Here is a 223,949-nt window from a genome sequence, read left to right on the forward strand (position 1 = left end):
GGACTGCTCATCTGCTTCTTGATCCGTTCGATCAGCGTTTGGGTGACGTACTGCTGCAGGTGCGGCAGGTCATCGGTGATCGGGTCTTTTTCGTTGCTGAAACTTTCCAGGTACCAGTTGTAGAAGGCCTCGGCCACCGGCTTGGGCGAGCTGGCGCAGTCGGCGAGGGCGAGGGGTTGATGGAAAGCCGCGGCGAGGAGCAGCAGGGGGAACAGCTTTCTCATGGGGACGTCCTTACAGGAGTTAAGACATTGAGCCGTTGAGACATCAGGTTGTGGCCGAGTGCTCGATTTCAACACGCTGTGGCCCGGATCGCTATCGGCCTGTGCGCTGGCAGTGCTTTGCAATACAAATACGCTTTCAAATGCCGTAGTCTTTAAACTACAGTCGCGGCATGATCGAGATCAAACAGACCGCGACCTTTATGGAGTGGGAAAACAGGCTCAAGGATTCCAGAGCCAGGGCGTTGATCGCTGCGCGGATTTTTCGCCTGGCCAATGGCCTTGCCGGTGACGTGCCACCGGTGGGCGAGGGCGTCAGCGAGTTGCGCATCCATTACGGGCCGGGCTACCGAGTTTATTTCCAGCAGCTTGGTTCGCAACTTGTCATTTTGTTATGCGGCGGCGACAAGAGTCGCCAGAGCCGCGATATCGAACTGGCCAAATACCTGGCCCGTCGTTGGAGCCGATCATGAACGAACCGCTTTTCGACTATGACCCCGCCACGGCCTTGCGCGACCCGCAAGCCATTGCCCTGTTCATGGCGGACGCCTTCGAGACCGGCGATGCCGGCTACATCGCCAAAGCCCTGGGCGTGGTGGCGCGGGCCAAGGGCATGACCGAACTGGCCCATGAAACCGGGCTGTCCCGCGAGCAGCTGTACCGCTCGTTCAGTGACAAGGGCAACCCGACCCTGAAGACCCTGCTGGCGGTGATGCGCGCCCTGGGGCTGGAGATGACGGCGCGGGTGCATGGGGCGTCTTGATGAGAGTGGCGGTCGCATCCAGGCCCATAAAGGTTTTACTTCAGGCTTGCAGAGGGCCGATCAATAAGAGCGCCTCTATAAAGAGGGGCGAATGAATATTCGCCCCGTTCCTGCCTTCGGCTACTTGAGCCTTTAACGCAAGGCAGTGGCCTCGGTCGGCCGATTGGCATCGAGCAGTGCGTTCACTACGGCATTGGCCATTTCCACCGAGTGGATCATCGACCAGATCAGCCCGCGTTCCACACCGCTGGCGCGTTCGCTGATTTCATCGCTGACCTGTACCGCGCAATCGAGCAGCAGCGACACATGGACCAAGGCTTCTTCGGCGCTGATGCCGGGGCGGACATTGAACAGAGAGTCACGGCCCACGGCGGTGGAGGCGGTGTCTCTCAGGCTATTGAGAATCGAAGGCTCATGATTGTTCGAGGCCAGGGCCAGGCGGATGCGCTGGGTGGCGAGGTCGTGTTCGGGGGTTCTGAATTGCCCGGGCAGGGGCATGGGTGGATCGGGGACCAGCTTTTTCATGGTGCATCTCCAGTGTAAGTGGAGCTGCCAGTTGTCGCTGCTAAACGAGTGGGTGGCAGCTGTACGCAGGTTAGCAGACCGGACACTAGAAACCGGCGCACCCTAGGGTGCCCTGCGCACAGCCACCATGACGTGCTGACTCGGTCAGACGGTAGGTGATGCTATGCGCCTAGTGTGAAGCTCCGAGCTGCTAAACCCGGTCACTGAATGGGCAGTGACAGGTCGAGCCTAGAGAGCAGGTTTTATAGGCGCAAGCAGGTGGGAGTTTCTAGGAAAAGTCGCTCAATAGAAAGCGAAGAACCTTACGTCGAGCGGGCTGAATGGCGCAGGTAGGGCTGCCTCATTGTTCTGAACCGCACGCTGGCCAACCCTCACCCCCGCCCCCCGCCGTCACAGATAAAGTCAATGAACGCCCGCAGTTTCGGTGTGAGGTGGCGGCTCGATGGCCATACCACCTGGATGTTCAGGGTGCGCTGCACCCGATCGGGCAGGATCGATTCCAGTTCGCCGGCATCCAGTGCCTCGCACACCGCGAATTCGGGGACGCAGGCGATGCCCAGGCCTTGCCTGGCCATGTGGATCAGCATGTCCAGGTTATTGCAGACCATGGTCGCCGGCACTTTCAGCTCGGCGCCTTCGGCGAGGCCCGTCAGCGGCCATTTTTCCAGCTTGCCTGTCGACGGCAGTTTGTAATGCAGGCAGTGGTGTTCCTGCAGCTGCTCGACCGTGGCCGGGTAGCCGTGGCTGGCAAAGTAGCTGGGGGCGCCCACCAGATAGAAGCCGAAGCTGTCGAGTTTCCTGGCCATCAAGCGGGAGTCGTGCAACTGGCCGGTGCGCAGCACGGCGTCGAAGCCTTCCTCGACCACGTCCACCAGCCGGTCGGTGAAGTCCAGCTCCAGCTGGATGTCCGGATAACGCTGCATGAAGCGCGACAGGTGCATGAACAAAACGTTGCCCAGCAGCGGCAGGCTGATGCGCAGCTTGCCGCGTGGCGTCTCGCTGGAGCTGGAGAGTTCCTGCTCTGCGGCTTCCAGCTCGTTGAGCACCCGGCGGCAGCGTTCCAGGAACAGCGAGCCCTCGCTGGTCAGGTTGATGCTGCGGGTATTGCGGTGGAATAGCCGGGTGCCGAGTTTCTCTTCCATGCGGGCGATGCTCTTGCCCACGGCCGAGGCGGAGATCCCGAGCAAGCGGCCCGCCGCAACGAAACTGCGGCTTTCGGCGACCTGGACGAACACGGTGATGCCATTGAGCTTATCCAACACTCACTCCTTTGATTGCGGACAAAAATGTCCGTGGACCCCGGAATTGTAACCTCTGTTTCCCTACCGTGGCCGGTTCTACCATCGCTGCATCCAGTTCAACCATTCAGCAATTTGGGGTCAGCTATGTCAGTCAACGAACCGCTTCGCCCGCTACAGTCTCTTCGCTCGTTCGAGTCCACCCAGGTGGCCTCACGGATCGATGCCGTGCTCGAGCAGACCCTGCACGACCAGCGCCTGGTGGGCGCCGTGGTGCTGGTGGCTCATCGCGGCGAGCTCATCTATCGCCGCGCGGCGGGCCTGGCCGACCGGGAAGCGCAAGTGCCGATGCGTGAAGATGCCTTGTTCCGGCTGTCTTCGGTCTCCAAGCCGATCGCTTCGGTGGCGGCGCTGGTGCTGGTCGCCCAGGGCAAGATCCAGCTGGACGATGACATCAGCCGCTGGTTGCCGTATTTCAAGCCAACCCTGAACGACGGCCAGCCCGCGACCATTACCCTGCGCCAGCTGCTGAGCCATACCGCCGGTCTTTCCTATGGCTTCCTGGAAAGCGCCGAGGGCGGCCCTTATCACGCCGCCGGGGTGTCCGACGGGCTGGAGCGCAGCGAGCTTTCGCTGGAAGAGAACCTGCGCCGCCTGGGCCAGATTCCATTGCAGTACAAACCCGGCAGCAACTGGGGCTACTCGATCGCCACCGACGTCCTGGGCGGGCTGATCGCCGCTGTGCATGGCACGACCCTCGCCGTGGCGATCGATCAATTGGTGGTCCAGCCACTGCAGTTGCACGACACCAGTTTCAAGGTTTCAGACGTCAGCCGCCTGACCGCGGCGTACCTGAACGATCAGCCACGGCCGCATCGTATCGAGGCGCTGGAAGTGGTCCCGGTCTTCGAGGGCACCGCGGGCATCAAGCTGGACCCGGCCCGGGCCCTGGACCCGCATGCCTATGACTCCGGTGGCTCGGGCCTGATCGGTAGCGCCGGTGAGTTCCTGACGCTGCTCGAAACCCTGCGCAAGGGTGGCGCGCCGCTGCTGCCTCAAGCCCTGGTCGATGAAATGACCAGCAACCAGACCGCCGATCTGGAGCTGGAAAACTGGCCCGGACGCGGCTTTGGCCTGGGCTTCACGGTGCTCAAGGACCCGGCGGCGGCGCAGACCGCCGAGTCGGCCGGCAGCTGGCGGCTGGGCGGCGCCTATGGGCATTCGTGGTTCGTCGACCCGGCCGAGCAATTGACGGTGGTCGCCTTCACCAACACCGCCTTCGAAGGCATGTTCGGGCAGTTCACTGTCGACCTGTGCAACGCCGTCTACGGCCAGTGAACAGGTGCCGGCCCCTGCCAGCTGGGGGCCGGCACGCAAACATCGAATAAAGACGGTTCGCTCAGCGATCTGCATTGCCGTACCCCTCGCAACATTGCCTGCAAGTTCGCAACGCCATTGATGGTTTTTATCGGGAGCACGCTCGGCACGCGCACGCGTCGTCGGGCGCGCCGTGACTCTATGGGGATCGGATAATGAAAAAAGCAGAGTTCTACCATTCGCATGTGCACAGCAAACTCGATTCGCTCACGGGAATACGCTTTTTCGCCGCGGCTATGGTGTTCATGTTCCATGCGTCGCTGACCCGGATCATCGGTTTCAACCCCTACGCCGACAGCGACGTGATCGATGCCTTCCAGCGCATCTTCAGTGGTGGCGGCTGGCTCGGCGTGTCGTTCTTTTTCGTGCTCAGTGGCTTTGTCATCACCTGGTCGGCGCGCAAGGGCGACAGCCTGACCGGCTTCTGGAAGCGCCGCTTACTGAAGATCTACCCCAACCACATTGCCACCTGGCTGCTGGCGATGCTGCTGTTCAGCGTGCCGGCGGCCAGCGTGGCGATCTGGCTGCCCAATCTGTTGCTGGTGCATTCCTGGATTCCACGGATGGACACCTTCCTCAGCGTCAACGGCCCGTCCTGGTCGCTGTGCTGCGAGATGTTCTTCTATCTGCTGTTTCCCCTGGCGCTCAAGCTGGTCTGGAACATTGCCGAGCAGCGGCTGTGGCGCTGGGCCTGGGCGATGGTCGCGGGCCTGGCCCTGACGCAAGTCGCCATACGTCTGCTGGCCCCGGCCACGCCACTGATCAACGAGTACCCGATTTCCCTGAGCCAGTGGTGGTGGGCCTACTACTTCCCGCCCGCGCGGCTGTTCGAGTTCGTGCTGGGCATGCTTATGGCGCGGATCCTCATGGCCGGCCGCTGGATCGACCTGAGCGTGCCCTGGGCCTTCGCGCTGCTGGTCGGCAGCTACGTGGCGGCCATGTATGTGCCTTTCCAGTACAGCCTCAACCTGGTGACGCTGGTGCCGGTCGCGGCGCTGATCACCGCGATCGCCGCCAGCGACCTGAAGGATCGCAAAGGGTTGCTCAACACGCGCTGGATGGTCTGGCTGGGGGAGATCTCGTTCGGCTTCTACATGATCCACCTGCTGATCATGACCCTGGCGACCCAGCTGCTCGGCGGCCACCTGTTCGATAACGGCAGCGCCACGCTGATCGTCGCGCTCACCTTCGCGCTCTCCATCTTCGGCGGCTGGCTGCTGTTCAACTTTGTCGAGCGCCCCGTCATGCAGCGTTGGGGCCGGACCGGCAAGGCCAGGGTGCTGGGCGGCAGCCTGGCCCAGCCCGAAGCCACGTCCTGACCCTCTCTCAACCGATGGCCTCATAACAGGGAAGTTGTTTTATGGACTCGATACGATCCGGGCGCTCGGGCAGCGCTCTCATGATTCGCGCCACGCTGGCCTGCGCCGTGGTGGTCGCGCTGGTAGTCGTGCTGCGCGGCGAACCGTCCACCACCGCGAAGGCCAGCGTGGCGCCGCCGGCCGCCGAAGTCGACGTGGCCATGGTGCTGTCCAGGCCCGTGACGGACTGGCAGAACTATTCCGGGCGGCTGGAGGCGGTCGAAAAGGTCGTCATCCGCCCCCTGGTGTCGGGGACGATCGTCGCCGTGCATTTCAAGGACGGGGCGATCGTCAAGGAGGGCGACCTGCTGTTTGAAATCGACGCCAGGCCCTATGCCGCCCGGGTCGAGGAAGCCCAGGCGAGCCTGGCCGCGGCCAAGTCGCGAAGCCAGTACACCGCCACCGACCTGGGCCGGGCCCAGCGGCTGATCAACTCCAATGCCATCGCCATGCGCGACCTGGACGAAAAGCAGAACGCCGCCAGCGAAGCCCAGGCCAATGTCAGGCAGGCCCAGGCGATACTCGACAGCGCTCGGCTGGACCTGGCCCACACCCGGATTACCGCCCCGGTCAGCGGGCGCATGTCCAATGCCCTGGTGACGACAGGCAATATCGTCAGCGCCGGTGAAAATGCCGCGCCGCTGAGCACCCTGGTATCGCTGTCGCCGATCTACGCCGCGTTCGACGTCGACGAGCAGACGTTCCTGCGCTACCTCAACCAAAGCAGTGCCCGGCCGGATGCGGTGCCGGTCATGCTCGGGCTGTCCAACGAAACGGATTTCCCGCGGGTGGGCAAGCTGGCCTCGCTGGACAACCAGCTCGACCTGCAGTCGGCCACGTTGCGCGTGCGCGCCAGTTTCGACAACGCCGACGGCCTGCTCAGGCCCGGCATGCTGGCCCGGATCAAGCTTGGCGGTGGCCCTGAGCGCCAGGCGGTGTTGATCGATGACAGTGCGATAGGCACCGATCAAGACAAGAAATTCGTGCTGGTGGTGACCGCCAATGATCAGGTGGAGTACCGCCGTATCAGCCCCGGCAACCTGGTCGGCAATCTGCGCATCATCGATTCCGGCCTGCAGCCCGGCGAGCGGGTGGTGATCAACGGCCTGCACCGGGCACGGCCTGGGGATACCGTCAGGCCGCTGCTGGCCCAGCGCGCGGACGCGAGCACCCAGCCATGAATTTCTCCCGTTTCTTCATCGATCGGCCGATCTTCGCCGGCGCCCTGTCGACCCTGATCCTGCTGGCCGGGATCATCTCGCTGTTCCGCCTGCCGGTCTCGGAGTATCCCGATGTGGTGCCGCCGCTGATCGTGGTCAACGCCCAGTACCCGGGCGCCAACCCGGCGGTGGTGGCGCAGACGGTCGCGGCGCCGCTCGAGGAGCAGATCAACGGTGTCGAGGACATGCTGTACATGCAGTCCCAGGCCAACAGCGACGGCAACCTCACACTCAGCGTCACGTTCAAGGTCGGCACCGATCCGGACAAGGCCCAGCAACTGGTGCAGAACCGGGTCTCGCAAGCGCTGCCGCGGCTGCCCGAGGACGTGCGCCGGCTGGGGGTGGTGACGATGAAGTCGTCGTCGACCCAGACGCTGGCCATCCACCTGGTTTCCCCCGATGACCAGTACAACGCTACCTACCTGCGCAACTACGGCATTCTCAATATCAAGAACCAGCTGGAGCGTATCCCGGGCGTCGGCGAGGTGCGCATCTGGGGCGGTGGCGACTACGCGATGCGCATCTGGCTGGACCCGCAGAAAGTCGCCCAGCGCGGCTTGAGCGCCAACGATGTGGTCGCGGCGATCCGCGAACAGAACGTCCAGGTGGCCGCCGGGGTCATCGGCGGTCAGCCGATGCGCACGGATGTCGCGCAACAACTGTCGGTCAATACCCAGGGGCGCCTGAAATCGGAAAAGGAATTCGGCGACATCATCCTCAAGAGCTCTGCCGGCGGCGCGGTGACGTTCCTGCGCGATGTGGCCCGGGTCGAACTGGCGGCTTCGGACTACGGCTTGCGCTCACTGGTCGACGGCAAGCCGGCGGTGGGTTTCGGGGTGTTCCAGATGGCCGGCGGCAATGCCCTGGCGATCTCCGCGCAGGCGCGCGAAATCATGCGCCAGGCCAAGGAAGACATGCCCGCCGGGGTCGACTACAAGATCGTGTTCGACCCCACCCAGTTCGTTCGCTCCAGCATTCTGGCGGTGATCCAGACCCTGCTCGAATCGACGCTGCTGGTGGTGCTGGTGGTCATCCTGTTCCTGCAGACCTGGCGCGCCTCGATCATCCCGCTGCTGGCCATGCCCGTGTCGATCATCGGCACCCTGTCATTGATGCTGGCCTGCGGTTTTTCGATCAATGCGCTGTCGTTGTTCGGGATGGTGCTGGCCATCGGCATCGTGGTCGACGATGCGATCGTGGTGGTCGAGAACGTCGAGCGCAACATTGCCCTGGGCCTTACGCCCAAGGCCGCCTCCTATAAGGCGATGGACGAAGTCAGCAAGCCGATCATCGCGATCACCCTGACCCTGGTGAGTGTGTTCGTGCCGCTGGCGTTCATGCCTGGGTTGACCGGGCAGTTCTATCAGCAGTTCGCGTTGACCATCGCCATCTCGACCCTGATCTCGGCGTTCAACTCCCTGACCTTGTCGCCCGCCCTGTGTGCGCTGCTGCTCAAGGGGCATGACCAGCCGCGGGATCGGCTCAGTCGCGGGATCGATCGGCTGCTGGGACCCTTGTTCAGCCGCTTCAACCGGCTGTCGGCGCGAGGCGAGCAGTCCTACGGCAATAACCTGGGCCGGGTTATCCAGCGCAAAAGCATGACCCTGGGCCTGTACGCCGTGTTGCTCGGCCTGACGGCCTGGCTCGGCCATTCGTTGCCCGGCGGTTTCGTCCCGGCCCAGGACAAGGAGTTCCTGGTCGGCCTGGCCCAGCTGCCCAACGGCTCCTCGCTCGAACGCACCGAGCAGGTGATCCAGCGGATGAACGAAATCGCCCTGAAACAACCGGGCGTGGCCCACACCCTGGAATTTCCCGGCATGTCGGTCAATGGCCTGATGAACTCGTCAAGCGCGGGCATCATCTTCGTCATCCTCGAACCGTTCGCCGACCGGCACGGTTCGCAAACCAGCGCCACGGCCATCGCGGCGGCGTTGAACCAGCAATTCTCCGCCATCAAGGAGGCGTTCACCGGGGTCTTTCCGCCGCCTCCGGTGTTGGGGCTGGGGACCCTGGGCGGGTTCAAGCTGCAACTGGAAGACCGTGGCGCGCTGGGCTTCGAAAAGCTCGATGCAGCGGTACGTGCCTTCCTCAAGCAAGCCGCGCAGGCACCCGAGCTGGGGCCGAGCTTTTCCAGCTACCAGATCGACGTTCCGCAACTGAAGGTCGATCTGGACCGGATCAAGGCCAAGCAATCGAATGTCGCGATGACCGATGTGTTCGACACCTTGCAGGTCTATCTGGGCTCGCTGTACGTCAACGATTTCAACCTGCTGGGACGGGTCTACCAGGTGCGGGTGCAGGCCGATGCGCCGTTCCGGGCCCATGCCGACGACATCGGCCAGCTGAAGGCGCGCAATGCCGACGGCAACATGGTGCCGCTGGGCAGCCTGGTGGAGGTCCATCCCACGTACGGGCCGGAAATGGTGGTGCGCTACAACGGCTACACCGCCGCCGACCTGAACGGTGGCCCGGCCCCCGGTTATTCGTCCGGCCAGGCCCAGGCCGCGGTGGAACGGATTGCCGCCGAGACGCTGCCCAAGGGCATCAAGTTCGAATGGACCGAGCTGACCTACCAACAGATCATTTCCGGCGACTCCACCGTGTGGATCCTGCTGATCTGCATGCTGCTGGTGTACCTGGTGCTGGCGGCGCTGTACGAAAGCCTGCTGTTGCCGGTGGCCATCCTGCTGATCGTGCCCATGGGCATCATGTCGGCGCTGCTGGGTGTCTGGCTGACCCAGGGCGACAACAACATCTTTACCCAGATCGGCCTGATGGTCCTGGTGGGGCTGGCCAGCAAGAACGCCATCCTGATCGTCGAGTTCGCCCGGGAACTCGAACTACAGGGGCAGGGCATCGTCCGCGCCGCCGTCCAGGCCAGCCAGCTGCGCCTGCGCCCGATCCTGATGACCTCCATCGCTTTCATCATGGGCGTCGTGCCCCTGGTGCTCTCCACCGGCGCCGGCGCCGAGATGCGCCATGCCATGGGCGTCGCGGTGTTCTTCGGCATGCTCGGGGTAACCCTGTTCGGGCTGTTGTTCACCCCGGTGTTCTATGTCGCGCTGCGGCTGCTCGCCACCCGCCGGACCCCTGCGGTCCAGGCCGCGCCCGAGCCGCCCATTGCGGAGCTGACGGTCCGTTGAGAACGGAACGGGAGGCGGTTTTTCAGGATTCGCAAGCACTCTACAGTCATCTGCAATCAATGAAACAAGGGGACAGTCAATGACACGCGTCGTGCGTTTTAGCCAATACGGTGGTCCTGAAGTACTCAGGATCGATGACATCGAGGTTCCCGCTCCGGGACCCGATGAGGTACGGATCAGCGTCAAGGCGATCGGCCTGAACCGGGCGGAGTCGATGTTCCGTTCCGGCCAGTACCTGGAACAGGCCGAGTTTCCTTCCCGACTGGGGTATGAGGCGGCGGGCATCGTCGAGGCCGTCGGGGCCCGGGCCGGCGAGTTCGCGGTGGGCGATATCGTCAGCCTTGTCCCGCCGATCTCGATCGCGCAGTGGGGCACCTATGCCGAACTCGCGGTGCTGCCGGCCGCCATGCTGGTCAAGCATCCCGCCAGCCTGTCGTTCGCCGAGGCTTCGGCGGTCTGGATGCAGTACGTCACGGCCTGGGGCGCGTTGATCCAGGTTGCCGCCCTGCAGCCGGGGGAATTCGTGCTGATCACGGCCGCTTCGAGCAGTGTCGGCCTGGCGGCGATCCAGATTGCCAACCAGGTCGGGGCGATCCCGATCGCCGTCAGCCGCACCGCGGCCAAGCACGAACAGTTGCTGGCGGCCGGCGCGGCGCATGTGCTGACCAGCGAGCAGGCGGACTTCAATCGACAGGTCGAGCGGATTACCTCGGGCCAGGGCGCCCGGGTGATCTTCGATCCGGTGGGCGGGCCGTTCCTGGAGCAACTGGTCGATGCCGCGGCCCGTGGCGGGATCATCCTGGTGTATGGCGCCTTGAGCAGCGAGCCGTCGCCTTTCCCGCTGTTCAAGGTCCTGAGCAAGAGCCTGACGCTGCGCGGCTACCTGCTGCATGAGATCACTTCCCGGCCTGAGTTGCTCGAGGCCGGCAAGGCCTATGTGATCGCCGGCCTGGAGGCGGGGACGCTGCGCCCGGTGATTGCCCGGACCTTCGCCTTCGAGCAGATCGTCGATGCCCACCGCTACCTGGAGGCCGGCGATCAGTTCGGCAAGGTGGTGGTCACGCTGGAGTCCGTGTCATGAAAATGCTCCATCCGATCTACTTCCTGGCCCTGGGCCTGTTCGGCGTCTACACCATCGAGTTCGGCGTGGTCGGGATCCTGCCGGTGATCATCGAGCGCTTCGCCATCAGTGCTTCGCAGGCGGGGCTGCTGGTAGGGCTGTTCGCGCTGATCATCGCGGCCTGCGGCCCGATCATGGTGTTGCTGCTGTCGCGCTTCAACCGCAAGAAGGTCCTGACCCTCGCGCTGTTCGTCTTTGCCGGCACCAGCGTGTTGTCGGCCTATGCGCCGAACTTCGAATCGCTGATGGTGCTGCGCATCATCCCGGCGCTGTTTCACCCGGTGTATTTTTCCCTGGCCTTCGTCGCGGCCACCTCGCTCTATCCGCCTGGAGAGTCGACCCGTGCCGCGGCCAAGGCGTTCGTCGGCACCAGCATGGGCATGGTGCTGGGGGTGCCGCTGACGACGCTGGTCGCCGCGCAATTCTCCTACGAGGCGTCGTTCCTGTTCTGCGCCCTGGTCAACTGCATCGCCGGCCTGGGGATCATCGCCAGGCTGCCGGACGCGCCCGGCAATCGGGCCGTGTCCTATGGCGACCAACTGGCCATCCTGCGCAAATTCCCGCTGTGGCTGAACATTACCGCCTCGACGCTGATCTTTGCCGCGATGTTCTCCGTGTACAGCTATTCGGCCGAGTACCTGGCCCGGGAAGCCGGGATGAGCGCGCAACTGATCAGCATCCTGCTGGTGGTCTTCGGTATCGGCGGCGTTGCCGGCAACCTGTATGCCGGCAAGCTGATCGGCCAGAACATGGTCCGCACGACGATCCTGCACCCGATCCTGCTGGCGGGCGCCTACGGCTTGCTGTACCTGTTCGCCGGCCCGTCGCTGCTGACCATGCTGGTGATCGTGGTGATCTGGGGCGCGACCCATACCAGCGGGCTGATCGTCACGCAGATCTGGCTGACCTCCGAAGCGCCGGAGGCCCCGGAGTTCGCCACCGGCATCTATATCTCGTTCATCAATCTGGGCGTGACCATAGGGTCGACAACTGGCGGCTGGTTCCTGGCGCGCCTGGGCTTGCAGGGCACTCTCTACAGTGGTTTGCTGTTCGCCGCGCTGGCCTTGATGGTCATCGTGGTCAAAGTCCTGTTTTTCAGTGCCGCACCGCGCAAGGGAGGCGCGCCCGTCGCGGCAGACTGAGTTCTACGATGCAGGGTGGCCCGCACGGATGAGGGTTTTTTCATCCGTGCGCGGCTGGCATCGGCTTTACGTTCCCAACCAAGGATCTCCAGGATGGAAGCCTTTGGGTCGACCGCCTGGGTTGTTTTTCCATTGAGAATCGATCGAGGCCTCATGAATCCCTTGACTGTGTCCAACCCCTCCTGCAACTGGCCCACGGGGCTGGAGTCGCGCGACAGCAGCATGTTCGACTGGGAAAACCTTCGCCATTACGTCACCTTCGCCCGCACCCAGTCGCTCAGCAGCGCGGCACGCGAGCTGGGCGTCGAGCATGCCACGGTGGCGCGACGGATAGCGGCGCTGGAATCGTCGCTGAACCTCAAGCTGGTCGACCGGCGCAAACGCAACTACGAGATCACGCCGTTCGGCCACCGCATCGCGGAAATCGCCGGGCGGATGCAGAAGGACGCCAAGGCGATTTCCAAGGTGGCGCTCTCCGTGCAGACCGAGATGGTCGCCGATCTCGCGGTCAGCGCGCCGCCGTTGCTGACCTCGGAATTCATCGCCCCGCACCTGGGGCGCCTGCGCCGTGAACACCCGTCGATCAATGTCAGCCTGTTGATGCAGGACGATATCGGCACGCTGTGCAATCCCGAGCCGGACCTGATGATCCGCCTGTGCCGGCCGACCCAGATGGACCTGGTGGCGCGCAAGATAGGGACGGTGTCTTTTGGCCTGTACGGCAGCCAGAGCTACCTGGCGGAGCACACCAGCGAGCAGTACGAATACATCGTCTATGACGACAGCATGGAGCACTCCCGGCAACAGATGTGGTTGCGCGAGGTTGCCGGGGAGCGCCCGGTGGTGCTGCGCGCCAGAAGTCTCGAAGTCCAGGCCTCGGCGGCCCGCGCCGGCATCGGCATTGCCTTGCTGCCCAACTTCTATGGCCTGAAAGACCCCGAATTGGCAAAGGCGCAGTTTCATTATGCGGACTTGATGATCGATATCTGGCTAGTGGTTCATGAGGATTTGCGCAAAGAGGCACCCATTCGTTCGTTAATGGACTTCCTGGTCAGCTGCTTTCCAACTGAGCAATTCTTTTAAAAGCGTTTTTACAGGGGGGCGTAGTTCAGTCTGGTGTTAACACAAGGTGAATTTTTTAACCCCCCAGGGTAAATACGGGGAGTTTACAAACAAGCGGGCAGATTTCAGTATCAGCCCCATAACAAGAAACATGCTTGCTCCCCCGACGGTTGAAAACCCATGCCAGGGTTTTCAAAAGTCCCCCACCCGGATACGGCACACGCTTCTCCGGTTGCGGTCTGAAACCATAATAAAAAAAACAGCGAAGAATTCGATTGTCCAACGATATTGATTCGCTGGCCGTCGAAGCTCTGATGTTGAAAAAACATTTATCAAGTTCTGCTCTTGGCCTCTCTGGCCCTCGACTCATGCCTGTAAAAAGCGTTTGGGAATAATCCTGCATTACGGTCACGTTACTACTAACGAAACCCGGGACGTACTTGCGTGCGCTTCCAGAGTTTTATAGCGAGCTCACAGAAGGAATTGGGATCATGAATAACGTAAAGATTATTGATGTAACGCTCCGTGATGGTGGTTATCGTAACAACTTCGAGTTCACCACCGATTATGCCGCCAATGCCGTCGGACACCTTGTCGACGTGGGGGTTGGGCATGCCGAGATCGGTTATTGCAACGGTTCTTTCATACGCAAGAAAGAACACGGACTGAGCAGTTCGGTCAGCCCTGAATATATTGAATCGCTGCGTCGTGCCGCGCGCGGTCAACTAGGGCTGTGTGTCATGGTGCATCCGCGTAATGTGACGGGCGAAGACTTTGAAATGCTCGCCGAACATGGCGTCGGAATGATCCGGGTGTGTTTGCGTGCCGAGCAACTTGAACAAGGCGTGGCAACTATCGAGTTGGCCAAGTCGTTCAACTTTCAGGCCAGCGCCAATATCACCCATATCACCACGCAAACACCGGGAACCGTGACGGATATGGCATTGCGCGCGGAAGGCGCCGGGGCCGATGTCATTTATTTCGCCGACTCTAATGGCAATATGATTCCGGATGATGTCGAACGGCTAGTCAGTCGGATATCCAGAAGAGTCCATGTGCCCCTGGGGTTCCACGCGCACAATAATCTTTCCCTGGCGCTTTCCAACTCCATCGCGGCCGTCGAGGCCGGTGCCGAATATATCGACACTTCGATTTGCGGCATGGGCAAGGGCGCGGGCAACTTGCACCTGGGCATGTTTATCGCCTATCTGGAACGGGTCGGAAGTGCCAATGGCTACGACTTGGTCAAGGCCCTGCAGTTGTCCGAATACACCGCGCAGAGCGTTCCATTGAGCAGCCTGCCGACCCCGCTCATGGATGTGATGCTGGGTGCCTACAACTTGCCTTTCGATGTTCAGCAGCGGCTGGAGGACACCATGTCCCGGCTGCAGATCAGCTCGACATTCCAGGCGCTCCGGGCGATGCACGAGCAGGACCTGATCCAGCGGCACGCGGTACGGCCGCTGGTGATTTCCCGGTCCAGCTTCCCGGCTCATCTGTCCGCCGAAGGAAAAATGTGATGAGCGCACTCCAGCAATCGGCGCAGTCGGGCAAACCGACGCGTCATCGAGTCTGCGTGCTGCCCGGGGACGGCATCGGCAGTGAAGTCGTCGAGGCCATACTGCCGATCTTCGATGCCCTGGAGCTGCCCATCGACCTGGACTTCGGCCAGATCGGCTGGGAGTGCTGGCGCACCGGCGGGGATCCGGTCCCGGCCGAGACCTGGGCGAAGATCGCCGCGGCCGACGCCACGCTGCTCGGCGCCATCACCAGCAAGGCCCTGCAGGAAGCCGAGAAGGAATTGCCCGAGGCCCTGCGCAACACCTCGCGGGTGTACGTCTCGCCGGTGATCCAGCTACGCCAGCGCCTGAGCCTGTATGCCAACGTGCGGCCGGTCACCGATGTACTCGGTGAGGGGCGGTTCCGTTTCACGGTGATCCGCGAGAACACCGAGGGGCTTTACGCCGGTCTCGACTTTGCCTCGATCCCCGCCGAGTTCGAGCCGTTGCTCAAGGCACGGGAGCTGGCCGGGGCGCCGTGGAGCCGCGATAGCGCCGAGGACGCGACCATGACGGTGCGGCTGCAGACCCGGGCCGGCCTGACCCGGCTGTTCCGCTTCGCCTTCGAATACGCCCGCCAGCATGACTACCAGCGCGTGACCCTGGCGGACAAGCCCAATGTGCTGCGCTACAGCGGTGCGTTCGCCAGGGGGATCCTCGAGGAGGTGGCCGCGCACTACCCGGATATCGCCTACAACATCGACAACGTCGACGCCGTGGCGCTGTGGATGATCCGTCGTCCGGAGCGCTTTGGAGTGATCGTCGCGGAGAACATGTTCGGCGACATCCTTTCCGACCTCGGGGCCGGGGTCATGGGCGGGCTGGGGTTCGCCCCCAGCGCGAACATCGGCGACGCCGGGGCCTACTTCGAGCCGGTGCATGGCAGTGCCCCGGCCCATGTCGGCCAGGACAAGGCCAACCCCAGCGCGATGTTCCTGTCCCTGGCCCTGCTGCTCGAACACCTGGGTTACCACGCCCAGGCCCAGGCCATCGAGCAGGCGGTGACGCAGGTGGTCAGGCACGACTGCCAGACCTACGACAGTGGCGGCCAGGCGACCACCGGGCAATGCGCCGCGGCCATCATCCGACGGAGCGTGGCCAACCTTCGCCAACTCATCCCGAATACCGAAAACGCTCGGGCTTTGCCCGCAAGGAGTCATGCATGAGCACCTCTTCACTCTCGGAGCAACAACGCGCCTCCCTGCTGGAACAATGCGCCGCGCTGGATACCGCCTCGCTGAGCGATGCCCTCGACAGCCTCGGCATCGACGCCGGGTTGCTGGGCATCATCCAGCAAGTGCCCGGCACCCGGTGCAGCGGCTTCGCCTTTACCGTGCTCTACGAGCCGGTCAACCAGAACGATGGCTTCAAGAACGCCGCCAACTACATCGATGAGGTGCCGCCTGGCTCGGTGGTGGTTTCCAGCAACGCCGGGCGGCTGGACGCCACGGTCTGGGGCGACATCCTGACCCACGTGGCAGTGCAGCGGAACGTGCGCGGCACCTTGATCGACGGGGTCGCGCGGGATATCGACACCGTGACCCGCCTCAATTACCCGCTGTTCAGCCGCGGGCGGTTCATGCAGTCGGGCAAGAACCGCGTGCAGCTCAAGGCGACCCAGGTGGCGGTCGAGGTCAGCGGCGTGACCATCCATCCCGGCGATCTGATCGTCGGCGATGCCAGCGGTTGCCTGGTAATCCCCATCGACAAGGCCGAAGAGGTCATCAAGCGCGCCATTGCCGTGGAAAAGACCGAGCGCGACATCATCGCGTCGGTCAGCCAGGGCCTGTCGCTGGCGGAGGCGCGCCGCCTGCACCGCTATGACCAGCCATGGCTCGCGGCCGAGGCGAAAACCCCGAGCGCCGCCTGAGCGGCAACCTGCGTGCGATGCACAGGCGTGATGCGAAACGACGCGTCACGTTCCTCGATCAAGGAGAGCAGTAATGACTTCGAATCATCCGGCAAAGATCAAGACCAACCCGATGCGCAGCAGCACCAACAAAATCAAGCTGGGGGTCTTCGCCCTCAATATCGAGGGTGGCTGCACCCTGACCACGGTCCCGGAGCGCCTGGACGCCTCTGACTGGAGCGGCAACCTGGAAGTCGCCAGGAAAGCCGACAAGGCCGGCCTGGAACTGCTGCTGCCGGTGGGCCGCTGGCGCGGCTGGGGCGGTGCCAGCGATCCGATGGGGGTGTCGTTCGAAACCTATACCTGGGCGGCGGGGCTGGCGTCGGTGACCGAACAGATCGCGCTGTTCACCACCTCGCACCTGTCGACCGTGCATCCGCTGTTCGCTGCCAAGCAGGCCGCGACCATCGACCATATCAGCGGCGGTCGCTTCGGCCTGAACATGATCTGCGGCTGGTACGGCAAGGAGATGGGCATGTTCAACGGCGGGGTGCAGCTGGAGCATGACCGGCGCTACGACCACGCCGACGAGTGGCTGAAAATCGCCCGGCTGGCCTGGAACGAACCGGGCAACTTCGACCACAAGGGCGACTTCTTCAATATCGCCCAGGGCTTTGCCCAGCCCAAGCCGCTGAACCAGCCGTTCCTGATGAATGCCGGGGGTTCCGAGCGCGGCCGCAGGTTCTGCGCCGAGCATTGCGACGCGGCGTTCCTGATCCTCAAGCACGAGGATGACGACGACACCATTCGCGCGCAGATCAAGGCCTACCGCGACCTGGCTCGCCTGGAATTCGGCCGCGAGATCCAGATCTGGGTCTACTCCTACGTGGTGCAGAAGGACACCCTGGAAGAAGCCGAGAAGTACCTCGACTACTACGTCAATCAGCACGGCGATGAAGTCGCCCTGGATAACGTCACTTCGGAGATCGGCATCCAGAGCGGCATGTTCGCCAACACCGAGGACGCCGAGCGCTTCCGCTTCCACTTCAAGGCCGGGTTCGCCGGGGTGCCCCTGGTCGGGACCGCGGAAATGATCACCGAGCAGTTCCAGCGCTACAGCGACCTGGGCATCGATGGCATCTGCCTGACCTGGCTCGACTACAAGAGCGGCCTCGACGAGTTTCTCCAGGACGTCCTGCCACGCATGGAAGAGGCCGGCCTGCGCCAGCCCCATAACAGCTCCAGGGTCATCATCGGAGCGGTCGCATGAGTGCCCGCAGCGCTTTGGCGCTGGCCGTCGAGCCCTCCGAGCAGGCGCTGGCCGAGGACTTCAAGCGCGCCATGCGGCGCCTGACCAGCACGGTTTCCATCATCGCCACCGGCGTCGATGGCACGCGCAGCGGCATGGTCGCCACGGCGGTCAGCTCGCTGTGCACCGAACCGCCGTCGCTGCTGATCTGCATCAACCGCACGGCCAGCCTGTACCAGCCACTGCTGGCCAACCAGCGTTTCAGCGTGAACCTGCTCGATGCCACGCAAAGCCGGCTGGTCGGCATCTTCGCCGGCCAGCTCAAGGGCAGTGCGCGCTTCGAACATGGCCAATGGGAGTCTGCCGACGACCTGCCGTATCTGTCGGATGCCCAGGCGACGCTGTTCTGCAGCGTCGATGCGCGGCTGTCCTACGCCACCCACGAGGTGATTGTCGGACGGGTCGAGAAGTCGCGCGTCAACGAGCGCATTTCGCCCCTGCTCTGGCAGGACGGCAAGCCGGCCCAGTCCTGCGAGCTGATTCACTGATCTGGCCCCGACCATTCTGTTTTTTCCTGGAGGCAACATGAGCAACCTGACTGCATTCGATGCACCTACCGCCGATGAGAGCGATGCGATTTTCCTGGTCAACGTCGTACATGTATTCGAGGGGCAGCAGGACGCCGCCCTCGATGTACTGCGCTCGGCCGTGGGTTATGTGGCGCAGAACTATCCGTCGTTCCAGTGGAGCCGCCTGTTCAAGAGTATCGACGGCAAGACCGTGATCAATCAGGCGCAATGGAGCAGCAAGGAGGAGTTCGACTCTCTGTTCTCCGATGAGCAGTTCATGTCGCGTTATTCCCGGCTGAAGGAAACCGGCACCTGGGAGTTCCACCTCTACAAGGTCAACGACTACATCCCGGCCGCCACTGCCCCGGTGGCCGCGGCACTCGCCTGAGGGGAAGGCGGGCCCGCCCATGCTGGGTGTCGCGGGCCCGTCGTTCAGCGACTTTTATCGGTACATCAAGGAGATACACCGTGAGCAATTTTGATTCCGCGCTGACCCGACTGTTGAACATCAGCCATCCGGTGGTGCTGGCGCCCATGGGCGGTGCTGCTGGCGGGCGACTCGCCGCCGCGGTTTCCCGGGCCGGCGGGCTTGGCCTGGTCGGGGCCAGCTATGGCGATCCGGACTGGATGAAAACCGAGCTGGCGCTGATGAGCGATGTCGAGGAACCCTGGGGCGTCGGCCTGGTGATGTTCACCGTGGCCAAGCGCTTCGAACTGCTGGACCTGGCCCTGTCCTATGGGCCCGACGTGGTCGCCTTGTCGTTTGGCGATGCCCGGCCCTTTATTGCCCCGATCAAGGACAGCGGCGCGCTGGCCATCGTTCAGGTGCATGACGTCGATCAGGCGCTGGCCGCGCTGGATGCCGGGGCCGATGCCTTGATCGTGCAGGGCGCCGAAGCCGGCGGGCATAGCTTGCGGCGAGCCTCCTTGCCTTTGCTGCCGGCCGTGCGCGATGCGGTGGGCGAGGATGCGGTACTGATCGCCGCCGGCGGCATCGCCGATGGCCGGGGGCTGGCCGCGGCACTTTTGCTGGGGGCTGACGGGGCCATGCTGGGCACGCGTTTCCTGGCCAGCGACGAAGCGCTGCCGTCCGCCAAGGTCAAGCAGTGCCTGCTCCAGGCCACCGCTGGCGACCTGGTGCGCACCCGTGCGTTCGATCTGGTGCGCGGTATCGAATGGCCCGAGCAGTACAGCGGTCGGGCCCTGGCCAACGACTTCACCGCGCGCTGGGTGGGGTTCGAACAGGAACTGGTGCGGGCACCGGCCAGCGTGGCCGAGGACTACGCGCAAGCGCTGCGCGAAGACAACACCGACGTGCGCGCCATCTGGACCGGTGAAGTCGCCGACCTGATCAACGATGTCCTGCCCGCCGCCACCATCGTCGAGCAGACCGTGCGGGGCGCGGAGCAGGCGCTGCGTGTTGCCGGCCGACGGTTCGCCTGAGTCGCACGTCCTGTGTTCTTGCCCAAAGGAATCGATATGAACAGCAATGCTCCCGTACATGTGCAGTTTGGCCTGGGCCCGGAACTGGTGGTGGTGATGTCGCCGGTCATGCCCACCTGGGACGAAGGCCAGTTTTTTGCCCCCCTGACCCAGTCGCTGGTCGATAAAGGCTATCGGGTGGTCATCTTCGACACGCTCTCGCTGCTGACCGACGACGATGAGCCGTTCACCGACTTCACCCAGCGCTGGGCCGGGGTGCTCGAACCGTTGGGGCCGATCGCCCTGATCGCCGGGTCCGCCCTGGGCGGTGCGGTGGTCCAGGGGCTGCTGGCGACCGCTGTGGGCCGGCAGGCGGCGCAGGCGCTACTGATTTCCTCGCCGACCCGGGCCGACAAGATCCTCGACCGGCGCCTGGGGGCGATGGCCGACCTGGCCAGCGCCGGGGATGTCGATACCGCCCTGATGCTGCTCGATCAATGGGTGTTGCCGGCCCGGGCGAAACCGGCGGCGCGCCAGCCGGCGTCAGCGGCGACGGCCGACGAGCAGGCCGGGCGGCGCCTGAACCAGGGGTTCCGCCTGTTGAACGAACTCAATGTGGAGCCGCAGGTCTCGGCCTGGCCGGGGCGCTTGTTGAGCATCTTCGGCGAGAGTTCGCAGCTGGTCAGGGCGACCAATGTCAGTTTCCAGGCGTCCGCGCAGCATCTGGCGGTGGGCGTTCCCGGTGCGGGCATGCGTCCGCTGCTGGATGACCTGGCGCGGGTGCGCGCCAGCGTGCGCAGCCATCTGGGGATCGACCTGGAGGCCCATGCATGAGCGCGTCGACAGCGGTAACCGAGCCCGCCCGGGCACGCTTCATCGATGTCCATTACCATGCCGGCCCTGATGCTTATCTGCGGCGTCACAGCGCGCTGCGGGCCGGTAGCGAGTATCAGGCGCAGGACGGCTGGGTGGTGCTCAAGAACCACCTGGGCTGTACCGCGGCCCAGGCCTGGGAGGCCCGCCAGCAAGGGCTGCCGGTGTCCGGTTCGATCGTGCTCAACGAGATTGCCGGCGGTATCGACTGGCGGGTGGTCGAACGCTCGCTGTGCCAGCATGGCGCCGCCGACCTGCGTTTTATCGTGCATTTGCCCACCGTGACGGGGCGCTCGCATACCAGCCGGCTGGCTCGGGAATTGAGTCACCCGATCCTTGGCCAGCGCCCCGTGAAGCCGCTGACCGTCAGCGATGACCGCCAGCGATTGAACCGCGCCACCCTGGATGTGTTGCGGATGAGCCGGGATTACCCGGTGGTGATCTCCACCGGCCATGCCAATCGCGAGGAGGTGCTTTTGCTGGTAGAGGCGGCGGATCGGCTGCAGGTGCCGCGGTTGATGCTCAACCAGCCGGCCAATCCGCTGACCGGGCTGAGTGCGGCCGACCTTCTTGAGCTCAAGAGCCTGCCTTCGCTCTACATCGAGCAGACCGCGCTGACCTACTTGCTGGGCTACCAGAGCAAGGAGGATTTCGGCGAGGTATTGCGCGAGTTGCCACGGGTGGTCTACAGCTCGGACCTGGGCCAGACCAGCCAGCCGGACATTCGCCCATGGCTGGACCTGAGCCGGCAATGGTTCAAGGAGTTCGGGCTTGGCGCGCAGCGCATAGAGTCGATTACCCGCAGCGCCCCGTTGCAGATGCTCAGCCATTGACGGTCAACGGCTCGCAGGAACTGCCGCTCCGGGCGCTGAGGGCCGTTCGCAGGGGAGGGCAAATTCCAGGCATTAAAAAGCCGGCTTGTGGCCGGCTTCTCGGGGACTGGCTTGGTTCATTTTTGGTAAACCGCACCAGCCTGCAAAACGTACACCCAGCTCTTGCGGCTGGCTGTGGGACTTGGCGAGAAAATCATCTGCCGCGTCGGGCGGATCTGACCGGTTGAACAGGTCGATGCGCAAAGGTGGGGCGCAGCATACTGATATTCGAGGAGAATTCCCAGCGCGAAGAGCTGTTGGCGGGTAGAAAACCCAGGTGTTTGGCGTCTGAGGGAGGGGCAATATTCGGCAGGCATAAAAAAGGTTCTTCACGGAATACCGGGAAAGACGCTCTTGATCTTCATGAAAAAGAATTCGCTATCCCGGTAACCGTACGCCATTCGTTTGATGACCTTTATGCGATTGTTTATTCCTTCCAGCTGACCGGTGTGCATCGGCCAGCGAACGCGGCTGACGATGCCCCGCCAGTAACTCTTTAGCCGTTTGGCGAACTGGATCAGTGCCGGTATTTCGCTTTCATGAGCATGGCGCAACCATTGCTTCCAGGCCGATCTCCAGCTCCAAGCGGTATTCGGCGTCCAGAGCGTTTTGAGTTCAGCCTTCATCAAGTAGACCGTCATCAACGCCTGGTTGGCCGCCAGTAAATCCTGCAAGTGAACCTGTTGTTCCGGCGTTTTCAGATTCTGTGGATTGCGTAGCAGTAGCCATCGCGCTTGCTTGATGACCTTACGAGCAGGCTTGTCGTGGCGTAGCCGATTAGCCTCGTCAACGCGGACCCGATCAATCACCTCTCGGCCATATTTGGCCACCACATGGAAGAGGTCGTAGACCACGCGCGCTTTGGGGCAGTGCCGGCGAACCTCCAGGTCAAAGGCGGTGTTCATGTCCATCGCCACCGCTTCGATTCGAGCGCAACCCTCTGGCCCCAACTCTTCGAAGAACGGCCTGACCGCCGCACGGCTGCGGCCTTCGCCGATCCACAGCACTCGTCGTGTATCCGCATCCAGCACCACACTGGCGTAACGATGGCCCTTGAACAGAGCGAACTCGTCCATCACCAGACGCCGTGGTTGCGCCTTCGGCAGATCGCTCAATGCCGTTTGCAAGGCGCGACGCTCTAGCAGCCGAACGGTGTCCCAATGCAACCCAAACAGTTGAGCCACGTGTAACGTGGGAAGGCGCTCGCAGGCTTGAATCACCGCATCGGCCAAGCGGCGCGTCATACGGGCATAGCGATCCAGCCAACTGACAGTCTCCATGCGTTTGCCGCAGTCACGACAGCCAACACGTCTGAGCAAAACGCTGAGGCGCACTGCACGGCCGAGAATGGGCAAATCACGAACGACTCGCTCGCAATACTCGTGAGTGGTTGAGCAGGGCTTTTGGCATCCACCACAGGAAGGGAATCGGGTGGTGTGGGGCGTCAGATCGATCTGTAGGGCATCGCCATCAGGCTTGATCGTGACGACAGAAAAGCCCTCCCAAAAAGGAAGGAAAGTATTAATATCGTGCATAAGAACGCCGGTTTTTTAGATGTGTTTGCTCGCACGAACATCATCAATCAAATCGGCGTTCTTGTTTCTGTGTTTCCCGGAATTCCGTGAAGAACCATAAAAAAGCCCCGGATGACCGGGGCTTTTTCTTGAGGCTTGTCGCTGCAAGCGTGCAGCTGCTTTTTAGCCTTTGTAGGCGGCAACCGACTTCGTGATCGCGGCGCGGGCGGCGTCTGCGCCGTCCCAGCCTTCGATCTTCACCCACTTGCCTTTTTCGAGATCCTTGTAGTTCGCGAAGAAGTGCTCGATCTGCTGAATCAGCAGTGCTGGCAGGTCGGTGTATTCCTTCACGTCGACATACAGCTGGGACAGCTTGTCGTGAGGAACAGCGATGACTTTGGCATCGCCGCCGCCGTCGTCGGTCATGTTCAGGATGCCGACCGGACGGGCGCGGATCACCGAGCCTGGAGCAACCGGGTAAGGAGTGACTACCAGTACGTCGAGGGGGTCACCGTCGTCGGCCAGGGTGTTCGGGATGTAGCCGTAGTTGGCCGGGTAGAACATCGGGGTGGCCATGAAACGGTCAACGAACAGGCAATCGCTGTCTTTGTCGATTTCGTATTTGATCGGCGCGTGGTTGGCCGGAATCTCGATTGCGACGTAGATGTCGTTCGGCAGGTCTTTGCCAGCCGGAATCTTGCTGTAGCTCATTGGGCGATGCCCCCGTTAGTTGACCAAAATGTCTTGGCCGGATTGACCAAAAAGTGGCGGCGATTATAGGCATATTCCAAGGGCTATGCCACGTACCGAAGGACGTATGGACGCCTTGGGCCAAACGCCGAAAACCCTGCGCAGGAGCGGCTCGCGACGCTCGATTGCTTGCGAAAAGAAGAGTCGCTGCGGCGCGTTTAGTTCAGCGGCACTCGTCAGGGCCGGCGATTATTTCGCCAGCAGACTGGCTCTGGTGGACACCTCAGTGTTGCTGGTAGTGCGGGTCGCTGGCCTGCAGTTGCTGGAGCCGGGCCAGGGGATTCTGCCGGTAAAACAGCTGCAGTTGCTCGTAGACCTTCGGATAGGCCTCATGGAGCAGGTCCGGGGCACTGAAGAAGTATTCGCTGGTGACGGCGAAGAATTCCGCGGGGTTTTCCGCGGCGTAAGGATCGATGGCGGTTTCGGCGTCCGGGTTGTGGTCGAGCTGGCGATTGAGGTCGTCGTAGGCCGCCTGCATCACCTGCGCCCAGTCGCTGATGCGCATGTCGCTGTGCAGCGGCGGCAGGCCGTTGGCATCGCCGTTGAGCATGTCCAGCTTGTGCGCCAGCTCGTGGATCACCAGGTTGTAGGCTTCCCAGCCGCCGCTGGCGAGCACGCCGGGCCAGGCCAGGATGATCGGCCCCTGTTGCCAGGCTTCGCCGCTGTGTTCGCCGTCCCATTCATGTTCGACACCGCTGGCATCGCGATGGCGCTGGGGGCTGAGGAAGTCGTCGGGGTAGAGGACGATTTCGTGAAAGCCCTGGTACCAGTACAAATCCCCCAGGTGCAGCAGCGGCAACTGGGCCTGGGCGGCCAGCAGCAGGCGCTCGAACTGGTGCAGCTCGACCCCGGGCAGGGCGCTCAGGTGCTTGTCGGCGAGAAACAGGACGCTGGTTTCCCGCAGCCATTGGTCCTCGGCAGCGCTCAGGCCATCGAGAAAGGGCAGGTGCTGGCGCACCCGTTGCCACATTTCATCGGCAATCGGGTGCTTGGCCAGCCGACGCCGGCGGCGCCAGGTGCTGAGGGGCCACATACCGATCAGTGGCTTTCGGCCTTTGCTGCCGAGCGGCCCAGGCGGCTGCGCACCACGCCGATGATCATCGGCACCAGCGACAGCAGGATGATGCCCACCACCAGCAGCGACAGGTTTTTCTTGATGAACGGTACGTTGCCGAAGAAGTAGCCGAGGGTCACCAGGCCGCCGACCCAGAGGATGGTGCCGGCCACGCTGAAGGCGAAGAAACGCGGGTAAGGCATCTTGGCCACGCCGGCGACGAACGGGGCGAAGGTGCGGATGATCGGCAGGAAACGCGCCAGGGTCACGGTTTTGCCGCCGTGGCGGTCGTAGAAATCGTGGGTCTTTTGCAGGTAGTCGCGGCGGAAGATCTTCGAGTTCGGGTTGCTGAACAAACGCTCGCCCACCGTTCGGCCGATGATGTAGTTGGTGCTGTCGCCGAGGATCGCCGCCAGCATCAGCAGGCCGCCGAGCAGCACCGGGTCCATGGCGCCACCGGCGGCGACCGCGCCGGCGATGAACAGCAGGGAGTCGCCAGGCAGGAACGGCGTCACCACCAGGCCGGTTTCACAGAAAATCACCAGGAACAGGATGGCGTAGATCCATGGCCCGTAGTTGGTCACCAACATGTCGAGGTAAACGTCGAGATGGAGGATGAGGTCGATCGGGTTGAAATCCATTAGGGCACCTGTGGTGACGGCCCGACTCGGCGGGTCTGTGCAATGACTGGGGCAAAAACTTACAGCTGGCGCAGATTCATCTTACGCCCCGAAAAGGTCGGCATTATAAGACCTGATAGGTGAAATGGGCGTTGAGTTTGTAGCGGGGAGTGTCTTGGCGGCGCTGACTGGCCAGAGGCGAAAGAGCATGGCCTTCGACAGCGTCTTGGCGGGCGCTGTCGAAGGGGGGGATGGGGGTGTTCCAGATGGGGGCTTAGTCGTCGCTGATCGGCAATATGTAGTTCTTGAACTCGGTATCTTCGCGAAAACCGATGGATTCATAGGTTTTCTGCGCCACTTCGTTATCACTGCTGGTGGAAACACGCATGCGCACGGCATGGGTGTCCTTGGCCATTTTCTTCGCGGTGCGGATCAGGTTGTCGGCCACCAGCTGGCGGCGAGCGTCTTCGGCGACATAGATGTCGTTGAGGATCCATACGCGCTTGAGGGACAGGGAGGAGAAGCTGGGGTAGAGCTGGCAGAAACCGAGGAGTTTCTTGTCGTCATCGTCGGGCAGGGCCAGGTAGATCACCGACTCCTTGCGGCGCAGACGCTTTTCCAGGAAGGCCCGGGACGAGTCCGGAAAAGGCAGGGCGCCATAGAACTCGCGGTATTTGACGAACAGGGGGGTCAACAGATCCAGGTGTTCGAGGGTCGCTTGAGTAATCCGCATGAGTTGTCCTCAACTTCGAATGGATACGACGGCAAACGGTTCATTACTCGGGCAGCCGTGTTTCGATGCTGCCTAAAGCGTGGAAAAAGCGCAATCGTCTCGAAAAGTCACGGCTTTGCAGGCCCCAGCAGGAAATTGCCCTTGAGGGTGTCGGGCGCGTCGCTGTCCAGGGTGTTCACCTGGGCCTCGTCTTTCAGGTTGACCCCCGAGAGCTGCCGCCTGCAGGCCTCGCGCATCAGGTACAGCAAACGGTGGGCCGCCATACCGTAGCTCAGGCCTTCCAGGCGCACGTTGGAGATGCAGTTGCGATAGGCATCGGTGAGCCCGACCTTCGGGTTGTAGGTGAAATACAGCCCCAGGCTGTCCGGTGAGCTGAGCCCCGGGCGTTCGCCGATCAGGATCACGGTCATTTTCGCGCCGAGCAGCTCGCCGATTTCGTCGGCCACCGCCACCCGGCCCTGTTCCACCAGGATGACCGGTGACAGCGACCAGCCTTCGGCCTCGGTCTGCTCTTCAAAACGGGCGAGAAACGGCAGGGTATGGCGATGCACTGCCAGTGCCGACAGACCGTCTGCTACCACCACCGCCAGATCCACCCCGCCCGGGTTGGCGCAGGCGTGCTCGCGCAGGGCCTGGGCCGACGCGTCGCTGAGCTTGCGCCCCAGGTCCGGGCGTTGCAGGTAGCTGTGGCGATTGCTGGCGGCGCTGTGCAGCAGCAGGCTGTCGCGACCGCGTTCGGCCAGTTGGCTGCTCAACCCGGCATGGTCGAAGGGCAGGTGCACCGCATCGCGGGCCTGGGCGTGGGCGAACTGGAAGTCCAGCTGGGCGCCGGTGGGCAGGCTGGTGCCGGTGCGGCCCAGGGCGATGCGCGCCGGGGTCAGGCGGCGCAGCTCCAGCCAGGGGTTCTGGCTGTCGGTCGGGTGTTTGTCCATAAGCCTGTCCTTACTGAAGCTGCGCCAGCGCCTGGCGGAAGGCCGGCGGCAGGTTGTGGCCGAACTGCACCTTGCCGTCGGGCTGGGTGAAGATGCCGGTTTTTGCCAGCCACTGCTCGAACTCCGGCGCCGGTTTCAGGCCCAGGGTCTGGCGGGCGTAGAGCGCGTCGTGAAAGGAGGTGGTCTGGTAATTGAGCATGATGTCGTCGGAGCCGGGGATGCCCATGATGAAGTTGATCCCGGCTACGCCCAGCAGGGTCAGCAGGGTGTCCATGTCGTCCTGGTCGGCTTCGGCGTGGTTGGTGTAGCAGATGTCGCAACCCATGGGCACGCCCAGCAGCTTGCCGCAGAAGTGGTCTTCCAGGCCGGCGCGGATGATCTGCTTGCCGTTGTACAGGTACTCCGGGCCGATGAAGCCGACCACGGTGTTCACCAGGAACGGCTTGAAGTGCCGGGCCACCGCATAGGCGCGGGTTTCGCAGGTCTGCTGGTCGACGCCGAAGTGCGCGTTGGCCGACAGTGCGCTGCCCTGGCCGGTTTCGAAATACATCAGGTTCTGCCCCAGGGTGCCGCGCTTGAGGCTCAGGCCAGCCTCGTAGCCTTCCTGCAAGACATTGAGGTTGATGCCGAAACTGGCGTTGGCCGCCTCGGTGCCGGCGATCGACTGGAACACCAGGTCCAGCGGCACGCCACGGTTGATCGCCTCGATGGAGGTGGTGACGTGGGTCAGCACGCAGGCCTGGGTGGGGATTTCATAACGCTGGATGATCGCGTCGAGCATTTCCAGCAGGGCGCAGATCGAGGCGATGCTGTCGGTGGCCGGGTTGATGCCGATCATGGCGTCGCCGTTGCCGTAGAGCAGGCCGTCGAGAATGCTCGCGGCGATGCCGGCCGGTTCGTCGGTCGGGTGGTTGGGTTGCAGGCGCGTCGATAGGCGTCCGCGCAGGCCCAGGGTGCCGCGGAACCGGGTGACCACGCGGATCTTCTGCGCCACCAGCACCAGGTCCTGGACACGCATGATCTTCGACACGGCGGCGGCCATTTCCGGGGTCAGCCCGGGGGCCAGGGCACGCAGGCTCTGTTCGTCGGCGGCGTCGCTGAGCAGCCAGTCGCGGAAACCGCCGACCGTGAGGTGGCTGACGGTGGCGAAGGCGGCCTTGTCGTGGGTGTCGATGATCAACCGGGTGACTTCATCGGTTTCGTAGGGAATCAGTGCTTCTTCGAGGAAATGCTTGAGCGGAATGTCCGCCAGGGTCATTTGCGCGGCGACCCGCTCGCCGTCGTTGAGGGCGGCGACGCCGGCCAGGAAGTCCCCGGAGCGTGCCGGGCTGGCCTTGGCCATGACGTCCTTGAGGCTGTCGAAGCGGTAGGTCTGGGCGCCGACGGTGTGGGCGAAACTTGCCATACAGGTTCTCCGTGACGACGCAGGGAACCAACCCTGCGTCGAGGTTTTCGGCGGTTAGTGCAAGGCTTCTTCAGCTTTCTGAATGGCCGCGAATTCTTCTTCGGGCGTGCCTGCTACCAAGTGATGCCGACTGTAGAAAGCAAAGTAAGCAATTAATACTCCATAGATGATCGCGGCGCCAATGACCACCCGCGGATCCACCAGGAAGCCCGCCACCACGGCGATGCAGGCCAGTACCAGGGCCACGCCGGAGGTGAAGATACCGCCCGGGGTGCGGTACGGACGATCCATTTTGGGGCGACGGATGCGCAGGGTGATGTGCGCGGCCATCATCAGCACGTAGGAGATGGTCGCGCCGAACACCGCCACCAGGATCAGCAGGTCGCCCTGGCCGGTCAGCGACAGGCCGAAACCGATGATCCCGGGGATCACCAGCGCCAGGACCGGCGCCTTGCTCTTGTTGGTTTCCGACAGCTTGCGCGGCAGGTAGCCGGCGCGGGACAGGGCGAAAATCTGCCGGGAGTAGGCGTAGATGATCGAGAAGAAGCTGGCGATCAAGCCGGCCAGGCCCACCAGGTTGACGAAGCTGCCCATCCAGGTCGAACCGCCGTAGGCCTTGGCCAGGGCTTCCACCAGCGGGTTACCCGAGGTCAGCAAGGCGTTGGCCCCCGCGCCGCCCGGGCCGATCACCAGGATCAGCAGGGCGAAGCTCAGCAGCACCAGCATGGCGCCGATCAGGCCGCGGGGCAGGTCGCGTTTGGGGTTCTTGGTTTCTTCCGCGGCCAGCGGCACGCCTTCGACCGCCAGGAAGAACCAGATGGCGTAGGGAATCGCCGCCCACACGCCGACATAACCGAACGGCAGGAAGCTGCTGGCGCCCACGGCCTCGGTGACCGGGATATCCAGCAGGTTGGCGACGGAGAAGTGCGGCACCATCGCCACCAGGAACACGCCCAGGGCCAGGGCGGCGACGGCGGTGATGATGAACATCAGCTTCAGCGCCTCGCCGACCCCGAAGATGTGGATGGCGATGAACACGATGTAGAACGCCAGGTAGATCATCCAGCCGCCGATGCCGAACAGCGACTGGCAATAGGCGCCGATAAACACCGCGATCGCCGCCGGGGCAATGGCGTATTCGATGAGGATCGCGGTCCCGGTGAGAAAGCCGCCCCAGGGGCCGAAGGCGCTGCGGGCAAAACCGTAGCCGCCGCCGGCGGTGGGGATCATCGAGGACAGTTCGGCCAGGGAAAAGCACATGCACAGGTACATGGTGGCCATCAGCAAGGTGGCGAGGAACATGCCGCCCCAGCCGCCCTGGGCCAGGCCGAAGTTCCAGCCGGCATAGTCGCCGGAGATGACGTAGGCCACACCCAGGCCCACCAGCAGGACCCAGCCTGCCGCGCCTTTTTTCAGTTCGCGTTGTTGGAAATAGTCGGAGCCGACTTTTTCAAAGTCGACCGAAGAGCCAGCCGGCTGCACGCCGGTATGTTCGCTAGGCATAAGGGTTCACCTGTTCTTATTGTTGTGCCCGGTCGGCAGACCGGATCGGTGTTGCAAGGCGATGGTGTGTTTTGCCTTGAGGCCGTCATCGCAAGCGTGTTCGCGACCGGCCCCCAAGGGTGAAGCCGCACTGGCGGCTCCACCCTTGTCCCTGGCTTGATTGGCTTTAGAAGAAGCCCAGCGGATTGATGTCGTAGCTCACCAGCAGGTTTTTGGTCTGCTGGTAGTGGTCGAGCATCATCTTGTGGGTTTCACGGCCGACGCCGGACTTCTTGTAACCGCCGAACGCCGCGTGGGCGGGGTACAGGTGGTAGCAGTTGGTCCACACACGACCGGCCTTGATCGCCCGGCCCATGCGGTAGGCGCGGTTGATGTCGCGGGTCCAGAGGCCGGCGCCGAGGCCGAACTCGGTGTCGTTGGCGATGGCCAGGGCTTCGGCTTCGTCCTTGAAGGTGGTGATGCTCACCACCGGGCCGAAGATTTCTTCCTGGAACACGCGCATCTTGTTGTTGCCCTTGAGCAGGGTCGGCTGGATGTAATAACCGCTGGCCAGGTTGCCCTCGAGTTTTTCCACCTTGCCGCCGGTCAGCAGCTGCGCGCCTTCGCCCTTGGCGATTTCCAGGTACGAGAGGATCTTGTCGAACTGCTGCTCGGATGCCTGGGCGCCGACCATGGTGTCAGTGTCCAGCGGGTCGCCGCGCTTGATCTGCTCGACCTTTTTCATCACCACTTGCATGAACTCGTCGTAGATCGACTCTTCCACCAGGGCGCGGGACGGGCAGGTGCAGACTTCGCCCTGGTTGAAGAACGCCAGCACCAGGCCTTCGGCGGCCTTTTCGATGAAGCTCGGTTCGGCCTGCATGATGTCGGCGAAGAAGATGTTCGGCGACTTGCCGCCCAGTTCCACGGTGGACGGGATGATGTTCTCGGCGGCGCATTTCATGATGTGCGAGCCCACCGGGGTCGAACCGGTGAAGGCGATCTTGGCGATGCGCTTGCTGGTCGCCAGGGCTTCGCCCGCTTCCTTGCCGAAGCCTTGCACTACGTTGAGCACGCCCGGCGGCAGCAGGTCGCCGATCAGTTCCATCAGCACGCAGATGCCCAGCGGGGTCTGCTCGGCCGGCTTGAGTACCACGCAGTTACCGGCGGCCAGGGCGGGCGCGAGTTTCCAGGCGGCCATCAGCAGCGGGAAGTTCCACGGGATGATCTGCCCGACCACGCCCAGCGGTTCGTGAATGTGATAGGCCACGGTGTTGCCGTCGATTTCCGCGGCGCTGCCTTCCTGGGCCCGCAGGCAGCCAGCGAAGTAACGGAAGTGGTCGGCGGCCAGGGGGATGTCGGCGTTGAGGGTTTCGCGCACGGCCTTGCCGTTGTCCCAGGTTTCGGTGATGGCCAGCAGTTCGAGGTTCTGCTCGATGCGGTCGGCGATTTTCAGCAGGATCAGCGAGCGGGCCTGTGCCGAGGTGGCACCCCAGGCATCGGCGGCGGCATGGGCGGCGTCCAGGGCTTTCTCGATGTCTTCGGCGGTGGAGCGCGGGAATTCGGCGATCGGTTGGCCGTTTACTGGCGAGGTATTGGTGAAGTACTGACCTTTGACAGGCGCGACGAATTCGCCGCCGATGTAGTTACCGTATTTGCTCTTGAACGAAACGATAGCGCCTTCAGTACCGGGGTGTGCATAACGCATGGTGGGTATCTCCTGGCTTTTGTGCTTATTGGGAGGACGCGCTGTTGCGCTTGTAAAAGCGTAGAGCAAAGCCCGGGCCACTGCGTTGCAGGCCAGGTAAATCAAGGGTTTGCGAATGTTTCAGCGGCCCTGCGCCGAGTGTCTGTGGCAGTTGTGGCACAGGGCGGGTGACACTTTGTACCCTTTATGGCACAGCCCGTGACTCATTGGTCGAAGCGGCATTGCAATGCATCCATGGCTGGAGGATGCTGGGCTTCGCCTTGATCTGAAGGGGTCGATGTAGCCGCTGCCGAAGGCTGCGCAAAGCGGGCGTCGTTCTGGCAACCGCTAAAGGCCCTGCGGACCTTATCGCAGCCTTCGGCAGCGGCTACAGGGTTCACTTGACGAGCGATCCGGGTCTTACCTCTCGGGGAGAACAATAAGAAATGCACAGCAATCACCTCACCCGGCACGCCCAGCAAGTGCTGACCGTGACCCAAGGCAAGGCCCATCTGCAGGGGCCTGGCAGCGATCCTTCCATCGCCCGTTCCTGGCTGCGTTGCCTGGAGGACTATCACCTCGACCCGGCCCTGAGCATGGCGCCTACCGTGCTCGAACATGGCCGCCTGCTGGAAAGCCGCGAACGCCTGCAGCAGGTGCTGCAGATCGCTGGCAATGAGATGACCAGCCTGCACCAGCAGCTGTCTGGCGCTGGCCATGCGGTGCTGCTGACCGACGCCCGCGGGGTGATCCTCAACTGCGTCACCGCGCCCACCGAGCGCAAGATTTTCGAACGCGCCGGGCTCTGGCTCGGCGCCGACTGGAGCGAGGCCTGCGAGGGCACCAACGGCATCGGCACCTGCCTGGTGGAGCGCCAGTCCCTGACCATCCATCAGGACGAGCATTTCCGTGGCCGTCACACCGGGCTGACCTGCTCGGCCAGCCCGGTGTTCGACCCCCACGGTGAACTGCTGGCGGTGCTCGACGTTTCCTCGGCGCGCCCGGATGTGTCGCGGCAGAGCCAGTTCCACACCATGGCCCTGGTCAATCTCTCGGCGAAGATGATCGAGAGCTGCTATTTCCTGCGCTATTTCGACAATCAATGGTTGCTGCGTTTTCACCTGCAGGCCGAGTCCGTCGGCTTGTTCAGCGAAGGCTTGCTGGCGTTCGACGGGGAAGGGCGGATCAGCGCGGTGAACCAGAGCGCCTTGAACCTGCTGGGGCATATTCGCGGTGGCTTGCTGGGCAAACCGGTGGAAGCCTTTTTCGACTGCTCGCTGGACGAGTTGCTGGGCCGCGCCAGTATCAATGCCAGCGCCAGCTGGCCGCTGCGTACCCGCGATGGCCGGCATCTGTTCGCGGTGTTGCGCGGCCAGCCGCGCAGCGTGCCGAAACCGTTGCCGCCGAGGGCGCTGGTGGAAGAGCGGCCGCGCCTGTCCGGGATCTGCCTGGGCGATGCGGCCCTGCAAGAAGACTTCCGCAAATCCTTACGGGTGTTCGAGCGCGATGTGCCGCTGCTGATCAACGGCGAGACCGGCTCCGGCAAGGAGGCGTTCGCCAAGGCGGTGCACCAGGCCAGCCAGCGGGCGGAGAAAGCCTTCGTTGCCTTGAACTGCGCGGCGATTCCCGAAAGCCTGATCGAAAGCGAGCTGTTCGGTTATCGCGGCGGCAGCTTCACCGGGGCGCGCAAGGAAGGCATGCGCGGCAAGTTGCAGCAGGCCGATGGCGGCACGCTGTTCCTCGATGAAATCGGCGATATGCCGCTGGCCTTGCAGACCCGTCTGCTGCGGGTGCTGGAAGATCGCATGGTGGTGCCTATCGGCGGCGAGCCGCAGGCGGTCAACGTGCGCATCATCAGCGCCACTCACCGGGACCTGCTGGAGCGGGTACGGGATGGCAGCTTCCGCGAGGATCTGTATTACCGGCTCAATGGCCTGGAAATCAGTTTGCCGGCGCTGCGCGAGCGCAGCGACAAATCCCAGTTGCTGGACTTTCTCCTGGCGGAGGAAGCCGGCGATCAGCAGGTGTCGCTCGACGGCCCGGCGCGCCAGGCCCTGCTGGACTTCCATTGGCCAGGCAATGTGCGGCAACTGCGCAACGTGTTGCGCACCCTGGCGGCGCTCTGCGACCACGGGCGAATCGGCCTGGAGGATATACCGGCGATGATTCGCCAGGGCCGCCCGGCGCCGGTGCCGGCAGCTGTCGAGGAGGCGGGCGAATACCCGCTGGACGATGCCGAACGCCTGGCCTTGCTCAACGCCCTGGAACAACAGCGCTGGCATATGACCCACACCGCCGAGCAGTTGGGGGTGAGCCGCAACACCCTCTATAGAAAGCTACGCAAGCATGGGATCGCTCGCTAGGCGCGGTACCGCGTTATCGTTCATCGCGGGCAAGCCTCGCTCCTACAGAAGATGCGCATTCCTCTGTAGGAGCAGCCGGTCGACGCTCGATTGCTCGCGACAGGCGGCGCAGCCGCCGATACACCGGTAACCGCGGTCCAAGCCTCCAGCCGCGTTCGGGCGATTCCCCGGCAAAAGCCCCACAGAACTCGTCATAGCCTCCGGCAGTGACAACCGCGTGTTCCCCCATCAGCTAAAGAGTGCGATTTGCAGCCCTCTACGCTAACCTGCCTCGATGTTTTACGAGGTCGACTATGCACATTCATATTCTCGGTATTTGCGGCACCTTCATGGGCTCGATGGCGGTTCTGGCCAAAGAGCTGGGCCATCATGTCACCGGCTCCGATGCCAACGTCTACCCGCCGATGAGCACCCAGCTCGAAGCCCAGGGCATCGAGTTGACCCAGGGCTACGACCCGGCCCAGCTTGACCCGGCGCCGGACCTGGTGGTGATCGGCAACGCCATGTCCCGCGGCAACCCGGCGGTGGAGTATGTGCTGAACAAGGGCCTGCCCTATGTTTCCGGCCCGCAATGGCTGGCCGACCATGTGCTGCAAGGCCGCTGGGTCCTGGCGGTCGCCGGCACCCACGGCAAGACCACCACCAGCAGCATGCTGGCCTGGGTGCTGGAGCATGCGGGCATGAGCCCGGGCTTCCTGATCGGCGGCGTGCCGCAGAACTTCTCGGTGTCGGCCCGCCTGGGCGGCACGCCGTTCTTCGTGATCGAAGCCGATGAATACGACAGCGCCTTCTTCGACAAACGCTCGAAGTTCGTGCACTACCGTCCGCGCACGGCGATCCTGAACAATCTCGAGTTCGATCATGCGGATATCTTCCCCGACCTGCCGGCTATCGAGCGGCAGTTCCACCATCTGGTGCGGACCATCCCGAGCGAAGGCCTGGTCATCCACCCGACCACCGAGCCGGCCTTGTTGCGGGTGATCGACATGGGCTGCTGGACTCCGGTACAAACCACCGGCGCGGGCGGCCAATGGCAGGTCAAGCTGCTCAGCGAAGACGGCTCGAAGTTCGAAGTGATGTTCGAGGGCGAGGCCCAAGGCGTGGTCGAGTGGGACCTGACCGGCCAGCACAACGTTGCCAACGCCCTGGCCACCCTGGCCGCGGCACGCCATGTCGGTGTGGTGCCGGCCATGGGCATCGCTGCGCTGAGCGCATTCAAGAGCGTCAAGCGGCGGATGGAGAAGGTCGCTGAAGTCCATGGCATCACCATCTATGACGACTTCGCTCACCACCCGACCGCCATCGCCACTACTCTGGACGGCCTGCGCAAGCGCATCGGCGATGCGCCGTTGATTGCGATCATCGAGCCGCGCTCCAACTCCATGAAGCTCGGCGCTCACCGTGACGGGCTGCCGGAAAGCGTCAACCAGGCCGATCAAGTGGTCTGGTATTCGCCGGCCAACCTTGGCTGGGACCTGGGTGCCACCGCCGCGCTGTGCACCGTGCCATCGATTGTCAGCGATTCCCTGGAAGGCATCATCGAGCGGGTGAAGAGCCAGGCCAAGCCGGGCACTCACGTGGTGATCATGAGCAATGGCGGCTTCGGTGGCCTGCACGGCAAACTGGCCGAGGCACTGCGATGAACAACGGCCCGGAACGCATCACCCTGGCGATGACCGGCGCCTCGGGCGCCCAGTATGGCCTGCGCCTGCTGGATTGCCTGGTGCGCGAAGACCGTGAAGTGCACTTCCTGATCTCCAAGGCCGCGCAGTTGGTGATGGCGACCGAGACCGACGTGACCCTGCCGTCCAAGCCGCAGACCATGCAGGCCTTCCTCACCGAGTACACCGGTGCCGCTGCCGGGCAGATCCGCGTGTATGGCAAGGAAGACTGGATGTCGCCGGTGGCCTCGGGCTCCGGCTCGCCGGCGGCGATGGTGGTGGTGCCTTGCTCCACCGGCACCTTGTCGGCCATCGCCACAGGCGCCTGCAACAACCTGATCGAGCGCGCGGCGGACGTCACCCTGAAGGAGCGCCGCCAGTTGATCCTGGTGCCGCGCGAGGCGCCTTACTCGAGTATCCATCTGGAGAACATGCTCAAGCTGTCGAACATGGGCGTGACCATTCTGCCGGCCTCTCCGGGTTTCTATCACCAGCCGCAGACCATTGACGACCTGGTGGATTTTGTCGTGGCGCGGATTCTCAACCTGCTGAACATCCCGCAGGACATGTTGCCGCGGTGGGGCGAGCATCATCTGAGCAGCGATGAGTAAGTCGCTGCTGATCCTGCTGGTCGCCCTGCAGCTGGGCGGTTGCGCCACGGCGCGTACGCTGAACGCGGCCAAGCCGGGGGCGCCGGTGGTGTATTCCGGGACGCGCCTGGATCTGTATGTGATGCAGGGCGGCTGTTGCCCGATGGATCGTTTCGGGGCTGAAGCGCCGAGCTATCCGGGTGTCGACCTGCCGGCCAGCGCCTTGCTCGACACGCTGCTGTTGCCGCTGTCGGTACTGACGGTATTGGGGGTTGGGTTTCAGGCTACAGGCGGGTTGTAGTTCCTTCGCGGGCAAGTCGGATCGCCGCCCGCTCGCTCCTGCAGAAAAGCATATGCTTGTGTAGGAGCGGAGCTTGCCCGCGATGCTGTCTGATGCTCGTTATTTACCCAGCTTGCGCAATTCGTCGGACTCAACGATCCGCACGCCATCCTGTTCTTCCAGCGCCAGGCGCCACATGGCCCGGGCCAGATGACAGGCTTCGATGCCATGGTATTTGCCGGGAATCAGCTTGGACAGCGGCCCGGCCAACTGTTCGGCGAGACGCGGTTCGATACGTTCGCCGAGCAGCAGCGATGGCCGGCAAATGGTCAGTTGCGGCCAGTCCTGGGCCTTCAGCGCCTGTTCCATTTCGCCTTTGACCCGGTTGTAGAAAATCGAGGATTTCGCGTCCGCGCCCAGGGCGCTGATCACGACCAGGTGCCGCGCGCCCATCTCCCGTGCGCGCTTGCCGAAGGCCACCACCAGGTCCAGGTCGACGGCACGGAACGCCTGTTCGGAGCCGGCTTTCTTGAGGGTGGTGCCCAGGCAGCAGAACGCCAGGTCCACCCGGCCGCTGAGTTGCGGCAGGAGTACCGCCGGGTCGCCGACCGGGTTTTGCAGGCGTGGGTGTTCGCTCAAGGGACGCCGGCTGGGCGCCAGTACGCGGGTTACCGTGGGTTCGTTGAGCAGGCGGTCGAGCAAGTGCTCGCCAGTCAGGCCGGTCGCGCCGGCGAGCAAGATATGCTGAGGCGTCAAGTACATAGTGTTTCCCCCTTGATACTGTTTCAGCTTAGTTGCTCTTTGCTTCCTTGCTGTCGTTGGCGGCGCTTTGCAGCGCCTTTCGTGCTTGCTGCTTGCGCAGATGCTGCCAGTGCGCCAAGACCCCCTTGGGCGCCCAGATCTGCGGTTCGGAGGCTTCGAAGTTATCCGCCAGTTCGCGTTCGGCCACGGTCGCCCGGGCCAGTTTGAAGGCCTGTTCCAGGTCGTCGGTCTGGTTCAGCGCCTGGGCGAACAGGGCATCGCCGAAGTAGGTGAAGTCGGCCTCTTCTGAGCAGCCGAACGATACGCGGTCGGCCTGTGAAGCGGTCATGATCAGGGTCCGCTCATCCTTGAGCGCGGGAATGAATCCGCCGGAATAACAGGCCGAGATCACGATGATCTTGTCGCGGTTTTTCAGGGGCGCCAGCACCGCGGCCAACTCGTCGGCCGGCAGGTCGGCCAGCTCCAGGCGTGGCTGGTCGAGCACCAGTTCGTGTTCGCTGGTACCGTGGCTGGTCAGATAGATGAACAGCAGGTCTTCCGGGCCGCTGCGTTCGGCCAGGACCTGTACCGCGCGCCGCAGGTTTTCCCGGGTAGCCATGGGCCGGCTGTCGAGGCGGTCGCGGTGGTTGACCAGGCGGATCTGCCCATAGGCGCCGAAGCGGGTGGCGAGCATGTTGCTGACATAGTCGGCCTCGCGCAGAAATACGCTTTGCTTGCCATCGCCGGCCAGCGTCAGGCTGTAGAGCTCGATGGCGGGCGTCGACGCCGGCACCGCGCCGAGGGCGTCGTCGAGCAGGCGGCCCTGGGCCAAGAGGCCGGTCTCCAACGGGTCGGGCAACAGTCGGCCGTCGGCATCGCGAACCCGCAGGCCGTTGATCCAGTCGCCGCTTTGCACGGTGCCATCGCGCAGTACCAGCACGCCGTGGCCCTGGTAGTTGTCGCCTTCGAAGCCACCGATATAGAAGCTGCCGTCGCTGAGGTTCAGGCGGCCCTGGCCGCTGAAGCGCCAGTCGCTGAAACGGCCAATGTAATGGCTGCCGTCGACGCCGATCAGTTCACCCTTGCCACTGAGGGCGCCTTCCTTGAACTGGCCGATCCAGACATCGCCGTCGGCGTTTTCGTAGCGACCCTTACCGCTGAGCTGGTTCTGTTTGAAGCCGCCAACGTAGAGATCGCCCTCGGCGCTGCTGAAAGTGCCGTTGCCTTCCAGCTGGCCGTCGACGAACTGGCCGCTGAACTGGTTGCCGCTGGCATCGCTGCGCTGGCCCTGGCCGTTGGGCTTGCCGCGGGAGAACTGGCCCTGGTACTGGCTGCCGTCTTCCAGCTCGAGGCGGCCGAGCCCGGAATACAGGTCGGACTTGAATTCGCCGCGGTAGGTCATGCCGCGTTCCTTGAGGGTGCCTTCACCGTCGCGCCGGCCCAGTTTGAAACCACCGGTGTAGCTGCTGTCCTTGGTGGTCAGGCTGCCCTGGCCGTGGAACAGGCCCTGCTGGAATTGTCCGCGGTAGACCTCGCCGTCGCTGCCGTGCCATTCGCCCTGGCCATGCCACTGGCCGCTGTCGAACTGGCCGGCATACCAACTGCCGTTGGGGTAGTCGATGCGGCCTTGTCCCTGCAACAACCCGTTGACCACATCGCCGCGGTAGCGACCACCGTCCGGCAGACGGGCATCGGGAGGCAGCAGCGATTCGCCGTCTCCACATGCGGTGAGCAACAGGGTCAGAGCCAGAGGTACAAGTGGGCGCATAGCGGGATCCGGATAATTAGGGGACCGAGTATGCCGCAGCAACGAGGCTTATATATAGAGAGGCTGCGCGAAACAGCATGAGCTGTTTCGCATCAGGAAGGTTTCAGACAAAGCAGAGGGACAATGGCTCGGCGATGTAGGCTGGTTTTTCCTGGCCTTCGATTTCCAGTGTGGCGGTGGCCTTGAGCAGCCATTGGCCGGGTTTCTTCTCGGTGACGTCCACCAGGTCGACCTTGAGGCGGACCCTGGAATCGACCTTGACCGGCTGGATGAAGCGCACGCTGTCCAGGCCGTAGTTGACCACCATCTTCAGACCCTCGGGCAGGATCAGGATGTCTTCCATCAGTTTCGGGATCAGCGACAGCGACAGGAAACCGTGGGCAATGGTGCCGCCGAACGGTGTCTGGGCGGCTTTTACCGGGTCTACGTGGATGAACTGGAAGTCACCCGTGGCTTCAGCGAACAGGTTGATACGCTGCTGATCGATGGTGAGCCATTCGGAACGTCCTAGTTCCTTTCCGACATAATCTTTGAGCTCTGCAACAGGAACATACGGCATTGAGACTCTCCTTGGGTTCATCGGTTTTATCGTTCTAAAGGGGCGGGGGCGTACCCCCTGACAACCCACTGTAGATCATCATGGGGGTTTGCTCCGGTCAACCTTCCATGCTTTTGGCGAATGCCGGTGCATAGCGTTCGCGTGCTTATAATGCCCGGCGTTTTTTCGGGGGGGATGAGAGATGTTGTTACGCGGTCTGACATGGCTGGTGCTGTTTCAATTGCTCGGCACGGCGATCAATCATCTGTTCCTGCCGATCCTGCCGGGGCCGATTGTCGGTCTGCTGTTGCTGCTGATCTTCCTGGTGGCGCGCGGCGAGGTGGGCGAGCCGCTGAACCTGGCCGCCTCCAGCCTCCTGCGTTACCTGCCGCTGTTGCTGGTGCCGCCCGCGGTGGGGGTGATGGTGTACGCGGCGGATATCGCTGCGGATTTCTGGGCGATAGTCGGCGCCCTGGTGTTGTCGCTGGTGATCTCCATGGCTTTCGTCGGCGTGTTGATGCAGCGACTGGTCAAGCGCCACGGACATCGGGAGGGCGGCCAATGATGTTCGACTGGCAGGGCGCCTGGGCGTCGGTGATCCACCATCCCTTGTTCGGCATCGGCATTACCCTGGGCGCCTATCAACTGGTGCTCGCGGCCTTCGAGAAAACCCGCTGGATCTTTCTGCAACCGGTGCTGGTCTCCATGTTGCTGGTGATCGGTGTGCTGCTGGGCTGTGGCTTGAGCTATGCCGAGTACCGCAAGAGCACGGAGATCCTCAGTATTCTCCTGGGCCCGGCCACAGTGGCGCTGGCCGTACCGCTGTACCTCAACCTGCGGCGGATTCGGCAGTTGTTCTGGCCGATATTTACTACGCTGGTGATTGGAGGGGTGGTCGCCACCGGCCTGGGCGTACTGCTGGGGTGGTGGTTCGGTGCCGAGAACATGATCCTGATGACCATGGCGCCGAAATCGGTGACCTCGCCGATCGCCATGCTGGTGGCCGAACAGATTGGCGGGGTCGCAGCGCTGGCCGCGGTGTTCGTGTTGATCACCGGGGTGATCGGGGCGATTTTCGGTCCGGCCATTCTCAACCGCCTGCAGGTGCACAGCCCGGAAGCCCGAGGCATGGCGCTGGGCATGACGGCTCACGCGGTGGGCACTTCGGTGGCCTTGCAGGAAAGTGATGAGTGCGGTGCTTTCGCGGCGCTGGCGATGAGTCTGATGGGTGTGGCCACGGCGGTCTTCCTGCCGTTGGCGGTGTCGTTGGTGGTTTAAGGAAACCTGTATGAGCCTGGCGCTTTTCCCGCTGAACACGGTGCTGTTCCCCGACTGCATTCTCGATTTGCAGATTTTCGAGGCGCGCTACCTGGACATGATCGGTCGCTGCATGAAACAGGGCAGTGGCTTCGGCGTGGTGTGCATCCTTGAGGGCGAAGAGGTGGGCATCGCCCCGGAAGGTTTCGCGCGGGTGGGCTGCGAAGCGCTGATCACCGACTTCCATCAGCAGGACAACGGCCTGCTGGGGATCCGGGTCAAGGGCGGGCGGCGTTTTCGGGTGCTGAGCAGCGAAGTGCAGCGCGATCAGTTGCGGGTGGCTGAAGTCGAGTGGCTGGGCGAGGCGCCGGAGCGGCCGCTGCAGGAGGAAGACGGGGACCTGATCGCCTTGCTCAAGGCGCTGGCCGAGCACCCGATGGTCGAAGCCCTGAACATGGGCACCGAAGCCACCGGCCAGCAGTCGCTGGCCAACCAACTGGCTTATCTGTTGCCGTTCTCAGAACTGGACAAGATCGACCTGCTGCAACTGGACGATCCGCAACAACGCCTGGATGCGATCCAGGCCTTGCTGGACGAATTGCAGGGCGAGCTGTTCGCCTGATCCTCGCGGCTACAACACCTCAATACGCATAACGCAGCATGGCGTGCGGTAGATGCCTGACTGCCTCGAAACCGAACAACGCGATCAGCGCCGGCAATACCAGCCACCAGATCTTGGCCGGCATGGGTTCCAGCGGGGTCTGGCGCTGGGCGACCCACAGGCTGGCAGCGCACACGCAGGCGGCAAGCATGGCGCCGGCGAGGATGTCGGAGGGCCAATGCGCGCCCAGGTAAATCCGCGACACGGCAATCGCGGCCGCCGGCAGACAGCCCAGCAGCAGCCAGGTCAGGCGCATGCGTGGCGGTTGGCCGCGACCGGCGAGCACCGCCAGGGTCAGGAACAGGGCGAACGAACCGGAACTGTGGCCGCTGGGCATGCTGTAGCTGGTCAGTGGGTCGGTCAGGACTTCCGGGCGCATGCGGGCGAAGAACAGCTTGGTGCCGGTGTTGGCCAGCGCAGTGCACAGCAGCGTGGCGCCCGCAAAAATCGCCTGCCGCCATTGCCGGGCAACCAGCAACAGCAGGGTGACCAGGGCGCTGGCGAGCAGCATGGTGCGGAATTCGCCGAACTGGGTGAGCACCACCATCACCTCGTCCATTGCCGGGCTGCGGTGCTCCTGGACCAGCGCCATCAGGCCCTGGTCGAAATGGTTCAGGTAGGGGTAACCGATGAACAGGCCTGCCAGGATCGCCAGGCTGAGGCCGGCCACCAACGGGCTGGCCTTGCGATGGCGGCGCACGGTGCTGTTGATGCTCAGGCCCAGCAGCACGGCGATGCTGGCGGCGACTATTCCCGCTTGCGGCCAGAAACCTTCAGGCAAGGGCAGGCGGATCGCCGCGCCCGTGGCCCAGCCCGGCAGCAGGTAGGCGACTGTCCAGCCGGCCGCGGCCAGCAGGCTGACGGCGAAAAAACGCGGGAACGACATGTCGAACATGCCGGCGACCATCGGCAGCATGGGGCGCAAGGGACCGATAAAGCGTCCGACCAACAGGCTGGCGATACCGTAACGCTGGAAATAGGCTTCGGCGCCGTTGATCCATTCCGGGTGATGGCGCAGCCCCGGCAAGCGGCGGATGTTCTGGTGAAAACGCCGGCCCAGCAGGTAGGACACCACGTCCCCGAGCAAACCGCCGAAGAACCCCAGCGCCAGGGTTTCACCCAGGGACAGAGCGCCGCTGCCGGCCATCACGGCAATGGCGAACAGCAGCACGGTGCCAGGCACGATCAGGCCGGCAATCGCCAGGCATTCGACGCAGGCGACGATGAACACGGCTGCCGCCAGCCATTGGGGATTCATCGTCAGCCAGCCGGTTATTCCGTCGAGCCATTGGCCCATAGGTTTTCAACTCCGATTATTCGGTGGGTTAACTGTAGAAGCGGACTTGCTCGCGATAAAACCATCCGCGGGCACGCCGGTTCCTGCGAAAGGGATCAATCGAGCAGCAAATAGTCGCGACCTTCGACCTGCCCGCGACGTAGCGGGTTCCGGGTGCAGTAGGGGGCGTAGGCGGCGTCGACAAAGCGGTACATCAAGTGCTCATCGCGGCCGTGAGGGATGCCCAGGCGGGTGGTCTGGATGACGCTGGCGACGGGCGTGCCGACATCCTCGACGAACAGCACTTCATGGTCGAAGCGCTTGGCATCCCACACCGGGACTTTCAGGCCCAGTGCCTTGCACAGCAGGGTCTGGCCGGCGCAGAGCTTCTGCGAGGGGCGCGGCCGGCCGCTGGCGTCGGGATTGTTCAGGAGCATCTGCGCCAGGCTGGCGGGGCCCGAGACTTCGTCGACCCAGGGGTAGGCCGACTTGATCAGCACCGCGTTGCCCGGCCCCTGGGCGCTGAAGTTCAGCGAGTCGCCGCCGCGGGCGTAGTACATATAGATGTGGCCACCGTCCAGAAACAAAGCCTTACGCTTTTCTGTGTAGCCAAGGGAGGCATGGCTGCCTTTTTCCTCGCAGTAATAGGCTTCTGTTTCGATAATGCGCGCCGACAGCCACAGGTCGCCGACCCGATGGCGGATGATTTTGCCGAGCAGTTCACGGGCCAGGACCTGGGCGTCTCGATCGAAAAAGCTGTCGGGCAGGGCCTTGGGCAGCGTCGGAGTGGACAGAATGGACATGGTAGCCAGGAGCGATGACGGGAATTGGGTCGGAATAATATCAATTCCAGGCTTAATTCAGGCTGAACGAGAGGTATTTGCCGTCCATTTCGACCATCCGCCCGTGACCGCTGTCCGTGGACCGGCGCGACAGCTATAATCAGCCGCTTTCCTCTTTGCCAAGACCACAGCAGACCATGACTGAGTCCGTTCTTGACTACATGACCCGTTTGGGTCGCGCTGCCCGCGAAGCCTCGCGGGTAATCGCCCGTGCCACCACTGCGCAGAAAAACCGCGCATTGCTGGCGGCTGCCGATGCATTGGACGCTGCTCGCCCCGAGCTGAGCGCGGCCAATGAGCAGGACCTGGCCAACGGCCGGGCCAATGGTCTGGAACCGGCATTGCTCGATCGTCTGGCGCTGACCCCGGTGCGTATCGACGAAATGATCGAAGGCCTGCGTCAGGTGGCCAAGCTGCCTGACCCCATCGGTGAAATCCGCGATATGCGCTACCTGCCTTCGGGCATCCAGGTCGGCAAGATGCGCGTGCCCCTGGGCGTGATCGGCATCATCTACGAGTCGCGTCCCAACGTGACCATCGATGCTGCCAGCCTGTGCCTGAAGTCCGGCAACGCGACCATCCTGCGTGGCGGCTCCGAGGCGATCAATTCCAACCGCGCCATTGCCACCTGCATCCAGCAAGGGCTGGCGGTGGCCGGCCTGCCGGCGCAAGTGGTGCAGGTGGTGGAAACCACCGATCGCGCGGCCGTTGGCGCGCTGATCACCATGCCCGAGTTCGTCGACGTGATCGTGCCGCGTGGCGGCAAGAGCCTGATCGAGCGGGTCAGCCGCGATGCCAAGGTGCCGGTGATCAAGCACCTGGACGGCGTCTGCCATGTGTTCATCGACGTGGCGGCCGACCTGGACAAGGCGATTCGCATCGCCGACAACGCCAAGACCCAGCGTTACGCGCCCTGCAACACCATGGAGACCCTGCTGGTCCACGCCGGTATTGCCGAGCGCGTATTGCCGCCGCTGGCGGCGATCTATCGCGACAAGAAGGTCGAGCTGCGCGGTTGCCCGCGTACCCGTGCCTTGCTGGGCGACGATGTGATCGAGGCCACCGAAGAAGACTGGCGCACCGAATACACCGCGCCAATCCTGTCGATCCTGGTGGTCGACAGCCTGGACGCGGCCATCGAGCACATCAACACCTACGGTTCGCAGCACACCGACGCCATCGTCACCGAGAACTTCACCGACGCCCGGCGTTTCCTCAACGAGGTGGATTCCAGCTCGGTGATGGTCAATGCCTCGACCCGGTTTGCCGACGGTTTCGAATATGGCCTGGGCGCGGAGATCGGTATTTCCACCGACAAGCTGCACGCCCGTGGTCCGGTCGGCCTGGAAGGGCTGACCAGCGAGAAATATGTCGTCTTCGGCGACGGCCATGTGCGCACTTGATGAGCAAACGTATCGGTCTGCTGGGCGGAACCTTCGACCCCGTGCACATCGGTCACCTGCGCAGCGCGCTGGAGGTGGCCGATTCGCTGGGGCTCGATGAGCTGCGGCTGACGCCCAGCGCGCGGCCACCGCATCGCGATACGCCGCAGGTGTCGGCCCTGGACCGTCTGGCGATGGTCGAGTGCGCGGTGGCGGGCGTTTCACCCCTGGTGGTGGACGACCGTGAGCTGAAACGGGACAAACCGTCCTACACCATAGACACCCTGGAACAGATGCGGGCCGAGATGGCCGCGGATGACCAGTTGTTCCTGTTGCTGGGCTGGGACGCTTTTTGCGGCCTGCCTACCTGGCATCGCTGGGAAGAGTTGCTCCAGCATTGCCACATCCTGGTGCTGCAACGCCCGGATGCCGATAGCGAGCCGCCGGATGCGTTGCGCAACCTGCTGGCGGCGCGCTCGGTGAGCGATCCCCTGGCCCTGCAAGGGCCTGGAGGACACATTGCATTCGTCTGGCAGACACCGCTCGCGGTGTCCGCCACCCAGATCCGTCAACTGCTGGCCAGCGGTAAGTCGGTACGTTTCCTGGTGCCTGATGCGGTCCTGGCCTATATCGATGCACACGGTCTTTACCGTGGGCCGAACTGAAGGCGCGCTGCCGGCCGATGCCGTGCAACGCGCCAAACATACGAGCTGAACGAGTTTTATATGACTAACCAAGTAATGAAAGGCGAAGATCTGGTCAAGGTGGCAGTCGCCGCGCTGGAAGACGTCAAGGCCCAGGACGTCCTGGTGATCGATGTTCGCGACAAGCAGAGCATCACCGACTACATGATCATCGCCACCGGTACTTCCAACCGCCAGATCGGCGCGATGCTGGAAAAGGTCCGCGAGATGGTCAAGGCCCAGGGCGTCAAGCCGCTGGGTGAAGAAGGCAAGGGCGACAGCGACTGGGTGCTGCTGGACCTGGACGACGTGATCGTGCACATGATGACCGCCTCCGCACGCCAGTTCTACGACCTGGAACGCCTGTGGCAGGGCGCCGAGCAGAGCCGTGCGGCCGATGGCAAGCACCACAGCCCGGAACACACCCATGAGCACTTCACCAAGCTCAACAAAGACCAGCAATAAGGGACGGCTGTGCGCCTGCGTCTGATCGCTGTCGGTTCACGCATGCCCAAGTGGGTGGAAGAGGGTTGGCACGAGTATGCCAAGCGTCTGCCATCCGAACTGGCGCTGGAACTGGTGGAAATACCGCTCAATACCCGTGGCAAGAACGCCGATGTGGCCCGTTTCATCCGTCAGGAAGGCGAAGCCATGCTGGCCAAGGTCGGCCAGAGCGAGCGGATCGTCACCCTCGAGGTCCACGGCAAGCCCTGGAGCACCGAGCAGCTGGCGGTGGAACTGGATCGCTGGCGCCTCGACTCGCGCACCGTGAACTTCATGGTCGGCGGCCCCGAGGGGCTGGCGCCGGAAGTCTGCGCGCGGGCGGACCAGCGCTGGTCGCTGTCGCCTTTGACCTTGCCGCACCCGCTGGTACGGATCCTGATCGGTGAACAGCTGTATCGCGCCTGGACGGTCCTGTCCGGGCACCCTTATCACAAATAGCCCGCGCCCCTAATGTCCCAGCCGATCCGTATCAAGGACCACGAAAAAGACGCCCGTCTGGTGCGTGGCCGGGTCGTGTTCGGGGCTATTGCCGTGGTCTGCCTGATCGGGGTGCTGATCGCGCGCCTGTATTACCTGCAGGTGATCCAGTACGACTATCACTCGACCCTGTCGGAAAACAACCGGGTCCACGTCCAGCCGATTCCACCGACCCGCGGCCTGATCTTCGACCGTAATGGCGTAGTAGTGGCCGATAACCGGCCGAGCTTCAGCCTGAGCATGACCCGCGAGCGTTCCGGCGATTGGCGCCAGGTGCTCGACGTCATTGTCGAAGTGCTGGAGCTGACGCCGGAAGACCGGGTGCTGTTCGAGAAACGCATGAAGCAGGGACGCCGGCCGTTCGAGCCGGTGCCGATCCTATTCGAGCTCAACGAAGAGCAGATCGCCCGGATCGCGGTCAACCAGTTCCGCCTGCCCGGGGTGGAAGTGGTGGCGCAGTTGGTCCGCCATTACCCCCAGGGCGCGCACTTCGCGCACTCGGTGGGCTACATGGGGCGGATCAACGAGAAAGAGCTGAAGACCCTGGACCCGGTGAACTACAGCGGCACCCACCACATCGGCAAGACCGGTATCGAGCGTTTCTACGAGCCCGAGCTGCACGGCCAGGTGGGTTACGAAGAGGTCGAAACCAACGCTCGCGGCCGCGTGTTGCGGGTGCTCAAGCGGACCGACCCGATTCCCGGCAAGGACATTGTCCTGAGCCTGGACATCAAGCTGCAGGAAGCCGCCGAGGCTGCCTTGGGCGGGCGGCGTGGTGCGGTGGTAGCGCTGGACCCGAACACCGGGGAAGTGCTGGCCATGGTCAGCCAGCCGAGCTTCGACCCGAACCTGTTCGTGACCGGCATCAGCTTCAAGGCCTATGCCGAGCTGCGCGACTCCATCGACCGTCCGCTGTTCAACCGGGTGCTGCGCGGCCTGTACCCGCCGGGTTCGACCATCAAGCCGGCGGTGGCGATCGCCGGCCTCGATTCCGGAGTGGTGACGGCCTCCACGCGGGTCTATGACCCGGGCTACTACCAACTGCCCAACTACGACCACAAGTACCGTAACTGGAACCGCAGCGGTGACGGTTACGTCGACCTCGACACCGCGATCATGCGGTCCAACGACACCTACTTTTATGACCTGGCCCACAAGCTGGGGATCGATCGGTTGTCGGCCTACATGAACAAGTTCGGTATCGGCCAGAAGGTCTCGCTGGACATGTTCGAGGAATCGCCGGGCCTGATGCCGTCGCGGGAATGGAAGCGCGCCACCCGCCGCCAGGCCTGGTTCCCGGGTGAGACGCTGATTCTCGGGATCGGCCAGGGTTACATGCAGTCCACCCCGTTGCAGTTGGCCCAGGCCACGGCGCTGGTGGCGAACAAGGGCAAATGGAACCGTCCGCACCTGGCCAAGACCATCGAGGGCGAAAAGCCGGTGGATGAAAACCCGATGCCGGACATTGTCCTGCGCGATCCGTCGGACTGGACGAAGGTCAACCACGGCATGCAGCAGGTGATGCACGGTGCCCGTGGTACGGCGCGCAAGGCGGCCATCGGCTCGCAATACCGGATCGCCGGCAAGAGTGGTACGGCCCAGGTGGTCGCGATCAAGCAGGGCGAGAAGTACGACCGCTCCAAGGTCCAGGAGCGCCATCGCGACCACGCCCTGTTCGTCGGCTTCGCGCCGGCGGAAAACCCGAAAATCGTGGTCTCGGTCATGGTCGAGAACGGCGAGTCCGGCTCCGGCGTGGCGGCCCCGGTGGTGCGCCAGGTGATGGACGCCTGGCTCCTCGGCCCGGATGGCCTGCTCAAGCCTGAGTTTGCCGGCCCTATCAGTGCGGAGGCTACGGCCCGTGAAGAGTAATTTCGATCGCATCCTGTCCAGCGAGGATGTGATGCGTCGCCGTGCGACGCTGTTGCAGCGCATGCACATCGACGGTCCATTGCTGATTCTGTTGCTGACCCTGGCGGCCGGCAGCCTGTTCGTCCTGTATTCGGCGAGCGGCAAGAGCTGGGACCTGCTGGGCAAGCAGGCGACGTCATTCGGCATCGGCCTGGTGTCGATGATCATCATTGCCCAGCTCGAACCCCGGTTCATGGCGCGCTGGGTGCCACTGGCCTATGTGCTCGGCGTGGTGCTGCTGGTGGTGGTGGATGTCATGGGACACAACGCCATGGGCGCCACCCGCTGGATCAACATCCCCGGGGTGATTCGCTTCCAGCCCTCGGAGTTCATGAAGATCATCATGCCGGCGACCATCGCCTGGTACCTGGCCAAGCGCAGCTTGCCACCGCAGCTCAAGCATGTGGGCATCAGCCTGATCCTGATCGGAATCCCGTTCATTCTGATCGTGCGCCAGCCGGACCTCGGCACCTCGCTGCTGATCCTTGCCGGTGGCGCCTTCGTGCTGTTCATGGGCGGCCTGCGCTGGCGCTGGATCCTCAGCGTGCTGGCTGCCGCGGTGCCGGTGGCGATCGCCATGTGGTTCTTCATCATGCACGACTACCAGAAGCAGCGGATCCTGACCTTCCTCGATCCGGAAAGCGATCCGCTGGGCACCGGCTGGAACATCATTCAGTCCAAGGCGGCCATCGGTTCCGGTGGCGTCTTCGGCAAGGGCTGGTTGCTGGGCACTCAGTCCCACCTGGACTTTTTGCCCGAGAGCCACACCGACTTTATTATCGCGGTCATGGGCGAAGAGTTCGGCCTGGTGGGCATTTGCGCCCTGCTGCTGATCTATCTGCTGCTGATCGGTCGTGGGCTGGTAATCACCGCCCAGGCGCAGACGCTGTTCGGCAAATTGCTTGCTGGCGCCCTGACCATGACGTTTTTTGTTTACGTTTTCGTCAACATCGGTATGGTCAGTGGCCTGTTGCCGGTCGTGGGGGTGCCGTTGCCGTTCATTAGCTACGGAGGAACTTCGCTGGTGACGCTGCTGTCAGCGTTTGGGGTTTTGATGTCGATCCATACCCATCGCAAGTGGATCGCGCAGGTTTGAATAAGGTGAAGAATTCAATGCAAGCAATGCGTGGCTGGACCGCTCGGTATGCGCCGTGGGTCGGTCTGGTAGGCATCCTTGGTGCAGCGCAGGAAGCGCTGGCCGGCGGCGAATACGAAGGTTCGCCCCAAGTGGCCGAGTTCGTGGGCGAAATGACTCGCGACTATGGCTTCGCGGGCGAACAGCTGATGGGGGTGTTTCGCGAGGCCGAGCGCAAGCAGTCGATCCTCGACGCCATTTCCCGGCCCGCCGAGCGGGTCAAGCAGTGGAAAGAATACCGGCCGATGTTCATTACCGACGCGCGTATCGCCCGCGGTGTGGACTTCTGGCGCCAGCACGAGGCGGTACTGGCCCGTGCCGAGCAGGAATACGGGGTTCCGGCCCAGGTGATCGTGTCGATCATCGGTGTCGAAACCTTCTTCGGGCGCAACACCGGTAACTATCGGGTGATCGATGCGCTGTCGACCCTGGGCTTCGATTACCCGCCACGTGCCGAGTTCTTCCGCAAGGAATTGCGCGAATTCCTGCTGCTGGCGCGCGAGGAACAGGTCGATCCACTGACCCTCAAAGGCTCTTACGCCGGCGCCATGGGCTTGCCGCAGTTCATGCCGAGCAGTTTTCGCGCCTATGCTGTGGACTTCGACGGCGACGGCCACATCAATATCTGGACCAATCCAGACGATGCCATCGGCAGTGTTGCCAGCTATTTCAAGCGTCACGGCTGGGAGGCCGGGCAGCCGGTGGTCAGTCGGGCCGAAGTGCGTGGCGATCAGGTCGACGAGGGCCTGACCACCGGTATCGAACCGACGAAAACCGTTGGGGAGTTGCGGGCGCTGGGCTGGTCGAGTCATGATGCGCTGCGCGATGATATGCCGGTCACGGCTTTTCGCCTGGAAGGTGACAATGGCCCCGAATACTGGATGGGCCTGAAGAATTTCTACGCGATCACGCGTTATAACCGCAGCGTGATGTACGCCATGGCCGTACATCAGCTCTCTGAACAGCTGGTCCAAGCACGGGGCGTCAAGTAATGCTGGCATCGCCAATCCGCAAACCCCTGAAGCTGGTGGCTCTTGCCGCGTTGTCCTTGCTGGTGGTCAGTTGTTCGTCAACCCAGGCGCCGAAACAGAAAGGCCCGGCGACGGCCGCACGTTCGAAACCGGTCCTGGACATCAACCGCGCCCACAAAGACGGCGCGCCCTGGTGGGACGTCGATGTATCGCGTATCCCTGACGCCACGCCGACCCTGCACACCGGCCCGTACAAGGCCAACCCTTATACGGTGCTGGGCAAGACCTATTTCCCGATGGCCGAATCCAAGCGTTATGTCGCTTCGGGCACGGCTTCCTGGTACGGCACCAAGTTCCACGGGCAGAACACCGCCAATGGCGAGGTGTATGACCTGTACGGCATGAGTGCCGCGCACAAGACCCTGCCCTTGCCGAGTTATGTCCGAGTGACCAACCTGGACAACCACAAGAGCGTGATCCTGCGGGTCAACGACCGTGGGCCGTTCTATTCGGACCGGATCATCGATTTGTCCTATGCCGCGGCCAAGAAGCTCGGTTATGCCGAGATCGGCACTGCCCGGGTCAAGGTCGAGGGCATCGACCCGCAGGAATGGTGGGCCCAGCGCGGCCGGCCGGCGCCCTTGATGCTCAACGAGCCGAAAGCCGCGCCAGTGATGACGGCGTCCACGGGGACCGTCGAGCAATGGACTCCACCTGCGCAGCAGCACGCCGCGGCCGTCGTGCCGGTGCAGCTGGATGCAAAAAAAAACGCTTCTGCGCAAGCCTCTGGCCAGTATCTGCAGGTGGGCGCCTTCGCCAACCCGGACGCTGCCGAGCTCCTGCGCTCGAAGCTGAGCGGGATGGTGAGCGCTCCGGTGTTCATCAGCTCGATCGTGCGCAATCAACAGACCCTGCACCGGGTACGCCTGGGGCCGATCGGCTCGCAGGGTGAGATCCAGCAAGTGCAGAACAGTGTCCGGCTGGCCAATCTGGGGCAGCCGAGCCTGGTAACCGCCGAGTAATCGGATTCTGATTCATGGTTCACCCGCGGTATTTGGGGGGGAACCCAGGTTGTTGGCTCGTCGTACAACAAAAGCCCGGCAAGGGTCGTGAGTGAACAACTGAACACGCGACAGCCCTTTAGAAGGCTGTCTGAATAGTTTTGTCCGCGAGGACAAGTTTCCATTAGCAATTTCGAGAGACGGATGAACATCACCACCTTTGCCAAACGCCTGTGTCTGCTTGTCCCGCTGATCATCACGCCTGCCGCCTGGGCGGTAGAAGTGATGCCGTCGCCACCGCAGCTGGCCGCCAAGTCCTATGTGCTCATGGAGGCCAGCAGCGGTAACGTGCTGGTGGAGAACAACGGTGACCAGCGTCTGCCGCCAGCCAGCCTGACCAAGCTGATGACGGCCTACATCGCGACCCTGGAAATCCGTCGCGGCCAGATCGGTGAGAACGACCCGGTGACCGTCAGCGAGAACGCCTGGCGTACCGGCGGTTCGCGGATGTTCATCAAGGTCGGTTCGCAGGTCACTGTCAGCGACCTGCTGCACGGCATCATCATTCAGTCGGGTAACGACGCCAGCGTCGCGGTTGCCGAGCACATCGCCGGCAGCGAAGACGCCTTTGCCGACATGATGAACAAGACCGCCGGCGACCTGGGCATGACCAATAGCCACTTCATGAACCCGACCGGCCTGCCGAACCCCGAGCACTACTCGTCGGCGCACGACATGGCGGTCCTGGCTCGCGCCATCATTCACGAAGACCCGGCTCACTACGCGATCTACTCGCAGAAAGAGTTCTTCTGGAACGGCATCAAGCAACCTAACCGCAACCTGTTGCTGTGGCGTGACAAGACCGTCGATGGCCTGAAAACCGGCCACACCGACGAAGCCGGCTACTGCATGGTGTCCTCGGCCGTGCGTGACGGCATGCGCCTGATCGCCGTGGTGTTCGGTACCAACAGCGAGCAGGCTCGTGCAGCCGAAACCCAGAAGCTGCTGACCTATGGTTTCCGCTTCTTCGAAACCCAGACCTTCTACCAGAAGGGCACCGAGCTGGCTCAGGCGCCTGTCTGGAAAGGCACTGCCTCCCAGGTCAAGGCCGGTCTGGCCCAGGACCTGAGCATGACCATGCCAAAAGGCCAGCTGAAGAAGCTCGCGGCCAGCATGACCATGAATCCACAATTGATCGCGCCTATCGCCAAGGGCGACGTGATTGGTAAAGTCGAAGTGAAACTGGACGACAAGGTGGTGCACAGTGCCGACCTGATCGCTCTGGACGCGGTCGACGAAGGTGGTATCTTCCGCCGCATGTGGGATAGCATCCGCCTATTCTTCTACGGCTTGTTCAACTGATATTGTCGACCCGCGTGGCCCTCGCTCTGAAGTAGAGCGGGGCCGCGTCCGTCGCCACGGCTTACGAGGCCGTTACGCCATGACAGACACCGAAGTAAAGGCGCCAAAGATCGAATTCCCCTGCGCGGATTACCCGATTAAGGTGATCGGCGACACCGGCGTGGGTTTCAAGGACAAGATCATCGCGATCCTTGAAAAACACGCGACCGTTGACCACAAGACCCTGGCCGAGCGCCAGAGCACCAACGGCAAGTACACGACCATCCAGCTGCACATCATCGCCACCGGTCAAGAACAGCTGTACGACATCAACAGCGAGTTGCGGGCCACCGGTTTCGTGCACATGGTGCTGTGATGCCACAAACGCTGGGCTTTCGCGAGCTCGGCCAGATGGCCTACGAGCCGGTCTGGCAGGCCATGCAACGCTTTACCAACGAACGCGGCACCGACGCTCCCGATGAAGTCTGGCTGGTGCAACATCCACCGGTCTTTACCCAGGGCCAGGCGGGCAAGGCCGAACACCTGTTGCTTCCCGGGGATATCCCGGTGGTGCAGGTCGACCGGGGTGGCCAGGTGACCTATCACGGTCCTGGCCAACTGGTGGCTTATCTGCTGCTGGACGTGCGCCGTTTGGGTTTTGGCGTGCGAGACCTGGTCAGCCGGATGGAGCAGTGCCTGGTCGAGCTGCTGGCCAGCTACGGCGTGGCTGCGGCGGCCAAGCCGGATGCCCCCGGCGTTTACGTCGATGGCGCGAAAATCGCCTCCCTGGGCCTGCGGATCCGCCATGGTTGTTCCTTTCATGGCCTGGCCTTGAACGTGGACATGGATCTGCAGCCGTTTCGACGGATTAACCCCTGTGGCTATGCCGGGCTGGCAATGACCCAGCTGAGCGACCACACAGGACCGATTGAATTTGCCGAGGTAAGTGCCCGGCTGCGTGCGCAGCTCGTCAAACACCTCGACTATGCTGAGCAGACGACCCTAACGGGCGGAATCGACTGATATGACTACTGCGCAAGACGCTGTGCAAACCCTGATCCCGACGCTGGATGTTTCCGAGCGCCCGGCCCGTGCGAAAGTTGAAACCGGCGTTAAATTGCGCGGTGCCGAGAAAGTCGCACGTATCCCGGTGAAGATCATCCCGACCACCGAACTGCCGAAGAAACCGGACTGGATTCGCGTGCGAATTCCGGTGTCCCCGGAAGTCGACCGGATCAAGCAATTGCTGCGCAAGCACAAATTGCACAGCGTCTGCGAAGAAGCCTCCTGCCCGAACCTGGGCGAATGCTTCTCCGGCGGTACCGCCACCTTCATGATCATGGGCGACATCTGCACCCGTCGCTGCCCATTCTGCGACGTCGGTCACGGCCGTCCGAAGCCTCTGGACGTCGATGAGCCGATGAACCTGGCGGTAGCGATCGCCGACCTGCGCCTGAAGTACGTGGTGATTACTTCGGTCGACCGCGACGACCTGCGCGACGGCGGTGCCCAGCACTTTGCCGACTGCATCCGCGAAATCCGCAAGCTGTCGCCGAACGTGCAGCTGGAAACCCTGGTCCCGGACTACCGTGGCCGCATGGACGTCGCGTTGGAAATCACCGCCGCCGAGCCGCCGGATGTGTTCAACCACAACCTGGAAACCGTGCCGCGCCTGTACAAGGCCGCGCGTCCGGGTTCGGACTATCAGTGGTCGCTGACCCTGCTGCAGAAGTTCAAGCAGCTGGTGCCGCACGTACCAACCAAATCCGGCCTGATGCTGGGCCTGGGCGAGACCGACGACGAAGTCATCGAAGTCATGAAGCGCATGCGCGAGCACGACATCGACATGCTGACCCTCGGCCAGTACCTGCAACCGTCCCGCAGCCACTTGCCGGTGCAGCGTTTCGTGCACCCGGACACCTTCGCCTGGTTCGCCGAGGAAGGTTACAAGATGGGCTTCAAGAACGTCGCCTCGGGCCCGCTGGTACGTTCCTCCTACCACGCCGACGAGCAGGCGAAGCTGGCCAAAGAAGGCCTGGTCTCCTGATGTAATGCGCCCGCAAGGTCTTTCCTTGCGGGCGTCATCTTCCGTTACGCCCGCGCCTCCCTCCCTTCATAGACTTTTCCTGCAAGCGCCGTGGCGTTTCGGCACTTCTGTTTGCCCGCTTTCATGGCTACTGTGCACTAGAGAATCCACACAGGGAGAACCATTGGATGACCCTCCAACCGACTGACGTCCTTTGTGCGCAACGGCCGGTGCCGGCGCTGCTTTCGCAAGGGCTGATCGGCTTGATTGCACCCGCCGGGCCTGCAGCCCTGGATACCGAGCAAGCCGCCCGCTGGATGCGCGCTCGAGGTTATTCGCTGCGGATCTACCCCGGAGTCCAGCAGAAGGACGGCTATCTGGCCGGTAGCGACGAGGTCCGCCTGAACGACCTGCACGCCGCTTTCGCCGATGACGATGTCGATGCGATCCTGTGCCTGCGGGGGGGCTACGGCAGCCCACGCTTGCTCGACCGGATTGATTACGACCTGTTGCGCCGCCACGCCAAGCCGTTTGTCGGCTACAGCGACATCACTGCGCTGCACCTGGCCATCAATCGTCATGCCGGTTTCGTGACCTTTCACGGGCCGATGCTCAATGCCGACCTGCTGGGCGACAAGCAGCCACCGACCGAGTCCTCGCTGTTCAGCCTGCTCAGGGGGCAACTGAAGGCTGGCAGCCTGCTGGCGCATCCGGCGGCTTATCCCTTGACCACCATCGAACCTGGCATCGCCTGCGGCCAGTTGCTGGGGGGCAATCTGTCGTTGATCGCCGCGACCATGGGCACGCCGTATGAGATCAATGCTGACGGCATCATTCTGTTCATCGAAGACATCAACGAGCCGCTGTACCGGATCGACCGTCTGCTGACGCACCTGCGCCTGGCCGGCACGCTCGACAGGCTTCGTGGTGTGCTGGTGGGAGATGTGGCGGGCGTGGAGCCCCAGGCGCTTGCCGGGCTGCTCAAGCAGACCTTCGAACCCCTGCGCATCCCGGTGCTGGCTGGATGGCGCAGTGGTCACTGCGATCCGAACCTGACCCTGCCGTTGGGAGCGATGGTCAGGCTGGATGCGGGGGAGAAGCAGTTGATCCTGGAACAGGACGTGGTGTTCGGCTGATCAGCCCGTGCCCGATCCCCTTGTGGGAGCGAGCGTGTCCAAGACGATTACCCTGATGATTGGCGCGCAGGCCGGCTCAGCGCGAGCGCAGGCTCTCCAGTAGCTTGTGGGTCGGGTAGCCATCGGCAGGCCAGCCCAGCGATTGCTGCGCGCTGCGAATCGCCTTGCGGGTATTGGCGCCGATAATGCCGTCCGGGTTGCCAGCATCGTAATTGTTGGCGCTGAGCAGGCTCTGCAACTCGATGCGCTCGGAGCGGCTGAGGGGCATGTCGTCTTTCGGCCAGACGCCGTTGATCAAGCCTGAACCGTTGAAGCGTTGCGACAACAGGTTCACCGCCAGGGCATAGGACGAGGAGTTGTTGTACTTCAGAACGGCGCGGAAGTTGTCGAGGATCAGGAACGCCGGCCCGCGATAACCCGCTGGCAGTAGCAAGGCCGCCGAAAGCTGCTCGGAGCCTGGCGGAACGCTGGCGCCGTTGGGCAGCTTCATGCCCAGGCGCAGCCACTCGGCCACCGGTTTGCGGATCGCACCGTCTGCCAGCGCATAGTCGAAGCCGCTCGCCAACTCCACTTCGAAACCCCATGGCTGGCCTTTCTGCCAGCCGGAGCTTTGCAGATAGTGCGCAGTCGAGGCCAGGGCGTCGGCCGGGCTGTTCCAGATGTCGCGGCGGCCATCGCCGTCGAAGTCCACAGCGTGGGTGTTGTAGGTGGTTGGGATGAACTGGGTCTGCCCCATTGCGCCGGCCCAGGAGCCGAGCATCTTCTCGGGTTGAATATCGCCGTGCTGGAGAATCTGCAGGGCGGCCAGCAGCTGGCTGTTGGCAAAGGCCGGGCGACGGCCTTCGTAGGCCAGGGTCGCGAGGGAGCGGATGACTGATTTGTTGCCCTGGAACTCACCGAAATTGCTTTCCATGCCCCAGACCGCCACCAGCGCCTGGCGATCGACGCCATAACGCTGTTCGATCTGCTGCAGGATGTCGGCGTACTGATTGATCAGCGCCTGGCCTTTGCGCACGCGCAGCGGCGACAGGGCGCCGTCGAGGTACTCCCACACCGGCCGGGTGAATTCCGGCTGGCTGCGGTCGGCCTTGATCACGCCCATGTCCGGGGTGATACCGGCGAACGCCCGGTCGAAAAGATCGGCGCGGATCCCCGCGTTCAGGGCTTCGACACGGAAACCTGCCTGCCATTGGGCAAAGGTCTGGGTTGGCTGGATGTCCAGGTTGTCGACGGCCAGCGGAGCGACGGTTGCAGGCGCGGCGAGAGGGGCGGCTTGAATGCTTTGGAGTGGCTGGGCATCGGCGGCGGTGGGTTTTTCCGCGCAGGCGACGAGCAGGGCAAGGCTGGAGGCAGCGATCAGTTGGCGCAGGTGCCAACGACGGGAAAGACAGAAGGGCATGCACAGGTCCAGAGAATACGAATCAGATACAGACCTTATCACGCCGGCGGGGTTCTCCGCTTTATGCAGCCAGAAAGTAAGAAGCCTCCCAGCTTTTAGACTGGAAGGCTTCGCGGCGGTAGCTGCCTTTGCCCTTGGCGGGTCGTTCCTGACGGCTGCGGAACAGGGGCTGGGCGATGATGGATTTGGCCTTGTTGGGGCCATGCTTGGATGGCTTGCTCATTTTGGGTTCTCGCTTGAGGTGGGTTTGCGCGGCAGATGATCGTCCAGCTTTACCCTGCTGTCCAGCCCTGTGATGTGTAGGACTTTTCAGTGTCTTTCGTTGGATCTCCCGAACCTGTAGGAGCGAGCCTGCTCGCGATAGCGATCGGCCAGGAAACCGCGGTACCGGCTGGCGCTGATCGCGAGCAAGCTCGCTCCTACAAAGTGTCAGGTTATTCGGCGGGGAGAGGCAAGCGTTGTCCGGCCATCAGCAGCGACAGGCGGCTCAGGCTGCTCCAGGGCGAGCCAGCAGCCTGCCCCTTGATCTGCGCATCGATGCGCTGGGCATCGAGCAGCAATTGCGCCCAGCGTGGCGCGGAATAGCGCTGCAGGGCCTTGCTCATCAGCGGCTTGCGTTTGTCCCAGACGGGCGGGCGGGCCTGGCTGAACACTTTATCCAGCGGAGTGCCCTGGCTGTACTGCAGCGACATATTGGCCAGCGACCGCAGTTCCCGGGACAGTGCCCAGAGAATCACCGGAGGCTCGACACCTTCGCCGCGCAGGCCTTCGAGCATGCGCAGGGCATGCGCGGCCTCACCGTTGAGGATCGCGTCCACCAGCCCGAAAACGTCGAAGCGCGCACTGTCGGCGACTGCCGCTTGCACGGTTTCCACCGTGATCTGGCCACCCTCGGCCATCAGCTTGAGCTTTTCGATTTCCTGGGCCGCGGCCAGCAGGTTGCCTTCTACCCTGGCCGCGATGAGTTCCACGGCGTCCTGGCTGGCGGAAAGCCCGGCCTGGGACAGGCGTTGGCGAATCCACTGCGGCAACTGGCTGGCATCCACCGGCCAGATCTGGATGAACTGGGTCTGCTCGCCATCGATCAGGGCCTTGCCCCACTTGGTCTTTTGCGCGCTGCCATCGAGCTTGGGCAGGCTGATCAGCAGCAGGGTGTCTTCGGCCGGCCGTGAACAGTATTCGATGAAGGCCGCTGCGCCTTTGTCGCCGGGCTTGCCCGAAGGCAGGCGCAGTTCCAGCAGGCGTTTTTCGGCGAACAGCGACATGCTCGCACCGGCTTGCAGCAGGGTGCCCCAATCGAAATTGGCGTCGGCGCTGAATACCTGGCGTTCATCGAAGCCCTGCTGGCGGGCGGCGCTGCGAATGGCATCGGCGGCTTCCTGGCACAGCAACGGATCATCGCCACTGATGACGTAGACCGGTGCGAGCGTGCCTTGCAGGTGTTTGCCGAGTTGAGCGGGGGCGAGTTTCATAAGGAAGGGCAAGCGGGGCGCTTGCGCGCCCCACGAGACTTACTGGTTCGGCAACTGCATGGGCGACTGTTGCGGGGTTTCCGCCTCAGCCTTCTGCGCGGCTTCCAGCGCCTCGGCCTCGGCCTTGGCACGAGCATCCGCGGTCTGCTGCAGTTGATCCAGCTGGGTCGGGGTCAGCAGTTGCAGGCGCAGCATCATGTTCTGCACCAGGTCGCGACGCATTTCCTTGCGCACTTCCAGCGACTCCTGGTCGGAGCCCACCAGGTTGTTGCCGTCGTGGATGTAGACCTTCTGCACTTGCAGTTTGTCGCTGAGCAGGGACAGGTTGTTCTGGCCCTGGATTTCGTAGTTCAGCACGGTGGTCATTTCATACTCGGCCGAACGACCGGCACCGGCGTAGCTGAGGCTGCGCTGGGATTCCTGTTCGCGGGTCAGCACCAGCTTGTAAGGCGCGCCGGCATAGACCTTGACGCCACTGCTCTGCAGGACCTGGCGCAGTTGGGTCACGGTTTCGCCGTAAGCGTTGCGGGCGCTCAGGTCGAGTTCCTTGATCGCCAGTTCGGTGGTGCCGGTACCGCGCAGCTGAAAGCCGCAGGCGCTCAGCAGTACGGCCAGGCCGATCACCAGGAGGTTGCGTTTGATCATCTTGTTGCTCCCCTTGAAACCATGTGGGCCGACAGGGCGGCCCTGGAGGTTTTATTCGGCGTCAGCCTTGGGCTGACGCCTGATCCAATTAGCTAGCGACGATATTGACCAGCTTGCCAGGCACGACGATCACTTTACGAATCGTCAGGCCTTCGGTGAAGCGCAGCACGTTCTCGTTGCTCCGAGCGGCAGCTTCGATCTCTTCACGGCTGGCGCTGGCTGGCATTTCGATCTGGCCACGCAGTTTGCCATTCACTTGAATGACCAGTTGCAGGCTGTCCTGAACCAGCGCGTTCTCATCCAGCACCGGCCAGCCGGCGTCGATGATGGCGCCGCTGCGACCCAGCTGGCTCCACAGCTCGTGGCTGATGTGCGGGGTGATCGGCGCCAGCAGCAGGGCCACGGTTTCCAGGCCTTCCTGCAACAGGGCACGGTCCTGCGGGGTGGCTTGCGGTGCTTTTTCCAACACGTTCATCAGCGTCATGACCTGAGCGATGGCGGTGTTGAATTTGTGGTTCTGGCCGACATCCTGGCTGGCTTGCTTGATCGCCAGGTGGATGGCGCGACGAATGACTTTCTGTTCGTCGTTCAGCGCACCCAGTTCCAGTGCGCCCGGCAGGCCCTGGGCTACGTGAGACTGGGCCAGGCGCCAGACGCGCTTGAGGAAGCGATGGGCACCCTCGACGCCGGAGTCGGACCATTCCAGGCTCATGTCAGGTGGCGAAGCGAACATCATGAACAGGCGGCAGGTGTCCGCGCCGTACTGCTCGATCATCGACTGAGGGTCGACGCCGTTGTTCTTCGACTTGGCCATTTTCTCGGTACCGCCGATTTCCACCGGCAGGCCGTCGCTGATCAGCTTGGCGCCGACGATCTTGGCCTTGCTGTCACGCTCCAGCTCGACATCGGCCGGGTTGTACCAGGTGTAGGCACCGTTGGCTTCGCGGCGGTAGTAGGTCTCGGCGACCACCATGCCTTGGGTCAGCAGGTTCTTGAACGGCTCGTTGGAGCTGACCAGGCCCTCGTCGCGCATCAGCTTGTGGAAGAAGCGGGCGTAGAGCAGGTGCAGGATCGCGTGTTCGATACCGCCGATGTACTGGTCCACCGGCAGCCAGTGGTTGGCCGCGGCCGGGTCGACCAGGCCACCCTCGTATTTTGGCGAGGCGTAGCGGGCGTAGTACCACGAGGACTCGACGAAGGTGTCCATGGTGTCGGTTTCACGCTTGGCAGGCTTGCCGCATTTCGGGCAGCTGCACTCGTAGAACTCGGGCATGCGCGCCAGTGGCGAACCGGCGCCGTCCGGCACCACGTCTTCCGGCAGTACTACCGGCAGCTGGTCTTCCGGTACCGGTACATCGCCACAGCTGTCGCAGTGGATGATCGGGATCGGGCAGCCCCAGTAGCGCTGACGGCTGATGCCCCAGTCGCGCAGGCGGAACTGGGTACGGGATTGGCCAAGGTTTTTCTTCAGCAGGGCCACTTCGATGGCGTCGAAGGCACCGGCAAAATCCAGGCCGTTGAACTCGCCGGAATTGATCAGTTCGCCGTGCTCGCCGTAGGCGTCCTGCCAAGGCGCAGGCGTTTCGTCGCCAGCGCTGGTGCGCACCACGTTCTTGATCGGCAGGTTGTACTTGGTGGCGAATTCGTAGTCGCGCTCATCGTGCGCCGGAACAGCCATTACCGCGCCATCGCCATAGTGCATCAGCACGTAGTTGGCGACCCATACCGGGAGTTTTTCACCGGTCAGCGGGTGTTCGACGAACAGCGAAGTCGGCAGGCCTTTCTTCTCTTGAGTGGCGATATCGGCTTCGGCGACGCTGCCGCCCTTGCACTCGGCGATAAAGGCTTGCAGCGCCGGATCGTTCTGCGCCGCCAGGGTGGCCAGCGGGTGCTCGGCGGCCACGGCAACGTAGGTCGCGCCCATCAGGGTGTCAGGGCGGGTGGTGAAGACTTTCAGTGCGCCCGCTTCGCCGATGGAGGCCTGGTCGTAGGGGAATTGCACTTCCATGCCACGGGATTTGCCGATCCAGTTGCGTTGCATGGTCTTGACCTGCTCGGGCCAGCCCGGCAGCTCGTCGAGACTCTCCAGCAGCTCATCCGCGTAGGCGGTGATCTTGAAGTAGTACATCGGGATTTCGCGTTTTTCGATCAGCGCGCCGGAGCGCCAGCCGCGACCGTCGATCACCTGTTCGTTGGCCAGGACGGTCTGGTCGATCGGGTCCCAGTTCACGGTGCCGTTCTTGCGGTAGATCACGCCTTTTTCGAACAGGCGAGTGAACAGCCACTGTTCCCAGCGGTAGTAGTCCGGCTTGCAGGTAGTGACTTCGCGGGACCAGTCCACCGCCAGGCCCAGGCTGCGCAGCTGGGACTTCATGTAGGCGATGTTTTCGTAGGTCCACTTGGCCGGTGCGACGTTGTTCTTCATCGCGGCGTTTTCCGCCGGCATGCCGAAGGCGTCCCAACCCATGGGTTGCAGCACGTTCTTGCCTTGCATGCGCTGGTAGCGGGAGATCACGTCGCCGATGGTGTAGTTACGCACATGCCCCATGTGTAGCTTGCCGCTGGGGTAAGGGAACATCGACAGGCAGTAGTAAGTCTCCTTGCCTGGCTGTTCACTGACTTCAAAGGACTTTTGCTCATCCCAGAACGACTGGGCGGCGGCTTCGATTTCACGGGGCTGATAGTGTTCGTGCATGGCTACTTTTGAACTGAATAGGGGTGGCCTAATCCTCTTCAATGCAACGTTGGGCGGTGATGACGCCAAATGTGGCGTTTTCGCTACCCAGTCGAGCTGGAAGTGGAGTTACAGGAAGCGCCGTAGCATACATGACCGCGCTCTACCGAGGGAAACCCTGATTACGCGCCGTGGGCCGTTGGTCGCGGCACCCGGCCGGTTTCGGCAGTGCGGCTAAGCTCAAAAAGGGGAGTGAGTCTTACTTTCATGAGGTGAGTGGATGGTTGAGTCGCAGCGGAAAGTTACAAAACCCGAGTTGTACGAACGATTGATAGATCGTCTGGCTTTGGCCCTGGATACAGCGAGAACAGCAGGAAGCTTGCGTAATGAGCGTCCTGCGGAGTTGGAGTTGCGGGGCCTGAGTCATGCCGAGCTCGAGGTGATCAAAGCCTATCTGGATCGTAGCGAACGTGAGACGCAATTGAGCGTGCTCGAATGCCTGAGGCACGAAGTGACTCCACATTCGGCCAAGGTCATCTGGTTGAAAGACAAGGTGCCCGCCCGGGATGCGGTAAAGGTCCGATCCCTGCACTTCAAGTGAGTCTGCGCAGCCCATTCGGGCATCTGCGCAGCGTCAACGCCGCGTACCTTGTGCGCAAAATCTGTTTCGTATCTGTTGTTGCTTTGCTTTTACCCACTTAGGCTTCGAGCATCTTTGGAGATGCTCGATGCCTTTTCGTTATTTCGTCAAACAACTACTCCTGCCGCCCGGCCTTCTGTTGCTGTTGCTTCTGTTCGCCTGGTGGTTTCGCCGCTCGAGGCCACGATTGGCTGGTGTGTGTTTTGCCCTCGGCCTGGGCGGGTTCTGGCTGATGAGCCTGCCTGTGATGGTGGAGTGGGGCGCGGGTGCCCTGGAGAGTGAGCCGGCGCTGACGCAAAGCCAGTGGTCGACCCTGGCCGAACAGGCCGATGCGATCGTGGTGCTGGGCTCGGGACGGGAGCGTGGCGATCCGGCCTGGGGGGCCGACCAGCCGACCGGGGTCGGGCTCGAGCGTCAGCGTTACGCGGCGCGCCTGGCCAAGGCTTCCGGGTTGCCGATCCTGACCAGCGGAGGCCTGCACTACGGCACGCCGCCTACGGAAGCGGCGCTGATGGCCGAGTCGTTGCTGAACGATTTCGACGTGAAGGTGCGCTGGCAGGAAGGGCGTAGCCGCACGACCTGGGAAAACGCCCAATTCACCGCACAAGTGCTGGAGCCGCAAGGTGTCAAACGCATAGTGCTGGTCACCCAGGCCTGGCATATGCAGCGGGCTGTCTGGAGTTTCGAGCAGGCAGGATTCACCGTGGTGCCGGCCCCCGTGGGATTCCTCGGGGTGGATAACGCCAGGCCGCTGGGCGGCTGGATGCCGGAGTTCAAGTCGATCTGGCAGAGCGGCCAGTTACTGAACGAGGCGGTGGGGCTGGTGGGCTACAAGCTGTTTTATCGTGGAGAGGACTAGGTTCATCTCGAGCCAGTCCGCTCCCACGGGAATCGCAAATCCCCGGCAGGAGCGAGCAGGCTCGCGATGAGGTCAGACGGTCTTGGCGATCCGGCTGGCCAGCAGGGCCCAGCCGAATAGCAGGACGCTCAGGATGATCAGTGGCCAGGAGCGCCACTGCAGGTAAGGCGTCAGGTTGTGCATCGGCACCACTTCGCCGTACAGGATTCCGCGTTCGAACTGCGGAATCTGCACGGTGATCTTGCCGAACGGGTCAATCAGGCCGGTCACCCCGTTGTTGGTAGCGCGGATCATCCAGCGGCCGGCTTCCAGGGCGCGCATCTGGGCCATCTGCAAGTGTTGCAACGGGCCGATCGAAGTGCCGAACCAGGTGTCGTTGCTGATGGTCAGCAGCAGGTCGCTGCGGGCTGACAGGCCGGCGGCGAATTCCGGATACACCACCTCATAGCAGATGAACGGCGCGATCTGGTAGCCCTTGGCTTGCAGCAAAGGCTGGTCGGCAGGGCCGCGGGCGAAGTCCGACATGGGCAGGTCGAAGAACGCGATCAGGCCGCGCAGCAGGTCTTGCAGGGGCACATACTCACCGAAGGGCACGAGCTTCTGCTTGAGGTATTCGCCATCGCCTTCGCCGACCACGGTAATGCCGTTGAAGTAGCGTTTCTGGTGGTGCACTTCCTGGCGGATCGGTACGCCGGTGATCAGCGCCGAATGCCGGTCGGCGGCAAAGTTGCCCATCATGTTCAGATAACCTTCGGCCGACTCCTTGAGCACCGGCACCGCGGTTTCCGGCCACACCAGCAGATCCACGCGCTTGGAGCCGAAGCTCATGTCGCGGTACAGCGCCAGTTGGGAGTTGAGCTGTGCGGGGTCCCACTTCAGGCTCTGTTCGATATTGCCCTGGATCGCCGCTACGGTCAGCGGCTCGCCCGACGGGCTGGTCCAGGCGTGTCCCTTGAGCGCGATGCCGATCACCCAGGGGGCGACCAGCAGCACTAGGCCGGCGGCGATAAACACCTTGCGTCCGGCGCGGATCAGGCCCGGCAGGTTGTAGAGCAGGGCGGCGGTCAGCGCCAGGGTAAAGGAGATCAGCCACATGCCACCCAGCGGGGCCAGGCCGGCCAGAGGGCCGTCGAGCTGGCTGTAGCCGGAGTAGAGCCAGGGGAAGCCCGTCAGGAACCAGCCGCGGAAGGCTTCCTGGCCCACCCAGAGGGCGGCGAAGGCCAGGGCGTCGGCGAGGGGCGCCTCATTGCGCCGCAGCCAGCGCGCCCAGAGCCAGGCCGGCAGGGCGAAAAAGAAGGCGATGGCGGCAATGAAGGCCAGCATCAGCAAACTGGCCAGCAGCACCGAGGCGCCACCGTAGGTATGGATGCTGACGTAGATCCAGCTCGTGCCGGCGGCAAACAGGCCGAAGCCGAAACACCAGCCGCGCCACAGCGCCTGACGCGGGCTCAGCTCGCGCAGGCCGGCATAAAAGAAGCCGACCGCCAGCAGTGCCAGCGGCCAGATGTCGTATGGCGCCAGGGCCAGGGTGGTGATTGCGCCAGCCGCCATGGCCAGCAGGTTACCGGGCCAGCCGGGGCGGGTTAAGCGCAGCATGTCGATCCTTAACGGGGGATAGGCGTTAGTCGCAGCAGATGAATCCGACGGCTGTCGGCATTCAGGATACGGAAGCGATAGGCACCGATTTCGGTGATTTCGTTGCGTTTAGGCAGGTGCCCGAACGCGCTCATCACCAGGCCGCCGACGGTGTCGAACTCGTCGTCGGAGAACTCGCTGTCGAAGAACTCGTTGAAGTTCTCGATCGGCGTCAGCGCCTTGATCAGGAAATCGCCGCTCGGCAGGGGCTTGATGTAGCTGTCTTCCTCGACGTCGTGCTCGTCTTCGATGTCGCCGACGATCTGTTCCAGCACGTCCTCGATGGTCACCAGCCCCGCCACGCCGCCGTATTCGTCGATGACGATGGCCATGTGGTTGTGGTTGGCGCGGAACTCGCGCAGCAGCACGTTCAGGCGCTTGGACTCGGGCACGAAGGTCGCTGGACGCAGCAGGTCCTTGATGTTGAAGCTGTCGCCGTTCTCCTTGAGGATCAGCGGCAGCAGGTCCTTGGCCAGCAGAACGCCCATGACGTCGTCATGGCTTTCGCCAATCACCGGATACCGCGAGTGCGCGGAATCGAGGACGGACGGCAGGAATTCGCGGGGAGTCTGGGTCGCCTTGATGCTGATCATCTGCGAGCGCGGAACCATGATGTCCCGTACCTGCAGGTCAGCGACCTGGATGGCGCCTTCGACGATGGCCAGTGCTTCGCTGTCCAGCAACTTGTTCTGATGGGCTTCGCGCAGCAGCTCCAGCAGCTCCTGGCGGTTTTTCGGCTCATGGGCAAAAGCCTGGGTCAGTTTTCCCAGCCACGACTTTTGCCCGCTGCTCGATCGGTCTTCGCTCATAGCGATTACTCTAAATCCTTGGTTGTTACAGATGGATGTTCTTCGGTTTCGTCGTCCGCATAAGGGTCGGGATGACCCAGTTCTGCAAGCAACGTTCGTTCCAGTGCTTCCATTTCTTCGGCTTCGTCGTCATCTATGTGGTCGTAACCCAATAGATGCAAGCAGCCGTGAATCACCAGATGGGCCCAGTGGGCCTGGAGGTCCTTGCCTTGTTCGGCGGCTTCGCGCTCGACCACTTCGACGCAGATCACCAGGTCGCCGAGCAATGGAATGTCCAGCAGCTCGTCCGGCACATCGGCGGGGAACGACAGGACGTTGGTGGCATAGTCCTTCTGCCGCCAGGTGCGGTTCAGTTCGCGGCCTTCAGGCTCGTCCACCAGACGGATGGTCAGTTCCGAGTCGGCGGTGCGCTGGCGCAGGGCCAGCTCACACCATTGGCGGAACAGGGCTTCGCTGGGAGCAGGCTTGTCGCTTGCCAGTTGCAGATCAAGCTCAAGCATCGTGGCGATTGCCTTTTTCCGCGGCGGGCTGGGCGGACTCGTCGGCCACGCGCTGTTCGAAGCGCTCGTAGGCTTCGACGATGCGTTGCACCAGCGGATGGCGCACCACGTCCTTGGGCATGAAGTGAGTGAAGCTGATGCCCGGCACATCCTTGAGGACGTTGATCACATGGGCCAGGCCGGACTTGGTGCCCTTGGGCAGGTCGACCTGGGTGATGTCGCCCGTGATCACGGCGGTGGAGCCGAAGCCGATCCGGGTCAGGAACATCTTCATCTGCTCGACGGTGGTGTTCTGGCTTTCGTCGAGGATGATGAAGCTGTTGTTCAGCGTACGGCCGCGCATGTAGGCCAGCGGCGCAATCTCGATGACCTGGCGCTCGATCAGCTTGGCGACATGTTCGAAGCCGAGCATTTCATACAGGGCGTCATACAACGGGCGCAGGTACGGGTCGATCTTCTGGGCCAGGTCGCCGGGCAGGAAGCCGAGTTTCTCGCCAGCTTCGACCGCTGGACGCACCAGCAGGATGCGTCGTACCTGTTCGCGCTCCAGTGCGTCTACCGCGCAGGCCACGGCCAGGTAGGTCTTGCCGGTACCGGCCGGGCCGATGCCGAAGTTGATGTCGTTGCCGAGGATTTCCTTGACGTAGCGCTGCTGATTCAAGCCGCGTGGGCGAATCATGCCTTTTTTGGTGCGCAGGGCCACGGCCGCTTCGGCGACAGGGTGGTTGTTCAGCTCTTCGACGGCGGATTCCTGGAGGAACAGGTGCACCATGTCCGGCGACAGCTCGGTACCCTTGGTTTCCCGATACAGGCGGCGCAGGAGGTTTTCCGCGGAGGTGGTGTGCTTGGGTTCGCCGATCAGCTCGAACTGATTGCCGCGGTTGCGGATCTCGATGGTCAGGCGCTGTTCGATCAAGCGCAAATGCTCGTCGAATTGCCCGCACAGATTGGCGAAGCGGCGAGCCTCAAAGGGCTCGAGGATAAAACGATGTGGTTCTATGGGTGCGTTCAAGGTCGTTTTTTAGCCGCCCAACGGCAATAAAGGATGAAATCAAGGATAACGCCAGAGGCCTGGGTGCGAAAGCTCTTATACGAAGCAATGTCTTTCGCCACATTTTTTCCTTGGAGGCCGGCTTCCCGGCGATGGCGTGCCCGAGGCCGCTACCGCTGGTCAGCCAGCATCGGCAGGAGGTTATTGCAGCAGCGATCCGCGCAGCGAGTGAGGCTGGGCCGAGTCGATATGCACGTCGGCAAACTGGCCGATCAGGGTTGGATTGTCGCAGCGGAAGTTGACGATACGGTTGTTCTCGGTCCGCCCCTGCAGTTCGCCCGGATCTTTCTTCGAGTAATCGGTAACCAGGATGCGCTGGATCGAGCCGACCATCTGTCGGCTGATTTCGAATCCTTGCTGGTTCAGCCGGTGTTGCAGCGCGTTCAGGCGTTCCTTTTTCAACTCTTCCGGGGTGTCGTCCGCCAGATCTGCCGCCGGGGTGCCCGGGCGCTGGCTGTAGACGAACGAGTAGGAGAAGTCGAAGCCGACGTCTTCGATCAGCTTCATGGTTTGTTCGAAGTCTTTTTCGGTCTCACCGGGGAAACCGACGATGAAGTCCGAGCTGATGCAGATACCCGGCACGGCGGCGCGCAGTTTGCGCAGCTTGGACTTGTATTCCAGCGCCGTATGGTTGCGCTTCATGGCTGCGAGAATCCGGTCGGAGCCCGACTGCACCGGCAAGTGCAGGTGTTTCACCAGTTCCGGAACCTCGGCGTGGGCCTGGATCAGGCTGTCGGAGAACTCCAGCGGATGGGAGGTGGTGTAGCGGATGCGCTCGATGCCATCGACCGCCGCGACCACGCGGATCAGTTCGGCGAGGTCGGCCAGGCGGCCGTCATGGGTCTGGCCCCTGTAGCCGTTGACGTTCTGCCCCAGCAGGGTGACTTCGCGCACGCCGTTTTCCGCCAGGTGGATGATTTCGGAGATCACGTCGTCGAACGGCCGGCTGACTTCCTCGCCACGGGTGTAGGGCACCACGCAGAAGGTGCAGTACTTGCTGCAGCCTTCCATCACCGAGACATAGGCACTCGGGCCGTCGATGCGCGGCTCTGGCAGGTGGTCGAATTTTTCGATTTCCGGGAACGAGACGTCGACCTGCGGCAGCTTGCTGCTGCGGGCTGCATCGATCATTTCCGGCAAGCGGTGCAGGGTCTGCGGGCCGAAGACCACGTCGACGTACGGTGCCCGGTCACGGATCGCCGCGCCTTCCTGGCTGGCCACGCAACCGCCGACGGCGATGACCATGTCCGGGTTGGCCAGCTTCAGCTCGCGCCAGCGACCCAGTTGGGAATACACCCGGTCCTGGGCCCGCTCGCGGATCGAGCAGGTGTTGAGCAGGATGACGTCCGCGTCTTCGGCGCGGGCGGTGACTTCCAGGGCCTGGTGTTCACCCAGCAGATCGACCATGCGCGAGCTGTCGTACTCGTTCATCTGGCAACCGTGGGTTTCTATGTAAAGCTTCTTGGCCATGGAAGGGGTCATCACGTGATTCAAAGAACCGCGCATTATAGGGAACATGGCCTTAGGTTCCTACCGCTGCGCGTCCGGTGGCTATGCTATAGTTCGCGCCCTCTTTTATATCCCCGATGTGTTACCCGCCCACCATGACCAAACGTGAAGCTCCAATCTACAAGGTGATTTTCCTCAACCAGGGACAGGTGTTCGAAATGTACGCCAAGCAGATCTATCAAAGTGATCTGTGGGGTTTCCTGGAGGTGGAAGAGTTCGTCTTTGGCGAGCGCACGCAAGTGGTCGTCGATCCGAGCGAAGAGAAGCTCAAGGCCCAGTTCGAAGGCGTGGTGCGCAGCTTTGTACCGATGCATTCGATCGTGCGTATCGACGAGGTCGAGCGCCTGGGCACGCCGAAGATCAGCGAGGCGCGTGGCGTGAGCAACGTCATGCCGTTTCCGATGCCGATGCCTGAGAAGTAAGGGCTGTATCGAGTGTGTTATCGCGAGCAAGCTTGCTCGCGATGTCATCAAGGCAGGGGGGAGAAGGGCGAACGCCCGTCGGCGCTCTGCAGTTCCATCAGGTATTTGCGGAAAATCTGCCCCAGCACCTGGGTGGCGACTTCCAGCTCATCGCGCTGCATGTGCTCGGCCACTTCGTCGGCCGTGTCCAGTGCCTCTTCGGCGCCATTGACCGCCGCCATCTTCAGCACGATATAAGCCTGAACGTTGTTGGCCGGTACACCTTCGCCACGGAAGAACATGGTGCCGAGCTTGAATTGCGCCTGGGCGTGGCCTTGCAGCGAGGCCTTTTCAAAGTAGCTCAGGGCCTGATTGAGATCGCGCGGGGTATTTTTACCTTCGTAGTAGAACTCGCCCAACTCGTATTGCGCTTGCGCATCCCCTTCGTCAGCCGCCTTCTGGCAGACCGCCAGGGCCTCGGACAGATCCTGTGACTGAGTATTGAGGGTGCAGCGACCCATCGCTGGGATCAACAACGAGTTGCCGCCTGCTTGTGCGTGCGCGAGCAGGGGCTGAAGGAGCAACAGGCAGCCCAGTGCAAGGGCGCGGCCGGTGCGGTTCATGGGAATCGACTTACCTCTGAAGGGCGCGCGGACCCATCGAGGGATCCAATAAGCGCGCATTATGAAATAAGCAGGGCCAACCTTACAAAGTCTTTACTCGTTTTTCTGCTGCGCGGGCGCGATATCCGCCGCTTTCGGGGCTGTTTCGGGAGTTGGGGCGCGAATGCCGCGTAAAACCGACGCCAGGAAGTGCTGGAGCCGGTTTTACGGGGAGGGTTACTTCAGGGCGGCGAAAGCGCGTTCGGCCGCGTCCAGGGTCAGTTTCAGCTCGGCGTCGCCGTGGGCGATCGAGGTGAAGCCGGCTTCGAAGGCGCTCGGGGCCAGGTAGACACCGCCTTCGAGCATCAGGTGGAAGAAGCGTTTGAACAGGTTGGCATCACTGGCCATCACGTCGTCGAAGGTGACGATGTCGTCGGCGCCGCTGAAGTACAGGCCGAACATGCCACCCGCCTGGGTGGTCACGAACGGGATACCGGCGGCGTCAGCGCGTTGCTGCAGGCCGTCGAGCAGGCGGCTGGTGTAGTCGCTCAGCTCGGCATGGAAGCCCGGGCGGCTGATCAGGCGCAGGGTGGTCAGGCCGGCGGCCATGGCCAGCGGGTTGCCCGACAGGGTGCCGGCCTGGTAGACCGGGCCCAGCGGCGCGATGTGTTCCATGATCTTGCGCTTGCCGCCGAAGCAGCCCACCGGCATGCCGCCGCCGATGATCTTGCCAAAGGTGGACAGGTCCGGGGTAACGCCGTAGTGCGCCTGGGCGCCGCCGAGGGCGACGCGGAAGCCGGTCATCACTTCATCGAAGATCAGCACCACGCCGTGCTTGTCGCACAGGCTGCGCAGGCCTTCGAGGAAACCCGGCGCCGGTGGCACGCAGTTCATGTTGCCGGCCACGGGCTCGACGATGATGCAGGCCACTTCCTGGCCGACTTCGGCGAGCATCTTCTCGACCGCGTCGATGTCGTTGAACGGCAAGGTCAAGGTGTGTTTGGCGAAGGCCGCCGGTACGCCGGCCGAGCTAGGCACGCCCTGGGTCAGCGCGCCGGAGCCGGCCTTGACCAGCAGGCTGTCGGAGTGGCCGTGGTAGCAGCCTTCGAACTTGATGATGCTGTCGCGGCCGGTGAAACCACGGGCCAGGCGGATCGCGCTCATGGTCGCTTCGGTACCGGAGCTGACCATGCGCACCATTTCCATGGACGGCACGATGGAGCAGACCAGGTCGGCCATTTCGGTTTCCATGGCGGTCGGGGCGCCGTAGGACAGACCGTGTTCCAGCTGTTTGCGCACCGCGTCCAGCACGTCCGGATGGCTGTGGCCGAGGATCATCGGGCCCCAGGAACCGACGTAGTCCACATAGCGCTTGTCGTCTTCGTCGGTGACGTAGGCGCCTTCGGCGTGCTTGAAGAACAACGGCGTGCCACCCACGCTCTTGAACGCACGCACGGGCGAGTTCACGCCACCGGGGATGTGTTTCTGGGCATTGGCAAACAGGGTTTCGGAACGAGACATGATCGGGCTCTCGGAAATCAGCGGTTAGAAGAGGGCGTTGAAGGCGCGGGCACGGCGGGTCACTTCCTGGGCGCTATCGGCGCCGAACAGGCCATGGACCACGGCCAGCAGGTCGACACCATGGGCGACCAGCGGCGCGGCGTTCTCCAGGGTGACGCCGCCGATCGCGCAGATCGGCAGGTGCAGCCGGGGGCGGGCCTGGTCCAGCAGCTCCAGGTTGGCCGCCGGTGCGCCGGGCTTGGTGTTGGAATTGAAGAAGCGACCGAAAGCGACATAGCTGGCGCCTTCTTTGGCGGCTTGCTCGGCCAGTTCCAGTTGGGCGTGGCAGGTCGAGCCGATGATCGCCTGGCGGCCGAGCAGGGCGCGGGCCGGAGTCAGCGGGCCGTCGGTCTGGCCCAGGTGCACGCCGACGCCGATGCGCGCAGCCAGTTCGGCATCGTCGTTGATGATCAGTTGGGTCTTGTAGCGCTCGCACAAGCTGTGCAGGGCTTCGGCTTCGCGCAGGCGGCGGGCTTCGTCGCTGCTCTTGTCGCGGTATTGCAGGAGGGTCACGCCACCGTCGAGCGCCGCCTCCACGTACTGCAGGAATTTGCCGGCCAACAATTGGCTGTCGGTAATGGCATACAGACCACGTAGTTTCATCGAGCGGGCCTCATGGCTTACGAGCAGAAGTCCAGCGGCAGACGGCGCGGTACGAACTGGCCTTGGCCCAGTTGCTCGGCGTCGCGCAGGGTGCGCCAGGTGTAATCGAGGGCCGACTTCACGGCGCTGGCCAGGCTTTCGCCCTGGGCCAAGCGTCCGGCCAGGGCGCTGGCCAGGGTGCAACCGGAACCGTGATAGCTGCCCGGCAGCCGCTGGCAGGTGTAGGTGTGACGACTGCCATCGCGGCTGTACAGGCGATTATGCACTTCATGCTCGTCGCCATGACCGCCGGTGATCAGCAGGTGCTTGACGAACGGCAGGAGCTTTTCCGCGCACTGATCCGCGCTGCCTTCGGGCAACTCGGCGAGGATTCGCGCTTCCGGAAGATTCGGGGTGGCGATGGTCGCCAGTGGCAGCAGGCGTTCACGCATGGCGTAGCCGACCTCGTCCTTGCCCAGGCGTCCACCGCCGCCTGCGCGCAACACCGGGTCGCAGACCATCGGCAGATGCGGGTGCGCCTGCAACAGCTCGACCACGGTGTCGACCATTTCCAGCGAACCGAGCATGCCCAACTTGACCGCGGCGACCGTGGAGTCGTTGAGCACCGCGTTGGCCTGGGCCAGCACCCACTCGCGATCCAGCACACGGAAGTCGCTGACGTTGACCGTATCCTGCACGGTCAGCGCGGTCACAGCGGGAGCTGCATGGCAACCCTGGGCGAGCAGGGCTTCGATATCTGCCTGCAGGCCGGCGCCACCACTGGGGTCGTGGCCGGAGAGACAGAGGACAACGGGGCGAGAGCTGTAGATATTCATGGTGCGCGAGCTTACCACCAAACGTCTTTTTTGCACGGCTCCTCGCGTGTCGGCCGGGGCTGGATTTTCCACCTTGCCGACAAGTTGACCGAGGCAACAGCTCTAGATCAACGGATAGCGCTGAAACGCCCGTTCTAGAGCCTTTAAACTAAAACTTTTCATGGTGTTCTTTGGCCACCAACGGCTATGCTAGAGTGGATCCAAACCAATAACAGGTCATGCCGGTTTCACGTCTACTCAAAGGGAAATGGGGGGCTTCCTGACACCACCGGACAGGCCACGCTGGGGCTTTATGCGCTATTTGCTGATGTTGCTGTTGAGCTTGCCGATGCTGGCTGGCGCGGTCGAGTTCGACGAGTTCACCCAGAGCCTGCCCTTGGGTCGGGTGATGCAAGTGTTTGAAGACGCGAGTGGTCAGGCAACGATCGCGGATGTCAGTTCACCGGCCATGGCCGGCAGTTTCAAAGCCCATGACAAGCCCACCCTCAACGCCGGTTACTCCCGCTCGGCATTCTGGCTGAAAATCGACCTCGGCTACCGTCCCGCGAACCCATCCATACGACACACCTGGCTGCTGGAACTGGCCTATCCGCCGCTCGATCATCTGGAGCTGTATCTGCCCGATGAGGCCGGTGGCTACCGCCTGGCCCAGCGTACCGGCGATGCCTTGCCGTTCGACAGCCGGCAGATCCGCCAGAACAATTACCTGTTCGACCTGAGTTTTGCGCCCTACGAGCAAAAGACCCTGTTCCTGCGCCTGCAGAGCCAGGGCTCGGTCCAGGCGCCGGTGACGCTCTGGTCCAGCACGGCGTACCTGGAAGCGCAGCCGGTGCGCCTGTATGTGCTCGGCCTGATCTACGGCGTGCTGCTGGGGATGCTGGTCTACAACCTGTTCATTTACCTGAGCGTGCGCGACACCAGTTACCTCTATTACATCCTCTACATCGCCTCGTTCGGGCTGTACCAGGTGTCGGTGAACGGCGCCGCGGTGGAGTACTTCTGGCCGGACAACCCGTGGTGGGCCAACGCGGCGACGCCATTCTTCATTGGCGCGGCGGCCCTGTTCGGCAGCCTGTTCGCCCGCAGCTTCCTGCAGACCGCCCGCCACAGCCGATGGGTCGATCGCCTGCTGCTGGTGCTGATCCTGTGCAGTGCCGTGGTGGTGGCCCTGTCGCTGATGACCAGCTACGCCCTGGCGTTGCGCCTGGCCACGGCCCTGGCGCTGATCTTTACCGTGGTGATCTTCGTCTCCGGCATCGTTGCCTGGTGCCGCGGCATGCGTGTGGCGCGTTACTTCATCATCGCCTGGTCGGCGTTCCTGGTGGGAGGGATCATCAATACCCTGATGGTGCTGGGCTATCTGCCGAATATGTTCCTGACCATGTATTCCAGCCAGATCGGTTCGGCCATCGAAGTGGCGCTGTTGTCACTGGCCCTGGCCGACCGCATCAATTCGATGCGCGAACAGCAGGCCCAGACCCTGTTCGATGCCGGGCAGAAGCTCGAAGTGCTCAACCAGCAGCTGGCCCACAGCAACCGGCTCAAGGATGAATTCCTCGCCACCCTGACCCACGAACTGCGCACGCCGATGAATGGCGTGATCGGTTCCCTGGAGCTGATGCAGACCGTCGATCTCGACCCGGAGCTGGAGCAGTACCAGCAGACCGCCGCCGGTTCGGCCCGGGACATGATGCGCATGGTCAACGGCATCCTGACCCTGACCGAGCTGCAGGCCGGCAAGCTCAGCGCCCAGCGTGAGACCTTCAGCCTGCGTTCGCTGCTCGATGCCTTGCGGGGCCAGTTTTGCGCCAATGCCTCGGCCAAGGGATTGGGCTTCGATGTCGACCTGGCCGCCGGGCTGCCTGACCGGCTTTTAGGCGATCGCGGCAAGTTGAGCCAGTGCCTGGAGTGCCTGTTGGACAATGCCATCAAGTTCACCCGGGTGGGCGGCCTGGTCCTGCGAGTGACCGGCAAGCCGACGGCGCCGGGACGGCTGGCGATGACCTTCGCGGTGATCGACACCGGCATCGGTTTCGTCAATCTCGATGAGGCTTCGCTGTATCAGCGTTTCTTCCAGCTCGATGGTTCGATGACCCGCGAATATGGCGGGCTGGGCGTGGGGCTGGCGATCTGTCGGCAACTGGTGGATCTGTTGGGTGGCCATCTGACCCATGAATCGGAGCCGGGGCGCGGCAGCTGTTTCCGCCTGGAGGTGACCTTTGATCTGGACGGCGAACAGCCGATGGCGTCCCAGCCGGCCTTGCGGGTCCGCTCCGTCCGGCGCCTGCCGCAGGATTGCAGCGTGCTGCTGGTGGACGACAACAGCATCAATCAGCTGGTGATCCGCGGCATGCTGCTCAAGCTGGGGTATCAGGTGCGCACGGCGGAGAATGCTCGCGGGGCGTTGGCGTTGCTGCGCCGAGAGTCGGTGGATGCGGTGCTGCTCGATTGCCAGATCGAGCAGGCCGAGGCGCTCAAACTGTGCGGCCAGGTGCATGGCATGCCGGGTTGCGCCGGGTTGCCGGTGCTGCTGGTGTCGGCCTCGGCACATGGCCTGGAGGCTGAGCGCTGCCTGCTCGATTACCTCTCCTGGCCGGTGAAATTCGAAGAGTTGCAAAGCGTTCTGGCGCGTCGTGTGCTGGCTCCGGAACAGGGCGAAAGCGCCGGTATTTAGGCGGGTATGCCACTTTGTTCGTCGGGGAGGGGGTGCTTAACTGAGGTTCTGGCACACCCCTCAAGGAGCCCCCGAGATGAACCTGCACCAGTTCGCCGAGACCCACGAAGTCACCAACCAGCCACCTTCCCTGGACGGTACCAACCTCTATCGAATCGATCTGCCGTTGCAGGAGTGGGCACGGCGTTTTGGCGCCGGCTGGGCCGAATCGCGGATTGACGCCTATGGTGCCCTGGCCGGTGGGCCGCTGATGGAAGCGGGGTTCCTGGCCAACCAGAACAAACCGGTGTTCACCAGCCATGACCGGTATGGGCATCGCCTCGACCTGGTGGAGTTTCATCCGGCGTATCACGAGCTGATGCGTACCGCTATCGAGCATGGCCTGACGTCCTTGCCCTGGGCTCATCCGCAGTCTGGGGCGCATGTCGCCCGCGCCGCCATGTCCTATCTGCACAGCCAGGCCGAAGCCGGCAGCGGTTGTCCGCTGACCATGACCTTCGCCTGTGTGCCGGCGCTGAAGCTGCAGCCGGACCTCGCCGAGCAATGGCTGCCGAAAGTGCTCGCCACCGAATATGACCCGCGCAATGTCGGCATGGCCCACAAGGCCGGCGTCACCATCGGCATGGCGATGACCGAGAAACAGGGCGGTACCGATGTGCGCGCCAACACCACCAAGGCATATCCGGTGGGCGCTACGGGGCCGGGGCAGGCCTATGAACTGGTGGGCCACAAGTGGTTCTGCTCGGCGCCGATGTGCGACGCCTTCCTGACCCTGGCCCAGACCGAAAAAGGCCTGACCTGCTTCCTGTTGCCTCGCCACCGTCCGGACGACAGCCGCAACCAGTTCTATATCCAGCGCCTGAAAAACAAGCTCGGCAACTGCTCCAATGCCTCCAGCGAAGTGGAGTTCCGCGGGGCTCTGGCGTGGATGGTCGGGGAAGAGGGGCGCGGTGTGCCGACCATCATCGAGATGGTGGCCATGACTCGCTTCGATTGCATGGTCGGTTCCAGCTCGCTGATGCGCCAGGCCCTGACCCAGGCCAGCCATCACTGCGCCCATCGGCTGGTGGGCGGGCGGGTGCTCAGCGAGCAGCCCTTGATGCAGAACGTGCTGGCCGACCTGGCGCTGGAAAGCGAGGCGGCGTTGGCCTTGAGCCTGCGTATGGGTCGCGCGCTGGACAATCTGGATGACCCGCAAGAAGCAATGTTCTCGCGACTGGTGACCGCGGTGGGCAAATACTGGATCTGCAAGCGGGCCCCGGCGATGATCAACGAGGCCGCCGAGTGCATGGGCGGCGCCGGTTATGTCGAGGAGAGCATCCTGCCGCGGCTGTACCGCGAAGCGCCGGTCAACTCGACCTGGGAAGGCTCCGGCAACGTGCAGTGCCTGGACGTGCTGCGCGCCTTGTCCAAGGAGCCGGGTGTGCTCGATGCCTTGTTCGCCGAGCTGGGCGACGGCCATGGCGACAGGCGCCTGGCCGCGCATATCGCCAACCTGAAAGGCGCCTTCCAGGACACCGACGACATTCAGTACCGCGCCCGCCAACTGACCGAGGACATCGCCCTGGGCCTGCAGGCCAAGCTGTTGCTGGAAGCCGGCAACGCGGTGGTCAGCGATGCCTTTATTGCCAGTCGCCTGGGTTCGGGAGGAAGGGTCTACGGCACCTTGCCGCGGGGGCTGGATGTCGAGGCGATAGTCGCGCGCTCGACCCCGGCAGGCTTCTGACGCCGCCAGGTGTAGGAGCGAGCTTGCTCGCGATAAATATTCCGGGCCACCGATTCCTTGGGGCTTGAAAGGTCTTTCGCGAGCAGGCTCGTTCCTGGCAGATATTCCACTGTTCCCGTGAGACGGCGTTGCAGGCAAGATGAAGGCCTGCAAGATCAGAACACAGGATGCTTACCGTGACCGAAGCTTTTATTGTCGTTCAAACCGCCGAGCAAGCCGTGGACCGGCTTGCCGCTTTGCATGAGCGGGCCACCACGTCGCTGAGCCAAGCGCTCAAGCGTTACCTCAAGGACCGCGTCGAACCCGACGCCGAACAGCGCGCCCTGTTTCGTTACCCGCAATTGCGCCTGACCTATCACTGCCAGGGCGAAGTCCCGCAGACCACCCGGGCCTACGCCAAGGTCCAGTTGCCGGGCACCTACAGCGTCACGGTCACCCATCCCGCCGCCTTCCGTAAGTACCTGCTGGAGCAGTTGGTGCCACTGATGCACGACTTCACCGTGACCGTGGAAGTGGGCGTCAGCGAGCAGAACATCCCGTATCCGTACGTGGTCGAGCAGGGCGATGAACTGGCTGGTTCCGGTGTCACCGCCGCGGTGCTGGCGCGGGTGTTCCCCAGCACCGACCTGTCCGCCGCCACCGATGGCATCGCCGACGGGCTGTACGATTGGGAAAACACCAACCCGCTGCCCCTGGCGCTGTTCGATGCCGCGCGGGTGGATTTCTCCCTGCGCCGCCTGGTGCACTACACCGGCAGCGACTGGCGCCATGTGCAGCCATGGATCCTGCTGACCAACTACCACCGTTATGTCGACCAGTTCATCACCCACGGTCTTGAACAGCTGCGCAGCGATCCGCGGTTCGTGCGCATGGTCCTGCCGGGCAATGTGATCATCGAGAAGGGCATGGACCACGGCGAAGCCTCGTCGATCGCCGCCGGGGTGGTCTGGCACCGCTACCAGATGCCGGCTTATCACCTGCTGGCCAGCGACGGCCACGGCGTGACCCTGGTGAACATCGGCGTCGGCCCGTCCAATGCCAAGAACATCACCGACCACCTGGCGGTATTGCGTCCGCATTGCTGGTTGATGATCGGCCACTGCGGCGGCCTGCGGCAGTCGCAGACCATCGGCGACTACGTGCTGGCCCACGCCTACATGCGTCGCGACGGCATTCTCGATCGCGTGGTGCCGCCGAACATTCCGATTCCGGCCCTGGCCGAAGTGCAACTGGCGTTGCAGCAGGCCGCCGCCAACGTCACCGGCGAGAAGGGCGACGACCTGAAAAAACGCCTGCGCACCGGTACCGTGCTGACCTACGACGACCGCAACTGGGAGTTGCGCTGGGCCCAGGAGCGTCCGCTGATCAACCTGTCCCGCGCCGTGGCGGTGGACATGGAAAGCGGCACCATCGCCGCCCAGGGTTATCGCCTGCGGGTGCCGTACGGCACGTTGCTCTGCGTCTCGGACAAGCCGCTGCACAGCGAAATCAAGCTGCCGGGTTCGGCCAACGCCTTTTATGAGCGCGCGGTCAGCCAGCACCTGAAGATCGGTATCGCCGCGGTGGACCTGCTGCGTACCGAGCTCAATTCGCTGCACTCGCGCAAGCTGCGCAGCTTCGACGAGCCGCCGTTCCGCTGATCGCGGGATGGTCATTTAACGGTCGGGCCACTAGCATGGTCGGCCCTGACCGTTAGATGTTCTGTCCGCCATGTCTCGTCCTCCGCGTCCCGCTTCCCGCCGCCCTGGCGTGAAGAGTCCTTCGTCTTCCTCCGCGCCGCGCCGTGTTGCCAAAGCGCCACCGGCCGAGCCGAAGCTGATCCTGTTCAACAAACCCTTCGATGTGCTGACCCAGTTCAGCGACGGCGAAGGGCGGGCGACCCTCAAGGACTTCATCGCGATACCCGGCATCTACCCGGCTGGCCGCCTCGACCGCGACAGCGAAGGCTTACTGCTGCTGACCAACGACGGCCAGCTGCAGGCGCGCATCGCCGATCCCAAGCACAAGCTGGCCAAGACCTATTGGGTGCAGGTGGAAGGCGAGCCCACGGCTGAGCAATTGCAGCGTCTGCGAGATGGCGTGGAATTGAATGACGGCATGACCCTGCCGGCCGAAGCCCGGCAGCTGGAGGAGCCGCAGCTGTGGCCGCGCAACCCGCCGGTGCGCTTTCGCAAGAGCGTGCCCACCAGCTGGCTGGAGTTGATCATTCGTGAAGGGCGCAATCGCCAGGTGCGGCGCATGACGGCTGCCGTGGGTTTGCCGACATTGCGCCTGGTGCGGGTCAGGATCGGCGACTGGACGATCGAGGGGCTCGATCAGGGCCAGTGGAAGGAGGTTCCGGCGCGTTTATAAGGCGCCGGATTCGATCAGGCCGATCACCACGCTCTTGATGATGAACGCGGCCACGCCCAGGCCCAGGACGAAGAACAGGATGAACGAGCCGAAGCGTCCGGCCTTGGACTTCTTCGCCAGATCCCAGACGATGAAGGCCATGAAAATGATCAGGATGGTTACCAGGCCGGTCATCATCCACTCTTCGAATACTGCAGGATCCATCGAATATCTCCAGCACAGGCAAGGCTAAAAGGCGCGGGCGAGTATACGCCAAGGGGCCGCGGCCGGGCATTGATCCGGGTGCGCTTCGTCGTCACATCATCGGGATCTTCTGTAGGAGCGAAGCTTGCTCGCGATAAATGTTCCTGACTACACATCGGCTGCGGCCGAACGCCCCTATCGCGAGCAAGAACTGGGCGTCCCCCTTGCTCCTACAGATACAGATCAGTTGCGCAGGTGGGTCAGCGGCAATTCGGTGCTGTTGAGCACCTGGTTGAGCACGAAGCTGGAGCGCACGCTGGTCACGCCTTCGATGCGGGTCAGATGGCCCAGCAGCAGTTTCTGGTAGTGGTCCATGTCCGGCACCACCACCTTGAGCTGGTAGTCAGCGTCCATCCCGGTCACCAGGCTGCATTCGAGGACCTGCGGCAGGCTGCGGATCGCCGCCTCGAAGTTCTCGAAACGCTCGGGGGTGTGGCGGTCCATGCCGATCAGCACGTAGGCGGTCAGGCTCAGGCCGAGCATCTTGCGGTCCAGCAGGGCGACCTGGCGGGAAATGTAGCCGTCGTCTTCCAGTTGCTTGACCCGACGCGAACACGGCGAAGGCGACAGGCCGATACGTTCGGCCAGTTCCTGATTGGAGATGCGGGCGTCGCGCTGCAATTCCGCCAAAATGCTGAGGTCGTATCGGTCGAGTTTGCTCATGGATCAGGCCTTTTTCATAACTATTGCGCGATATTATCTATCTTGAGTTAAAAATTGCGCAAGTCATGTTTGTCAGAGCAATCTTCGCAATCCTCTGCCGGCGCCCCAGGCCTATTCTTATCACCAGAATCACTGCCCGGACATAGAGTCCACTGCGGCCCGCCGAATCAGGCCTGCCGCGGCCGCCAATCCCACAGGGTTGAGCCGGCCCCCGGGCTACACACTGTCCAGAAGACGGCGTGAGGTGAGCCGGCGTCATAAGCGTCGAGCACGGACGAAATTCTCAAAGGGGGGCCGACGGGTCCCTCTTTTTTATTGCCTGCGCGCCAGGAAATATCCCGTGGCACCCTCAATAAATAAGTGTTGCGACTGATAACCTGTGGCAGAACCGGCCTGGGCTTTTCCAGTCTTATCTACAGGCCCCTATCCGTAGTGAGGAATAGCATGAAATCGCGCATCTGGCGTTTGGCAGGTGTTGGTTTGCTCTGTGTGGGCGTCAGTGCGCAGGGGCTCGCCGATGACCGCAATGACGGCCGTGGCTGGTCCAATGGCGGCCAGCGCAGTGACGACGGCTATCCGGGCAACGGCCAGGGGCGAGGCGAAAGCCATCAGTCGCGCCAGCAGACTGAAATCATTCGCGGCGACAACAGCCAGCAGTTCGAGCGCAACGTCGAGAACGGGCGCTGGCAGAACCACGGGCCGAATGATCAAGGGCGGGGACGACTGGCACAGCCATCCGCCAACCTGCCGATCCAGGGCCGCCCCGATACCGTCCGCCAGACCCAGGAACCGCGCCAGGGTTATTACCAGGACATCCCGCGCCGTAACGACTACAACCCGCATTGGCAGGCCGGCGGACCGGGCTCGCGTCCTTACGACTATCGCTGGCCGGGCCGTCCGGAGGGGCGTGGCAATGGCTGGGGGCCAGGTCCGCAATATCGGCCGGGTTATGTGATCGATCGCTTCCCGGACCGGCATTACCGCGTTCCTTATCGCGGTCGGGACTATTACTTCTCCGGTGGCTATTGGTACCGCCCGCAAGGCCCACGGTATGTGGTGGTGCGCCCACCCTACGGGATCCGTGTGGCCTACCTGCCGGACTACGCGCGGGAAGTGTGGATCGGCAGCGCGCTGTTCTTCCTGGCCGCGGGTGCCTACTACAGCTACGAGGCCAGTACCCAGCAGTACGTGGTGGTCGAGCCGCCTGCGGCCAGCCCGCCACCGCAGGCCGGCAATGATTACAACGTGCTGGCCTACCCGGTCAGGGGGCAGAGCCCGCAGCAGATCAATCAGGATCGCTACGACTGTTATCGCTGGGCGGTGCAGCAGAGTGGCTTCGATCCGGCGGCGATGACCTATCCTCCGGCGCCGGAAGTGGTCCAGACCTACCGCCAGGCCCAGGGTGGTTGCCTGAGCTCGCGCGGCTATCAGGTGACTTACTGAGCCCGGGAGGCCTGCACCACTTCCTGCGGGTCGGCGTGCACCAGCACTTCGGCCCGCGGATAGGCCGCATGGATCGCCTCGGCGGCCTGATCGCTGATGCCGTGGGCCACCGACAGGGTCAGCTCCCCGGGTAATTCCAGGTGCAGTTGCACGAACCAGTGGTTGCCGGAAATCCGCGTGCGCAGATCATGGGCGCCGAGCACCCCGGGCACCGCGCATACCAGTTCCAGCATGTGCTGGCTGACCTCGGGCGGCAGCTCCTCGTCCATCAGCACCGCCACGCTTTCGCGGGCGATCTGGATCGCGCTCCACAGGATGTAGACGGCAATCGCCAGGCCGAACCAGGCGTCCAGTTGCTGCCAGCCGAAACTGGCCAGCACCAGCGCCAGCAGGATGCTGCCGTTGAGCAGCAGGTCGGAGCGATAGTGCAGCGAATCGGCACGCACCGCCGTGGAGCCGGTTTCGCGGATCACCCGGTGTTGCACCATCAGCAGCGCCACGGTCAGCGCCAGGGACAGCAGCATCACGCCGATACCGACCCACGGCGCGCCCAGCGGTTCCGGGTTCTGCAGGCGCTCGACGGCCTGTACCCCGATCAGCACCGCGCTCACCGCGATGAACAGCGCCTGGGCCATGCCCGACAAGGACTCGGCCTTGCCATGGCCGTAGCGGTGATCGGCGTCGGCCGGGCGCAGGGCGTAATGCACGGCCAGCAGGTTGAGGAACGACGCGGCGCCATCGAGCAGCGAGTCGGTGAGGCCCGCCAGCAGGCTGACCGAGCCGCTCAGCCACCAGGCGATGGCCTTGGCCACGATCAGGATACTGGCCACCGCCAGCGAGGCGCGGGTCGCCAGGCGCAACAGGCGCGCGTGTTCCGGGCTACTGCTCATACAAGGCTTGTTCCTTCAAGAAACGCGAGGGTCAGGCTGCCGGTTGCAGACCGTACAGGGCCAGCTGCTGCGCGCTGCCCTTGTACTGGATCAGGCGTGGATCGTCCAGCGGGAAGCTGCGGCCCAGCTCGCTTTCGAGGATAGCCTGCAACTTGTGGTTATCGACCTGGCCGTCGGCGCCTATGGCTTGCTGCAGCTTGTGCGGGTCGATCTGCGCGGTCTTGCCCGGTTCCAGGTAGATGGCGCCGGTGGCGAAGTCGACGCCAAAGGCGATCAGCCCCGGGATCACATAAAACAGCAGGCCCACGGCGTCGAGCACGGCTACCAGCGGGTCGATCTTGCCGTCGATCTGGCCGCGCCGGTCGGGGAAGAAGATCGAGCCGCAGGCGGTGAGCTGAGTCAGCAGGGTGGCAACCAGGACGCCACCGATGATGCGGAAAGGAATACGCATGTAAATCTCCTGAACAGACACGAAAGAGCAAGGCTGAAGCGTTGCCGGTATGAATTCAGACCGTGATTAACGCCAGGCAGTTCGCCGTTATACTCGCGCCTCTGTTTGGGAGCCAGTATGAATTCTTTGCCAATTGATGAAGTTTTACCCGCCCTGCGTGAAGCCCTGGCGACACGCCACGAGGCCGTGCTCGAAGCACCGCCCGGCGCCGGTAAGACCACCCGCGTGCCTTTGGCCCTGTTGAACGAACCCTGGCTGGCCGGACAACGCATTCTCATGCTCGAACCACGGCGCCTGGCGGCGCGGGCGGCGGCCGAACGGCTGGCCAGCGAACTGGGGGAAAAGGTCGGCGAAACCGTGGGCTACCGCATTCGCCTCGACAGCAAGGTCGGCCCGAACACCCGCATCGAGGTGGTCACCGAGGGGATCCTGACCCGCCGCCTGCAGGACGATCCGGCGCTGGAAGGCGTCGGCCTGCTGATCTTCGACGAATTCCACGAGCGCAGCCTCGACGCCGACCTGGCCCTGGCCTTGAGCCTCAATGGCCGTGATCTGTTCCGTGACGAGCAGCCGCTGAAAATCCTCCTGATGTCGGCGACCCTGGAAGGCGAGCGCCTGGCCGGGCTGCTGGACGACGCGCCGATCCTGCGCAGCGAAGGCCGCATGTTCCCGGTCGATGTGCGCTGGGGGCGGCCTTTCCAGCCGGGCGAGTTCATCGAGCCGCGGCTGGTGCAGACCATCCTTGAAGCGTTGAGCGATGAAAGCGGCAGCGTCCTGGTGTTCCTGCCGGGGCAGGCCGAGATCCGCCGGGTGCATCAGCAGTTGGCCGATGTCGTGGGCGAGCGCCCGGAGATCCTGCTCTGTCCGCTGCACGGCGAGCTGGACCTGGCGGCGCAGCGCGCGGCCATCGAACCGGCTCCGCCCGGCAAGCGCAAAGTGGTGCTGGCGACCAATATCGCCGAGACCAGCCTGACCATCGACGGCGTGCGCGTGGTGGTCGATGCCGGGCTGGCGCGGGTGCCGCGTTTCGACCCGGGCAGTGGCATGACCCGTCTTGACACCCAGCGTATTTCCCGGGCCAGCGCCACCCAGCGCGCCGGTCGGGCCGGGCGCCTGGAACCGGGCGTGTGTTATCGCCTGTGGTCCCAGGACCAGCACGAACAGCTGGCGGCCTATGGCAGCGCGGAGATTCTCCAGGCGGACCTGGCGGGCCTGGCCCTGCAATTGGCGCGCTGGGGGGTGACGCCAGCGCAACTGGTGTGGCTGGATGTGCCGCCTGGCGCGGCCTATGCCCAGGCCCAGGATCTGCTCGAACGCCTCGGCGCCCTGACCGCCAAAGCCGGCGAAGACTGGAAGCTGACAGCCCATGGCCAGGCGATGGCCGAGTTGCCGGCCCATCCGCGCATTGCCCATCTGCTGTTGCGCGGCCAGGCCCTGGGGCTGGCGAACATGGCCTGCGACGTCGCCGCCTTGCTCGGCGAGCGCGACATCCTGCGCGGCGGCGGTGCCGACCTGCATAGCCGTCTGGTGCTGCTGTCCGGCGAAGAGCGCGCGGCCCGCGGCGCCCAGGGCGGCGTACAGCGGGCTCGGCAACTGGCCCGGCAGTACCGCGGTTATCTGCGTGGGCAGCCGAGCCAGGCGGTGGCGGACCCGGACCATCCGCGCTGGCTGGGCGCCTTGCTGGCGCTGGCCTATCCGGATCGGGTCGCCCAGCAACGCCGTCCTGGCGGTGCCGAGTACCGGCTGGCCAACGGCCGCGCGGCATTGTTCAGCGAAACCGACAGCCTGATGAAGCAACCCTGGCTGGTGATCGCCGACCTGGGCAGTCGCCAGGGGCAGCGGGAAGAGCGCATCTACCTGGCGGCGGATTTCGATCCGGCGCTGTTCGACTCGGTCCTGGCCGAGCAGGTGCGCAGCGTCGACCAGCTTGATTGGGACGAGCGCGAAGGCGTGTTGCGTGCCGAGCGCCAGCGCAAGGTCGGCGAACTGGTGCTCAGCCGTGAGCCGCTGACCGGGCTGGACGAGGCGGCGCGGTGCCAGGCCCTGGTCAATCTGGTGCGGCGCAAGGGCCTGGAGCTGTTGCCCTGGACCCCGGAACTGCGCCAGTGGCAGGCGCGGGTGGCCTTGTTGCGCCAGCTCGATCTAGAGGCCACGGGCGAAAGCCAGTGGCCGGATGTCAGCGACGCGGCCTTGCTCAAGAGCCTGGAGAGCTGGCTGTTGCCGTACCTGGGCAAGGTTTCGCGCCTCAGCCACTTCGCCAACCTGGAGCTGGCCAGCATTGTCCACAACCTGCTGCCATGGCCATTGCCGCAGCGCCTGGACGAGCTGGCGCCGCACCACCTGACGGTGCCGTCCGGCTCGTCGATCCGCCTCGACTACAGCGAGCAGCCACCGATTCTCGCCGTGCGCCTGCAGGAGTTGTTCGGCCTGGCGGAAACACCACGGATCGCCGGTGGCCGGCAGGTGGTCAAGCTGCACCTGCTGTCCCCGGCGCGGCGGCCGGTGCAGGTCACCCAGGACCTGGCGAACTTCTGGCGCAGCACCTACGCCGAGGTGAAGAAGGACCTCAAGGGCCGCTACCCGAAACACTACTGGCCGGATGACCCGCTGGTGGCCGAGGCCACGGCCCGCGCCAAACCGCGTAAGTAACCTACCGTGTAGCCGCTGCCGCAGGCTGCGATAAGGCCGAAGGCCTTCAGCGGTCTCAAGATCCTGCACCCGCGTTGTCGGAATGCCGCCCAGGTCGATCGCAGCCTACGGCAGCGGCTACAGTGTGGCGGGCAGCAGGAAGCGCGCGATCAGCGGCAGGTGGTCGGAGATGCGCAGGGTGTCGTCCTGCCGTACCTGGGCCTCGACCCGTTTGATCCGTGGGCTGTGGAACAGGTAGTCGACGGTGCGATCCGGGCCGCTCAGGGCTGGGTCGTTGGGGTAGTGGGTCAGCCACAGGGCGCGGTCGATGCCGCTGGCTTCGTTGTTGGTGGGGATCATCGGGTACTTGTCCCAGAGGCTGTGCAACGCGCTGTCGGCGGAGTAGGGCGTGCGTTGCTCGGGGGCGAGCCGCTGGTACTGGCCCAGGGGCAGCAGATTGAAGTCGCCGCCGATCAGCCAGGGCGTGCCGCGGGCTTCGAAACGGTCGAGGATCCTGGTTACCGCGTTCACCTGGGCTTGCAGGGTACCGTCGGGTTTTGTCGCGCGGTCCAGGTGGGTGTTGAGCACCGCCATCTGTCCGCCATCGCTTAACGGCAGGTAGCTGACCAGCACGGCGTTTTTCGGCTGGAACTGGCGGCTGATGAAGTTGGCTTCGGGCACCGGCAATTGCAGGCGTTCGGCGTGTTCGATGTTATAGCGGCTCAAGGTCGCCAGTTGCCGGCCGACGCTGCCGAAAATGTGCGGGGAGGGTACGAAATCGGCCTTCCAGTCGAAGGCCCGGGTACTGCAGGGATACAGGTCGGTCAGGCGTTCCTGCAGCAGCTTGAGCTGGTCCTGGTAATCGCTGGCCTTGGCGCCGTCGTCCAGTTCCTGCACCAGCACGATGTCCGGCTGCTCGTCGCGAATCACCCGGGCCACCTCGTCCAGGCTGAAGGCCATGTCCTCCGGGGTCGGGCGCTCGTCCGGCCCCCGGGCCTGGTCGTTCCAGAACACATAGCGCTTGCCCGCCAGGTACTGCACGTTCCAGGTCATCACCTTCAGCGCCTGGCCCGGCACCAGGCTGGGCACCTTGCCCGTGCAGGCGACTGGCAGCGGCTCCTTGGCGTCGGGGCGCCAGGTCAGGCTGTAGACCAGGGCTGACAACAGGCCTGCGCTGATCAGCAGGCCCAGGAGGATGAGGCGAAGTGGACGGGGCATCGGCTCGGCTTATGGCGTTGCAAGATTGAGCCCGAGCATAACCGAGAGCGGGGCCGCGGCCCAAGGGGTAGAGCGGCCGGACCTTGGCGTCACGCCTGTTCGGGCGAGTCACCGATCAGCATGAACAGCCGGAACACCACCACGCTGGTGAACAATTGCAGGAAGCTGTGGGCGCTTTCGATCAGCAGCGACAGCATCGGACCCGGCTCGGGATACGCCGCCAGGCTGGCGCCCTTGAGCACCCACAGCGGGGCCATCACGGCCAGGATGCAGACCAGGATCCGCAGGAAGTGCCCGCGGGTCAGGCGGAAGCTTTCCTTGATCGCGGCCAGTGGTTGCAGGCCCTTGAGCACCAGCAGGTATTCGGCGAAGGCCAGGGTCACCATCAGCCACAGCCCGGGCAGGAAATACAGCGACAGACCCAGCAGGATCAGCAGGGTGTTGATGGCGGTCAGCAGGGCAAAACGCGGCCACAGGCTGACAGTCGCGGCGAGCAGGTCGCGGGCCAGTGGCGATTCGCCACGGCTGCGGGCATCGAGGAACAGGATCAGCACCCCGGTGTACAGCGGGTAGATCAGCAGGCCGACGACCACGCTATAGCCGGGAAAGGCCTCGGGGCCCAGCGAGCTGTCCACCGCCTGCTGCAGCAGAGCTTCGAGGACCACCAGCGGCAGGCACAGCTGGACGATGCGCCCCAGGTTGCGCTGGCAGAAGTACAGGGAGTCGCGCAGAACGGTTAACGGATTCATCAGTGGTTATCGCAGATCACAAAAAGCGGTTGGACACTTTAACCGATGCAGCCCCCGGGCGAGCAAACGTAAACGTTAGGTAAAGGCTATTGAAAGCCCGCTGGGCAGCCCCATTACTGGTTGCACCTTGTGCATGACAGGCAAGGCCCAGTTTTTTACCGGCAATCTAAAGAGGTCGCCATGAACAGCGAAGAGCAAACCCTGATCGATGGACTGTTTTCCCGGTTGCAGCAAGCCGAGAAGGATTCAGCCCCGCGCGACGCCCAGGCCGAGACGCGGATCAAGGAGCATCTGGCCCGGCAGCCTGCCGCCGGGTATTTCATGACCCAGGCGATTCTGGTGCAAGAGGCGGCAATCAAGAGCCTCGACGAGCAGAACAAGCAACTCACCCAGCAGGTCCAGCAACTGCAGGCCGAGCTGCAACAGGCCAGGTCCCAGGCCGCGGCACCGGCGCCCAGCAGCGGTGGCGGGTTCCTTTCGAGCATCTTCGGTGGTGGTTCCCGCGATCCGCAGCCGGCGCCGACGCAAAGTGCTCCGGCCTCGTCCGGCGGTGGCTGGCGCGAGCCGGCGCGGCCGGCGTTCAACCCGCAGCCGCAGCCGCAGCAGAATTACCCGCAACAGAGCTATCCCCAGCAAAACTATGCAGCGCCCCAGCAGGCTCCGGCCGTGGCTGGCAGCAGCTTCCTCGGCGGCGCGCTGAAGACCGCCGCCGGTGTGGCGGGTGGCGTGATGCTGGCGCAAGGCCTCAGCAGCCTGTTCCACGGCAACCAGCAGCCGCAGGAAATCGTCGAAGTGATCAAGGAAGAACCGGCACCCGCCAGCGACAACGCGGGTGGCTGGGGCAATGACGAGCAGCGCATGGCCAACAACGACTCCTGGGGCAACAACGACCAGGGCGGCTTCAGCGATGCCGACTACGGCAACGACGACAGCTCGTTCTTTTCCGACGACGATTCCTTCGTCTGATCCGCCATCGGTCCGGAACGCCACTGCGTCCCGGACCGATTATTCGCGGAACCTTCCTTCTGGCTGGCATACTGGGCGACTTTTCAGGGTTTGAGTCCCGGCCCAGTTCGCGCGCGTGAGCGCCATGAGGATAAGCGGTGAAAAAAATCGCTGTGTTCGCCGATGTCCAGAATCTCTATTACACCGTGCGCCAGGCCTATGGCTGCCACTTCAACTATGCCGCCCTGTGGGCCGACATCAGCCAACGCGGGCAGATAGTCGAGGCCTATGCCTATGCGATCGACCGGGGCGACAGCAAGCAGCAGCAATTCCAGCAGATCCTGCGCAACCTGGGCTTCACGGTAAAACTCAAACCCTATATCCAGCGCAGCGACGGCTCGGCCAAGGGTGACTGGGACGTGGGTATCACCATCGACATCATGGACGCCGCCGCCCATGTCGACGAAGTGGTGCTGGCCTCCGGTGATGGCGATTTCGACCTGTTGCTGGAGCGCATCATCAGCAAGCACGGCGTCGAAGCGGTTGCCTATGGCGTACCGGGACTCACCGCCAATTCGCTGATTCGCGCGGCCACGCGCTACGTGCCGATCGAAGGCGCGCTACTGCTCAAAAGCTGAGCTGACTATTTTTTGGATGGAGCTGGACAGGTTTGGAACGCATCGCAGTCATCGACTTTGAAACCACCGGGATCTCCCCGAGCAGCAGTTGCCGGGCCACGGAAATCGCCGTGGTGATCCTTGAGCAGGGGCGCATCGTCGAGCGTTACCAGAGCCTGATGAATGCCGGCGTGCGGGTGCCGGCCTTCATCGAACAGCTGACCGGCATCAGTAACGCCATGCTGCGCAGCGCGCCGCCGGCCGAGCAGGTGATGAACGAGGTCAACGAGTTCGTCGGCACCACGCCGCTGCTGGCGCACAACGCCGCGTTCGACCAGAAGTTCTGGGACTACGAGCTGGGCCGGATCAAGCGCACCCGCTTGCAGAACTTTGCCTGTTCCCTGTTGCTGGCGCGACGGCTGATGCCGGCGGCGCCCAACCACAAGCTCGGCACCCTGACCACGTTCGCCAGCCTGCCCCATACCGGCCAGGCTCACCGGGCCATGGCCGACGCGGAAATGGCCGCCAACCTCACCGCGCACCTGGCGCTGGAGCTGCGGCAGAAACACGGGCTGCGCGAGCTGTCCCACGACTTCCTGTGCAAATTGCAGAAAGTGCCGGCCGCCAAGATCGGCGAACACCTCAAGCGTCATCGCGACGCCTGATCCGTAATCCCTGTAGCCGCCTGTAGCCATCTGTAGCCGCTGCCGAGCCTTGGCGAGGCTGCGATAAGGCTCGAAGAGCCTTCCAAGGCCCTCAAGAGCGCGTCTCCTGCGGAGCCGATCGCAGCCTCGCTGGGGCTCGGCAGCGGCTACAGGCGGCTACAGGCGGCGTGGATTGGCTTATTTGCCGTTGCTTTCCAGATGCCCCAGCGGCACGCGCTGTTCGATGGCGCTGGAGAGCACGATCGAGGTCTTGCTGAACCCGAACTGGGCAACGCGGTTGATCAGCTCTTCCAGCTCCGGCATCGAGCCGACGGCGGCGCGCATGATCACGCACGGATCGCCGGTGACCCGCTGGCATTCGGTGAGTTGCGGGATCCGGCTCAGTTCGTCATAGGCCTTCTGATTGCCGTGCTGGGCCATGCGCAGTTCGATCACGCACTGGATCGGCAGCCCGAGCTTGGCCAGGTCGACCTTGGCCTGGTAGCCGGTGATCACTCCGCTGGCTTCGAGCTTGGCCACCCGTTCGGCCACGGCCGGAGCGGAGAGGTTCACCTTGCGCGCCAGCTCGGCGTAGCTCGCCCGGCCATTTTCCAGCAGGGCGGCGAGGAGCATGCGGTCATATTTGTCCATGATAAGGCTTCCAAATACAGCGACTTTCGAAAGCATGGGTTATAGCCACAATCTCCGTGTTTTGAAAAGTGTACTGGCGCTTTAAACAGGTTTTGTAACTTAAGTTCCGCCGGCCGGCTTTCTAGAATAAGCCCTCTCCCTTGCCTGTCTTCGAGCTTCCCATGCCTGGTCTACGCCGTTTTCCCTTGCCTTTGATTGCCGCTTTTTTTGCGCTGTACGTGATCTGGGGGTCGACCTACCTGGTGATCCGTATCGGTGTCGAATACTGGCCGCCGCTGATGCTCGCGGGCATCCGTTTCGTCATCGCCGGCAGCCTGATGTACGGCTTCCTGCGCTGGCGCGGGGCACCGGCGCCGACCTGGGCGCAATGGCGGGCGGCAGGGGTGATCGGCATCCTGCTGCTGAGCTGCGGCAATGGCGCGGTCACCGTCGCCGAACACATGGGCGTGGCGTCCGGAGTGGCAGCCCTGGCGGTGGCCACGGTGCCGCTGTTCACCCTGCTGTGCGGTTACTTCTGGGGCGCGCGCAACACTCGCCTGGAATGGGCCGGGATCGTCCTCGGGCTGATCGGCATCGCCATGCTCAACCTCGGTTCCAACCTGCAGTCGAGCCCGACCGGCGCGGCCTTGCTGGTGTTCGCGGCGGCGGCCTGGGCCTTCGGTTCGGTGTGGAGCAAGCACCTGCCGTTGCCGCAAGGGGCGATGGCCAGTGCCGTCGAGATGCTGGTGGGTGGCGCGGTGCTGTTGATCGGCAGCTGGTTGAGCGGCGAACAACTGGCCGCCGTTCCGCCGATCGAAGGCTGGGCGGCCCTGGCGTACCTGACCGGCTTCGGCTCGATCATCGCCTTCAACGCCTACATGTACCTGCTCAAGCACGTGCGCCCGGCGGCGGCCACCAGCTATGCCTACGTCAACCCGGCGGTGGCGGTGCTGCTGGGGATAGTGTTTGTCGGCGAGACCATCGGCCTGGAGGAGGCGCTGGCGATGGTGGTGATCATCAGTGCCGTGGTGTTGATCGGCCTGCCGCAATGGCGCAAGCCAAAAGCCGCCGCGATACAGGAAGAAGCCACCGCTTGAAGTGGCCGGTTGGCGCACGATCGAAAACGCCGGGCATTGCCCGGCGTTTTTGTTCCAGCCTGTCGTACTCAGGCCGGGTTGAACAGCATCACCAGCGGTATCAGCGCCACGACGAAGGCCAGCATGAACAGCAGGCTGATCCCGGCGACGCGCCACAAGGAGAAGAAAGGCCCCTTGCTGAGTTTGTATTCGATGACGACCGGACCGAAGAGCTGGCGCGCGTAGGTGTTCATCGCAAAAAGCGGTGGCAGTACGAAGACCACGGCTGGAACGCTTTCCGGCAACACCGCGCTCAACACCATCATCAGGACGAGCAGGCCGATACCGACATACCAGGCCTTCTTCACTTCGCTTTCGCGGCCGAGCGCCTTGAGGTTGGCGGCGATGATGTAGGACCCCGCCAGGGAAGTGCCGAGGAAGGTGGCAAGGCCGACGGCGTTGATGCTGTACAGGCGCAATGGCGCGGTCGATGCAGCCGGGGTCTGCAACTCGGCGGCCGGTGTCTGGAAGGGGTTGGGGGTGTCCATACGGGTCAGGCTCCTGGATCTTCGACGGGGCGATGGGGATAAAAGAACTGAATCCTCTCCCGGCAGCTCCAGGCGCGTCTACAAAGATTATCGCTGCTCACCGCCCGGGGCCCCGTAACGGCGGGAGGCAGGGCAACTCGTCAGCCCGAAAGAAACCCGCCTGAATTAGGGTAAACTGCCGCCCATTGCACACCTGCGCTGACTTTTTTCCCTACGGTATCCCCATGACATTCGCCACTCTTGGCCTGATCGAACCCTTGCTGCGCGCCCTCGAAACGCTTGGCTACCAGACCCCGACACCGGTGCAGGCGCAAGCCATTCCGGCGGTGCTGGGCGGTCGCGACCTGATGGCCGCGGCGCAGACCGGCACCGGCAAGACCGCCGGCTTCGCCTTGCCGCTCCTGCAATCGTTGACCTTGGAAGGGCCGAAAGTGGCCAGCAACTCGGTGCGCGCGCTGATCCTGGTGCCGACCCGCGAGCTGGCCGAACAGGTGCACGAGAGCGTGCGCCAGTACGCCGAGCACCTGCCGCTGAGCACCTACGCGGTGTACGGCGGCGTCAGCATCAACCCGCAGATGATGAAGCTGCGCAAAGGCATCGACCTGCTGGTGGCGACCCCGGGTCGCCTGCTCGACCTGTACCGGCAGAACGCGGTGAAGTTCAGCCAGTTGCAGACCCTGGTGCTGGACGAAGCCGACCGCATGCTCGACCTGGGTTTCTCCGAAGAGCTGAAGGACATCTACGCGGCATTGCCGAAAAAGCGCCAGACCCTGCTGTTCTCCGCGACCTTCTCCGACGCCATCCGCCTGTTGGCCGGGCAGATGCTCAACGATCCGCTGAGCATTGAAGTCAGCCCGCGCAACGTTGCCGCCAACACCGTCAAGCAATGGGTGGTGACGGTGGACAAGAAGCGCAAGCCGGAGCTGTTCAGCCACCTGCTGCGCAAGAATCGCTGGAAGCAGGTGCTGGTATTCGCCAAGACCCGCAACGGCGTGGACGCGCTGGTGGAAAGGCTGCAGGGCCAGGGCGTGAATGCCGACGGCATCCATGGCGACAAACCCCAGGCCACCCGCCAGCGTGCGCTGGACCGCTTCAAGGCCAGCGAGATCCAGATCCTGGTAGCCACCGATGTAGCGGCCCGTGGCCTGGACATCGAGGACCTGCCGCTGGTGGTCAACTTCGACCTGCCGATCGTCGCCGAGGATTACATCCACCGCATCGGCCGTACCGGCCGCGCCGGCTCCACCGGTGAGGCGATCTCGCTGGTGTGCGCCGATGAAGTGAACCTGCTGTCGGCCATCGAGATGCTGACCCGCCAGACCCTCAAGCGCCATGACGAGCCGGACTTCATTCCCGATCACCGGGTGCCGGAAACCGACGCCAGCGGCCAGGTGATCAAGAAGCCGAAAAAGCCGAAGAAGCCCAAGGCTTCCGGCGGTGGCGGCAAGCGCAACCTGGGCAAGTGGGTGGACAGCGGCGAAGTGGCCGAAGCCCCGGCGGTGAAACCGGTGCGCAAGGTGCCGGCGTTCAACACCGGGCCGCGCAAGCGCAAGCCGTAAGCCTTGGCGAGCGTTCAACACCGCTCGCTTCTGTAGCCGCTGGCGTAGCCTGCGATCGAGGACGAAGTCCTCGCAAAAACGAACGCCCCGGTTTTCCTGGAAAACCGGGGCGTTTGGTTTTACGCCGTTACGTCGCAATGCCGCCCAGACCGATCGCAGGCTGCGCCAACGGCTACACGAAAGGCCTCAGGCCTTTTCCCGCAACCACTCGATCATCCCCAATCCCGCCGCCCGCCCGCTGGCGAAACACGCGGTGAGCAGGTAGCCGCCGGTGGGCGCCTCCCAGTCGAGCATTTCTCCGGCGCAGAACACGCCGGGCAATTGCTTGAGCATCAAGCGCTGGTCCATGGCCTCGAACGTCACGCCGCCGGCGCTGCTGATGGCTTCGTCCAGCGGCCGGGTCCTCACCAGGGTCAACGGCAGGGCCTTGATCGCCTTGGCCAGCAGCGCCGGGTCGGCGAAGCAATCGGCAGTGGTCAGTTCGCGCAAGAGTGCGGCCTTTACCCCGTCGATGCCCAGCTGGCTGTGCAGGTGCTTGGCCATGGAGCGCGAGCCCCGTGGCTTGCTCAGCGCGGCCTGGATCCGGTCATGGGGTTTGCCCGGCAGCAGGTCGATATGCACGGTGGCCGAGCCGTGGCGGTTGATCGCGTCCCGAATCGGCGCCGACAGCGCATAGATCAGGCTGCCCTCGACCCCGGTGGTGGTGATCACGCATTCACCGAGGCGGGGGATGTCGTCGTTCAGGCCAATGGCCACGTTCTTCAGCGGGGCGCCGGCGAACTTGCTGCGCAGCAGATCGCTCCAGTCCTGCACTTCGAACCCGCAGTTGCTCGGTTGCAGGGGCGCCAGTTGCACGCCGTGCTGTTCCAGCGGCAGCATCCAGGCCCCATCCGAACCCAGGCGTGCCCAGCTACCGCCGCCCAGCGCCAGCAGCAGGGCGTCGGCCTGGACCGACTTTTCACCTTCCGGACTGTGGATGCGCAGGCTGCCATCGACATTCCAGCCGAGCCAGCGATGGCGGGTGTGGATAACCACGCCGGCATCGCGCAGGCGCTTGAGCCAGGCGCGCAGCAGCGGCGCGGCTTTCATATCGGTGGGGAACACCCGACCCGAGCTGCCGACAAAAGTCTCGATGCCCAGGCCGTGAATCCATTGGCACAGCGCCTCGTTGCCGAACTCGCGCAACAGCGGGGCCATCTGCGGAGCCCGTTCGGCATAACGCGAGAGAAAGACCGGGTAGGCCTCGGAATGCGTGATGTTCATGCCGCCGACCCCGGCCAGCAAAAACTTGCGGCCCACTGACGGCATGCCGTCATAGAGATCGACGCGGATGCCTGCCAGGCTCAGCACCTCGGCCGCCATCAAGCCGGCGGGGCCGCCACCGATAATGGCGACGTGATGGGGCAGGGTGGTGCTGGATAAAGTCATGGCGGGCGGCGGCGTGGCGGAATAAGCCAGGCATTCTACCCGAGGCAGGCCCGCCGCCAATGCTCCATGCGCCCCGCAGTGGCTTATACAAGGGGTGATCAAAAAATGTTCAGTGCTCTGCAGGGCTTGTACGGCATGGCCTGCAGCCCCTTGCACTCAGGTTATCCACAAGCGGCTCCACAGAGATTGGGGGTAAGGCGCCCACACTTTCATGACCACCTGATGAAGCTTTTGTAGCCGCTGCCGCAGGCTGCGAAAGGTCCGCAGGACCTCCAGCGGCATCACTCTTCATGTTCCCGCTTCGCAGCATTCAGCGATGCTTACCGGGCCTGATCAAAAAACGATCACCGATCTGCAGGGCACAGCCAGCCTAACCTACAGCCGCTTGCACTCAGGTTATCCACAAGCAGCTCCACAGAGATTGGGGGTAAGGCATCCACACTTTCATGACCGCCTGATGAAGGCTCCTGTAGCCGCTGCCGCAGGCTGCGAAAGGTCCGCAGGACCTCCAGCGGCATCACTATTGGCGCTCCCGTTTTGCCGCGCTCAGTGGTGCTTATAGAGTCTGATCAAAAAATGATCGCCTGTCTGTAGAGCACAGCCAACATGGCCTGCAGCCGCTTGCACTCAGGTTATCCACAAGCAGCTCCACAGAGATTGGGGGTAAGGCATCCACACTTTCATGACCACCTGATGAAGCTTTTGTAGCCGCTGCCGCAGGCTGCGAAAGGTCCGCAGGACCTCCAGCGGCATCACTATTTATGCTCCCGTTTTGCCGCGCTCAGTGGTGCTTATCGAGTCTGATCAAAAAATGATCGCCTGTCTGTAGAGCACAGCCAACATGGCCTGCAGCCGCTTGCACTCAGGTTATCCACAAGCAGCTCCACAGAGATTGGGGGTAAGGCATCCACACTTTCATGACCGCCTGATGCAGCTTTTGTAGCCGCTGCCGCAGGCTGCGAAAGGTCCGAAGGACCTCCTGCGCTATCACTGTTGGCGCTCCCATTTCGCAGCATTCAGCTGTGCTTATCGGGCCTGATCAGAAAATGATCACCTGTCTGTAAGGCACAGCCAGCATGGTCTGTAGCCGCTTGCACTCAGGTTATCCACAAGCGGCTCCACAGCCATTGTGGGTAAGGCGCCCAGCGTTCAGTGACAACCTGATGACGTCCACACCCGTTGCGCACTGTGGTGGAGGATGCCGTGGCGGCGGGCCAGGGCCTGGCGGTCCTTGCTGTAGCCGCCGCCGATCACCCCGAGCACCGGGATGTCGCGGCCCAGGCAATGGCGCATCACCTGTTCGTCGCGGGCGGCGACGCCCTGGTCGGTCAGCTTCAGGTAACCCAGGGCATCGTCCTTGTGCACATCCACCCCGGCGTCGTACAGCACCAGGTCCGGCTGGTACAGCGGCAGCAGGTAATTGAGGGCATCGTCGACCACCTTCAGGTAATCGGCGTCGCCCATGCCCATCGGCAGGGGGATGTCCCAGTCGCTGGTGGCCTTGCGTGCCGGGAAATTTTTTTCACAGTGCAGCGAGACGGTCACGGCGTCCGGGGTATGTTCGAGAATCCGCGCGGTGCCGTCGCCCTGGTGCACGTCGCAGTCGAAGATCAGCACCCGGCCGACCCGACCGGCTTCGAGCAGGTAGTGGCTGATCACCGCCAGGTCGTTGAAGATGCAGAAGCCCGCCGGGTGGTCGTAGTGGGCGTGATGGGTGCCGCCGGCCAGGTGGCAGGCCAGGCCATGCTCCAGGGCCTGTTCGGCGGCCAGCAGCGAGCCGCCGACGGCGCGCACGGTGCGTCGGGCCAGGGCTTCGTTCCAGGGCAGGCCGAGGCGCCGTTGGTCTTCCCGCGACAACTCGCCGGCCATATAACGTTCGATATACCCAGGATCGTGGGCCAGGGCGAGAATCTCCTTCGGGCACAGCTCCGGGCGCATCAGGTCGGCATCGCGGGTCAGGCCGCTGTCCACCAGGTGGTCGCGCAGCAGGCGAAACTTGTCCATGGGGAAACGGTGCTCCGCCGGGAACTCGGGGCTGTAGTCGTCGTGGTAGATCAGCGGCAGTGGCATGGCAATTTCATGTAGGAATCCGAAAAGGATCCTACCAGCGATGTAGACTGGCACGCATGGAAATGGAGGGGACGATGGAGCCGATACTGCAACTCGAAAGTGCTCGACTGCTGTTGCGCCAGTGGCGCGATGAGGATTTGCCGGCGTTTGCGGCGATGTGTGCCGACCCGCAAGTGATGCGTTACTTTCCGGCCCCCTTGAGCCGCCTGGAAAGCGCCGCGTTGATCGGGCGGATCCGTGGGCATTTCGCCGAGCACGGTTTTGGCACCTGGGCGCTGGAGCGCAAGGACACCGGGGCCTTCATCGGGTTTACCGGGCTGGGGGTGGTGGGCTTCGAAGCGCCATTCACCCCGGCGGTGGAAATCGGCTGGCGCCTGGCGCGCGAGCACTGGGGCCTGGGCTACGCCAGCGAAGCGGCCTGGACCGCGCTGCGCTGTGGCTTCGATCGCCTGGCCCTGAAGGAGATCGTTGCCTTCACCACCACCAGCAACCTGCCGTCGCAGAAAGTCATGCAGGCCATCGGCATGCAACACGATGGGCACGACGATTTCGATCACCCAAAGCTCGGCAGCGAGCATCCGCTGCGTCATCATGTGCTGTATCGCATCAACCGCGAACAATGGTTGGAAACCTTGCATGGATAGCAGGTCGGGGGCATCTGGAGTGTGCCCATGTGTGTGAACCCGATTGAATCGACCGCGACAGCCAAGACTGCGCGGCATTGCTCTGTGTGAGGAGAGTCTGAATGAGCCACGTGTTGGATGATCTGGTCGACCTGTTGACCCTGGAACCGATCGAGGAAAACCTGTTTCGCGGTCGCAGCCAGGACCTGGGCTTCCGCCAGTTGTTCGGCGGCCAGGTATTGGGCCAGTCCCTGTCCGCGGCCAGCCAGACTGTCGAAGAGGCCCGCCATGTGCATTCGCTGCATGGTTATTTCCTGCGTCCGGGCGATGCGGCGTTGCCGGTGGTGTACCAGGTCGACCGGGTGCGCGATGGTGGCAGCTTCAGCACCCGCCGGGTGACGGCGATCCAGAAGGGCAACCCGATCTTCACCTGCAGCGCCTCGTTCCAGTACGACGAGGAAGGCTTCGAGCACCAGGACACGATGCCCCAGGTGGTCGGCCCGGAAAACCTGCCGTCGGAGCTGGAGATCACCCAGCAGCGCGCACACCTGATCCCTGAGCACATGCGCGAAAAACTGCTGTGCCCCAAGCCCATCGAAGTGCGCCCGGTGACCGAAAAAGACCCCTACAACCCGCAGCCGGCGGACCCGATCAAATACGTCTGGTTCCGCGCCGACGGCGAGCTGCCGGACATTCCCGCGCTGCATAAATACCTGCTGGCCTACGCCTCGGACTTCGGCCTGCTGACCACCTCGATGCTGCCCCACGGCAAGTCGGTGTGGCAGAAGGACATGCAGGTCGCCAGCCTCGACCACGCCCTGTGGTTCCATGCCGACCTGCGTGCCGACGACTGGCTGCTGTATGCCATGGACAGCCCGTGGGCCGGCAATTCCCGTGGTTTCTCCCGCGGCAGCGTGTTCAACCGCGCCGGCCAGCTGGTGGCGTCGGTGACCCAGGAAGGCCTGATCCGCCACCGCAAGGACTGGGCATGAGCCTGGCCGAGGTGCGTCACTGGGTGTTCGACATGGACGGCACCCTGACGGTGGCCGTGCATGATTTCGCGGCCATCCGCGAAGCGCTGGGGATCCCGCCGGAGCACGACATCCTGACCCACCTCGCGGCCTTGCCCGCCGCCGAAGCCGCGGCGAAACACGCCTGGCTGCTGGAGCACGAGCGCGACCTGGCCCTGGGTTCGCGCCCGGCGCCGGGGGCGGTGGAGCTGGTGCGGGAACTGGCGGCGCGGGGCTATCGCCTAGGCATCCTGACCCGCAATGCGCGGGAGCTGGCCCATATCACCCTGGAGGCTATCGGCCTGGCCGACTGCTTTGCCGTCGAGGATGTGCTGGGGCGCGACGAAGCACCGCCCAAACCTCACCCCGGCGGCTTGCTGAAACTGGCCGCGGCCTGGGAGGTGGCGCCGGCCGAGATGGTGATGGTCGGCGACTACCGCTTCGATCTCGACTGCGGTCGCGCGGCGGGCACCCACACGGTGCTGGTGAACCTGCCGGATAACCCGTGGCCGGAGCTGGCCGACTGGCATGCCGAGGATTGCAGCGTTCTACGGCGGATGGTGTTGGCTTAAAAAGCATCGCGGGCAAGCCTCGCTCCTACGGATCTGCGGTGTAGCCCTCTGCCGGGTACGACAACGAATCTGTAGGAGCGAGGCTTGCCCGCGATAGCGTCCTTCCAGACACCACTACATCTACTGGCCGAACAACGCCTTCTGCCCCTCGGGCGAGGTGAACATCTTGTCGCCGTCATGCCCGACCCCGGGCACTTCGATCAGTTGCTGTTGCAGCCCCTGGGGATGGCGCTGTTTCAGGTAGTCGAAATAGTTGTGCCCGCGAATCAACCGGTAGGCGCCCTGGGCCTCGGCGGTGCAGCGGGTGTCCAGCGCCGGGTGGTGCGGGTCGGTGTCCTGTTTGCCCAGCAGATAGGTGATATCGCGTTTCACGTAGCGCTGTTCCAGTTGCTGCGCGGTCTGGCCGGCGGCGTAGGCCGGCAGCTTGAGCAGGCCGTACTTCCAGTGGTTGAAACCGGGGCACGCATTGGCGTCGACCTTCACCGGGCGCTGCTCGTCGAAGTAGGCATAGGACGACGGGTTGGCGATGACGTAACGCAGCTTGATGCCGTCATCCACCAGGCCCGGATGATGCTGGCCGAGCAGGGCAAAACGCTGCACCACTTGGGCGCCACCGGAGTGGCCGGCGATGACGATCTCGGTCAGGGACGGAAACCGCTGGCGATCGCTCAGCCGCGTGATGATCGCGTCCAGCACTGCATAAGAGCTTTGGGGCTTGGGCCCGCTGGACGGCTCGCCGGCCATCCAGTCATTGCCCTGCCAGCGCAGCAGCGAACCGGGCAACTGGTGACGCTCGATATCGTTCTGATTGAGAAACTGCGGCGCAATCACCAGGGTGGTCGCGCTTTGCCCGGCCTGGCTGGCGGCCTGTTCGGCGCTGTGCAGGTAGGTCTGGGCGTTGCGCAGGCGCCCATGGACGATGATCAGTGCCCGCTGGATCTCAGGCAGCGGCTGTTGCCAGTCCTGGCTCAGGCCGACGGCCAGTTCGCCGCCTTCCAGGTTCAACCGCGCGGGGCTGATCGTCTTGACGCCACTTTCCGCTGCCTGCGCGCCGGCGCAGATCATCCATAACGTGAGCAGCACCAGTCCCCGGCGCATTACAGACTCTTCGCCGCGAAGGTGTCGCATTGGCCGATCTGGCCCTGAGTGAAGCCGGCCTTGAACCAGCGCACCCGTTGCGCCGAGCTGCCGTGGGTGAAGGAGTCCGGTACCACGCGGCCCTGGCCTTGCTGTTGCAGGCGGTCGTCGCCGATGGCGTTGGCGGCGTTCAGGGCTTCTTCGATATCCCCCGGCTCCAGCCAGTTCAGGCGCTTCTGCGCATGGTTGGCCCAGACGCCCGCCAGGCAGTCGGCTTGCAATTCCTGGCGCACCAGCAGGCCGCCGTCGCCTTCCATCTGCCGGCCCTGTTGGCGGGCCGCCTGGATCTTCGCCGAGACGCCGAGCAGGGTCTGTACGTGGTGGCCGATTTCGTGGGCGATCACGTAGGCCTGGGCGAAGTCGCCGGCGGCCGAGAAGCGCTGGTCCATCTCGCGGAAGAAGTCCATGTCCAGGTACACCTGCTGGTCGGCCGGGCAATAGAACGGGCCGGTGGCGGAAGTCGCCGAGCCGCAGGCGGAATTCACCCGGCCGCGAAACAGGATGAGCTTGGGTTGCTGGTAGGCGCGTCCGGCCTGCTGGAAGATCTGGCCCCAGGTGTCTTCGGTGTCGCCGAGGATGGAACGGACGAATTCCGCCTGCTCGTCATTGGCTGGCGGCGCCTGGCGGGTCTGCTGGGTGGTGGCGGGCGCCGAGGACTGATCCATCTGCCCGACGAGTTGTCCGAGGATCTGCAACGGGTCCTGGCCGGTGACCCAGCCGATGCCGACGATCAGGATGATGGCGGTCAGGCTCAGGCCCTTGCCGCCGCCAAAGCGCAGACCGCCGCCACCGCCGCCACTGTCATCGCGAGCATCCACCACGTTGTCGCTGCGCCGTCCTTTCTTCCAAAGCATGGGTGAATCCTCGTTTTAATGTGCTGATCAGTGTTGCTGGTGAGCAGGGCCGACGCCAGTCCGATCGTCAGCCTTTTGCATGCACGCTACCATTGCCCGCAGCCGCATCGATTCTGTCGCGACACAGCCGGGGCCTCCTTTGAACATCGATACCCGTATCAAATTCCGTCACCTCGTATGTTTTCTTGAAATGTCTCGTCAGGGCAGCCTGGCGCGGGCGGCGGATGTGCTCGCGGTGAGCCAGCCGGCAATGTCGAAAACCCTCAAGGAACTGGAAGAGTTGCTCGACACCCGGCTGTTCGCCCGGAGCAAGGCCGGGCTCAGCCTGACCGAGGCCGGCATGGCCTTTCTGCGTTACGCCGGGCCCTCGGTGCAGGCCCTGCGCGAGGGGGTGAGCACCTTGCGCGGCGGCGAGTATGCCGCCGGCGTGGTACGCCTGGGTGTGCTCTCGACCGCCGAGAGCCTGCTGCTGCCGGAGGTGGTGCGGCGCCTGCACGAACGGCATTCGGCGCTGGTGGTGAGCGTGGTCACCGGCCCCAGCGCCTACCTGCTGTCACAGTTGCGGGTCGGCGATGTCGACCTGGTGGTCGGGCGCATGACGGACAGCCCGCAGATCCAGGGCCTGAGCTTCGAGCATCTGTACAGCGAGTCCATGACCCTGGTGGCGCGCCCCGATCATCCGTTGCTACACGGGCCGCTGGACCGACATGCGCTGGAGCAGTACCCATTGGTACTGCCATTGGCCGGCACCACCATCCGCAAGTTCGCCGACAGCCTGTTCGTGCAGTGCGGCATCAGCCAGTCGCGCCAGCGCCTGGAAACCCTCTCGGTGGCCCTGAGCCGGCGCTATGCGCTGTCCAGCGATGCGCTGTGGATCGCCCCGCTGGATGCGGTACGCCTGGACCTGGCCAATGGCGAGCTGCGCGAGATCGACCTCGGGCAGCGCGAGCCGGGTGGCTCGGTGGGCATCTCCAGCAATGCCAGCCTGCCGCTGTCGCTGGCGGCGCAATGGTGCGTCGAGGTGCTGCGGGAGGTCGGGCAGGCCTATCGCGAGGGGCATTACCCATAACCTTCTGGTTATGTTCTTGAAGGGCCTTTTCAATAGTCGTCGGGTTGCCGTTGTTTGAAACTGCGCGGGCTGCGCTCCATAAATCAAACAACAGGAGACCGACATGTCTGATGCAGACAGCAGTCGTTTCGTTATCCGTGACCGTAATTGGCATCCCAAGGCCCTGACTCCCGACTACAAGACCTCCGTGGCCCGTTCGCCGCGCCAGGCGCTGGTGAGCATCCCGCAATCGCTGAGCGAAACCAGCGGCCCCGATTTCGCCCATCTGAAGACCGGACGTTTCGATAACGACCTGCTGCTCAACTTCAATAACGGCGGCTTGCCGGTGGGCGAGCGAATCATCGTCGCCGGCCGGGTTTGCGATCAGTACGGCCAGCCGATTCCCCACACCCTGGTGGAGATGTGGCAAGCCAACGCCGGTGGCCGCTACCGGCACAAGAACGACCGCTACCTGGCGCCCCTGGACCCGAACTTCGGCGGCGTCGGCCGGGCCTTGACCGACCGTGACGGCTACTACAGTTTCCGCACCATCAAGCCCGGCCCTTACCCGTGGCGCAACGGCCCGAACGACTGGCGCCCGGCGCATATCCACTTCTCCATCAGCGGGCCGTCGATCGCCACGCGGTTGATCACCCAGCTGTATTTCGAGGGCGACCCGCTGATCCCGCTGTGCCCGATCGTTAAATCGATCGCCAACCCGGAAGCGGTGCAGAGCCTGATCGCGCGCCTGGACATGAGCAGCGCCAACCCGATGGACTGCCTGGCCTATCGCTTCGACATCGTGTTGCGCGGCCAGCGCAAGACCCACTTCGAGAATTGCTGAGGAGCCTGCCATGCCTATCCAATTGCTGCCTGAAACCCCCTCGCAAACGGCCGGACCTTACGTGCACATCGGCTTGGCGCTGGCCGCCGCGGGCAACCCGACCCGCAGCGACGAGATCTGGAACCGGATGGCCGGGCCCGATGCCCAGGGGGAAAAGATCCTGCTGATCGGCCATGTGTATGACGGCAACGGCCACCTGGTGCGCGACTCGTTCCTCGAGTTCTGGCAAGCCAACCACGAGGGTGTCTACGACCCCGTGTTCGATTCGGAGAAAGCCTTCAACAGCTTCGGGCGCACGGCCACCACCTTCGATGCCGGCGAGTGGACGCTGCACACCATCAAGCCGGGCGTGGTGAAGAATGCCGCCGGGGTGCCGATGGCGCCGCACATCAACGTGGCGCTGTTCGCCCGGGGGATCAACATCCACCTGCACACCCGCCTGTATTTCGCCGACGAGCCGGAAGCCAACGCCGCCTGCCCGGTGCTGAACCTGATCGAGCAGCCGCAACGGCGCGACACCCTGCTGGCGCACCCCTGCGAAGTGGACGGGCAGCGGGCGTATCGCTTCGATATCCGCATCCAGGGGGAAGGGGAGACGGTGTTTTTCGATTTCTGATCGGCCATCCTCGACCGCTCTCCCGGGGCGGTCTGGTCTGCCGCATCGGCCGGTTTGCGTCTCCTGCGGAGCCGATCGCAGCCTCGCGGGGCTCGGCAGCGGCTACAGGAGTTCCATGCTTCCTGTAGCCGCTGGCGCAGCCTGCGATAAGGTCCGCAGGACCTTCAAGCGATCTTAGGAGCCACACCCTTTTCGAAGTTGCCGCCTTATTCGTAAGCGCTGGCCCCGGCGATATGCCGACCGGCGATGTAGCCGAAGGTCAGCGCCGGGCCGAGATTGATACCGCCGGCGGGGTAGTGGCCGCCCATGATGCTGGCCATGTCGCTGCCGGCGGCGTACAGACCGGCGATGGCCTGGCCCTGGGCGTCGAGCACCTGGGCGTGGGGGGTGACCTTGAGCCCGGCGAAGGTGCCGAAGCATCCCGGTTGGACCTTCACCGCGTAGAACGGCCCCTGTTCGATGGGCGCCACGCACGGGTTGGGTTGCTGGCGCGGGTCGCCCTGCTTGCGGTTGTAGGGCGTCGAACCCCGACCGAACTGCGGGTCCTGGCCTTGTCGGGTATGCCGGTTGTATTCCGCCAGGGTGGCGCGCAGGCCGTCCGCATCGATGCCGCAGGCCTGGGCCAGTTCCTCGATGCTCTCGCCGCGTTTCAGGTAGCCGCTGCGGATAAAGGGCGCCAGCGGCACCGGGAAGGGCCGGGAGATGCCCAGGCCATAGCGGCGCTGGAAGCCGTGGCTGCAGATCAGCCACGACGCCACTTCTTCACCCTCGGGCGCCGCCGCGACCATCGCCCGCACATAGTCGTAGTAACCGTCGGCTTCGTTGACGAAGCGCTGGCCGTTGCGCAGGACGCCGATGATCCCCGGTTTGCCGCGCTCGATGATGTGCGGGAAGTGCCCGCGGCTGCCGTCCTTGTAGGGCACCGCGGAGACCGGGGCCCAGGCCACGGGGGATGCCATGTCGGTATCGACCCGGGCACCGACGCTTTCCCCCAGGCGCAAGCCATCGCCCGAGACCGCCAAGGGCGGCAGGGCCAGATGCTCGTGGCCGGTGGGCGTGCGTGGGAACAGCGCCTTGCGCCGTTCGATGTCGTTGGGGAAACCGCCGGCCGCCAGCACCACCGCCTTGCGGGCGCGGATACGAATGGGCCCCCGGGTGGCGCTGCTGACAATCGCCCCGGTCACCGCGTCGCCGTCGCGCAGCAGTTCGGTGACCGGCGCCGATTCCCAGAGCAGCACGCCCAGGTCCTGCGCCGATTTGGCCAGGCGCGCCACCAGCGCCACGCCATTGACCAGTTGCAGGGCGCGGCGGTGAGTGACGAGGTCGCGCAGGTGGCGGCCGAAGCGCTTGCTCACGTGCCAGGCGGCCGGCAGCGAACGGCTCAGGTTGAGGAAGGCCGCAAGGTCGGCGCCGGCCATGATCGGCATGCCCATGAACGAGGTTTCGCGCAGGGTCTTGCGCAGGCGCTTGAGCAGCGTGCCGACCTCGCGCCCATCGTAGGGCGCGGCGATCACCGAGCGTCCGCCGGTGCCGGCGCCCGGGGTGTCGCCGTGGATATCGGCGATGGCGTTGCCGTCGGCGAATTGCAGCGCGGTATGGCGCTCGAAGAACGACACCATGCGCGGGCCGGCTTCGAGGAAGGCGTCGATCATTGCTGGCTGGTAGCGTTCGCCCAGTTCGTGTTTCAGGTAGGTGCGTGGCAGTTCCACGTCCTCGACTATGCCGGCCCGTCGCGCCAGCGGGTTGCACGGCACCCAGGCCCAGCCGCCGGACCAGGCGGTGGCGCCGCCGAACACCGGGTCTTTCTCCACCACTATGACTTTCAGGCCATGCCAGGCCGCGGTCACGGCCGCCGAGAGGCCGGCGGCGCCGGAGCCGACGACCAGCACGTCGCAATCGATATCGGGGTGGTGCAGGGAGGCGGTGGCAGGCATGGAAGAAGCAACTCCGCTAAACGAACAGTTATTATTTTTGGAACTTGATTCCAAAAAATATACGGAGTCGAATAGTTGGCAGCAAGGCGGGGGCAGGATCATCTGCGCCGTGCCGAGGTTTTTATGGGCGGTTATCGAACGATGCCGCGGTGTGTTTCCCATTGCGCCGGTTGTCACTAGAATCGGCCAAATTTCGTCTGGACCCGACCATGGCCGGCAGTCAAATCGAGCGCGTCTTCAGCGTTCTGGAAAGTCTTACCAGTGACCCCCGCGGCCTGCCGATGCAGACCCTGGCCGAGCAGCTGGACATCCCCAAAAGCGCCACCCACCGGCTGTTGGCGGAGCTGATCCGCCTGGGCTACGTGCGCCAGAACCCGGACAGCCTGCGTTATCACCTGTCGACCAAGCTGGTGGCGATGGGCTTTCGCTACCTGTCCAGTAGCGGCGCGGATATCGTCCAGCCGGTGCTCGACCGGCTGGCCCAGGAAACCGGCGAACTGGTGCGCCTCGGGGTGATCGAGGACGAGCGCCAGACCTGGATCGCCAAGTCCCAGGGCGCCCGTTCCGGGTTGCGCTACGACCCCGACATGGGGCGCGAGGCGCCGCTGTTCTACACCGCTTCCGGGCACGCCTGGCTGGCCTGCCTGAGCGATGCCGAGGCCTTGTCGCTGGTGGAGCGCCAGGCCGCCGAGATTCCCGCGGACCTGGGCCCGAACGCGCCGCGCTCGAACATCGAACTGCTCGAACGCCTGCGCCTGGCCCGGGAACAGGGTTATGCCTGGGTCGAGGAAAGTTCGGCGGTGGGCACCTCGGCGGTGGCCGCGGTGGTGCGTCATCCGGTCGATGGCCGGGTGGTCGGGGTGCTGAGCATCGCCGGCCCGAGCGCGCGCATGCCGCTGGCGCGCCTGCATGAACTGGCGCCGCTGCTGTTGAAGTTTGCCGATGAGCTTTCGGCTGCCAGCCAGGCTTCCGAGCTTTTCAGCTGAATCTGCAGAATTTCCTGTAGCCGCTGCCGAAGGCTGCGATCGGCCGCGCAGCGGCCGTGAAACTACCTGCCGAGTCTAGCCAGGCACACTGCGATGGCAGGCTTTGCGTCTCCTGCGGAGCCGTTCGCAGCCTCGCGCTGCTCGGCAGCGGCTACAGGGGCTGCGCGTTTTCCTGTAGCCGCTGGCGTAGGCTGCGATACGCAGGGCCTTCACGATCTCAAGTCTTAAAGCTGTTCGCTGATCGGACACTATTTTGTTTTGCTCTTGTGTGAAAGTGGAACCAAGTTCTAAATATTTGAAATTTCGCGTTCCGATAACAATCACAAGAGGATCCCGTCTTGGACTCGCCTTTGCGCATTGCCCTGATCGGCGCCGGCAACATGGGCCAGCAGCATTACCAGCACCTCAAGACCCTGACCGAAGCCACACTTTGCGCCGTGGCCGATCCCGGCCCGCAAGCCGCCGGGATCGCCGCGCAGTGGCAGGTGGCGCATTACCCCGACTATCGACAGATGCTCGACCAGGCCCGCCCCGACGCGGTGATAGTCGCCAACCCGAACAACCTGCACGTCGGCACCGCGCTGGATTGCCTGGCGGCCGGGGTGCCGATGCTGCTGGAGAAACCGGTCGGCGTGCACCTGGATGAAGCGCGTGAACTGGTGGCCGCCGTGAAAAATAGCGGCGTGCCGGTGCTGGTGGGCCATCACCGGCGGCACAACCCGCTGATCGTCCGCGCCCATGCGCTGGTGCAGGGCGGGGCACTGGGCCGGCTGACCACGGTCACCGCGCTCTGGCAATTGCAGAAGCCCGACAGTTATTTCGAGATTCCCTGGCGCCGTGAGCCCGGGGCCGGGATGCTGCTGACCAACCTGATTCACGACCTCGATTTGCTGCGCCACCTGTGCGGTGAGGTGCATCAGGTGCAGGCCGTCACCAGCAATGCGGTGCGTGGTTTCGCCAACGAGGATTGCGCTGCCGTCCTGCTGCAATTCGCCAACGGCGCCCTGGGCAGCCTGACCGGTTCCGACGCAGTGGCGGCGCCCTGGAGCTGGGAGCTGGACTCCGGCGAGAACCCGGTGTATCCGCGCCAGGCCGACCAGCCGTGCTACCTGCTGGCCGGCACCGCTGGCGCCCTGAGCATTCCGCAACTCAAGCGCTGGCAATACGCCGAGGCCGGTGCCGGCTGGCATCAGCCATTGCTGGCGGTCGAGGAGCCTTTCACCGCCGCCGAAGCCCTGCGCCTGCAGTTGCAGCATTTCGTCAAAGTGGCGCGGCGCGAGGCCGAGCCGCAGGTCAGCGTGGCCGATGCGGCGCGGACCCTGGCGCTGATCGAGGCGATCCGCGAAGCGGCGGCGACCGGTCGCGCCTGCGCCCCGGCGCTGATCGAGGGATGAACATGAGCGAACGCATTCTTTCCCTGGCCAGCCTCACGGTGCTGGAGATCTCGCCGCCGCAGATGGTCGAGGTGGCGGCCCGCGCCGGTTACAGCCACGTCGGTTTGCGCCTGGTGCCGGCGACGCCGCAGGAGCATCACTTTGCCCTGGTGGCCGATGCCGAGCTGCGCCGGCAGACCCTCAGCCGCCTGCGCGACACCGGCATTTGCGTGCTGGATGTGGAGATCCTGCGGCTCAAGCCGCAAACCCGGGTCGCGGATTTCGAAGCGGTGCTGGCGGTCGGCGCCGAGTTCGGCGCCAGCGAGCTGCTGGTGGCCGGCAACGACCCCGACGAGGCGCGCATGACCGAGCGCTTCGCCGAACTTTGCGACCTGGCGTCGATCTACGGCTTGCACCCGCACCTGGAGTTCATGCCCTGGACCGATGCGCGCGATCTGCAACAGGCGGTGCGGGTGGTGGAGAACGCCGGTCGCGACAACGCCGCGGTGCTGGTGGACGCATTCCACTTCGATCGCTCGGCCTCGCGCCTGGAGGATCTGGCAAAGGTCGCGCCGTCACGGCTGCGTTATGCCCAGCTGTGCGACGTGGCCGGCCCGCGCCCGGACGATATGCAGGAGATCCTGCGTCAGGCCCGCAACGAGCGGCGTTTCCCCGGGGATGGCGATTGCGACCTGGCGGGGCTCTTGCATTGCCTGCCGGCCAACCTGCCGTTGAGCCTGGAGATTCCCACGGTGAAATTGCTCGAGCAGGGCGTCGGCGCCCTGGAGCGGGCACAGATGGCGTTGGACAAGACCCGGGCGTTGTTGGCCCGGCTTTAGTTGATCGCCCTGATGGCCCTATCGCGGGCAAGAACTGGGCGTCCCCCCTGCTCCTACAGACGGTGTTGACCGTAGGAGCGAGGCTTGCCCGCGAAGCTGTTTCTACAAACAAACCCTATCTTGAGAGAGACCGCGGATGACCCTCAGCACACCCCTTTCCGGTGTCAACCAGCCCTTCAAGGGCATCCTGCTGGTCGTCGTGGCGACCTTCCTGTTCGCCAGTCACGACGCCTTGTCGAAATACCTTTCGGGGTTCTATCCGATCGTGATGGTGGTCTGGGCCCGCTACCTGGTTCATACCCTGCTGATGGCCGGGATCTTCCTGCCGCAATCGGGCCTGCGGGTGTTGCGCACCAAGCGGCCGTTGCTGCAGCTGGCGCGGGCCTTGTGCCTGCTCAGCACCAGCCTGCTGTTCACCTCGGCGCTGCTGTTTATCCCGCTGGCGGAAGCCACGGCGGTCAACTTCCTGGCGCCGGTGCTGGTCACCGCATTGTCGGTGCCGCTGCTGGGCGAGCGGGTCACCAAGGGCCAGTGGCTGGCGGTGATCTGCGGTTTTATCGGCGTGCTGATCATCGTTCACCCGGGTGGCGACCTGTTCACCCCGGCGGTGCTGCTGCCTTTCTGCTCGGCGCTGTTTTTCTGCTTTTACCAACTGCTGACCCGCAAGCTCGCCGAGCACGACAGCCCGACCACCAGCAACTTCTTCGCCGGCCTGTGCAACACCCTGGTGATGAGTGCGCTGGTGCCGTTCTTCTGGCAGGTGCCGAGCGTTATCCATGGCGTGCTGATGCTGGCGCTGGGGGCCTGCGGCATGACCGCCCACCTGTTCCTGACCCAGGCATTCCGCCACGCGGCACCGGCGCTGCTGGCGCCCTTCGGCTATTGCCAGATCGTCTTCGCCGGGCTGCTGGGTTGGTTGTTGTTCAGCCATACGCCGCAGCCGATCACCCAGCTGGGCATCGCGGTGATCTGCCTCAGCGGCCTGGCGGCTGCCTGGCAACAGCGCCAGCGCTGAGCGGCATTCGTAACGGGGCGTCAGTTGCCGACGTAGGGCGGCATCGACCGAGAGAAGAGGGCGGCGGGAGAAAAAAAGCAGGCCCGGAACCGGGCCTGCGAGAGGAAAGTGTCAGTCTTCCACTTTCGGAATCTTGCGGGGGGCCATGAAGTACATCCAGGTCAGGGCAATGAAGTACATCGCCGGGATCAGGGTGAACAACACGGTGTAGTTGTTGTTGGTGACGGTCAGGATATGGCCCACCAGCTGGGTCATGAACATGCCGCCGATGGCCGCGCACATGCCGCCGAACCCGAACACCGTGCTCATCATGTGCTTGGGCGTGTAGTCCATCACCAGGCTCCAGATGTTGGCGGTCCAGGCCTGGTGCGCGCCGATGGCCAGGGAGATGGCGAACACCGCCAGCCACAGATTGCTGGCGCCCGCGGCCATGATCACACCGACGATGCAGCAGGCGAACAGCAGCATGGACATCAGGCGCGCCTTGATCGGGTTGACGCCGCGGCCGATCAGGAACGACGAGAGGATGCCACCGCCGACGCTGCCGAAGTCGGCGGTCAGGTAGATGATGATCAGCGGGATACCCATCTGGGTCACGTTGATACCCAGGTTGTACTGCTGGTTGAGGAACGGCGGCAGCCAGTACAGGTAGAACCAGAACACCGGCGCGGTGATCGAGTAGGCCAGGGCGAAGGCCCAGGTGCCGCGCATGCGCAGGATGCGCGAGAAAGGCACGCGGGTCTGTTCCGGTTCGACTTCTTTCTGGATGTACTCAAGCTCGGACTGTTTGACGCTCGGGTGATCTTCCGGGTTGAAGTACTTCAGGCCCCAGAACAGCAGCCAGATACCGCCCAGCGCGGCCATGCACAGGAACGCCGCCTGCCAGCCCCAGGCGTGCAGGATCAACGGCAGCAGCATCGGGGTGAACATGGCGCCTACGTTGGTCCCGGCGTTGAAGATGCCGGTGGCCACCGCGCGTTCGCCGGCCGGGAACCACAGGCGCGTGGTCTTCACGCAGGCCGGGTAGTTGGCGGCCTCGGTCAATCCGAGGATGAAGCGGCAGACCATGAAGCCTGCGGCCGAGGTGGCCAGGCCGTGGGCGCCGGTGGCCAGGCTCCACAGCAGCACGGCGAAGAAGAACACGCGCTTGACGCCGACCCGGTCGATCAACCGTCCTTGCAGGACGAAACCGACGGCGTAGCCGACCTGGAACCAGAAGTTGATGTTGGCGTAGTCCATCGCCGTCCAGCTCATTTCCTTGGCCAGGATCGGCTGCATCACACCCAGGGCGGCGCGGTCGATGTAGTTCAGGGTGGTGGCGAAGAACACCAGGGCGAGCATGCCCCAGCGGGTCTTGCCGACCGCCATGGCGCCGCGGATCTTGTCGCCGATGCCGCCGGAGGCGGTGCCGAGGCTCGGGGCCATGCGGGAGCTTTGAGAAGGAATCATGTATGCCATCCGTTCAATGACTGACGAGGGACAACTCGTCGGGACTCAAGGGCGCGTGATCGATCGTCGGCTGGGCGGCCGGGCCGCGGGTGAACTCGATGATCGATCGGCTGAGTGCTTTGCTCGACGCGCACCGGGCGCGACGATTGAAAGCGGTCGGGTCAGCGTGCAAGCACGGTTCAGCCCAGGGGCCGTAGTGTGTCCGTCTGAAGGCGGCTGTTGGAAGTCTGGCCAGGTGAAAGCCGGAGGACCGGGCAGAGAGGTGTGGCGTTGAGTGCAAGCATGAGGGTGTACCCGATTTTTGAAATTTTTATGGTGTGTTCTGGGTCTTTGGCGATTGAAGCCGGCAGTTCGGTGCCGGCTCAATGTGCTGTCGATGGTGCGCAGTGGACGAAAAGTCGTCAATTCGCCAACGGCCATTTTGTTCGATAATCGCACGAAAAACTAACTGGTTCGTACACTTTGAATTGCTGTCTGTAATGCCCGGCTCAATAATCCGCCCCATCCAATAACAAACGTGCACCTGTAGCCGCTGCCGCAGGCTGCGATCGTCCGCGAAGCGGGCACGGGATCTTCAGTGCGCTGGAGGACCTGCGGCAGCGGCTACAGGCACGGCGCCCGATCTGTGGTCATTACCGGGAGTTGAAACATGCAGCGTTCCATTGCCACCGTCTCCTTGAGCGGTACCCTGCCGGAAAAGCTCGAAGCCATTGCCGCCGCCGGTTTCGACGGCGTGGAGATTTTCGAGAACGACCTGCTCTACTACGACGGCAGCCCCCGGGAAATCCGCCAGATGTGCGCGGACCTGGGCATCGCCATCACCCTGTTCCAACCCTTTCGCGACTTCGAAGGCTGCCGCCGCGACCGCCTGCAACGCAACCTGGAACGTGCCGAGCGCAAGTTCGACCTGATGCAGGAACTGGGCACCGACCTGGTGCTGGTGTGCAGCAATGCCGCCGCCGACAGTGTCGGCGACCGGCAGATCCTGGTGGACGACCTGCGCCTGCTGGCCGAGCGCGCCGGCAGCCGTGGCCTGCGGATCGGCTACGAAGCCCTGGCCTGGGGCCGGCACGTCAATACTTATCAACAGGTCTGGGACATCGTTCGCGAGGCCGACCATCCAAGCCTCGGTGTGCTGCTCGACAGCTTCCACACCCTGTCGCTCAAGGGCGACCCGGCGGCGATCGCCGAGATCCCGGGGGACAAGATCTTCTTCGTGCAGATGGCCGACGCGCCGATCCTGGCCATGGACGTGCTGGAGTGGAGCCGGCATTTTCGCTGCTTCCCGGGGCAGGGCGATTTCGACCTGCCGGGGTTCCTCGCGCCGATCATCAAGAGCGGCTACACCGGGCCTTTGTCCCTGGAGATCTTCAACGACGGTTTCCGCGCCGCGCCACCGCGGGCCAATGCCGCGGACGGCCTGCGTTCGCTGCTGTACCTCGAGGAGAAGACCCGCCAGCGCCTGGCGCAGGAAACCACGCCGGTGGCCAATATCGATACGCTGTTCGCGCCGCCGCCGGCCAGTGAATACGGCGGCACCGAGTTTCTCGAGTTCGCCGTGGACGAAGCGCTGGGCGCCAAGCTCGGCGGCTGGCTGGAACGCCTGGGGTTTGCCAAGGCCGGCCAGCATCGCTCGAAGAACGTCAGCCTGATGCGCCAGGGCGATATCAATCTGATCCTCAACTCCGAACCTTATTCCTTTGCCCACAGCTTCTTCGAAGCCCACGGCCCTTCGGTGTGCGCCACGGCGATCCGGGTCAAGGACAGCGCCAAGGCGCTGGAGCGCGCGGTGGCCTACAAGGGCCAGCCGTACCGCGGGCTGGTGGGCCCCAACGAACTGGAACTGGCCGCCGTGCGCGAGCTGGATGGCAGCCTGATCTACCTGGTGGATCAGGAGCAGGGCGGGAACCTGTACGACACCGATTTCAATATGCTCCCCGGGGTCGTGGCCAAGGGCGGCCTCAAGCGCATCGACCACATGGCCATGGCGCTGCCGGCCGACAACCTCGACAGCTGGGTGCTGTTCTACAAGAGCCTGCTGGATTTCACCGCCGACGACGAAGTGGTGCTGCCCGATCCCTACGGGCTGGTGAAGAGCCGGGCGCTGCGCAGCCGTTGCAGCACCATCCGTCTGCCGCTGAACATTTCCGAGAACCGCAAGACCGCGATCTCCCATGCGCTGTCCAGTTATGGCGGCTCGGGCGTGCATCACATCGCCTTCGATTGCGACGATATCTTTGCCGAAGTCAGCCGGGCCAAGGAGGCGGGTGTGCCGCTGCTGGACATCCCGCTGAACTACTACGACGACCTGGCGGCGCGCTTCGATTTCGACGACGAGTTCCTCAGCGAGCTGGCCTACTACAACGTGCTCTATGACCGCGACGCCCAGGGCGGCGAGCTGTTCCACGTCTACACCGAACCGTTCGAGGGGCGCTTCTTCTTCGAGATCATCCAGCGCAAGAATGGCTATGTCGGTTATGGCGCGGCGAACGTCGCGGTGCGCCTGGCGGCCATGGCCAAGTCGCGCAGTGGCGGGGTGCGACAGGCCAAGTTGTAGGAGTTTCGTAACGGCGGCGGCAAAGGGCCGCCGTCCTGCTTTCCTTCGCTGCGCGACGCGGCCCATAATCGCCCGCGTGTGCAGCGATGGCCGTGAGCCCCAGAATGACAATGACCACAGAACTCTCCGTAGCGCCCGAGCAGTCCGTGAACGAGCCGCGCAAGAGTCGCAAGAACAACCCGGAAAAGACCCGCGAGAACATTCTGCAAGAAGCCATTGTGGAGTTTGTGCAGCAGGGCCTGTCCGGCGCTCGGGTGGATGCCATCGCCGAGCGCATCCACACCTCCAAGCGCATGATCTATTACTACTTCGGCAGCAAGGAACAGCTGTACGTCGAGGTGCTGGAGAAGCTCTACGGCGATATCCGCAGCACCGAGAGCCGCCTGCACCTGGCGGAACTGGCGCCGCGCGATGCGATTCGCCGGCTGGTGGAGTTCACCTTCGATCACCACGACCGCAACGTCGATTTCGTGCGCATCGTCAGCATCGAGAACATCCACAACGCCGAGTACGTGAAGCGCTCCGAGGCGATCAAGGCGATGAACAACACCATCCTCCATGCCCTGGGCGAGATCCTGCAGCGCGGGGTCGACGAGGGCGTGTTCCGCGCCGGCCTGGACGCTCTGGATGTGCACTTGCTGATCAGTTCGTTCTGCTTCTACCGCGTCTCCAACCGCCACACCTTCGGCGAGATCTTCCAGATCGACCTGCCCGACGAGGCGATCAAGCAGCGTCACCGCGAGATGATCTGCGAGTCGGTGCTGCGTTACTTGCAGGCCTGATCGCCTAGAGGGATGAATCCCGTTGCCGGTCGATCAGACGGCACAGGGTTGCAACCGCATCCTGCATCGACTCCGCCCGGGTATTGCCAAAGCCCATCAACAAGCCAGGACGTGGCCGACCCTGGGCGCCAACGAAAAAACCTGACAGCGGCGCGACGCCGATTTTTCGGGCATGGGCGGCGGCAGCGATAGCCTGGTCGTCGAGCCCATCGGGCAGCTCGGCGAGCAGATGCAACCCGGTAGCGCTGCAGGCTACCGTCATACGCTCGCTGCCGGCGTCGTGAATGGCCGCCAGCAAGGCTGCGCGACGTTGTGCATAAACCGCCTGGCTACGCCGGATATGGCTACCGAGGTGGCCATTGCCGATGAACTCCGCCGCCGTCGCCTGGAGTGACAAAGGCACGCGGTGGCCGCTGCCATTGCGCACGTCGCGCAACAGGTCCACCACCGCCTCGGGGGCGACCAGGAACCCCAGGCGCAGGCCTGGCGCCAGCAACTTGCTCAAGGTCCCCACATAGATCACCCGCCCCTGATTGCCGTCCAGGGCCTTGAGCGCCGGTGTTGGCGCGCTGCCGTAGCGAAACTCGCTGTCGTAATCGTCTTCGAGGATGAAGGCATCGGCGTCGTGGGCCCATTGCAGCAAGGCCAGGCGTCGCGCCAGGCTCATGCCGACCCCCAGGGGATACTGGTGCGAAGGCGATACCAGCGCGAGCCTGGCGTCTGGCGCGAGCCGGCGGCCGGCCTGCACATCCAGCCCTTCTTTATCCACGGCAACGCCCACCGCCTGCACGCCAGCCAGCAACACGCTGCGGTAGGCCGCATCGTAGCCGGGGTTCTCGACCCAGACGCGATCCCCCTGGTCGGTGAGCGCCAGTGTCGCAATCGACACCGCCGCTTGGGCGCCGGGGGTAATCACGATGTGACGGGCCTGGCAGACCACCCCGCGTGCCGCGCCCAGGTAAGCCGCCAGGGCTTCGCGTAATGGCAGGAAACCCTGTGGGTCGCCGTAGGACAGGTCGGGAAGTGGCCGGCGTCGCCAGAACCGACCCTCCAGGCGCCCCCACAGGGCATAGGGAAAGGCGTCCAGCGCCGGCAGGCCCGGAGTCAGCGGCCAGGCGGCGGGGACCATGGACATCGAGTCGTTCCCCGTCAACGCCCGGGCCCGGGTGGAACCGATGACGGCCTCTGTCCGGGCGGGCGGCGAGGCCGTTGGTTCGGCGATGCGGGCCATGACAAAGGTGCCCGAACCTGTCCGGGCCTCCAGGAACCCCTCGGCGATCAACTGCCCATAGGCCTCGGTCACGGTCATGCGGGACAGCCCCAGCTGGGCCGCCAGCACACGTGAGGCTGGCAGGCGGATGCCGGCCTTGACGCTGCCATCGGCGATGCCTTTGCGCAGGAACAGCAGCAATTGCTCGCGCAAGGACAAGTGGCCGTCCTTGGCCAGTTGCAGACGGTTCCAGATGGGATAGGCGGTTTTGCGGGTTTTCATCGGGGGGCCTGTGGGTCGTGGGACTGCGCGACAAGCTGGAAAAGTGGTCTGGGATATTGATGGAAAGTGGATATTTTATATAGACCATTACCTGCCGATACTCCCTCGCCTTGCCAACACATCCAGAGGGTTCCTCCGATGAAAACCGCCAGCATCAGAATCGCTGACCTGCTGCATCCGAGCGTTGCCGCGCTGATTTCGGTCATCGTCAATTACGGGGGCACCTTCATTCTGGTTTTCCAGGGGGCCAAGGCGGCCGGGCTGAGCCCCGAGCAGACCGCTTCGTGGATCTGGTCGATCTCGATCGGCGTCGGCCTGACCGGCGCCTGGCTGAGCTATCGCTACCGCGAGCCGATCATTACCGCCTGGTCGACACCGGGCGCGGCCTTCCTGATCGCGGTACTGCCGAGCACGCCTTACCCGGAAATGATCGGCGCCTTCATGTTGTCGGCTGTCGGCTTCGTCGTGCTGGGGATGTCGGGTTATTTCGAGCGGGTGGTGAAGCTGATCCCGCCGGGAATCGCAGCGGGCCTGCTGGCGGGCATTTTGTTGCGCTTCGGGATCGGCGCTTTCGACGGGGCCGGGGTCGATCCGCTGCTGGTGGGCGCGCTGCTGCTCAGCTATGTGCTGCTACGCCGCTTTACCGCGCGTTATGCGATTGTCGGGGTATTGCTGATCGGCATCGTGCTGTTGCTCGGGTTGGGGCAGGTCAGTTTCGCCAGCCTTGAACTCAAGCCGGCCCTGCCGGTGCTGACCTTGCCGGTGTTCTCGCTGAATGCGCTGCTGAGCGTGGCCCTGCCGTTGTTCCTGATCACCCTGACCGGCCAGTACATGCCCGGCATGCTGGTGTTGCGCAACGATGGGTTCAAGACCAGCGCCAATCCGATTCTCACGACGACGGGGCTGGGCTCCTTGTTGATGGCGCCGTTCGGTTCCCATGCATTCAATGTCGCTGCGATTACCGCCGCTATCTGTACGGGCAAGGAGGCGCATGAGGAGCCCGCCAAGCGTTATCTGGCCGGGCTCGCTTGTGGGGTGTTCTACCTGCTGGTGGGGATTTTCGGCAGCACCCTGGCGGCGCTGTTCGTGGTCCTGCCGGCGACCTTTATCACCACCCTGGCGGGCCTGGCCCTGTTGGGTGCGATCGGCGGCAGCCTCGCCACCGCGCTGGTCGAGCCGAGTGGCCGGGAAACCGCCTTGATCACCTTCCTGGCGACCGCTGCCAATATCACCTTGTTCGGTTTGGGCGGCGCGTTCTGGGGCTTGCTGGCGGGGTTGCTGGCGCACGGCGTGATGCACGGCCGGCTGCGGCCAGTCGGTCGTCAGGAACGTGCGTAGTCGCAAGGGGAGGAGTGCAACGAGGTGCCTGACCGTGCGGCAGGCATCGGTCGAGAGCGGAGCCGATCACGGCCCCGCCCTGAGCCGCTCATGCATTGTCAGCCATTCATGCTCTGGAAATGCGCGAGCATGCGCTGGGCATCCGGCGTTATGCCGCTGAACAGCTCGAACGCCTTCACTGCCTGAAACACCGCCATGTTGCCGCCGTCCAGGGTGCGGCAACCGAGGGCGCGGGCATTGCGCAGCAACTCGGTTTCCAGGGGAAAGTAGACGATCTCCGCGACCCATAACCCAGGGCGCAGCAACTCGACCGGCACCGGCATGCCCGGCAGCTTGGCCATGCCCATCGGCGTGGTGTTCACCAGGCCGTCGGCGGCGGCCAGGGTGGCGGGCAGGTCGACGCCGGCCTTGGCCCGGCCGGGGCCGAAATGCTGGTTGAGGTTGTCCGCCAGGCTCTGGGCGCGGGCGCTTTCCACATCGAAGATGCTCAGTTGCTGCACGCCTTCGCTGAGCAGCGCATGGGCCACCGCCGCACCGGCGCCGCCGGCGCCCATCTGCACCACACGCTCCAGGGCTACGCCCTGCAAGCCGCGGCGGAAACCTTCGGCAAAACCCAGGCAATCGGTGTTGTGGCCGACGCGCTTGCCGTCCTTGAGCACCACGGTGTTCACCGCGCCGATGCCGCGGGCTTCCGGCGACAGCTCATCGAGCAGCGGGATGATGCTCTGCTTGCAGGGAAAGGTGATGTTCAACCCGGTGAAGTTCATGCGCTCGGCGGCCAGCAGCAGGTCGGGCAGGGCGTTGCTGTCGAGTTGCAGCTGGTCCAGGTCGATCAGTCGGTACAGGTAGCGCACGCCCTGGGCGTCGCCTTCGTGTTCATGCAGTGCCGGGGTGCGCGAGGCCTGGATGCCGGCGCCGATCAGTCCGGCCAGTACTTTGTTCTGTTGGGTCATGCCTGGGCTCCTTGAAAACGCTGGCTGAAATGCGCCAGTGCCAGGCGATAGCCATGGCTGCCGAAGCCGCACATTACCGCCAGGGCGATGCCCGAGACAAAGGAGTGATGGCGAAACGGTTCGCGGGCGTGGACGTTCGACAGGTGCACTTCGATCACCGGCAGCTCGCTGGCCACCAGGGCATCGCGGATCGCCACCGAGGTGTGGGTCCAGGCCGCCGGGTTGATCAGGATCCCGGCGCAACGGCCACGGGCGCCGTGAATCCAGTCCAGCAGTTCGCCTTCGTGGTTGGTCTGGCGAAACTCCACGGTCAGGCCGAACTCCTCGGCGGCACGCCCGCACAGGGCGGAAATGTCGGCCAGGGTCTCGTGACCGTAAGTAGCGGGTTCGCGGGTGCCAAGCAGGTTCAGGTTCGGGCCGTTGAGCACCAGAACGATAGGGCGCATGAGGGGAATTCTCCGTTGTTATTGTGGGCGCGGCTTGAGCGGCCAGCGGTTGGAGCTAAATTGTACTAACTAGTTAATTTGGTCAATTGCGGCTGGATGGGGGACGGCGGGTCCTGTCATTAAGTGTTCGCTGATCGAACATATTCATGCCGCTGCCAGCAATAAAAGCCGGTACTGCAAGAAGGGCTTGCCACTTGGCCAGGGTTGCCGGAGCTTGCGGAACCGATCTCAATCACCCCAGGCGACGGTTCATCAATAAGAAAGGCGCAGGCGTTGGCATGCTAGGCAGTGGCCACAAAAAAGCCGTCGCAGGGACGGCTTTTTTGTGGTCCGCGACAGGCTATCAACGCCGGGTCAGCAAGACCCCGGATTCCATGTGGTGGGTCCACGGGAACTGGTCGAACATCGCGCAGCGGGTGATGCGGTGGGTGTCGTGCAACTGGGCGATGTTGGCCGCCAGCGTCTCCGGGTTGCACGAGATGTACAGGATGTTGTCGAAGCGCCGGGTCAGCTCGCAGGTGTCCGGGTCCATGCCGGCGCGCGGCGGGTCGACGAACACGCTGCCGAATTCGTAGCTCTTCAGGTCCACGCCCTGCAGGCGGCGGAACGGACGCACTTCGTTCAGCGCCTCGGTCAGCTCTTCGGCGGACAGGCGCACCAGGGTGACGTTCTCCACCGCGTTTTCGCCGAGGTTGCTCAGGGCCGCGTTGACCGAGGTCTTGCTGATCTCGGTGGCCAGCACCTTGCGTACCCGGGTGGCCAGGGGCAGGGTGAAGTTGCCGTTGCCGCAGTACAGCTCCAGCAGGTCGTCCGGGCGATCGCCCAGGGCGTCGTAGGCCCAGTTGAGCATCTTCTGGTTGACCGTGCCGTTAGGCTGGGTGAAGGCGCCTTCCGGCTGGCGGTAGCTGAAGGTGCGCCCGCCGACTTCGAGTTTCTCCACCACGTAATCGTGGCCGATCACTTCGCGCTTGCCCTTGGAGCGGCCGATGACGCTGACGTTCAGCTCGGTCGCCAGCTTGCTTGCCGCGGCGTGCCAGTGTTCGTCCAGCGGGCGGTGATAACACAGGGTGATCATCGCGTCGCCGGCCAGGGTGGTGAGGAACTCGACCTGGAACAGCTTGTGGCTCAAGGCGCTGCTGGCTTGCCAGGCGGCCTTGAGTTGCGGCATCAGCTGATTGATGCGCTGGCTGGCGATCGGGAATTCCTCGATCAGGATCGGCGTGCGTTTGTCTTCCTGGGAAAACATCGCGTAATGACGCTCGCCGGCTTCGCGCCACAGGCGGAACTCCGCGCGCAGGCGGAAGTTCTGCAGCGGCGAGTCGAAGACCTGTGGCTCGGGGGCATCGAACGGCGCCAGCAGTTCACGCAGGCGCGCGACCTTGTCGGCGAGCTGGGTGGCGTAAGCCTGGGAATCGAAAGTCATGCGTTGAACCAACCCAACTTGATCACAAACAGTACCGACAGGATCACCAGCGGCGCGTTCAGCTCACGGGCGCGGCCCGACAGCAGTTTGATCGCGGTCCAGGCAATGAAGCCGAAGGCGATGCCGTTGGCGATGGAGTAGGTGAACGGCATGGCCAGGGCGGTGACTACCACGGGCGCGGCGACGGTGATGTCGTCCCAGTCTATTTCCGCCAGGCCCGAAGTCATCAGCACCGCGACGAACAGCAGCGCAGGCGCGGTGGCGAAGGCCGGCACGCTGGCCGCCAGTGGCGAGAAGAACAGCGCCAGGAGGAACAGGATCGCCACGACGATGGCGGTCAGGCCGGTGCGGCCACCGGCGCTGACGCCGGCTGCGGATTCGATGTAGCTGGTGGTGGTCGAGGTGCCCAGCAGGGAACCGGCCATGGCCGCGGTGCTGTCGGCGATCAGGGCCCGGCCCATTTTCGGCATGTGGCCGTCCTTGCCCATCAGGCCGGCGCGCTTGGCGACGCCGATCAGGGTGCCGGAGTTGTCGAACAGGTCGACGAACAGGAAGGCGAAGATCACGCTGACCAGGCCGATGTCCAGCGCGCCCTTGATGTCCAGTTGCAGGAAGGTCGGGGCCAGCGAAGGCGGCATCGAGGTCACGCCGCCAAACGGGGTGAAGCCCAGGGCGATGGAGACGATGGTCACCGACAGGATGCCGATCAGTACCGCGCCGCGGACCTTCAGGGCTTCCAGGGCGACGATCAGGGCGAAGCCCAGGGTCGCGAGGATCGGTGCCGGTTGCTTCAGATCACCGAGGCCGACCATGGTCGCCGGGTTGCCGACCACGATGCCGGCGTTGTGCAGGGCGATCAGCGCCAGGAACAGGCCGATACCGGCGGCGATCGCCGAGCGCAGCGGCAACGGGATGCTGTTGATGATCCATTCGCGGATCTTGAAGATCGACAGCAGGAAGAACAGCACCGCCGAAATGAACACCGCGCCCAGCGCCACTTGCCAGGTATGGCCCATGTGCAGGACCACGGTGTAGGTGAAGAAGGCGTTCAGGCCCATGCCCGGAGCCAGGGCGATCGGGTAGTTGGCGATCAGGCCCATCACGGTCGAGCCGATGGCGGCGGCCAGGCAGGTGGCGACGAACACCGCACCCTTGTCCATGCCGGTCTCGCCGAGGATGCTCGGGTTGACGAAGAGAATGTAGGCCATGGCCAGGAAGGTCGTGACGCCCGCAAGAATCTCGGTCCGCACGTTGGTGTTGTGTGCCTTGAGTTGAAACAGCCTTTCCAGCATGTCTGCTCCCCGTGGCGCGCTGGGCGCCGTGAATGTATCGACCCAGACAGCAAAGCACAGACCATAAAAAAGCGTCCGGGGATTTTGTGCGGGTCGGAAAAAGCCGCGCATCATACCAGCAGCGTAAGGCTATGGCTGCGATCGTCGGCGATGTTTTGCCCGGGTGGCGACTGGGGCATACTGCGCCGACGTTTTGGGGGGACTTATGCACAGCACGATAAAAGCGATGACCTTGGCGGTAGTGGCCAGCAGCCTGTGGTTGGGGACGGCGCCGGCCATGGCCCGTTCCGCACCGCCCTTGAGCCAGGTGGAAATCCTCAAGGTCGAGTCGTCGTCCTGCGGCCTGGAGGATGTGTCGGACGGGCGCGACAAGACTGCCTGCGATCACCAGGGGCCGAACATCAAGGTGTACGTGCTGGAAATCGGCTACGGCCGCCAGCCCCGCGTGGCGCTGGATGGCTTCGAGGTCAACGGCACGCGCGCGGCGGTCTGCGAAGAAGGCTCGAGCCTGGTGCCGTGTGGCAACTCCGGGATCACCGTCGGCTACATCTATACCTTCGACCTGGCCGGCAAGCAGGAAGGCACCTTCACCTTCAGCAACACCTCGCTGAATGCGCCGGGCAACAGCATGAGCGCGCAGATCTACATCAAGTAACGGCAGCGTCCGAACGCGGAGGGCTTTAAAGCTGACTAAGCTTTAAAGACCCTACCGCGGACACAGCCCATGACCTTTAGAGCCCTGATTCCCCTCGCCGAGGGTGTCGACGACCTGCAAAGCGTGACCCTGATCGATGTGCTGCGCCGCGCTCAAGTCGAAGTGCTGGTGGCCAGTATCGAAGGGCGGCGCATGCTCACCTGCGCCCGCGGCACCCGGATGACCGCCGACGGCATGCTGGTGGATGTGCTGGCCCAGAACTTCGACCTGATCGTGCTGCCCGGTGGCGCGGTTGGCGCGCAGCACCTGGCGGCCCATCAACCGCTGATGCAATTGGTCAAGGACCAGGCCGCCGCCGGGCGCTTGTTCGCCGGCATCGCCGAAGCACCGGCCCTGGCCTTGCAGAGTTACGGGGTGCTGCGCCAGCGGCGCATGACCTGCCTGCCCAGCGCCAGCCATCAGCTGTCGGGCTGCAACTTCGTCGACCAGCCGGTGGTGGTGGATGGCAACTGCATCACCGCGCAAGGCTCGGGGGCGGCCCTGAGTTTCGCCCTGACCCTGGTGGAGCAACTGTGCGGCAGGGGCCGGCGGACGGTGGTGGAGGGGGAGTTGCTGGTTTAGCGATCAGCAGACATGAGCGGCAATGGGCTCGATGCGCGGTAACAAGGCTTGTTCGGTCTGCCAGATATCGTAGTCCGCCTGTACCGCCAGCCAGACCTTGGCTTTACCTATTCCGGCGCGTTCCAGCCTTACCGCCAGTTCCGGCCGGATCGGCGCGTGACCGTTCAGCACCTTGGAGAGATGGGGGCGGGCGTAGCCAAGATGCCTGGCCAGTTCCGTCACGCTGACTCCCAACTCGGGCAATACGTCCACACGCAGTGTTTCACCGGGATGTGGCGGGTTGTGCATGGGCATGATCCTGCCTCCTGTTCAGTGGTAATCCAGATAGTCGACCAGCTCGATATCCGAACCCGTAAAACGAAAAATCACTCGCCAATTGCCCGATACGGTCAGTGACCAGTATTCGCGACGCTCGCCCTTGAGCGGATGCAACCGCCATCCCGGGAGGTCGAGGTCGTCAGGCTCTGTCGCGTGATCCATGAAAGGCAGCATGCGCGCCAGGCGCCTCGCATGATCGGCTCGGATCCCTCGAGTCGATCCCGTTTCATAGAAGGCCTTGAGGCCTTTGTGCTGAAAGGATTTGATCATGCGGCGAGTGTAAGGCGATACCTTACACTCTTCCCATCGGATATGTATTGCAGCGCGTGAATCGGACGATCAACGGCGACGTCCTGTGAGCTTCCTGCCTGTCTCGAATCAGGCCTTGGCTTCTTCTTCCGCCGGCGCATGCATGCGATCGCGATGGGCCAGGGTCGGGAACAGTTTTATCCACACCCCGGTCACCAGCAGGGTGCCGACTCCGCCGAGGACCACCGCCGGCACGGTGCCGAACCAGTGGGCGGTGAGCCCGGACTCGAACTCGCCGAGCTGGTTGGAGGCGCCGATGAACAGGCCGTTCACGGCGCTGACCCGGCCACGCATTTCGTCCGGGGTTTCCAGCTGTACGAAGGAGGCGCGGATCACCATGCTGATCATGTCCGCCGCGCCCAGCACCACCAGCACCGCAAGCGAGAACCAGAACGAGGTCGACAGGCCGAAGGCGATGGTGGCAACGCCGAACACACCGACCGCGGTGAACATCACTCGCCCGACATGGCGGTCGACGGCAAAGCGCGCCAGCCACAGCGACATCAGCAAGGCCCCCACCGCCGGCGCCGAGCGCAGCAGGCCCAGGCCCCAGGCGCCGGTGAGCAGGATGTCCTTGGCGAACACCGGCAGCAGCGCGGTGGCGCCGCCCAGCAGCACGGCGAACAGGTCCAGGGAAATCGCCCCGAGGATATCCGGGCGGCTGCGAATGAAGCGCACCCCGGCGAGCAACGAATCCAGGGTGGCCTTGCCCTTGTTCAGCGGCGTCTGCCGCGCGGGCAGGTTGAGCATCAGGCAGCAGGCGATCACATACAGCAGCACGGTCGGGCCATAGACCCACACGCTGCCAAAGGCGTAGAGCAGCCCGCCGAGGGCCGGCGCGACGATGGTCGCCGATTGCTGGGCGGACTGCGCGGCCGCCACGGCGCGGGGGAACAGCGCGCTGGGCACGATGCTCGGCAGCAGCGCCTGGGTGGTCGGCATCTCGAAGGAACGGGCGGCGCCGAGCAGGAAGGCGAGGATGAAGATCATCTCGCGGGTGACATGGTGGGTGGCGCTGCCGATGGCCAGGGACAGGGCGATCAGCGCCTGTAGCGACTGGCAGATGGCCGCCACCTTGCGCCGGTCATAGCGGTCGGCCACATGCCCGGTGTGCAGCATGAACAGCACCCGCGGCGCGAACTCCACCAGCCCGACCAGGCCCAGGTCGAGCACGTTGCCGGTCAGTTGGTAGAGGTTCCAGCCAATGGCCACGGTGAGCATCTGGAAGCCGCTGGCGGTGAAGATCCGCGCCAGCCAGAAGGCAATGAACGGACGGTGATGGCGAAGCAGCAGAGGGTCTTGGCTGGGCATCTGAAAGGCAGGTCTGAGCGTGGAGTAGGGCGAGGTTATCACCAAGATGTAACCAATAGTTGCAGAATCGTTAGCCCCGCATCTATCCCGTTTATTCGAAATAGCCCAATCCCTGTAGCCGCTGCCGCAGGCTGCGATAAGGGCCGAAGGACCTTCTACGGCGCAGAAATCGCCATGACCGTCTCGACCGATCGCAGTCTTCGGCAGCGGCTACAGGGAGAGCAAAACTTCGGAGAAAGCCCGTTCTTGACGTGGTGAGGCAACCTGTCACGCGACAAAAGACCACACAAACCGATGGCGAAAATAGGACTACTCTTTCAGCGTTGATTGATCCAGATCAAAACCTTTTCCAAGGTTAGGTCTGGCGGCCAGATGGCCAGACTCCCTGCGTTGCGATGGGTTTAAAAAGAACGAATTCGAATTCGCCACACTCCAGATCCGTGGGGGCAGTGGGTGCAGGCCTCCAGCCGGCAGCCGGTATTACCTGACAGAGGAAAGCTTATGTTCGGTTTGGAGGCACTAGATCTCGCCCGAATTCAGTTCGCGTTCACCATCTCGTTCCACATCCTGTTCCCCGCCATCACCATTGGTCTGGCGAGCTACCTGGCGGTGCTCGAAGGTTTGTGGCTCAAGACCCGCGACGATACCTACCGTGACCTGTACCACTTCTGGTCGAAGATCTTCGCCGTCAACTTCGGCATGGGGGTGGTCTCGGGCCTGGTCATGGCCTACCAGTTCGGCACCAACTGGAGCCGCTTCTCCGACTTTGCCGGTTCCGTTACCGGGCCGCTGCTGACCTATGAAGTGCTCACGGCCTTCTTCCTCGAAGCCGGCTTCCTCGGCGTGATGCTGTTCGGCTGGAACCGGGTCGGGCGCAAGCTGCACTTCTTCGCCACCGTGATGGTGGCCATCGGTACGCTGATCTCGACCTTCTGGATTCTCTCGTCCAACAGCTGGATGCAGACCCCGCAAGGCTACGAAATCATCGACGGCCGAGTGATTCCGGTGGACTGGCTGGCGGTGGTGTTCAACCCGTCGTTCCCGTACCGCCTGGCGCACATGGCCACGGCCGCCTTTGTCGCCACCGCGTTCTTCGTCGGTTCGTCCGCTGCCTGGCACCTGCTGCGCGGCCGCGATAACCCGGCAATCCGCCGCATGCTGTCGATGGCGATGTGGATGGCCCTGATCGTCGCGCCGATCCAGGCCGTGATCGGCGACTTCCACGGCCTCAACACCCTCAAGCACCAGCCGGCGAAAATCGCCGCGATCGAAGGTCACTGGGAAAACGTCGGTAACGAACCGACCCCGCTGATCCTGTTCGGCTGGCCGGACATGAAGGAAGAAAAGACCAAGTTCGCCGTCGAGATCCCGTATCTGGGCAGCATCATCCTCACTCACTCGCTGGACAAGCAGGTGCCGGCGCTCAAGGAATTCCCACCGGAAGACCGGCCGAATTCGACCATTGTGTTCTGGTCGTTCCGGATCATGGTCGGCCTGGGCATGCTGATGATCCTCACCGGCCTGTGGAGCCTGTGGCTGCGCAAGCGTGACCGCATCTACCAGAACCGCGCGTTCCTGTACCTGGCGTTGTGGATGGGCCCATCCGGCCTGATCGCGATCCTCGCCGGCTGGTTCACCACCGAGATCGGCCGTCAGCCGTGGGTGGTCTATGGGCTGATGCGTACTGCGGACGCTTCGTCCGGGCACAGCCTGATGCAGATGAGCATCACCCTGGCGCTGTTTGTCGTGGTGTATTTCTCGCTGTTCGGGGTCGGTATCGGCTACATGATGCGCCTGGTGCGCAAGGGGCCGAAGACCAATGAAGGCGCGGAAGTCAGCCACGGTGGTCCTGGCCAGAAACGCACACCGGCTCGTCCGCTGTCGGCCGCCGACGACGATGCCGAAGACAACGGCACCAGCCTGAACAAGGGGAATTGAGTCATGGGTATTGATCTTCCGCTGATCTGGGCCGTGATCATCATCTTCGGCATCATGATGTACGTGGTCATGGACGGGTTCGACCTGGGCATCGGGATTCTCTTCCCGTTCGTCAAGGACTCCCGCGACCGTGACGTGATGATGAACACCGTCGCCCCGGTCTGGGACGGTAACGAAACCTGGCTGGTCCTGGGCGGTGCCGCGTTGTTCGGCGCCTTCCCTCTGGCCTATTCGGTGGTGCTCTCGGCGCTGTACATGCCGCTGATCCTGATGCTCATCGGCCTGATCTTCCGCGGCGTGGCCTTCGAGTTCCGCTTCAAGGCCAAGGAAGCCAAGCGCCACATCTGGGACAAGGCGTTCATCGGCGGCTCGCTGGCGGCAACCTTCTTCCAGGGCCTGGCGCTGGGTGCCTTCATCGACGGCCTGCCGGTGGTCGACCGCCAGTACGCCGGCGGTTCGCTGGACTGGTTCACGCCGTTCACCCTGTTCTGCGGCGTCGCGCTGGTGGTGGCCTATGCCTTGCTCGGCTGCACCTGGCTGATCATGAAGACCGAAGGCAAGCTGCAGGAGCAGATGCATGACCTGGCGCGGCCGCTGGCCTTCGTGCTGCTGGCGGTGATCGGTGTCGTCAGTATCTGGACGCCGCTGGCCCACCCGGAAATCGCTTCGCGCTGGTTCACCCTGCCGAACCTGTTCTGGTTCCTGCCGGTGCCGATCCTGGTGCTGGTGACCATGTACGGCCTGCTGCGCGCCGTGGCCCGCAATGCTCACTACACGCCGTTCCTGCTGACCCTGGTGCTGATCTTCCTCGGCTACAGTGGCCTGGGCATCAGCCTGTGGCCGAACATCGTGCCGCCGTCGATCTCGATCTGGGACGCCGCCGCGCCGCCGCAAAGCCAGGGCTTCATGCTGGTGGGCACGCTGTTCATCATCCCGTTCATCCTGGGTTACACCTTCTGGAGCTACTACGTGTTCCGCGGCAAGGTCACCCACGAAGACGGCTACCACTAGTCAATGCGCCGCTCCCTGTGCGGGAGCGGACGTGCTCGCGATGGCGCCCGAGCGACGCCATCGTCTCCATTCCGAGAGGAGTATTCGATGATGGCTGGCAAACCCACGTTGCAGGAAATCGAAGAAGCCGAGAAGAAACCGCTCTGGCAGCGCCTGGGCTGGCTCGCCGGGATTTGGGTCGGCAGCGTGCTGGCGCTGTTTATCGTCGCCAGCCTGATGCGCATGTTCATGAACGCCGCGGGCCTGACCACGCACTGATTTTCACCACCGCTCATCCCATCCCGTTGCCTTGCGGCACGGTTTTATAACCCTCCTCTGGAGGGTTTTTTTTGCCTGGGGTTTTATGAGAAAAGGGGCTGGCGATGGCCGTGCAGTCGACCGCGAATGGGTCGGCTGCCGGGGGGATTATTTGCGCGCCTTGAGGATCACGAACTTGGGCGTGGCGGCCACTTGCTCGACGCCACGGAACAGCCGCGCCAGCTTGCTGTGATAGCCCAGGTGACGGTTGCCGACGATGTACAGCGCGCCGCCGACCACCAGGGCCTCGCGGGCCTGCTGGAACATGCGCCAGGCGAGGAAATCGCCGACCACTTGCTGCTGATGGAAGGGCGGGTTGCACAGCACCACGTCCAGCGACTGCGGCTCCTGGCCGGCCAGGCCGTCGCCGGCGCGCACGGTCACTTCGCGCTGGCCCAGGGTTGCGCGCCAGTTCTCCAAAGCTGATTGCACGGCCATGAAGGACTCGTCCACCAGGGTGTAGTGGGCGTCTGGGTTGTGCAGGGCGCTGGCGATGGCCAGCACGCCGTTGCCGCACCCCAGGTCCGCGACCCGGGCCTTGCCGAGGTTTTTCGGCAGGTGCGGGAGGAAGGCGCGGGTGCCGATATCCAGGCCTTCGCGGCAGAACACATTGGCGTGGTTGAGCAGCTCGATGGCGGGCTCGTCGAGCTTGTAGCGGGTCGGGTAGGGCGAGGCCGCCGGGGTTTTCGCCTCCGGCGTGGCGATCAGCAAACGGGCTTTCTTCACCGCCAGCGAGGCCTGTACCGGGCCGATATAGCGCTCCAGCAGATCGCCGGCGGCCCGTGGCAGGTGCTTGACCATCGCCGCCGCCACCACCTGGGCGCCCGGAGCCAGTTGGCCTTGCAGGCGGATCAACTGTTCTTCCAGCAGGGCCAGGGTCTTGGGCACGTGGATCAGAACGCGGTCGAATGGCCCGGTCAACGGCTCGCTGGCCGGCACCACCGTGACGGCGTCGAATGGCAGGCCATTGCGCACCAGGTTTTTCTCCAGCGCCAGCGCGCCGAGAAACGAGTCGCCGCTGCTGCGCACCTGCACGCGCCCGACCAGGCTGGCCGCCAGCGCGCCGAAGCTGTCGTTGAGGACCAGCACCCGGGTGTCCGCCGTCGGCTGCTGTTCGGCCAGGTGATTGAGCAGGTACTCGTCCGCCGCGTCGAAAGCTTGCAGGGGCTCGTTCTGTTGTTCGGGCTGGCGGATCAGGTCGAGCTGGGCGAAGGGGCTTTCGAGCAGGGGCATGGGGCGGACTCTTGGTAATCGGTGAATGTCCTGCCGGCGGGAGGGGCGCGATGCGGGCTGGACCGTTCGGGCAGGTGGCGCGCAGGCCGCGTGGCAGCTGCCCGAAGAGGGGGCCAATGGTACTTTTTTTTGCGCTCGATTGCCCGCGCTCTATGCCATTACAAACCACCGGTGTTTCTGTCGCGCGCTTTGCGGGACACTAAGGGCATTCGCTTATTGGAGCCTGCCATGACTGCCAGTGCAGAAAAATACACGCGCCAGACCTTGCTCGACGTCCAGCCCCTGACTCCCAGCCTGTTTACCCTGCGCACCACGCGGGACGCGGGTTTTCGCTTTCGCGCCGGGCAATTCGCCCGCCTGGGGGTGACCAAGGCCGACGGCAGCACGGTGTGGCGGGCGTACTCCATGGTGTCTTCGCCTTTTGATGAGTTTCTCGAGTTCTTCTCCATCGTCGTGCCCGGCGGCGAGTTCACCAGTGAGCTGAGTCGGCTGGGGGAGGGCGATACCCTGATGGTGGACCGGCAGGCGTTCGGTTATCTGACCCTCGACCGTTTCGTCGATGGCCGCGACCTCTGGCTGCTGTCCACCGGCACCGGGATCGCGCCTTTTGTTTCGATCCTCCAGGACTTCGAAGTCTGGGAGAAATTCGAGCGGATCATCCTGGTCTACAGCGTGCGCGAGGCCAAGGAGCTGGCTTATCAGCAATTGCTGGCCGAGCTGAAGCAGCGCGATTATCTGGCGGAAGTTGCCCACAAGCTGCAAGTCATCACCACGGTGACCCGGGAACAGCATCCGGGCAGCCTCAATGGGCGGATCACCCATTTGATCGAAAACGGTGAGCTGGAGCGCGTCGCCGGTGTGCCGCTGAGCGCCGAGCACTCGCGAGTGATGCTCTGCGGCAACCCGCAGATGATCGACGACACCCGCGCCCTGCTCAAACAGCGCGACATGCACCTGAGCCTGACCCGGCGGCCCGGGCAGGTGGCGGTGGAAAACTACTGGTAAAAAAATGGCGCCGCCTGACTTGCAGGGGGCGCCGTTTTGTTGCGGCACAAGCCTCAGGGCTTGTTGTTCTGCGCCTTGAGCAGGTCGCGGATCTCGCCCAGCAGCGTTTCTTCCTTGGTAGGAGCGGCCGGTGCCACGGCTTCTTCACGCTTCAGGCGGTTGATCACTTTCACGCCCATGAAGATGGCGAAGGCAACGATGATGAAGTCGATCAGGCTCTGGATGAACTTGCCGTAGGCCAGCACCACGGCCGGTGTCTCGCCGACGGCGTCCTTGAGCGTGATCGCCAGATCACTGAAGTCCACCCCACCGATCAGCAAGCCGATTGGCGGCATCACCACATCGCCAACAAACGACGAGACGATCTTGCCGAATGCGGCGCCGATGATAATACCGACGGCCATGTCGACCACATTACCTTTGACCGCGAAGGCCTTGAACTCACTTAGCACGCCCATAGGTTATTCCTTGTTACAGATGAGGTTGGTGAACGCAGTGTAATTCAGCAAAAGGCATCTTGCTTGCAACAACTGCTTACAGCGTTCGGAGTTATCGACCGGGTTAACGGCAAATAGTTTACAAAGTGCCATCAATCGCGCGCGAAATACTCGCGCTTGCTCTTTCATACCAGAATATTTTTTCAATCAGACTGTTGCGACCTTTCTATTTAGATTTCGACTCTTTGGTCACTAGCCTCTGACAGGCGCACCTGGATGCGTTTGATTAAAACCAGAGGAATAAAACATGACCATGATCATTGGCCTTGGGAGTTTTTCCCAACGACGCATAGTGGGCGTACTCGCCGCCAGTATGCTTTCTCTTTCCGTACAGGCCGCTACTTTGACCCGGGATAACGGGGCCGCGGTGGGCGATAACCAGAACTCGCAGACTGCGGGCGCTACCGGGCCGGTATTGCTGCAGGATGTGCAGTTGATCCAGAAGCTCCAGCGCTTCGATCGCGAGCGCATTCCAGAGCGGGTGGTGCATGCCCGTGGCACCGGTGCCCATGGTTCCTTCACCGTGACCGACAGCCTGAGCGACCTGACCAAGGCCAAGGTATTCGCCGCCGGACAGGTCACGCCGGTATTCGTGCGTTTTTCCGCGGTAGTGCACGGCAATCATTCGCCGGAAACCCTGCGTGACCCGCGCGGTTTTGCCACCAAGTTCTACACCGCCGACGGCAACTGGGATCTGGTCGGCAACAACTTCCCGACTTTCTTTATTCGCGACGCAATCAAATTCCCGGACATGGTTCATGCGTTCAAACCTGATCCACGGACCAACCTGGATGACGATTCCCGGCGCTTCGATTTCTTCTCCCATGTTCCGGAAGCCACCCGGACCCTGACCGAGCTGTATTCCAATTCCGGTACTCCGGCCAGTTACCGGGAAATGGACGGTAATGGCGTGCACGCCTACAAGTTGATCAATGCCAAGGGCGAAGTGCATTACGTGAAGTTTCACTGGAAGAGTTTGCAGGGCATCAACAACCTCGATCCCAAACAAGTGGTCGAGGTGCAGGGGCGTGATTACAGCCATATGACCAATGACCTGGTCACGCATATCAACAAGGGCGATTTCCCGAAATGGGACCTGTATGTCCAGGTCCTGAAGCCGGAAGACCTGGCCAAGTTCGATTTCGACCCGCTGGATGCCACCAAGATCTGGCCGGGCGTGCCTGAGCGCAAGGTCGGGCAGATGGTGCTCAACCGCAACCCGGCCAACGTGTTCCAGGAAACCGAACAGGTGGCCATGGCCCCGGCCAACCTGGTGCCGGGCATCGAGCCGTCGGAAGACCGCCTGCTGCAAGGCCGGGTGTTCTCCTATGCCGATACCCAGCTGTACCGCCTGGGCGCCAACGCCCTGCAATTGCCGATCAACGCGCCGAAAGTCGCGGTGAACAACGGCAACCAGGATGGCGCGATGAACAGTGGCAGCACCAGCACCGGTGTGAATTACCAGCCGAGCCGCCTGATGCCGCGCGAAGAGCCGCAAAGCGCGCGTTACAGCCAGTTGGCGCTGAGTGGCAGCACCCAGCAGGCGAAGATCCAGCGCGAGCAGAACTTCAAGCAGGCCGGCGATCTGTATCGCTCGTTGAGCCAGAAAGAGCGCCAGGACCTGATCGAGAACTTCGGCGGTTCCCTGGCGACCACCGATGACGAGAGCAAGCACATCATGCTGTCGTTCCTCTACAAGGCCGATCCCGAGTACGGCACTGGCGTGACCAAGGTGGCCAAGGGCGACCTGGCCCGGGTCAAGGCCCTGGCCGCCAAGCTGTCGGATTAACCTCAACCAGCGTCACGCCCCGGCGTGACGCTTCCTTTTTGTAGGAGCGAGGCTTGCCCGCGATGGGCCGCGCAGCGGCCCCAATACCGGTGACTGCGTTCTCCCTGACGAACGTATTTACCCGGGCCGAAGTCATCGCGGGCAAGCCTCGCTCCTACAGGTTTTTGCAAGGCAAGGGAGTCGCACCATGCGCTTGTTCATTTCGCTGCTGCTGGCCGCCTGCTCGCTGGGCGCTTATGCGCAGCAACCGGTGCCCACGGACCCGGCGGCGGTCAAGGCCCAGTTACAGAATTACTACTTCGATGCGGCCCGTCGTGGCGACGTCGAGATGCTCAATACCTTTATCGAGGCCGGTTATTCCCTCGATACCCAGGACGAGAAGGGCTACACCGCCCTGATCCTTGCGGCGTATCACGGCCAGGGACCGGCGGTGGAGCGTTTGCTGGCCGCCGGTGCCGATGCCTGCGCCCAGGATAAAAGAGGCAGCACGGCGCTGATGGGCGCCATTTTCAAGGGCGAAGTGAAGATCGCCCGGCGCCTGCTGGCCACCGACTGCAACCCTGACCAGCGCAACGGCGCTGGCCAGACCGCAGCCATGTACGCCGGGCTGTTCAAGCGGGTGGAGCTGCTCGATGCCCTGGCGACCAAGGGCGCCGACCTGAATGCCGAAGATCCGCTGGGCAACAGCGCCGCGCGTCTGGCCGACGGTGAAATCCACACGGCCGCGCCGCGCTGATCCGCTCCAGCTGAGCTATCATCGCGGTTTTTGCCGGGGGATCAGATGGCCAAGGCCAAGCGCATGTACGGCTGCACCGAGTGCGGCGCAACCTTTCCCAAATGGGCCGGCCAGTGCGGCGAATGCGGAGCCTGGAACACCCTGACCGAAACCATGGTGGAAAGCGGTGGCGCCGCGGCCCCCAGCGGTCGCACCGGCTGGGCCGGGCAGCAGGCGCAGATCAAGACCCTGGCCGAGGTCAGCGTCGAAGAGATTCCACGCTTTTCCACGGCTTCCGGCGAACTGGACCGGGTGCTCGGCGGCGGTCTGGTCGACGGTTCGGTGGTGCTGATTGGCGGCGACCCGGGGATCGGCAAGTCGACCATTCTGTTACAGACCTTGTGCAACATCGCCACCCGCATGCCGGCGCTCTACGTCACAGGCGAAGAATCGCAGCAACAGGTGGCGATGCGTGCCCGGCGCCTGGGCCTGCCCCAGGACCAGCTACGGGTGATGACCGAAACCTGTATCGAAACCATCATCGCCACGGCCCGGCAGGAGAAGCCCAAGGTCATGGTGATCGACTCGATCCAGACCATCTTCACCGAGCAACTGCAATCGGCCCCCGGCGGGGTTTCCCAGGTGCGCGAAAGCGCGGCGCTGCTGGTGCGCTATGCCAAGCAGAGCGGCACGGCGATCTTCCTGGTGGGCCACGTGACCAAGGAGGGCGCGCTGGCCGGGCCGCGGGTCCTCGAGCACATGGTCGACACCGTGCTGTATTTCGAAGGTGAGTCCGACGGCCGCCTGCGCTTGCTGCGGGCGGTGAAGAACCGCTTCGGCGCGGTCAACGAGCTGGGCGTGTTCGGCATGACCGATCGCGGCTTGAAAGAGGTTTCCAACCCGTCGGCGATCTTTCTCACCCGTGCCCAGGAAGAAGTCCCGGGCAGCGTGGTCATGGCCACCTGGGAAGGCACCCGGCCGATGCTGGTGGAAGTCCAGGCGCTGGTGGATGACAGCCACCTGGCCAATCCGCGGCGGGTCACCCTGGGCCTGGACCAGAACCGCCTGGCGATGCTGCTGGCGGTGCTGCATCGCCACGGCGGCATTCCGACCCACGATCAGGACGTGTTCCTCAACGTGGTCGGCGGGGTCAAGGTGCTGGAAACCGCGTCCGACCTGGCGTTGATGGCGGCGGTGATGTCCAGCCTGCGCAACCGGCCCTTGCCCCACGATCTGCTGGTGTTCGGCGAAGTCGGCCTGTCCGGCGAAGTACGCCCGGTGCCGAGCGGCCAGGAGCGCCTCAAGGAGGCGGCCAAGCACGGTTTCAAACGGGCCATCGTGCCCAAGGGCAATGCCCCGAAAGAGCCGCCACAGGGCTTGCGGATCATTGCGGTAACCCGTCTGGAGCAGGCGCTGGATGCGCTGTTCGAATGACCCCTTGTGCCACTGAAAGGAAGCAGTTCATGCGGATGACAGCAGCGGGCCTGGGTGCCCTCGGTTTTGCGTTGTTGTGGGGTAGCGGCCTGGCTGTAGCCAGCCAGGAGGATGCACCGCGCGGCTATCGGATCGCTCAGGAATTGCTGGTCGGCGACGGCACGGTGCTCGAGGTGCTGGAAGACCGGCGTATCACCGCGCAACTGCACGCGCAGAGCTGGGGCAGCGGCCTGGACGAGGAAACCTTCGACGAGTCGACGGACAGCGAGCACCAGCCACAGCTGGAGGCCCGGGTGCGCCTGGTGTCGGAGGTCGGCGAGGTGCTTGCCGAGCAGTCCCTGGGCTACCCGCTGGCGAAGGTGGAAAAGGCGCCGCTCAGCGGCCTGCCATACCCGGCGTTTTTCCTCACCGTCGATCAGACGGCGCCGATGGGCAGCTACAGCGGTCCGGCCACGCAGCTCCTGGCGCCGACACAAAGCCGGCTGGAGCCGGTTCAGTATCGGGACGAAAGCGGGGAGCAGCGCCCGCTGGGGTTGGCCCAGACCGGCAAGGCGGCCTGGCAGATCCTTCCATCGGCGTCGGGCGCTACCGAGGCGATTGCCCAGGTGTCTTCGGCGCCTGCCAGCGAGGGTGACGATTTTGTGACCACGTACCGGACTTATCGCTGGGTGGACGGGCAGTGGACCGCCGCCAGTCGGCAACAGCCCGGTTATTGGGATATGGAAAGCGAATTCCCCGCGCCCTCGGCATTTCCTTGAGCATCTGACGGGAAGAGGCGGGCGCTCAAACCTCCAGCAGCGCCCCCAGCTCACGCTCCAGCTCCTGCGGATCGGCGAGGTTCAGTTCGATCAGCCGGCGCAGGTGCTCGATCGATTCCAGGTCTATATGCAGGCAAACAAAGCCCAGCTGGCCGTGATCGTCGTGCGCCAGTTGCACGTCCATGCGCACTTCGGCGTCATCGCTCAAATGGATATCGGCTTCGAACGGCTGGCTTTCGTCCCCCAGCCAGGGATCGGGACGCTGGATCAGCATGCCCTTGAGCGAGAGATCGACCAGTTGCACGGACCAGCGATAAGGGCCCTGGCTCAGTTCGGTGCGGGCATCGAAGGCGATGCGTTTGAAACGGCGACGATCGGCATGGTGTTCGCTCATGAGCAGCCCCTCTGCGTGGTGAAATGACTATAGACCAGACCCGGGGGCGCTCCCACCGCTACAGCCAGCGGCGCACCTTGCGGCAATAGTCACGGTAGCGGTCGCCGAACAACTCCAGCAGATGGTTCTCGTCCGGCCGGATCACCGTCAGGTTCATCAGGTAAATCAGCAGCGGCAACAGCAGCCACGGCCACAGGCTGCCGAGCAGCAGGGCAATGGCGCAGTAACCCAGGGTGTCGCCGAGATTGATGGGGTTGCGCGAGATCGCGAACGGGCCGTCGCACAGCAGGCGCCGGGGTTCGCCGCGATTGCTGGTGGTGGTGTGCCGTTGCCTGAGACGCCACATCGCCCAGAACGACAGGCCCTGGCCGCCGATGATCAGCAGCAGGGCCAGGGTGCGCAGCCAGCCGTTGACCGGGACCGGCAAGGGCACAGCGTCGGCAAGCAACAGCGCTGCTATCAGGAACAGCAGATACAGCAGCGGCGGTGACAGCGGCGGTCCATCGGGCGGCGCGGGCATGGGCACTCCAGACGGCGAGTCGTTAAAGGTGCGACCGCTTTTTCGCCCGGGTGGTTCAGTGCTTCCAGAAACGGTTGCACCGAGGCGGTGCAAAACCTAAGAAAAAACTCAAAAGGGCGCTCTAGACCAACGTGGGGGGTGGCCTTTGGGGCCAGTAGCGCTAAACTCCGGATGGCTGTCTTTCTTGTCCACCCTGGCTGGAATAATAAAATGAAAAATAATAATAGCCCGCTACGCCACTTACCCTGGCTGGTGCTGGCAATCGTAGGAGCGTGCGCCCTCGGCGTAGTGGCATTGCGCCGCGGCGAGGCGATCAACGCCTTGTGGATCGTGGTCGCTGCCGTGGCCATCTATCTGGTCGCATACCGTTACTACAGCCTGTTCATAGCTAACAACGTGATGCAGCTCGATGCGCGCCGGGCCACCCCCGCCGTGCTCAACAACGACGGTCTGGACTATGTTCCGACCAACAAGCACATTCTCTTCGGTCACCACTTCGCGGCCATCGCCGGCGCGGGCCCGCTGGTGGGGCCGGTACTGGCGGCGCAGATGGGCTATCTGCCCGGCACGCTCTGGCTGATTGCCGGGGTGGTGCTGGCGGGGGCGGTGCAGGACTTCATGGTCCTGTTCATGTCCACCCGGCGCAACGGCCGTTCCCTGGGCGACATGGTCCGTGAGGAAATGGGCCGGATCCCGGGGACCATCGCGCTGTTCGGCTGCTTCCTGATCATGATCATCATCCTCGCGGTGCTGGCGCTGATCGTGGTCAAGGCCCTGGCCGAAAGCCCGTGGGGCATCTTCACCGTGATGGCGACCATCCCGATCGCGATGTTCATGGGCGTCTACATGCGCTACATCCGCCCGGGCCGCATCGGTGAAATTTCCGTCATCGGCGTGCTCCTGCTGCTGGGCTCGATCTGGCTGGGGGGCCAGATCGCCGCGGATCCTGTGTGGTCCAAGGCCTTCACCTTCACCGGCGTACAGATCACTTGGATGCTCATCGGCTACGGTTTCGTCGCCGCGGTGCTGCCGGTATGGCTGATCCTGGCGCCGCGCGACTACCTGTCGACCTTCCTCAAGATCGGTACCATCATCGCCCTGGCGATCGGCATCCTGATCACCATGCCCGAGCTGAAAATGCCGGCGCTGACCCAGTTCACCGACGGCACCGGCCCGGTCTGGAAAGGCGGCCTGTTCCCGTTCCTGTTCATCACCATCGCCTGTGGCGCGGTGTCCGGCTTCCACGCGCTGATCTCTTCCGGGACCACGCCGAAGCTGCTGGATAACGAAACCAACGCCCGTTACATCGGTTATGGCGGCATGCTGATGGAGTCCTTCGTGGCCATCATGGCGATGGTCGCCGCTTCGGTGATCGAGCCTGGCGTGTACTTCGCCATGAACAGCCCGGCGGCCATCGTCGGCGGTGACGTGGTAACCGTGGCGCAGACGGTCAGCAGCTGGGGCTTCGCCATTACTCCGGACGCCCTGCAAGCAGTGGCCAAGGACATCGGTGAAACCACCATCCTGGCCCGTGCCGGCGGTGCGCCGACCCTGGCGGTCGGTATCGCACAGATCCTGCACACGGTGCTGCCGGGCGAGAACACCATGGCGTTCTGGTACCACTTCGCGATCCTGTTCGAAGCGCTGTTCATCCTGACCGCGGTGGACGCCGGTACCCGTGCCGGGCGTTTCATGCTGCAGGACCTGCTGGGTTCCTTCGTGCCAGCCCTGAAACGCACCGAGTCCTGGACCGCCAACCTGATCGCCACCGCCGGCTGCGTGGCCCTCTGGGGTTACTTGCTGTACCAGGGTGTGATCGATCCGCTGGGTGGCATCAACACCCTGTGGCCGCTGTTCGGCATCTCCAACCAGATGCTGGCGGGTATCGCGCTGATGCTCGGCACCGTGGTGCTGATCAAGATGAAGCGTCAACGCTACATCTGGGTGACCTTGCTGCCAGCTGCCTGGCTGCTGATCTGCACCACCACCGCGGGCCTCATCAAGCTGTTCGACGCCAACCCGGCAGTCGGTTTCCTGGCCCTGGCCAAGAAGTACAGCGATGCCCTGGCCAATGGTCAGATCCTCGCTCCGGCCAAGGACATCACGCAGATGCAGCACGTGATCTTCAACGCCTACACCAACGCCACGCTGACGGTGCTGTTCCTGCTGGTGGTATTCAGCATCCTGTTCTACGCCCTCAAGGTGGGTATCTCCGCCTGGGGTAAAAAAGAACGCACGGATAAAGAATCGCCATTCCATGCACTGCCGGATGCGTAATCGAGGATTGCAATCGTGTTCAATGACCTGAGTCGCCTCGGTAAATACCTCGGTCAGGCTGCGCGCCTGATGGTCGGCATGCCCGACTACGACAACTACGTCGAGCATATGCAGACCAAGCACCCGGACAAACCGGTGATGTCGTACGAGGCGTTCTTCCGGGAACGCCAGGAAGCGCGGTACGGTGGCAAAGCCGGGCCGAAATGCTGTTGATTCGTTAGTGTCTCTGTAGGAGCGAGCTTGCTCGCGAAAAACCTAAAGACGCCGAGTTCATTCTGAACGCATGTGGTGTCCTTGAGTTCTTCGCGAGCAAGCTCGCTCCTACAGTTGTTTTTGCGTTCCCATTTTTTTCAGGAGAACCGCTTTTGTCCTCTCCAATCCCCGTCACCGTTCTCAGCGGTTTCCTCGGCGCCGGCAAGACCACCTTGCTGCGCCATCTGCTCAAGGCCGAGCACGGCCTGAAAATCGCCGTGATCGAAAACGAATTCAGCGATGCCGGCATCGACACCCAGTTGCTGGGCGACGAGCCGGTGCAAGTGATGACGCTGTCCAACGGCTGCGTCTGCTGCACCATCCATACCGACCTGACCAAGGCGCTGTTCTTGCTGCTCGAGCGGGTGGACAGCGGCGAGATCGCCTTCGACCGGCTGGTGATCGAATGCACCGGGCTGGCTGACCCGGCGCCCGTGGCCCAGACCTTCTTCATCGACGAAGAACTGCGCGAGCGTTACATCCTCGACGGCATCATCACCCTGGTGGACGCCAAGCACGCCGAGCACCACCTGACCCAGACCATCGCCCAGGCCCAGATCGGCTTCGCCGACCGCCTGCTGGTGAGCAAGCGCGACCTGGTAGACGAGCAGACCTTCAATGCGCTGAGCGAGCGCCTGACCCGGATCAACCGTCGTGCGCCGATCCGTGTGGTCGAGCATGGCCGCATCGACCTGGCCGAGCTGCTGGATGTGCGTGGCTTCAACCTGAATGCCGACCTGGGTGGCGGTGTCAGCCTGCGTCCGGTGAGCAAGGCGCCCTCCATCGACCGTATTTCCAGCCTGGTGCTGCGCACCGATGCGCCGCTGGATATCGACCGGCTCAGCGAGTTCATGAACGAGCTGCTGGAAGAACACGGCAAGCAACTGCTGCGCTACAAGGGCGTGCTGAACATTGCCGGTGAGCCACGGCGCCTGGTGTTCCAGGGCGTGCTCAAGCTGTACGGTTTCGACTGGGATACCGAATGGGCCGAAGGCGAGACGCGGGAGAGCGTGATTGTGTTCATTGCCGACGATCTGCCGGAAGAGAAGATCCGTGCCGGGTTCGCCCGGATGGCGGCGCAGTAGTTACAGATTTCAACGACATCATCGCGAGCAAGCTCGCTCCTACCTGTAGGAGCGAGCTTGCTCGCGAAACGATCTCAGACTCAGCGTGTTATTTCGATCCTGCACTGGCCTTGAGCAACCTGTCCTCCAGGTGATCCAGGTGCCCGGTCATCAAGGCGACCGCGGCCTTGACGTCACCGTCTTCGATAGCGTCGACAATCGCCGCATGTTCCTGCCAGGCGCAATGGCTGCAGGCGCGGGTTTCATGGTGGGCAATCGCCAGTGACGTCAGCGGCACCAGGCTGCCGAGGAAATGCGCCAGCGGCGCGTTGCCGGCCACCTCGGCCAATTGCAGGTGGAACTCGCCGGACAGGCGGATCGCCGGGCCACGCAAGCCGCGGTCGATGCAGTCGCGCTCAGCGGCGATCAGCTCCCGCAAACGCTTGAGGTTGCGCGGCGCCGGTTGCTGGCAGGCGAGCCTGACCAGGGTGATTTCCGTCAGGCGGCGGGCGTGCAGGATCTGCCGCGTCTGTTCATGGTCCGGTGCTGCCACCTGGGGACGGTGGTTGGGCCGCAGGATAATCACCTGCTGGTGGGACAAACGCGCCAGGACCTGGCGAATGATGCTGCGACTGACCCCGAACACTTCGCCGAGGCTGTCCTCGGTGAAACGGCTGGCGGGGGCGATGCGTTGTTCGAGAATGGCATCGAAAATCTGCGGATAGACATCGTCGACCAGCAGTTTTTTCTCGCCGGTGCGGCGCCGTGGCAGGGCACCGGGGAGGGGGAATGCAAGTTTGTTCAAGGCGTAGCTGACCATGGCCTGTCTCCAGTCCGGTTACCGATACGAAAGTGTTGTGCGGCTTAGTTGCCCAGATGGTCGTCCGGGATGTTCAGCTCGATGCCCATGCGCTGGCCTTCCTTGAGGATGTGCCGGCGCATTTCGGCACTGGCCAATGCGCTGTTCTTGTTGCGGATCGCCCGGACCACCGCTTCGTTTTCTTCCAGGCGTTCGGCCAGGTGCTCCGGCGAGTTGCGCAGGATTTCCGCGCTCTGCTTCAGGGCATTGCTGGTTTGCTGCACCACGTTCTGGAAGATCGGGTTGGAGGTCAGGGTGAACAGTTCTTCATGGAAGGCGATGTAGGCGTTCATCCCGGCTTCGCTGTCGTTGGCCTCCAGGGCTTCGCGCATGTCCATCAGGGTCAGGCGCAGCTGGCCCACTTCCTTGCTGCTGATGGATTGCGCCACCAGGCCGACGATGAAGGGTTCGAGGGTGTAGCGCAGTTGCAGCACGTCCTCGAGGCTGGCACCCGCCACGCCGCTGTCGCTGGCCGGTTGTTCGTTGAGGCTGGCCTCCAGGACCACCACGCCTTTGCCGGGCATGGAACGCACCAGGCCCAGGGTTTCCAGAACAGTCACCGCCTCGCGCAGGCTCGGGCGGCTGATGCCCAGCTGCTCGGCCAATTCACGTTGCCCCGGCAGCATGTCGCCGGAGCGCCATTGGCCACGGGCCAAGGCCGCGCGCAGCTTTTCTACCACTGAATTTACAACCGTTGACGAGGTGATCACTGTTCACTCCCTGGTATATGGCGGATGAGGCCCATGGCAGGCGCTGATTGTTGTGCCTGCCGGCGACAGGCACAAGGCATGCCTCAGAACTCCTGCTGCTGCGCGCCGGGCAGCGGTTTTCGCGGTTGGAAACCATAGCCCTGCTGGCCGCTCAGGACTTTGTTGGCGCGTTGGATATCGATGTCTCTTTCCCAGCGGGCAATGGCCACGGTGGCGACGCAGTTGCCGATCAGGTTGGTCAGCGCCCGGCCGATGCCCATGAACCAGTCCACCGCCAGCACCAGCACCAGGCCCACCACCGGAATGGCCGGGATTGCCGTCAGGGTGGCGGCCAGGATCACCAGCGCCGAGCCGGGAATCCCGTGGGCGCCTTTGGAGGTGATCAGCGACACCAGCAGGATGGTCAGCAAATCGGACATCGACAACGGCGTACCGGTGGCATTGGCGATGAAGACGATGGCCAGGGTCAGGTAGATCGAGAAACCGTCGAGGTTGAACGAGTAGCCCGTCGGGATGACCAGGCCGACCGTGGAGCTGCCGATGCCCAGGTGCTCCAGTTTGCGCATGATCTGTGGCAGTACGGCGTCGGAGGAGGCGGTGCCGAGGACGATCAGCAGCTCTTCGCGCAGGTATTTGAGGAAGGGCAGCATGCGCAGGCCGGAACAGCGCATGACCATGCCGAGAATGACGGCCACGAACGCGAAGCAGGTCAGGTAGAACAGGCCCACCAGGCTGCCCAGGTGCTGTAGCGAGTCCAGGCCGTACTTGCTGGTGGTGAAGGCGATGGCGCCGAACACGCCGATCGGCGCCAGGCGCACGATCATGCCCATGATGCGGAAGATGATGTGGCTGAGTTCGTTGATCAGCCGCGAGATGCCGGAAGCCGCTTCGCCCACCAGGTTCAACGCACTGCCGAAGAGTACGGAGAACAGCAGCACTTGCAGGATATTGTTTTCGGCGAAGGCGCCCAGTACCGAGTTGGGGATCAGCCCCATCAGGAACTCAGAGGTGCCATGCATGTGGTGGCTGCGCTGGGCGATGTCGCCCATGTCGGCGGCGGACAGCTGTTCCAGATGGATATTGGCGCCGCTGCCGATGCCGGTGGTGAAGGCGAAGACCAGGCCGATCACCAGGGCGATGGTGGTCAGGACTTCGAAGTAGATGACGGATTTGAGCCCGATGCGTCCGACCTTTTTCAGGTCGCCGGCGCCGGAGATGCCACTGACCACCACACAGAAGACGATCAGGCCGATCAGCATCTTGATCAGCTTGATAAAGGCATCGCCCAGTGGCTTGAGTTGCGAGGAGTATTCGGGAAGTGTCAGTCCGCACACGATGCCGAGCATCAGTCCGAGGACTACCTGGAGGAAAATCGAACGCGAGCACCATCTGAGCATGAGGGGAATCCTGGTCGGTGTCCCGGCTGCCGTGCGCGGAGCGCATCAGATTCGGGACTTAATTATTGTGGTCTTACCGGTATGTCCAGTGCAGGCGCAGTCTATGCCCGATTTTCCCGCGAATACAAGGGCAGATCCGAAAATTGGCATGACCGGTCTGACCAGTGGTGCTGGTCCTGTAGCCGCTGCCGCAGGCTGCGATAAGGCCGAAGGCCTTTCTGCGATCCTCAAAGTGTCACGGCCGTGCCGGCCGATCGCAGCCTTCGGCAGCGGCTACAAGTCCCGGGCCAGACAATTCGCGGACGAAAAAAAGCCCGGCGCGAAGGCCGGGCTTTTCATGCAACGCTCTGCGAATCAGGCGCCGTATACCGGCAGCTTCTTGCAGATGGCTTTGACTTTCTCACGAACGGCGTCGATCACCGCTTCGTTGTTCAGGTCGGCCAGGATGTCGCAGATCCAGCCAGCCAGTTCCTTGCACTCGGCTTCCTTGAAGCCGCGAGTGGTCACTGCCGGAGTACCGAAGCGCAGGCCGGAGGTGACGAACGGGGAGCGTGGGTCGTTTGGCACGGAGTTCTTGTTCACGGTGATGAAGGCCTTGCCCAGAGCGGCGTCGGCGTCTTTACCGGAGATTTCCTGCTTGATCAGCGACAGCAGGAACAGGTGGTTCTGAGTACCGCCGGAAACCACGTCGAAACCGCGCTCGATGAACACGCCGGCCATGGCCTGGGCGTTCTTCACCACTTGTTGCTGGTAGGCCTTGAACTCAGGCTGTAGCGCTTCCTTGAAGCAGATCGCCTTGGCCGCGATCACGTGCTCCAGCGGGCCGCCCTGGGCGCCCGGGAATACCGCGGAGTTCAGCTTCTTCTCGATGTCGGCGTTGGCGCGAGCCAGGATCAGGCCGCCACGTGGACCGCGCAGGGTCTTGTGGGTGGTGGTGGTGACCACGTCGGCGAAAGGCACCGGGTTCGGATAGACGCCAGCGGCGACCAGACCGGCTACGTGAGCCATGTCGACGAACAGGTAAGCACCGACCTTGTCGGCGATTTCGCGGAAGCGTGGGAAGTCCAGAACCTGCGAGTAGGCAGAGAAACCGGCCACGATCATTTTCGGCTTGTGCTCGACCGCCAGGCGCTCGACTTCGTCGTAGTCGATCAGGCCGTTGGCATCGATGCCGTACTGGATGGCGTTGTACAGCTTGCCGGAGGAGGAAACGCTGGCGCCGTGGGTCAGGTGACCGCCGTGGGCCAGGCTCATGCCCAGGATGGTGTCGCCAGCCGACAGCAGCGCCAGGTAAACGGCGGCGTTGGCTTGCGAGCCAGCGTGCGGCTGGACGTTGGCGTAGTCGGCGCCGAACAGCTCCTTGGCGCGGTCGATGGCCAGTTGCTCAACCACGTCGACGTATTCGCAGCCGCCGTAGTAACGCTTGCCTGGGTAACCTTCGGCGTACTTGTTGGTCAGTACCGAGCCTTGAGCTTCCATCACCGTAGGGCTGGTGTAGTTTTCCGAAGCGATCAGCTCAATGTGCTCTTCCTGGCGCTGGGCTTCTTGCTCCATGGCGGCAAAGAGATCGGCGTCGTACTTGGCAATAGTCAAATCACGGCTGAACATGGCGGTCCTCAAGGATCGGGGCAGAAAAGGGAGGCATTCTAACCCAACGGGTTTTAGATGGCATATGAAAGGACATCATGTCGCACGCAAATCAGCTTCAAGTGGAAAGCTGCAAGCCGCAAGCTAGAAGCCTGCAGGCGAACGGCTTCTATCTTGCCGCTCGTCGCTTGAAGCTTGCCGCTGCTTTTTAGTCGAACATGAACAGCGCGTCGTTGCTGAACTGCCCTTCGAAGCTGTTGGCCGGCATCGGCCGACCGAACAGATAGCCCTGGACTTCGTCACAGCCGTGCTCACGCAGAAAGTCCAACTGCTCATGGGTTTCCACGCCCTCGGCGATCACCGCCAGGTTCAGGCTGTGGGCCATGGCGATGATGGCGCGGGCGATCTGCGCGTCCTGCTCGCCGGACGGCAGGCCATCGACGAAGGTGCGGTCGATCTTTAACACGTCGATGGGGAACTGCTTGAGGTAGTTCAGCGATGAATAGCCGGTGCCGAAGTCGTCGACCGCGATGCTCAGGCCGAGGTTCTTCAGGCCGTCGAGGATCTGCATCGCTTCGCTGACTTCGCGCATCAGGATACTTTCGGTCAGTTCCAGCTCCAGGCAGGCCGGCGGCAGGCCGGTGTCCTTGAGGATGGTGGCGATCCGCATGCCCAGCTGGCCGTCGGAGAACTGGCGGGCCGAGATGTTCACCGAGACCTTCGGCACCCGGACCTTGGCCTGGTGCCAGGCCTTGAGTTGGCGACAGGCTTCGCTGATCACCCAGTCGCCGACATCCACCACCAGCCCCAGCTCTTCGAGCACCGGGATGAAGTCTCCCGGCGGTACCAGCCCGCGCCGCGGATGGCGCCAGCGCAGCAGCGCCTCGGCACCGGTCAGGCGCTTGCCGTCGCCGCTGAACTGCGGCTGGTAGTACAGGATGAATTCCTGCTGTTCCAGGGCGTGGCGCAGGTCGCTTTCCAGCTCCAGGCGTTCCAGGGCGCTGGCGTTCATGTCGGCCTGGTAGAACTGGAAGTTGTTCTTGCCGCGCTCCTTGGCGTGGTACATCGCGGTGTCGGCGTTTTTCATCAGCTGGCTCAGCTCGTTGCCGTCCTGCGGGCTGAGGGCGATGCCGATACTGGCGGTGACGAAGAACTCACGGCCTTCGAGCACGAACGGCTTCACCAGGCTGGCGAGAATCTGCTCGGCGACGTGGATCGCCCGGTTCAGGGCGATCTCGCGGCTGGTCCGCGGTTGCAGGAGCAAGGTGAACTCATCGCCACCCATGCGCGCCACGGTGTCGTCATCGTCGACGCAATCGAGCAGGCGGGTGGCCATTTCCTTGAGCATGCGGTCGCCCGCGGCGTGGCCCAGGGAGTCGTTGATCGGCTTGAAGCGGTCCAGGTCGAGGAACATCAGCACCACCCAGGACTTTTGCCGCTCCGCCGACTGCAGGGCGGTGTGCAGGCGGTCCTGGAACAGCGTGCGGTTGGGCAGGTGGGTCAGGGCGTCGTAGTAGGCCAGGCGGTGAATGCGCTGCTCGCTGGCCTTGCGTTCGCTGATGTCGGTGAAGAAGCACACATAGCTGGCCAGGTCGCCTTCGTCATCGAGCACCGCGGTGATGCCGACCCAGGCCGGATAGTGCTCGCCGTTACGGCGCTTGAGCCAGACTTCGCCTTCCCAGGTGCTGTGCTGGTGCAGCTGCTTGAGCACATAGCGCAGGTGGGCTTCCTGCTGTTCGTCGACGGTGAGCATGTTCGGCAACTGGTCGAGCACCTGGGACACCGCGTAGCCGCTGACCCGGCTGAATGCCTCGTTGGCCTGGACGATGTAGCCCGCAGGGTCGGTGATCAGGATCGCCGAGGTCGAGTGCTCGAATACCGTGGCTGCCATGCGCAGGTCTTTTTCCGCGCGGCGCTGCTGGCTGATATCGCGGCCGACCCCGAGCACGCCTTCGAAGGCACCGTGTTCGTCCCACACCAGCACCAGGCGCAGCTCGATCGGAATCTTGCGCCCGTCGGCCCGCAGGCAGTCGAACAGGAACAACTGGGTCTGCACCTGGTTGCGCAATCGCGCCAGTTGCTCGGGTTTGTCCAGGGCCTTGCTGACCCGCTCCATCAGGGCATAGATGCCGGTCAGCTGTTGCGGGTTGGCGATGGTCGATTGCCAGCCGTTCTGGAAGATCCACTCGGCGTCATAGCCCAGTACCGACTGCACCGAGGGGCTGACATAGTTGAGGGCCATCTGGCTGTCGGTGGAGAAAATCACGTCGCTGATGCTTTCGGCGAGCATGCGATAGCGCCGTTCGCTGTCGCGCAGGGATTCGCTGGCCTCGATCTGGTCGGTGATGTCCTTGGCCACGCCGATGATGCGCGTGACCTGGTCGTACTTGTCCCGCGCCAGGGCCTGTTCGCGGATGTCGAAACAGCGCCATTGGCCGCTGCGGTGGCGAAAGCGCAAATGGCACTGCAGCAATTGCAGGTAGCCGGCATGCCGCTGTTCCTGGCGCAGGCGGTGATAGAGGTCGGCGTCTTCCGGGTGCAGGAGGATTTCCCAGAAGTACTCACCCATCTGGTGCAGTTCGGTCTTGTTGTAGCCGAGGGTCTGGCCCAGGTGGTGGTTGCTGAAGATCATCCGCTGGCTGATGACGTCCTGCACATAAAGGTGGTCCGGCACAGTGCGCACCACGTCCGACCAGAAGCCCTCGCGCTCCAGCAGCGACAGCTCGATGAGCTTGCGGCTGGTGATGTCGCTGATGCTGAGGATCACCGCCCGGTAGTCGGCCGGGTCTTCCGGCAGGCGCAGCACCAGCCACAAGTGCTGGTCATGGCCCTGGGCGTCGCTGAGGCGGATTTCCAGCTCCAGCTGTTTGTGCTGGTTGATCACGGTTTCCAGCAGCTGGTTGCCGATGGCGCTGCTGTGGAGCGGGCTGCCTTCGATCAGCAGTTTCCAGGCCTGCTCGCAGGAGTCGACGTTGAGCAGCCGCAAGGCCACCTGATTGACCTCGGTGACGCGCAGTTCTTCCAGCAGCAGCTGGCGCTGCTGTGGGTTGTGCTCCAGCCAGGCCTTGAGCTGTTCGCTGTCGTGCAGTTGCGCCTTGTCGAGAAATGCCGGCAGCCCGGAGATATCCAGGACGCAGAGGGCGACCCCGGTGCCTTCGAAAATGTCCTGGTAGCGCCGGCGCCCTTCGTGCAGCTGACGCTGGCGGCGGCGCATGTTCAGCAGCGCAATCACCGGCAGCAGGGAGAACGCCAGCCCCAGCAGGCACTTGGCGATAAACGCCGGCAACAGTTGCTCGATCACCGCGCGATCGTCGAACAGGCCGCGCAATTGCCAGTCGCTGTTGCCCAGCGGCGCGACCAGCACGCTGTTGGCTATGTCGTCGGTGGTCACCGGGGTGCTGCTGCCGTCGTCGCGACTGAGGGCTTTCTGGTTCAGGCGGTTTTCAATGACCCAGGTCGGTTGGAAACCCTGGTCGGGGCTGGGGCTCAGGGACTGGGCGAAGGAGGGAGCCAGGCGCAGCACCCAGTAACTCTTGAGTGCACCGCTGGGCTGGTGCAGCAGCAGTTGGACCAGCGCGCCGTGGCTGGCATTGCTGTAGTAGTAGCGCTGGCCCCGGCTGCGGCTGGTCAGCTCGGCGAGCCAGGCGGCGTCCTGGCCGTCGGCGTCGCTGTCACTGATGAGCTGGCCCTTGGCATCCAGCAGCGCGATGCTTTGCAGGTCGGGCAGGGACAATTGCAGCTTCTTCAGCAGCAGTTGCTGCTGTTCGGCATTCTGGGGTGGCTCGATGATCGGCAGCAGGTTAAGGGCGATCTGCGCATTGAGCGCCAGGTTGAGGCTGATGTGTTCGGCCAGGTCGGCGTTGTAGTCGATTGCGTGTTGACGCTGGTCTTTGCGGGTCTGTTGCAGTTGGTCGAGCAGTTGCCAGAACAGCAGGGCGAGCAGCAACAGGACCAGGGTCGCCAGCACGCCTTTCAGGGTACCGCGCAGGGGCGAGCCGGACGCAGGCGCAGTTGCGCGCAGGGAAGAGGGCGGAGTGGCATTGGACAAACTGTGATCCTGCGGTTTGGCTGGACTGGCGCGACGTGCACTATAAGCCGGACGCCCGAAGGGCGGCTAGCATGCCTTGAGTTGTGGCAAAGTGCCAGCCCTGGCTGGCTGGACCTTGCCCGGCCATTGAGGTAGCTTTGCCGGTTACGCGGGAGCGCTCCAGCTCCAGACAATCAGGCTTTTTCCGTACGCAGGCATTGATCGCGATCAAATGCCGGCGCCGCGCATGGCCTGGCCCGGGCTTCGCCCGCTCTTCATTCATCAGTCACTGACGCTAGGTTCATCATGGCTCAATACGTCTTCACCATGCATCGGCTGGGAAAAGTTGTTCCGCCGAAGCGGGAAATCCTGAAAAACATTTCTCTGTCGTTCTTCCCGGGCGCCAAGATCGGCGTGCTGGGCCTCAACGGTTCGGGTAAGTCCACCCTGCTGAAAATCATGGCGGGCGTCGACACCGAGTTCGAGGGCGAAGCCCGTCCGATGCCCGAGCTGAACATCGGCTACCTGCCCCAGGAACCTCAGCTGGACCCGGCCAAGACCGTGCGTGAAGTGGTCGAGGAAGCGGTCAGCGTGATCAAGGACGCCCAGGCACGCCTGGACGAGGTCTACGCGGCCTACGCCGATCCGGATGCCGACTTCGACAAGCTGGCCGCCGAGCAGGCCAAGCTCGAAGCGATCCTGCAGGCCAGTGATGGCCACAACCTGGAGCGCCAGCTGGAAGTCGCCGCCGATGCGCTGCGCCTGCCGGCCTGGGACGCCAAGGTCGAACACCTGTCCGGTGGTGAAAAACGTCGCGTGGCCCTGTGCCGCCTGCTGCTGTCCGCCCCGGACATGCTGCTGCTCGACGAACCGACCAACCACCTGGACGCCGATTCCGTGGCCTGGCTGGAGCACTTCCTCCACGACTTCCCGGGCACCGTGGTTGCGATCACGCACGACCGTTACTTCCTGGACAACGTCGCCGGCTGGATCCTCGAGCTCGACCGCGGCGCGGGCATTCCTTACGAGGGCAACTATTCGGGCTGGTTGGAAGCCAAGTCCGATCGTCTGGCCCAGGAATCCAAGCAGCAGTCGGCCCATGAAAAGGCCATGAAGGAAGAACTGGAGTGGGTGCGCAAAGGCGCCAAGGCTCGCCAGTCGAAATCCAAGGCCCGTCTGGCCCGCTTCGAAGAAATGCAATCGCAGGAATTCCAGAAGCGCAGCGAAACCAACGAGATCTACATCCCGGCCGGTCCGCGCCTGGGCGACAAGGTCATCGAGTTCAAGAACGTCACCAAGGGCTACGGCGATCGCGTGCTGATCGACAACCTGTCGTTCTCCATGCCCAAAGGCGCCATCGTCGGCGTGATCGGCGGTAACGGCGCGGGTAAATCCACCCTGTTCCGCATGCTGATGGGCAAGGAAACGCCGGACTCGGGCAGCATCGAAGTCGGTGAAACCGTGCAACTGGCTTGCGTCGACCAGAGCCGCGAGGACCTGGACGGCAGCAAGACCGTGTTCCAGCAGATCTCCGACGGCTCCGACCAGATTCGCATCGGCAGCTACGAGATCCCGTCGCGTACCTACGTCGGTCGTTTCAACTTCAAGGGCGGCGACCAGCAGAAGTTCGTCAAGGACCTGTCCGGTGGTGAGCGTGGTCGTCTGCACCTGGCCCTGACCCTGAAGGAGGGCGGCAACGTCCTGCTGCTCGACGAACCGTCCAACGACCTCGACGTCGAAACCCTGCGTTCCCTGGAAGAAGCCCTGCTGGACTTCCCGGGCGCCGCCATTGTGATCTCCCACGACCGGTGGTTCCTTGACCGTGTCGCGACCCACATCCTGGCGTACGAAGACGACTCGCAAGCGGTGTTCTTCGAAGGCAACTACACCGAGTACGAAGCCGATCGCAAGAAGCGCCTCGGCGACGCTGCAGCCCAACCGCACCGCGTGCGTTACAAGAAACTGGCCTGACCCGGGTCGGTTGCTTGAAAGAAACGGAGCCTTCGGGCTCCGTTTTTTTTGCGCGTGTTTCCAGGTGGAGCCTGCGGCTCTTATCGCGAGCAAGCTCGCTCCTACAGGGGCTGTGTCGTTCTTGTAGGAGCGAGCTTGCTCGCGATGCGCCCTGACTGGCACCGCCAATTTTCGAGCTGCCCATCGTGGGGCGAGGCCTGTGGTTTAGATCCCTTGAATGGTGCGTAAAAGGCCGAAAACAGCCAAGTATTTATATCTATTGCACCATTTAAATTCATAACTGCGACATTTTGCTCTGTCATGGTGCTGTTCGAGTTGCTAAAGTCCCGGGCAAATCTCCGTTAACGACAATAAATTTGCCGAGACTTTCCCATGATCGAATCCGTCGAAGACTTCCTCGCCCGCCTGAAAAAGCGCGACCCGGACCAGCCTGAATTCCACCAGGCGGTGGAAGAGGTGCTGCGCAGCCTGTGGCCATTCCTGGAGGCCAATCCGCATTACCTGACCTCGGGCATTCTCGAGCGTATCTGCGAGCCGGAGCGGGCGGTGGTGTTCCGTGTGTCGTGGGTCGACGATCAGGGCAAGGTCCAGGTCAATCGCGGGTTCCGCATCCAGATGAACAGCGCCATCGGCCCGTACAAGGGCGGTTTGCGTTTCCACCCTTCGGTCAATCTGGGGGTGCTGAAATTCCTCGCCTTCGAGCAGACCTTCAAGAACTCCCTGACCTCGCTGCCCATGGGCGGCGGCAAGGGTGGCTCGGACTTCGATCCGAAGGGCAAGAGCGACGCCGAGGTGATGCGCTTCTGCCAGGCCTTCATGAGCGAGCTGTATCGCCATATCGGTTCGGACGTGGACGTGCCGGCGGGGGACATCGGCGTGGGCGCCCGGGAAATCGGCTTTCTGTTCGGCCAGTACAAGCGCCTGAGCAACCAGTTCACGTCGGTGCTGACCGGCAAGGGCATGAGTTATGGCGGCAGCCTGATCCGTCCGGAGGCCACTGGTTTCGGCTGTGTGTACTTCGCCGAAGAAATGCTCAAGCGCCGTGACGGTCGGGTGGAAGGCAAGCGCGTGGCGATTTCCGGTTCCGGCAACGTGGCGCAATACGCGGCGCGCAAAGTCATGGACCTGGGCGGCAAGGTGATCTCCCTGTCGGACTCCGAAGGCACGTTGTACTGCGAGGCCGGGTTGACCGAGGAGCAATGGCAGGCGGTGCTGGAGCTGAAGAACGTCAAGCGCGGGCGCATCAGCGAGCTGGCGACGCAGTTCAACCTCGAGTTCCTCGCCGGTCAGCACCCCTGGGCGCTGCCCTGCGATATCGCGCTGCCGTGCGCCACCCAGAACGAGCTGGACGCCGAGTCGGCACGCGCGCTGCTGCGCAATGGCTGCATATGCGTGGCTGAAGGGGCGAACATGCCGACCACCCTGGAGGCTGTGGATATCTTTATCGAGGCCGGCATTCTGTTCGCCCCGGGCAAGGCGTCCAACGCCGGGGGCGTGGCGGTCAGCGGGCTGGAGATGTCGCAGAACGCCATGCGTCTGCTGTGGAGCGCCGGCGAGGTGGACAGCAAGCTGCACGGCATCATGCAGTCGATCCACCACGCCTGCGTGCATTACGGCGAAGAAAACGGCCGGATCAACTACGTCAAAGGGGCGAACATCGCCGGCTTCGTCAAGGTCGCCGATGCCATGCTGGCCCAGGGCGTGGTTTAAGCCGGGTCGATGCGGATCACCTCGATCAACTGATCGCCCGCCGGGCGCTGCCACAGCACTTCATCGCCAAGCTGGGTGCCCAGCAGCGCGCGGCCCAGCGGCGAGCCCCAATTGATCAGGCCCTTGGCGACATCGGCCTGATCCTCTCCCACCAGTTGCACACACTGCTCGGTACCGTGCTCGTCGGCGAAGATGACCCGGCTGCCGATCTGCACTTTCGAGCGCGATGTCGCCTGGGGAACCACCTGGGCGCTTTGCAGGCGTTGGTTGAAGTAGCGCAGGTCGCGTTCGATATCGGCCAGTTGCTGTGGGTCCGCCTGGTCGCCCAGCGCCGACTGTTGGTTGTGCCGGGTTTGCAGGAACGCGACCTTGGCCTGCAGTTCGCTCAGGCCCTGTGGGGTGACGTAGTTGGGCTGCGCGCTGATCTGCCGCTCCACGGGCTGGTCGGCCTGGGCGGCAGTCAGTTCCTCATTGACGAAGGCTCGGCTCATGGGCGTTTTCCCGTAATGAAGGTTTGGGCCATGGTCGCAGCCTTTTGGTTTCGGGCCATGTCTGAAAGCGACTTACTGCGAGCGATAGGCTCGCGCGGCGTCGCGGTCTTTTTCCTCTCGCCAGGCGCGTTCGCGTTCGTCCCAGTGACGCTGCCGATAGTCATTGCGATCCTGGTTTTCCAGCATGGCCTGGCACTGGCGAAAACCGTCGCTCCAGCCCTCGGCGTATTGCGGGTCCTTGAGGTAGCGCGGCACGTTCTTGCGAAATTCGCCGTTGATCGCCCCGGCGGCCTGGCGACCGCTGGCGCAGCCGTCATCGAAGCCGTCGGCGAAGGCCGGTGGATAACCCTGCTTGAGCAACTGTTCGTGGGTCGTCTCACAACCGCTCAGCAACGCCAGCCATGCCACCACCGCATACCGCCACATCTCTGACTCCCACGCCGCTCAACGGCTCATAGAGAAAGTCTAGAAGGGGATTCGTCAGTGGTTTGTGAAAGCGCGGTGAGAATGCGACCGGGGGTCAGTAGTGGTACCACTTCAGCTCCAGCATCACCTCGTTTTCCGCCGTGGCCAGGTGGCTGAACTCGCGCTGGGCGCTCAGGCGCAGGCCCAGGTTGCGTGATAGCTCCCATTGCTGGTTGAGGCTCAAGCTGCGGCGTACCTCACCGTTGGTGAAGTAGTCGCCCTTGGCTTCGACGCTGAAATTGCCCAGCGGGTTTTTCCACAGCAGGCCGGTGTTGAAGCCGGCCGCCGGAGTGATGAAACCGGCGAAATCGGCGTTGTGCTCGATGCGCACGGTGCCCAGGGCGAAGCCGAGCATGTTCTCGCTGAGCTGCCAGGTGCCGCCACCGCCACCGTTGACATGGCTGACCAGGGTTTCATCGTCGTGTTTGCCCGGCACTCGCTCCAGGCCGCCGGTGACCTGCCAGGACCAGGGTTGCAGCAGTTCGTTGCGCGGCGTCAGTGAGCGAATGGTCGCCAGGTCCAGTTGCTGCAGCTGCCAATTGTTGCCTTCGTACTGGCGCAGCTTCATCTGCAGGATTTCGATCTGTGCGCCCAGGGGGAAACCTTCGGCGTTGTCGTTGAGGTCGTGATAGGCCATGCGCAGCCCGTATTCGCCAAAAGCCTGGTCGCCGCGGGTGCCCACGCCGACCTGCCAGGTGCGCGATTCATGGCCGTCTTCCGGCAGGCCTGGGCGTTCGATGGACAGTTCGGGCGGCGGGTTGCGGTTGATCGCCCGCAACAGTTCGAAACTGCGCTGCGCCCGTTGCGGATCGCGCTCCTGACCGTTGGCCCGGTAGCGCTCGAGGCGATAGGCCGCATCGATGATCAGTGCCTGGCGGTCCCGTGGCAGGGCCTTGAAGGCCGGCTCCTGCAGCTGTTGCTGGTCGGCGCTGACCTTCAGCACCCATTGTTGCTCGTCGTTGCTCAGCGGCTTGGCGCGCTCCAGCAGCTCACGTTCGCGGGACGGGCGGTACTCGATTTTCTCCACCAGGCCGGCTTCCTTCACCGCCTTGACAGTGTCGGTGGGAATCGCCGTCAACGGGAATTGTCCGGTCAGGCGCAGGCTGGGGCGCGCCACTTGCAGCAGCTCGAGCAAACGGTAAGAGCAGTTCTCGTCGAAGAAGAAGTAGTCGAACTTGATCTGCTTCAGTTCCCAGACATGCTCGACCATGCGTTCGGTTTCCGCCTGGGTCAGGTTCAGCCGGTATTCCCACAGGTCGCGGTTTTCCAGGCTGCGGTATTCCGAGAGCTTCTCCTGGTAGGGCACCAGGGCGAACAGCCCGGGGTAGCCGCCCATCAGGCCTTTCCAGGCGTAGAGAATGCTGTTGTCCGAGCCTTCGATATAGGCGCCGAAGTTGATCGCGTAGCTGAGCAGGGCGGTGTGGTTGCTTTGCACATCGGCCTGGTCGATGCGCAGCAGGGTATGGCCGAACATCGACGACGGGCTGTTCAGGTAGGCCGCCGGGAAAATCATCACCGTGCTGTGGGGCGCGACGTCCTTGAACCACTGGTTGAACTCATTGCAGTCCACCGTCGGCAGATCGCTCAGGCTCAGTTGGGCCTTGAGCCAGCGGGTGCGGGCGGGGTACACGCATTGAGCATGCTGGTTGCCGCTGCTGGCGGGGGCGTAGAGCGCGTTCAGCGTGGCCTTGAGTTCGGCGTCGGGGTGTTCGGCGCCGTCGCTGGCGAGGAAAAACTTCGGGTCGCTGACATAACTGCGCCAGCCTCCGAGCTTGGCGGTTTCGTAGTGGCCAAGGGAAATCCAGAACGGATCGTTGGCCAGTTGCTGCAAACGTGAGTGGTCGATTTGTGGCGCGGCGGACAGCGGGGCGCAGACACAGAGCGCCAGGGAGGCAAGGCGTTTGAGCATGGTGGGCAACTTGAGTCGGAAAAAACAAAGACCCGGGAGGGGTCATGTCCGAAAAACAAAAGCCCGCTCCCCGAAAAGAGCGGGCGGGTCGAGATTAAGCCGGGGTGGCGTATTTGGCCAGGCGTGCATCGCTTTTCAGCACGGCCAGGGTGTTGGTGTGCACATCTTCCGCGGTCACGTCGGCTTTGCTGAAGATCTGCTGGAAGTGCTCGTGGGTGACGGCGGCGAAGTGCGCGCGGTCTTCGGGAGCGACGCCCAGAACCACGGCGTAGGTGGTCAGCGCTTCGCCTTCACCTTTGGCCATGTCTTCGGAGAGCTCGTTCATCATGCCATTCATGGCAAACCAGGATTTGCCGCCGTAAGTCAGCGCGCTGTTGGTCGAGCAGCCGTTGGTGCCGGAAGTCATACCGAAGGTCGCGTTACCGGAGGTGCCGTTGGTGGTGGAGGCCAGGAAGTGAGCCGGAGTGCCGCGCTGTCCTTCGAACAGCAGGTTGCCCCACCCACAATCCGGACCGCCTGGCGCTTGGGCCATTGCATTGATGGAAACAGCGGTGAAGAGAGTACCGAGAAGAATCCGTTTCATAGCTTTGTTCTCTTTGTGTGCAAACCAATGGACAAGGGTTCTGGCCCATGTCGGCGCCAGTGGGCCGGTTATTAGTCCAGCCGCGCAGCTTGGAGTTTAGGCAGATTCCAAGGGTTCCGTGTTTTTTTGCATGACATTCCTTGAAATAGACGGTTTTTATGCTGTCCGCGTGGCGCCTGGGATCTGTCCGCGCTTTCGCTGCCTCGCGCCTTGCCAGCCGCTGTACCCGGCGCCAGAATGCCCCATCTGCCCCGCCTGATGTAAGGAAGCCCGATGCCTGATCCTGTTGCTGCCAGCTTGCGTCTAGCGCCCGAAGCGCTGACCCGTCCGTTTTCCGCTGAACAGTTCAGCTTCTCGACCACCAATGATTTGGAGCCCTTTCGCGGTGTGCTTGGCCAGGAACGTGCGGTCGAAGCCTTGCAGTTCGGCGTGGCCATGCCACGCCCCGGTTACAACGTCTTTGTCATGGGCGAGCCCGGCACTGGTCGCTTCTCTTTCGTCAAACGCTACCTGAAGGCTGAGGGCAAACGCCTGCAGACCCCGTCCGACTGGGTCTACGTCAACAATTTCGATGAGCCGCGCGAGCCGCGCGCACTGGAGCTGCCTTCGGGGGCCGCGGGGGCGTTCATCAGTGACATCAACGGCCTGATCGACAACCTGCTGGCGACCTTTCCGGCGGTCTTCGAGCATCCCTCCTATCAACAGAAGAAAAGCGCCATCGACCGCGCGTTCAACCAGCGCTACGACCGTGCCCTCGATGTGATCGAGCGCCTGGCGCTGGAGAAGGACGTCGCGCTGTACCGCGACAGCAGCAATATCGCCTTCACCCCGATGCTCGACGGCAAGGCGCTGGACGAGGCTGAATTCGCGCAATTGCCCGAGGCCGATCGCGAGCGTTTCCACGAGGACATTTCCGCCCTGGAGGAGCGCCTCAACGAAGAACTGGCGAGCCTGCCGCAGTGGAAGCGCGAGTCGAGCAACCAGCTGCGTCACCTCAACGAAGAAACCATCACCCTGGCCTTGCAGCCGTTGCTGGCGCCGCTGTCCGAGAAGTACGCGGAAAATGCCGGCGTGTGTGGCTACCTGCAAGCCATGCAGGTGTACCTGCTCAAGACCGTGGTCGAGCAACTGGTGGACGACAGCAAGACCGACGCCGTGGCCCGCAAGCTGCTGGAAGAACAATATGGTCCGAGCCTGGTGGTCGGCCATCCGGCCAGTGGCGGCGCGCCAGTGGTGTTCGAGCCGCACCCGACCTACGACAACCTGTTTGGCCGCATCGAATACAGCACCGACCAGGGCGCGCTCTACACCACTTACCGGCAGTTGCGTCCAGGTGCCCTGCATCGGGCCAACGGCGGTTTCCTGATTCTCGAAGCCGAGAAGATGCTCAGCGAACCCTTTGTCTGGGATGCCCTCAAGCGGGCCCTGCAATCGCGCAAGCTGAAGATGGAATCGCCGCTGGGCGAACTGGGGCGCCTGGCCACCGTGACCCTGACCCCGCAACACATCCCGCTGCAGGTCAAGGTCGTGATCATCGGTGCTCGCCAGCTGTACTACACGCTGCAGGACCTGGATCCGGACTTCCAGGAAATGTTCCGCGTGCTGGTGGACTTCGACGAAGACATCCCGATGGTGGACGAAAGCCTCGAACAGTTCGCCCAGCTGCTGAAAACCCGCACCTCCGAAGAAGGCATGGCGCCGCTGACCGCGGACGCGGTGGCACGCCTGGCGACCTATAGCGCCCGGCTGGCGGAACACCAGGGGCGCTTGTCGGCGCGTATTGGCGATCTGTTCCAGCTGGTCAGCGAGGCGGACTTCATCCGTCACCTGGCCTCGGACGAGATGACCGATGCCGGGCATATCGAACGGGCGCTCAAAGCCAAGGCCACCCGTACCGGGCGGGTCTCGGCGCGGATTCTCGACGACATGCTGGCGGGGATCATTCTGATCGACACCGATGGCGCGGCCGTGGGCAAGTGCAACGGCCTGACCGTACTGGAAGTGGGCGACTCGGCCTTTGGTATTCCGGCGCGGATTTCCGCCACGGTGTATCCGGGGGGCAGCGGTATCGTCGACATCGAGCGCGAGGTCAATCTCGGCCAGCCGATTCACTCCAAGGGCGTGATGATTCTCACCGGCTACCTGGGCAGCCGTTACGCGCAGGAATTCCCCCTGGCGATCTCGGCAAGCATTGCGCTGGAGCAATCCTACGGTTATGTCGATGGTGACAGTGCGTCGCTGGGCGAGGCGTGCACGCTGATCTCGGCCTTGTCGAAAACCCCGCTCAAGCAATGTTTTGCCATTACCGGGTCGATCAACCAGTTCGGCGAAGTGCAGGCGGTTGGTGGGGTCAACGAGAAGATCGAAGGCTTCTTCCGCCTCTGCGAAGCGCGGGGCCTGACGGGCGAGCAGGGCGCGATCATTCCTCACGCCAATGTCGCCACCCTGATGCTCGACGAGAAGGTACTGGCAGCGGTCCGCGCCGGGAAATTCCACGTGTATGCCGTGCGCCAGGCTGACGAGGCCCTGAGCCTGCTGGTCGGCGAGCCTGCGGGCGAGCCGGATGCGGATGGCCAGTTCCCGGAAGGCAGTGTCAACGCGCGGGTGGTGGAGCGTCTGCGGGTTATCGCGGAAATGATCAGCGAGGACGATCTCAAGGAAGCGGAAAAAGAGCAGGCACAAGAAGCATTGGCGCAAACCAAGCCGGCATGAGCTATGCCGCGGCGAGGGCTCGGCCTTCGTCGCGGCGCCGGTCCGCTGGCGTCAATTTTCTCGAATAGACCATTCGGCGCCTGTTCAGCCGGTCAACTTTGCTTCTCAGTCTTTTCTTCCTATTCTCAGGGCAGGAGAACGACAGTCGTCACTGGATCGAAACAGTCTTCACATGAGGGCTGAATACCGGATCTACCGAGGGTCGCCGCCATGTCGCGCAACCTCTGCCTTACCCGCCAGTGTCTTGGCCTGGTCACCCGTATCGAGTGCAGTATCCGCCCGCTGGCGGGAGATAACGGAATGTGGACCCTACTGTTCGCGGCCGGAATGGCCGGTGAACAACCTTCGGCCATCAAGGCCCAGGGACCTTTCTGCGGTCCCAGCGTGGCCGAATCCATCCTTGATTCCATCGTCGAAAGCCTGACCACCCACGGCTATGAGCTGGCCGACGATCCGCAGATCTGGTGCCTGCACCTTCAGGCGCAACTACGGCAGATCAATGGCGAACGCTGCCGCCATTGACGCGATCTCCCTTTAATCCCTACCGCTGAGTCCTACTCGGCGGGTGGTGGATTCTCCAGCTTGTCGAGCTTGACCTCAAAGCCATATTCGACGGTATTGAGTTCGCTGCGCTGGTAGGTTTCCAGCTCGGTGGGCTGCCCATAGAAGTAATGCACGTCGAACGAGGCCGAACCTTTTGCTGGCGCCTCATGGCTGACCGCAAGAATCTCCTTCAGGTACTGACCGCTGCTGTCCTTGGCGTAGAAGCGCCAGGCCTCGGCCGGGAACAGGCGCTGGTCGACGATCAGCGCATTGCCTCGCAGTTCAAGCCCTTTGGGCAACTGGCTGACGGGCAGGGCCTTCTTCTCGATGCTGGCCAGAAACAGTGGGATCGCACCGACGGCGTAAGCCGGGGTTTCCGGGAACAGGGTCAGGTCGTAAGTGATCGAGCTACGCAGCGGGTCGACCTCGACCGCCTCCGAGGGCAGTTCGATGGGCTCGCCGCGTTTGCCGTTTTCGTTCTGGGTGAAGAAGGTCACCGGGCTGTCGCTGGTAGAGAAGGAGGTGCCCAGCAATTCGTCATTGAAGGTTTTCGGATGGTCGAACTCGATCCGCGCCGCGCTGGCGTCCTCGGTGGATTGGTGCACGACCACGCTTTTTTTCAGGGTGTCTTCGTCGAGGTTGGCGCCCTTGAGGTAGTTCGGTGCCTGGTCGTCATACACCACTACCGGCATGGGCAGGGGCTGGATCTTGCTGTCGGTGGTCAGAGGGTCGAAGCGCCGCACCGGCAGGTTGAACTCTTTACGGGTGACGGTGGCTCCAGAGAAATCCAGCACGTTGACTTCGAGCTTGTCGATCAGACCGTTGAAATACACCTTGGTGTAATGGCTGTGCTGCTCACGCTCGAAGGTTTTGCGCTCTTCTTCAAGCTGCTGTTCGAACGCCTGGCTCCAGGCCTTCTGTTTCTGCATTTCGGCGAGCTGCTTGGCGTAGAAGGCGATCTGTTGGCTGTTCTCGTTGATCGAACCGGAGCGCGAAAGGATCTGGCCGGTATTATCGCGTGCCTGCACCAGCAACGGGTTGAGCGGCGTCTCGCTGAGCCCGGGCGGCAGTGGGGCGCTGTTGGTCAACTCGATTTCGGCGCTGTTCTTGTCCAGGGACAGCAGTTTCACGCTGACATTCTTGTCGCTGCGTTGCTTGCCGACATCGGCCTTGCCCAGTTCGAAGGTGAGCACCTGGTGTGGCGCGATCACTTCGGCCTTGCCTTGCAACGTCACGGGTTGGGGCTGGTTCTTGTTTTCGACTTCCACGCCTTCGATGAACGGGTAGGTCACCGTCAGGTCATCCGGATTGGTCAGGTTGGAACTGGAGGGGCTCAACTGGATGCCGGGATCGGTTTCCGACCATTCGGGCTGGAAGGCGATGACCTTGCCGTTGCTCAGGGTTACGGATTGCCATTCCAGGCCGTGGGGGAAGGGGAATTGCGCCGGCATGTTGAAGCTGAAGGGGAACACCGGCTGCAGATCGGTCAGGTAGTCGGAGTTGGAGGTCTTGCGCAGTACGAACAGGCCATTGAGGTAGGTGTCGACCAGGGCCTGCGGGCTGGGGTAGTGCTTGAGCAGGGCCAGGGCGTCATCGCCGTATTCGGTCTCGATGGGCTTGCTCTTGAGCCGCAGTTGCGCTCGCTCGAGCAGTAACAGCGAACCGCCCAGGTCGGCGATGGCGTCCTTGAGCTTGGGATCCTGGATGGCGTCCAGGGATTGTTCGAACTGTGCGGTTTTCTGTTCCAGGCTGACTTGCTGCTTCTCGTCGCTGGGCGAGCAGCCGCTGCTGAGCAGTACCGCGATACACAGGCCGGTACCCGCCAAAGGCAATCGCAAATCCATTCTCCAGGCTTCCTGTCCGATGTCATTGAGCTGTTCAAGTGCTTGCGACACTAGCAGAAAAACGCTTTGGCAGACGCGCAGGCAATGGATTTCGTTGCGGTTTATGGGCTTTTGGCTGGCTGATATACTCGCCGCCGTTTTCAGACCTGTGTGAGATTCAATGGAACGTTTTATCGAGAATGCAATGTACGCCTCGCGCTGGCTGCTGGCGCCGATCTACTTTGGCCTGTCATTGGGGCTGCTCGCCCTGGCTTTGAAGTTCTTCCAGGAAGTCTTTCACGTCATCCCCAACGTGTTCTCCATGGCCGAGTCGGATCTGATCCTGGTGCTGCTGTCGTTGATCGACATGGCACTGGTCGGCGGCCTGCTGGTGATGGTGATGATCTCCGGCTACGAAAACTTCGTGTCTCAGCTGGACATCGACGAGGACAAGGAAAAGCTCAACTGGCTGGGCAAGATGGACTCCTCCTCGCTGAAGATGAAGGTGGCCGCGTCCATCGTGGCGATCTCCTCGATCCATCTGCTGCGGGTATTCATGGACGCGAAGAACATCGAGCCGCAGTACCTGATGTGGTACGTGATCATCCACATGACCTTCGTGATTTCGGCTTTCGCCATGGGCTATCTGGACAAGCTGACCAAGCACTGATCGCCTGACCACCGCTGTAGCCGCGCCGCCCGGCCGTTGTGAAACGGACGGGCGGCGTCGTTTGTGGCTTGTGCTTTTACCGGCCGAGGCATATCCCTGTAAGGGTCACGGGCTTGAACTGCGCGAGGTGCACCCATGAACCTGCACGAGTTGGATGCTTATGCCGTCGCCGGAAAAATCGACGAGCTGAACCTGATCTCCCTCGAAGGCGGTATCTATCTGCTCGAGGCGCGGATGCACGGGACGGCCTATCCGTTGAGCGACGCCCACGGGCAGATGTTGCATCTGCGTTCGGTGGAACATGCCCGGGAAGTGCTGCATGCCTTTCCCAAGCTGCCCTTCAACCTGATCCACGCTTCAGTGCATGACGAGATGTGCGGCCTCTCGGCCAATACCGATGACAGCCTGCGGGTGCCCCTCGCCGTCCGCTCGGCCTGACAGGCGGGGACGCGCGTTCATCACCGTGGCATCTGTGCTAGTCTGCTCGCCCTTTTGGTTCCGGGCGTCCCGGGATGCGCTGTGTACGCACGGCGGATTTCCGAGCCGTCCGCACAGCGGAGCAGTGTCATGTCCGAAGTAAATCTGTCCACCGACGAAACCCGCGTCAGCTACGGTATCGGCCGTCAGCTGGGCGACCAGCTGCGTGACAACCCGCCACCGGGCGTGAGCCTGGACGCCATCCTGGCGGGCCTGACCGACGCGTTCGCCGGCAAGCCTAGCCGTGTAGGCCAGGAAGAAATGTCCGCCAGCTTCAAGGTGATCCGCGAAATCATGCAGGCCGAAGCCGCTGCCAAGGCTGAAGCCGCTGCTGGCGCGGGCCTGGCTTTCCTGGCTGAAAACGCCAAGCGCGAAGGCATCACCACTCTGGCCTCCGGCCTGCAGTTCGAAGTGCTGACCCAGGGCGAAGGCGCCAAGCCATCCCGTGAAGACAGCGTGCGTACCCACTACCACGGCACCCTGATCGACGGCACTGTGTTCGACAGCTCCTACGAGCGCGGCCAGCCTGCGGAATTCCCGGTCGGCGGCGTGATCGCTGGCTGGACCGAGGCGCTGCAACTGATGAATGCCGGTAGCAAATGGCGTCTGTACGTGCCGAGCGAGCTGGCTTACGGCGCGCAAGGCGTTGGCAGCATCCCGCCGCACAGCGTTCTGGTGTTTGACGTCGAGCTGCTCGACGTTCTGTAAGCCTCAGCTGCCGGGCTGAGCGTGCTCGCGATCCATACGCCGTGTGTGCGGTGTACGGATCGCGCGCAGGTTCGCCTTGGCAGAGGGTTTAGGTGGGGTCATAGACGTATTTTTGCGCTCAGGCCTTGCCCTTCGGCTGTTCCGGCAGGGCGCAAGGCCCGTGCATAGCAGAACAGAAACAGGTTGCGCACCAGCTCCTTGAGCACCACCGGCTCGCTGGAACTCAGGCCATTGAGGTCCAGGTCGCCCTGGTCCTGTAGTTCGTTCAAGGCTTCTTCTTCCAGTACCGCACAGACTTCCCCGGTTTCCCGATGCAGGATTCGCAGGTAAGGGTGTGGGCGGTCCAGCCATGCGTCGATCAAATAAGTCATGAGTCTCATCTCCTTGATGGGTTTCAATGAGAATAATTCTTATTCAGTGAATAGCAAGTACCTATTGGCGGTTTCTGCTTTTTTCTGTATGGAAATTGTTGTGAGTCAAAAGGGCTGGCCTTTTGATAGGTGGCGGGAGAGGCGGGGAATCAGGCGGGAGCGGGGAGGGCTTCACCCCGTGGCTGGCACGGGGCGATAGCCGGAATATCAGACCTTGCGGACGAACTCGGACTTGAGCTTCATCGGGCCGATACCGTCGATCTTGCAGTCGATGTCGTGGTCGCCATCGCACAGGCGGATGTTCTTGACCTTGGTGCCGACCTTGACCACCAGCGAGGTGCCCTTGACCTTGAGGTCCTTGATCACGGTGATGGTGTCGCCGTCTTGCAGGACATTGCCGACCGAGTCTTTTTTCACGGTTTCATCGGATGCGGCCTCGGCTTCGCCGTTGGCGGACCATTCGTGGGCGCATTCCGGGCAGACCAACTGGGCGCCGTCTTCATAGGTGTATTCGGAATTGCATTTTGGGCAGGGTGGCAACGTGCTCACTAAGACTCCTCGGATTCAGGAAGGCTAAAAAAGCGCACATTATATAGGGTTTTGCCCGGGGAAGGGGTATCGCGGGGGATTGGGCGAGAAAGCATCGCGAGCCAGCCCGCTCCTGCGCAGGGCTGGAGCGGGCTGGCGATCGAATCTTAGTGGGTGCGGGCTACAGCGAATTCGCTCAGTTCCACCAGCGCGTCGCGGTATTCGCTCGGCGGCAGGGCTTCCAGGCAGGCGATGGCGCGAGCTACATAGTCGCGGGCCAGTTGCGCGGTGTAGTCCAGGGAGCCGGAGGCTTCCACGGCCGCGCGGATGCTTTCCAGGTCTTCGATACCGCCTTTCTGGATCGCCTGGCGCACCAGGGCAGCCTGTTCCGGCGTGCCTTCGCGCATGGTGTAGATCAGCGGCAGGGTCGGCTTGCCTTCGGCCAGGTCGTCGCCGACGTTCTTGCCCAGGGTTTCCGCGTCGCCGCGGTAGTCGAGCAGGTCGTCCACCAGTTGGAAGGCCACGCCCAGGTGATCGCCGAAGGTGCGCAGGGCTTCGCTCTGCTCTTCGGTGGCGCCGGCCAGGGCGGCGGCGCTGTGGGTCGAGGCTTCGAAGAGCATCGCGGTCTTGCCGCGGATGACTTCCATGTAGGTTTCTTCGGTGGTGCTGGCGTCACGGACTTTCGACAGCTGCAGCACTTCGCCTTCGGCGATGATGCGGGTGGCTTGCGAAAGGATCTTCATCACTGGCATCGAGCCCAGCTCGACCATCATCTCGAAGGAGCGCGAGTACAGGAAGTCGCCCACCAGCACGCTCGGGGCATTGCCCCACATGGCGTTGGCGGTCGAGCGGCCACGGCGCATGCCGGACATGTCGACCACGTCGTCATGCAGCAGGGTGGCGGTGTGCAGGAACTCGATGGTGGCGGCCAGCAGGCGCAGGTCGTCGCCTTCGCGACCCAGGGCCTTGCCACACAGCAGCACCAATAAAGGACGCAGGCGTTTACCCCCGGCCGAGGTAATGTAGTCGCCGATTTTCGATACCAGCGGCACTCGGGAGGTCAGCTGCTTCTTGATGATGCCGTCGACGGCGCTAAAATCGTCCGCCACCGCGCGGTAGAAAGCTTGGGGTTGCATCAGCGACAGGTGCTCCAGAAGGGTTGCGCGGCATGCTAGGACCCACGTCCGGGGCTGTCAAGGCGCGATGGACGGCCCCTTGCATCGCCAAGACAGCTTGCGTACAATCGCGCACCCTGAACTTCCTGGGCAGCACCTGCCTTACGCAATTGCACTTGGGCCGTTCCAGCCCCATGCAGCCATGCCAGCCAATACCTCTTCTTATAAAGAGCTGGGTGAGCAGGATTATCGGAGAAATACCATGTACGCAGTAATCGTTACCGGCGGTAAGCAATACAAGGTCGCTGAAGGTGAATACCTGAAGATCGAAAAACTGGAAATCGCCACTGGCGAATCCGTGACTTTTGACCGCGTTCTGTTGGTTGCCAATGGCGACGACGTGAACATCGGCGCACCTGTTGTTGCTGGCGCAACCGTCAAGGCTGAAGTGATCTCCCAAGGTCGTCACGATAAAGTCCGCATCATCAAGTTCCGTCGCCGTAAGCACCACATGAAGCGTATGGGCCACCGCCAGTGGTTCACCGAGATCAAAATCACCGGTATTCAGGCTTAATTTCAGCCTAATTCCTCACTAGGAGAATTGAACTCATGGCACACAAAAAAGCTGGTGGTAGTACCCGTAACGGTCGCGACTCAGAAGCCAAACGCCTTGGCGTGAAGATGTATGGCGGCCAGGTCATCAAGGCCGGCAACATCATCGTGCGTCAGCGCGGCACCCAATTCCACGCTGGCTACGGCGTTGGCATGGGTAAAGATCACACCCTCTTCGCGAAAATCGAAGGCGTGATCAAGTTTGAAGTAAAAGGCGCCTTCGGTCGTCGTTACGTGAGCGTTGTCGCGGCTTAATTGCGCGATCGCTGGAAAAGCCCTGTCTTGCGACGGGGCTTTTTCGTTTGTGGGGTGAGTCTCTTGCAAAACTGTTTGTATGGGCTGCCAGCGCTGGATGTTACGGCCGTTGATCGGGGTCGCTGCGCTCATTTTTGCAAGAGTCTTATGTCTTAGTGTTTTTCGGCTCGCCCGTGCGGCGAGAGGCGTTTTGTTATGAAGTTCGTTGATGAAGTTTCGATCCGAGTAAAAGCTGGCGACGGCGGCAATGGCTGCATGAGTTTCCGTCGGGAAAAGTTCATCGAAAACGGTGGTCCGAACGGTGGTGATGGTGGTGATGGCGGCTCGATCTACATGATCGCCGACGAAAACCTCAACACCCTGGTGGACTACCGCTACACCCGCCATTTCGATGCCGAGCGCGGCTCCAATGGCGGCAGTACCGATTGCACCGGCAAGAAAGGTGAGGATCTCGAGCTGCGCGTACCGGTCGGCACCACGGTGATCGACGCCGGTACCCAGGAAGTGATCGGTGACCTGACCAAGGCCGGTCAGCGTTTGCTGGTGGTGCAGGGCGGCTGGCACGGTCTGGGTAACACCCGTTTCAAATCCAGTACCAACCGCGCGCCGCGCCAGACCACTCCGGGCAAGCCGGGTGAGCAGCGTGATCTCAAGCTGGAGCTGAAAGTGCTGGCGGACGTCGGTCTGCTGGGCTTGCCGAATGCGGGTAAGAGCACCTTCATTCGCTCGGTGTCCGCGGCCAAGCCGAAAGTGGCCGACTATCCGTTCACGACCCTGGTGCCGAACCTGGGCGTGGTCAGTGTCGACCGCTGGAAAAGCTTCGTGATCGCCGACATCCCGGGTCTGATCGAGGGCGCTTCGGATGGTGCGGGCCTGGGTATCCGTTTCCTCAAGCACCTGGCGCGTACTCGCCTGCTGCTGCACCTCGTGGACATGGCGCCACTGGATGAAAGCAGCCCGGCCGATGCTGCGGAAGTGATCGTCAACGAGCTGACCAAGTTCAGCCCGTCCCTGGCTGAGCGTGATCGCTGGCTGGTGCTGAACAAATGCGACCAGATCCTCGAGGAGGAGCATGAGGCGCGGGTCAAGGAGATCGTCGATCGCCTGGAGTGGGCCGGTCCGGTGTACGTGATCTCGGCCATTTCCAAAGACGGTACCGAGCGCCTGAGTCGCGACATCATGCGTTATCTGGAAGATCGGGCCGATCGCCTGGCGGCCGACCCGGCCTACGCCGACGAATTGGCTGAGCTCGATCAGCGCATCGAAGACGAGGCGCGTGCCCAGCTGCAAGCTCTGGACGACCAGCGTGCCCTGCGCCGCAGCGGCGTGAAGAGCGTGCATGACATCGGCGACGATGACTGGGACGAGGAAGATGTGGATGACGAAGATGGTCCGGAAATCATTTACGTCCGCGACTGATTCGTTGCAGTAAACTACAAGCGCCGCTCACTGAGCGGCGTTTTAGTATCCAGGAAACGTAGTATCAAGAAGCTTGGTATCAAGAAACGTAGCCACGAATAACTTATGGGCGCGCTCGGTCGCGTGGCTCTCAAGCTAAGGTTGAAGAAGATGCGGAGTAAGGTGACAGGTGCGCAGCGCTGGGTCGTGAAGATCGGCAGTGCACTGCTGACGGCGGACGGCAAAGGGCTGGATCGCGCGGCAATGGGCGTTTGGGTCGAGCAGATGGTGGCCTTGCATGAGGCTGGCGTCGAGCTGGTATTGGTTTCCTCCGGTGCGGTCGCGGCCGGCATGAGTCGCCTGGGCTGGACCGCACGACCGAGTGCGATGCATGAGCTACAGGCGGCCGCGGCCATCGGCCAGATGGGCCTGGTGCAGGCCTGGGAGTCGAGCTTTGCCGAGCACGGCCTGCACACCGCGCAGATCCTGCTGACCCATGACGACCTGTCCGACCGCAAGCGTTACCTGAACGCCCGCAGCACCTTGCGTGCGCTGGTGGAGCTCAAGGTGATTCCGGTCATCAATGAAAACGACACCGTGGTTACCGATGAGATCCGCTTCGGCGACAACGACACCCTGGCGGCCCTGGTGGCCAACCTGGTCGAGGCTGATCTGCTGGTGATTCTCACCGATCGCGACGGCATGTTCGATGCCGATCCGCGTAACAATCCCGATGCCCAGTTGATTTACGAGGCGCGCGCCGACGATCCGGCGTTGGACGCGGTGGCGGGCGGTACCGGTGGCGCACTGGGGCGTGGTGGCATGCAGACCAAGCTGCGCGCGGCGCGCCTGGCGGCCCGTTCCGGGGCGCACACCATCATTGTCGGTGGGCGCCTGGAGCGGGTGCTGGATCGCCTCAAGGCGGGCGAGCGCCTGGGTACCTTGCTGTCGCCTGAGCGCGGCATGCTGGCGGCGCGCAAGCAATGGCTGGCTGGGCACCTGCAAACCCGTGGCACTCTGGTGCTGGATGATGGTGCGGTGTCGGCCCTGTCCCAAGGCAACAAGAGCTTGCTGCCGGTGGGGGTCAAGCTGGTTCAGGGCAGCTTCCGCCGTGGCGAGATGGTGGTGTGCGTGGCGCCGGACGGGCGTGAAATCGCCCGTGGCCTGGCCAACTACAGCGCCCTGGAGGCGCAAAAAATCATCGGTCAGTCTTCTGATGCGATTGTCGGTTTGCTGGGGTACATGGCCGAGCCCGAGTTGGTTCACCGTGACAACCTGATTCTGGTCTAAGGAAAAACCAATGCGCGTAGCAAGAGGATTGTTGGGGTTGCTGCTGGCGATGCCGCTGCTGGCCTCCGCTGAAGAGATCGGCCAGGTGTCGACGGTGTTCAAGTTTGTCGGGCCCAACGACCGCATTGTGGTCGAGGCCTTTGATGATCCGAAGGTGGAAGGCGTGACCTGCTACCTGTCGCGCGCCAAGACCGGTGGCGTGAAGGGTGGGCTGGGGTTGGCGGAGGATCGTGCCGAGGCCTCCATCGCTTGTCGGCAGGTCGGCCCAATCAGCTTCAAGGGTGAGCTCAAGGATGGCGAGGAGGTATTCAAGGAGCGCACTTCGCTGGTGTTCAAGACCATGCAGGTGGTGCGTTTCCTCGACAAGAAGCGCAATACCCTGGTGTACCTGGTCTATAGCGATCGGTTGATCGAGGGTAGTCCGCAGAATGCGGTGACGGCGATTCCGATCCTGCCTTGGGCGCAGAACCCGTAAAGGCCTTCAGGGCTTGCTCCTGCAGGTTGTGTCATTCCTGCAGGGGCGGCCGGTCGGCGCTCGATTGCTGGCGATAGCGGTTCAGTACTCAAAACAGCAAATCGCAGGCAATAAAAAACCGACCCTGAGGTCGGTTTTTTAACAAGCGTGTCGCTTAGGCTGCAGCAGCAAGCTTCAGAGCCTTGATGTGGCCATTCAGGCGGCCTTTATGGCGAGCAGCTTTGTTCTTGTGGATGATGCCTTTATCGGCCATGCGGTCGATAACTGGCACGGCCAGAACATAAGCAGCTTGCGCTTTTTCAGCGTCTTTTGCGTCGATGGCTTTAACTACATTCTTGATGTAGGTACGAACCATGGAACGCAGGCTGGCGTTGTGGCTGCGACGCTTCTCAGCCTGTTTTGCACGTTTTTTGGCGGAAGGTGAGTTGGCCACCGTCGAGCTCCTCGAAAGACTTTTTGGGAAATAGCAAACAAAATAGGCCGCGAATCATGCCGATGAGTTGAAGGCTTGTCAAGGGCAGCTGATGCGTTCCGCTGAGTGGTTGGATCTGAAGAGGCGGGATATTTATTTCCGGCGCTTGACCTGTAAACTCGCGAGCTTTGGCTCTGTGCTGTTGCGGCGCGGAGTATCGCACAAGTGGGCGCATTGTTCGCCTGCTGTTTATCTACAGGCAAAAAACCTTTCCATGAACCTGCTCAAGTCGTTGGCCGCTGTCAGCTCTATCACCATGCTTTCCCGGGTTCTGGGGTTCGTGCGCGATACCATCATTGCGCGTACGTTCGGCGCCGGAATGGCGACGGACGCCTTCTTCATCGCCTTCAAGCTGCCCAACCTGCTGCGCCGCATCTTCGCCGAGGGCGCCTTTTCCCAGGCCTTCGTGCCGATCCTGGCGGAATACAAAAGCCAGCAGGGAGAGGAAGCGACCCGTACCTTTATTGCCTATGTGTCCGGCCTGCTGACCCTGGTGCTGGCGCTGGTGACGGCGCTGGGGATCATCGCCGCGCCCTGGGTGATCTGGGCGACGGCGCCAGGTTTTGTCGACACCCCGGAAAAATTCACGCTGACCACCGATCTGTTGCGCGTGACCTTTCCTTATATATTGCTGATCTCGTTGTCCTCCCTGGCGGGGGCGATCCTCAATACCTGGAACCGCTTTTCGGTCCCGGCGTTCGTGCCGACGTTGCTGAACGTCGCCATGATCGTGTTCTCGGTATTCCTGACACCTTATTTCGATCCGCCGGTCATGGCCCTGGGCTGGGCGGTGCTGGCGGGTGGCCTGGCGCAGTTGCTGTATCAACTGCCGCACCTGAAAAAGATCGGCATGCTCGTGCTGCCGCGCCTGAACCTGCGCGACACCGGGGTCTGGCGGGTGCTGAAGCAGATGCTGCCGGCCATTCTCGGGGTCTCGGTAAGCCAGATTTCGCTGATCATCAACACCATCTTCGCCTCGTTCCTGGTAGCCGGCTCGGTGTCCTGGATGTATTACGCCGATCGCCTGATGGAGCTGCCTTCGGGGGTTCTGGGGGTAGCGCTGGGCACGATCCTGCTGCCGACACTGGCCAAGACTTACGCCAACAAGGACCGGCATGAATATTCGCGGATTCTCGATTGGGGCCTGCGCCTGTGCTTCATGCTGGTGCTGCCTTGTGCGTTGGCGCTGGGGATTCTGGCCGAGCCACTGACGGTCTCGCTGTTCCAGTACGGCCAGTTCAGCGCCTTCGATGCGTCGATGACCCAGCGGGCGCTGGTCGCGTATTCGGTCGGCTTGCTCGCGATCATTGTGATCAAGGTGCTGGCGCCAGGCTTCTACGCCCAGCAGAACATTCGTACCCCGGTAAAAATCGCGATTTTCACGCTGATCGTCACGCAACTGCTGAACCTGGCGTTCATCGGTCCGCTGAAGCATGCGGGCCTGGCGCTGGCGATCAGCGCCGGGGCCTGTATCAACGCCGGTCTGCTGTTCTATCAACTGCGCAAACAGCAGATGTTCCTGCCGCAGCCAGGGTGGGGCAAGTTTGCCCTCAAACTGGTCGTTGCGGTGAGCGTGATGTCGGTGGTGTTGTTGGGGCTGATGCAGTTCATGCCGGCCTGGGATCAGGGGCATATGCTTGCGCGTTTCCTGCGTCTGGGCGTGCTGGTGGTGGCGGGCGTAGTGGCCTATTTCGGCATGCTGGCCTTGTTCGGTTTCCGCCTGCGCGACTTCAATCGCAAGGCGTTGCACTGAGGTCCGGGGGCGCTTGAACGCCAGCGAGGCAGTGGTTTTGTCGGTTCGATCACTTTGGCGCGTGCTGTTGCCTGTCACCGGCCGTCGGGTGTGGTTATAATCGACCACTTTATGAGCAAGAAGCGCGTTATGCAGCTGGTCCGAGGCCTCCACAACCTGCGCCCCCAGCATCGGGGCTGTGTCGCCACTATTGGCAACTTCGACGGTGTTCACCGTGGCCACCAGGCTATCCTGGGCCGGCTGCGTGAGCGTGCGCTTGAGTTGGGCGTGCCCAGCTGCGTGGTGATATTCGAGCCGCAGCCGCGCGAATTCTTCGCTCCGGACACCGCTCCAGCCCGCCTGGCACGCTTGCGCGACAAGCTGCAGCTGCTGGCCGAGGAGGGCGTCGACCGGGTCTTGTGCCTGGCGTTCAACCAGCGCTTGAGCAAGCTCAGCGCCAGCGAGTTCGTCGAGACCATCCTGGTCGATGGCCTGGGTGTGCAGCATCTGGAAGTCGGCGACGATTTTCGCTTCGGTTGCGACCGGGTCGGTGACTTCGACTTCCTGCAAAAGGCCGGTATCACCCACGGTTTTACCGTCGAGGCCGCGCAGACTGTCGAGCTGGATGGCCTGCGCGTCAGCAGCACCCAGGTCCGCAATGCCCTGGCGGCTGCCGATTTCGTATTGGCCGAGCGTCTGCTCGGTCGCCCGTTCCGCATCGCCGGGCGGGTCCTGCACGGACAGAAGCTGGCGCGCCAATTAGGTACGCCAACCATCAATGTGCAGCTCAAGCGCCGCCGTGTACCGCTGTCCGGGGTGTACCTGGTCAATGTCGACATCGACGGCAAGACCTGGCCGGGCGTCGCCAACATTGGCGTGCGGCCGACGGTGGCAGGTGATGGCAAGGCCCACCTGGAAGTCCATCTTTTAGATTTTGCCGGCGATCTGTATGACCGGCGTTTGACGGTGGTTTTCCACCACAAGCTGCGTGAAGAGCAGCGTTTCGCCTCTCTGGAGGCGCTGAAGACGGCGATCAACGCGGATGTCGCCGCCGCCCGTGCCGAAGTTGCACGTACCCATAGCGCCAATCGCTAATGAAGAGCCTTAAATGACCGACTATAAAGCCACGCTAAACCTTCCGGACACCGCCTTCCCAATGAAGGCCGGCCTGCCTCAGCGCGAACCGCAGATTCTGCAGCGCTGGGACAGCATTGGCCTGTACGGTAAGTTGCGCGAAATTGGCAAGGATCGTCCGAAGTTCGTTCTTCACGACGGTCCGCCCTACGCCAACGGCTCGATTCACATCGGTCATGCGGTCAACAAGATTCTCAAGGACATGATCATCCGCTCGAAGACCCTGGCGGGCTTCGACGCGCCTTATGTTCCGGGCTGGGACTGCCACGGCCTGCCGATCGAGCACAAGGTCGAGGTGACCCACGGCAAGAACCTGTCCTCGGACAAGACCCGTGAGCTGTGTCGCGCCTACGCCACCGAGCAGATCGAAGGCCAGAAGGCCGAGTTCATCCGCCTGGGTGTGCTGGGCGACTGGGCCAACCCGTACAAGACCATGGATTTTGCCAACGAAGCCGGGGAAATCCGTGCCCTGGCGGAAATGGTCAAGGGCGGTTTCGTGTTCAAGGGCCTCAAGCCGGTGAACTGGTGTTTCGACTGCGGCTCGGCCCTGGCTGAAGCGGAAGTCGAGTACCAGGACAAGAAGTCCTCGACCATCGACGTGGCCTTCCCGATTGCCGACGCAGACAAGCTGGCCGCCGCCTTTGGCCTGGCCAAGCTGAGCAAGCCTGCTTCGATCGTGATCTGGACCACCACTCCGTGGACCATCCCGGCCAACCAGGCGCTGAACGTTCACCCTGAGTTCAACTACGCCCTGGTCGATGCTGGCGACAAGCTGCTGGTCCTGGCCGAAGAGCTGGTGGAGTCCTGCCTGGCCCGCTACAACCTGGAAGGCTCGGTGATCGCCACCGCCCCGGGGTCGGCGCTGGAGCTGATCAACTTCCGTCACCCGTTCTACGATCGCCTGTCGCCGGTGTACCTGGCTGACTACGTCGAGCTGGGCGCCGGTACCGGCGTGGTTCACTCGTCGCCAGCCTACGGCGAAGACGACTTCGTGACCTGCAAGCGTTACGGCATGGTCAACGACGACATCCTCAACCCTGTGCAGAGCAACGGCGTGTACGCCAGCTCGCTGGAGTTCTTCGGCGGCCAGTTCATCTGGAAGGCCAACCCGGCCATCGTCGACAAGCTGACCGAAGTCGGTGCGCTGCTGCACACCGAAACCATCAGCCACAGCTACATGCATTGCTGGCGCCACAAGACCCCGCTGATCTACCGCGCCACCGCGCAGTGGTTCGTCGGCATGGACAAGCAGCCAACCAGCGGCAACACCCTGCGCCAGCGCGCGTTGCAGGCCATCGAAGAGACTCAGTTCGTTCCGGCCTGGGGCCAGGCGCGCCTGCATTCGATGATCGCCAACCGTCCGGACTGGTGCATCTCCCGTCAGCGCAACTGGGGCGTGCCGATCCCGTTCTTCCTGCACAAGGAAAGCGGCGAGCTGCACCCACGTACTGTCGAACTGATGGAAGAAGTGGCCAAACGTGTCGAGCACGAAGGCATCGAAGCCTGGTTCAAGATGGACGCGGCCGAGTTGCTGGGCGATGAAGCCTCGCAATACGACAAGATCAGCGACACCCTGGACGTCTGGTTCGACTCCGGTACCACGCACTGGCACGTACTGCGCGGCTCGCACCCGATGGGCCACGCCAGCGGCCCGCGTGCCGACCTGTACCTGGAAGGTTCCGACCAGCACCGCGGCTGGTTCCACTCGTCCCTGCTGACCGGCTGCGCGATCGATGGCAATGCGCCGTATCGCGAACTGCTGACCCACGGTTTCACCGTCGACGAGAACGGTCGCAAGATGTCCAAGTCCCTGGGCAACGTCATCGCGCCGCAGAAGGTCAACGACACCCTGGGCGCCGACATCATGCGCCTGTGGGTCTCGGCCACCGACTACTCCGGTGAAATGGCGGTTTCCGACCAGATCCTGCAGCGCAGCGCCGACGCCTACCGGCGTATCCGCAACACCGCGCGCTTCCTGCTTTCCAACCTGAGCGGCTTCAACCCGGCCACCGATATCCTGCCGGCCGAGGAAATGCTCGCCCTGGACCGTTGGGCCGTGGACCGTACCCTGCTGCTGCAGCGCGAGCTGGAACTGCATTACGGCGAATACCGCTTCTGGAACGTCTACTCCAAGGTCCACAACTTCTGCGTGCAGGAGCTGGGCGGTTTCTACCTGGACATCATCAAGGACCGCCAGTACACCACCGGCGCCAACAGCAAGGCCCGTCGTTCGTGCCAGACCGCGTTGTTCCACATCTCCGAAGCGCTGGTGCGCTGGATCGCACCGATCCTCGCCTTCACCGCCGACGAGCTGTGGCAGTACCTGCCGGGCGAGCGCAACGAGTCGGTGATGCTCAACACCTGGTACCAGGGCCTCAGCGAGCTGCCGGAAGGCTTCGAGCTGGACCGTGCCTACTGGGAGCGGATCATGGCGGTCAAGGTCGCGGTCAACAAGGAAATGGAAATCCAGCGCGCGGCCAAGGCCGTCGGTGGCAACCTGCAAGCCGAAGTGACCCTGTATGCCGAAGACGCGCTGAGCGCCGACCTGGCCAAGCTGAGCAACGAGCTGCGTTTCGTGCTGATCACCTCCACCGCCAGTGTCGCGCCTTTCGCGCAGGCACCGGCGGATGCGGTGGAAACCGAAGTCGCCGGCCTCAAGCTGAAAGTGGTCAAGTCGAGCTTCGCCAAGTGCGCCCGTTGCTGGCACTGCCGTGAAGATGTCGGCGTGCACCCTGAGCACCCGGAAATCTGCGGTCGCTGCGTCGACAACATCAGCGGCGAAGGCGAGGTTCGTCACTATGCCTAATGCCACGGGCCGTTTCGGCCGTCTGGGCTGGCTGTGGTTGAGCGTGCTGGTCCTGGTCATCGACCAGGCCAGCAAGCTGCACTTCGAAAGCTCGCTGTCGATGTACCAGCAGATCGTGGTGATCCCGGATTACTTCAGCTGGACCCTGGCCTACAACACCGGCGCGGCGTTCAGCTTCCTGGCGGACAGCTCGGGCTGGCAGCGCTGGTTGTTCGCCCTGATTGCGGTGGTGGTCAGCGCGGTGCTGGTGGTCTGGCTCAAGCGCCTGGGGCGCAACGAAACCTGGCTGGCGGTCGCCCTGGCCCTGGTGCTGGGTGGCGCGCTGGGCAACCTGTACGACCGCATCGCCCTGGGCCATGTGATCGATTTCATCCTGGTGCATTGGCAGAACCGCTGGTACTTCCCGGCGTTCAACTTCGCCGACAGCGCCATCAGCGTGGGTGCGGTGATGCTTGCGCTGGATATGTTCAAAAGCAAGAAAACCGGAGAAGCCGTTCATGACTGAACAGGTATTGGCTGAACAACGCATCGGCCAGAACACGGAAGTCACTTTGCATTTCGCATTGCGCCTGGAGAACGGCGACACGGTGGACAGCACCTTCGACAAGGCCCCGGCGACCTTCAAGGTCGGTGACGGCAACCTGTTGCCAGGTTTTGAAGCGGCCCTGTTCGGATTCAAGGCGGGCGACAAGCGTAACCTGACCATCGAACCGGAAAACGCCTTTGGCCAGCCGAACCCGCAAAACGTGCAGATCATCCCGCGTTCGCAGTTCCAGGATATGGAGCTGTCCGAAGGTCTGCTGGTGATTTTCAACGATGCGGCCAATACCGAGCTGCCAGGTGTGGTCAAAGCCTTTGACGACGCCCAGGTGACGGTTGACTTCAACCATCCGTTGGCCGGTAAAACCTTGACCTTTGATGTCGAGATCATCGACGTTAAAGCGCTGTAACTAACGAACCCGGCCTGCTGTAGGAGCGAGCTTGCTCGCGAAGTTCTTCAACGATAACGCTGGCATTCTGAATGACCGCAGTGTCTTTGAGTTCTTCGCGAGCAAGCTCGCTCCTACAGCGCAAGACACGAGGCACAGCATGCAAATCAAACTCGCCAACCCCCGTGGCTTCTGCGCTGGCGTGGACCGCGCGATCGAAATCGTCAATCGTGCCCTGGAGGTCTTCGGACCGCCGATCTACGTGCGTCATGAAGTGGTGCACAACAAATTTGTCGTCGAAGACCTGCGCGAGCGCGGAGCGATCTTTGTCGAGGAGCTGGACCAGGTGCCGGATGACGTCATCGTGATCTTCAGCGCCCACGGCGTTTCCCAGGCCGTGCGCAGCGAAGCGGCGGGCCGTGGCCTGAAAGTCTTCGATGCGACCTGCCCGCTGGTGACCAAGGTGCATATCGAAGTGGCGCGCTACAGCCGCGACGGTCGCGAATGCATCCTGATCGGCCATGCCGGCCACCCGGAAGTCGAAGGCACCATGGGCCAGTACGATGCCAGCAATGGCGGCGCGATCTACCTGGTGGAAGACGAGAAAGACGTCGCCGAACTGCAGGTGCGCAATCCTGAAAAGCTGGCGTTCGTGACCCAGACCACCTTGTCGATGGACGACACCAGCCGAGTCATCGACGCCCTGCGTGAGCGTTTCCCGGCCATTGGCGGGCCACGCAAGGACGATATCTGCTACGCCACGCAGAACCGTCAGGACGCGGTCAAGCAACTGGCCGACGAGTGCGATGTGGTGCTGGTGGTGGGCAGCCCGAACAGCTCCAACTCCAACCGCCTGCGTGAACTGGCCGAGCGCATGGCCACCCCGGCATACCTGATCGATGGTGCCGAGGATATGCAGCGCAGCTGGTTCGACGGCGTCGAGCGCATCGGCATCACCGCCGGGGCGTCGGCTCCCGAGGTGCTGGTGCGGGGCGTGATCGACCAATTGCACGCCTGGGGCGCCACCGGCGCCGACGAACTGGCCGGCCGCGAAGAAAACATCACCTTCTCCATGCCAAAAGAGCTGCGCGTTCGTTCGCTGCTCTGATCAGCCCTGGCTGTCGCATAACGCCTGCGCGGCCTTGTCGCTGCGCAGGCTGACCCGCCCGCTGCGGGAAAGCACCACCTGATGCTGGCTCGTTCCCGGATCGGCCCCGCAGATGTGCAGCGTCCCGGCCTGAAAGGCCCCGCTGGGCAGCAGCGGATCGCCCAGGCCACTGAAACGCACGAAATGCTGCACCGGGCGATTGCCGACAATCGCCACCCGGGCGTCTCCCCGGCGTTCGAGCAGCACCGGGTTATCGCCGTCCTGCGAGCCCTCGCCACTGATATCCAGAATGATCCGCCAACCCTGGCTCCAGTCGTCGTTCAACCCGTGAATGACGATTCGCTGCTGGCGCAGGATGGCTTCGGTGCGCGCATTGCGGATGCCGCTGGCAAGCATCTGTGCGGCATCCAGCCGGCGAGTCGACTGGAACAACTCCCCGAATGAGGTGGTGGCGAACAGCATCAACAGGCTGGCAAGCGCCAGCCCCACGATTATTTCGATCAGGCCGAAACCCTTTTGCGGCATGGTTCTCCCTCCATGGAGTGCGGCAGGCCCGGACAATCCTTGCCCGGCCATTGAGCAAAACCGCGAACCTTCGGTCTATGAAGGTTCGAAGTGCTAGAGCCAGTTATAGCCGCTGGCCGCTCAAGGGGATGGCATGCGTTACCGCACAGAAGGGTTCACGCTGATCGAATTGCTGGTCGCCCTGGCAGTTTCGGCGATTTTGTTGACCCTGGTGGTTCCGGCATTCAGTCAGATGGCGCAGCGCGCCAAGGCCGACAGCGACATCAGCGAACTGCTGCGCAGCTTGAATTACGCGCGTCTGGAGGCGATCGACCGTGGCTTGCCCATTCATCTGCGCCCGGCCGCCGTGGATTCGGACTGGAGCCGGGGGCTGTCGATTTATCAAGGCGACGGACCGGCGACGAATGTATTGCGGGTTGTTCCCGCGGTCAGTCGCGGCGCCCGGCTGACGCTAACCTCTGAATTCGACAGCATCGGATTCAACGCGCTGGGTGGCGTATCGGCAGCGGTTCCGCCGGTCATGACCTATGTGCTGGGCGCACAACACAGGACGATCACGCTGTGCCTGAACGGACGGATAGCGGTAAACGGGGAGTGCCAATGACGGGCAGGAGCGTGCAGGCCGGGATGACGCTGATCGAGGTGCTGGTGGCGGTGCTGATTCTCGGCGTGGGCCTGCTTGGTGCGGCGGCGGTCCAGCTCAATGCCCTGCGCTACACCGACAGTGCCTTGATGGCCAGCCAGGCCAGCTTCATCGCCTATGACATGCTCGATCGCATCCGCGCCAACAGCGCCGCGGACTACACCGTGGCGGCGCCCGATACCGGCAATTTCAGCGTGGTTCGGGACCAGGACCTGTATGACTTCAAGCGCAATGTCGAGAGCTTTGGCGGGCCGACCGCCGAGGGCCATATCAGCCTCAAGCAGGGTGTGTTCACCATCAGCATCACCTGGGATGACTCCCGCGCCGCCCATGTCTCAGACCCGCCTGCTGAAGGCTCCCGCAGTTTTGTCGTGAGCAGCCGGGTGGCGGTGGATCCGGGGGATAAGCGATGAGACGCGAGAACAGCGGTTTCGGCCTGATCGAAATGTTGGTGGCGCTGGCGTTGAGCCTGATTGTGGCCTTGGGTGTGACGCAGATTTTCATCTCGGCCAAAAACACCTACCTCAGCCAGAGCGCCTCGGCCGGCCTGCAAGAGGACGCGCGTTTCGTGCTGAGCAAGATGATCCAGGAAATACGCATGGTCGGCATGTTCGGCTGCCTGCAGAGCATCGCCGATTCCAGCACCGCCTCGGACTTCGCCGGCCATGCACAGACACCGATCCGCTGGGACAACGCCAACCACCGGCTGACGCTGGTCACGGCCGATATCGGCGACAGCGGTGGCGCCCCGACCTGGACCGTGCTGACCGATTGCCGCAACAGCGCCACCGCCTACACTGGCGCCCGCAAGGCCCCCACGGGGCAGCAGGCGTTTGCGGTGCGGCGCCTGGTGTACAGCCTGAAGAACGATCAACTGCTGATGGGCACCGGCACTGGCTCCAGTCAGGCGGTGCTGGTGAACAATGTCAGCGCTTTCGATGTGTCGTTCGGCATCGCCAGTACCGCTACGGATGTCGCGGCCTCTCGCTACAGTCGCGATCCAGGCGACCCGGCGCGGATCCGCAGCGTGCGCTTGAGCCTGACCCTGAGCGATCCTCAGGCACGCGTGCGGCCGCAGACGTTCAATGTGGTGGCCGCCTTGCGCAATCGCCTGTTGTGAGTGAGTTGCCGATGACTTCGTATCGAACGGCTCCGGGGGCGCAGCGCGGCATGGCGTTGTTGATGAGCCTGGTGTTCCTGTTGCTGCTGACCTTGATCGGCATCTCGTCGATGCAGAACGCCACGTTGCAGGAAAAGATGTCCGGCGGCCTGTGGCTGCGCAACCAGTCGTTCCAGGCGGCGGAGATGGCCCTGCGCATCGGTGAGAGCGCGGTGCAGCAGGACAGTTATTCGCTGCCGGTCTGTACCGGCGGCCAGTGCGCGCCGCCCGGCGAGTCCGCGGTCATCAGCGCCGCGGGCCACAACGGCCATTCGGGCGTGACCTGGATCGCCACCGGTAACGGCTTTTACGGCGTGCAGAACATCGGTACGACGCTGGGGGCGGTCAATGTGCCGAGCAACACTTCCGCGACCCTGTACCGGGTGACCGCCGTCGGGCTGGCCGGCCATTCGCGCAGTGTGCTGGAGAGCATCTATGCCAAGTACTGAAAGGCCTGGGGGATTGCTGGCTGGCGCATTGCTGAGCCTCTACCTGAGTGCCCCGGCCTATGGTTTCACCCCGGCCCAGGCGCCCTTGGCGAATGCGGCGGCGGTGGCGCCGAATGTGATGTTGCTGCTCGACGATTCGCAGAGCATGAACAGCATCGTCTATGCCCCGGGTTTCGATCCCGGGCTGGCGCGGGCGCCGCTCAGCCCCTGCCGGATGCAGGCGGGCGAGTGCCTGCCCGGAGCCAGTCCGAGCGCGGATTCGATGGCCCTTTCAACGCTGAGCCAGGCGGGCTGCGCCAGCGGTTATGTCGGGTTCTACCGCGACAATGCCCGGCCACAGTGCCTCAAGCTGCCAGATCCGGCTGGGCGCGGCAGCACCCGTTATTCGGCCGCCTATTTGGCCTATCTGCTTGCCCTGGCCGACGGCCGTGATCGGGATTTCACCGATGGCTCGATTCCCGCTCAGGACCGGATGGCCCTGGTCCGTGAGGCCGCCAGCAAGCTGGTGGCTGACAACCGCGCGCTGCGCATCGGCCTGGCGAGCTTCAACCCGCCAGCAGGCGGCGATCTGGCGCCGGGCGGGCGTATCGTGCGCGCCATCAGCGATCTGGCACCAGTCAGCGACCAGGTCAGCCAGGCTCAGGCCGACGCAAACTACCAGGCATTGCTGTCCGCCATCGGCGGGCTCAGGGCCTCGGCCGAGGCGCCGCTGGCGGAAACCTATTACGAGATCAGTCGTTATTTTCGGGGCCTGACGCCTTACTACAACAGCTCTCCGTCCACCTATGGCAGCCCGATCCAGTACCGCTGCCAGCGCAATTACGGCCTGGTGGTGACCGATGGCCTGCCCAGTTACGACCACAGTTTTCCCTCCCGTGAACCCCAGGGGGCGGCCAGCCTGCCAGATTGGGATGGAGTGCCCAATGACGGCATTGATCCTGGCGGCAACGAGGAGGGCAGCAGCCTGTATCTGGATGACATCGCCAAGCTGGCGGTGGATATCGACATGCGCGCAGCGGGCCTGGATATCGCGGGGAAAAGCTGGGATTCGACGGGTTTCGCGCAACAGCACATGAACACCTACACCATCGGTCTCAACGCGCAGTACCCCATGCTGGCGGATGCGGCGAACTATGGCCGGGGCAAGTTCTACCCGGTGACTGACAAGCTGGGGCTCGACGCGGCACTGGCCTCGGCTCTGGGCGAGGTTTCGGCTTCCGCGGCCCAGGCGGGGAGCACCACGGCGGGTGCCGCCGGGCTGGCCAGCGGTTCGAGTTATTTCCAGGCGTCTTATGACCCCGGCGATTGGCACGGCACCATCAGGGCGTACGGCATCAGCCCCGCCGGCGCGGTCGATACCAGCACGCCGCTATGGAGCACGGACTCGACCCTGGTTCCCGATGCATCGCCGGGAATCTTCCAGGCCTGGAACAGCGCCACTCGGACCGCCGTTGCCTTGCGCCATGACCAGCTGTCCGGCGCACAGCAGGCCGCGCTCGCCCAGGATCTGCCACCCGGCATAACCACGGCCGATCTATTGGCCTGGAGCCAGGGGGCTAACCGGGCAGGGCTCAAGGTGCGTAGCCGATTGCTGGGGGATATCGTCAACTCGCCGCTGGTCATGGCGGCGCCGACCGCCCAGGACGCCGCCGATCTGCAGGGCGACAGCGACTACAGCGCCTACCTGGCGAGCAAGGCCCAAGGCATGACCCCGAGCCTGCTGGTCAACGCCAATGACGGCCTGCTTTCGCTGATCGACGCGGAGAATGGCCGGCGTCGCTACGCCTATATGCCCTCCAGTGCCTTGCCGCTGCTGCATCACATCGCCGACCCCGGCTATGCCAATGGCGATCGTCACCGGTTCCTGGCCGATGGACCGGTGACGGTAGTCGATGCCCAGCTCGGCACGGCCTGGGCAACCCTGGCGCTGGCGGGCACGGGAGCCGGCGGCAAGGCGTTTTACGCGGTGCAGCTGTATGGCCAGGCCGGCAATACGCCCCAGGCGCTGTGGGAAATCGCCGCGCCTGCGTTAGCCGATATCAATCACCCGTTCAATGACCTGGGTTATGCCTACGCCCGTCCGGAAGTGGCACGCTTGGCCGACGGGCGCTGGGCGGCCTTCATCGGCAATGGTTATGGCAGCCATTCCGGGGTCGCTGCCTTGTATGTGGTGGATATTCGCGACGGCTCGCTGATCAGCAAAATCCCGGTCGATGGCAATGGGCAGGAGAATGGCTTGTCCTCGGTGAAGTTGCAGGTGGACAGCCAGAATGTGGTCCAGGCGGCCTATGGTGGCGACCTCCAGGGCCATCTGTGGAAGTTCGATTTGAGCGGTTCGGCGCCGGACAGCTGGGGCCTGGCCTTTGGCAGTGCTCCGCTGTTCAGCGCTCCGGGTGGCGCGACCCAGCCGATCACCGCGCAGCCGTTGCTGGTGGATCATCCCGAGGGCGGCAAGCTGGTGCTGTTTGGCACCGGCAAGCTCAGCGAACTGGCCGACAAGCGCAGCAAGGACGCCCAGGGCTTCTATGCGGTCTGGGATGCCCCGGGCGGGGTGGGGCGGATCGGCGTGGCTGACCTGCAGGCGCAAGCGATCACCGGGCTGTTTGCCGGCAGTGCGGGTTCCTATATCACCAGCACCCAGGCGGACGTCAGTTATCCGGCCGAGCAGGGCTGGTACCTGCCGCTGGGGGAGGCGTCGAGCGGTGAGCGGGTCATCAACCCGGCCACGCTGGTGGCGGGTCGCATTGTCTTCAGCACCGCTGCCGTCGAGGCGAGCGACCCTTGTTCCAGCGCGGGCAACGGCAAATTGGTCGAGCTGGAGGCATTCAGCGGTAAGATGCTCGATGACGCGGTGCTCGACACCAACGGCGACGAAGTGGTCGATGGCCTGGACACGCCTTCCAGCGGTGTCATTTTCACCGGCGGCATTCCTGCGTTGAGCGCTGTGCTTAACCGCGCTACCCGCAAAATTGTCAGCGATTCCGGCGGCGGTATTGCCTCCCTGGTCGAGAAACCGGGCGGTGGCAGCCGCCGCATCATGTGGCGACAAATACAGTAAGTGAGAGTGAGGCATGCGTAGATCCAACCAAGGTTTTACCCTGATCGAAATCATGATCGTGATTGCGATCATCGGGCTCGTCGTCACCCTGAGCCTTCCCAGCATCACCGAGTACGTGAAGAAAACCCATCGCACGCAAATCGCCGGCCTGCTGTCGGAGCAGGCGCAGAGCCTCGAGCGTTTCCACTCCAAGGGCGGTGTCTACAGCAACGCTCCGGGCCTCAGTGCCGGCAACGATGACTACAGCATCACGCCAGTGTTGGCCGACCAGAGCTTCACCCTGACCGCGACGCCGAAAAGCGAGAGCATGATGGCCGGCGACAAGTGCGGCGAGTTCACCCTTAGCCACACCGGTGCCATGGGCAACAACAATATGGCCGACGGGGTGACCAGCAAAGACTGCTGGGGACGCTGAGCAACCTTCTCGGGTGCTGGCGGTGCCCGGTGTTTTTTCTTCCTGGACTGGACTATGGCAAAGCAACAGCAAGTGGTGATTGTCGGCGGTGGAGTGATCGGCCTGCTGACCGCGTTCAACCTGGCGTCCGTCGGGCAGCAGGTGGTGCTGCTCGAGCGCTCGAATGTCGGCCAGGAATCCTCCTGGGCCGGCGGCGGGATCGTTTCGCCGCTCTACCCCTGGCGCTACAGCCCGGCAGTCACGGCGCTGGCGCATTGGTCGCAGGACTTTTATCCACAGCTGGCCGAACACCTGTTCGCCACCACCGGTGTCGATCCTGAAGTGCATACCACCGGCCTGTACTGGCTGGACCTGGACGACGAAGCCGAAGCGCTGGCCTGGGCCCGGCGCGAACAGCGGCCATTGAGCGCTGTGGATATCTCAGTGGCTCATGACGCGGTGCCGGTGCTCGGCGGCGGTTTTTCGCGGGCGATCTATATGGCCGACGTGGCCAACGTGCGCAATCCGCGCCTGGTCAAGTCGCTGAAGGCCGCACTGTCGGCGTTGCCGGCGGTGACCATTCACGAGCACTGCGAAGTCAGCGGGTTTATCCGCGAAGGTGAGCGAGTCCTCGGGGTGCAGACCTCCCTGGGCGAAATCCGTGGCGACCAGGTGGTGCTGGCGGCAGGAGCCTGGAGCGGCGAATTGCTCAAGAGCCTGGGCCTGGCATTGCCGGTGGAACCGGTCAAAGGCCAGATGATTCTCTATAAGTGCGCCTCGGACTTTCTTTCCTGCATGGTCCTGGCCAAGGGGCGTTATGCGATTCCCCGGCGCGACGGCCATATCCTGATCGGCAGCACCCTGGAGCACGAAGGCTTCGACAAGACCCCGACCGCATCGGCCCTGGAAAGCCTGAAGGCTTCGGCCATCGAGTTGATCCCGGCGCTGGCGCAGGCCGAGGTGGTGGGGCATTGGGCGGGCTTGCGTCCGGGTTCGCCCGAAGGCATTCCCTATATCGGCCCGGTGCCGGGGTTGGAGGGGCTGTGGCTGAACTGCGGGCATTACCGCAATGGCTTGGTCCTGGCGCCGGCATCCTGCCAGCTGTTCACCGACCTGATGCTGGGCCGGGAGCCGATCATCGACCCGGCGCCTTATGCGCCCAGTGGGCGCATCTAATCCAGGCCGAGTTTCTTCAGCCTATAGCGCATCGAACGAAACGACAGGCTCAAGCGCTGGGCCGCCGCCGTGCGGTTCCAGCGGGTGTGCTCCAGGGCCTGGAGGATCAGCCGGCGCTCGACTTCCTGCAGATAACCTTCAAGGTCGATCACCGGTGCCGGGCCGGGCGAGATGGCCGGGTGTACGCCGTTTGGTGTCAGTTGCAGGTCGCGTGCTTCGATCTGCCGGTTCTCGCACAGGGTGTGCGCCCGTTCGAGCAGGTTCTCCAGCTCGCGTACGTTGCCGGGAAAGTCGTAGCCCTGGAGTGCTAGCAGCGCGCCTGGCTGGAGCCGCGCCAACTGTTGGCCGTTGCCCTGTGCCAGGCGCTCGAGGATGGCTGTGGCCAAGGGTTCGATATCAGCCTTGCGCGCCCGTAGCGGTGGCACCGCCAGTTCGATCACGTTGAGGCGGTAGTAGAGATCCTGGCGAAAGCGTCCGGCATGCACTTCCGCCTGCAGCGTCTTGTGGGTGGCGCAGAGAATGCGCACATCAACCTGGACCTCCTGCTGTCCGCCGACACAGCGCACCGCCTTCTCCTGGAGCGCACGGAGCAATTTGACCTGCATTGCCAGTGGCAGATCGGCCACCTCATCGAGAAACAGGGTGCCGCCGTGCGCTGCCTGGAACAGGCCGGGCTTGTCTTCGATGGCGCCGCTGAAGCTGCCTTTGCGATGGCCGAAAAACTCGCTCTCCATCAGTTCCGGCGGAATGGCCCCGCAGTTGATCGGCACGAAGCCCTGGCTGGCCCGTGGTCCCTGGTCGTGGATCGCACGGGCGGCCAGTTCCTTGCCGCTGCCGGATTCTCCGCTGATATAGACCGAGGCCTGACTCTGGGCCAGTTTGTGGATCTGTCCACGCAGTTTGTGCATGGCGGTCGAATCGCCGAGCAGTGGGCCGGTAGCTGGGTTCGCTGGTGTCGATTCGGGCAGGGGGCCGTTCAGCAGCTCGCGCAGGCGGGCCAGGGCCACGGGTTTGCTCAGGAAGTCGATGGCGCCGGCCTTCAGGGCCTGGACCGCGGTTTCCTGGTGGGGGCAGGTGCTGAGTATGGCCAGCGGCATTCGCAGTCGGTGGCGCTGGATATGCTCGAGTAATTCCAGCCCCGTGCCGTCGGGCAGATGCAGGTCGCTCAGGCACAGGTCGAAACCTTCCCGGGCCAGCCAGTGACGCGCTTCACCCAGGGTGCGGGCGCTACGGGTATGGCGCTGCATCCGGCCGAGGCTGATTTCCAGATATTCGCGAATGCCTGGATCGTCATCGACGATCAGGACTTTTTGCCGTGGGCTCATGCTGCTTACTGCTTCATCCGTGAGCGAAAGAGGTGCGAGAGCACCCGCCATCCTGGCGTGTCGTGAAGTCTAGGCAGGCTTGAGGTCGTTGGCCCTGCTCAGGGCCGGGTTGTTTGGCCGGGTTCAGGATGATGTGCAGGGCATATGCCCGGTTTGCCGAGGGTTGCCGGCCGGATATGAGACGAGGGTGGGCTGGAGGCTTTTTTGTAGCGAATTATTCAGCGGTGCAAACAACGCGCTTTCGACGTCATCTGCACCACTGCCGGTCGAGGCTCAGCGATCGCGGGAGATCGGGCCTTGCTCCAGGTGGGCCTGGCTGCAATACCACTGTTGCTCGAGGCTCAGCGCCCGGTCACGGGGCAGGTGCACGCCGCAATGGGCGCAGCGCACCATGGGCGTGGTGCTGGGTTCGCGGGGAGCAGCGGTGCCGGAGGCGGGCTGCTTGAATTTGCGCCAGAGCCATACCGCAGCGGCAATCAGGGCGATCCAGAACAGTAAACGAAGCATGGTAGCCAGCTATGTGAGTGAGGAACTGGCAGTTTAGCCAAGGTCATGCCGGGCGCACAGTGCAATCAGCGCTGAAATCCGCGGACAAAAAAAGGGAGACTCGAAAGCCTCCCTTTTGGCTAACCGCGGCGGTGTCAGTCGAACACGCCGAAGGTCATGTAGCTGAACCACGAGCGATCGCTGTTGTTGCCTTCGGCTTCGTGCTGTTCTTCTTCGACAGCGTCGCCATTGGCGTCTTTAGGCTTGAGCTCGGCCGGAATCGCGTCCTTGGCGTCCTGGTATTGCTTCATCACGTCCTGGTTGGCGCGGGTTTCTCCCGGCGGCAGCGGTGGACGGGACTCGATCAGGCCCAGGGTGGCCTTGCTCAGCCAGGAGCGGTTGTCCGCCTCGGCGACCCGTGGCACGAACTGGCCGTCGACCAGAGTCGGGTGATCGGGGTAGTTGAGCTTCAGGGTTTCCAGGCTGGTGGCGGCCAGTTCGTCCAGGTGCAGACGCTGGTAAGCCTCGGTCATCACTGCCAGGCCATCGGCCACCGACGGGGTTTCCTGGAAGTTTTCCACCACGTAACGGCCACGGTTGGCGGCGGCTACATAGGCCTGACGGGTCAGGTAATAGTCGGCCACGTGGATTTCGTAGGAGGCCAGCAGGTTGCGCAGGTAGATCATGCGCTGCTTGGCGTCCGGCGCGTAGCGGCTGTTCGGGAAGCGGCTGGTGAGCTGGGCGAACTCGTTGTAGGAGTCGCGTGCGGCACCCGGGTCACGCTTGGTCATGTCCAGCGGCAGGAAGCGCGCCAGCAGGCCGACGTCCTGGTCGAAGGAAGTCAGGCCCTTGAGGTAGTAGGCGTAGTCCACGTTCGGGTGTTGTGGATGCAGGCGGATGAAACGCTCGGCGGCGGACTTGGCAGCTTCCGGCTCGGCGTTCTTGTAGTTGGCATAGATCAGTTCGAGTTGTGCCTGATCCGCGTAGCGGCCGAACGGATAACGCGACTCCAGGGCCTTGAGCTTGGCGGTGGCGCTGGTATAGCTGTTGTTGTCCAGGTCGGTCTGCGCCTGCTGGTACAGCTCGACCTCGCTCAGGTTTTCGTCAACGACTTCCTTCGATGAGCAAGCAGCGGTCAGTGCGAGGATGGCGATCAGCAGCAGGTGTTTCACTTGCATGGCGGCTTGCGTCCCTATGACGGCCGCTGTCTTGGGCGGGGCCGTCCTGTTATGATGAGCGCCCCGTTGAAAAAGCCTCGGGGCAAAAGACGCCGTATTTAACCACAAGCGCGCAGCCGAAACCAAAGGCTGTGCCGACGCCTAGTCTGAGCATGTCCGATAAAATTGAACTTCGCGCAGAGGTGCCGTCCGAACTGGGCGGCCAACGCCTCGATCAAGTCGCCGCCCAATTATTCGCTGAGCACTCGCGCTCGCGCCTTTCCGCCTGGATCAAAGACGGCCGCCTGACTGTGGATGGAGCGGTTATCCGCCCGCGAGACATCGTCCATGGCGGCGCGGTTCTTGAGCTGACCGCCGAGCAGGAAGCTCAGGGAGAATGGATCGCTCAGGACATCGAGCTGGATATCGTCTATGAAGACGACGATATCCTGGTCATCAACAAGCCTGCCGGCCTGGTGGTCCACCCCGCCGCCGGTCACGCCGATGGCACGCTGCTCAATGCCCTGCTGCACCATGTCCCGGACATCATCAACGTGCCGCGCGCCGGCATCGTCCATCGCCTGGACAAGGACACCACCGGTCTGATGGTGGTGGCCAAGACCATCCAGGCGCAGACCCAGCTGGTTGCCCAGTTGCAGAGCCGCAGCGTCAGCCGCATCTATGAATGCATCGTGATCGGTGTGGTCACCGCCGGTGGCAAGATCAATGCGCCGATCGGCCGGCATGGCCAGCAGCGTCAGCGCATGGCCGTGATGGAAGGTGGCAAGCAGGCCGTCAGCCATTACCGCGTGCTCGAGCGTTTCCGTTCCCACACCCATGTGCGGGTCAAGCTGGAAACCGGTCGTACCCACCAGATTCGCGTGCACATGGCGCACATCAACTTCCCGTTGGTCGGCGATCCGGCCTACGGCGGCCGCTTCCGCATTCCGCCGGCGGCGAGCCCGACCATGGTCGAATCCCTGAAGCACTTCCCGCGTCAGGCGCTGCATGCGCGTTTCCTGGAGCTGGATCATCCGACCACCGGTGAACGCATGAGCTGGGAGTCGCCGCTGCCGGAAGACTTCGTCTGGCTGCTGACCCTGCTCAAGCAGGACCGCGAGGCCTTCGTCGGATGAGTGACTGGCTGATTCCTGACTGGCCTGCGCCGGCCGGGGTCAAAGCCTGCGTCACCACCCGTGCGGGCGGCGTCAGCCTGGCGCCGTTCGACAGCCTCAACCTGGGCGATCATGTCGACGACGATCCGCAGGCAGTAGCCGAAAACCGCCGCCGCCTGACCGATCATTTCTCCATACAGCCAGCCTGGCTGAAGCAGGTCCACGGTATTGATGTGGTCGAGGCGGATCCGTCCGTCGTCGCCACCGCCGATGCCAGCTGGACGGCCACGCCCGGCATCGCCTGTAGCGCCATGACCGCCGATTGCCTGCCAGCGCTGTTCTGCGACCGCGCCGGTACTCGTGTGGCGGCGGCCCATGCCGGCTGGCGCGGGTTGGCGGCCGGAGTGCTGGAGGCGACGCTCGCTAGCCTGAAGGTTGCGCCTGAGGATGTACTGGTCTGGCTGGGGCCCGCCATCGGTCCGCAAGCCTTCGAAGTCGGGCCGGAAGTCCGTGAGGCGTTCGTCCGCCACTTGCCGCACACCGAGCAGGCCTTTGTGCCGAGCCACAATCCCGGCAAGCTTATGGCTGACATCTATACGCTGGCCCGCCTGCGCCTGGCGGCATGCGGCGTCACGGCCGTGTATGGCGGTGGTTTCTGCACCGTGAGCGATCCGCGTTTCTATTCCTACCGCCGCAGCCCGCGCACCGGGCGCTTCGCTTCCCTGATCTGGCTGGAACGCTAGACTCTTCTGACCTGTGTCAAGCTCGACAGGCTTGAATCTTCCAGAATCGACCGCATCTACAGGGGTATCTGGCAGGTTTCTCTATTTAGGTGTGTCCATCGCTCCGACCTGCTCAAAAGGAAGGTGACTAATGCGTATAGACCGATTAACCAGCAAGCTGCAGCTGGCATTATCCGATTCTCAATCCCTGGCGGTCGGCCTCGACCACCCAGCCATCGAGCCTGCACACTTGATGCAGGCCCTGCTCGAGCAGCAGGGCGGTTCGATCAAGCCGCTGCTGATGCAAGTGGGCTTCGACGTGAACAGCCTGCGCAAGGAGTTGAGCAAAGAGCTCGACCGCTTGCCGAAAATCCAGAACCCTACCGGCGACGTGAACATGTCGCAGGATCTGGCGCGCCTACTGAACCAGGCCGATCGCCTGGCGCAACAGAAGGGCGACCAGTTCATCTCCAGCGAGCTGGTGCTGCTGGCGGCCATGGACGAAAACAGCAAGCTCGGCAAATTGCTGCTGGGCCAGGGCGTCAGCAAGAAAGCGCTGGAAAACGCCATCAATAACCTGCGTGGCGGCGAGGCGGTGAATGACGCCAACGTCGAGGAGTCGCGCCAGGCCCTGGATAAATACACCGTCGACCTGACCAAGCGCGCCGAAGACGGCAAGCTCGACCCGGTGATCGGCCGTGACGACGAAATCCGTCGGACCATCCAGGTGCTGCAACGCCGGACCAAGAACAACCCGGTGCTGATCGGTGAGCCTGGCGTGGGTAAAACCGCGATTGCCGAAGGCCTGGCCCAGCGCATCATCAATGGCGAGGTGCCGGACGGCCTGAAAGGCAAGCGCCTGCTGTCCCTGGACATGGGCGCGCTGATCGCGGGCGCCAAGTACCGCGGTGAGTTCGAAGAACGCCTGAAATCCCTGCTCAACGAGCTCTCCAAGCAGGAAGGGCAGATCATTCTGTTCATCGACGAACTGCACACCATGGTCGGCGCCGGCAAGGGCGAAGGTTCGATGGATGCGGGCAACATGCTCAAGCCGGCCCTGGCCCGAGGCGAGTTGCATTGTGTCGGCGCCACCACGCTCAACGAGTATCGCCAATATATAGAGAAGGATGCGGCCCTCGAGCGGCGCTTCCAGAAAGTCCTGGTGGATGAGCCGAGCGAAGAAGACACCATCGCCATCCTGCGTGGCCTGAAAGAGCGTTATGAGGTGCACCACAAGGTGGCGATCACCGACGGCGCGATCATTGCCGCGGCCAAGCTCAGTCATCGCTACATCACCGATCGGCAGCTGCCGGACAAGGCGATCGACCTGATCGACGAAGCCGCCAGCCGTATCCGCATGGAGATCGACTCCAAGCCGGAAGTGCTGGACCGTCTGGAACGGCGCCTGATTCAACTGAAGGTTGAATCCCAGGCCCTGAAGAAGGAAGACGACGAAGCGGCGATCAAGCGCCTGGAGAAACTCCAGGAGGAAATCACCCGCCTGGAGCGCGAATACGCCGACCTGGAAGAAGTCTGGACCTCGGAGAAAGCCGAAGTGCAGGGTTCGGCGCAGATTCAGCAGAAGATCGAGCAGTCCCGCCAGGAACTGGAAGCCGCGCGCCGCAAAGGCGACCTGAACCGCATGGCCGAGTTGCAGTACGGGGTGATCCCGGACCTGGAGCGCAGCCTGCAGATGGTCGACCAGCATGGCCAAAGCGAGAACCAGCTGTTGCGCAGCAAGGTGACCGAAGAGGAAATCGCCGAGGTCGTGTCCAAGTGGACCGGTATTCCAGTGTCGAAGATGCTCGAAGGCGAGCGCGACAAGCTGCTGAAGATGGAAAGCCTGCTGCACCAGCGTGTCATCGGCCAGAACGAAGCCGTGGTGGCGGTGGCCAACGCCGTGCGGCGTTCCCGTGCCGGGTTGTCCGATCCAAACCGGCCAAGTGGCTCGTTCATGTTCTTAGGCCCGACCGGTGTGGGTAAAACCGAGTTGTGCAAGGCGCTGGCCGAATTCCTTTTCGATACCGAAGAGGCGATGGTGCGGATCGATATGTCCGAATTCATGGAGAAACATTCCGTGGCTCGGTTGATCGGTGCGCCTCCAGGCTACGTCGGCTACGAGGAGGGCGGTTACCTGACCGAGGCGGTGCGTCGTAAGCCTTATTCAGTGATCCTGCTGGACGAGGTCGAGAAGGCCCATCCAGACGTGTTCAACATCCTGCTGCAGGTGCTGGAAGACGGCCGCCTGACGGACAGCCATGGGCGTACCGTGGATTTCCGTAATACGGTGATCGTCATGACCTCCAACCTGGGCTCGGTGCAGATCCAGGAACTGGTGGGGGATCGCGAAGCACAGCGGGCGGCGGTGATGGATGCGGTGTCGAGCCATTTCCGTCCGGAGTTCATCAACCGGATCGACGAAGTGGTGATCTTCGAGCCATTGGCTAGGGACCAGATCGCCGGCATCACCGAGATCCAGCTGGGCCGCCTGCGCGGCCGCCTGGCGGAGCGAGAGCTCAAGCTGGAGCTGAGTGGCGAGGCCTTGGACAAACTGATTGCCGTGGGCTACGACCCGGTCTATGGCGCGCGCCCGCTCAAACGAGCGATCCAGCGCTGGATCGAGAACCCGCTGGCGCAGTTGATTCTGTCTGGCAGTTTCCTGCCGGGAGTCACTGTGACGGCCAAGGTGGAAAACGACGAAATCGTCTTCGCCTGAGCCAAATAGGGTGTCATTGGGAAGGAGGCCTCGCATTGCGAGGCCTTTTTTTGCATAGGGCGTTGAACTGTAAGGCAAAGGCTTGTAAAGTGCGCCCCGCAGTAAGTCACCCCAAGGGTTTTTCCTCCCCGAGGAAAAAACTGAAATAAGTTGCAAATCATTGTCTTGAAAGCAATTTAGGGGGTTGACAGAGGTTTTTAAGATTGTAGAATAGCGCGCCTCAGAGACACGAACGTAGCGATACGGACAGGGTCAACGAGGAGGCTTCTAGAAATAAAAGCCTGCTGTAAAAGCTGTAAATTGAAATGTTCAGTTCCGTGATAGCTCAGTCGGTAGAGCAAATGACTGTTAATCATTGGGTCCCAGGTTCGAGTCCTGGTCACGGAGCCAATTTCAAACCGGGGTATAGCGCAGTCCGGTAGCGCGCCTGCTTTGGGAGCAGGATGTCAGGAGTTCGAATCCCCTTACCCCGACCATATTTGGGTCGTTAGCTCAGTTGGTAGAGCAGTTGGCTTTTAACCAATTGGTCGTAGGTTCGAATCCCACACGACCCACCATTTTTGAGACCAGCTCGCTGGAATCGAATCTTAAGATCAGACGCCAAAAGCTCTGTTCGCAGAAGGCGCCTTTAAAAGGTGCCTTTTTTTTACCGGGGTATAGCGCAGTCCGGTAGCGCGCCTGCTTTGGGAGCAGGATGTCAGGAGTTCGAATCCCCTTACCCCGACCATACTGAAAATCCTCGTATCGAAAGATACGGGGATTTTTTTTGCCCGGAATTTGGTGTCGGTTGTGTCTGTCCTTTCCTGAATAAGGTTCACACCTTCTGATCTCTTTTCAGGAGGACGTACTGGAAGCGAGAAAACGGCGCTGTCAGCGTGATTACACGCTGACTATTAAATTGCCGGTCGTCGACCAGGTTGAAAAGGAGCCGAGTCATAAAGAGGCTCAGGCGCGCTACGGCATTCAAGGCAAGACGACCGTTCTGATGTGGCTGTATACAAAGCACGGTCGGCAGGATTGGAGCGCAGGCGCACATACTGGCTTGCTGAAGATGGTTTCGTGCCTTGGGCGTGAAGCAAAAAAAGCCCCGATAATTCGGGGCTTTTTTGGGGGGAGATTTGGGTTGTCCGTTGTCGTTCTGTGCATATCCCCTTGCCGGCCCTTCGTTGCGAGGGGCGTTTACGGTGCTCACAAGGCCCGGCAAAGGCCATCCACGCGCTCGTATGCCAGCTCCTTGTTTGCCGCCGGGAGTGTGTAGTCCACCGTGCAGGAACCCTCGGCCCAGCGAATTTCCAGTCGGCCCTTGTCGGTAACGCCGAAGACCAGCAGGCGCGACAGGTTGTCGACCATGCCCAGGGGCTTGCCCTGCTCGTCGTAGCCTTGGGCGCCGAAGGGGATACTGCCGCCTTGCTCCGCACGCAGGACGAACTGCAGGCGGCGACCGGTCTGTGCGGCGTAGGTTGTCTTGACGATGGCGCCACGGGTCGGCACCAGCACCTTGGAGGTTTCGTTGATCTCGGTATCGGTGCCCAGGGTCTGGGTGTCCAGGTTCAGCCAGTTGTAACGATAAGGCTGCATATAGGGCACCACCGCGTAACCCTTGCCGTTGGTGCGCACGCCGTTCCAGCCGGATACCCCGACCCCGTCGACACCCGGAACTTCCAGCAGGCCGAAGGTCTCGCCAAGCGGCTGGCCGAGGGTAACGCCGCCGCTGTGTACCAGCAGCGAGCCAGAAGCACCCAGGTCGATATGCTTGTCATCGCGACCCTGGCTATAGCCACCCCGCAGCTTGGCGATGGGGGTATCCCAGTCCAGGCCGGCGCCGGCTGTGCTGCCGTTTCTTTTGCTGTGTCCGGCCTGTGCCGAGTAGCTGAGAGTGGCCTGGTCGTCCAGGTAGCCGGACACGTTCGACTGCAGCGAGGAGTCGCCCTTGCTGGAACTGATGGCGTTGCTGGAGAGGCGGTGAGAACTGCTTCTCCCTCCCAGCGGCAGGCTGATGCTGGCGGTAAGTTGTGTATCCGAACCACCGTTCATGGGATCGCTCTGGGTGCGTGACACCGCCAGGTTGTAGCTGACGCTGTTGATGCTGCTGCCATAACCAAATTGCCAGTTGCGTGTGCGGCCCTGCTGTTTCCAGTAGTTGGTTTCATCCATGCTGAGATACAGCGAGCCTCGCTGTGACAGGCTCTGGTTCACCCGGAGGTTGATTCGGCTCTTTTGTGCGCTGAAGCCGGCACGCTCCTGGTACATGAGGTCGTCCACATGCTGGCTGAAGCTGCGATAGCCTTCGGTGGAGTAGCGGTAGCCGGCCATGGTGAAGGTGGTATCGGTGGCGTTCAGCGTCTTGGAGTACAGGAAGCGCGCACTGTGCCCCTTGTTGCTCCTGCCGTTCAGGGTTTTCGATTCACTGCTGGTGACGTCGAAGGATATACCGCCGATGCTGGAGTTCACACCCGCGCCAAGGTTGACGGCGCGATAGTCTTGCGCAAGCAGCGCGCCACCATAGCCGGTCAGGTTATCCGTCACGCCGTAGACCGCCGTGCCCTGGGTGAACGACGGCGACGGTTGGTCGTTGGAGCGATATTCACCGGCAGTGAAGGCGTAGCGAAGGTTACCGCGGCGGGTCATGACCGGCTGGTAGGCGTAGGACTGTTGGTATTCGCGTACACGACCGTCCGCTTCGATGATCTTGATCTGCAGGTCGCCGTTGGAGCCGCTGGGATAGATGTCAGTGAACTCGAAGGCGCCAGGCGGCACCGACGCGGAATAGATCACGTAGCCGTTTTGCCGTACTTCGACGGTGGCATTGGTTTCAGCGATGCCGCGGATCACCGGTGCGTAGCCAACCTCGTTGTCAGGCAGCATGCCGAGGTCCGAAGCGATCTGGGCGCCGCGAAAACGCACGCTGTCGAAGATCTCGCCGGGGGTGTACAGCTCGCCCATCGAAAACTTGCCTTTCAGGCGCTGAACATCGCGTTCCAGATAGGTACGGTTGCTCTTGAACTCGCTTTTTGTCCCGGTGCCGCCGGTCAGGGCGGATTCGTTGCGAAAGCGCCAGCCGGCGATATTGAAGCCGTTGCGCAGGTTCAGGTTGTGGTAGTCGCTCTTCGTTCCCCGGTTGGTGTTGCGGTTGAAGTTGGCCTGGTAGTCGCTGTAGAAGGCGGTGATGCCGTCGTCCCAGACCGACGGGTCGACGTAACCACGGGAATAGCGCTGGACGTAGGCCTGCGGAATGCTGAGCTGCAAGGCCAGGTTGGTGACGTCGAAGTCCACTGCTGCGCCGGCGATCTGGGAACTGACGTCGAACGGCAGCTCATCCTTGGCATCGGCGGCGATAAGCCCGTCCTGTTGGGCTTTGCCCGCGTTGAGCCCGAGCTCTTTGAGCAGCCCGAGCGAAAGGACGGGTTTGGCCTGCCCGGATGCGTCGGCGCTGAAGGTGATCTCCTGGCGCTTGATCAGCACGTTGTTCAGGTAAAGGTCGACGCTGTAGGTGCCTGGCGGAACGGCGCTGCCTTTCTCAAAATACTTGAGGTCCACCGGAGCACCCTCCATTTTCAGGAAGGACTCGCTGAACTCGACCTCTGCGGCGGACAGCTTCGAGGTCAGTCCCACTGCCATGAGGCAGGTCGCGCACGCCCGTCGGGCGATCCTGAAGCTGAGCTCTCTCTGAAAAATGGGCATGCGAAATCCTTTCGATCATGCATCGGGTAGCCGAGGCACTGACCTGAGTAAAAAGTCGGATAGGTAAAGCTTTGCGCTCTGGCGAGCGGCGCGAATGACGGCTGTGCTTTCGTTAGTTGGAAAGCTTGCTGGTGATGCGGTCCAGCCCGCCGTAATCGTTGATGCTTTCGAATTCCACCGTTGCGGCTCCGGAACTCACGCTGGGCGAACCTTTGATCGCGACGACACGCGTTGCTCCCGGCGCGAGCATTTCTGCGGCAGCGGTATAGGTGCCAGCCCCCTTGCCAGTGAGCAGTTTCACGGTGCTACCGGAAAAGGACACGTGGTACGCGGAAGGGTTGGTCACTGAAAGCGCGGTTTTACCGCCTTGTTCCACCAGTTTCCATTGCAGGCTCTTGGCTGCATTGGCCGCGGTGTCCGGCAGGTTGGCCGGGCGGTAGAACAGTTTTACGCGCTGGCGTATGGCGATCTGCAGGCTGTTCTGGTCCTTGGCTTTTTGCGGAATCTCTTGCACGGCGAGCCAGAACACGGACTCCTTGTCGGTCGGCAACCCCTGGCCTTGATAGAGGATGCGCAGGACTTGCTGCTTGTTGCCTCCAAGGCGAACGAGGGGAGGGGTAATGGCGAACGGTACGTCGGTCGCGGACCCGCTGCTGTCTGGCTCGACCCAGGACTGGACCATGATGTCGCTCGAGTCCTGGTTCCTGACGACGACGGATGTTTCCTTGGCTGGCGCAGCAAAGACGACGCGGGTGCCATCCAGTGTAATACCGGCACTGGCCATCGACGCAAAGAGCGTCATGGCACTGGCGAGTGCAAGGCGTGTCAATAGTGGGGTTTTCATAGCGGCTCCAGGTCGGAGGGAGGGGCGCAGGCCCCTCCCTTTGGCGCGGGTTACTCGTAGGTCAGGGTAAACGGCAGGGTGCCGTTCGCCGCACCTGGCTTGATGGTCACGCCGTTCGCCACATAACCTGCACGCATGTCCAGTACGGCCTTGTACTTGGTGGTATCGCCTTCCTTGGTTTCCACCAGTGTGCCGTTGATGGTTTCGTTCGCGGCGATGTTCAGCAGTTTGTTGCTGGCGTCGTAAATACCGATGCCCACGCCCTCTGCGTCACCGGTGGTTTTCAGCAGCATGCCGTTCTTGCTGTCGATGCCGGAGCCGCTGTTCGGGTCGAACTGCAGCTTGACGGATTTCAGACCGGCTGCGGTACCGCCGCAATCCAGGCTCAGGTTGATGTTCTTACCACCGACGATGCCGCCGCCAGCAGTACCGGTGAGCGAGTCGCTACTGACCTTGCCGAGGTTGACGGTGACGGCTTTGGCGCCCTTGTCACCACCAACGTTGGTGCCGGAGCCGCCGGTGATAGCGCAGGATGCAGCGATGATGTCGCCGGTGAAGTTGATGGTGCCGTCTGCCGCGAGAGCGGAAGTGCTGACTGCGCCAGCGATAGCCATGGAGACGATGCTTTTGAGAAGTTTGGACATTTCATGTACCTGCTAAAGTTGGAGGTGCAATCTTGTATCTTCACTTCGGTCGTTACAATAAGACCATTCTTAAAGTGTTGATTGGTTTATGGCTTTGAATGGCTGCTAGTACTTTTTTGATTGACGGGGTTTCAATAAGAAGATTCTTAAAGTGTTGTCTTGTGACGATTTTATTGAAGGGGATTGTCTGTCTGGTCTGGTAAGCAGGGGAGCGATTCTTATCGCCTTCGGCCGTTGCAGGACCAGCCAGGAAGGCAGATTCATTGGGTGATGGGCGAGTCGAGAGGAGGGCTAAGCTAACTGCCGATACAACTAGATGGGACGTGGTTGTTGCCTTGAATGCTTATTGGATCAAGTCTGTATATGTTGCTTTAAAAGGTGCTGCTGGAAGCAGGGGTACGCATTGTTTGCGCTGGAGGGAGCAACTTTTGAACGCTAGGGATGAAGTCGGAAAAGTCTTTTTATTTAGTCGGTGGATTGGTTGTGTAATGTTCAGAAAATTCGTATATCAACTAAGGGAAGTTTCTTTTTTCTTCGAACTCTGGCAACTCCCCTGTGGGTCCCGAGTTGGACAAAGGCTTGAGCCAACCTTGAACAGGATGCAAAAAAATGCCCCGATCGCTCGGGGCATTCCTGCCTTGAACGATTGACTCAGTGCAGCTTGAGTCGTGGCTCGGTGCCGCGGCCGATCCGGCTGCCGAGCATCAGCATGGCGGTCCGGAACGGGCCGTAGAGCGCCATCTGGTGCATGCGGTACAGCGACACATAGAACATCCGCGCCAGCCAGCCTTCGAGCATCACGCTGCCGGTCAGGTTACCCATCAGGTTGCCCACGGCGGAAAAGCGCGACAGCGAGATCAGCGAACCGTAGTCGGTGTATTTGTATTCCGGCAGGGCCTTGCCTTCGATGCGCAGTTTCAGCGACTTGGTCAGCAGCGATGCCTGCTGGTGAGCCGCCTGGGCCCGCGGTGGAACGTTGCGATCGGTGCCCGGTTGCGGGCAGGCGGCGCAGTCGCCAAAGGCGAAGATATTCTCGTCGCGGGTGGTCTGCAGGGTCGGCAGGACTTGCAGCTGGTTGATGCGGTTGGTTTCCAGGCCGTCGATGTCCTTGAGGAAACCCGGTGCGCGAATCCCGGCGGCCCAGACTTTCAGGCTGGCGGCAATCACCTGGCCATCGGCGGTAATCAGGCTGTCGGCGGTCACTTCGCTGACTGCGGCGTTGGTCATCACCTTGACCCCGAGTTTTTCCAGGGTCTTGTGTACCGGTCCGCCAATCCGCTCCGGCAGGGCTGGCAGTACCCGTGGGCCTGCCTCGATCAGGGTGATGTGCATGTTTTCCGGCTTGATCCGGTCCAGGCCGTAAGCCGCCAGTTCGTGAGCGGCATTGTGCAACTCGGCGGCCAGCTCGACGCCCGTGGCGCCGGCACCGACGATGGCCACGCTGATCTGCTCGACCACATCGGTCTGCCCGGCGTGGGCGCGCAGGTAGTGGTTGAGCAGTTGCTGATGGAAGCGTTCGGCCTGCTTGCGGGTGTCGAGGAACAGGCAATGCTGGGCGGCGCCCTGGGTGCCGAAGTCGTTGGTGGTGCTGCCCACGGCGATCACCAGGGTGTCGTACCCCAGCTCGCGGGCCGGCAGCAGTTCCACGCCATTTTCGTCGTAGGTGGCGGCCAGCTGGATTTTCTTCTGCTGACGATCGAGCCCGCTCATGCGGCCCAGCTGGAACTCGAAGTGGTTCCATTTGGCTTGGGCGACATAGTTGAGTTCGTCTTCGGAAGAGTTCAGCGAGCCGGCGGCTACTTCGTGCAGCAAGGGCTTCCAGATGTGGGTCAGGTTCGCGTCGACCAGCATCACACTGGCGGTGCCGCGCTTGCCCAGAGTCTTACCCAGACGGGTAGCCAACTCCAGACCGCCGGCGCCGCCGCCAACGATGACAATACGATGAGTCATGGGGATATCTCGCAAGGCTAAAAGAAATCGGTACGGTTACCCGAGCGAGCGCAATGCAGCTCATAGCGTCAGGTAACTGATAAGTCGGCTCAGCAGGCCCAGGCCAATGGTGATGGTCACGACTATCACGAGGAGCATCCACGGCCGGAAGGGCCGGCGCTCGACTCGGTGCTGGGCCAGTTGCAGGTATTCTTCGACATGGCGTTGGTCGTCGGGGTTCAGGCGGCTGGTCATAAAAAGCCTCGTCAGCTAGACGTTGCGAAAAGTATGAAGGTTACAGCGCAGTGCCATCTTGTCGGGCTATGCGGTATGGAACGGAGCATAGCTGCTCGCGGATGCGGACCTTGTCATCGCGCGGGTGATTGCGCTTTGTAACACTCGCAGGGTGTTTGCGCCATGCCACAACGGTCTGAAGGGGGGGCTGGAAAAACCTTCGCTAAACGACCTACAGGCTGATCCCGACGTCGAAGAGGATGCTGCGCCCCAGGTTGCCACGCAGGAAGTCCGGCGCGTCGGGATGGGCGAACAGTACGCGGGCGAAGGTCGGTCCGACCAGCGACAACGAGCGCCAACCCTGGCGCAGATACTCGGTCGGTGGCGGGAAATGGCTGTTGAGGTCGAGCACTTCGCGCTTGAGGCTGGCGAAGGCGATGATGTCCAGTTCCCCCAGGTCCATGCCACGTTCCTTGTAGTTGTGGGCTTTCTTGCGCAGGGTCGGGGCCAGCCTGAGCAACAGTTCGTTGGCCGGAATGCGCTTGGGCTTGGCCTCGCGCCGCACCAGTTGGCTGAGGGAGAAGGCACTGCGGCGCCGTTGCAACTCGTCGCGCCATTCATCGTTGAGGCGACGGCCTTCGTCCAGCACGAAGAACACCTCGAAACAGGCCTCGCGAAACAGTACGTCCGGCGGCTCCTGCCCGGCGGGCGTGAATTCGTCGGCACGGTAGGGGATGTTCAAGCCTTGCAGCAGGCGCTGGCAGACCCAACGCTCACGCTCCCATTTGCGCGCATTGGACAGGAACGCGTTGGCTTGTTCGGCCTGAATGGTGAGCAGGCGCAGGTAATCTGAGTCATCCATAGTCCAAGCTTAGCGTCCAAACGCTGATCCAAGAAATACACTCTGCCGGGTCGGCGGGGGCTGACTGCACTTATAACGGATAAGTGTGACATCAGGTCAACCCTCTGCCGCTCGTTCACGCCCGCCAGGGTTTCAGCCAGAGGCCCAGGGCGATCAGCAGGAGCAGCCCGGCCACGGTGCTGAGCCCCAGTTGCAGCCAGACGTTCGGCAGCGGATGCAACAGCAGTGCCGCGGCACCCAGCAGGACGGCGCTGACCGCCCAGCGCACTGGCCAGCTGATGAGGCTGAGCAACTGCTGGCGCTGCATCAGCAACAGGTTGGTCAGGATCACGCCGCCGAGGGCGGCCAGGGGAATCGCATTCAGCCCCGCAATCAGCGGCAAGCCCGCCAGCAGCAAGGCGTTGAGCAGGCTGCCGAGCAGTTCGCAGTACAGCGGCGTTCGGGTATCGCCGGCGGCATAGGCGTAGCGCGCGAGCATGGCGTTCCAGGCGCCGAACACCAGGGACACGGCGAACCAGCCCAGCAGCGCCGGCAGTGGTCCGTCGGCGCTCTGGGCGGGCAGCAACCAATGGATCAGCGCCGGGCTGGCGCCCACCAGGCCGAGGGCCGCAGGCAGGCTCAGCAGGGTCGCGGCGTCGAGCCCGCGATGCAGCAGCCCCAGGCGTTGATCGCCGGACTTGCCGCTCATCAGGCCGAGCAGGACCTGGTTCAGGCTCATCAAGGCAATCAAGGGCAGGTTGATCAGCTTGCGCGCCAGGTTGACCCAGGTCACCGCGCCTTCGCCCAGGTAGCTGGCGACCACCCGTTCCACCAGCGCCAGGCCCTGGCTGGCCAGGTTGCTGGTCAGCAGCGGGCCGAGGCGCACGAGCAATTCACGGCTGGCCCCGGCGTCCCCGCGGACCTGCCAGGGGCGCCAGCCGGTTTGCCAGATCGCCGGCACCAGCGACAGGCACATCAGCAGGCTGCCGAGAAAAAACGCCAGCGAAAGGCCGGAGCCCAGGCTCGCCTGGCCGTAGAAAAACAGATAAAGCACCGGTGGCAGGTTGAACAGCAGCGAACCCAGCCCCGGCAGGACAAAACGTTGCCGGGCATGCAGCGGAATGCTGAACAGCGCATGCAGGAGCAGGCCGGGGATACAGGCGGCCAGGCTGCGCAGGTTGGCGGCGGCTTCAGCCTGGGCTGCGCTGTCGAGCCCGGGACCGATCAGGCGGATCCACAGCGGCGCGCTCAAGGCCAGCAGGGCATAGAGCCCCAGTCCCAGGCCCAGCAGGCGCGGACTCAGGCCGGCCAGCCAGGCGTGCTGGCGCCGGGCGTCGCGCTCCTGATAGAGCGGCAGGGCCGCGGCCGCCAGGATACCGGCCGCCAGGGTCATGCGCAGGGCTTCGGGAATGAACACCGCGACCAGGAACGCATCGCTGCGGCTGCCCGCGCCCCAGGCCGCCACCAGCAGCCATTCGCGGGCAAAACCGGCGAGCAGCCCGGCGAGGGTCGCCAGGGTCAGCAGCAGGGTGCTGCCGAGCATCAATAGAACAGGGTGAACAGGCCTTTGCCACCCACCTTGTAGTTCAGGTCGTGAGGGCGCTCGCCCATGGGTTTGGCACCGCTGCCACCGATGATCTTGTAGGGGGGAACGGCCTTGGCCACCAGGGTGTTGGCGGTCACTACCGCCCCGCGACCGATATGCGAACCATGGGCAAGCAGCGCCCGGGTGGCGATCCAGGCGTAGTCATCGATGTAGATGGGCGCGGACACCGACCAGAACTCGGGGCTCATCGGGTCATGGCCGCCGGCGAGAATCAGCACGTGAGAGGCGATCGTCACATGATCGCCGATGATCAGCCCGGCCCGGGCGTCGATCTGACAATGCCAGGCGATCACGCTGTCATCGCCGATCACCAGGTTTTCCACACCCAGCACCTCGGTGTTGCGCCAGATGGTCGAGCCCTTGCCGATTTTCGCGCCGCCCAGGCGCAGCCAGGCGATGCGCACGTGATGGCTGGGGATCTTGTTGATCAGGATGTTGTAGGCCTGTTCCCAGGCCCGCAACCAGCGGTCCTTGAGGGTGGCCAGGTTCTTGCCGTAGCGCGGCACCAGGGTGGTGGGGATGTCCTGCTTCAAACGACCATACAGGCGTCGGGCCAGGGGATGCTCGATGATCTGTTCGATGTCCACCGAGCAGACGCTGTAGCGCGCCTGCTCGCCGTCGCCCTCGACGAACAGCACGTCGTTGTTCAGCCCCCAGCTGTAGGCCTCGAGCAGTTCATCGTGGCTGACGCCCAGCTCCGAGGCCAGGGCCGGCAGGCGTTCCGGCAGATCCGCAGAATGGAAAATACGGTGTTTCATGCTTGGCGATCCTTGGGGTTGATGAGGGGGAGGGTGATGGCCGGGCGTAACCGGACCTGTTGCAGGCTTATGCCCATCAACAGCCAGAACAGACCGATCAGCACGAAAGTGAAGCTGAAGTAGTGGTCGAACAGACCCGTCAGCAACGCTGCCAGCAGGCCGGAAATGCAGCCCAGCCACAGCGCGTTGTCAGCGGTCACCTGACGGATCGGCGCCAGCGGGCGCACCTCGCGCCACCACAACAGGGTGACGGCGATGAACAGCAGCATCCCCGGAATGCCGATCTTGTAGATGAAGTTCAGCCACAGGTTGGAGATGCCCGGCAGGTCGGTGCCCGGTACCGGCGGATCGACCTTGAAGCCGATGCCCAGCGGGTAGCGCATCATTGCCTCGGGGAATTTCGCGTACTCGTCGAAACGCACTTCGGTACTGGCGTTGGTCGCCGAGAACATGGTCATCAGGCGTTCCTGCAGCGGCGGATAGAACATCACCAGGGCCACCGCGAAAGCCGCCCCGAGGCCGATGATCCGGCCGCTGTAGGGCACGCGTTTGTAGGTCAGCCAGATCAGCACCAGGGCCAGGGCCAGGATCGCCCCGCGGGAAATACTCAGCAGCAGCCCGGCGCAACCGAGGATTGCCACCGCCAGCCCCAGGGCCCGACGCGCGCCGGTGCGGGTCCAGCCATAGAGCAGCGCCAGGGGAATGAACAGCACCAGCACGCCACCCGTGAGGTTGGGGTGAACCCAGGGCGATGCCATGCGCTGGTAGTTGGCGGAGAAGATGTCCTTCACCGCTTCCGGGTGGGCGTACTTGAGGTCGGTGAGGATCGGGATCATCGACATCGCGTTGCGCGACTTGATGAACATGCCGATCGACAACAGCAGCATCAGCAGGGTGCCCAGCAGCAGGGCGATCACCACTTTGTCGCGGTCGGCATCGGTACGCAGCAGCAGCGGCACCATGAACAGCAGCGACAGGTTCATCAGCCAGCGCACCCAGTTCACCGGGCCGTTGCCCTCGGCATGAATGATCAGCATGCCCCAGACAAAGGGAATGGCGCTGAACAGCATCAGCCAGGCCATGGCCCGTTCGGTGGGACGCCAGAGCATGAGGTTGCGGGTCTTGCCGATGAACGATTGCCAGAACAACCCGACCCACGTCAGGCCCAGCACCGCTTCACTGACCGTGGTGCGAATCCCCAGTTGCAGCGTGGTGTAAGGAATGCAGGTGGCCAGCACGGCGAAGATCAGCAGGCCCCACAGCGGCTTGCGGATCAGCGTCAGGGTCACGGCCAGGCCGATCACCACGAAGATGACTTTTGCCGGTGGCAGGGCCCACAACAGAATCCCGAAGATCAACCCCAGGGTCAGGCCAATGAATTTTCCTGGCAGCATCAGTGAAAGAGCCCTGTGAGCAAGGTATCGAGGCGCTGGCGGTAGGTCGGTTCGGCAAATTGCCGGGCCCAGTCGCGCAGGCTGTCCGGATCCGGCCTGTTGCTGTCCTGGGCCTGTTCGATCAGCGCGTTGCGCAGGCTGGCGCGATCACGGGCATTGAAGCGTCGCGCGCTGGGCGGAGACACTTCGTCGAGGGCCGAGCCCCTGGCCACCGCCACCGGCGTGCCCTGCCACAGCGCCTCGACCACCGGCAGGCCGAAGCCTTCGGCGTAGGAGGGTTGCCACAGGCAGTCGGCATGCTGGTACAGGGCCTGCAACTGCTCGTCGCTGACGCCATTGACCCAATGCAGGCCGGGCAACTGGCTCAGGTTCGCCGGCAGGTCGCTGGCGTGGCCGACCAGGACCAGCTCCGGTACTTGCGGGTTTTCCTGGCGGCAGCGCTGCCACTGCTCGATGAAGAACGGCATGTTCTTGCGCGGCTCCCGCGTCCCGACGGCCAGCCAGTAGCGCTCGGGCAGGCCCGTCGGCAGCGGGCCGATGGCGCCCTGGAACTCCGGCACCAGGTTGTTCAGCACGCGGAACTTCGGCCGCGCCCAGGGAAACAGCCGGGCCGCTTCGCTGCAGGAAAACCGCGAAGGGCACCAGACTTCATCGGCGACCCAGATCGACCAGGCGATCGACACGGCATCGATCAGCCGATAGGCCAGGGCCTTGAGCTGCGAGCGGTGGAAGTTGCGCTGGGTCAGCTGGAACAGGTCATGCAGGATCAGCACATAACGGGTACCCGCCGGCTTGTGGCCGATGGGCAGGCCCATGTTGGCGGTGGCGATGTACAGGTCGACCGACTGCTCGCGAATGGTCGCCGGCAAGAATTTGCGTTCGAAGCGCAGGCGCACGCCGGGGCGTTGCACGCCATCGAGGGGGCTCGGCCAGGCCGGGCAGAAGGCGGTCTGGCGTTGCTCATGCTCCAGTGGCGCTTCGCTCACCAGCAGCAATTCGGTGTCTTCACGGGCGCGCAGGGCCTGTTCCAGTGCCTTGACCTGACGGGCGATGCCCGAAGAGGGAGCGACCGTGGCCGGACGATAATCGAGGGCTACACGCATGCGGGATGCTCCTGTGTGGAGGGCAGGGTCCGGTAGATCTGTTCCAGCTCGTCGCCGGCTACGGCCCAGTCATGATGCTGGCGGGCATACAGGCGGGCGGCGCCGGCCAGTTGGGCGGCCAGGGTCGGCTCGCTCAACAGGCGAATCACGGCATCGGCCAGGGCCTGGGCATTGTCGCCTGCCAGGTAATGTTCCTCGGGGCGGATGGCCAGGCCCGAGGCGCCTTGTGCGGTGCTGACCAGCGGCAGGCCGGCGGCCATGGCTTCGAGCACCTTGAGCTTGGAGCCGCCGCCCTGGCGCAACGGCGCGATGAACAGCGCGCAACGTCGTTGCAGATCGGGCAGGTCCGGCACGAAGCCGACCCACTCGATGCGGCTGTCGGTCCAGCGTTCGGGCCAGTTGGCCGGCAAGGCATACCCGGCCACCGCCAGGCGCGCCTCGGGGCAGTGGCTCCAGACCCGCGGGAAAATCTCGTCGAGCATCCACTGCACGGCGTCCAGGTTCGGCGCGTATTCGTAGTTGCCGACAAACAGCACCCGCTGGCTCTGCGGGTCGGCCGAGACTTCGGCAAAGCTGCGGCTGTCGACGCCGTTGACCACCACCTCGACCGGGGTACGGGTCAGCTGGCGCATGGCCTGGGCATCGCTTTCGGTCACCGCGACTACCTGGCGGGCCGAATCGAACGCCTTGCGTTCCCACTGCCGGCAGCGCCATTGGTCATAGCGCACGAAGAGGCTGGCCCAGGCCGGGAAGCGGTCATAGGTCGCGCCGCCCAGGCTGGATTCGAGGTTGTGCTCGGTGAGCACGAAGTCCCGGCCGGCCCGCAGCAGCGGTTGCAGATAGGGTTGCAGGCTGTAGCTGTGCTCGACCTGGATCACATCCCAGGGCTCCTGCAGCAGGCTGTCGAAGCGCTCGCGCAACGGACGTGACACACCGTTGACTGTGGTCAGCAGCGGCCAGGGCGCGAACAGCCCGGCCAGCAGCGTGACCGGATGTTTCAGCGGGCGCCGGGGCTCCACGATCAGGCGCTCCAGCCAGGGCTCGAGGGTGGCGCGGGTGGCGGCATCGGCCTCGGTCTTCGACTGCACCAGCAAGGTGATGCGATGACCCCGCTCGCTCAAGGTCCGCAGCAAGTGAAACTGGCGAGTCTTGCCGCCGCTGGTCATGGGCCAGGGCAGGTAGGGGAGAATCCAGAGAATCTTCACGTACGGCACTCCAGGTCGAGATCGATTACCACACGAGAATCTGCAGGGATGATTTCACGGTCGGCTGGATGCCGTCCGCGGCGTCGAGGCTGGCCCGGGTTCCGCTGAGCGGATCGTAGAGCTCTGCCTGGTGCACTTGCGGCAATTTGATGGTGCCGCCCTTGGCGCTCCAGAACATCAGCAGGCGCTTACCGTCGTCGCGGGTCCAGGACACGCTGTAGAAGGTGTCGGGCAGGTTTTCCAGCACGGGCGTCTTGCCGGGCTTGAGGCGCGCGCCGGTGATCTCGAGAAACCGCGCGAGCGCCTTGTACACCGGCTTGGGTTCGCCGTTGAGGTCGAGCAGGCCGTAATGCTGGTCGCGGGCCGAGGCGCGCGAGTCGAGATCGGAAAGGGCGAAGAGGAAGATCCGCTCGTAGTCCTGATCGCTCATCAACGCCAGGCGGCGCAGGGTGTAGTCGGCCTGGCCGTCGACGCCGATCAGCCGCTGCATCTCCTTGGGCCCGGCGTAGCTCGACCAGCCCCACTCGGTGGCCCAGACCCTCTTCAGGCCGGCGCCGTGCAGCATGTCGTTGAGCTGCTTGCCGCGCAGCAGCACTTCGTTCTTGCCTGGTTCATCCGTTTCCGGGGTTTCCGAATACGGGTGGTAGGCGGCGACCATGCCCAGGCTCTGCACGCCCAGTTCGCCGAGTTTTTCGAACATCAGCGCGTTGCGCTGGGTCGGCATCTGGCTGTAGTAGGCCATGCCGCCCATGACCTGGGTCTTGTCCGGCGCCACCTGGTTCAGCGCCTGATGAGTCGCCAGCAACAGTTCGCCGTAGCCTTTGGCATCGGGTTTCGGCCGCCAGTTGTTGGGGATGTTCTGTTCGTTCCACACCTGCCAGGCGTCGATGTTCGGGTAACGCTGGGCCAGCATCGCCATGCGCGTGGCGAAGACTTTCGGATCGCGCGGCGGGTACTGATCCTGGAAGGGCCCGCCCTTGGGAGCGGTGGTCACGAAGGGCGCCGAGCCGACGAGGTAGAACAGCGACTTGAGTTTCGCGTCGCTCAGGGTCCGGTCCAGTTCGTCGAGGGTGCTGAGCTGGTAACCCTCTTCGGTGGGCTCGAGCCGGTCCCAGTGCAGGTCGACCCGTACCCATTGCAGGCCGAGCTGTTTATAGGCGGCGATCTGTTTGCGGTATTGCTGCGGGGTGAACCACAGGAAGTGCGCGTTGACCCCCAGGTAGTCCTTCCACACCAGGGTGCGATCGGGAGCCAGGTTGATCGGCGTGGCATCGACTTGTTCGCTGAGCAGCAGGGCGCCGCCCACCGCCAGCGCGGCCACCAGCGGCAGATAGCGCAATAGCGGGCGACGTTCGAGGCCTGGTCGGGTCTTCATATCGATCGCTCCTTGCACACTTCATTGAACAGTTCGGCAAAACGGCGCGCGGTCGCGCTCCACTCACGCTGGTGCCCGGCCTCGCTGGCCCGCGCGGCCCACTGGCGGGCCAGTTCGGGCTCCAGCACCAGGCGGCTCAGGTGCTGGCTCAGCGCTTCGACATCGCCTTGCTGATAGGTCACGCCATTGCCGCCGGCAACCTCTTCGGCAAAGGCCCGGGCATTGGAGGTGACGACCCCGCGACCGCAGGCATTGGCCCAGGACAGGGCGCCGCTGGTGCCGCGCATCTGGCCGAGCCAGGCGAGCTTTTTCGATTCCCGGTACGGCAGCACCATCACATGGTGGGCCTGGATGGTGCGGGCGATCTCGGCGGACGGCAGGTCCAGTTGCCAGTCCACCACATCGTCCAGTTGCAGTTCGCGGATACGCTGGCGCAGGCCGTCGAGGTAGTTGCCGGCCGGGTCGAAGGTCATTTCCGGGGCGGTGCCGCCGGCCAGGGTCAGGCGGACCTGGCCACGGCACTGCGGGTTGGCCGCCAGGGTGCGGGCCAGGGCTTCGATCAGGTCCTCGATGCCCTTGCCGCGGTAGATGAAGCCGAAGTACAGCAGGCGCAGCGGCACCAGCGGCGGCAGTTCGGCTGCCGGGATCGGCAGGTTGCCGTGGGCGATCACCGCTACCTGTTGCGGCTGCAGGCCCATGCGCTGGCGCAGGCAGTCGCCGCCCAGCCGGGTCAGGGTAATCAGCCGGCGCATGCCACGGGCCAGGCGCCGTTCTTCATGCAGGGTCAGCGGGTCGGCGAGCAGCGCCGCCGCTTGCGGCAGCGGGTGCGGCAGGCGTTCGAGCAGGGTCAGCGGCCAGAACAGCCGGGCGCGCCGCCAGATCAGGCGTTCCGGGTCGTGCACGGTGGCGGTGCGCGGGATCCGCGGTTGTTCGCTGCTCAGGTAGTCGAGCGCCTGGAATTCGCCGAAGCGGCCACCCCCGAGTTCGGCGTGCACCAGGTCGACGCCCGTCCAGTCGAAGGCACGCAGGCGCGTCAGCTGTTCCGCGGGATCGTGACAGCCGGCCAGCGGCGTCAGCACCTCGATGCCAAGGCCGCGCAGCGCATTGCTGAAATGCGCGGCGTAGTCGGCGATACCGGTCTGTTCCGGCGGCAGCGGGGCCAGCAAGGCGATACGCATCAGGCGGCACCGCGCCAGCTGTTGATCCGCTCCAGCACCCTGGACGGTACTTCGAAGCGACGACGGTTGAGGATCAGCCCGTCGACCTTGCCGAAGGCGGTGGTCAGCAGCGACAGCGCATTCTCGATCATCGGCACGGTGCTGGTCCGAGCCTCGATCACCAGGGCGATCAGGTCGGCGCGGCGCAGGATCAGGAAGGCCTCCTGGTTCGACAACAGGGCCGAGGCATCCAGCAGCAGCACTTCACCGGGCTGGGCCGGCGCGCTGTCATTGACCCGCACGCGATGGCCGCGTTCTTCCAGCAGGCGGCGCAGGCGTTCGAGGATGAAATTCACGCCTTCGCCATGGCGCGCCGAGGTCAGGCCCAGGGTCAGGCCCTGGCTCTCGATGCGGTCCATGGGCAACAGGCTGTAGAGCCGGTAGATGCTCGCGGTCATCGCTGCGGGTGTGGCGTCCTCGAGGTCCGGCACGCTGCCCCACAGCGGCACCTGGAACAGCTCCGGCAGGCGCGAGCCGTCGTGGATGCGCTGGTCCAGCAGGTAGCAGACATAGATGGTCAAAAGACCCACGGCGATCCCCGCGGGAATGGCGAACAGCAGGATCAGCAGGCTCTTGGGGAAGACCCGCGCCGGGTTGAAGGTGGCGTGCTCGATGATCGCGATGTTGCTGATCTGGCTGCTGTCGAGTTCGTGGTCGATGCGCGCCTGTTCCAGGTTTTCCGAGTACAGCGCGTAGCTCTTTTCAGCGGTGCGCAACTGCTGGGTCAGGCGGTTGAGTTCAGGCTCGTCGGTCAGCACCCGGTCGCGTTCGGCACGCAGGGTGGCCAGGGTCTTGTCGTAGTTCTCGATCTGTCCGGTCAGCCGGCGTTGTTGCAGCTGGGCATCGATGACCTGCTGCTTGACGTTGGTCACCAGGCTATTGGGCGCAATGTTCTTCGAGCGTTCCAGGCGGGTCTCTTCCTGTTCGCTGAGGGCCTGCAGGTCGTGGATGTTCTGTTCGATCTGCTTGACCGCCGGCGCCTCGGGCAAATAGGTGCGCAGCAGGCGCGCGCGTTCCACTTGCAGGGTGTTGAGCTGGCGCTTGAGGTCGAGCTGGGTCGGGTTGAGGCTGGTCTCACGACTGGTCACCACTTCGACGGGCTGATCGAGGATCTGCTGGCGGGCGTTGATCAGGAAGCTGCTGATCCCGGACAGCTGGTTCTGCGCATTGACCCGGGCGTCGGTCAGCCGGTCGATCTGGCTGGTGAGGTTTTCCAGGCGGGCATCGACGCTGATCGAATCGATCTGCTTCAGGCGGCCCTGCAACTGTTCCTTGAGGCTGAGGATCTGCGCGGCCACCTTGTTGCCTTCGCCCTCATAGAAGGCGTAGAGGCTCTTGCGACCGAGGACCCGGGCGCGTTCCTCGAGGAAGGTGTCGACCCAGATTTTCACCACCTGCTGCGCGACTTCCGGGTCGTCCCAGGTAAAGCTGATATCGATCACCGAGGAGCCCGCTTCATGGCTGGCCTGGAAGTTCTTTTCCAGGCGGGTCGCCAGGCGGTCCAGCGGGCTCTGCGGCTCCGACAGGCCGACCAGTTGCAGCAGGCTGCGCAGCGCATCGATGGCCGTGCCCATGGCTTTCTTGGCGTAGAACTTGAGGGTCTTCCAGAAACCCTGGGGTTCGGCGGCCGCGCTCAGTTCCAGGTAGCGCTGGGCGACGATGTGCACGATCGGCCGGCCGGTGAGCATCTTCTCCTCATCGACGATCGGGTCGTGCTGGGTGCTGGGCGAGATCAGCGTCTGGCGATTGCTGGCCTCGATCGGCACCGTGGTGCTGTCGCGCCCGGGCTTGACCAGCAGGCGCGCGTCCGACTCGTAGCGCGTCGGCAGCAGGAAGGCGCCCAGTACCGCGACCACGATGGTGGTGACGACCGCCAGCTTGAACTCGCGGCGGAATATGAAGAACAGGCGCAACAGGTCGCGTAGAGAGCGTATTTCGATCACGGGATCACTCCGTTGAAAGTACTTGTAGCAGTGGCTGATGGAGGCCGATCAAACGCATCACTCCTGTCTACTGAGAAATGTTATTGACGTTTTCGATGTTGGTCGTGCTGTTGCCGCTGTTTCTTACATCCTGGCTGTTCAAGTCGTAGTTGAAGCCCAGGCCGATCCCTTTGTTAACCGGGAACAGCTTGGTGAAGTACATGTCCACCGCTTCCACCGTGCTGCCGATGGTCGATTGCGGCACGTAGATCAGGTCGCCGCGCTGCAGGGCGACCAGCGGATGGTTGGGGTTGCTGAGCATGTTGCTGAGGTCGACGAAGTACATCTTGTACTTGCCGTCGGGGCCGGTCCGGAGCAGGGCGATGTTGGAGCTGTCGGCCGACGGCAGGACGCCGCCAGAGCTGAGCAGGGCCTGCTCCACCGACACGGTGCCGGCGAGGTTGAAGAACGACGGGTTGGCCACCGCGCCGCCGATGAACACCCGGTTGCTTGGGGCAATGGCGATGTTCACGGTCACTTCGGGCTCGCGGTAGACACGGGTGTAGCGTTTGGTGATTTCCTTGCCCAGGTCTTCCGGGGTCAGCAGCGCGGCCTTGATCCGGCCGATGTTGGGCATCGAGATGAAGCCGTCCGGGCGCACCACGAACAGCGTCATGTCGTCGGTGGCGGCCGGCTCCTGGGCATCGCGCACGATGCGCAGGGTGTCGCCGCTCTGGATCAGCACCTGGGCTGGCGGCAGGTCGGCCAGGGTCAGTGCCGCCGCGTGGCGGGCCTTGAGGGTGTCGCTGTCAGGGAGCGCGACATGGGCGGGGGTCGAGCAGCCGCCCAGCCACAGGGAGGCGGTCAGGATGCTCAACAGACAAAGCCGGGAAGGTCGGTTAATAGTCATCATGACAGCTCAGGTCCAGTAGTTTGAGAACATGCTCAAGCGACGCTTGAGCGGTGTCGGCAGATGCTGTTCGGCGTGGCCGAGGCGATAGCCCAACAGCTTCAGCGCGCTGCGCAGCAGCACTTCGGGTACACGTTGCAACTGGCCGGCGTCACGCAAGGCGCGCAACTCGGCCTGGACGTAACGCTTGCCTTCTCCACCCGCGCTGCCGAAGGCTTCGCGGATCCAGGGCTCGCGGCCATAAAACACGCCGATATCGAAATAACGGCGGAACTCCTGCATCAGACTGTAGCTGTGCGAATGCTGTACGCACGCACTGGCGGCGTAGCGCACCAGATAACCGTTGAGCAGCATGCGCGCCGCGACGTGGGCGTCCTCGCTGCCGATGACGTCCTCGGGAAAGCCGCCCACTGCTTGCAGGGCACTGCGCCGGTAGACGGAAAACGAGTCCGAACTGAAGCAGGTCTTGATCCCCAGCTCCCCGGCGTCGGCCAGGCTTTTGCTGCGGCTCTGCGGGCTGTAGTTGAAGTGGCGCGACTGCGCTTCGAGAATCCCGGCGCCGGGGTGCGGCAACTGACGACCGTAGGCGAGGCCGATCCGCGGGTCTTCTTCCAGTTCCTGGATCAGGTTGGCGAAGGTCTGGGGCGTGGCCGGAATCGCATCCTGGGTCAGCAGGATCAGCGCGTCGGCGTCCACCTGTTCGCTCGCCCAGCGGCGGGTGCCGCCATGGTTGAACTGCTGGGCGGCGATGACCTCCACCCGGGCACCGAACTGCCGGAAGCGGCTGACAGTGTCGTCCGTCGAGCTGCTGTCGACCACCAGCACGGTGTCCGGTTGCAGCGTCTGGGCGGCCAGCGCCGGCAGCAACCGATCGAGGTGCGCTCCGGCGTTGCGGGCGGGAATGATCAGCGCCACCTTCATCATGGTTTGACCTGCGCCGGGGCACGGCCATAGACGTCTTCGAAACGCACGATGTCGTCTTCGCCCAGGTACTCGCCGCTTTGCACTTCGATCATCACCAGGTCGATGATCCCGGGGTTGCTCAGGCGGTGTTTATGGCCGGCGGGGATATAGGTGGATTCGTTGCTGTTGAGCAGGACCTCCAGGTCGCCATTGGTGATCAGGGCGGCACCGCTGACCACGATCCAGTGCTCGCTGCGGTGATGGTGCATCTGCAGCGACAGCGACTCCTTGGGCTTGACCATGATGCGCTTGATCTTGAAGCGGCTGCTTTCCTCCAGCACGGTGTAGGTCCCCCATGGCCGGGTGACCGTGCGGTGCAGGCTGTAGGCGCTGTGGCCCAGGCGCTTGAGCTCGGTGACGATATGGCGCACGTCCTGGGTCCGCGAGGCGTCGGCCACCAGCAGCGCGTCCGGGGTGTCGACGATGATCAGGTCGCTGACGCCAACGGCGCCGAGCACACGCTTGGGCGAGTCGATATAGCAATTGCTCACGTCATGCAGGATGGCTTCGCCGTTGACCTGGTTGCCGGCGGCGTCGCTCGGGGTCAGCTGGCGCAACGCATCCCAGGAACCGATGTCGCTCCAGCCCAGGTCACAGGGCACCACGGCGACCCGCTCGGAGCGTTCCATCAGGGCCACGTCGATCGAAACGTCCGGGGCGCGGCTCAGGCTGTCGGCATCGAGTTCGCGCTGGCGGCAGTGCTTGTTGTCCAGGGTCATGCCTTGTTCCAGGCAGGCCCGGGCGGCGCTCAGCACTTCGGGAGCGTGCAGGGTCAGTTCCTGCAGCAGGGTATCGGCGCGGAAGCAGAACATCCCGGCGTTCCACAGGTAGTTGCCGCTGTCGACGTAGGCCTGGGCGGTGGCCAGGTTGGGTTTTTCGACAAAGCGCGCGACCTGGAAACCTTCCTTCAGCGCCGGGCCCTGTTCGATGTAGCCAAAACCGGTCTCGGGCTTGTCGGGCTGAATGCCGAAGGTCGCCAGGTAACCGTCTTCGGCGAGGCTGCGCGCCTTGCTCACGGCGGCGGCGAAGGCATCCTGGTCGAGGATCAGGTGGTCGGCCGGAAGGATCAGCAGCTGTGCCTCGTCGCCCCAGTACTCGCGCACATGCAGGGCCGCCACGGCAATGGCCACGGCAGTATTGCGCCCGAATGGCTCGAGCAGCAGGTCGAGGCCCAGCTTGCCCTGATTGACGCTGCGGTACTCGTCCAGCGAGCGGAACAACAGCTCGCGGTTGGTCACCGTGACCACGCAACTGACGTCCGCCAGGTTGCTGGCGCGGACGAAGGTTTTTTGCAGCAGGCTCTGCCCATCGCGCATGCGGATGAATGGCTTGGGCATGTTCTGTCGAGAGACAGGCCACAGGCGCGAGCCCGAGCCGCCGGAAATAATGCAAGGGATCAATCCAGTGAATGCGCTCATCAGTAGACTTCCTTCGTCGAAAGGACGGCCGGAACCGTCATGAAAACGATGTACAGATCCAGCCAGACCGACCACTTGGAGATGTAATCGAGGTCGTACTCCACTCGTTTCTGGATTTTCTGCAGGGTGTCGGTTTCTCCCCGGTAGCCATTGATCTGCGCCCAGCCGGTGATACCGGGCTTGACCCGGTGGCGCGAGCTGTATTCGCGCACCGCCTGTTCGAACGGCACGCCCGCCGCCTTGGTGGCGGTGGCATGGGGGCGAGGCCCGACAATCGACATGTTGCCCATCAGCACATTGAACAGCTGGGGCAACTCATCAATGCTGGTCTTGCGAATGAAGCGTCCGACCCGGGTGATCCGCGGGTCTTCGCGGGTGGTCTGCCGTTCGGCATTGAGGTCCGCCTGCTCGACATACATCGAGCGGAACTTGAACACGCGGATCAGCCGGTCGTTGTAGCCGTAGCGCTTTTGCCGGAACAGCACGGGGCCCTTGGAATCGAGCTTCACCGCCACGGCGGTGGCCAGCAGCACAGGGGACAACAGCACCAGGCCCAGCAGGGCGAGGATGATGTCCTCGCAGCGCTTGATCAGCGGCGCCCAGCCGCGCAACGGCAACTCCGAGGTGTTGAACATCAGGATGCCGCCGACATCGGTCATGCGGTTGTGGCCGAAGCGCAGGGTGGTGATGTCGGGCACCAGCGCGACATTCACTGACAACTGCCGCAGCCGCTGCACCAGCTCGCCGATGCGCGCGTGCGCGGCCCAGGGCAGGGCGATCAGGACCTGGTTGACCTGCTCGGAACGGATCAGCTCTTCCAGGTTCTGGGTGTTGCCCAGAAAGGGCAGGTCGCAGAAGGCCTTGGGCACGCGGTCGCTGCGATCGTCGATGAAACCGATCAGGCCGGAGCGGATATCGCCGTGGCGCTGCATGTGTTCGGCAAGGAATAGCGCGCTCTCGCTGAAACCGAGGATCACCGTGCGTTGCAGGTATTTGCCGCTGGCCATCCACGAGTGGAACAGGCGCAGCAGGAACAGACGCTCGATACCAAACAGCACGAGGCTGGCGATGAACCAGACAGCCAGGTCCTGCAGGCTGAAGACCGGCAGCAGGTGCAGCCCCAGGTACATGACCAGCAGGATGCAGAAGGCGGAGGTCCAGGCCACCAGCATCGTGCGCAGGCGCAGGCGATTGCTGAAGAACTCTTCGGAGTAGACCCCCTGGGCCTGGAATAGGATGACGGTGATCACGGCAAAGAACAGCAGCAGGCCAAGGACGGTTGGCCAGACATCCGCACTGGCGGATTCAAGACTCAGGAGCAGCAGGATTCCAGGCAGGGCGGCGGACAGGGCGTGCGTCAGTTTCACCCCCGAAATGAAGAGTTCCATGAATCCGGTTCGGGTCAGAAACCTGCTATCAATCGATTTCGTAAGCATCGAATCCCGTCGCTGCCAGGTAAAAACCCAGCTCTGTTAAGGGTGAAGCCACTACAGAGGCAGGCTGAAAAAACTAAGGCTTACTGCAAAAAAAGTCTGTTTTTTGGCGGCCTATGATGGCCAAACAATACTGCTTTTCTGCTTTGATGGTCAAGTAATTGACTAATTCTGGCAGATTAACCTTTTTTTTGCATTATGCATCGGTTTTTTGACGGTTTTGCGCATCCAGGACGAATGGCAGCCTGGGCATGTGTCACGAAGTTGGCTCATTCGTGAGCGAGGCGTGACGGATAAAATGGAGTGTTGTTCAGGGGGGGACTCTTGTCCAACCCGTGGCGATTTATTCCTTTTCGCCCGGGATTGCGGGCTTCCTGAAAGCTGGCGCAGCCCTCGGGCGGATGCCCTGGCGGTGTAGACTGAACGCTTGTGGACTAACCAAAGGAAGGGGAAAAACTGTGAGGTATTGGTCATTGCTGTTGCTGGGTTGCATGCCCTTGCTGGCGCATGCAGTGGAAGTCGGCGAGCGTCTGGCGCCCTGGACCTTGCTCGATCAATTCGACCGGGCCTATAGCCTCGACGGGCAGACCCGGACCCTGCTGGTGGCGCGCAGCATGGACGGCGCCAAGCTGGTCAACACCGCCTTGCAGGATCGTCCTGCGGGGTATCTGGAAGCGCGACACACGGTATTTGTCGCGGACATCCAGCGTATGCCGGCGGTGATCGCCAAGATGTTTGCGGTGCCGGCGATGCGTGATTATGGCTACCGGATCATGCTCGACCGTGACGGGCGGGTAGCGCCGCGCTACGCCGGGGCTGTGGATAAAGTCCTGTGGCTGCAACTCGACAATGGCCGGCTGGTGGCTCAACGGGAGTACGGCACGGCCGCCGAACTGCGTGCGGCGCTGGAGCAGGCGCAGCCATGATCAGCGCCGCGCTGCTGTCGCCGCTCACCCTCGGCGTCGGCTGGCTGATCTATGTGCCGGTGCTGGTCTGGGCCGCCTGGCGCGCGCCCTGGGTCGAGCTGTTCAGCGACAGCCGGCGCCAGCATCTGCTGTTCGGTACGGTGTTCGCCTTGTTCATGCTGTGGTTGGTGCGCCGGGATTTCGATACCGGCGTGTCCTATCACTTCATCGGCATGACGGCCGTGACCCTGTTGCTGGACTGGCCGCTGGCGATCGTCGGCGGGCTGATTGCCCAGGTGGGCCTGGTCGCGCTGGGCCGCCAGGACCTGGCTGCGGTCGGCATCAACGGCGCCTTGCTGATCCTGCTGCCGGTGCTGGTCACCGAATGCTGCGCAATCCTGGTAGAGCGCGCGCAGCCGCGTAATCCCTTTGTGTATATCTTCTGTTCCGGTTTTTTTGCCGCCGCGCTGTCGGCCTTGCTGTGCCTGTTGGTGGGCCTGGGGCTGCTGTGGTTCGACGGGCGTTTTGCCATGCCGGAATGGCTGGAAGACTTCATCGGCTACCTGTGGCTGATCATCTTTCCCGAGGCTTTCATCAACGGCATGGTGATCAGCGCCCTGGTGGTGTTCTGCCCCGAATGGCTGGAAACCTTCAACCGCACCCGTTACCTCTCGGCGCCCTGGAAGGACGACGATCCGCGTTCTTGATCCATATCAAACACGTTCGGTAGACGCGGTCCCATGCTCGGCAAAAACCGTTCGGGAGCAGGGTCATGAGTGTGTATGAATGGGCGCGGCAGGAAATACGCAGGAGTCTGGATACTGCGCAGGAAGAGGGTTTCGAACCGGGCTTGAGCCTGCGCGCCCTGCTCAGCGCGGTGGTGCAGGAGAGTCGGCGGGTGCGCAGCGCCGAGGATCTGGCCGACGAGTTGCAGTTTCTCGCGGAGAACCTCGACGATACGCAGGACTACGGTTTCATGCGGCCTTGAGGCTTCAGTGGGCGCGAGGCGGCAGGTCGTCGGAAAACAGATCGTCCTCGGCATCCGGGCTGACCGGAATCTTGTGTTCTTCGGCGGCCCAGGCGCCGAGGTCGATCAGTTTGCAGCGGTCCGAGCAGAACGGACGGTTGACGTTGCTCGCGGTCCACTCCACGGGCGCACCGCAGGTTGGACATTCCACGGTCAGGGGTTGGCTCATGACTGGCCTCCACGCAAGGTAAGGTAAAAGTGATGCAGGCGTTCGACCTCGCTGTGCAGCCAGGCGAGGTCGCGGTCGTTGACCAGCACATCGTCGGCATGGCTCAGGCGATCTTCGCGAGTCGCCTGGGCCTTGAGAATCGCCTGGATCTGCTGTTCGCTGATCCGGTCGCGTTGCAGGGTCCGCTCGATCTGCAGTTGTTGCGGCACATCGATCACCAGGATCCGTTGGGTCATCGCGTATTGTCCGGATTCGATCAGCAGCGGTGACACCAGAATCGCGTAGGGCGACTCGGCGCGGGCCAGGTGCGCGGCGATTTCATCGGCAATCAACGGATGCAGCAAGGCCTCCAGCCAGAGGCGTTGTTGCGGCACCTCGAAGATCAGCTTGCGCAGCGCCGCGCGGTCCAACTGGCCATCGGCCTGCAGCACGCTGTCGCCGAAATGCTCGGCAATGCGGGCCAGGGCCGGACGGCCGGGTTCCACCACCCAGCGGGCAGCGTGATCGGCATCCACCACATGGATGCCCAGGTCGATGAAGTGCTGGGCCGCAGCACTTTTGCCACTGCCGATACCGCCGGTAAGGCCGAGGATCCAGGGTTTGAAAACAGGCTTGGTCATCTGAAACCGACAAACTGCAAATAGGAGCCGGTTATTTGACCACCCCAGAGCAAGGCAATCCAGCCGGCAATGGCCAGAAAGGGACCGAAAGGGATAGGCGTGGACATTTGCGCACGGTTGCGGCGCAGCAGGGCGATCCCCGCCAGGGCTCCCGTCAGTGAGGCCAGCAGCAGGGTCATCGGCAGAATCTGCCAGCCGCCCCAGGCGCCGAACATGGCCAACAGCTTGAAATCACCGTGCCCCATGCCTTCCTTGCCGGTCAGCAGCTTGAACAACCAGTAAACCGACCACAGGCACAGGTAGCCGGCCACGGCGCCCCACAGCGCATCGTGGAGGCTGACGAACAGCTCGAAGCCATTGACGATCAGGCCCAGCCACAACAGCGGCAGCACCAGCACGTCGGGCAACAGCTGATGATCGGCATCGATCAGGCTCATCGCCAACAGGCCCCAGCTCAGCAGCAGCATCAGGACGGCCTGCCAACCAAAGCCGAAATGCCAGGCCACGAACGCCGAGGCCAGGCCGCAGGTCAGCTCCACCAGCGGGTAGCGCCGGCCGATCGGTGCCTGGCACGCGGAGCAGCGTCCGCGCAGCAGCAGGTAGCTGAACACCGGGATGTTTTCCCAGGGGCGGATCGAATGTGCGCAGTGAGGGCACTGGGAATGCGGGAGCAGCAGGTTGTAGGTCGGCCCGGCAGGTTCGACGGGCAGCCCCAGGATGTCACGGGCCTGGGCGTGCCAGTCGCGCTCGAGCATCTTTGGCAGGCGCCAGATCAGCACATTGAGAAAGCTGCCGACAATCAGGCCCAGGACCAGCATCGATGCTACGAAGACCAGCGGGTAGCTGGCCAGGACCTCAGTCAATGACATGTTCAGATCGCTGTGCCGAGTTGGAAGATGGGTAAGTACATGGCGACCACCAGGCCGCCGACGAGGGTGCCCAAAACTACCATGATCACGGGCTCCATGAGACTGCTCAGGGTGTCGACCAGGGTATCGACTTCTTCCTCGTAGTGGATCGCGACCTTTTCCAGCATGCCGTCCAGGGCCCCGGATTCTTCGCCGATGGCGGTCATCTGGATCGCCATGCCGGGAAAGATACCGGACGCGCGCATGGAAAAGTGCAACTGCATGCCGGTCGCCACGTCCTGCCTGATGCGGTTCACCGCATGCTTGAACACCTGGTTGCCGGTGGCCCCGGCCACCGAGCCCAGGGCCTCCACCAGCGGTACCCCGGCGGCGAAGGTGGTGGACAAGGTGCGGGCGTAGCGGGCCACCGCGGACTTGTACAGCAGCGGCGCTACCAACGGCAGTTTCAGCAGGGCCGCGTCCAGCCAGTGGCGAAAGCGCGGTGAGCGCCGGTGGGCATGACGCAGGCCGAACACGCTGAGCAACAGAGCGCCCGCCAGCAGCCACCACCAGTGCTGCACGAATTCCGAGAGGGCGATGACCAGTTGGGTGAACACCGGCAGTTGCGCGCCGAAGCCTTGGAACATCGACTGGAATTGCGGCACCACCTTGACCAGCAGGATCCCCGTGACCACCAGCGCCACGCAGATCACCGCCAGGGGATAGGTCATGGCCTTGCGGATTCGGGTCTTGAGGTTTTCGCTTTTTTCCTTGTAGGTCGCCACCCGCTCCAGCAGGGTTTCCAGGGCGCCGGCCTGCTCGCCGGCATCCACCAGGCTGCAGTACAGCTCGTCGAAATACCGCGGCCTCTTGCGCAGCGCACTGGTGAAACTGCTGCCGGCGGCGATGTCCTGTTTCAGTTCGGCCAGCAGTTTGCGCATGTTCGGGTTATCGAAGCCCTCGGCAATGATGTCGAACGATTGCAGCAGCGGTACGCCGGCCTTGATCAGGGTCGCCAACTGCCGGGTGAACAGGCTGATGTCGCGAGCCTTGATCGGGGGCGTGCGCTGGAACAGCGAGCTGGATTTCTTCCTGACCCTGGCTGGGCTGATGCCTTGCTTGCGCAACTGGGCCCTGATCAGCGAGGGGGTATGGCCGCTCAATTCGCCGCGCAGTTTGCTGCCTTGCCTGTCGGTGCCTTCCCACAGGTAAACACTGACTTTTGCTGCTTTGACCGCCATGGTGTCGAGTCCCGGTTGTGATGGATGTCCTCAGGGCCGGCAATGCCCTGTGCGTTAGCGAGTGGACCGCTGCGCGGGGCGCGGCGTCCGGCTCATAGAGTTTGAATGGCCCGATACGTTCCTTGGACGGCGGCGGGCAGTGAATGCAATCGAGGGTCGAGTGACAGCGTAGCCCGTCACGACGACCGGCCCAGGGCACTCGGCTGACAAAAAGTGTCAGATAGTGCGACTTCTGGCGCTCACTGCCGCAGGTCGGTGTCGCCAAAACCCCGTTCGCCCGGGGCCGCAGGCGCTGGCACAGGCTGTGCTATGGCTGTCTGGTGAGTGCCCAGACCCCTGGATATCCCCTGCTTGGAGCAGATAAATGAAGTATCAGAAAGGTTTTACCTTGATCGAGTTGCTGGTCGTCGTGGCGATCATTGGCATCCTGGCCACCTTTGCCATGCCGCTGTATTCCAAATACCAGGCGCGGGCCAAGGTCACCGCGGCATTGGCCGAAGCCTCGGCGCTGAAGGTCAACTTCGAGGACGTGCTGAACCAGGGCAGCGACCCGACCCTGGAGCTGGTGGGGGGCAAGGCGGCGACGTCGAACTGCACCATGACCGCCGCGGGCTCCGCCTCCACAGGAGCGGGAAGCATTGGCTGCACCATCCTCAATGCACCGGCGCCGGTGCTGAACAAGACCGTCACCCTGACTCGCACCACGGCCGATGGCTGGGTTTGCACCACCACTGTCCCCGCCGATTACTCCCCCAAGGGCTGCACCGCCAGTGGCAGTTGAGGTCGGTGCTTGCCTGCTCGGCGCGTGAAACACCACGCGCCACGGCGCCTTCTGGGAAAGTGTCGGAAATTCAGGAGGTTAGCTCGCCACTGGAAATGCAACTTGCATGCAGATTACTTGCCGATCATGCATTTTGCATGATCGCGAGTGTTTCGTTATTTTTATAAGTAATTGATATTTAATGGTTTTGTTGTTTTTCTGAACTTGGCATAACGCCTGCAATCTACTTAAGTAACCCTGCTGCCAGGACTTGGAGCAGGTTTTCCAGAAGAACAGGAGTTACTCGTATGAAGAAGTTCGCTATCGCTGCTGCAACTGCTACCGCTCTGACCCTGACCATGGCTAACGTTGCATTTGCCCAGACCACTCAAGCTACTCAGGCGCCAATGGTGCTCGCGGCGGGTGAAGTGACCAAGGCCAAGGAAGCCACTTCCGACACCTGGATCACCACCAAAGTCAAAGCGGATCTCGTAACTGAAAAAGGCATTCCTGGCACCGACATCAAGGTCGAAACCAACAAGGGTGTGGTTTCCCTGTCCTCCACCACTGCTCTGACCGCGGCGCAAAAAGAAACCGCAGTCAACATCGCCAAGAATATCAAGGGCGTGAAGGCGGTATCGGCTGACGGTTTGAAAACCGAGTAAGCCGCAAGCGTCTTTCCTGGACAGGGAGAAGAGGCGGTAGATGGTTCATCTACCGCTTCCTTGAAGGTTCATGCGAATGGCCACAGGGAGGTGGCTCCTTTTGTAGACAGAACAGGCCCCGGCACAGTGTGTCGGGGCCTGTTCTGTTTATGGCGGGGAGAACCGCAGGGCCGACCCGTTTCCGGGTCGGCGGGGAGGGTGGTTATTCGGCGTCCAGGTGCATGGGGGTAATGACCCGACCGTCGCTTTCGGCCTGGCCGAGGTTGGCGTCGATGAAGTAGACCCGGTCGTCCGCCAGTTGGCCCTTGTCCACCAGGAAGTCCTTGATGCTGCTGGCCCGTTCCTGGCCCAGCTGGCGCAACAGCGCATCGCTGCCACTCCAGAACTGGATCACGCCTTCACGCATTTTCGCGGTGCGTTCTTCCTTGCCCAGATCCTTCCATTCGGCCGGTGGCTGGGTCTTGAGGCGCGTGCGATAGATGCCTTCCAGCAGCGGACCTTTCTCGCCTTCCGGCACCTTCAGCAAGGATGCCTGGGCCGGCACCTTGTCGCCGCGACGCTGGAGCATCTTGTAGTAGTTGTACTGGTATTCCCGCTCCAGGCGTTGCTCGGCGATCAGCGGGCCATCGCTGCTCTGCGCGGCGGTACCTTCGATCTCCAGGCGCAGGGCCGGACGCTCCTTGAGCGCGTTGGACAGCTTGACCAGCGCCGCTTCCGATTCCGGGCTCAACTCGCTCGAGCCCGGGGCGAACGAGACGCTGCCCAGGTCTTCCGAACCACTGCCCGCGACCAGCCCGCCAATCAGTTTGAAGGGCGCGGCGGCAGCCTTGACGATCAGGTTGCGCAGGGTCTGCCAGACAATCGGCATGACGCTGAATTGCGGGTTGTTGAGGTCGCCGGTCACCGGCAGTTCGATGGAGATCTTGCCGTCGACATCCTTGAGCAGGGCGACCGCCAGTTTCAGGGGCAGGCTCACGGCATCCGGGCTGTCGACTTTTTCCCCCAGCTCCAGTTGTTCGACCACCACTTTGTTTTCGGCCTTGAGCTGGCCGTTGGTGATGACGTAGTGCAGGTCGAGGTTGAGCCGGCCCTTGCGGATACGGTAGCCGGCGAACTTGCCGGAGTAGGGGGTCAGGGTGGTCAGTTCGACGCGTTTGAAACTGGTGGCGATGTCCAGCGCGGCCATTGGATCGAACGGGTTCACGCTGCCCTTGATGGTGACCGGCGCATAACGATCGACCTTACCCTTGATATCGACACTGGCCGGTTTGGCCTGGCGGCTGTCGATGGTGCCGATCTGGCCGTTGAGTTGCTGGACGGCCGTGGCGAAGTTGGGGGTCAGGCTGAAGTCGGCGAAGTTGGCCGAACCATCGTTGATGGCGATCTGGCCGATATGGATGCCCAGGGGTTTTTCCTTGGCGGCCGGCTTGGCGGCACTTTTCGGTGCGCTGTCGGC

Annotated in this window: 209 protein-coding genes, 4 tRNA genes and 1 pseudogene (2 of these 214 cut by a window edge); 116 read left to right on the plus strand and 98 right to left on the minus strand. The window is 63.2% G+C overall.

Features of this window, described 5'->3' with window-relative positions; genetic code table 11:
- Positions 1-224, minus strand: partial view of a DUF3828 domain-containing protein gene (locus NRG23_RS22890; protein ID WP_009051078.1) — the beginning only. It extends 226 nt beyond the left edge of the window; 224 of the gene's 450 nt are visible here — the first part of the coding sequence; it begins with the start codon at positions 222-224; the stop codon falls past the left edge of the window.
- A gap of 170 nt (positions 225-394) precedes the next feature.
- Between NRG23_RS22890 and NRG23_RS22895 the strand changes: the two genes are divergently transcribed.
- Both NRG23_RS22895 and NRG23_RS22900 read left to right on the plus strand, forming a co-directional pair.
- Entirely contained in the window at positions 395-694 is a 300-nt protein-coding gene (locus tag NRG23_RS22895) for a type II toxin-antitoxin system RelE/ParE family toxin (protein ID WP_053270039.1), read from the plus strand.
- On the plus strand, positions 691-984 hold the full coding sequence (locus tag NRG23_RS22900) for an addiction module antidote protein (protein WP_028683469.1): 294 nt from the start codon (positions 691-693) through the stop codon (positions 982-984). Before NRG23_RS22895 ends, NRG23_RS22900 begins: the two co-directional genes overlap by 4 nt.
- 132 nt (positions 985-1,116) lie before the next feature.
- Here NRG23_RS22900 and NRG23_RS22905 read toward each other — a convergent pair whose 3' ends face one another.
- The gene (locus NRG23_RS22905) at positions 1,117-1,509 is read right to left on the minus strand and encodes a DUF6124 family protein (protein WP_009051075.1); all 393 of its coding nucleotides are present in this window, start codon (positions 1,507-1,509) and stop codon (positions 1,117-1,119) included.
- A 371-nt stretch (positions 1,510-1,880) separates the two neighbouring features.
- A complete protein-coding gene (locus tag NRG23_RS22910) occupies positions 1,881-2,768 on the minus strand; it encodes a LysR family transcriptional regulator (protein WP_028683471.1) in 888 nt (295 codons plus the stop codon).
- Between the two features lie 126 nt (positions 2,769-2,894).
- Here NRG23_RS22910 and NRG23_RS22915 point away from each other — a divergent pair, with 126 nt between their 5' ends.
- The 16 genes from NRG23_RS22915 to NRG23_RS22990 all read left to right on the plus strand — a co-directional run bounded on the left by NRG23_RS22915 (position 2,895) and on the right by NRG23_RS22990 (position 21,523).
- The gene (locus NRG23_RS22915) at positions 2,895-4,085 is read left to right on the plus strand and encodes a serine hydrolase (RefSeq protein WP_028683472.1); all 1,191 of its coding nucleotides are present in this window, start codon (positions 2,895-2,897) and stop codon (positions 4,083-4,085) included.
- 194 nt (positions 4,086-4,279) lie between these two features.
- Positions 4,280-5,443, plus strand: a complete 1,164-nt coding sequence (locus NRG23_RS22920) for an acyltransferase (protein ID WP_257372261.1) — start codon at positions 4,280-4,282, stop codon at positions 5,441-5,443.
- A 41-nt stretch (positions 5,444-5,484) separates the two neighbouring features.
- Positions 5,485-6,663: an efflux RND transporter periplasmic adaptor subunit gene (locus NRG23_RS22925; protein WP_039968246.1), complete on the plus strand. Its 1,179-nt coding sequence runs from the start codon at positions 5,485-5,487 to the stop codon at positions 6,661-6,663.
- Positions 6,660-9,845, plus strand: a complete 3,186-nt coding sequence (locus NRG23_RS22930) for an efflux RND transporter permease subunit (protein WP_009051070.1) — start codon at positions 6,660-6,662, stop codon at positions 9,843-9,845. Before NRG23_RS22925 ends, NRG23_RS22930 begins: the two co-directional genes overlap by 4 nt.
- Before the next feature lie 79 nt (positions 9,846-9,924).
- Positions 9,925-10,926 (plus strand): zinc-dependent alcohol dehydrogenase family protein, encoded by a 1,002-nt coding sequence (locus tag NRG23_RS22935; RefSeq protein ID WP_028683476.1) that lies wholly within the window; start codon positions 9,925-9,927, stop codon positions 10,924-10,926.
- Entirely contained in the window at positions 10,923-12,107 is a 1,185-nt protein-coding gene (locus tag NRG23_RS22940; RefSeq protein WP_009051068.1) for an MFS transporter, read from the plus strand. The genes NRG23_RS22935 and NRG23_RS22940 overlap by 4 nt, the downstream gene beginning before the upstream one ends.
- Positions 12,108-12,260: 153 nt before the next feature.
- Complete coding sequence (locus tag NRG23_RS22945) at positions 12,261-13,190, plus strand: LysR family transcriptional regulator (protein WP_257372269.1); 930 nt, start codon at positions 12,261-12,263, stop codon at positions 13,188-13,190.
- Positions 13,191-13,660: 470 nt separating this feature from the next.
- Entirely contained in the window at positions 13,661-14,689 is a 1,029-nt protein-coding gene (locus tag NRG23_RS22950) for a nucleoid-structuring protein H-NS (RefSeq protein WP_009051066.1), read from the plus strand.
- Positions 14,689-15,894 (plus strand): isocitrate/isopropylmalate dehydrogenase family protein, encoded by a 1,206-nt coding sequence (locus NRG23_RS22955; protein ID WP_016702682.1) that lies wholly within the window; start codon positions 14,689-14,691, stop codon positions 15,892-15,894. The genes NRG23_RS22950 and NRG23_RS22955 overlap by 1 nt, the downstream gene beginning before the upstream one ends.
- Positions 15,891-16,598: an RraA family protein gene (locus tag NRG23_RS22960; protein WP_009051064.1), complete on the plus strand. Its 708-nt coding sequence runs from the start codon at positions 15,891-15,893 to the stop codon at positions 16,596-16,598. The genes NRG23_RS22955 and NRG23_RS22960 overlap by 4 nt, the downstream gene beginning before the upstream one ends.
- A gap of 73 nt (positions 16,599-16,671) precedes the next feature.
- Entirely contained in the window at positions 16,672-17,847 is a 1,176-nt protein-coding gene (locus NRG23_RS22965; protein ID WP_009051063.1) for an LLM class flavin-dependent oxidoreductase, read from the plus strand.
- Complete coding sequence (locus NRG23_RS22970) at positions 17,844-18,374, plus strand: flavin reductase family protein (RefSeq protein WP_009051062.1); 531 nt, start codon at positions 17,844-17,846, stop codon at positions 18,372-18,374. Before NRG23_RS22965 ends, NRG23_RS22970 begins: the two co-directional genes overlap by 4 nt.
- Positions 18,375-18,411: 37 nt before the next feature.
- Positions 18,412-18,783 (plus strand): antibiotic biosynthesis monooxygenase, encoded by a 372-nt coding sequence (locus NRG23_RS22975; RefSeq protein WP_009051061.1) that lies wholly within the window; start codon positions 18,412-18,414, stop codon positions 18,781-18,783.
- Between the two features lie 80 nt (positions 18,784-18,863).
- Positions 18,864-19,838, plus strand: a complete 975-nt coding sequence (locus NRG23_RS22980; RefSeq protein ID WP_038635524.1) for a nitronate monooxygenase family protein — start codon at positions 18,864-18,866, stop codon at positions 19,836-19,838.
- Between the two features lie 36 nt (positions 19,839-19,874).
- The gene (locus NRG23_RS22985; RefSeq protein ID WP_016702685.1) at positions 19,875-20,651 is read left to right on the plus strand and encodes an alpha/beta hydrolase; all 777 of its coding nucleotides are present in this window, start codon (positions 19,875-19,877) and stop codon (positions 20,649-20,651) included.
- Entirely contained in the window at positions 20,648-21,523 is an 876-nt protein-coding gene (locus NRG23_RS22990; protein ID WP_028683480.1) for a DUF6282 family protein, read from the plus strand. Before NRG23_RS22985 ends, NRG23_RS22990 begins: the two co-directional genes overlap by 4 nt.
- A gap of 368 nt (positions 21,524-21,891) precedes the next feature.
- Here NRG23_RS22990 and NRG23_RS22995 read toward each other — a convergent pair whose 3' ends face one another.
- The 9 genes from NRG23_RS22995 to NRG23_RS23035 all read right to left on the minus strand — a co-directional run bounded on the left by NRG23_RS22995 (position 21,892) and on the right by NRG23_RS23035 (position 31,760).
- The gene (locus NRG23_RS22995; protein ID WP_009047489.1) at positions 21,892-23,097 is read right to left on the minus strand and encodes an ISL3 family transposase; all 1,206 of its coding nucleotides are present in this window, start codon (positions 23,095-23,097) and stop codon (positions 21,892-21,894) included.
- Between the two features lie 162 nt (positions 23,098-23,259).
- The gene (ppa, locus tag NRG23_RS23000; protein WP_007933577.1) at positions 23,260-23,787 is read right to left on the minus strand and encodes an inorganic diphosphatase; all 528 of its coding nucleotides are present in this window, start codon (positions 23,785-23,787) and stop codon (positions 23,260-23,262) included.
- A gap of 262 nt (positions 23,788-24,049) precedes the next feature.
- A complete protein-coding gene (locus NRG23_RS23005; RefSeq protein WP_257372281.1) occupies positions 24,050-24,859 on the minus strand; it encodes a zinc-dependent peptidase in 810 nt (269 codons plus the stop codon).
- A 5-nt stretch (positions 24,860-24,864) separates the two neighbouring features.
- On the minus strand, positions 24,865-25,521 hold the full coding sequence (locus tag NRG23_RS23010; RefSeq protein WP_007924093.1) for a DedA family protein: 657 nt from the start codon (positions 25,519-25,521) through the stop codon (positions 24,865-24,867).
- 253 nt (positions 25,522-25,774) lie between these two features.
- A complete protein-coding gene (locus NRG23_RS23015) occupies positions 25,775-26,233 on the minus strand; it encodes an N-acetyltransferase (RefSeq protein ID WP_009051056.1) in 459 nt (152 codons plus the stop codon).
- A 107-nt stretch (positions 26,234-26,340) separates the two neighbouring features.
- Positions 26,341-27,165 (minus strand): ethanolamine ammonia-lyase subunit EutC, encoded by an 825-nt coding sequence (gene eutC, locus NRG23_RS23020; RefSeq protein WP_257372285.1) that lies wholly within the window; start codon positions 27,163-27,165, stop codon positions 26,341-26,343.
- 10 nt (positions 27,166-27,175) lie between these two features.
- Entirely contained in the window at positions 27,176-28,570 is a 1,395-nt protein-coding gene (locus tag NRG23_RS23025; RefSeq protein ID WP_009051054.1) for an ethanolamine ammonia-lyase subunit EutB, read from the minus strand.
- Positions 28,571-28,624: 54 nt separating this feature from the next.
- Entirely contained in the window at positions 28,625-30,073 is a 1,449-nt protein-coding gene (eat, locus tag NRG23_RS23030; RefSeq protein WP_009051053.1) for an ethanolamine permease, read from the minus strand.
- Positions 30,074-30,239: 166 nt separating this feature from the next.
- Entirely contained in the window at positions 30,240-31,760 is a 1,521-nt protein-coding gene (locus NRG23_RS23035; protein WP_007924088.1) for an aldehyde dehydrogenase family protein, read from the minus strand.
- Positions 31,761-32,185: 425 nt separating this feature from the next.
- On the opposite strand from NRG23_RS23035, the gene NRG23_RS23040 reads away from it, so the two are divergent.
- The 4 genes from NRG23_RS23040 to NRG23_RS23055 all read left to right on the plus strand — a co-directional run bounded on the left by NRG23_RS23040 (position 32,186) and on the right by NRG23_RS23055 (position 36,654).
- Positions 32,186-34,102 carry a sigma-54-dependent Fis family transcriptional regulator gene (locus tag NRG23_RS23040; RefSeq protein WP_124312225.1) on the plus strand — a complete coding sequence of 639 codons (1,917 nt, stop codon included), beginning with the start codon at positions 32,186-32,188 and terminating at the stop codon, positions 34,100-34,102.
- 293 nt (positions 34,103-34,395) lie between these two features.
- Positions 34,396-35,745: a UDP-N-acetylmuramate:L-alanyl-gamma-D-glutamyl-meso-diaminopimelate ligase gene (gene mpl, locus NRG23_RS23045; protein ID WP_016702691.1), complete on the plus strand. Its 1,350-nt coding sequence runs from the start codon at positions 34,396-34,398 to the stop codon at positions 35,743-35,745.
- Entirely contained in the window at positions 35,742-36,374 is a 633-nt protein-coding gene (gene ubiX, locus NRG23_RS23050; RefSeq protein ID WP_007927126.1) for a flavin prenyltransferase UbiX, read from the plus strand. The genes mpl and ubiX overlap by 4 nt, the downstream gene beginning before the upstream one ends.
- Entirely contained in the window at positions 36,367-36,654 is a 288-nt protein-coding gene (locus NRG23_RS23055; RefSeq protein WP_009051050.1) for a YceK/YidQ family lipoprotein, read from the plus strand. Before ubiX ends, NRG23_RS23055 begins: the two co-directional genes overlap by 8 nt.
- Before the next feature lie 99 nt (positions 36,655-36,753).
- On the opposite strand, the gene NRG23_RS23060 is transcribed toward NRG23_RS23055, so the two are convergent.
- From NRG23_RS23060 to NRG23_RS23070, 3 genes are all read right to left on the minus strand, one after another.
- Positions 36,754-37,395, minus strand: coding sequence for an oxidoreductase (locus NRG23_RS23060; protein ID WP_009051049.1), 642 nt, complete (start codon positions 37,393-37,395; stop codon positions 36,754-36,756).
- 28 nt (positions 37,396-37,423) lie between these two features.
- Positions 37,424-39,142 (minus strand): C13 family peptidase, encoded by a 1,719-nt coding sequence (locus NRG23_RS23065; protein WP_038635515.1) that lies wholly within the window; start codon positions 39,140-39,142, stop codon positions 37,424-37,426.
- Between the two features lie 103 nt (positions 39,143-39,245).
- Positions 39,246-39,701 (minus strand): MaoC family dehydratase, encoded by a 456-nt coding sequence (locus tag NRG23_RS23070; RefSeq protein WP_009051047.1) that lies wholly within the window; start codon positions 39,699-39,701, stop codon positions 39,246-39,248.
- 181 nt (positions 39,702-39,882) lie between these two features.
- Here NRG23_RS23070 and NRG23_RS23075 point away from each other — a divergent pair, with 181 nt between their 5' ends.
- The 3 genes from NRG23_RS23075 to NRG23_RS23085 are packed head-to-tail and all read left to right on the plus strand — an operon-like array spanning position 39,883 to position 41,559.
- A complete protein-coding gene (locus tag NRG23_RS23075; protein WP_009045794.1) occupies positions 39,883-40,245 on the plus strand; it encodes a CidA/LrgA family protein in 363 nt (120 codons plus the stop codon).
- The gene (locus NRG23_RS23080) at positions 40,242-40,958 is read left to right on the plus strand and encodes an LrgB family protein (protein WP_009051045.1); all 717 of its coding nucleotides are present in this window, start codon (positions 40,242-40,244) and stop codon (positions 40,956-40,958) included. Before NRG23_RS23075 ends, NRG23_RS23080 begins: the two co-directional genes overlap by 4 nt.
- A 10-nt stretch (positions 40,959-40,968) precedes the next feature.
- Positions 40,969-41,559: an LON peptidase substrate-binding domain-containing protein gene (locus tag NRG23_RS23085; RefSeq protein ID WP_009051044.1), complete on the plus strand. Its 591-nt coding sequence runs from the start codon at positions 40,969-40,971 to the stop codon at positions 41,557-41,559.
- Positions 41,560-41,578: 19 nt separating this feature from the next.
- On the opposite strand, the gene NRG23_RS23090 is transcribed toward NRG23_RS23085, so the two are convergent.
- Entirely contained in the window at positions 41,579-42,895 is a 1,317-nt protein-coding gene (locus NRG23_RS23090; RefSeq protein WP_028683487.1) for a bifunctional DedA family/phosphatase PAP2 family protein, read from the minus strand.
- A gap of 95 nt (positions 42,896-42,990) precedes the next feature.
- Positions 42,991-43,677, minus strand: coding sequence for a DNA-3-methyladenine glycosylase (locus NRG23_RS23095; RefSeq protein ID WP_028683488.1), 687 nt, complete (start codon positions 43,675-43,677; stop codon positions 42,991-42,993).
- 176 nt (positions 43,678-43,853) lie between these two features.
- Between NRG23_RS23095 and NRG23_RS23100 the strand changes: the two genes are divergently transcribed.
- From NRG23_RS23100 to NRG23_RS23160, 13 genes are all read left to right on the plus strand, one after another.
- Entirely contained in the window at positions 43,854-45,119 is a 1,266-nt protein-coding gene (locus NRG23_RS23100; protein WP_009051041.1) for a glutamate-5-semialdehyde dehydrogenase, read from the plus strand.
- On the plus strand, positions 45,119-45,763 hold the full coding sequence (gene nadD / locus NRG23_RS23105; RefSeq protein ID WP_009051040.1) for a nicotinate-nucleotide adenylyltransferase: 645 nt from the start codon (positions 45,119-45,121) through the stop codon (positions 45,761-45,763). Before NRG23_RS23100 ends, nadD begins: the two co-directional genes overlap by 1 nt.
- Positions 45,764-45,823: 60 nt before the next feature.
- Positions 45,824-46,246, plus strand: a complete 423-nt coding sequence (gene rsfS / locus NRG23_RS23110) for a ribosome silencing factor (RefSeq protein WP_009051039.1) — start codon at positions 45,824-45,826, stop codon at positions 46,244-46,246.
- A 9-nt stretch (positions 46,247-46,255) separates the two neighbouring features.
- Positions 46,256-46,723, plus strand: a complete 468-nt coding sequence (rlmH, locus tag NRG23_RS23115; RefSeq protein ID WP_023969283.1) for a 23S rRNA (pseudouridine(1915)-N(3))-methyltransferase RlmH — start codon at positions 46,256-46,258, stop codon at positions 46,721-46,723.
- A gap of 12 nt (positions 46,724-46,735) precedes the next feature.
- Complete coding sequence (mrdA, locus tag NRG23_RS23120; protein ID WP_023969282.1) at positions 46,736-48,631, plus strand: penicillin-binding protein 2; 1,896 nt, start codon at positions 46,736-46,738, stop codon at positions 48,629-48,631.
- Between the two features lie 31 nt (positions 48,632-48,662).
- Positions 48,663-49,766: a rod shape-determining protein RodA gene (gene rodA / locus NRG23_RS23125; RefSeq protein ID WP_050899124.1), complete on the plus strand. Its 1,104-nt coding sequence runs from the start codon at positions 48,663-48,665 to the stop codon at positions 49,764-49,766.
- Between the two features lie 17 nt (positions 49,767-49,783).
- Complete coding sequence (gene mltB / locus NRG23_RS23130) at positions 49,784-50,797, plus strand: lytic murein transglycosylase B (protein WP_025807698.1); 1,014 nt, start codon at positions 49,784-49,786, stop codon at positions 50,795-50,797.
- Positions 50,797-51,798: a septal ring lytic transglycosylase RlpA family protein gene (locus NRG23_RS23135; RefSeq protein ID WP_028683489.1), complete on the plus strand. Its 1,002-nt coding sequence runs from the start codon at positions 50,797-50,799 to the stop codon at positions 51,796-51,798. The genes mltB and NRG23_RS23135 overlap by 1 nt, the downstream gene beginning before the upstream one ends.
- Before the next feature lie 183 nt (positions 51,799-51,981).
- A complete protein-coding gene (locus tag NRG23_RS23140) occupies positions 51,982-53,139 on the plus strand; it encodes a D-alanyl-D-alanine carboxypeptidase family protein (RefSeq protein WP_009051033.1) in 1,158 nt (385 codons plus the stop codon).
- A 79-nt stretch (positions 53,140-53,218) separates the two neighbouring features.
- Positions 53,219-53,494 carry a DUF493 domain-containing protein gene (locus NRG23_RS23145; RefSeq protein WP_008152827.1) on the plus strand — a complete coding sequence of 92 codons (276 nt, stop codon included), beginning with the start codon at positions 53,219-53,221 and terminating at the stop codon, positions 53,492-53,494.
- The gene (gene lipB / locus NRG23_RS23150; RefSeq protein WP_025807692.1) at positions 53,494-54,141 is read left to right on the plus strand and encodes a lipoyl(octanoyl) transferase LipB; all 648 of its coding nucleotides are present in this window, start codon (positions 53,494-53,496) and stop codon (positions 54,139-54,141) included. Before NRG23_RS23145 ends, lipB begins: the two co-directional genes overlap by 1 nt.
- Before the next feature lies 1 nt (position 54,142).
- Entirely contained in the window at positions 54,143-55,165 is a 1,023-nt protein-coding gene (gene lipA / locus NRG23_RS23155) for a lipoyl synthase (protein ID WP_007927101.1), read from the plus strand.
- Between the two features lie 167 nt (positions 55,166-55,332).
- Positions 55,333-56,280 (plus strand): LD-carboxypeptidase, encoded by a 948-nt coding sequence (locus NRG23_RS23160; protein ID WP_257372331.1) that lies wholly within the window; start codon positions 55,333-55,335, stop codon positions 56,278-56,280.
- A gap of 76 nt (positions 56,281-56,356) precedes the next feature.
- Here the strand turns inward: NRG23_RS23160 and NRG23_RS23165 are convergent, their stop codons facing one another.
- From NRG23_RS23165 to leuS, 5 genes are all read right to left on the minus strand, one after another.
- The gene (locus NRG23_RS23165; protein ID WP_038575505.1) at positions 56,357-57,679 is read right to left on the minus strand and encodes a lytic murein transglycosylase; all 1,323 of its coding nucleotides are present in this window, start codon (positions 57,677-57,679) and stop codon (positions 56,357-56,359) included.
- Between the two features lie 61 nt (positions 57,680-57,740).
- Entirely contained in the window at positions 57,741-57,902 is a 162-nt protein-coding gene (gene arfA / locus NRG23_RS23170; protein WP_007927093.1) for an alternative ribosome rescue factor ArfA, read from the minus strand.
- A gap of 211 nt (positions 57,903-58,113) precedes the next feature.
- Complete coding sequence (holA, locus tag NRG23_RS23175; RefSeq protein ID WP_028683493.1) at positions 58,114-59,151, minus strand: DNA polymerase III subunit delta; 1,038 nt, start codon at positions 59,149-59,151, stop codon at positions 58,114-58,116.
- A gap of 39 nt (positions 59,152-59,190) precedes the next feature.
- Positions 59,191-59,796 carry an LPS assembly lipoprotein LptE gene (gene lptE / locus NRG23_RS23180; protein WP_009051028.1) on the minus strand — a complete coding sequence of 202 codons (606 nt, stop codon included), beginning with the start codon at positions 59,794-59,796 and terminating at the stop codon, positions 59,191-59,193.
- Between the two features lie 88 nt (positions 59,797-59,884).
- Entirely contained in the window at positions 59,885-62,491 is a 2,607-nt protein-coding gene (gene leuS, locus NRG23_RS23185) for a leucine--tRNA ligase (protein ID WP_009051027.1), read from the minus strand.
- Between the two features lie 259 nt (positions 62,492-62,750).
- Between leuS and NRG23_RS23190 the strand changes: the two genes are divergently transcribed.
- Positions 62,751-63,071: a hypothetical protein gene (locus NRG23_RS23190; protein WP_009051026.1), complete on the plus strand. Its 321-nt coding sequence runs from the start codon at positions 62,751-62,753 to the stop codon at positions 63,069-63,071.
- Positions 63,072-63,198: 127 nt separating this feature from the next.
- Positions 63,199-63,969 carry a YdcF family protein gene (locus NRG23_RS23195; RefSeq protein ID WP_257372335.1) on the plus strand — a complete coding sequence of 257 codons (771 nt, stop codon included), beginning with the start codon at positions 63,199-63,201 and terminating at the stop codon, positions 63,967-63,969.
- Positions 63,970-64,041: 72 nt separating this feature from the next.
- On the opposite strand, the gene lnt is transcribed toward NRG23_RS23195, so the two are convergent.
- The 5 genes from lnt to miaB form a co-directional block, all read right to left on the minus strand.
- Entirely contained in the window at positions 64,042-65,565 is a 1,524-nt protein-coding gene (gene lnt / locus NRG23_RS23200; protein ID WP_257372336.1) for an apolipoprotein N-acyltransferase, read from the minus strand.
- A gap of 8 nt (positions 65,566-65,573) precedes the next feature.
- Positions 65,574-66,413, minus strand: a complete 840-nt coding sequence (locus NRG23_RS23205) for an HlyC/CorC family transporter (protein WP_007927086.1) — start codon at positions 66,411-66,413, stop codon at positions 65,574-65,576.
- A 5-nt stretch (positions 66,414-66,418) separates the two neighbouring features.
- A complete protein-coding gene (ybeY, locus tag NRG23_RS23210; RefSeq protein ID WP_007927084.1) occupies positions 66,419-66,913 on the minus strand; it encodes an rRNA maturation RNase YbeY in 495 nt (164 codons plus the stop codon).
- Positions 66,906-67,925, minus strand: coding sequence for a PhoH family protein (locus tag NRG23_RS23215; RefSeq protein WP_023969268.1), 1,020 nt, complete (start codon positions 67,923-67,925; stop codon positions 66,906-66,908). The genes ybeY and NRG23_RS23215 overlap by 8 nt, the downstream gene beginning before the upstream one ends.
- 180 nt (positions 67,926-68,105) lie before the next feature.
- Complete coding sequence (gene miaB / locus NRG23_RS23220; RefSeq protein WP_023969267.1) at positions 68,106-69,434, minus strand: tRNA (N6-isopentenyl adenosine(37)-C2)-methylthiotransferase MiaB; 1,329 nt, start codon at positions 69,432-69,434, stop codon at positions 68,106-68,108.
- 134 nt (positions 69,435-69,568) lie between these two features.
- Here miaB and NRG23_RS23225 point away from each other — a divergent pair, with 134 nt between their 5' ends.
- Entirely contained in the window at positions 69,569-69,895 is a 327-nt protein-coding gene (locus NRG23_RS23225; protein WP_007927079.1) for a DUF1820 family protein, read from the plus strand.
- A 47-nt stretch (positions 69,896-69,942) separates the two neighbouring features.
- Here the strand turns inward: NRG23_RS23225 and NRG23_RS23230 are convergent, their stop codons facing one another.
- From NRG23_RS23230 to NRG23_RS23245, 4 genes are all read right to left on the minus strand, one after another.
- Positions 69,943-70,497, minus strand: a complete 555-nt coding sequence (locus NRG23_RS23230) for a tetratricopeptide repeat protein (RefSeq protein ID WP_007927077.1) — start codon at positions 70,495-70,497, stop codon at positions 69,943-69,945.
- 216 nt (positions 70,498-70,713) lie between these two features.
- The gene (gene hemL / locus NRG23_RS23235; protein WP_009045779.1) at positions 70,714-71,997 is read right to left on the minus strand and encodes a glutamate-1-semialdehyde 2,1-aminomutase; all 1,284 of its coding nucleotides are present in this window, start codon (positions 71,995-71,997) and stop codon (positions 70,714-70,716) included.
- Between the two features lie 24 nt (positions 71,998-72,021).
- Entirely contained in the window at positions 72,022-72,639 is a 618-nt protein-coding gene (gene thiE, locus NRG23_RS23240) for a thiamine phosphate synthase (protein ID WP_028683497.1), read from the minus strand.
- A gap of 17 nt (positions 72,640-72,656) precedes the next feature.
- Positions 72,657-73,454, minus strand: a complete 798-nt coding sequence (locus NRG23_RS23245; RefSeq protein WP_028683498.1) for a hydroxymethylpyrimidine/phosphomethylpyrimidine kinase — start codon at positions 73,452-73,454, stop codon at positions 72,657-72,659.
- Between the two features lie 292 nt (positions 73,455-73,746).
- On the opposite strand from NRG23_RS23245, the gene NRG23_RS23250 reads away from it, so the two are divergent.
- From NRG23_RS23250 to NRG23_RS23265, 4 genes are all read left to right on the plus strand, one after another.
- On the plus strand, positions 73,747-76,128 hold the full coding sequence (locus tag NRG23_RS23250) for a hybrid sensor histidine kinase/response regulator (protein ID WP_257372346.1): 2,382 nt from the start codon (positions 73,747-73,749) through the stop codon (positions 76,126-76,128).
- Between the two features lie 76 nt (positions 76,129-76,204).
- The gene (locus NRG23_RS23255) at positions 76,205-77,854 is read left to right on the plus strand and encodes an acyl-CoA dehydrogenase family protein (RefSeq protein ID WP_124340791.1); all 1,650 of its coding nucleotides are present in this window, start codon (positions 76,205-76,207) and stop codon (positions 77,852-77,854) included.
- A gap of 167 nt (positions 77,855-78,021) precedes the next feature.
- Entirely contained in the window at positions 78,022-79,494 is a 1,473-nt protein-coding gene (gene amn, locus NRG23_RS23260; protein ID WP_162098616.1) for an AMP nucleosidase, read from the plus strand.
- Positions 79,495-79,564: 70 nt separating this feature from the next.
- Positions 79,565-80,206: a pseudouridine synthase gene (locus NRG23_RS23265; RefSeq protein WP_009051015.1), complete on the plus strand. Its 642-nt coding sequence runs from the start codon at positions 79,565-79,567 to the stop codon at positions 80,204-80,206.
- Here the strand turns inward: NRG23_RS23265 and NRG23_RS23270 are convergent.
- Together NRG23_RS23270 and NRG23_RS23275 are read right to left on the minus strand one after the other, a co-directional pair.
- Positions 80,201-80,410, minus strand: a complete 210-nt coding sequence (locus NRG23_RS23270) for a DUF2788 domain-containing protein (protein ID WP_007927060.1) — start codon at positions 80,408-80,410, stop codon at positions 80,201-80,203. The genes NRG23_RS23265 and NRG23_RS23270 overlap by 6 nt on opposite strands.
- A 222-nt stretch (positions 80,411-80,632) precedes the next feature.
- Positions 80,633-81,112, minus strand: a complete 480-nt coding sequence (locus NRG23_RS23275) for an Lrp/AsnC family transcriptional regulator (protein ID WP_009045772.1) — start codon at positions 81,110-81,112, stop codon at positions 80,633-80,635.
- Between the two features lie 444 nt (positions 81,113-81,556).
- On the opposite strand from NRG23_RS23275, the gene NRG23_RS23280 reads away from it, so the two are divergent.
- Positions 81,557-82,555, plus strand: a complete 999-nt coding sequence (locus NRG23_RS23280; protein WP_016703740.1) for a DUF6515 family protein — start codon at positions 81,557-81,559, stop codon at positions 82,553-82,555.
- Here NRG23_RS23280 and NRG23_RS23285 read toward each other — a convergent pair.
- Together NRG23_RS23285 and NRG23_RS23290 are read right to left on the minus strand one after the other, a co-directional pair.
- A complete protein-coding gene (locus tag NRG23_RS23285; protein WP_257372352.1) occupies positions 82,549-83,445 on the minus strand; it encodes a cation diffusion facilitator family transporter in 897 nt (298 codons plus the stop codon). The two genes, NRG23_RS23280 and NRG23_RS23285, sit on opposite strands and share 7 nt — an antisense overlap.
- A gap of 31 nt (positions 83,446-83,476) precedes the next feature.
- Positions 83,477-83,896 carry a polyribonucleotide nucleotidyltransferase gene (locus tag NRG23_RS23290; protein WP_257372354.1) on the minus strand — a complete coding sequence of 140 codons (420 nt, stop codon included), beginning with the start codon at positions 83,894-83,896 and terminating at the stop codon, positions 83,477-83,479.
- 117 nt (positions 83,897-84,013) lie between these two features.
- On the opposite strand from NRG23_RS23290, the gene hrpB reads away from it, so the two are divergent.
- A complete protein-coding gene (hrpB, locus tag NRG23_RS23295) occupies positions 84,014-86,545 on the plus strand; it encodes an ATP-dependent helicase HrpB (protein ID WP_257372356.1) in 2,532 nt (843 codons plus the stop codon).
- A gap of 117 nt (positions 86,546-86,662) precedes the next feature.
- On the opposite strand, the gene NRG23_RS23300 is transcribed toward hrpB, so the two are convergent.
- Together NRG23_RS23300 and NRG23_RS23305 are read right to left on the minus strand one after the other, a co-directional pair.
- On the minus strand, positions 86,663-87,742 hold the full coding sequence (locus tag NRG23_RS23300; RefSeq protein WP_135006977.1) for an endonuclease/exonuclease/phosphatase family protein: 1,080 nt from the start codon (positions 87,740-87,742) through the stop codon (positions 86,663-86,665).
- A gap of 89 nt (positions 87,743-87,831) precedes the next feature.
- Entirely contained in the window at positions 87,832-88,491 is a 660-nt protein-coding gene (locus tag NRG23_RS23305) for a membrane protein (RefSeq protein WP_009051010.1), read from the minus strand.
- A 180-nt stretch (positions 88,492-88,671) separates the two neighbouring features.
- Between NRG23_RS23305 and NRG23_RS23310 the strand changes: the two genes are divergently transcribed.
- The 3 genes from NRG23_RS23310 (at position 88,672) to NRG23_RS23320 (ending at position 90,718) form a co-directional block, all read left to right on the plus strand.
- Complete coding sequence (locus NRG23_RS23310; protein WP_257372360.1) at positions 88,672-89,457, plus strand: DUF2076 domain-containing protein; 786 nt, start codon at positions 88,672-88,674, stop codon at positions 89,455-89,457.
- A gap of 137 nt (positions 89,458-89,594) precedes the next feature.
- Complete coding sequence (locus NRG23_RS23315; RefSeq protein WP_009051008.1) at positions 89,595-90,074, plus strand: NYN domain-containing protein; 480 nt, start codon at positions 89,595-89,597, stop codon at positions 90,072-90,074.
- 32 nt (positions 90,075-90,106) lie between these two features.
- Complete coding sequence (locus NRG23_RS23320) at positions 90,107-90,718, plus strand: PolC-type DNA polymerase III (protein ID WP_038635302.1); 612 nt, start codon at positions 90,107-90,109, stop codon at positions 90,716-90,718.
- A gap of 177 nt (positions 90,719-90,895) precedes the next feature.
- Here NRG23_RS23320 and NRG23_RS23325 read toward each other — a convergent pair whose 3' ends face one another.
- On the minus strand, positions 90,896-91,348 hold the full coding sequence (locus NRG23_RS23325) for an Lrp/AsnC family transcriptional regulator (RefSeq protein ID WP_009051006.1): 453 nt from the start codon (positions 91,346-91,348) through the stop codon (positions 90,896-90,898).
- A gap of 161 nt (positions 91,349-91,509) precedes the next feature.
- On the opposite strand from NRG23_RS23325, the gene yedA reads away from it, so the two are divergent.
- The gene (gene yedA, locus NRG23_RS23330; RefSeq protein WP_041987370.1) at positions 91,510-92,424 is read left to right on the plus strand and encodes a drug/metabolite exporter YedA; all 915 of its coding nucleotides are present in this window, start codon (positions 91,510-91,512) and stop codon (positions 92,422-92,424) included.
- A 68-nt stretch (positions 92,425-92,492) separates the two neighbouring features.
- On the opposite strand, the gene NRG23_RS23335 is transcribed toward yedA, so the two are convergent.
- The gene (locus NRG23_RS23335) at positions 92,493-92,951 is read right to left on the minus strand and encodes a hypothetical protein (RefSeq protein WP_257372363.1); all 459 of its coding nucleotides are present in this window, start codon (positions 92,949-92,951) and stop codon (positions 92,493-92,495) included.
- 224 nt (positions 92,952-93,175) lie between these two features.
- Here NRG23_RS23335 and NRG23_RS23340 point away from each other — a divergent pair, with 224 nt between their 5' ends.
- Positions 93,176-94,510, plus strand: a complete 1,335-nt coding sequence (locus NRG23_RS23340; RefSeq protein ID WP_016703731.1) for a DEAD/DEAH box helicase — start codon at positions 93,176-93,178, stop codon at positions 94,508-94,510.
- 186 nt (positions 94,511-94,696) lie between these two features.
- Here the strand turns inward: NRG23_RS23340 and NRG23_RS23345 are convergent, their stop codons facing one another.
- Together NRG23_RS23345 and NRG23_RS23350 are read right to left on the minus strand one after the other, a co-directional pair.
- The gene (locus NRG23_RS23345; protein ID WP_029526833.1) at positions 94,697-95,938 is read right to left on the minus strand and encodes a TIGR03862 family flavoprotein; all 1,242 of its coding nucleotides are present in this window, start codon (positions 95,936-95,938) and stop codon (positions 94,697-94,699) included.
- A gap of 1,149 nt (positions 95,939-97,087) precedes the next feature.
- Positions 97,088-98,008 (minus strand): histone deacetylase, encoded by a 921-nt coding sequence (locus NRG23_RS23350; protein ID WP_009051001.1) that lies wholly within the window; start codon positions 98,006-98,008, stop codon positions 97,088-97,090.
- A gap of 74 nt (positions 98,009-98,082) precedes the next feature.
- On the opposite strand from NRG23_RS23350, the gene NRG23_RS23355 reads away from it, so the two are divergent.
- The 3 genes from NRG23_RS23355 to NRG23_RS23365 all read left to right on the plus strand — a co-directional run bounded on the left by NRG23_RS23355 (position 98,083) and on the right by NRG23_RS23365 (position 100,213).
- Positions 98,083-98,652: a GNAT family N-acetyltransferase gene (locus NRG23_RS23355; protein WP_009051000.1), complete on the plus strand. Its 570-nt coding sequence runs from the start codon at positions 98,083-98,085 to the stop codon at positions 98,650-98,652.
- Positions 98,653-98,753: 101 nt separating this feature from the next.
- The gene (gene tesB / locus NRG23_RS23360; protein ID WP_009050999.1) at positions 98,754-99,623 is read left to right on the plus strand and encodes an acyl-CoA thioesterase II; all 870 of its coding nucleotides are present in this window, start codon (positions 98,754-98,756) and stop codon (positions 99,621-99,623) included.
- A complete protein-coding gene (locus NRG23_RS23365; RefSeq protein WP_257372369.1) occupies positions 99,620-100,213 on the plus strand; it encodes an HAD family hydrolase in 594 nt (197 codons plus the stop codon). Before tesB ends, NRG23_RS23365 begins: the two co-directional genes overlap by 4 nt.
- 120 nt (positions 100,214-100,333) lie before the next feature.
- Here NRG23_RS23365 and NRG23_RS23370 read toward each other — a convergent pair whose 3' ends face one another.
- On the minus strand, positions 100,334-101,311 hold the full coding sequence (locus NRG23_RS23370; RefSeq protein WP_257372370.1) for an alpha/beta hydrolase: 978 nt from the start codon (positions 101,309-101,311) through the stop codon (positions 100,334-100,336).
- Positions 101,311-102,204, minus strand: a complete 894-nt coding sequence (locus NRG23_RS23375; RefSeq protein ID WP_009050996.1) for a neutral zinc metallopeptidase — start codon at positions 102,202-102,204, stop codon at positions 101,311-101,313. The genes NRG23_RS23370 and NRG23_RS23375 overlap by 1 nt, the downstream gene beginning before the upstream one ends.
- Positions 102,205-102,343: 139 nt before the next feature.
- Here NRG23_RS23375 and pcaQ point away from each other — a divergent pair, with 139 nt between their 5' ends.
- The 3 genes from pcaQ (at position 102,344) to pcaG (ending at position 104,712) form a co-directional block, all read left to right on the plus strand.
- Positions 102,344-103,273, plus strand: a complete 930-nt coding sequence (pcaQ, locus tag NRG23_RS23380; RefSeq protein WP_198919404.1) for a pca operon transcription factor PcaQ — start codon at positions 102,344-102,346, stop codon at positions 103,271-103,273.
- Between the two features lie 103 nt (positions 103,274-103,376).
- A complete protein-coding gene (pcaH, locus tag NRG23_RS23385; protein ID WP_198919403.1) occupies positions 103,377-104,096 on the plus strand; it encodes a protocatechuate 3,4-dioxygenase subunit beta in 720 nt (239 codons plus the stop codon).
- Positions 104,097-104,106: 10 nt separating this feature from the next.
- On the plus strand, positions 104,107-104,712 hold the full coding sequence (gene pcaG / locus NRG23_RS23390; RefSeq protein WP_016703723.1) for a protocatechuate 3,4-dioxygenase subunit alpha: 606 nt from the start codon (positions 104,107-104,109) through the stop codon (positions 104,710-104,712).
- Between the two features lie 206 nt (positions 104,713-104,918).
- On the opposite strand, the gene NRG23_RS23395 is transcribed toward pcaG, so the two are convergent.
- Positions 104,919-106,646: an FAD-dependent oxidoreductase gene (locus NRG23_RS23395; RefSeq protein ID WP_257372373.1), complete on the minus strand. Its 1,728-nt coding sequence runs from the start codon at positions 106,644-106,646 to the stop codon at positions 104,919-104,921.
- Positions 106,647-106,855: 209 nt separating this feature from the next.
- On the opposite strand from NRG23_RS23395, the gene NRG23_RS23400 reads away from it, so the two are divergent.
- The 4 genes from NRG23_RS23400 to NRG23_RS23415 all read left to right on the plus strand — a co-directional run bounded on the left by NRG23_RS23400 (position 106,856) and on the right by NRG23_RS23415 (position 110,859).
- Positions 106,856-107,632 (plus strand): IclR family transcriptional regulator, encoded by a 777-nt coding sequence (locus NRG23_RS23400; protein WP_009050992.1) that lies wholly within the window; start codon positions 106,856-106,858, stop codon positions 107,630-107,632.
- Positions 107,633-107,970: 338 nt separating this feature from the next.
- Positions 107,971-109,026 (plus strand): Gfo/Idh/MocA family protein, encoded by a 1,056-nt coding sequence (locus tag NRG23_RS23405; protein WP_041987350.1) that lies wholly within the window; start codon positions 107,971-107,973, stop codon positions 109,024-109,026.
- A gap of 2 nt (positions 109,027-109,028) precedes the next feature.
- Positions 109,029-109,844: a sugar phosphate isomerase/epimerase gene (locus tag NRG23_RS23410; protein WP_029526816.1), complete on the plus strand. Its 816-nt coding sequence runs from the start codon at positions 109,029-109,031 to the stop codon at positions 109,842-109,844.
- 136 nt (positions 109,845-109,980) lie between these two features.
- Complete coding sequence (locus tag NRG23_RS23415; protein WP_016703719.1) at positions 109,981-110,859, plus strand: DMT family transporter; 879 nt, start codon at positions 109,981-109,983, stop codon at positions 110,857-110,859.
- A 111-nt stretch (positions 110,860-110,970) separates the two neighbouring features.
- Here NRG23_RS23415 and NRG23_RS23420 read toward each other — a convergent pair whose 3' ends face one another.
- A complete protein-coding gene (locus NRG23_RS23420) occupies positions 110,971-112,308 on the minus strand; it encodes an MFS transporter (RefSeq protein WP_009050988.1) in 1,338 nt (445 codons plus the stop codon).
- A gap of 649 nt (positions 112,309-112,957) precedes the next feature.
- On the opposite strand from NRG23_RS23420, the gene quiC reads away from it, so the two are divergent.
- On the plus strand, positions 112,958-114,865 hold the full coding sequence (gene quiC, locus NRG23_RS23425; RefSeq protein WP_257372378.1) for a 3-dehydroshikimate dehydratase QuiC: 1,908 nt from the start codon (positions 112,958-112,960) through the stop codon (positions 114,863-114,865).
- A gap of 104 nt (positions 114,866-114,969) precedes the next feature.
- Complete coding sequence (locus NRG23_RS23430; RefSeq protein WP_009050986.1) at positions 114,970-115,647, plus strand: TetR/AcrR family transcriptional regulator; 678 nt, start codon at positions 114,970-114,972, stop codon at positions 115,645-115,647.
- Positions 115,648-115,651: 4 nt separating this feature from the next.
- Here NRG23_RS23430 and NRG23_RS23435 read toward each other — a convergent pair whose 3' ends face one another.
- Positions 115,652-117,139 carry a PLP-dependent aminotransferase family protein gene (locus NRG23_RS23435; RefSeq protein WP_257372381.1) on the minus strand — a complete coding sequence of 496 codons (1,488 nt, stop codon included), beginning with the start codon at positions 117,137-117,139 and terminating at the stop codon, positions 115,652-115,654.
- A 138-nt stretch (positions 117,140-117,277) separates the two neighbouring features.
- Here NRG23_RS23435 and NRG23_RS23440 point away from each other — a divergent pair, with 138 nt between their 5' ends.
- The gene (locus tag NRG23_RS23440; protein ID WP_016703716.1) at positions 117,278-118,477 is read left to right on the plus strand and encodes a benzoate/H(+) symporter BenE family transporter; all 1,200 of its coding nucleotides are present in this window, start codon (positions 117,278-117,280) and stop codon (positions 118,475-118,477) included.
- 98 nt (positions 118,478-118,575) lie between these two features.
- Here NRG23_RS23440 and NRG23_RS23445 read toward each other — a convergent pair whose 3' ends face one another.
- The 4 genes from NRG23_RS23445 to NRG23_RS23460 form a co-directional block, all read right to left on the minus strand.
- Complete coding sequence (locus NRG23_RS23445; protein ID WP_257372382.1) at positions 118,576-119,430, minus strand: shikimate dehydrogenase; 855 nt, start codon at positions 119,428-119,430, stop codon at positions 118,576-118,578.
- A complete protein-coding gene (gene aroQ / locus NRG23_RS23450) occupies positions 119,427-119,876 on the minus strand; it encodes a type II 3-dehydroquinate dehydratase (RefSeq protein WP_016703715.1) in 450 nt (149 codons plus the stop codon). The genes NRG23_RS23445 and aroQ overlap by 4 nt, the downstream gene beginning before the upstream one ends.
- A 343-nt stretch (positions 119,877-120,219) precedes the next feature.
- Positions 120,220-121,299 (minus strand): tRNA (uridine(54)-C5)-methyltransferase TrmA, encoded by a 1,080-nt coding sequence (gene trmA / locus NRG23_RS23455; protein WP_016703714.1) that lies wholly within the window; start codon positions 121,297-121,299, stop codon positions 120,220-120,222.
- On the minus strand, positions 121,296-122,591 hold the full coding sequence (locus NRG23_RS23460; RefSeq protein ID WP_009050980.1) for an NCS2 family permease: 1,296 nt from the start codon (positions 122,589-122,591) through the stop codon (positions 121,296-121,298). Before NRG23_RS23460 ends, trmA begins: the two co-directional genes overlap by 4 nt.
- Before the next feature lie 205 nt (positions 122,592-122,796).
- Between NRG23_RS23460 and NRG23_RS23465 the strand changes: the two genes are divergently transcribed.
- Together NRG23_RS23465 and NRG23_RS23470 are read left to right on the plus strand one after the other, a co-directional pair.
- Entirely contained in the window at positions 122,797-123,246 is a 450-nt protein-coding gene (locus NRG23_RS23465; RefSeq protein WP_009050979.1) for a DUF4879 domain-containing protein, read from the plus strand.
- A gap of 69 nt (positions 123,247-123,315) precedes the next feature.
- Positions 123,316-123,867 carry a DJ-1 family glyoxalase III gene (locus tag NRG23_RS23470; protein WP_009050978.1) on the plus strand — a complete coding sequence of 184 codons (552 nt, stop codon included), beginning with the start codon at positions 123,316-123,318 and terminating at the stop codon, positions 123,865-123,867.
- 3 nt (positions 123,868-123,870) lie between these two features.
- On the opposite strand, the gene NRG23_RS23475 is transcribed toward NRG23_RS23470, so the two are convergent.
- The 3 genes from NRG23_RS23475 to NRG23_RS23485 all read right to left on the minus strand — a co-directional run bounded on the left by NRG23_RS23475 (position 123,871) and on the right by NRG23_RS23485 (position 125,805).
- A complete protein-coding gene (locus NRG23_RS23475; RefSeq protein WP_016703712.1) occupies positions 123,871-124,161 on the minus strand; it encodes a HigA family addiction module antitoxin in 291 nt (96 codons plus the stop codon).
- Positions 124,162-124,176: 15 nt separating this feature from the next.
- Positions 124,177-124,455 carry a type II toxin-antitoxin system RelE/ParE family toxin gene (locus tag NRG23_RS23480; RefSeq protein ID WP_009050976.1) on the minus strand — a complete coding sequence of 93 codons (279 nt, stop codon included), beginning with the start codon at positions 124,453-124,455 and terminating at the stop codon, positions 124,177-124,179.
- 108 nt (positions 124,456-124,563) lie between these two features.
- Positions 124,564-125,805, minus strand: a complete 1,242-nt coding sequence (locus tag NRG23_RS23485) for an MFS transporter (protein ID WP_009050975.1) — start codon at positions 125,803-125,805, stop codon at positions 124,564-124,566.
- Positions 125,806-126,306: 501 nt separating this feature from the next.
- Here NRG23_RS23485 and NRG23_RS23490 point away from each other — a divergent pair.
- The 3 genes from NRG23_RS23490 to NRG23_RS23500 all read left to right on the plus strand — a co-directional run bounded on the left by NRG23_RS23490 (position 126,307) and on the right by NRG23_RS23500 (position 129,012).
- Positions 126,307-127,743 carry a cytochrome ubiquinol oxidase subunit I gene (locus NRG23_RS23490; RefSeq protein ID WP_009050974.1) on the plus strand — a complete coding sequence of 479 codons (1,437 nt, stop codon included), beginning with the start codon at positions 126,307-126,309 and terminating at the stop codon, positions 127,741-127,743.
- 3 nt (positions 127,744-127,746) lie between these two features.
- On the plus strand, positions 127,747-128,754 hold the full coding sequence (gene cydB, locus NRG23_RS23495) for a cytochrome d ubiquinol oxidase subunit II (RefSeq protein WP_009050973.1): 1,008 nt from the start codon (positions 127,747-127,749) through the stop codon (positions 128,752-128,754).
- Between the two features lie 90 nt (positions 128,755-128,844).
- On the plus strand, positions 128,845-129,012 hold the full coding sequence (locus NRG23_RS23500) for a DUF2474 domain-containing protein (RefSeq protein WP_023969448.1): 168 nt from the start codon (positions 128,845-128,847) through the stop codon (positions 129,010-129,012).
- Between the two features lie 147 nt (positions 129,013-129,159).
- On the opposite strand, the gene NRG23_RS23505 is transcribed toward NRG23_RS23500, so the two are convergent.
- Positions 129,160-130,284 carry a methyltransferase gene (locus NRG23_RS23505; protein WP_257372393.1) on the minus strand — a complete coding sequence of 375 codons (1,125 nt, stop codon included), beginning with the start codon at positions 130,282-130,284 and terminating at the stop codon, positions 129,160-129,162.
- A 228-nt stretch (positions 130,285-130,512) separates the two neighbouring features.
- Between NRG23_RS23505 and NRG23_RS23510 the strand changes: the two genes are divergently transcribed.
- Entirely contained in the window at positions 130,513-131,289 is a 777-nt protein-coding gene (locus tag NRG23_RS23510) for a ferredoxin--NADP reductase (protein WP_016703709.1), read from the plus strand.
- Positions 131,290-131,342: 53 nt separating this feature from the next.
- Here the strand turns inward: NRG23_RS23510 and mscL are convergent, their stop codons facing one another.
- On the minus strand, positions 131,343-131,747 hold the full coding sequence (gene mscL / locus NRG23_RS23515) for a large-conductance mechanosensitive channel protein MscL (protein WP_016703708.1): 405 nt from the start codon (positions 131,745-131,747) through the stop codon (positions 131,343-131,345).
- Positions 131,748-132,033: 286 nt separating this feature from the next.
- Between mscL and katB the strand changes: the two genes are divergently transcribed.
- The 4 genes from katB (at position 132,034) to NRG23_RS23535 (ending at position 136,482) form a co-directional block, all read left to right on the plus strand.
- Entirely contained in the window at positions 132,034-133,575 is a 1,542-nt protein-coding gene (katB, locus tag NRG23_RS23520; protein WP_016703707.1) for a catalase KatB, read from the plus strand.
- A gap of 187 nt (positions 133,576-133,762) precedes the next feature.
- Positions 133,763-134,311 carry an ankyrin repeat domain-containing protein gene (locus tag NRG23_RS23525; protein ID WP_101283637.1) on the plus strand — a complete coding sequence of 183 codons (549 nt, stop codon included), beginning with the start codon at positions 133,763-133,765 and terminating at the stop codon, positions 134,309-134,311.
- A gap of 45 nt (positions 134,312-134,356) precedes the next feature.
- Entirely contained in the window at positions 134,357-135,724 is a 1,368-nt protein-coding gene (radA, locus tag NRG23_RS23530; protein WP_009050968.1) for a DNA repair protein RadA, read from the plus strand.
- Between the two features lie 29 nt (positions 135,725-135,753).
- A complete protein-coding gene (locus tag NRG23_RS23535) occupies positions 135,754-136,482 on the plus strand; it encodes a hypothetical protein (protein ID WP_053269976.1) in 729 nt (242 codons plus the stop codon).
- 25 nt (positions 136,483-136,507) lie between these two features.
- Here the strand turns inward: NRG23_RS23535 and NRG23_RS23540 are convergent, their stop codons facing one another.
- Together NRG23_RS23540 and NRG23_RS23545 are read right to left on the minus strand one after the other, a co-directional pair.
- The gene (locus NRG23_RS23540; protein WP_009050966.1) at positions 136,508-136,876 is read right to left on the minus strand and encodes a PilZ domain-containing protein; all 369 of its coding nucleotides are present in this window, start codon (positions 136,874-136,876) and stop codon (positions 136,508-136,510) included.
- Positions 136,877-136,934: 58 nt separating this feature from the next.
- Positions 136,935-137,396: an isoprenylcysteine carboxylmethyltransferase family protein gene (locus tag NRG23_RS23545; RefSeq protein ID WP_009050965.1), complete on the minus strand. Its 462-nt coding sequence runs from the start codon at positions 137,394-137,396 to the stop codon at positions 136,935-136,937.
- A 210-nt stretch (positions 137,397-137,606) separates the two neighbouring features.
- On the opposite strand from NRG23_RS23545, the gene NRG23_RS23550 reads away from it, so the two are divergent.
- From NRG23_RS23550 to yjiA, 3 genes are all read left to right on the plus strand, one after another.
- On the plus strand, positions 137,607-139,673 hold the full coding sequence (locus NRG23_RS23550; RefSeq protein ID WP_009045728.1) for a carbon starvation CstA family protein: 2,067 nt from the start codon (positions 137,607-137,609) through the stop codon (positions 139,671-139,673).
- A gap of 15 nt (positions 139,674-139,688) precedes the next feature.
- Positions 139,689-139,886: a YbdD/YjiX family protein gene (locus NRG23_RS23555; protein ID WP_007930039.1), complete on the plus strand. Its 198-nt coding sequence runs from the start codon at positions 139,689-139,691 to the stop codon at positions 139,884-139,886.
- A gap of 152 nt (positions 139,887-140,038) precedes the next feature.
- Complete coding sequence (gene yjiA, locus NRG23_RS23560) at positions 140,039-141,010, plus strand: GTPase (RefSeq protein ID WP_009050964.1); 972 nt, start codon at positions 140,039-140,041, stop codon at positions 141,008-141,010.
- 88 nt (positions 141,011-141,098) lie between these two features.
- Here yjiA and NRG23_RS23565 read toward each other — a convergent pair whose 3' ends face one another.
- From NRG23_RS23565 to NRG23_RS23585, 5 genes are all read right to left on the minus strand, one after another.
- Entirely contained in the window at positions 141,099-141,809 is a 711-nt protein-coding gene (locus NRG23_RS23565; protein ID WP_038635253.1) for a GntR family transcriptional regulator, read from the minus strand.
- A gap of 44 nt (positions 141,810-141,853) precedes the next feature.
- The gene (locus tag NRG23_RS23570; RefSeq protein ID WP_009050962.1) at positions 141,854-142,558 is read right to left on the minus strand and encodes a FadR/GntR family transcriptional regulator; all 705 of its coding nucleotides are present in this window, start codon (positions 142,556-142,558) and stop codon (positions 141,854-141,856) included.
- 83 nt (positions 142,559-142,641) lie between these two features.
- Positions 142,642-143,955 (minus strand): C4-dicarboxylate transporter DctA, encoded by a 1,314-nt coding sequence (locus NRG23_RS23575; protein WP_053269974.1) that lies wholly within the window; start codon positions 143,953-143,955, stop codon positions 142,642-142,644.
- A gap of 354 nt (positions 143,956-144,309) precedes the next feature.
- Positions 144,310-145,563: a serine hydroxymethyltransferase gene (gene glyA / locus NRG23_RS23580; RefSeq protein ID WP_257372403.1), complete on the minus strand. Its 1,254-nt coding sequence runs from the start codon at positions 145,561-145,563 to the stop codon at positions 144,310-144,312.
- 187 nt (positions 145,564-145,750) lie between these two features.
- On the minus strand, positions 145,751-149,590 hold the full coding sequence (locus NRG23_RS23585) for a bifunctional diguanylate cyclase/phosphodiesterase (RefSeq protein WP_009050959.1): 3,840 nt from the start codon (positions 149,588-149,590) through the stop codon (positions 145,751-145,753).
- A gap of 285 nt (positions 149,591-149,875) precedes the next feature.
- Here NRG23_RS23585 and ettA point away from each other — a divergent pair, with 285 nt between their 5' ends.
- The gene (ettA, locus tag NRG23_RS23590) at positions 149,876-151,540 is read left to right on the plus strand and encodes an energy-dependent translational throttle protein EttA (RefSeq protein ID WP_009050958.1); all 1,665 of its coding nucleotides are present in this window, start codon (positions 149,876-149,878) and stop codon (positions 151,538-151,540) included.
- A gap of 372 nt (positions 151,541-151,912) precedes the next feature.
- Complete coding sequence (gene gdhA / locus NRG23_RS23595) at positions 151,913-153,250, plus strand: NADP-specific glutamate dehydrogenase (RefSeq protein ID WP_257372404.1); 1,338 nt, start codon at positions 151,913-151,915, stop codon at positions 153,248-153,250.
- Here gdhA and NRG23_RS23600 read toward each other — a convergent pair.
- The 4 genes from NRG23_RS23600 to NRG23_RS23615 form a co-directional block, all read right to left on the minus strand.
- Positions 153,247-153,741, minus strand: a complete 495-nt coding sequence (locus NRG23_RS23600; protein ID WP_009050956.1) for a GreA/GreB family elongation factor — start codon at positions 153,739-153,741, stop codon at positions 153,247-153,249. The genes gdhA and NRG23_RS23600 overlap by 4 nt on opposite strands.
- Before the next feature lie 72 nt (positions 153,742-153,813).
- A complete protein-coding gene (locus NRG23_RS23605; RefSeq protein WP_009050955.1) occupies positions 153,814-154,167 on the minus strand; it encodes a hypothetical protein in 354 nt (117 codons plus the stop codon).
- Positions 154,168-154,261: 94 nt separating this feature from the next.
- A complete protein-coding gene (locus NRG23_RS23610; RefSeq protein WP_101283626.1) occupies positions 154,262-156,115 on the minus strand; it encodes a DUF4105 domain-containing protein in 1,854 nt (617 codons plus the stop codon).
- Positions 156,116-156,209: 94 nt separating this feature from the next.
- The gene (locus NRG23_RS23615; protein ID WP_007924760.1) at positions 156,210-156,698 is read right to left on the minus strand and encodes a DUF3015 domain-containing protein; all 489 of its coding nucleotides are present in this window, start codon (positions 156,696-156,698) and stop codon (positions 156,210-156,212) included.
- 273 nt (positions 156,699-156,971) lie between these two features.
- Between NRG23_RS23615 and NRG23_RS23620 the strand changes: the two genes are divergently transcribed.
- A complete protein-coding gene (locus NRG23_RS23620) occupies positions 156,972-159,410 on the plus strand; it encodes a Lon protease family protein (RefSeq protein WP_009050953.1) in 2,439 nt (812 codons plus the stop codon).
- Between the two features lie 210 nt (positions 159,411-159,620).
- On the plus strand, positions 159,621-159,932 hold the full coding sequence (locus NRG23_RS23625) for a hypothetical protein (RefSeq protein ID WP_007924756.1): 312 nt from the start codon (positions 159,621-159,623) through the stop codon (positions 159,930-159,932).
- Between the two features lie 32 nt (positions 159,933-159,964).
- Here the strand turns inward: NRG23_RS23625 and NRG23_RS23630 are convergent, their stop codons facing one another.
- Positions 159,965-161,797 (minus strand): hypothetical protein, encoded by a 1,833-nt coding sequence (locus NRG23_RS23630; protein ID WP_257372407.1) that lies wholly within the window; start codon positions 161,795-161,797, stop codon positions 159,965-159,967.
- Positions 161,798-161,957: 160 nt separating this feature from the next.
- Between NRG23_RS23630 and NRG23_RS23635 the strand changes: the two genes are divergently transcribed.
- The 3 genes from NRG23_RS23635 (at position 161,958) to NRG23_RS23645 (ending at position 163,631) form a co-directional block, all read left to right on the plus strand.
- Complete coding sequence (locus tag NRG23_RS23635) at positions 161,958-162,446, plus strand: TIGR00645 family protein (RefSeq protein ID WP_007924753.1); 489 nt, start codon at positions 161,958-161,960, stop codon at positions 162,444-162,446.
- A gap of 135 nt (positions 162,447-162,581) precedes the next feature.
- Positions 162,582-162,884, plus strand: a complete 303-nt coding sequence (locus NRG23_RS23640) for a DUF6482 family protein (RefSeq protein ID WP_257372410.1) — start codon at positions 162,582-162,584, stop codon at positions 162,882-162,884.
- 129 nt (positions 162,885-163,013) lie between these two features.
- Positions 163,014-163,631, plus strand: coding sequence for an FKBP-type peptidyl-prolyl cis-trans isomerase (locus NRG23_RS23645; protein ID WP_007924751.1), 618 nt, complete (start codon positions 163,014-163,016; stop codon positions 163,629-163,631).
- 98 nt (positions 163,632-163,729) lie between these two features.
- Here NRG23_RS23645 and NRG23_RS23650 read toward each other — a convergent pair whose 3' ends face one another.
- The 3 genes from NRG23_RS23650 to NRG23_RS23660 form a co-directional block, all read right to left on the minus strand.
- Positions 163,730-164,002 (minus strand): hypothetical protein, encoded by a 273-nt coding sequence (locus tag NRG23_RS23650; RefSeq protein ID WP_009045712.1) that lies wholly within the window; start codon positions 164,000-164,002, stop codon positions 163,730-163,732.
- Between the two features lie 207 nt (positions 164,003-164,209).
- Positions 164,210-164,551, minus strand: coding sequence for a zinc ribbon domain-containing protein YjdM (locus tag NRG23_RS23655; protein WP_007924748.1), 342 nt, complete (start codon positions 164,549-164,551; stop codon positions 164,210-164,212).
- A gap of 146 nt (positions 164,552-164,697) precedes the next feature.
- Positions 164,698-165,666 (minus strand): polyprenyl synthetase family protein, encoded by a 969-nt coding sequence (locus NRG23_RS23660; protein WP_009045711.1) that lies wholly within the window; start codon positions 165,664-165,666, stop codon positions 164,698-164,700.
- A gap of 241 nt (positions 165,667-165,907) precedes the next feature.
- Between NRG23_RS23660 and rplU the strand changes: the two genes are divergently transcribed.
- The 5 genes from rplU to NRG23_RS23685 all read left to right on the plus strand — a co-directional run bounded on the left by rplU (position 165,908) and on the right by NRG23_RS23685 (position 169,675).
- Positions 165,908-166,219 carry a 50S ribosomal protein L21 gene (rplU, locus tag NRG23_RS23665; protein ID WP_007924746.1) on the plus strand — a complete coding sequence of 104 codons (312 nt, stop codon included), beginning with the start codon at positions 165,908-165,910 and terminating at the stop codon, positions 166,217-166,219.
- A gap of 35 nt (positions 166,220-166,254) precedes the next feature.
- Entirely contained in the window at positions 166,255-166,512 is a 258-nt protein-coding gene (gene rpmA / locus NRG23_RS23670; protein ID WP_003228360.1) for a 50S ribosomal protein L27, read from the plus strand.
- A 195-nt stretch (positions 166,513-166,707) separates the two neighbouring features.
- A complete protein-coding gene (gene cgtA, locus NRG23_RS23675; RefSeq protein ID WP_124302175.1) occupies positions 166,708-167,931 on the plus strand; it encodes an Obg family GTPase CgtA in 1,224 nt (407 codons plus the stop codon).
- 150 nt (positions 167,932-168,081) lie between these two features.
- Entirely contained in the window at positions 168,082-169,200 is a 1,119-nt protein-coding gene (gene proB / locus NRG23_RS23680; RefSeq protein ID WP_007924743.1) for a glutamate 5-kinase, read from the plus strand.
- A gap of 10 nt (positions 169,201-169,210) precedes the next feature.
- On the plus strand, positions 169,211-169,675 hold the full coding sequence (locus tag NRG23_RS23685) for a CreA family protein (RefSeq protein WP_009050950.1): 465 nt from the start codon (positions 169,211-169,213) through the stop codon (positions 169,673-169,675).
- Between the two features lie 154 nt (positions 169,676-169,829).
- Here the strand turns inward: NRG23_RS23685 and rpsT are convergent, their stop codons facing one another.
- Entirely contained in the window at positions 169,830-170,108 is a 279-nt protein-coding gene (rpsT, locus tag NRG23_RS23690) for a 30S ribosomal protein S20 (RefSeq protein ID WP_009050949.1), read from the minus strand.
- A gap of 253 nt (positions 170,109-170,361) precedes the next feature.
- On the opposite strand from rpsT, the gene murJ reads away from it, so the two are divergent.
- The 6 genes from murJ (at position 170,362) to ispH (ending at position 177,856) form a co-directional block, all read left to right on the plus strand.
- The gene (gene murJ, locus NRG23_RS23695) at positions 170,362-171,900 is read left to right on the plus strand and encodes a murein biosynthesis integral membrane protein MurJ (protein WP_016703695.1); all 1,539 of its coding nucleotides are present in this window, start codon (positions 170,362-170,364) and stop codon (positions 171,898-171,900) included.
- A gap of 129 nt (positions 171,901-172,029) precedes the next feature.
- Positions 172,030-172,974, plus strand: coding sequence for a bifunctional riboflavin kinase/FAD synthetase (ribF, locus tag NRG23_RS23700; RefSeq protein ID WP_016703694.1), 945 nt, complete (start codon positions 172,030-172,032; stop codon positions 172,972-172,974).
- Between the two features lie 13 nt (positions 172,975-172,987).
- Positions 172,988-175,819 (plus strand): isoleucine--tRNA ligase, encoded by a 2,832-nt coding sequence (ileS, locus tag NRG23_RS23705; protein WP_028683442.1) that lies wholly within the window; start codon positions 172,988-172,990, stop codon positions 175,817-175,819.
- Positions 175,812-176,324, plus strand: a complete 513-nt coding sequence (gene lspA / locus NRG23_RS23710; protein WP_009045705.1) for a signal peptidase II — start codon at positions 175,812-175,814, stop codon at positions 176,322-176,324. The genes ileS and lspA overlap by 8 nt, the downstream gene beginning before the upstream one ends.
- A 7-nt stretch (positions 176,325-176,331) precedes the next feature.
- Entirely contained in the window at positions 176,332-176,769 is a 438-nt protein-coding gene (gene fkpB, locus NRG23_RS23715) for an FKBP-type peptidyl-prolyl cis-trans isomerase (protein WP_172833189.1), read from the plus strand.
- 139 nt (positions 176,770-176,908) lie between these two features.
- Positions 176,909-177,856: a 4-hydroxy-3-methylbut-2-enyl diphosphate reductase gene (gene ispH / locus NRG23_RS23720; RefSeq protein ID WP_257372431.1), complete on the plus strand. Its 948-nt coding sequence runs from the start codon at positions 176,909-176,911 to the stop codon at positions 177,854-177,856.
- Here ispH and NRG23_RS23725 read toward each other — a convergent pair whose 3' ends face one another.
- Positions 177,857-178,381 (minus strand): GspH/FimT family protein, encoded by a 525-nt coding sequence (locus NRG23_RS23725; protein WP_009050943.1) that lies wholly within the window; start codon positions 178,379-178,381, stop codon positions 177,857-177,859.
- A gap of 133 nt (positions 178,382-178,514) precedes the next feature.
- Here NRG23_RS23725 and NRG23_RS23730 point away from each other — a divergent pair, with 133 nt between their 5' ends.
- The 7 genes from NRG23_RS23730 to thiO are packed head-to-tail and all read left to right on the plus strand — an operon-like array spanning position 178,515 to position 185,260.
- Positions 178,515-178,985: a GspH/FimT family pseudopilin gene (locus tag NRG23_RS23730; RefSeq protein ID WP_028683445.1), complete on the plus strand. Its 471-nt coding sequence runs from the start codon at positions 178,515-178,517 to the stop codon at positions 178,983-178,985.
- The gene (gene pilV / locus NRG23_RS23735) at positions 178,982-179,437 is read left to right on the plus strand and encodes a type IV pilus modification protein PilV (protein ID WP_009050941.1); all 456 of its coding nucleotides are present in this window, start codon (positions 178,982-178,984) and stop codon (positions 179,435-179,437) included. Before NRG23_RS23730 ends, pilV begins: the two co-directional genes overlap by 4 nt.
- Positions 179,434-180,144 (plus strand): PilW family protein, encoded by a 711-nt coding sequence (locus NRG23_RS23740; RefSeq protein ID WP_009050940.1) that lies wholly within the window; start codon positions 179,434-179,436, stop codon positions 180,142-180,144. The genes pilV and NRG23_RS23740 overlap by 4 nt, the downstream gene beginning before the upstream one ends.
- Before the next feature lie 11 nt (positions 180,145-180,155).
- On the plus strand, positions 180,156-180,632 hold the full coding sequence (locus NRG23_RS23745; RefSeq protein ID WP_233146674.1) for a PilX N-terminal domain-containing pilus assembly protein: 477 nt from the start codon (positions 180,156-180,158) through the stop codon (positions 180,630-180,632).
- A complete protein-coding gene (locus tag NRG23_RS23750; RefSeq protein WP_257372432.1) occupies positions 180,619-183,690 on the plus strand; it encodes a pilus assembly protein in 3,072 nt (1,023 codons plus the stop codon). The genes NRG23_RS23745 and NRG23_RS23750 overlap by 14 nt, the downstream gene beginning before the upstream one ends.
- A 13-nt stretch (positions 183,691-183,703) precedes the next feature.
- A complete protein-coding gene (locus NRG23_RS23755) occupies positions 183,704-184,105 on the plus strand; it encodes a type IV pilin protein (RefSeq protein WP_009050937.1) in 402 nt (133 codons plus the stop codon).
- 54 nt (positions 184,106-184,159) lie between these two features.
- Entirely contained in the window at positions 184,160-185,260 is a 1,101-nt protein-coding gene (gene thiO, locus NRG23_RS23760; protein WP_257372433.1) for a glycine oxidase ThiO, read from the plus strand.
- Here the strand turns inward: thiO and NRG23_RS23765 are convergent.
- The 3 genes from NRG23_RS23765 to NRG23_RS23775 form a co-directional block, all read right to left on the minus strand.
- Positions 185,257-186,585 (minus strand): sigma-54 dependent transcriptional regulator, encoded by a 1,329-nt coding sequence (locus tag NRG23_RS23765; RefSeq protein WP_257372434.1) that lies wholly within the window; start codon positions 186,583-186,585, stop codon positions 185,257-185,259. The two genes, thiO and NRG23_RS23765, sit on opposite strands and share 4 nt — an antisense overlap.
- Positions 186,586-186,858: 273 nt before the next feature.
- Positions 186,859-187,092 (minus strand): PP0621 family protein, encoded by a 234-nt coding sequence (locus tag NRG23_RS23770; protein WP_007924721.1) that lies wholly within the window; start codon positions 187,090-187,092, stop codon positions 186,859-186,861.
- A 134-nt stretch (positions 187,093-187,226) separates the two neighbouring features.
- Positions 187,227-188,249: an outer membrane protein assembly factor BamD gene (locus tag NRG23_RS23775; RefSeq protein ID WP_007924720.1), complete on the minus strand. Its 1,023-nt coding sequence runs from the start codon at positions 188,247-188,249 to the stop codon at positions 187,227-187,229.
- A 152-nt stretch (positions 188,250-188,401) separates the two neighbouring features.
- Between NRG23_RS23775 and rluD the strand changes: the two genes are divergently transcribed.
- From rluD to NRG23_RS23815, 8 genes and pseudogenes are all read left to right on the plus strand, one after another.
- Positions 188,402-189,364, plus strand: a complete 963-nt coding sequence (gene rluD, locus NRG23_RS23780) for a 23S rRNA pseudouridine(1911/1915/1917) synthase RluD (protein WP_009050933.1) — start codon at positions 188,402-188,404, stop codon at positions 189,362-189,364.
- The gene (gene pgeF / locus NRG23_RS23785; RefSeq protein ID WP_009050932.1) at positions 189,361-190,086 is read left to right on the plus strand and encodes a peptidoglycan editing factor PgeF; all 726 of its coding nucleotides are present in this window, start codon (positions 189,361-189,363) and stop codon (positions 190,084-190,086) included. The genes rluD and pgeF overlap by 4 nt, the downstream gene beginning before the upstream one ends.
- A 130-nt stretch (positions 190,087-190,216) precedes the next feature.
- Entirely contained in the window at positions 190,217-192,781 is a 2,565-nt protein-coding gene (gene clpB, locus NRG23_RS23790) for an ATP-dependent chaperone ClpB (RefSeq protein ID WP_009050931.1), read from the plus strand.
- A 314-nt stretch (positions 192,782-193,095) separates the two neighbouring features.
- Positions 193,096-193,171: transfer RNA gene (locus tag NRG23_RS23795), tRNA-Asn, on the plus strand.
- A 9-nt stretch (positions 193,172-193,180) separates the two neighbouring features.
- Positions 193,181-193,257 (plus strand) — tRNA-Pro (locus NRG23_RS23800).
- 5 nt (positions 193,258-193,262) lie between these two features.
- Positions 193,263-193,338, plus strand: a tRNA-Lys gene (locus NRG23_RS23805).
- 93 nt (positions 193,339-193,431) lie between these two features.
- Positions 193,432-193,508: transfer RNA gene (locus tag NRG23_RS23810), tRNA-Pro, on the plus strand.
- A 120-nt stretch (positions 193,509-193,628) separates the two neighbouring features.
- Positions 193,629-193,811 (plus strand): annotated as a pseudogene (locus NRG23_RS23815) (IS3 family transposase); the annotation flags it as partial.
- A gap of 158 nt (positions 193,812-193,969) precedes the next feature.
- Here NRG23_RS23815 and NRG23_RS23820 read toward each other — a convergent pair.
- The 18 genes from NRG23_RS23820 to NRG23_RS23905 all read right to left on the minus strand — a co-directional run bounded on the left by NRG23_RS23820 (position 193,970) and on the right by NRG23_RS23905 (position 216,261).
- Positions 193,970-196,462 (minus strand): fimbria/pilus outer membrane usher protein, encoded by a 2,493-nt coding sequence (locus tag NRG23_RS23820; RefSeq protein ID WP_257372435.1) that lies wholly within the window; start codon positions 196,460-196,462, stop codon positions 193,970-193,972.
- 112 nt (positions 196,463-196,574) lie between these two features.
- A complete protein-coding gene (locus tag NRG23_RS23825; protein ID WP_110177015.1) occupies positions 196,575-197,306 on the minus strand; it encodes a molecular chaperone in 732 nt (243 codons plus the stop codon).
- Positions 197,307-197,356: 50 nt separating this feature from the next.
- Positions 197,357-197,950, minus strand: a complete 594-nt coding sequence (locus NRG23_RS23830) for a fimbrial protein (protein WP_257372437.1) — start codon at positions 197,948-197,950, stop codon at positions 197,357-197,359.
- Between the two features lie 651 nt (positions 197,951-198,601).
- Complete coding sequence (locus NRG23_RS23835) at positions 198,602-199,900, minus strand: NAD(P)/FAD-dependent oxidoreductase (protein WP_009050927.1); 1,299 nt, start codon at positions 199,898-199,900, stop codon at positions 198,602-198,604.
- Positions 199,901-199,960: 60 nt separating this feature from the next.
- Positions 199,961-200,134, minus strand: coding sequence for a DUF3094 family protein (locus NRG23_RS23840; RefSeq protein ID WP_009050926.1), 174 nt, complete (start codon positions 200,132-200,134; stop codon positions 199,961-199,963).
- Positions 200,135-200,345: 211 nt separating this feature from the next.
- On the minus strand, positions 200,346-200,975 hold the full coding sequence (locus tag NRG23_RS23845) for a DUF1780 domain-containing protein (RefSeq protein ID WP_007924708.1): 630 nt from the start codon (positions 200,973-200,975) through the stop codon (positions 200,346-200,348).
- Positions 200,976-201,090: 115 nt separating this feature from the next.
- Entirely contained in the window at positions 201,091-202,497 is a 1,407-nt protein-coding gene (locus NRG23_RS23850) for a lipid II flippase MurJ (protein ID WP_016703681.1), read from the minus strand.
- Positions 202,497-203,318 (minus strand): acyltransferase, encoded by an 822-nt coding sequence (locus NRG23_RS23855; protein ID WP_009050924.1) that lies wholly within the window; start codon positions 203,316-203,318, stop codon positions 202,497-202,499. Before NRG23_RS23855 ends, NRG23_RS23850 begins: the two co-directional genes overlap by 1 nt.
- The gene (locus NRG23_RS23860) at positions 203,315-204,712 is read right to left on the minus strand and encodes an O-antigen ligase (protein WP_257372440.1); all 1,398 of its coding nucleotides are present in this window, start codon (positions 204,710-204,712) and stop codon (positions 203,315-203,317) included. Before NRG23_RS23860 ends, NRG23_RS23855 begins: the two co-directional genes overlap by 4 nt.
- On the minus strand, positions 204,712-205,815 hold the full coding sequence (locus NRG23_RS23865; RefSeq protein WP_257372442.1) for a glycosyltransferase family 1 protein: 1,104 nt from the start codon (positions 205,813-205,815) through the stop codon (positions 204,712-204,714). Before NRG23_RS23865 ends, NRG23_RS23860 begins: the two co-directional genes overlap by 1 nt.
- On the minus strand, positions 205,806-207,020 hold the full coding sequence (locus tag NRG23_RS23870; protein ID WP_009050921.1) for a glycosyltransferase family 4 protein: 1,215 nt from the start codon (positions 207,018-207,020) through the stop codon (positions 205,806-205,808). The genes NRG23_RS23865 and NRG23_RS23870 overlap by 10 nt, the downstream gene beginning before the upstream one ends.
- A gap of 25 nt (positions 207,021-207,045) precedes the next feature.
- Positions 207,046-208,395: a cellulase family glycosylhydrolase gene (locus NRG23_RS23875; protein ID WP_009050920.1), complete on the minus strand. Its 1,350-nt coding sequence runs from the start codon at positions 208,393-208,395 to the stop codon at positions 207,046-207,048.
- Complete coding sequence (locus NRG23_RS23880) at positions 208,392-209,573, minus strand: glycosyltransferase (RefSeq protein WP_009050919.1); 1,182 nt, start codon at positions 209,571-209,573, stop codon at positions 208,392-208,394. The genes NRG23_RS23875 and NRG23_RS23880 overlap by 4 nt, the downstream gene beginning before the upstream one ends.
- On the minus strand, positions 209,573-211,555 hold the full coding sequence (locus tag NRG23_RS23885; protein WP_028683414.1) for an LPS biosynthesis protein: 1,983 nt from the start codon (positions 211,553-211,555) through the stop codon (positions 209,573-209,575). Before NRG23_RS23885 ends, NRG23_RS23880 begins: the two co-directional genes overlap by 1 nt.
- Before the next feature lie 67 nt (positions 211,556-211,622).
- Positions 211,623-212,447, minus strand: coding sequence for a polysaccharide biosynthesis/export family protein (locus NRG23_RS23890; RefSeq protein WP_009050917.1), 825 nt, complete (start codon positions 212,445-212,447; stop codon positions 211,623-211,625).
- 6 nt (positions 212,448-212,453) lie between these two features.
- Complete coding sequence (locus tag NRG23_RS23895) at positions 212,454-213,365, minus strand: glycosyltransferase family 2 protein (RefSeq protein WP_016703673.1); 912 nt, start codon at positions 213,363-213,365, stop codon at positions 212,454-212,456.
- Positions 213,365-214,825, minus strand: a complete 1,461-nt coding sequence (locus tag NRG23_RS23900) for a mannose-1-phosphate guanylyltransferase/mannose-6-phosphate isomerase (RefSeq protein WP_198919392.1) — start codon at positions 214,823-214,825, stop codon at positions 213,365-213,367. The genes NRG23_RS23895 and NRG23_RS23900 overlap by 1 nt, the downstream gene beginning before the upstream one ends.
- Complete coding sequence (locus NRG23_RS23905) at positions 214,825-216,261, minus strand: undecaprenyl-phosphate glucose phosphotransferase (protein WP_009050914.1); 1,437 nt, start codon at positions 216,259-216,261, stop codon at positions 214,825-214,827. The genes NRG23_RS23900 and NRG23_RS23905 overlap by 1 nt, the downstream gene beginning before the upstream one ends.
- A 455-nt stretch (positions 216,262-216,716) precedes the next feature.
- On the opposite strand from NRG23_RS23905, the gene NRG23_RS23910 reads away from it, so the two are divergent.
- The 3 genes from NRG23_RS23910 (at position 216,717) to NRG23_RS23920 (ending at position 218,151) form a co-directional block, all read left to right on the plus strand.
- Positions 216,717-217,184, plus strand: coding sequence for a hypothetical protein (locus tag NRG23_RS23910; protein WP_016703672.1), 468 nt, complete (start codon positions 216,717-216,719; stop codon positions 217,182-217,184).
- Positions 217,181-217,870 (plus strand): energy-coupling factor ABC transporter permease, encoded by a 690-nt coding sequence (locus NRG23_RS23915; RefSeq protein WP_110177023.1) that lies wholly within the window; start codon positions 217,181-217,183, stop codon positions 217,868-217,870. The genes NRG23_RS23910 and NRG23_RS23915 overlap by 4 nt, the downstream gene beginning before the upstream one ends.
- Positions 217,871-217,935: 65 nt before the next feature.
- Positions 217,936-218,151 (plus strand): hypothetical protein, encoded by a 216-nt coding sequence (locus tag NRG23_RS23920; protein ID WP_009050911.1) that lies wholly within the window; start codon positions 217,936-217,938, stop codon positions 218,149-218,151.
- A gap of 4 nt (positions 218,152-218,155) precedes the next feature.
- On the opposite strand, the gene yacG is transcribed toward NRG23_RS23920, so the two are convergent.
- From yacG to NRG23_RS23940, 4 genes are read right to left on the minus strand one after another with little or no spacing between them, the layout of a single operon-like run.
- Positions 218,156-218,359 (minus strand): DNA gyrase inhibitor YacG, encoded by a 204-nt coding sequence (gene yacG, locus NRG23_RS23925; protein ID WP_009045670.1) that lies wholly within the window; start codon positions 218,357-218,359, stop codon positions 218,156-218,158.
- Complete coding sequence (coaE, locus tag NRG23_RS23930; protein WP_009045669.1) at positions 218,356-218,979, minus strand: dephospho-CoA kinase; 624 nt, start codon at positions 218,977-218,979, stop codon at positions 218,356-218,358. The genes yacG and coaE overlap by 4 nt, the downstream gene beginning before the upstream one ends.
- Positions 218,976-219,848 (minus strand): A24 family peptidase, encoded by an 873-nt coding sequence (locus NRG23_RS23935; RefSeq protein WP_009050909.1) that lies wholly within the window; start codon positions 219,846-219,848, stop codon positions 218,976-218,978. Before NRG23_RS23935 ends, coaE begins: the two co-directional genes overlap by 4 nt.
- Before the next feature lie 2 nt (positions 219,849-219,850).
- A complete protein-coding gene (locus tag NRG23_RS23940; protein ID WP_257372457.1) occupies positions 219,851-221,068 on the minus strand; it encodes a type II secretion system F family protein in 1,218 nt (405 codons plus the stop codon).
- Between the two features lie 364 nt (positions 221,069-221,432).
- Here NRG23_RS23940 and NRG23_RS23945 point away from each other — a divergent pair, with 364 nt between their 5' ends.
- Together NRG23_RS23945 and NRG23_RS23950 are read left to right on the plus strand one after the other, a co-directional pair.
- The gene (locus NRG23_RS23945) at positions 221,433-221,849 is read left to right on the plus strand and encodes a pilin (RefSeq protein ID WP_009050907.1); all 417 of its coding nucleotides are present in this window, start codon (positions 221,433-221,435) and stop codon (positions 221,847-221,849) included.
- A 287-nt stretch (positions 221,850-222,136) separates the two neighbouring features.
- The gene (locus tag NRG23_RS23950; protein ID WP_009050906.1) at positions 222,137-222,493 is read left to right on the plus strand and encodes a BON domain-containing protein; all 357 of its coding nucleotides are present in this window, start codon (positions 222,137-222,139) and stop codon (positions 222,491-222,493) included.
- A 202-nt stretch (positions 222,494-222,695) separates the two neighbouring features.
- On the opposite strand, the gene NRG23_RS23955 is transcribed toward NRG23_RS23950, so the two are convergent.
- Positions 222,696-223,949, minus strand: partial view of a DUF748 domain-containing protein gene (locus NRG23_RS23955; protein ID WP_257372460.1) — the 3' portion only. It continues 1,665 nt past the right edge of the window; only the last 1,254 of its 2,919 coding nucleotides appear in the window; its start codon lies beyond the right edge, outside the window; it ends in the stop codon at positions 222,696-222,698.

Source organism: Pseudomonas sp. T8 (assembly GCF_024610635.1).
Classification (GTDB): Bacteria; Pseudomonadota; Gammaproteobacteria; order Pseudomonadales; family Pseudomonadaceae; genus Aquipseudomonas; species Aquipseudomonas chlororaphis_I.

What these genes read in the sequence shown, in the direction of transcription:
- NRG23_RS22895 (WP_053270039.1), top strand. Translation starts at nt 395, where the DNA reads ATGATCGAGATCAAACAGACCGCGACCTTTATGGAGTGGGAAAACAGG.
- NRG23_RS22900 (WP_028683469.1), top strand. Translation starts at nt 691, where the DNA reads ATGAACGAACCGCTTTTCGACTATGACCCCGCCACGGCCTTGCGCGAC.
- NRG23_RS22905 (WP_009051075.1), bottom strand. Translation starts at nt 1,509, where the DNA reads ATGAAAAAGCTGGTCCCCGATCCACCCATGCCCCTGCCCGGGCAATTC.
- NRG23_RS22915 (WP_028683472.1), top strand. Translation starts at nt 2,895, where the DNA reads ATGTCAGTCAACGAACCGCTTCGCCCGCTACAGTCTCTTCGCTCGTTC.
- NRG23_RS22920 (WP_257372261.1), top strand. Translation starts at nt 4,280, where the DNA reads ATGAAAAAAGCAGAGTTCTACCATTCGCATGTGCACAGCAAACTCGAT.
- NRG23_RS22925 (WP_039968246.1), top strand. Translation starts at nt 5,485, where the DNA reads ATGGACTCGATACGATCCGGGCGCTCGGGCAGCGCTCTCATGATTCGC.
- NRG23_RS22930 (WP_009051070.1), top strand. Translation starts at nt 6,660, where the DNA reads ATGAATTTCTCCCGTTTCTTCATCGATCGGCCGATCTTCGCCGGCGCC.
- NRG23_RS22935 (WP_028683476.1), top strand. Translation starts at nt 9,925, where the DNA reads ATGACACGCGTCGTGCGTTTTAGCCAATACGGTGGTCCTGAAGTACTC.
- NRG23_RS22940 (WP_009051068.1), top strand. Translation starts at nt 10,923, where the DNA reads ATGAAAATGCTCCATCCGATCTACTTCCTGGCCCTGGGCCTGTTCGGC.
- NRG23_RS22945 (WP_257372269.1), top strand. Translation starts at nt 12,261, where the DNA reads ATGAATCCCTTGACTGTGTCCAACCCCTCCTGCAACTGGCCCACGGGG.
- NRG23_RS22950 (WP_009051066.1), top strand. Translation starts at nt 13,661, where the DNA reads ATGAATAACGTAAAGATTATTGATGTAACGCTCCGTGATGGTGGTTAT.
- NRG23_RS22955 (WP_016702682.1), top strand. Translation starts at nt 14,689, where the DNA reads ATGAGCGCACTCCAGCAATCGGCGCAGTCGGGCAAACCGACGCGTCAT.
- NRG23_RS22960 (WP_009051064.1), top strand. Translation starts at nt 15,891, where the DNA reads ATGAGCACCTCTTCACTCTCGGAGCAACAACGCGCCTCCCTGCTGGAA.
- NRG23_RS22965 (WP_009051063.1), top strand. Translation starts at nt 16,672, where the DNA reads ATGACTTCGAATCATCCGGCAAAGATCAAGACCAACCCGATGCGCAGC.
- NRG23_RS22970 (WP_009051062.1), top strand. Translation starts at nt 17,844, where the DNA reads ATGAGTGCCCGCAGCGCTTTGGCGCTGGCCGTCGAGCCCTCCGAGCAG.
- NRG23_RS22975 (WP_009051061.1), top strand. Translation starts at nt 18,412, where the DNA reads ATGAGCAACCTGACTGCATTCGATGCACCTACCGCCGATGAGAGCGAT.
- NRG23_RS22985 (WP_016702685.1), top strand. Translation starts at nt 19,875, where the DNA reads ATGAACAGCAATGCTCCCGTACATGTGCAGTTTGGCCTGGGCCCGGAA.
- NRG23_RS22990 (WP_028683480.1), top strand. Translation starts at nt 20,648, where the DNA reads ATGAGCGCGTCGACAGCGGTAACCGAGCCCGCCCGGGCACGCTTCATC.
- NRG23_RS22995 (WP_009047489.1), bottom strand. Translation starts at nt 23,097, where the DNA reads ATGCACGATATTAATACTTTCCTTCCTTTTTGGGAGGGCTTTTCTGTC.
- ppa (WP_007933577.1), bottom strand. Translation starts at nt 23,787, where the DNA reads ATGAGCTACAGCAAGATTCCGGCTGGCAAAGACCTGCCGAACGACATC.
- NRG23_RS23005 (WP_257372281.1), bottom strand. Translation starts at nt 24,859, where the DNA reads ATGTGGCCCCTCAGCACCTGGCGCCGCCGGCGTCGGCTGGCCAAGCAC.
- NRG23_RS23010 (WP_007924093.1), bottom strand. Translation starts at nt 25,521, where the DNA reads ATGGATTTCAACCCGATCGACCTCATCCTCCATCTCGACGTTTACCTC.
- NRG23_RS23015 (WP_009051056.1), bottom strand. Translation starts at nt 26,233, where the DNA reads ATGCGGATTACTCAAGCGACCCTCGAACACCTGGATCTGTTGACCCCC.
- eutC (WP_257372285.1), bottom strand. Translation starts at nt 27,165, where the DNA reads ATGGACAAACACCCGACCGACAGCCAGAACCCCTGGCTGGAGCTGCGC.
- NRG23_RS23025 (WP_009051054.1), bottom strand. Translation starts at nt 28,570, where the DNA reads ATGGCAAGTTTCGCCCACACCGTCGGCGCCCAGACCTACCGCTTCGAC.
- eat (WP_009051053.1), bottom strand. Translation starts at nt 30,073, where the DNA reads ATGCCTAGCGAACATACCGGCGTGCAGCCGGCTGGCTCTTCGGTCGAC.
- NRG23_RS23035 (WP_007924088.1), bottom strand. Translation starts at nt 31,760, where the DNA reads ATGCGTTATGCACACCCCGGTACTGAAGGCGCTATCGTTTCGTTCAAG.
- NRG23_RS23040 (WP_124312225.1), top strand. Translation starts at nt 32,186, where the DNA reads ATGCACAGCAATCACCTCACCCGGCACGCCCAGCAAGTGCTGACCGTG.
- mpl (WP_016702691.1), top strand. Translation starts at nt 34,396, where the DNA reads ATGCACATTCATATTCTCGGTATTTGCGGCACCTTCATGGGCTCGATG.
- ubiX (WP_007927126.1), top strand. Translation starts at nt 35,742, where the DNA reads ATGAACAACGGCCCGGAACGCATCACCCTGGCGATGACCGGCGCCTCG.
- NRG23_RS23055 (WP_009051050.1), top strand. Translation starts at nt 36,367, where the DNA reads ATGAGTAAGTCGCTGCTGATCCTGCTGGTCGCCCTGCAGCTGGGCGGT.
- NRG23_RS23060 (WP_009051049.1), bottom strand. Translation starts at nt 37,395, where the DNA reads ATGTACTTGACGCCTCAGCATATCTTGCTCGCCGGCGCGACCGGCCTG.
- NRG23_RS23065 (WP_038635515.1), bottom strand. Translation starts at nt 39,142, where the DNA reads ATGCGCCCACTTGTACCTCTGGCTCTGACCCTGTTGCTCACCGCATGT.
- NRG23_RS23070 (WP_009051047.1), bottom strand. Translation starts at nt 39,701, where the DNA reads ATGCCGTATGTTCCTGTTGCAGAGCTCAAAGATTATGTCGGAAAGGAA.
- NRG23_RS23075 (WP_009045794.1), top strand. Translation starts at nt 39,883, where the DNA reads ATGTTGTTACGCGGTCTGACATGGCTGGTGCTGTTTCAATTGCTCGGC.
- NRG23_RS23080 (WP_009051045.1), top strand. Translation starts at nt 40,242, where the DNA reads ATGATGTTCGACTGGCAGGGCGCCTGGGCGTCGGTGATCCACCATCCC.
- NRG23_RS23085 (WP_009051044.1), top strand. Translation starts at nt 40,969, where the DNA reads ATGAGCCTGGCGCTTTTCCCGCTGAACACGGTGCTGTTCCCCGACTGC.
- NRG23_RS23090 (WP_028683487.1), bottom strand. Translation starts at nt 42,895, where the DNA reads ATGGGCCAATGGCTCGACGGAATAACCGGCTGGCTGACGATGAATCCC.
- NRG23_RS23095 (WP_028683488.1), bottom strand. Translation starts at nt 43,677, where the DNA reads ATGTCCATTCTGTCCACTCCGACGCTGCCCAAGGCCCTGCCCGACAGC.
- NRG23_RS23100 (WP_009051041.1), top strand. Translation starts at nt 43,854, where the DNA reads ATGACTGAGTCCGTTCTTGACTACATGACCCGTTTGGGTCGCGCTGCC.
- nadD (WP_009051040.1), top strand. Translation starts at nt 45,119, where the DNA reads ATGAGCAAACGTATCGGTCTGCTGGGCGGAACCTTCGACCCCGTGCAC.
- rsfS (WP_009051039.1), top strand. Translation starts at nt 45,824, where the DNA reads ATGACTAACCAAGTAATGAAAGGCGAAGATCTGGTCAAGGTGGCAGTC.
- mrdA (WP_023969282.1), top strand. Translation starts at nt 46,736, where the DNA reads ATGTCCCAGCCGATCCGTATCAAGGACCACGAAAAAGACGCCCGTCTG.
- rodA (WP_050899124.1), top strand. Translation starts at nt 48,663, where the DNA reads ATGCGTCGCCGTGCGACGCTGTTGCAGCGCATGCACATCGACGGTCCA.
- mltB (WP_025807698.1), top strand. Translation starts at nt 49,784, where the DNA reads ATGCAAGCAATGCGTGGCTGGACCGCTCGGTATGCGCCGTGGGTCGGT.
- NRG23_RS23135 (WP_028683489.1), top strand. Translation starts at nt 50,797, where the DNA reads ATGCTGGCATCGCCAATCCGCAAACCCCTGAAGCTGGTGGCTCTTGCC.
- NRG23_RS23140 (WP_009051033.1), top strand. Translation starts at nt 51,982, where the DNA reads ATGAACATCACCACCTTTGCCAAACGCCTGTGTCTGCTTGTCCCGCTG.
- NRG23_RS23145 (WP_008152827.1), top strand. Translation starts at nt 53,219, where the DNA reads ATGACAGACACCGAAGTAAAGGCGCCAAAGATCGAATTCCCCTGCGCG.
- lipB (WP_025807692.1), top strand. Translation starts at nt 53,494, where the DNA reads ATGCCACAAACGCTGGGCTTTCGCGAGCTCGGCCAGATGGCCTACGAG.
- lipA (WP_007927101.1), top strand. Translation starts at nt 54,143, where the DNA reads ATGACTACTGCGCAAGACGCTGTGCAAACCCTGATCCCGACGCTGGAT.
- NRG23_RS23160 (WP_257372331.1), top strand. Translation starts at nt 55,333, where the DNA reads ATGACCCTCCAACCGACTGACGTCCTTTGTGCGCAACGGCCGGTGCCG.
- NRG23_RS23165 (WP_038575505.1), bottom strand. Translation starts at nt 57,679, where the DNA reads ATGCCCTTCTGTCTTTCCCGTCGTTGGCACCTGCGCCAACTGATCGCT.
- arfA (WP_007927093.1), bottom strand. Translation starts at nt 57,902, where the DNA reads ATGAGCAAGCCATCCAAGCATGGCCCCAACAAGGCCAAATCCATCATC.
- holA (WP_028683493.1), bottom strand. Translation starts at nt 59,151, where the DNA reads ATGAAACTCGCCCCCGCTCAACTCGGCAAACACCTGCAAGGCACGCTC.
- lptE (WP_009051028.1), bottom strand. Translation starts at nt 59,796, where the DNA reads ATGATCAAACGCAACCTCCTGGTGATCGGCCTGGCCGTACTGCTGAGC.
- leuS (WP_009051027.1), bottom strand. Translation starts at nt 62,491, where the DNA reads ATGCACGAACACTATCAGCCCCGTGAAATCGAAGCCGCCGCCCAGTCG.
- NRG23_RS23190 (WP_009051026.1), top strand. Translation starts at nt 62,751, where the DNA reads ATGGTTGAGTCGCAGCGGAAAGTTACAAAACCCGAGTTGTACGAACGA.
- NRG23_RS23195 (WP_257372335.1), top strand. Translation starts at nt 63,199, where the DNA reads ATGCCTTTTCGTTATTTCGTCAAACAACTACTCCTGCCGCCCGGCCTT.
- lnt (WP_257372336.1), bottom strand. Translation starts at nt 65,565, where the DNA reads ATGCTGCGCTTAACCCGCCCCGGCTGGCCCGGTAACCTGCTGGCCATG.
- NRG23_RS23205 (WP_007927086.1), bottom strand. Translation starts at nt 66,413, where the DNA reads ATGAGCGAAGACCGATCGAGCAGCGGGCAAAAGTCGTGGCTGGGAAAA.
- ybeY (WP_007927084.1), bottom strand. Translation starts at nt 66,913, where the DNA reads ATGCTTGAGCTTGATCTGCAACTGGCAAGCGACAAGCCTGCTCCCAGC.
- miaB (WP_023969267.1), bottom strand. Translation starts at nt 69,434, where the DNA reads ATGGCCAAGAAGCTTTACATAGAAACCCACGGTTGCCAGATGAACGAG.
- NRG23_RS23225 (WP_007927079.1), top strand. Translation starts at nt 69,569, where the DNA reads ATGACCAAACGTGAAGCTCCAATCTACAAGGTGATTTTCCTCAACCAG.
- NRG23_RS23230 (WP_007927077.1), bottom strand. Translation starts at nt 70,497, where the DNA reads ATGAACCGCACCGGCCGCGCCCTTGCACTGGGCTGCCTGTTGCTCCTT.
- hemL (WP_009045779.1), bottom strand. Translation starts at nt 71,997, where the DNA reads ATGTCTCGTTCCGAAACCCTGTTTGCCAATGCCCAGAAACACATCCCC.
- thiE (WP_028683497.1), bottom strand. Translation starts at nt 72,639, where the DNA reads ATGAAACTACGTGGTCTGTATGCCATTACCGACAGCCAATTGTTGGCC.
- NRG23_RS23245 (WP_028683498.1), bottom strand. Translation starts at nt 73,454, where the DNA reads ATGAATATCTACAGCTCTCGCCCCGTTGTCCTCTGTCTCTCCGGCCAC.
- NRG23_RS23250 (WP_257372346.1), top strand. Translation starts at nt 73,747, where the DNA reads ATGCGCTATTTGCTGATGTTGCTGTTGAGCTTGCCGATGCTGGCTGGC.
- NRG23_RS23255 (WP_124340791.1), top strand. Translation starts at nt 76,205, where the DNA reads ATGAACCTGCACCAGTTCGCCGAGACCCACGAAGTCACCAACCAGCCA.
- amn (WP_162098616.1), top strand. Translation starts at nt 78,022, where the DNA reads ATGCTTACCGTGACCGAAGCTTTTATTGTCGTTCAAACCGCCGAGCAA.
- NRG23_RS23265 (WP_009051015.1), top strand. Translation starts at nt 79,565, where the DNA reads ATGTCTCGTCCTCCGCGTCCCGCTTCCCGCCGCCCTGGCGTGAAGAGT.
- NRG23_RS23270 (WP_007927060.1), bottom strand. Translation starts at nt 80,410, where the DNA reads ATGGATCCTGCAGTATTCGAAGAGTGGATGATGACCGGCCTGGTAACC.
- NRG23_RS23275 (WP_009045772.1), bottom strand. Translation starts at nt 81,112, where the DNA reads ATGAGCAAACTCGACCGATACGACCTCAGCATTTTGGCGGAATTGCAG.
- NRG23_RS23280 (WP_016703740.1), top strand. Translation starts at nt 81,557, where the DNA reads ATGAAATCGCGCATCTGGCGTTTGGCAGGTGTTGGTTTGCTCTGTGTG.
- NRG23_RS23285 (WP_257372352.1), bottom strand. Translation starts at nt 83,445, where the DNA reads ATGAGCAGTAGCCCGGAACACGCGCGCCTGTTGCGCCTGGCGACCCGC.
- NRG23_RS23290 (WP_257372354.1), bottom strand. Translation starts at nt 83,896, where the DNA reads ATGCGTATTCCTTTCCGCATCATCGGTGGCGTCCTGGTTGCCACCCTG.
- hrpB (WP_257372356.1), top strand. Translation starts at nt 84,014, where the DNA reads ATGAATTCTTTGCCAATTGATGAAGTTTTACCCGCCCTGCGTGAAGCC.
- NRG23_RS23300 (WP_135006977.1), bottom strand. Translation starts at nt 87,742, where the DNA reads ATGCCCCGTCCACTTCGCCTCATCCTCCTGGGCCTGCTGATCAGCGCA.
- NRG23_RS23305 (WP_009051010.1), bottom strand. Translation starts at nt 88,491, where the DNA reads ATGAATCCGTTAACCGTTCTGCGCGACTCCCTGTACTTCTGCCAGCGC.
- NRG23_RS23310 (WP_257372360.1), top strand. Translation starts at nt 88,672, where the DNA reads ATGAACAGCGAAGAGCAAACCCTGATCGATGGACTGTTTTCCCGGTTG.
- NRG23_RS23325 (WP_009051006.1), bottom strand. Translation starts at nt 91,348, where the DNA reads ATGGACAAATATGACCGCATGCTCCTCGCCGCCCTGCTGGAAAATGGC.
- yedA (WP_041987370.1), top strand. Translation starts at nt 91,510, where the DNA reads ATGCCTGGTCTACGCCGTTTTCCCTTGCCTTTGATTGCCGCTTTTTTT.
- NRG23_RS23335 (WP_257372363.1), bottom strand. Translation starts at nt 92,951, where the DNA reads ATGGACACCCCCAACCCCTTCCAGACACCGGCCGCCGAGTTGCAGACC.
- NRG23_RS23340 (WP_016703731.1), top strand. Translation starts at nt 93,176, where the DNA reads ATGACATTCGCCACTCTTGGCCTGATCGAACCCTTGCTGCGCGCCCTC.
- NRG23_RS23345 (WP_029526833.1), bottom strand. Translation starts at nt 95,938, where the DNA reads ATGACTTTATCCAGCACCACCCTGCCCCATCACGTCGCCATTATCGGT.
- NRG23_RS23350 (WP_009051001.1), bottom strand. Translation starts at nt 98,008, where the DNA reads ATGCCACTGCCGCTGATCTACCACGACGACTACAGCCCCGAGTTCCCG.
- NRG23_RS23355 (WP_009051000.1), top strand. Translation starts at nt 98,083, where the DNA reads ATGGAGCCGATACTGCAACTCGAAAGTGCTCGACTGCTGTTGCGCCAG.
- tesB (WP_009050999.1), top strand. Translation starts at nt 98,754, where the DNA reads ATGAGCCACGTGTTGGATGATCTGGTCGACCTGTTGACCCTGGAACCG.
- NRG23_RS23365 (WP_257372369.1), top strand. Translation starts at nt 99,620, where the DNA reads ATGAGCCTGGCCGAGGTGCGTCACTGGGTGTTCGACATGGACGGCACC.
- NRG23_RS23370 (WP_257372370.1), bottom strand. Translation starts at nt 101,311, where the DNA reads ATGCGCCGGGGACTGGTGCTGCTCACGTTATGGATGATCTGCGCCGGC.
- NRG23_RS23375 (WP_009050996.1), bottom strand. Translation starts at nt 102,204, where the DNA reads ATGCTTTGGAAGAAAGGACGGCGCAGCGACAACGTGGTGGATGCTCGC.
- pcaH (WP_198919403.1), top strand. Translation starts at nt 103,377, where the DNA reads ATGTCTGATGCAGACAGCAGTCGTTTCGTTATCCGTGACCGTAATTGG.
- pcaG (WP_016703723.1), top strand. Translation starts at nt 104,107, where the DNA reads ATGCCTATCCAATTGCTGCCTGAAACCCCCTCGCAAACGGCCGGACCT.
- NRG23_RS23395 (WP_257372373.1), bottom strand. Translation starts at nt 106,646, where the DNA reads ATGCCTGCCACCGCCTCCCTGCACCACCCCGATATCGATTGCGACGTG.
- NRG23_RS23400 (WP_009050992.1), top strand. Translation starts at nt 106,856, where the DNA reads ATGGCCGGCAGTCAAATCGAGCGCGTCTTCAGCGTTCTGGAAAGTCTT.
- NRG23_RS23410 (WP_029526816.1), top strand. Translation starts at nt 109,029, where the DNA reads ATGAGCGAACGCATTCTTTCCCTGGCCAGCCTCACGGTGCTGGAGATC.
- NRG23_RS23415 (WP_016703719.1), top strand. Translation starts at nt 109,981, where the DNA reads ATGACCCTCAGCACACCCCTTTCCGGTGTCAACCAGCCCTTCAAGGGC.
- NRG23_RS23420 (WP_009050988.1), bottom strand. Translation starts at nt 112,308, where the DNA reads ATGATTCCTTCTCAAAGCTCCCGCATGGCCCCGAGCCTCGGCACCGCC.
- quiC (WP_257372378.1), top strand. Translation starts at nt 112,958, where the DNA reads ATGCAGCGTTCCATTGCCACCGTCTCCTTGAGCGGTACCCTGCCGGAA.
- NRG23_RS23430 (WP_009050986.1), top strand. Translation starts at nt 114,970, where the DNA reads ATGACAATGACCACAGAACTCTCCGTAGCGCCCGAGCAGTCCGTGAAC.
- NRG23_RS23435 (WP_257372381.1), bottom strand. Translation starts at nt 117,139, where the DNA reads ATGAAAACCCGCAAAACCGCCTATCCCATCTGGAACCGTCTGCAACTG.
- NRG23_RS23440 (WP_016703716.1), top strand. Translation starts at nt 117,278, where the DNA reads ATGAAAACCGCCAGCATCAGAATCGCTGACCTGCTGCATCCGAGCGTT.
- NRG23_RS23445 (WP_257372382.1), bottom strand. Translation starts at nt 119,430, where the DNA reads ATGACCCAACAGAACAAAGTACTGGCCGGACTGATCGGCGCCGGCATC.
- aroQ (WP_016703715.1), bottom strand. Translation starts at nt 119,876, where the DNA reads ATGCGCCCTATCGTTCTGGTGCTCAACGGCCCGAACCTGAACCTGCTT.
- trmA (WP_016703714.1), bottom strand. Translation starts at nt 121,299, where the DNA reads ATGACTTTCGATTCCCAGGCTTACGCCACCCAGCTCGCCGACAAGGTC.
- NRG23_RS23460 (WP_009050980.1), bottom strand. Translation starts at nt 122,591, where the DNA reads ATGCTGGAAAGGCTGTTTCAACTCAAGGCACACAACACCAACGTGCGG.
- NRG23_RS23465 (WP_009050979.1), top strand. Translation starts at nt 122,797, where the DNA reads ATGCACAGCACGATAAAAGCGATGACCTTGGCGGTAGTGGCCAGCAGC.
- NRG23_RS23470 (WP_009050978.1), top strand. Translation starts at nt 123,316, where the DNA reads ATGACCTTTAGAGCCCTGATTCCCCTCGCCGAGGGTGTCGACGACCTG.
- NRG23_RS23475 (WP_016703712.1), bottom strand. Translation starts at nt 124,161, where the DNA reads ATGCCCATGCACAACCCGCCACATCCCGGTGAAACACTGCGTGTGGAC.
- NRG23_RS23480 (WP_009050976.1), bottom strand. Translation starts at nt 124,455, where the DNA reads ATGATCAAATCCTTTCAGCACAAAGGCCTCAAGGCCTTCTATGAAACG.
- NRG23_RS23485 (WP_009050975.1), bottom strand. Translation starts at nt 125,805, where the DNA reads ATGCCCAGCCAAGACCCTCTGCTGCTTCGCCATCACCGTCCGTTCATT.
- NRG23_RS23490 (WP_009050974.1), top strand. Translation starts at nt 126,307, where the DNA reads ATGTTCGGTTTGGAGGCACTAGATCTCGCCCGAATTCAGTTCGCGTTC.
- cydB (WP_009050973.1), top strand. Translation starts at nt 127,747, where the DNA reads ATGGGTATTGATCTTCCGCTGATCTGGGCCGTGATCATCATCTTCGGC.
- NRG23_RS23500 (WP_023969448.1), top strand. Translation starts at nt 128,845, where the DNA reads ATGGCTGGCAAACCCACGTTGCAGGAAATCGAAGAAGCCGAGAAGAAA.
- NRG23_RS23505 (WP_257372393.1), bottom strand. Translation starts at nt 130,284, where the DNA reads ATGCCCCTGCTCGAAAGCCCCTTCGCCCAGCTCGACCTGATCCGCCAG.
- NRG23_RS23510 (WP_016703709.1), top strand. Translation starts at nt 130,513, where the DNA reads ATGACTGCCAGTGCAGAAAAATACACGCGCCAGACCTTGCTCGACGTC.
- mscL (WP_016703708.1), bottom strand. Translation starts at nt 131,747, where the DNA reads ATGGGCGTGCTAAGTGAGTTCAAGGCCTTCGCGGTCAAAGGTAATGTG.
- katB (WP_016703707.1), top strand. Translation starts at nt 132,034, where the DNA reads ATGACCATGATCATTGGCCTTGGGAGTTTTTCCCAACGACGCATAGTG.
- NRG23_RS23525 (WP_101283637.1), top strand. Translation starts at nt 133,763, where the DNA reads ATGCGCTTGTTCATTTCGCTGCTGCTGGCCGCCTGCTCGCTGGGCGCT.
- radA (WP_009050968.1), top strand. Translation starts at nt 134,357, where the DNA reads ATGGCCAAGGCCAAGCGCATGTACGGCTGCACCGAGTGCGGCGCAACC.
- NRG23_RS23535 (WP_053269976.1), top strand. Translation starts at nt 135,754, where the DNA reads ATGCGGATGACAGCAGCGGGCCTGGGTGCCCTCGGTTTTGCGTTGTTG.
- NRG23_RS23540 (WP_009050966.1), bottom strand. Translation starts at nt 136,876, where the DNA reads ATGAGCGAACACCATGCCGATCGTCGCCGTTTCAAACGCATCGCCTTC.
- NRG23_RS23545 (WP_009050965.1), bottom strand. Translation starts at nt 137,396, where the DNA reads ATGCCCGCGCCGCCCGATGGACCGCCGCTGTCACCGCCGCTGCTGTAT.
- NRG23_RS23550 (WP_009045728.1), top strand. Translation starts at nt 137,607, where the DNA reads ATGAAAAATAATAATAGCCCGCTACGCCACTTACCCTGGCTGGTGCTG.
- NRG23_RS23565 (WP_038635253.1), bottom strand. Translation starts at nt 141,809, where the DNA reads ATGGTCAGCTACGCCTTGAACAAACTTGCATTCCCCCTCCCCGGTGCC.
- NRG23_RS23575 (WP_053269974.1), bottom strand. Translation starts at nt 143,955, where the DNA reads ATGCTCAGATGGTGCTCGCGTTCGATTTTCCTCCAGGTAGTCCTCGGA.
- glyA (WP_257372403.1), bottom strand. Translation starts at nt 145,563, where the DNA reads ATGTTCAGCCGTGATTTGACTATTGCCAAGTACGACGCCGATCTCTTT.
- ettA (WP_009050958.1), top strand. Translation starts at nt 149,876, where the DNA reads ATGGCTCAATACGTCTTCACCATGCATCGGCTGGGAAAAGTTGTTCCG.
- gdhA (WP_257372404.1), top strand. Translation starts at nt 151,913, where the DNA reads ATGATCGAATCCGTCGAAGACTTCCTCGCCCGCCTGAAAAAGCGCGAC.
- NRG23_RS23600 (WP_009050956.1), bottom strand. Translation starts at nt 153,741, where the DNA reads ATGAGCCGAGCCTTCGTCAATGAGGAACTGACTGCCGCCCAGGCCGAC.
- NRG23_RS23605 (WP_009050955.1), bottom strand. Translation starts at nt 154,167, where the DNA reads ATGTGGCGGTATGCGGTGGTGGCATGGCTGGCGTTGCTGAGCGGTTGT.
- NRG23_RS23610 (WP_101283626.1), bottom strand. Translation starts at nt 156,115, where the DNA reads ATGCTCAAACGCCTTGCCTCCCTGGCGCTCTGTGTCTGCGCCCCGCTG.
- NRG23_RS23615 (WP_007924760.1), bottom strand. Translation starts at nt 156,698, where the DNA reads ATGAAACGGATTCTTCTCGGTACTCTCTTCACCGCTGTTTCCATCAAT.
- NRG23_RS23620 (WP_009050953.1), top strand. Translation starts at nt 156,972, where the DNA reads ATGCCTGATCCTGTTGCTGCCAGCTTGCGTCTAGCGCCCGAAGCGCTG.
- NRG23_RS23625 (WP_007924756.1), top strand. Translation starts at nt 159,621, where the DNA reads ATGTCGCGCAACCTCTGCCTTACCCGCCAGTGTCTTGGCCTGGTCACC.
- NRG23_RS23630 (WP_257372407.1), bottom strand. Translation starts at nt 161,797, where the DNA reads ATGGATTTGCGATTGCCTTTGGCGGGTACCGGCCTGTGTATCGCGGTA.
- NRG23_RS23635 (WP_007924753.1), top strand. Translation starts at nt 161,958, where the DNA reads ATGGAACGTTTTATCGAGAATGCAATGTACGCCTCGCGCTGGCTGCTG.
- NRG23_RS23640 (WP_257372410.1), top strand. Translation starts at nt 162,582, where the DNA reads ATGAACCTGCACGAGTTGGATGCTTATGCCGTCGCCGGAAAAATCGAC.
- NRG23_RS23645 (WP_007924751.1), top strand. Translation starts at nt 163,014, where the DNA reads ATGTCCGAAGTAAATCTGTCCACCGACGAAACCCGCGTCAGCTACGGT.
- NRG23_RS23650 (WP_009045712.1), bottom strand. Translation starts at nt 164,002, where the DNA reads ATGACTTATTTGATCGACGCATGGCTGGACCGCCCACACCCTTACCTG.
- NRG23_RS23660 (WP_009045711.1), bottom strand. Translation starts at nt 165,666, where the DNA reads ATGCAACCCCAAGCTTTCTACCGCGCGGTGGCGGACGATTTTAGCGCC.
- rplU (WP_007924746.1), top strand. Translation starts at nt 165,908, where the DNA reads ATGTACGCAGTAATCGTTACCGGCGGTAAGCAATACAAGGTCGCTGAA.
- rpmA (WP_003228360.1), top strand. Translation starts at nt 166,255, where the DNA reads ATGGCACACAAAAAAGCTGGTGGTAGTACCCGTAACGGTCGCGACTCA.
- cgtA (WP_124302175.1), top strand. Translation starts at nt 166,708, where the DNA reads ATGAAGTTCGTTGATGAAGTTTCGATCCGAGTAAAAGCTGGCGACGGC.
- proB (WP_007924743.1), top strand. Translation starts at nt 168,082, where the DNA reads ATGCGGAGTAAGGTGACAGGTGCGCAGCGCTGGGTCGTGAAGATCGGC.
- NRG23_RS23685 (WP_009050950.1), top strand. Translation starts at nt 169,211, where the DNA reads ATGCGCGTAGCAAGAGGATTGTTGGGGTTGCTGCTGGCGATGCCGCTG.
- murJ (WP_016703695.1), top strand. Translation starts at nt 170,362, where the DNA reads ATGAACCTGCTCAAGTCGTTGGCCGCTGTCAGCTCTATCACCATGCTT.
- ribF (WP_016703694.1), top strand. Translation starts at nt 172,030, where the DNA reads ATGCAGCTGGTCCGAGGCCTCCACAACCTGCGCCCCCAGCATCGGGGC.
- ileS (WP_028683442.1), top strand. Translation starts at nt 172,988, where the DNA reads ATGACCGACTATAAAGCCACGCTAAACCTTCCGGACACCGCCTTCCCA.
- lspA (WP_009045705.1), top strand. Translation starts at nt 175,812, where the DNA reads ATGCCTAATGCCACGGGCCGTTTCGGCCGTCTGGGCTGGCTGTGGTTG.
- ispH (WP_257372431.1), top strand. Translation starts at nt 176,909, where the DNA reads ATGCAAATCAAACTCGCCAACCCCCGTGGCTTCTGCGCTGGCGTGGAC.
- NRG23_RS23725 (WP_009050943.1), bottom strand. Translation starts at nt 178,381, where the DNA reads ATGCCGCAAAAGGGTTTCGGCCTGATCGAAATAATCGTGGGGCTGGCG.
- NRG23_RS23730 (WP_028683445.1), top strand. Translation starts at nt 178,515, where the DNA reads ATGCGTTACCGCACAGAAGGGTTCACGCTGATCGAATTGCTGGTCGCC.
- pilV (WP_009050941.1), top strand. Translation starts at nt 178,982, where the DNA reads ATGACGGGCAGGAGCGTGCAGGCCGGGATGACGCTGATCGAGGTGCTG.
- NRG23_RS23740 (WP_009050940.1), top strand. Translation starts at nt 179,434, where the DNA reads ATGAGACGCGAGAACAGCGGTTTCGGCCTGATCGAAATGTTGGTGGCG.
- NRG23_RS23745 (WP_233146674.1), top strand. Translation starts at nt 180,156, where the DNA reads ATGACTTCGTATCGAACGGCTCCGGGGGCGCAGCGCGGCATGGCGTTG.
- NRG23_RS23750 (WP_257372432.1), top strand. Translation starts at nt 180,619, where the DNA reads ATGCCAAGTACTGAAAGGCCTGGGGGATTGCTGGCTGGCGCATTGCTG.
- NRG23_RS23755 (WP_009050937.1), top strand. Translation starts at nt 183,704, where the DNA reads ATGCGTAGATCCAACCAAGGTTTTACCCTGATCGAAATCATGATCGTG.
- thiO (WP_257372433.1), top strand. Translation starts at nt 184,160, where the DNA reads ATGGCAAAGCAACAGCAAGTGGTGATTGTCGGCGGTGGAGTGATCGGC.
- NRG23_RS23765 (WP_257372434.1), bottom strand. Translation starts at nt 186,585, where the DNA reads ATGAGCCCACGGCAAAAAGTCCTGATCGTCGATGACGATCCAGGCATT.
- NRG23_RS23770 (WP_007924721.1), bottom strand. Translation starts at nt 187,092, where the DNA reads ATGCTTCGTTTACTGTTCTGGATCGCCCTGATTGCCGCTGCGGTATGG.
- NRG23_RS23775 (WP_007924720.1), bottom strand. Translation starts at nt 188,249, where the DNA reads ATGCAAGTGAAACACCTGCTGCTGATCGCCATCCTCGCACTGACCGCT.
- rluD (WP_009050933.1), top strand. Translation starts at nt 188,402, where the DNA reads ATGTCCGATAAAATTGAACTTCGCGCAGAGGTGCCGTCCGAACTGGGC.
- pgeF (WP_009050932.1), top strand. Translation starts at nt 189,361, where the DNA reads ATGAGTGACTGGCTGATTCCTGACTGGCCTGCGCCGGCCGGGGTCAAA.
- clpB (WP_009050931.1), top strand. Translation starts at nt 190,217, where the DNA reads ATGCGTATAGACCGATTAACCAGCAAGCTGCAGCTGGCATTATCCGAT.
- NRG23_RS23820 (WP_257372435.1), bottom strand. Translation starts at nt 196,462, where the DNA reads ATGCCCATTTTTCAGAGAGAGCTCAGCTTCAGGATCGCCCGACGGGCG.
- NRG23_RS23825 (WP_110177015.1), bottom strand. Translation starts at nt 197,306, where the DNA reads ATGAAAACCCCACTATTGACACGCCTTGCACTCGCCAGTGCCATGACG.
- NRG23_RS23830 (WP_257372437.1), bottom strand. Translation starts at nt 197,950, where the DNA reads ATGTCCAAACTTCTCAAAAGCATCGTCTCCATGGCTATCGCTGGCGCA.
- NRG23_RS23835 (WP_009050927.1), bottom strand. Translation starts at nt 199,900, where the DNA reads ATGACTCATCGTATTGTCATCGTTGGCGGCGGCGCCGGCGGTCTGGAG.
- NRG23_RS23840 (WP_009050926.1), bottom strand. Translation starts at nt 200,134, where the DNA reads ATGACCAGCCGCCTGAACCCCGACGACCAACGCCATGTCGAAGAATAC.
- NRG23_RS23845 (WP_007924708.1), bottom strand. Translation starts at nt 200,975, where the DNA reads ATGGATGACTCAGATTACCTGCGCCTGCTCACCATTCAGGCCGAACAA.
- NRG23_RS23850 (WP_016703681.1), bottom strand. Translation starts at nt 202,497, where the DNA reads ATGCTCGGCAGCACCCTGCTGCTGACCCTGGCGACCCTCGCCGGGCTG.
- NRG23_RS23855 (WP_009050924.1), bottom strand. Translation starts at nt 203,318, where the DNA reads ATGAAACACCGTATTTTCCATTCTGCGGATCTGCCGGAACGCCTGCCG.
- NRG23_RS23860 (WP_257372440.1), bottom strand. Translation starts at nt 204,712, where the DNA reads ATGCTGCCAGGAAAATTCATTGGCCTGACCCTGGGGTTGATCTTCGGG.
- NRG23_RS23865 (WP_257372442.1), bottom strand. Translation starts at nt 205,815, where the DNA reads ATGCGTGTAGCCCTCGATTATCGTCCGGCCACGGTCGCTCCCTCTTCG.
- NRG23_RS23875 (WP_009050920.1), bottom strand. Translation starts at nt 208,395, where the DNA reads ATGAAGACCCGACCAGGCCTCGAACGTCGCCCGCTATTGCGCTATCTG.
- NRG23_RS23880 (WP_009050919.1), bottom strand. Translation starts at nt 209,573, where the DNA reads ATGCGTATCGCCTTGCTGGCCCCGCTGCCGCCGGAACAGACCGGTATC.
- NRG23_RS23890 (WP_009050917.1), bottom strand. Translation starts at nt 212,447, where the DNA reads ATGATGACTATTAACCGACCTTCCCGGCTTTGTCTGTTGAGCATCCTG.
- NRG23_RS23895 (WP_016703673.1), bottom strand. Translation starts at nt 213,365, where the DNA reads ATGAAGGTGGCGCTGATCATTCCCGCCCGCAACGCCGGAGCGCACCTC.
- NRG23_RS23900 (WP_198919392.1), bottom strand. Translation starts at nt 214,825, where the DNA reads ATGAGCGCATTCACTGGATTGATCCCTTGCATTATTTCCGGCGGCTCG.
- NRG23_RS23905 (WP_009050914.1), bottom strand. Translation starts at nt 216,261, where the DNA reads ATGCTTACGAAATCGATTGATAGCAGGTTTCTGACCCGAACCGGATTC.
- NRG23_RS23915 (WP_110177023.1), top strand. Translation starts at nt 217,181, where the DNA reads ATGATCAGCGCCGCGCTGCTGTCGCCGCTCACCCTCGGCGTCGGCTGG.
- NRG23_RS23920 (WP_009050911.1), top strand. Translation starts at nt 217,936, where the DNA reads ATGAGTGTGTATGAATGGGCGCGGCAGGAAATACGCAGGAGTCTGGAT.
- yacG (WP_009045670.1), bottom strand. Translation starts at nt 218,359, where the DNA reads ATGAGCCAACCCCTGACCGTGGAATGTCCAACCTGCGGTGCGCCCGTG.
- coaE (WP_009045669.1), bottom strand. Translation starts at nt 218,979, where the DNA reads ATGACCAAGCCTGTTTTCAAACCCTGGATCCTCGGCCTTACCGGCGGT.
- NRG23_RS23935 (WP_009050909.1), bottom strand. Translation starts at nt 219,848, where the DNA reads ATGTCATTGACTGAGGTCCTGGCCAGCTACCCGCTGGTCTTCGTAGCA.
- NRG23_RS23940 (WP_257372457.1), bottom strand. Translation starts at nt 221,068, where the DNA reads ATGGCGGTCAAAGCAGCAAAAGTCAGTGTTTACCTGTGGGAAGGCACC.
- NRG23_RS23945 (WP_009050907.1), top strand. Translation starts at nt 221,433, where the DNA reads ATGAAGTATCAGAAAGGTTTTACCTTGATCGAGTTGCTGGTCGTCGTG.
- NRG23_RS23950 (WP_009050906.1), top strand. Translation starts at nt 222,137, where the DNA reads ATGAAGAAGTTCGCTATCGCTGCTGCAACTGCTACCGCTCTGACCCTG.